Here is a 230686-nt window from a genome sequence, read left to right as displayed (position 1 = left end):
CTACTAAAAGCAGCGCTTCTTCAGGCTGCAATTCCATCAATGAAGAGATCTCCTTGTTTGTTTTGTTCATTGTATACGTTTCTAATGCGCCGCTTAGGGCAAAAATAAAAATTAAAATCGCTCCTTCAAGCCAATGGCCGATGATTGCCGAACCGATAGCAGCAAAAACCATCAGCAGCTCTACATTCAACTTGCCTTCGCGGATCGTTTCTTCAATTCCCTCTTTAGCTTTGGCAAATCCCCCTATAACGAATGCGAAAATAAATAAAATCGTTGATATGATGTTGAAATCATCTATGCTAAGCAGCCAAGCGAAAAAAATGAGAACACCTGACACAATGGCCGCAATCATTTCAACATGCTGTTTCAACCCTTGAAATAATTCCGTATTATGAAACATCTTTGCTTCCATTCTCACTTACAACCTCCTAACTGAGAATAAAATTCAGCTTCACTTCTATTGAATTCCATATGCTATTCTTGGCGACTAGTAAAAAACTATTAAAATATCAACATCTATATGTATATTATATATCAACAATTATTTTTTTCAAGTAATAATTATATTAATTTTAAATTAATAATTAATATTAATAATTATTATCATTCTCAATCACGGTTTTTTACAGATCAAAAACGCAGGTTGGAAAATCGGTCGATTCATATGTTAAGCATTAAAATTCTATTTTTTAAAAAAGGAAAAGCACAGAAGCTTCGCTGTGCTTTACAAATCGGTTAAACGTTTTAATTGTTCGGTTGTTACGGGACCAATGATTTTTTTAAACACCTGTCCTTGTTCATCGATTATAAAAGTAGTGGGAATGACCATAACCTTGTATAATTTCATGACTTCGCCTTTTTCATCAAAAAGCACAGGAAAATCAAATCCGCTCTTTGATAAAAAAGACTTTACTTCTTCTTTTCCCCCTTCTTCTGAAGTAATGTTAATTCCTAAAAATGCGACGTGCTCAGAATCCGCTTGTTCATAAAAACGTTGAAGCTCAGGCAATTCTTCCTTACATGGAGGGCACCACGTCGTCCAAAAATTGATCACGACCTTTTTCCCTTTAAAATCCGAAAGTTTTACCATCTTGCCGTCAGTTGTTGGCAAAACAAAATTGTTAGCGGGCACTTTCGAATTTTCTTTCGTTATTATTTCTTTCATGGTTGTTTTGCTCGGTGCATTTTCTTGTTTCAAATCGCTCTCTTGACATCCTAAAAACACACATGATATAAGCAGAAAATGAAAAAGCAAGGCAGCTGTTTTTTTCAAAACGCTTCCCCCTTCATGAGAGCACTATTTTTTTCCATTCAATGATGGAAAAATGATGACTTTCGCTATTTCATACTTTATTGCTGCGATAGATCACAGTAGAGACAACCTGGAAAATCTTAATGAACACGTTTTTCCTTCAGCGACCAATAGCCAATGCCGATTTTTTGGCATATTGTCATATAATGCATTAACAATTGCAGCAATCCTCCTGCATTGAGCCCGATAATAACTCCTGACATTTGCCATTCTGGCTGCGATCCAAGCAAAAAGATGACGACAAACGAGATAAAATGCGCCCAAACCGTATGAAACAAAGCATCCTTTATTAAATTCAGACCGATCAAATACGCTTGCAGCGGAATGATCAAAAAGTGGGTAAAAAAGTACGGCCATAAAAGCTTTAAAAAAAGTGTTGCAGTAGTTCCGTTGACAAACAAACTTGTAAGCGGCTCAGCAAAAGCAAACATAATCACAATCGCAGGTATTCCGTAAAGCATTGTCATTCCGAGCGATTGCTGCAAAAGCTTCTTTAAAAGTTCCTGGTTTCCTTTAGCAAACGCTTCTGATACAGTTGGGATCAAAATCGTTAACAGTGCATGAGCGATAAACGCGGGAAAAAAGCCGATCGTCATCGCAACTCCGGAAAGCAGACCGAACTGTTCTGTCGCTCCAACCTCCGAAACACCTGCTGCCATTAATGCATATTTGATTAAAAACGGCTGAATCGCATGTGTCATAGAATGAAAAATGCGCAAAATTGTCGTCGGAACAGAGACACGAAATAAACTCCGCCGGATCAAAGCTGTTTTGGATGAAGCGAGCGTGCTTTTTTTTAGTTCTTGCGCCTGATAGACATAAACGGTAAGCAAATAAAGAACAATAACGGCTTCGCTTGCAATAAATGAGCTTAACCCTGCAATGACAGACATTTCAGGAGAAAATTCAAACAGGTTGAACAGCAAAATGAGCAGAATAAGCTGAACAAGCTTGCGAAATCCATTTGCAAATGCAATTTTCCCCATTTGCTGCGTGCCCATTAAATAGCCTCTAGCAATAGAGGAAAAAGAAATCATCGGAACAAGCAGTACAAATAAAACCGTAACGGAAGGATGATAGCTTTTTAGCGGCGGAAGAGCAGGAAACAGCAAAAAAACAATTAAGCTGAAGCAAATGCTGATCCACAAAGTTAGGCGAAAAGCATATTTCAACATTGGCCAATGGTACGGCTTTTCAGTTTCCGCCACATATTTTGAAATAGATATCGGCAATTCAAAGCTTGCTAACACGATAATGAAAAACATAATAGGCATGATCGACATATAGTGGCCGATGCCTTCTTCACCAAGTTCCCGCGTCAATACCATGTTAATCATAAAATCAAAGCATTCCCCTAGAAACGAAGCAACGATTAAAAGCAGAGCTCCCTTAAAAAAAGTTTTCATTTTTCCTCCCTCTTTTCTTATTTCATGCATATGAGACAAGTTCAAAAACATGACAGAGGATCGGAAGAGGGAGGAAAATTTTTAGTCAGCCTTTTTTATTTCTGTTTCTCGTTTCATTGGCCAAACGAAGCAATCAAATATTTAGAATTATTGCACCACACCAGTTTCAGTAATTTTTACATCCGCATGCACATCGACTTCCATCTTTGAATAAATATCCCTCCAATTTTTCAATTTTCTTAAACCTCTCGAATGGCTTAAAATTTCTTCCCCTAATCCAACCGGATCAATGTTTTTCTCTTTAAACATATCGATCATCTCCATACTGTTCTTCACAATTTCCTTTTCAAACGCTTTTTCAGCTTTTTTTAAGATTTCCGCACGAACAGTCCCTTCCGAATATTCGCGTAGATACCCTTCAATTTCCAGCTCTATCGTTAAATGGAACGGATTTTTTTCATCGATGTTCGCTCTTCTTTTCGAACGGATGCTTTCTATAGATGCTTTATTTCCATCATCCATTGTGATCGTATGAATTCCTTTAACATATCGATCGGAAAGAAGCTTAAAATAAAAAAGCTGATCATTTTCTATTTCGCCAACCATTTTGTCCTTTTGAAACAAGGCAAGTCCAGTTATTTTGACATGGTCGTTTTTCTTTTCTAATAAAGGTAAAGAAGGGTCTTTTCCTTTCATGCGAAAGTTGCGCAAATATGTGTGTAAATTGATAATCGGCAAATTTTCCCGGTGCATATTATGCTCCACTAAATTACGAAAGTACGTGGCAGTCCCCTGTTGTCCATATTTTCCTTCCAGCAAATTTTTCGCTTCACCTTTGCAGACCGCTAAAATAACCTTTGAACCGACGCTTGCATCTCGTTCAAGCGAGTCGACATATTTTTCAATTCCCTGTTTTGCTACGTCTTCACTGTAAAGAGCAAATTGCAATTTTCCATAAACTAGAGGGGCTGGCGACTCCTTTTGCAAATCGGAAATCAGATCCCTGCTTAAATCTGATTCGACCGTCATCACCTTGCTGTCGACCGGCTGCTCCTTTTTATATTCAGGAGCAACAATCGTTCCTTTAATTTTATTGCCTTCGCCGACATCGTATCCAATAACCATCACTAAATTGACATCATCAATAATTTCTTTATCCAGACATCCATAAAGCATCAGCATGAACAACATAATGAAGGAGAGAATTTTCCACATGTTTATGTTCTCCTTTTCCATAAATCCCGTACAAACGTAATGAGGTATAAAACCGGAATATAGCAAAATACAATACCAAGAGCATACGTATTGATGATCTTATTTAATAACTGTAGTTGAGCAATTTTCATTACAATAATTACCATGTAAAAAGAGACAAACGGAGTACCCCTTATGCCACATGAAGCTGTTTTTTAACGACATCAATGGGAATATCTTGTTTCGCTGCATCGTAAATAAACTCCACGAGGCTATGTCCTTTCTTCTTTCGAAGGAAGTCAAGCCCGGTAGAGAAATCGCTGTTGGATTCGACCATACTGTACACATAAGCGAGTTGCACCAAGATCCAATACCGTTTCACCGCCCGACGTTGACGAACGCGGTACCCATCGAGCTTCAGCTGGTCTTTCGCTTGTCGAAAAAAGCATTCGATCGACCAACGCTGGGCATAGTAGCGCAAGATCTCTTCATCGCTTAGCTCCCGGTCGGTGCTCAAGACGCAGTGAAGATGTTCAGGTGTCATCGGCTGATCGGCTTTCCAAGCCAACAACACAACGGCATCATCGAGACCTTTCAGCGCTCCCTCGTAGCGATACACGCGATAACGCTCTTCTCCCACCGTGACGAGATGGGTGTCGTTCGGTTCGATATAGCGGGCAAACTGTTTGGCTTGGATGGCGATGCCTTTTGGATAAAGAACCCGATTCGTCTTGAGCATCGCAATGACGTGGAATCCTTTTTTCAGGCAGGCTTCCACGAGTGTTTTCGATGGGTACCAAGAATCCATCAGCACATAAACAGAACCGTGCACATCCAAAGAAGAAAGCATCTCGATGGCCCATTGACCCTTGCTTTTCCCATCCGCCTTGTCGTAGAGGCGAAACGCAAAGGGAAAGGCTTGCGTCATCGTATGAACCATGAGCCAGACGAGAGAGTGTCCCCAAATCGACTTTTTGTCCGCGTGAGAATAATGCCAATTACACCCTTCAATAGCGTGTTTCGCCTGTGACGAAGGCTTCGTTTTTCGGCAGATCGTATCATCGATCGAAACAAAAATGGGGTGATTCTTTCGCTTGGCCGTTCGTTCCACATGACGAAGCATCCACTGCTGGAGTTTGCGAAGCAAGATTTCTTCATCCCAAGGGCTTTTCGTGAAAAAATGGCTCAGTGTCGTTCGATGGTTGGGATGAAAGCTCTCATGATGCAGATCGGTCAAGGTTCCCACAAATCCTTTCGTTGTCAGCGCATCGATAATATGAACGAGATGCTTCATGACCGGCTTAGAGAAATAAAGGGCCAGCCCCAACATTGCGAAAAACTTGTCGATTCCTTGGTGATGTGGTAGTCTATTCATGAGACATGAACCTCCTTGAGAATGGTTTGGTGACACATCTATTCTAATCAAGGAATCGGGTTCATGTCTCCTTTTTTGTTCGGATGTAAATTTATGTTAGTGAATTTGCTCATCTACAGTTAATAATTGAATATCTTCTTTATCAACAATGACATTGACTATAAAAAACATGACGACCAGAACAGAAATGATTGCCTTCTTTTCTGTTATTCCAAAAATTTCTGTTATACCTCTTTTGGCGCTCCACAACATGACGCAAATATTCGGCAAGATGACGAGAGACCAAGAAGCAATGCCGATATATTCGAATCTTTCAACAAAAGGAAGTTCAACAATTTTCCACATCGCTAGCGTCGCCCATTTATTGCGCAATATTTCTTCTTCCGCAGAATAATAAACGATCGAAACAATCATGATGATGATATATGAACAGGTTGTAAATAAATTTCCAATATGAGCCCATTTTTGGGATTTGTCAATATTTTTGACAAAGGGGTAATACAAAAAAAGAGTTTCAAACCCAATAACAGTTATGACCATCTGCATCGTTCCCATGAAAATTTCCTGAGGTGAATGATCCATAATTGGCAAGAGGTGCTGAAGATCTGCAAAACGAGTCGGGAAAATTAAAAATGTAAGAAAAATCCAAAGCGGCAGAACCACTCCAAAAAAAGCAAATCCGGTTACTACCCGAAATCCACCGTTAAAAATGTAATAAAGCAATCCCATAAAAATCGCAGTATAAATCCAAATATTTAAATCTTCAAACATCCACACCTTCAAAATTTCAATATATCCTATTAATATGGCGCAGCTTCCAAGAAAAAAATAGATGATCCAAACAATGTTCAATCCATTGCCGACCCATTTTCCAAACAAATCGTGCTGCAGTGTCATTAAGCTTCCGCTTGAACGTTTCAAAATTTGATAGATCATCCAAATGTACAGATGAACAATAAGACCGATCAAAATAACTGAAATCCATGAATCATGTCCCGCATACTTGACGACATTTTTTTGAAAACCTAATACACCGATGCCGAATTGAGTGCTGTGCACTAAATAAAAAACGAGCGGTGCGGAAACTTTATGACGTTCTGCTATTTGCGCCAAGTTGGATTCCTCCTCTTCCGCTGTTATTCATCAATATCTTTATTTTCCCTCGATTTCTCTTCATCCATTCGCTTCGGCTGCTCCGTCCGCAGCTGTTTCGGACGTTCATTCATCATTGAAAACGGCATACGCAGGAATGCATCCTTTAAATCGGTAATTCTCGGAGGATAGATTGGCTCCAAAAAAGGACGTCCGAGAGAAGTTAATCGTAAAAGATGGGTCGCTAAAAAACAAAAGCATAAAACGATTCCTAAAAGACCGTACATTTCGGCAAACATGAGAAAAGGAAAACGCAAAAGCCTGATCGTATTGCCCATTTTATAGACAGGTGTTGTAAATGATGCTAATGCAGCAAGCGCTACAATGATGAGCAAAATATTGCTTGTTAAACCTGCTTCCACACTAGCTGTTCCGATTACAATCCCCCCGACGATGCCGATCGTTTGTCCAACCTTTGTCGGCAGCCGGGCGCCCGCCTCACGCAGCAATTCGATCGTTCCTTCCAAAAACAGCGCCTCTAAAAAAGGCGGAACTGGGACCTCCCTTCTGGATGTGACAAAATTGTTTAGTAAATCAGTTGGAATTAATTCATAATGATAATTTAAAACAGCTACATAAATCGGTGTTGCCAATATGGAAAAGGAGACAGCAAACAGGCGGATAATACGGAAAAAGGAAGACAAAATCCAATTTAAAAAATAATCTTCAAACGATGCGAAAAATTCGACAAGAGTTGTCGGACCGATTAATACATGGGGAGAGCCGTCCACAATGACCGCTATTTTCCCTTCCGCCAAAATGGAAACTACACGGTCCGGTCTTTCCGTATCCAACAGCTGAGGAAAGGGAGAATTATGATTGTCAGAGATCATTTCCGTAATGTACGAACTATCATTCACTTGATCAATTTGGATATTAGAAATTCTTTGCCAAACCGTAAATACATTTTCCTCATCCGCTATGCCTTCTATATAGATGATCGCTAATCTCGTTTGCGTCAGCCTGCCAATTTTTAAAGTCCGTATGCGCAGCTCTTCAATCGGCAATCGTTTTCGAATTAAATTAATATTGGATTCAATGGACTCAACAAACGCCTCTTTCGGACCGATGACCGTAAATTCCACTTCCGGGAGTGTAACTTCTCTAGCTTTGTTTAATTTTGCATTAACGAGCAAGCACGGAGATCCATATTCGCTTAGCGAAATCATAACAAAGCCTTCCAACAGCTTTTCCTTCATTAAATCCGTATCAATGGTTAAAAAAATATCTTTGACCGGTAAAATGTTTTTTAGTTCTTCTAATGACTGCCAATATTTTGAGTGAATCGGCTTTAAAATGTTTTCATTTAATATATTTACATCCACTAACGTTTCAAAATATGAAATCCAATATTTGATATGGCTTGTATTGACGTCATATTGAATAAAATCAGTAGAACTGCGGAAGACAGCAAACAATTTTTCAATTGAATCTTTTCTTTTCCAATTTTGCTTATACATTCGGCTCATTCATCCCACCTCTTTCCATTATTTTTTCAAGCCATCTTTTTATTTATTCAATTAAATTTCTTCTATAGAAATAAGGAGGAAAATGGTGAAAACGGAGGAGGCTGAAACGAAATAATTGCATTTTCCTATATAGAAAATTGAATTTCCCAGACAATTGGACGCGAATCATCTTAATCATGATGATTCGCTCAAATGATTTACACCGTTTACGATTGTATTACCGCGGAAAAAAAAGAGCGCGCTCTTTGAAAGGATGCGCACACGTGGAAAAGAATCAATCATTTGAGGAGATGCTAACTGCTTTTCGCCCTTTAATTTTTCACATTATGAAAACTTTAAATATTTATACAGACCAAGACGAGTTTTTTCAAATAGCAGCGATCGCCCTCTGGAAAGCAAGCATCAATTATGACGAACAGAAAGGACGGTTTGCCACTTATGCTTATGCAACGATAAAAGGCTCGCTCATGACAGAATTAAGGAAAAAACAAACATATAAAGAAAGGCATGTTCTTCATGCGAATGACATAATAGCTGCTAAATTGGAATTTTTTCCATATACAGACATTGAAGCAAGAGATTTATATGAACGGATTGCCCCCGCTTTATCAGATGCTCAACGAATTTGGTTTACCATGTATTTTTTTGAAGGAAAAACTCAGAAGGAAATTGCAGAGGAGCTAAATGTCACAGTCAATAAAGTAAAAAATTGGAGAAAAGGAGCATTAAAAAAATTGAAGAAATATGCCGTAAAGGCACGGGAAGAACAGTGAACAGTCTTTAATAGCAGTAGATGTGCCAAAAATTAAGAAGCTGACATCGGTCAGCTTCTTGGATCTTTTGTATATCGGTAAACAATGCTGCCACCGCGTTTTGCTGTTCCATGAAAATGTTTAAAATCTTCCCTTTCGATCAGCACTTTGCGAAACGCCATAAAATCTTCCTTTGATACACAATATTCTTCCAGTTCTCCATCACGAAGCTTGTTTAAAATGTCTTGTATCTCTTGATTTGTCAACTCGACCATCTCCTTTTCTATGAAAAACAGTCTACCGAGCAATGGAAACTTTTTACCTATTTTTTTGCGATTGTCCAAAAAAACTTTACAATTCTAAAGAAATCATGCAAAATATTTGAAAATCCATAAAAAAGGAGAGAACAAATGAAAATTGCTGAAGTTGGAGATGTTATTGAATTTAAAGACGGTCTCAAAGGAATTGTCGAAAAAGTAAATGAAAATTCCGTCATCGTCGATCTTACGTACATGGAAAACTTTCGGGAAATGGATCTGGAACAAAAAACAGTAGTTAATCATAAAAACTATAAAATTGTCGGAAAGTAAAACGGAGAATTGAATGCTCCGTTTTACTTTTTCTTATATCAAAGAGTTTAGTGCCATTTCAAGAATTTTTTACAATTAACGCAAGTTTCGGCAGGTTCTTTTATCAAAAAAACGCCTCAAGCGACTTGCTTTATCGGTTGTCCACTTTTTCCGGGTACAAATCATGGTTCATCATACGATACTCCGCCATTTTCTCGTATTTTGTTCCAGGACGTCCCCAATTGACATAAGGATCAATAGAAATACCGCCGCGCGGCGTAAATTTTCCCCATACTTCGATGTAGCGGGGCTCCATGATCTTGATTAAATCATTCATGATAATATTAACACAGTCCTCATGGAAATCGCCGTGGTTGCGGAAGCTGAACAAATAAAGCTTCAGCGACTTGCTTTCCACACATTTTTTGTCTGGAATATAGCTGATATAAATGGTCGCGAAGTCCGGTTGTCCGGTGATTGGCCTCTGTTTTTCACAAACAGGTGGACTATATCATATTCTTATTCAACTGCGATATTGAATAAGAACCCTTGCGCTTCCACCAAGATAATATATGCTGTCATCTTGGTGTACTCTACTCTCTTCCTCCAACACTACTCTTACTCGCTTCATGCTGGAGTGATTTCGATAGTCTCTGCACCTTCCTCAAATTTAAGAAGAAGATTCCCTTAAATTTGAGGCTTGGCTCAGGGTTGGAAAGATAATGGGAATAAGAGACAAGAACATGTTTTTCTTTTATTCGATTACAATTGCCATTTTCGCTTTTTACTCCATTATCCTCTTCCCCTGAATTCACAAGGTTTATCCGACAGTGTCGCCACTGAAGTGTGCCCTTATTGACACAAGCTGGTAAACTCCGGACAATTGAACTTCACGAAATAATCGCGGTCTGGATGTTTATTATCGAATACTTCCAACACTTCTGGGCTGTATTCAAATAAATATTTTGTATTTTTGTTGCCTAACAGCGTCAGATCTTTCAATTCATCATCTTTTCTTCCAGCCATCTTTTTTCATCCTTTCCTATTCATTTACACTCCGCGCTTGTTTCCCCAAACAAGTGCATGAAGCTGCGGCAAAACTCGAGCATCGTTCATTTCTTTTGATTGAACAGTCAATTCGATCAGCCATTCTAATTTTTCTAAAAGCTGATTTCTCAGGAGGTGATCATTTTGTTCGTTTACTTGATCATTTCCAGGCTGCAAATAAAATGAAATATTTGGATAGCGAAGGTGGACGTTTTTCGCGTAATCAAAATCTTCCTCATTAAAAACAACAACTTTTAGACTAACATTGTCTTTCCGTCCGCCATCGATCAGCCGCTTCATAATGTCATCAAGCACAGTAAAGTTCGTTTTCATCCCTGAACTAGGAGGCTTGGGAGATAGAGTTAAATCATCGATTAGTAAAAACCAATCTTGATAACGGCTTCCCTGTGTCTCCAGTGCAGTGCGAAATCCTTGCTCCCTTAAAAGGATAATCAATTCATCCAATCCTCTAATCAATGCCGGATTTCCGCCCGAAATGGTGACGTGATTGAAGCGATCGCCGCCAAGCTCAATAAGATCGTCCAAAATTTCCGCTGCTGTCATTTGTTTAATTTCATCTTTTGCTGAACCGTTCCACGTAAAAGCTGAATCACACCAGCTGCATGAATAGTCGCAACCGGCCGTTCGGACAAACATTGTTTTTTGTCCGATCACCATTCCTTCCCCTTGAATGGTCGGTCCAAAAATCTCGATGACCGGTATTTTTTTCATTATTTCATCTCCCTTTTCGGGCGGTACACAACATAGCTTGTCGGCGTTTCTCTGACAAACACCTGCAAGCATTTCGGTTTATTCGGGAGTACATTTAAATGATCCTGGACAATTTCCCAAATTTTCCGTGCAACCACTTCTGTCGTTGGAAAGTCTTCGCTGTTTTGACCATTGAATACATCCGTATGGTCATTGAGCAGCGTATGGTCAAATCGATCATGAACCCATTTTTTTAAATGCTGAAAATTCACAAGGAATCCTGAATCATCAAGCTGATCACCGCAAATAGTGAGATTGACGAAATACGTGTGGCCATGTACACGGGCGCATTTCCCCGCTTTTTCATGCGGGATGTAGTGTGCAGCAGATATTTGCATATCTTTATTCAGCTCATAACTATAACTATGAAAAACTTGCGGATAAAATTGATGAAGCATCACGTATTAGCTCCTTTTTCAGCCAAATATTGTTCCAATCCCCTTTTTCTCAATAAGCAAGCAGGACATTCGCCGCATCCGTCGCCAATAATGCCGTTATAGCACGTCAACGTTTTTTCGCGAATGATATCGAACACCCCTAACTCATCGGCAAACTTCCACGTTTCCGCTTTATTGATCCACATAAGCGGCGTGTGAATCACAAAATCCTCTTCCATCGCTAAATTAATCGTTACATTGCAGGATTTTACGAACACGTCCCGGCAGTCAGGATAGCCGCTGAAATCCGTTTCACATACACCTGTCACAATATGTTTCGCTCCCAGTTGTTTCGCCAAAATGGCGGCAAATGTCAAAAAAACTAAATTCCTCCCCGGAACAAAAGTGTTGGGAAGCTCTCCTTCCTTTTGTTCAATTTCCATATTTGAACGCGTTAATGCATTCGGCGCCATTTGATTTAATAAGGACATGTCCAGCACATAATGAGGTATGCCGGCTTCGTTCGCAATGTTTTTCGCTGCTTCAATTTCCTGTGCATGCCGCTGATTATAATGAAACGTGACAGCGGTCACCTCATCAAATTGTTTCTTCGCCCAAAACAAACAAGTTGTACTGTCTTGTCCTCCGCTAAACACAACGACCGCTTTCTTATTATCCATTTGAAAACGCTCCTTTCTGAAAAAAGAAAGCCATTCACACTGCCTAGCTTAAACAGAAACTGATGCTTCTTTTTCTGCTACAGTGGCGGAAGCAAGCTGTTCAGAAGCCTTTCGAAATCATCATAAATCTATTCAACTTCTAAACCTTTCGCAAACATTGAAAAAACTATATCCCAAGGATATAGTTTTCCTTAGTTTTTTATAGAGGGTGTGCTAGAACCTCTCCCGTTTTTTCGAAACGGATTTTTATTCAAGTTGTATCTTATTATATCATACAGAATTGTTTATGCAAACGGCATGCTCCGACTGGAGTCACTCAAGACTTTGTGGGCAACTTTTTTAATCGCTATTTTTTGATAGCGAAATCACTTTTTTCAGGGTACTCTCTTGGTAAAAAAAATCTTCTTTTTCAAAAAACAAGATTGAGCCGAGCGTTTGTGGGCAATTTTTTATCCTCTAAATGTAGTCCATGATCATTCTACCAGGAGCAGCCGCACTTTCTCATATTACTGCCACACTTTCCCTTTCATTTAATGAGCAATCAGAGTTCTCATTAAATGAAGGCGCTAATTTTTGCCTACAATAATTTTACTTATACCTCCGCATCATGCCTTTTCCAAGCCTCTATAGCGCGAGGTCGTTAATTCCTGAATATACTCTTTTAGTTCCGGCATTTCTTTTTTTCTAGCTAATTGAATGGCAAGGTCAATATCATATGGAACACGTATGTGCTGAATCGAAAAAGGAGCCCTTTTCTCCGAGTTGAACATGCCTTCCAAAATGCAGTAGGATGCTTCGGGCAGGTCCAGCGGATTACCGACACTGCCTGCATTAAAAAGCGTTTTGCCGGATAAATGCTGTATAAAGGCATTATGAACATCACCGTATCCGACAACATCCGGCTCCTTCGTTCCCAAACCGGTTTCAACGCTGTTTTCAAACATGGACAATCTTTTTTCAATCGAATCCCAAGGCTGTACCCTTATCCAGACGCTGAAAGGGGATGCATGAAAAAGCCGCAGCCGGCGGCCGCTCATATAAAAATCAATGGAAAACGGGAGGCTACGCAAATATTCTATGTCTTCTTGCGACAACTGATTTTGATGCCAGCGAACGACATCGTTTACATCTTCCCTTGTAATCAGCTCGTCCCAGTTTCCTTTTAAAACAAAATCGCAGGAGCTGCGGACGATATCGATCGCTTCTTTTGATTCAGGTCCTTTTCCGACAAGATCCCCTAAACAAAAAATTCGATCTACATTTCGCAAGCTTATATCTTTCAATACAGACGACAACGCTGGAATATTCCCATGTATATCAGAAATGACCGCGATTTTATCCAAATAAACTCCTCCTTCATTTCCCTACTATTTTATCATGATTTGTTATCGTCTGGAATTTTTTTGAACATTAATAATATGAAAAAGGCAATGCTCATATACCCGAACAGCGGATAAAGCGTGGAAATGAGCTTTCCGTATCCTATCAGGCTGACTAAATAACATAATAATAGGATGAAAATGACACCAGCGATTTTTGCCAAAGGCTTTTCCGATGATAATTGCCGTTCCAAACCATACAGATTGCCGATCAACGATGAAAATATTTCTCCAAAAATAACAAGGATGTATATGTAATAAAAGCCTGAAAACAGCTGCTTGACAATTTCAGCCATTGGGATTTCAAAAAGCCCGGCGTCCGGCAAATGCAGAAGGGAGAAATAGCTGGAAAATAAAATGAAGCTTAATCCGAGACCGCCTACAACTCCGCCCAATTTAATGGCGCTTTCATCCTTTATTGCGTTTGCGAGCGGAACAAGTACAGCCTGAGCAAGAGAGAGATTAAAAGAAACATATAAAAAGCTTGATTTGACTGGTTGAAACACTCCATCCAACGACAAATCGATAAAATCACCCCTTATGATGGCTTCAATGGAGATGATCAGGCTAAACAAAATAAAAAGCGGAACAACCAATAGATTGACGGAAGACAGCCCTTTGACTCCAAACGAAATCACAGCAATAGAAAGCACAATCGTTAAAAAAATTCCAAATTGCTTTGAAAGCGACAGTTGCTCTTCAAAAATCGCCCCCGCCCCCGACAGCATGACCGATGTGATGCCAATCAGCATCATAAACATCAAGCCGTTGACTACATAAGCTGACAACGTCCCAAACAAAAATTGGTTCAACTGCAAATACGAAGATGCATTAATTCGTCTTCCGATCAACATCATTTTCGTTCCCAGCCAAACAAATAAAACGGCAGAACAAATAATTCCAACAATTCCTCCGGCGCCGTATTTTGAAAAAAACTCAACGATCTCTTTTCCCGTTGCAAACCCTGCACCGATGACAGTGCCGATATAGACAGAAGCTATTTGAAGTGCCAATACCCATTTATTGCTCATGTTTCACCCACCTTACTTTATCAACAATATATGGACAAGAAGGGAAAAAAAGACGAAAAAAATTTATAAAAAAGACTTGAAAGTCAAAAAAGGTCAAAGTATAATAAAATCAGAAAAGGTCAAACAGTGAATCTAACTATTGAATGATTGAGATTGTCTCTTTGATTCCAAAAGGTCAAAGAAAGTCAAAGAAGTTTCTTCTTTTAGTCAAAGTTAATCAAAGTCAAAAAGGAGGAATGTTATATGTTGTGTGAAAATTGCCAAACAAGAAAAGCCAATGTTTTATTAAATGTACAAATCAATCACAACAAACAAGAAATGCGTCTCTGTCAAGAATGCTATCAACAATATAAACAAAAAATCCCAAGTGGTTTTTACGGATTTAGCGGTTTCGATGAATTATTTCAATCATTTATGCCAAACTCTTTTGAGAGCTTTGACCAAGCTGTTCAAGCACAACCGAAATCAGGGGGCGGAAAACAGAACGGCTTCCTCGATCAATTCGGCCGAAATTTAACGGATGCTGCAAAAGCTGGGTTGATTGATCCTGTCATCGGCCGCGATGATGAGGTAAGACGAGTGATTGAAATTTTAAATCGACGCAACAAAAATAACCCGGTTTTAATCGGAGAACCAGGCGTAGGGAAAACAGCTATTGTGGAAGGACTAGCCTTAAAAATTTCTCAAGGAGACGTTCCGCAAAAATTAAAAAATAAAGAAGTTTATTTGCTGGATGTTTCATCACTTGTCGCCAACACGGGAATTCGCGGACAATTTGAACAGCGGATGAAGCAGCTAATTCAAGAATTGCAAGCCCGGAAAAACATTATCCTGTTTATCGATGAAATTCATCTTTTAGTCGGCGCCGGTTCTGCGGAAGGTTCTATGGATGCCGGCAACATATTAAAGCCAGCTCTCGCCCGCGGTGAGCTTCAAGTTGTCGGAGCAACAACTCTAAAAGAATACCGGCAAATCGAAAAAGATGCAGCCCTTGAACGACGCTTCCAGCCGGTTATTGTGAAAGAACCTTCCATTGAAGAAGCGATCAGCATTTTAAAAGGAATTCAAGAAAAATATGAACAATACCATCAAGTCAAATATTCAGAAGATGCGATTAAAGCTTGCGTCACACTATCTCATCGATATATTCAAGACCGCTTTTTGCCTGACAAAGCCATCGATTTAATGGATGAAGCTGGTTCAAGATTAAACTTAAAAGCCGAGCCGGCTAATGAAGCAGACATCCACGACCGGCTTAAACAAATTGCCCATGAAAAAGAAAAAGCGCTAAAGGAAGAACGATACGAACTTGCAGCTAAGCTTCGCGACGAAGAAGCAGCCCTTGAAAAGCAGCTTGAACAAGGAAAGGACAAACAGCAAGCAATCGTTCAAGTAGAAGACATTCAAAAAATCATCGAAGAAAAAACCGGCATACCAGTCGGCAAGCTGCAAGAGGATGAGCAAGCAAAAATGAAACATTTAGAAGAAAACTTGGCGAAAAAAATTATCGGCCAAGAGGATGCTGTCCGGAAAGTGGCAAAAGCCATTCGCCGCAGCCGCGCTGGATTGAAAGCAAAAAACCGACCGATCGGATCCTTCCTGTTCGTCGGCCCGACTGGCGTTGGAAAAACGGAATTGTCGAAAACATTAGCTTTGGAGCTGTTCGGTTCAAAAGATGCCATGATTCGCTTGGATATGAGTGAATATATGGAAAAACATTCCGTTTCAAAATTAATCGGCTCGCCTCCAGGCTATGTCGGACATGAAGAAGCAGGACAATTAACGGAAAAGGTTCGTCGCAACCCTTACTGCATTATCCTGCTGGATGAAATTGAAAAAGCTCATCCAGATGTACAGCACATTTTCTTGCAAATATTAGAAGACGGACGCTTGACAGACAGCCAAGGCCGCACCGTCAGCTTCAAAGATACGGTCATTATTATGACCTCTAACGCTGGAGCAGGTGCAAAACAAGTTCACGTCGGTTTTAACAGCACGGTGGAAAAAGAATCAAGCATCCTTGAATCTCTCGGTTCATTCTTTAAGCCTGAATTTTTAAACCGTTTCGATGCCATTATCGAATTTAAACCGCTTGATAAAGAAGATTATTTGAAAATAGTTGATTTGATGCTTGAAGAAGTTCGGAACACGTTGAAAGAACAAAACATTTCATTGGACGTAACAGAAAAAGCAAAAGAAAAATTGGTAGAAATCGGCTATCATCCATCGTTCGGCGCTCGTCCGCTTCGCCGCGTCATTCAAGAACATATTGAAGACAAAATTGCAGACATCCTGTTAGACGGTGAAGTGCACAATCATTTAATCGCCGACGTGGAAAATGAAGAAATCGTTATTCGTTCATAACAGGGGGCTGTCCAAAAAGTCAGGGTAACTGACTTTTTGGAGCCCCTCATTTTTCACTTTTTAAAAAAAATGCACAAAAAAATCGTCCTTTCTAGTAAAATGAAGTTACCACACAACATTACAGAAAGGACGATTTTTTATGAGCAATCATATGATTACTCCTGAAAATTATAACACACAAATGACACTTCCTCTAGATGGAAAAGAAGAAAAAACTCCTGCCAAAAGAAATTTAGCCCCTACTTTCAAACCATATAACAACCGTCAAGTTCAAATGATTTATGATATTGAATCTCTCATACCCGAACATCACGTGGCACGTGTCGTGGACGAAATGGTGGAGGCGATACCAGATAAACAATTGTTTTCTCATTATAAAGGCGGCGGCAGAAGTTCCTATCATCCCAAAATGATGCTGAAAATCATTCTGTATGCTTATTCTCAAAAGGTTTATTCCTGCCGAGGAATCGAAAAACTCGTTAAAGAAAATATTCCTGCCATGTGGCTTTCAGCGATGCAACAACCAGATTTTCGCACCATTAATGAGTTCCGAGGGGAACGGATGAAAGCTTTCATGGATGAGCTCTTTGAAGTCATGATTCTCAAATTGATAAAAGAACATTACATCACGATGGAAAACTACTTTTTGGATGGCACTAAGATCGAAGCCAATGCCAATAAGTATTCTTTTGTGTGGAAAAAATCCACTTTGAAATTCGAAGAGAAATTAAAAGAAAAAATCCAAGAAACACTAAAGCACATTCATGAATTAACCCAATTAGAAGCCGGAACAGGGCAAAAGGAAAGCGATCAACATACAGAGATCACCGAACAAAACCTGGAGGAAATCGCAAAAGAAATAGAAGAAAAAGTTGAAACGCTAACGGAAGAAATCGAAAAGGAGACCGATACATCCATTCGGAAAGAGAAGCGAAAAAAACGCAGTCAATTAAAGAAATCGGTGAAACAAATTCGGGAAGATTTCCTGCCCCGAATGGCAAGATACAAGGAACAAAAGGAAATGTTCGGTGACCGTAACAGCTACTCGAAAACAGACAAAGACGCAACCTTCATGCGCATGAAAGAAGACCATATGAAAAACGGTCAGCTCAAGCCCGGATACAACGTGCAAATGGGGACAGAGAATCAGTTTATCTTGTTTTATACCATTCATCAACGACCGACCGATACACGTTGCTTTATCCCACATATGGAGAAGCTAGCCTCCACTTCATTACCGATGCCCCAAACAGTTATTGCGGATGCAGGCTATGGTAGTGAAGAAAACTATGTATATGCAGTTGGTGATGAGAAAGAGCCCCGGTTTGAGTTTCTAATTCCTTATGGGAGCTATGTAAAAGAACAAACACGTACATACAAAAAAGACATTAAAAATGCCAAAAACTGGACCTATTGTGAAGAGGATGATTGTTTTATTTGCCCGAATGAAAGGAGAGTAACGTTTAAAAAATACCAAAACAAAAAGAATCCATCTGGCTATGAACAAAGCTTCAAAATATACGAATGTGAAGATTGTACCGATTGCCCATTGAAAGCGAAATGCACAAAAGCGAAGGGAAATCGTCAAGTTCACTGGAATCCCATCTTCGAAGAAATGAAAGCAAAGGCCAAAACAGCCCTTGAATGTGAAGAGAAAGCCGCCATCTACGCTCGACGCAAAGTCGAGGCAGAAAGTGTGTTCGGTCACATCAAGGGCAATCGGTCATTCCGCAGATTTTCTTTGCGGGGCCTCGACAAGGTACATGTTGAGTTTGGGATTGTGGCATTAGCCCACAACTTCCTGAAAGTAGCCGGCATCCGCCAGCTACTTTCAGATAAAAATCGAAAAAATATAAAAGCAAGTGGAGAGAAACGAATTGTTTTTCTCCACTTGCTTCATTTTAGGGACTTATCGGACAGCCCCTTTTTATTTGGGAGCAGCATCGCAAAAATCGATTCCGATGAATGTGTCGTTTATTTTTTTTATCAAATATAAAATTTTCGTCTTTCTTTGTCGATATAATAATTGAATATAGAAAGAAGAAGGATTTGATGAACATGGACAAAACATCAATTATCGGCATTTTTTTAGGAATTATGGCAATTATTGTCGGCATGGTTTTAAAAGGTGTCAGTCTTTCCGTCTTAATCAATCCGGCAGCTATCGTCATTATTATCATCGGAACGATTGCTGCGGTCGTTATTGCCTTTCCGACAAATGAAATTAAAAGAGTACCGAAATTATTCCGCGTCTTATTTAAAGACACACAAACTTATACGATTCAAGAGTTGATTGTCCTTTTCTCTGAATGGGCGCAAATCGCAAGGAAAGAAGGATTGTTGGCGCTGGAAGCTAAGCTTCAGGAAATAGATGACCCATTTTTAAAGACCGGTTTAAGCATGGCTGTGGACGGTCAGTCTGCCGAGTTCATCCGAGATGTTATGACAGAAGAAATCAATGCAATGGAAGAGCGGCATGAAGCAGGCGCCGCCATTTTTTCTCAGGCCGGCACGTATGCTCCGACTCTTGGCGTATTAGGAGCTGTATTAGGTTTGATTGCCGCACTAGCCAATTTGGAAAATATTGAGGAGCTCGGACATTCGATCAGCGCCGCGTTCGTTGCTACTTTGCTCGGAATTTTTACAGGATATGTTTTATGGCACCCGTTTGCGAACAAGCTGAAAAGGAAATCTCAGCAGGAGGTGCTCGTCCGCCAGGTGATGATCGAAGGCATTCTTTCCATTTTAGAAGGACAGGCACCGCGGACGATTCAGCAAAAATTGGCATTTTATCTTCCTGAAAAAGAGCGGGCAAAGATTTCTGATGAAGGAAGTGTTACGTCCGATGCGTAGTAGAAAAAAAAACCGCAATGACCATCATACAGATGAAAGCTGGCTTATTCCCTATGCCGATATTTTAACCCTTTTGCTTGCGCTCTTTATCGTCCTATTTGCTCTCAGTTCGATAGATGCCCAAAAATTTGAACGTTTGGCGAGAGCTTTCAATTCCAATTTTGACGGAGGCATAAGCGTTTTAGAATATCCGAGCCCTCTACCACAACAAGAAATGGAAAACATCGAAGAAAACAAACAAAATGGAAAAGTGCAAAATGAGCCTCATGACAATGATGAATCGGGAAACAGCGATCAAGAGGAATTAGCGGAAGTTCAAAATCGGTTTAATCAATACATTGAAGAAAACAACTTGAAAAACAATATTAAAACATCACTAAACGAAGAGGGTTTGTTAATCACGATTCGGGACGATATATTGTTTGATTCGGGCAGCGCCAAAGTGAGAAAAAAAGATGAAATTTTGGCTACTGACATTGCCAAAATGCTCGCCATGGGCAGTGCCCGCAACGTGGTTATCAGCGGACATACAGACAATGTACCGATTCATAATTCAAACTTTGATTCAAACTGGCATTTAAGTGTTATGAGAGCCGTAAATGTGATGAAAATTATTTTAGAAAACAAAAATCTCGACCCAAGCAAGTTCAGTGCGAAAGGATACGGCGAATACAAACCCGTTGCTTCCAATGATACAGCAGAAGGAAGACAAAAAAACAGACGGGTGGAAATTCTAATTCTTCCAAACAATAAAAAAGCGGAGCCGAATTAAGCCGGTTCCGCTTTCATTTTTCTTTCGCATGGTACCCTACTTTTTTTAATAGATTAATCGCTGTTTCCTTCTCATCTTCTGTCAAAATATTCACGATCGAATCAATCATCTCTTGATGAGAAGGAAAGATTTCTTCAATCCATTTTTTCCCCTTTTCCGTTATTGCCGCATATGTGACACGGCGGTCTTTTGGGCATGCTTTTCGAACTAACAGCCCTTTTTGCTCTAATTTATCAATAACATACGTAATGCTGCCGCTAGCTAAAAGAATTTTTCCGCCGATTTGTTGAAGTGGCTGATCTCCTTTATGATACAAAAGCTCTAAAACGGCAAATTCCGTTAAGTTTAATCCATATGATTGAATGTGCTTGCTAACTTGATCATTCATTGCGCGATAAGCACGTGAAAGAACGATAAAAAATTTTAGAGATTTTTCAATACTGCTGTTATCCTTAGCCAACTTTCATCATTCCTTTAGTATTTCAATGTCTTGAATTATAATAGTGAAACTTCTCATTATTGTCAATCACTGCACAGAAAATTTCAGAATAAAAAAACTTTTTTTAACCCGATCTTCTTTCAAAAGATCATGCTATAATAAAAAGGTTGATGAAAAAGAAGGAGTTTAAAGAAATGCTGGACTTAACACATCGCCATAAGGTTTTGCTTTACATTTTGATCGTAATCCTGCCCACTTTTCTGATTTCGTTTATCATATGGGAAAAACAAAAAAATATTCTCTTTTCGAAACATGAAAAAGAAGCCGTATATATGCTAGACATTCATCAAAGTCAAATTGACCGCTTAATCTCGGAAACAAAAACGAGAATGGAAACAATGGCGTTATTCATAGATCAAGAAAATAATCCAAACCAAATTCAAAGAGCTCTAAAAGAAACCCTACAACAAGAACCCCGCTTTACCGGCCTGTATATCGCAAATGCAGACGGAACAATAAAAATCGGCACTCAACCCGTTTCATTACATCATGACATCTCTTCGGAAAAATGTTTTCAATCTGCGCTCGCAACAAAAAAGACTGCTATTTCAGAAGTTCACGATAAAAAGCTTATCACGATCTGCACCCCGATTGTAAATCAGCAAAAAGATGTAAATGGCGTTTTATACGCCACATTAAGCATAAACTATATACAAAATATTATGAATGTACTGAGCCCAGATTTATATATCGTGGTGAGCGACACGAAGAACAACTTTCTTTTCAGTGCAGGCGAAAAAGAAAAGGACGCTTCCGAAAAATCTGTTCAAACTGATATTACCCAGCTTCCATGGGTGCTGAAAGCGTCGGTCGCTCCGGTCAAGCCGTTGGAAATCTCTCAAGTTGTTTTAACTTATGCCGCCATTGTATACATTTTTTTTAATATTATTTTTTTGTTGATCCAATATTATTTGCTGAAACGTAAAGCAAGATTGGAAGAAGAAAAAATTAAAGCGCAAAAGCTTGAACTGGTCGGTACTCTCGCTGCCAGCACAGCGCATGAAATCCGAAATCCTTTAACTGGAATTAGCGGTTTTATTCAGCTGTTAAAGAAAAAATATCAGTCAGAAGAAGATCAGCATTATTTTTCCGTCATAGAAAAAGAGATCGACCGAATCAATGAAATTGTGAGCGAATTTCTCGTTCTCGGCAAACCAACCGCTCATAAACACAAACTGTACGACTTAAATCAGATTATCGACGAAGTCATGCCGATCATTAAATCGGAAATCAATCTCCATCGAACAAATTTTCAAGTTCATATGGATCGGCATAATCCTATTCGGATTTATTGTACAAAAAATCATATTAAACAAGTTTTGTTAAATTTAACGAAAAATGCTTTAGAAGCAATGGACATGAACGGATCATTAGAATTGATTGTCAAAAAAGAAGCAAATCTTGCAGTTATCAAAGTGATCGATACAGGGAAAGGGATTCCTGAAAAAATGATGGAAAAAATTTTTGACCCATTTTTTACGATGAAAGACAGCGGCACCGGACTTGGACTGGCAATATGCAAACGCATTGTCGATATGTATGGCGGCACCATTGAGATTGAAAGCAAATTGAATGTCGGCACAACCGTGACGATAAAGCTGCCGCTATCAAATAAAAGCTGAAGCTCGATGTGATTCTGAACTAGACGAAAAACAGCCTTCTTGTTCTAATGTAAGCCACATCTAAAAATGCTTGATGATGCATTTGATGCAGGATTGGTAGAAACCGATGAAAGCGACGGTTTCTACCTTCTTTTATCTATTTTTGAATCAAAAACCGATTAGAGGATCGGGGCTAAAAAATGCTGAGTCGTACCCAATCATTTTCTTATGATGAATGATATCTTGACATGCGGCTTCCGCTTTTTCCTTTTCTTCCTTTTTGAGAACGTGTTTTTTCCATTATTTTTACTGCACCTTTATAAACGATATAAATGCTCAAAAAAGCGAAGAACAGAGCGAGAAATCCCCATAGACCTTGCACAATATCTTCAAATTCCATATTTCCTCTATTCGTTATTTTTTGTTGAATCTCAATGGCAAACACTATGACAACTAGTACGGTCATTGTATAAATAAACGATATACATAAAATGCCGAATTTTGCTATATATTTAAATACCACATGTGTAATGAAAAAGATAACCATGCCGAAAATGCCGATGATCCAAAAATGCAGCTGTTTATCTGTTAATTGAAAACCAGCCATTTCTACCAAATGGATAATATTGTCATGAAAATCATTAATCAGTTCTACAATGAACAAGAGCGTTTCTTTCATATAAAATCTCCTTCTATTGATAAAATAACAAATCTATTATAAAACATTATTATCAAAATTTATTTTTTCTGAAAAGGGGTACGATTTTATGTACGACGTATATATTGGGAGTTTTTTATCAGCAATGTCTACAGGTTTAGGGGCTGTCCCGATTCTTTTTTTGCAAAAAACGATTAAACATAGAGGAAGAGATTTATTATTAGCATTCAGCGCTGGAATTATGATGGCTGCTTCCATGAGGGGGTTGATACCTGAAGCATTAGCAAACGGAAATATAATGAAAATGTGCATCGGATTAATACTTGGAGTGCTTATATTAACAATTTTAGAGAAAAATATTCCTCACATTGAACTGGAGCATACGAAAGAAGGAATACAATTTGACGAAAAAGCATTGCTCATTATCTCGGCGATCACCTTACATAATCTCCCGGAGGGTCTATCTGTCGGAGTAAGTTATGCCTCAGAGAAACAAGATTTAGGTCATCTAATTGCTCTTGCAATCGGGCTGCAAAATGCACCAGAAGGCTTATTAGTTGCGCTTTTTTTAATCAATCAGAACATTTCCCGCATCAAAGCCTTTTTCATTGCAACGTTGACAGGAGCGATCGAGATTGTCACATCTCTAATAGGGTTTTATTTAACAACATTTGTTGAATCTTTAGTTTCTTACGGTCTTGCTTTTGCTGCAGGAGCAATGCTTTTTATCATTTATAAAGAATTGATTCCGGAAAGCCACGGCGATGGTCATGAATTGACTTCGACATATTCTTTTATTTTCGGAATTTTATTTATGATTGTGCTGACTGAACTTTTTTAAGCTTGTCAAATATGTGTTTTCTTTATTTTTCAACCGTTGCAACAAAAGGATTTGTTAATGTCCATTTCATAGGGTGGAAAATCGATTGATTTTTCTCATCGCTGCTTACCATTTGCTGGTATTTGTTTAAAAGCTTGTCCAGTTCTTGGCTCAGCTCAATCGTCTCTTTGCTGTTCATACCGTTTACTTGAGCCATCTCAATCATTTTTTGCCTTTTTATTATGATTTCTATGAACAGCTTTTCTTTGCGCAGCTCTTCTTCCGTTGCCATTTCTTCATATCCTCCTTCCAAATCTCGCGGTCTAAAGACACGCACTCGGTTATTATTACAGATTCTACTATTTTTGTAAATAGATTCGCAAATTTAGACAATATTTTTACACAAGTATTTGACAATCCTCTTTAATATTTACGTAAGGAGGATTGTCAAAACATTCATACAGTCATAAAAAGCTTATCCAAAAGCCTTTTTAAAAGAAAAAATTCGACTTCTTTTTTACTCGCTGACAACAGACCAAAGCTTATTGCCTCAATAACCGCTGCCGTTTTATAGGTCGAAGGACAATATTTGAGCAATGATAAGATGCTTGTTTTCTATTTAAAATATTGTCGGAAATTTCTTTCCTTTCATTAAGAAAAGCTGCGCTTATTTCTATCATCACAATGACAAGCCTAAAAAACAGCGCAATTTTATCGGATTTTTACAGCTGTTCCAGTTGCTACAACCATCATCATCCCATCTCGTAATGTTTCAAAGTCAAGATCCACTCCAATCACAGCATTGGCTCCCAGATTTTTAGCTTTCGCTGTCATTTCTTCAATAGCTACTTCCCTTCCTTCTGAAAGCTTGCTTTCATATGCGCCGCTCCTGCCGCCGACAATATCCGTAATGCCTGCCAAAAAATCGCGGACAATGTTTGCCCCAAGAATGGTTGTACCGCTGACAATCCCCAAGTATTCTTCAATTTCCTTTCCTTGCAAAGAATTGGTTGTTGTAATAATCATGGATTTCCCTCCATTATTTATTTTTTTACTTTATTACGTTTGAAAAAACGTTTCGTTCCATTCCGATTCACAAATCATTCTACTTTTTCTCTAAATTGTAGTAAAATTGTAGTAAAAAGCGAAACCTTGCTTTCCGTTTGTTCGTAAATTTATTAAACAATGCTGACAGGGGTAGGATCATGAAATCGATATTCTTGTTTTTCATAAGAAGTTTTATTGCTGTTTGTTCGATGTCTGTTCTTTGGTTTGCCTTGTTTTTAGGATTTGACCAAGCTTTCATTCAATCGTCTTTGTATGCTGTTGCAGGCGGTATTATCGTCTATTATATCACCAAATGGCTGCAAAAAAGAAATTGGCTGAAGCAAAACGGATTGACAGCCAGTGAATACAAATATGTACAGGAAAATTTAAAAGAAGCAAGACAAAAAATTGCCCGACTGCAGCGCACCTTATTTAGAGCCCGATCGCTCGGAACGATTCAGCAGCTTGTCGAAGCAATCAGGCTTTCCAAACGTATATATCATGTCGTTGAAAAGGAGCCGAAACGCTTCTATCAAGGCGAATCATTCTTTTTCTATCATTTAGATTCTTGCGTGGAGCTTGCAGAAAAGTATACGTTTCTTTCCGCCCAGCCGATCCGCGATCAGAACGTTAAATCATCATTGGAAGAAACGAAACAGATGTTGAATCAAATTTGCGAATCATTGGAGAAAGATTTAATCACCGTTTTATCGAATGATATCGAACATCTTCAATTTGAATTAAATGTTGCGAAAAAACAAACAACGAAATGGAAAGATAGGTGATTACGTTGGAAGAAAAGAAAGAGTTGGATCTATTAGATGATCTATTAAAGGACCCATTTGGAGAAAAAGAAGATAAGCCCGCATCACCTTTAGCAGTCAGCGAAGAAGAACAGCCGAAAAAATTTATCGACATGCTCTCACAGGAGCATAAAGCAAAGGCTGCACAGCTGGCAGCTCAAATTGATTACAAAAACCGGCATTCGATCGTCCAATTTGGGGCTTCCGCTCAGCAAAAGCTCTCCAGTTTTTCCCACGAAATGCTGGACTATGTTCAAAAAAAGGATATCGGGCCTATAGGCGATATTTTAAAAGAGCTGATGAGCAAACTCGAACAAGTAAACCCGGAAGAATTAAAACCGGAAAAACGAAACTTCTTCTCTCGTCTTTTCAAGAAAATATCTAGTTCGATCAATGAAATTTTATCCAAATACCAAAAAATCGGGGCACAAATCGAACGCATTACAGTCCGGCTGGAAAATTCAAAAAAAGCGCTGATGTCCGATATTCAATTGCTCGATCGTTTATATGAGCATAATAAGGAATACTTTCACGCGCTAAACATTTACATCGCTGCTGGTGAATTAAAATTGGAGGAGCTCCATACAAAAGTAATACCGGAATTGCAAAAAAAAGCGGAAACAACTGGAGATCAAATGGCGGTTCAAGAAGTAAACGACATGCTTCAATTTGCTGATCGGTTGGAAAAACGGATCCATGATTTAAAGCTATCTAGGCAAATTACAATCCAAACGGCTCCGCAAATCCGGATGATTCAAAATATGAATCAAACATTAGCGGAAAAAATCCAATCCTCCATTTTGACGTCTATTCCTTTATGGAAAAACCAAATTGCGATCGCTCTCACCTTATATCGGCAAAAAGGAGCACTGGAGGCCCAAAAGCAAGTGACGAAAACGACGAACGAGCTGCTTTTGAAAAATGCAGAAATGCTGAAAGCAAACACAATTGAAACAGCCAGGGAAAATGAACGAGGCATCGTCGATATTGAAACGTTGAAAAAAACACAGGACGACCTAATTTCAACAATCGAAGAAACGCTCAGGATCCAACAGGAAGGACGTCTAAAAAGGCAGCAGGCTGAGCAAGAACTAATGCAGCTCGAGAAAGACTTAAAAACGAGACTATTGCAATTTAAACAAGAATAAAAAAGACAAACCGGGATGATTTTTATAGAGGAAAGATTTTACACATATACAGCTGTTGAGTGATTTCGTCCAAGCTTTTTTAAATGCTCATGCAGAACCGGCACGGCATTTACATCATATAAACAGCAAATTTTTTAAAAACTCTGCGCAGGCATCGCAGAGTTTTTCATTTTGAAAGGTTCTATGATGCCCAATTTTTGCATTGCTCTAATTGCAGCAAAAAAGCTTTTTTATCCGTTTGATTGCCTGCATAGCCTACAAGCGCTCCGTTTTTGCCAATCACCCGATGGCAAGGAATTATGATCGGGATAGGATTCGCTTTATTGGCTTGGCCAACTGCCCGAACAGCTTTCGGATTTCCGATCCCATCTGCAACATATTGATAGCTTCTAGCTTCACCGTATGGAATGTTCATCAACTCTTTCCATACTTTTTGCTGAAATGAAGTGCCTTTTGGAAAAATGGGAAGGGAAAATATTTTTCGTTTCCTTTGAAAATATTCCTTAAGCTGTTTCGCTGCCTCTTCCAATAGATCCGTTTTATGTTCCACAACTTTTGAAGATGCCAGAAAATCTGTAAGCTCCTGCTCGTCCATCAACAAAGAGACAATTCGATTCTTTTCCTCTATAATCCCGATCGTTCCAATAGGGCTGTTCATTGTATGCAAAAAGTACATCCTACACACCTTCTTGACCATTGATAGGGAGCGAAATATAAAATGTCGTTCCATACCCTACTTTGCTTTTGACATCAATTTTCCCATTGTGCTCTTTAATAATTTTGTAGCTTACCATAAGACCTAGACCTGTTCCCCGCTCTTTCGTTGTATAAAACGGCTCCCCAAGCCGCTTCAGTTTATTTTTTGGAATGCCTGGCCCTTCATCTTGAATGGAAATTTGAACCCGGTGATCATCTTCTTTTGTGATCGAAACATAAATATTGCCTCCATTTGGCATCACTTCGATTGCATTTTTTAATATGTTAATAAAAACTTGTTTTAATTGATTGGGTTCGCAAAATATATCCGGCACTTCCCCGTAGTCTAAATGAATTTGCACATTTACTAGAATAGCCTGTGCATTTAATAATTCTATCGTATCTTTCATGATTTTCACAATATTTTTTTGTTCAAATCGAACAGCTTGAGGCTTCGCCAAAATAAGAAATTCATCAATGATTGATTCAATTCGCTTCAGCTCAGAAGTAATGACATTGAAATACATGGAATAATCTTCTTTTATGCTTCCTTGCAGCAGCTGGATAAATCCTTTTAACGCTGTCATTGGATTGCGGATTTCATGGGCTATTCCGGCTGCCAATTCCCCAACAATATTGAGAGTGTCCGATTTTCTCAGCCGCTCTTCGATTTCTTTTCTTTCAGTGATATCGCGAAATATAACTAAATTCATATTTTCAATAATGTGGCGTTTAAATGAACATTCGAGAATTCTTTCCTGCTTATTTTTCACCGTAATCGCAAATTCTTTCGTCAACCCATCCATTTTCCAATCACTTTTAAAATGAATGGGAAAAAATCGGAATATGCAATCACGTCCAATTTGGTCTTGTGTTAATCCTAAAATTTGCATTGCAGCAGGATTGGCATCAACAATCACCCAATCATCATTAAACAGAAGGATGCCGTCCATCGCTCCGTTAAACACATTCCGAAATTTTTGTTCACTTTCACGCAATTCTTTTTCCATTCGTTTCCGGTCGCTGATATTTCGCAATATGGTCATATGGGTTTTTTCCTTCGGGTTGTATTTTGATGTGAATTCGAGCTGCTTCTTTTGTCCGTTCGGCATGTAAAACATTAATTCTTCCCGGATGGCACCGGATTTTAAATATTCATCTTTCACCTGCAAAAACTTTGGATCATTTGCATTGATAAATCGCATTAAATTGCTTTTCAACAGTTCATCAAAGGGGAGTTCAAATATGCGGCAAGCCCATTGATTCGCGCGTATAATATTTCCAAAATGATCCCAAATAAGGATGGCATCAAGAGCATTTTCAAAAATTTCTCTAAACCTTTCTTCACTCTTCAAAATTTGCTGTTCCATAAGCCTCTTCTCTGTAATATCGCGCAATATCGACATGTAAAATCCGTGTAAAATGTTTGACGTGGTCGTAAATTCAAAAATTTTTCGCGTTCCGTCTTTTAATCGGACAGGCATTTCTCCTTTCATTTTTCCTTTTTCAAACAATACTTCATAAAAATATTTTTTCATTTTCTCATCTTCGATAAAATCTGAAAATTTATAGTTTTTGAGTTCATCACTCGGAATGCAAAAGCTTGTACAAAATGATTGATTGGCATCTATAATAAATCCTTCGTAATCAAAAATGACAATGCCGTCAACAGCACGGTCAAATAAATCCGGAAACAGCTGTTCATTGATCGATCGTTCCTGTTCAAGAATTTTTTTCGAAGAAACATCCCGAAAAATAGCAAGATTGTATGTGCCGTAAATGTTCTCAATGATGCTGTATTCAACATATTTGATTCGGCCGTTTTCCAGTTTTAACATGAGTTCCGCATATTGCTGTTTTTCATGATCAGAAAAATTTTTTATAAATTCGTTTCCTGGCAGGGCTGCTACAAAATCATCTATCGACTTCTCTAGTATGACTTCTTTTTCCATTTCAAAAAGGCGGCATGCTGACTGATTTACTTGAAAAAACTTGCCGTGATGATCTAAAAGCACCATAGCATCTATTGATCGATCGAAAATTTCGTAATATTTTTTTAATTTTTCATTTTCTTGTTGCGCTTTTTTTAAACGCTTTGCCAACAAATCTTCTTCAATGGCTGCAATGTTTTGCTTCAAACTTCCCACCTCTCATTTTAACACTCTCAATATATTTACATTTTCTACAAATTACGTTAGAATCCTTCATGCACTGTCAATTTAGTCAATTCGATGTACCTTTCAGTACGACTGTTTACAAAATGTTGAATTTGTCTTATATTTTAAATCGAAACTTTTTTTGAAGGTGATAACATGAATGAGAGGAACAGCTACTTTGATAACGCCAAGTTTATATTAATTCTTCTTGTCGTGTTCGGCCATTTTATTCGATCGATGATTGAAGACAATTACATTATGATGAACATATACAAATTTATTTACACGTTTCATATGCCTGCGTTCATTTTAATTTCCGGCTTTTTTGCCAAAGGGTTTAACAAACAGGGATACGTTAAAAAAATAGCAAAAAAACTCATTTTGCCATATTTCATTTTTCATGGCATCTATACAGTTTATTATGTTTTGATTAAAGGCGACAATCTGCTCCATTCAATTGATCCTTTGAATCCGCACTGGTCCCTCTGGTTTTTAATAAGTTTGTTTTTCTGGAACGTCATGCTGATCCCGTTTTCTAAATTGAATAAATTGGTCGCTTTAGGACTTTCGTTCTTTATCGGTATTGCAGCTGGATATTTTGATTTCATCAGCAACTATTTGAGCTTGTCACGTACACTAGTCTTTTTTCCTATTTTTTTAATAGGTTTTTATTTAAAGAAAGAACATTTTGCCATGATGACGAAGCTGCCTGCAAGATCTTTAGGGGCAAGTGCTCTGTTGCTTACATTTGTGACGTATTTCTATTTGCCTTTTGAGTATGAGTGGCTGTTCGGTTCCATGCCTTATTCAGCTTTTGGCGAAACGGATATCTTTTCAGGGCTGGTGCGGCTCGGATTTTATTTTCTTACTTTGATTACGACGTTCGGATTTTTCTCGTTAATACCGAAAAAGCGTCAATTTTTCACTGAATGGGGCACAAGAACTTTTTACGTTTATTTATTGCACGGATTTATCATTCAATCGTTCAGAGACAGCGAACTTGAAAGCTGGCTTACAGAAATAGAAAGCATCACGGTATTCGCCATTGTTTCAATTGTCGTTACATTCTTGCTGTCGAGCCGCTTTGTCAAAACGATCGCACAGCCAATCATTGAACTTCGAGCGACAATGCTAAAAAAAATAGTAAAAGGCTTATAAGACCGGGGCTGACGCACACAGACAGTCACATCACATAAATAGAACGGCTTCTAATAGCTTTTCAGAAATAGGTCTTTTCTACAGTCCGAGATGCTGAAACAACAATCTAGAGTAGTTAGAGAAATAACTTCAAAGGCGTCGCAGTTCCTAAACTTTCTAACTTTAAAAACAAGTCATAAGTCAGAGGTCCTAGCGGGGTATGGAAAATTCGAACATTTGCCAAAAAAATCTGGCGAGGCCCCTCGATCGACTTCGCCAGATGTTCAATTTGTTAGTCAATCCATTCAGCAATCTTCAATAATGAGATAGGCTGTTTTAATTGGCCCATGTACGCCAACCACTAAGTTCATTTCAATATCCGCTGAATTGCTCGGTCCTGTAATAAAATTAATGCAGGAAGAAATCGTTTCGCCTTTTTCCACCATTTGATGAAATTTTCTGGCGGCCTGTGTCATTCTAGGGAGGATCGTGCTTTTCGGAATAATGGAAATATACGTTGTCGGCAAAAGGCTGACCGCCCTTCCTTTCCCTCCCCCATTCAACAAGACAACCGTTCCGGATTCAGCCAGTGTATAATCGCTGAACGTAATTCCGATATTTGCTCTTTCCGCAATTTGAATATTTTCTTTTCCAAGCTCAGGATCCCATATATGCACGTCTGTTCCTTCGTTTGGCAATTCCTCCAATAAAAAAGGCATCAGCCCGAATGCTTCAAACCGATGATCGTCCCACGTCACAATCGGACCGCCTCCATAAAAAGCAATCGCCTCTTTCAGCGTATTTTTCAATGATTTGGAAGTCGTTCTGTATACATCGACATGAACATTTTTACATTGTTTTATAAATGCATCAACCAGTTCGTCGGAAGAATAACCAGCAAGTGTTTTTTCTTGAGGGTGAAATGACCAGCTGGGCCGTTCCACCCCTTCCTTCCGGGGATTTCGTCCTAACCTTTGAGCTATCGTCTGCAAAAACGAATCTCGATTTTGAATCGTTCCGTTCATGAACGATCACCACTTTCTTTTTTACGATTGTGAAACCATTCGCGAAAGCTGTTTTTTTCCGGTGCCGGGAAATCACGTATGGACGTCCAATTTTTCAAAGGACCTGGTCCATTGGAAATTTTCCCGTCTTTCGAAAACGGTTTGAGGGCTGCTGGCGCCAGTTTTGTTCCCCACTGATACAGTTTTTGATTCGATGCTCCTATTCCAAATGCCTTCATCGCCAGCTTCTCGCTTATTGGCGCTCGCCCTTCCCGCTCGACAATTACTTGCCGATGCTTATGGAGAAGTTCATGAAGCGGAATTTTTACGGGGCATGCTTCCGTACAAGCGGCACATAGTGTGGAAGCATAAGGCAATTCCTTAAAATCATCATAACCGCCAAAAAGCGGCGTCAATACAGCGCCAATCGGACCTGGGTAAATCGATCCGTACGAGTGGCCGCCTATATGCCGATATACAGGACAGACGTTAATGCACGCTGCACAACGAATGCATTGAAGAACAGGCTGGAATTCAGTTCCTAAAATTTTGCTTCGTCCGTTATCAACAATCACCAAATGGAATTCTTCCGGTCCGTCAACATCCTCTTTTTGTTTCGGACCAGTTAAAACCGTTATATAGCTCGTTAATTTTTGACCGACTGCACTCCTTGTCAAAAGACTGACAAGCACATCAAGTTCTTCGAATGTTGGAACTATTCTTTCCATCCCCATGACAGTTATTTGTGTTTTCGGAATGGTCGTCACCATGCGGGCATTTCCCTCATTTGTCACTAAACAAAACGATCCAGACTCGGCAATGGCAAAATTGCATCCTGTGATGCCGACATCCGCTGTTAAAAATTCCTCCCTAAGCATTTTTCTCGCATGGAGTGCAAGCTCCTCAGGCTTTTCTGTTTTCTCATACCCAAGTTTTCGCTGAAACACATCTCGAATTTGTTCCTTATTTTTATGCAGGGCTGGGGCTACAATGTGCGAAGGCGGATCATGATCATCAATCTGCAATATATATTCGCCTAGATCCGTTTCAATAACTTCACAGCCCGCTTCCTCCAAACATTGATTCATATGAATTTCTTCCGTCACCATCGATTTCGATTTGACAATTTTGCGAGCCTTTTTTTTCTTGATAACACTTTGGATGTAATCGTTCGCTTCCTCCGCTGTTTGAGCAAAAAAAACATGTCCGCCCCTTTTTGCAACATTTTCGCTTAACTGGTGTAAATAATAGTCCAAATTTTCCAATGTATGCTTTCTGATTTGTTCACCGAGCGATCTCCATTCTTCCCAATTGCCAAGCTCTTCAGCAGCTTCCAGACGTCTTTTTCTCAGCCTTTCTTGAGCATCTTGGACTGCATTTCTCATAAAATCGTTTTCAATATTTTTTTGCACCCTTTGATCAAACGGCTGATCCGAAATTTTCATTGCCATCCTGCTTTCCCCCCTCCATTATTCGATACTGTTTAACACCTCAGCAATGTGCATGACCTTCACTTGTTTATTTTTCCGGCTTATTCTCCCCCCGATATTCATTAAGCAGCCGCAGTCTGCCCCGATTAAATAGTCGGCATCGGTTTCCTCAATATGCCGAACTTTTTCATCAACCATTTGTTCAGATATTTGTTCCATTTTGACGGAAAACGTTCCGCCAAAGCCGCAGCAATCATATGCATTTGGAAGCGGAACCAATTCAAGCCCCTTCACATTTGCCAGCAATTTAAATGGTGCCTCCTGAACTCCAAGAAGACGGGTCATATGACATGATGTATGATAGGTTGCTTTTCCTTTTAATGTTGCGCCCACATCTTCCAAATTTAAAACATCTACAATAAACTGTGTTAATTCATACGTCTTATTTGCAAGCTTTTGCGCCTTTTCTTTCCAAACCGGATCTTCATCAAAAATGTGCGGATATTCCTTAAACATCGTGGCACATGATCCGGAAGGTGTGACAACATAATCGGCATGTTCAAAGGTGAGAATCATATTTTTCATCGCTTCTTTTGCCGCTTGAACATATCCGCTGTTATAGGCAGGCTGTCCGCAGCAAATTTGGCTTTCCGGAAATTCTACTTCGCATCCAAGTCTTTCTAAAAGCTCAACTGTTGCTTTGCCTACTGAACCGTTAAATACATCCACTAAACATGTGACAAATAATGAAACTTTCAATTTGCTCCCCCCGCCTTGTGAAACAGTTTCAACTAAGATGTAACCCTTTTCTTTTCACTTTATCGCTTTTTTTATCTTTAGTCAACAGGTCATCTGATGACTAGAAAGGAATATGCTTGCTTTATTCATAAAAAAAGCCGCCGTGTCGATCCATTGTTTGAAGATATCATACTTACTATTGGGATCCATGAGACGGTTTAACACCATGGCAAAAACGGCTTCGTCATACTGAGAAGCAGCCTCGGAATCATCCATGATTTTACATAATAGCCGACCAAGCCCTAACTTTTCCCATACCTTTCGGAACAGATAAACCGGCCCAAACTCTTTTGTCCAAAGCACGGAGACAGAAGAGGAAGAGCCTTGCCCGTGAATTCGGTCAAAGTAACGCTCTGAAAATTTGATTAATCCCTCGATTTATTTATCGACAGAGCCATTCTCTAATAAATGCTCTAACCCCCCTAGATTATAAGCGTTTGTTACCGAACTTTATTGTCTACACGAAATGTACGACATATTTGCAGATATTGACGAACAGAACCATTTTTATTTTTTGCTTATTAATTCGAATATACATATGTGGGTTTATTTGGCATGTATTTTTTTGAAAATGGCATTGAAAACTCCAAAGTATCCTCTCAAATTCCGCTTTCACCCCCCAAAAGACCCGAAATTAGTAATTAAATTTCCTAGTCTCTATTTTTATATAACAAATTATACCATTTTCCCATATTATATATTGTGTTATTTTCGATAGAATATAAGTGTAATGATTAAAGGAGGTAATGTTATGGAGAACCCTAATGAAAGATTGGATTTAGATGATATTTTAGCTATAATTGAAAAACTTTCTGAAGAAGATGCAAAATCATTTCTAAAAATAATTTATGGGAAGCTTGGAAATTTTAAATATTCTACAGAAGACATTACAAAAGAAAATATAATCAATGACATTGAAACAATTTTTAGTGAGAAAATACCTAAACTTTTGCAAATAAGAGAAGAACAAAAAAATAAATCTACATAATCTTTATGTAGATTTTTTCTTTTAAACTTAAACTGTAGATGAGTAAATTCCATTACATTTATTACCATCTCAACTTTCGCACACAGATATTGTCAGACATCCCTTGATGTAATTGGGTAAAGAGGCAATCCATTCTTGTACTTTACTTTTAAATAATTCCATGTTCAAACAAACATTAGCTTCTGCTAATGTTTGGAAGATCGCTAATAATTGATTCAATGCACTCTCTAGATTCATATCTTTTACATCTTCACATAATAGAAAAAAGAGATTTCCAATCGTTTTAGGATCGTTGTTTTGTCTACGCTCCCACTCTAAGAGTATAAAGCGAGTAAACACAATCGTTGTATGACTAATCAACAGATCATACGAACGACCTTGAAATTCTTTTGCTAGGTTAAGCAATGATTTGGTACACTTGAAAAATGTTTCGATGTCCCAGCGCATCCCGTAAATACGCACAATTTCTTCATCTGAAAGTGTGGTATCTGTACTCAAAATGGCTAACCATTCACTCTTTTTATTGCGGTTACGCACGAATACAATCTTGACTTGTCGTCCTTTTGCAAGATGAACATGGATCGAACCGAGTAGGTCTTTCTTTTCCATGGTACGCTTTGCTTTTTTAAAGAGTTCATCCAGAGTATGGGCTTCACCATCTATGAAATAACGTTGTTTTAGCTGCTTGACCATACCAATGACAAATAAACCTTTATCCGTGATTTTTTCAATCAAAGGCTCATGCGTAAACCAAGTATCCATTAACACATAATCAGCTGTAATTCCTGCATTTAAGGCATGATCCAATAAAGCAGAGACAACGCTTGGCTTATCTTGTTGTGCTTCAAGACGACGCTTGTAGCCGGAAGTGCGTTTATCAATGGATTCATCGACCCCGTTAAGTTGATTTTCCTTTTTCGCTGAACTCAATAAAGCAAAGTCTACAGGTAGAAAAGAATATCCATCAGACCAACCAAGAGTAAGCAACTGAAACCCCTTATAGAATCGTTTCTCTGTATGATCAAATACTCGTGAAAGAAGTTCAACAGACTTGCTTCGGTTGCGTGAAAAGAGTGAATCATCAACAATAAACACCTTCACTCTGTTGTTTGATGTAAGCTTTTTTATACGTCCAGTAAGATCTTGACATAAGGAAAGTAAAAAAGTTCGCCAAGCATAAGTAGATGAATTTAGAAAACGGTAGATCGTATCTTTTTTAGGTAAGTCCACGGCTTTCTTGCTTTGAAGTGCTTGAAACCAATTTTTATATTGGAAAACAAGCAAAAAAATAAGACGGAAAATAGATAAGCATGAATAACCAAATCCCTTAGTAATTCTCGCTTTTCTCAAATGTTTGCCTATATATAATTCAGAAAATCTTCGTTCAAGTTCTTTTGGTAGTTGTGCAAAAGTATCTTTTTTCGTTATCATAATGGTGACACCTTCTTTGGTATTTGGTTTGATCACCATAATTTTACCAAAAGATAGGTGTCTTTTTCTTTTAAAAAAATAAAATCAATAAAAAACAAGAGAAATAATGAAAGACGATATAAAACAGTCATATCAAGAGTTGCAATAAGATATTACTCTGCGAAAGTTGAGTTACCATCTTTAAAAAGAAAACAAAAATACCCTAATGCCACTCGTAACTGGTTTTTAATGGAATCTAGTGGCACTCCTCGTTGGGCTTCGTAATAAATAAACTCAGTGAGATTGTGAATTTTTCTCGATCTTACACTCGCAAGACCGGTTGAAAAATCACTTGAATGTTCTGTCATGCAATAGATATACGTAAATTGTACGATGGTCCAATATCGTTTAATGGCTCGCTCATGTCGGGGCTGTCTAATAATCGATTTTCCGGCTTATAGACGCCCTTTAATGTTTTAGAAATGTTGATATATCAATGCTTATGATGTTCCGTTTTCAATGGATTTTGACTTTCTGGACAGCCCCTAATGTTTCTTTCGTTTGCCGAAAGTAGCTTTCGATCGACCAGCGTTTCGCATAGTATTCAAGAATAGCCTGATCACTCAGTTTTTGTGTCTGTACTTAAAAAACAACGCAAATGCTCGCTCGTCATCGGTTGATCGGTTTTCCAACAAAACAATACCACCGCATTTGGAATGTCGTTCAATGCCCCTTCGTAGCGATACACTCGATACGTTTCCCCTCCCACGGTCACGAGGTGGGTATCGGAAACATCGATGTAACGGGCAAATTCTTTGGCGGATTGACGAATTCCTTGTGGATACAGGATGCGGTTGGTTTTCAGTGCTGCCCAAACGGGTTTCTCCCGAAAAATTTTTTATTGCCGCAAAAAACAACAGTTCTTTTGTCAGTTCAAGTCAGAGACGGCATGTGTAAAAACGCTTGCATCATATGTCAATTCCTAGTTAAAAAGACTCTGTTTTAGCCCCTGTTTTTATATGGGCTTTATGATGTTTTTTCAAAACTTTTTCAACATTTGTCAGGTGTGCGAGCATTAAATGCTGTGCTTCTTCCGCGTTTTGTTGTTCAATTGCTGTAAAGATGGCTTTATGCTCTTGAAAAATTCGTTCTGCGGTTACTTGTTCTGAATAAAGCCAAATTTTTCGTGTTTCCCGCATCGTTTCAACAATCATGTCGGCTACATTGTTCATTAAGCTTAATAAAATGGGGTTTTGCGTAGCGGCTGCGATCGCTTTATGAAACTTCCAATCCGCTTTTTCTCCTAATTCTTCATCGTTTATATGGATAAGCATTTCGTCAAGCGCAGCTTTCATATCATGAAGATTTTGCTCCGTCCGCTTTGCTGCAGCAGTAAATGCAGCACCGACTTCTAATATTTTTCTAACCTCTAATAAATGTTCAATATCTTTCATATTCATTAACGCCGCTGTCGAAAGAGAAAACGTGAATGACATGGGATCAAACTCTTTTACAAACGTTCCTTCCCCTTGTTTCATTTCAACAATCCCCATTGCTCGTAATGCGCTTAATGCTTCACGAATCGCTGCACGGCCGACTTGAAAATTTTCAGCAAGCTGATGAACGGATTCCAATTTTTCTCCAGGTTTTATTTCTCCTTTTTTAATCATATCTAAAAGGGCTTCCGCCACTTCTTCATAAAGCTTTCTCGGTTTGATTTGTTTATATTCCATTTGCTTCACCCCAAAGTTCAACTAAACAAAATGAAGTCCAAAATATCGGTACATTTATTTTACTGGAAAAGACTTATAAAAATCAAAGTGTTGGCGAAAAAATAACAGCGTCTCACCATAAACTTTTTCTTTTTTGACAACTTTTTTGGAAGGAATCATAGACCTGTGTCTACGAAATCGCGCAAATGACTGAATGAAACTTCATCATAAAAAAAGAGAAATTTGTCTAAACTCTTAAACAATGCTTCATCGTTACGAACGTCTAATACGTAACTCACTTTTACTGTACCAGTTAAAATGACAAAACAATCGACGAATATGCTTTATAGCCGTAGACTTGTTAAGGTGATTGATAGAAACGGAAAAGAACGCGAACGAAAAACTTATCAAATGGGTGAATCCCTGCTTCTTCTTATTTGAAAAGAATATGTTACAATAATGTAGAAAATCGCTACTTCTCAATATCCATTATGAAAAAGGTGTGGAAATATGAACATCATTGTCAGTTCATTAAATGCCAAATACATTCATATGAACTTGGCTATACGTTATTTAAAAGCATATGCCGAGCCAGAATTTCAAGTTCAAATGGCAGAATATACGATAAAAGATCCCGCGATGAACATTGTAACAGATTTGTTTCGAAAAAAACCGGACATAATCGGTTTTAGCTGTTACATATGGAACATTGCAGAAACAATCAAAGTGGCGAAAATACTGAAAAAAATAAAGCCGGAAACCATCATTGTCTTTGGTGGGCCTGAAGTATCCTATGATACGAAAGAATGGCTTGAAAAAATCCCAGAGATTGATTTTATTATCGTAGGAGAAGGGGAAGAAACGTTTAAGCAGTTTTTGCGGGAAGCACATGGAAACCAAGAATGGGAAAACGTGAGCGGTTTAGCTTTTCGAAAAGACGGAGCAGTCATTGTAAATCCGCAGAGAAACAAAATTGATCTGCGAATGATGCCGTCGCCTTTTCGATTTGAAGAAGATGTGCCACATCTTAGCAAACGGATTGTTTATATTGAAACGAGCCGCGGCTGTCCCTTCAACTGCCAATTTTGCTTATCTTCCATTGAGGTTGGGGTTCGTTATTTTGATCGGGAGAAAATCAAGGAAGATATTCGCTATTTAATGAAAAACGGTGCGAAAACAATTAAATTTGTCGACCGAACGTTTAACATCAGCCGGAAATATGCGATGGACATGTTTCAATTTTTAATTGATGAACATGTTCCGGGCGTCGTGTTCCAGTTCGAAATAACTGGCGACATTATGCGCCCGGAAGTGATTCAGTTTTTAAATGACAACGCACCGAAAGGACTTTTCCGATTCGAGATCGGCGTTCAATCAACAAACGATTTCACAAACGAATTAGTGAAACGGAAGCAAAACTTCGCAAAACTGTCCAGAACGGTGACGATGATCAAACAAGGCGGAAAAATAGATCAGCACCTTGATTTAATTGCCGGACTTCCTGAAGAAGACTACAACTCTTTTCGAAAAACTTTTAACGATGTGTTTGCATTAAGACCTGAAGAACTGCAGCTTGGTTTTTTAAAAATGCTCAGAGGGACTGGTCTTCGAATTGGAGCTAAACATTTTGGCTACGTGTATATGGATGAACCGCCATACGAAATTTTAAGCAACAACGTTCTCTCTTTTGAAGATATTCTCAAAATTAAACAGGTGGAAGATGTTCTTGAGAAATTTTGGAACGACCATCGAATGGACGCGACAGTAGAATATTTAGTAGAAGAAGTGTTTGAGACGCCTTTTGATTTCTTTCAAGAATTTGGCGCCTACTGGGATGAACGCGGATGGGCAAGAATTGGTCATCAGCTCGAAGATTTGTTTCGAAGATTGTTTTCGTTTATTCAAGAACGCAAACGAGAACATTTGCCAATTGTTGAAGGGTTTCTGAAATACGATTATTTGCGCAATCAGAAGCAAAAGCCGCGAAAGCCATGGTGGGATGAAAAGCTTAAAAAACAGGAGCAATCAGCAATCTATCAATTTATCCTGTCCAACCCTGAAATGCTTGGAAAAACCTTTTTAAATCTGTCTCTTTCGGAAAAAGATTTATATAAGCATACGGTTTTAGAAATTCTTCCATTTAATCCTGAGCTGTATTTGCAAAAAAAGATATTAGTAAAAGAGCCGGCAATTTTGTTAGTTTATTACAACTATAGCGATCACCAGCCGCATATGTTTTCTTTTCCGTATACTGCGCTGAAAAAGGTGAGGGAAGCTTAACATCCCTCACCTTTTGTTTTTGTTTTTCTTTTGTTTTCTTCTAAAATATCGTAAATTTTCGCAGCATTAAAATCTCCCAGTTCATTGCCAAATTCCAAATCTTGTTTCACATCTTTTTTGTTCTTTACGTTTTTATTATGATCCATGTGCTTTCCCCTTTTTTGAATTTCGGTTAGCCCCTTTCATCGGGTCTTCATCTGTATAGGATGCTGAAAATTCTTTTTCAGGAAGGCTTTCTGTCGGTGTTTTGCTCGTTTTTTCTGCCTGATTATATGCTTGTTTCCTCTTCAATCTGCATCCTCCTTTCTTTTTTATCTTTTTCAGAAACAAACCATTTATTCAGCTGTTTCTATAAAAGGATGGAAAAAGGGATGCTTCCATATGGATGCCCGATCGTCAATGCTTAAGTTTTTTCTTGCTCGCAAGGGTATTTTGTGCTTCTTTTATAACGGGTTATGCGGCAATTTTGATGCTTATACTTCAAGCTATTCGGCAATTTTGAACCGTTTTCTGTTTTGCAGCTAAAAAAAGTGATGATTTAGCACTTTGTTTGCATAAAAAAAGAACCGCTCTTATTTGGCGTAATTTCGTAAAACTGCCAAACAATGAAAGAAGCGATTCATGACAACACTGAAATTCGTTTATTCTATTCATCTTCGCAATGGATGGTTGACCTTTTTTACTTTCTAGCTTTGAAAATATTTTTTACTTTTGAAACCACGTAATGGCTTCCTCCGCGATCTTCAACACGTTCAATCATCATCGTTATTAAAAGATCTTTTTTATCCGCATCAACAGCAACAAACCAACCGTTTTCCTGACCTTTTTCTCCTTTTGCCGCTTTCAGCTCTGCCGTTCCTGTTTTTCCAGCCAGCTTCAATCCTGGAGTTCGAGGTTTATATGCCGTTCCGTTCGGATCCTCCACCACTTGAATCAAATCTTGAAAAATCAAATTCGCATGTTCCTTTGAAACAACATGGCTTTTCCAATTGGATGGTGTCTTCTCTTCTTCTTTTATTAATACGGGCTTAATCATGTTTCCGCCATTAATAAATACTGTAAAGGTGTATGCTAAATGCAGAGGAGTGATTTGAATTTGTCCCTGTCCATATCCAGAATCGGCTAAAAGTACTTCATTATCCATACCGTTATTTGCAATTTTCGATGTTTCAACAGGAAACGGAAAATCAATTTTTTCATGAAATGCAAAGGACTCTAGTCCTTTTATAAATTTTTCGGCTCCAATATTTAAAGCAGCCTGGGCGAAGTAAATATTATCTGAATAGGCAAGAGCAGCGCGCAAATCAACTTGTGTTGCAGGGGATGGAACCCGCTTAATATAATAATTGCCCCAGCTCCCGTCTTTTTGCCAAGTATCTTTTGGAATGGAAATCTTTTTATTCGGATCAATCGTTCCGGTATTGAGCCCAATCGCTGCTGTGAGCGGCTTTAAAACAGAACCAGGTGTATACAAATTTTTGAACTTAGCCATAAACGGTTTATTCGGATCATCTTTTTTCTTCTTGTATTCCGTCAGAAAATCGTTCGGATCATAGGACGGCGCACTGACCATAGCCAGAGTTTCTCCGGTTTTTGGATTGATTGCGACACTTGCACCTGAATCAGTTGATAATTCTTTGTAAATATTTTGCTGAAGATCAGCATCAATTGTAAGGTAAATATCGTTTCCGTTCTCAGCTTCTTTTTTGGCGATCACTTCATCTGTTCCTTTTACTTTGATGATCCAGCCTGTCGTTCCGTGCAGCTCATCTTCAAAAACTTGCTCCAATCCAGCTGCGCCAATTTGCTCAGAAGAGCTGTACCCTTTTTCCTCATATTTCTCAAGCTCTTCTTTATACATTGACCGCAAATAGCCAGTCAAGTGGGCAGCGCTCTCGCCAAAAGGATACATTCTTCCCGTTACATTTTTTTTCTTAACGGAAGGAATGGCTAAAAGTTTGTTGACAAGCTCTGTATCAGCCGGATTTACGATTTTCAGCGGGACGAATGAGTCCTCCTTCACCCAGCCTTGGGATAATTTTCTCTCAATTTCCTCCTTGGAAACTTCAAGAAGCTTCGCTGTTTGTTCCAAAATGGTTTCTTTTTGCTCCTTCATTTCTCCCGGTACTACACCGATTTCAAACAACAGGCCATTGATGGCAAGTCCTTTTCCATTTCGGTCAAAAATCTCCCCTCTTTCCGGCTCGATAGGCTGGATGGAAATTTCTTCTCCCTCATCAAGCTGAGGAAAAATAAAGGAAGGATTCCATTCAATTCGCCAATCGTTTCCATTATCTGTTTCTTCTTTTTTTAAAACGGCTTTGTTTTCAAAGCTTATTTTCCCCGCTAATGTTTCCATTGAAACAGCAAATGGGAATGTAATATTTCCGTTTTTATCAGGCTTTATTTCTTCTTTCGGTTTCTTAAAGTCGATTTTCAGCTGTTTCACACCTGAATCTTGATAAATTTTTTCATAGCGGGAAACAAATTCGTCTTTTTTGATATTTTTTTTCACATTGGCAGTCAATTGGTCATACATTTCCGAAAAATTTTGGTCTCTCCAATTGGCAACAAAGTCTGCAAAACGATCCTCCGGCTCTGGATCTTTAGAACATCCCGAAAAAAGCACCAGCACGACAAAAACACTAAAAAAAAGCTTTCGAATCCGCACAAAAATTCCCCCTCTCCCCTATGATTTTATGACAATTCTTTTTTATCCAATAATTACCCGCTCTTTTGGATAATGATAATTGGCTTCCTTCCTCTGTTTTCCAATTAAAAAAATAAACGATAAAATGCCGATCCGACCAATAAACATCATGATCATGATTATGATTTTTCCGATCGGACTAAGTTCAGATGTAATGCCAAGCGAAAGCCCTGTTGTTCCAAAGGCTGAACAAACTTCAAAGATAATTTCCATTAACGTAAACCGTTCTGTTGCAGATAATATGACAATCGAAGTTAAGCACAAAATAACAGAAACTGTCATAACGGCAATTGATTTTTTTATATCATCTGGGTGTATTTCCCGTTTAAATACTTTCACCGTGCTGGAGCCTTTCGCAAAATGAAAGGCAACTAGCAAAATGACTGCAACGGTAGTCGTTCTGACACCGCCACCCACAGAGCTTGGCGAAGCACCTATAAACATAAATATGGACATAATCAGCAAAGTCGTCTCGCTGAACATGCTGACATCCATTGTATAAAGCCCTGTGCTCCTTGTGGTAGCTGATTGAAACAGAGCATAGAAGAAAGATTCGAGAAAACTTTTATCAGATAAATAATTGCTTGATTCTATTAGATAGATCAGGATTGTTCCAATAACGACCAATGCGAAAAAAGTCACAGTTGTCAATTTTGTGTACAAAGAAAACCGGTATGTCCTTTTTGTTCCAATTGTCAAAATAAAGTTTTTTGTCTCAATCAAAACTGGAAATCCGATAGCTCCCAGCGTCATTAAAATAATATGAACCATTTGGACAAAATAATCATGTGCAAAAGGTACAAGCGACGAACCGCTTATATCAAAGCCGGCATTCGTTGTGGCGCTGATGGCAGAAAACATGCCATGCAAATAAGCTTCCTTCCATTCCGGAAAATATTTTAAATAATATGTGCCTAATATGATGGTGCCGATCAGTTCAATAATCAAAATCATCAACATAATTTGCCTCATTAAATTTACAATGCCGGACAAATTCAATTGATTTTGATCAACCATGATCAACTGACGTTCCCTTAAGCCTATTTTTTTGCCTAAAACGAACCAAAACAATGTGCCCAACGTCATGATGCCGATGCCGCCAATTTGGAGAACAATCATTAAAATAAAAATCCCCGGAACGGTAAACGTATCAATGATTGAAACAGTTGTCAGCCCTGTTACACTTACTGCACTAACAGCAGTAAACAATGCATCCAAAAACGTCCATTCGGCATCCGGTTTGTGAACAAACGGCAAACTGAGCAAAATGACCGCAACAGTGATAGCTAAAAAATAAAAAATAGCAAGCATCTGAGCTGGTGATAGTGAAACTAATCGATTACGAATATTTACTAGCATCCTTGTTCAATCCTTTTTTTTACTGCTCATACTATCATAAAGAAAGTACAAGTTTTTTTAAAGAGGTTTTTCCAATTTTGATCATCGAAACTGAAAAATTTGTTATTGTGCCAATTTCTACAAATTCATACTCAAGAAAAATTTATCTGAACTTATTAATTCCATATAAAATGCTTGTTTTTTTATATCTTTTTATTAAAAATAAGGGTAGGCTGTTTAATAAAGGGGGATGTTATGGGAAAAATTCAATTGCGTCGTTCCGTTATGGTTCAATTATTACTATCTTTAAAAGGAATACACGAATTATCCCCTGAAGAAGTGATGAAACAACAATTGCCCTCTGATCAAACAAACCAAATACCTGGCTTCATCAAAAAATTGAGCAAACAAAGAGACAAAGGAGAGCTTGGACTGTCAACGAATGAAATCGTCATCTTAGGAAATTTTTGCGAACTAACTTCCTTGAAATCAACTTCCGTTCAAAATTGGGTCAAGCGTGATATAAAAGAAATCATCGGTCCTCCTGAACTTGGAAAAAAATATTCGGTCGAACAAGCTGCTTTATTGTTAATTGTAAAAGATTTAAAAACCATATTCGACTTTGAAACTGTCCGTTCCTTATTGATGAAAGTTTTTAATACGATTTCCGACCGGAATGATGATTTAATCAGTCCGTTAATGTTTTATAAATTATATACAGATGTGTTGGAACAAGTAAAAAATGTCGAGATCGACAACAACCGGCAGTTTGAAAAAAAACTTTTCGTACAAACAAAAAGGCTTCTTCAAAAGCAAACTTCTTTATCGGAAGCTCAAATCGACAGCATTTGCCATGTGACGGTTGCTGCGGTATTGGCTGTTTTAACGTATCATTTTCAAACAAGGGCAAAAGCGTTCATTGATAAAGAAAGCGAATCGAAAAAAATAGATAATAACTAACTTTTAGATCGGGAATTGCGGTTGTGCAATTCCCGAACGTTATTTTCGGGCTTGACTACTTTTAGCCGAACCTTTTATGTAAAATTCGAGAGCCCTCATGTCTTCAAGCAATTCCTTTTTCATTCGTTCAAAAGCTGTATAACGTTCGTATGTAAAATCCATTTTTTCTTCCATCATCTTGACCATTTCATGAAAATGGTTTGAAATTCTTTGTAAGCTATTTTCCATCATGTTAAGATAAACATCATTTTTTTGATGATTCAAATAAGTCCCCTCCTTATAGCAGCCAATACCTATATAATAACAAAGAAACGGCAAAGGGCAACATTTTTAAGGGAGCGTGAAATCACATAGAAAAGTTAAGAAATGTGGCAAGAAAGATAAGAAAAGAGGGATTTCTAATTTTACAATTGCAGTTGTCGCAGCACAAGATAGAAATGGCAATATGATTGCTCGAAAAACAGGAACAGGGCGTGTTAAAGCCGAAGAAATTGAACTGTGATAGGTGAGTTTATTCACCTTCCGCTTTGCTATGCACTGATACAGCAACGAATTATAAGAAGCTTGCCAAATTGAAGGGGGTGTTGGTCAATGAACGCCAAATGCAACGTGTTAAGGAAGGAATTTATCATATTCAACACGTTAACAATTTCCACAATCGCTTGAAAAGTTGGGTGGAAAGGTTCTAAAGGGTTGGAACTCGTTATTTGGATCACTGCCTTTATTAGTTCCGTTGATTAATAAAGAAAGGATTTAACATTTGATAAACGTGTTAGAGCAAATGCTTATTTCAGCTTGTCAAAAATCAAATTATACAACTGTGGAATTATTAAGAAGTACTAATAAAAGACCTCAAAGCACTCTCCTTACTTTAAGAATATTGATGCGGCTATAAACCCTATTATGATCGCAAGGATAAGTATTCCAGTACCCTTCCAACCTAAACTAGCTACTAAATCAGCAAGGTTTCCAGTTTCAGCCCTATTAAACGCATCGTTTATATTTCCAGTTGGGTTTCGTATTAATTCTTCTCGTCTTTGTTTTTCTCGTCTTCTTCCAGGTGTTTCTTTGTCTTCGCTCATTATCACACCCCCATTTTTGTAATGCTAACATATGTTCTTCATACTCTTTACATAAATCTTACCTTAAGGTTTATAAGATGATTTTAACACATTATGGTAATTTAACAAATTTTCATATAAAAAAATCTTTTAGAGAACAGCCATTACTAAAAATAAACAATTGAAATGATCAAAACTAAAGGCGCTCCGGACCATGTAAAAATGATAAAAGGGGGTGTCTAATAAGTCGTTTTTACGGCTTATTGACGCCCCCATTAATGTGTTAGATATATCGGTGTTTATGATTTTTTGTTTTCAATGGCGATTTGACTTTCTGTACAGCCCCTCTTAAAATAGATCATTCCACACCTTTTGTCCATTCTGCCACTTTACCTTGATTTGCTTCGACCCAATCTTCTGCTGCTTTAGCAGGATCACTGCCTTCTGAAATTTCCAACATGACTTGTTCAATATCTTCAGCAGTCCATGAGAATTGATCCAAAATTTTATATGCTTTCGGCATATCTTCTTTTAATCCCTTTCGAACGATTGTGGATATATGTTCTTCTTTCCCAAAGGAGCCTTTCGGATCTTCCAAAAATTTTAAGTCATATGCAGCAAATTTCCAATGCGGGGACCAGCCTGTAACGACAATTGGTTCTTTATTTTTATAAGCTTCCCCTAAAGCCGTTGCCATAGCTCCGCTTGAAGATGTTTGGACTTGCCAGCCTTTTAGGCTTTCATATGTTTTAACAGCGTTTTCCGCTGATTTTACAACGCCCGCTCCAGGTTCAATGCCTGTAATCGTTTTGTTTAATTTGCCAGCATATTGATCGAGCTCTTCAATTGATTGAATGTCCATATATTTCGGAACGACGAGCCCGATTTTCGCACCCTCCAAGTTTGGACCTAAATCCTCCAGCTGATCTTTATATTCTTCATATAAATCTCCGTGAGTAGCCGGCAGCCAGGCGGCAACCATGCCGTCTGCCTCACCTTTTGCAACAGATTCCCACATAACAGCATTATCAACAGGTGTAATGTCCACATCGAATCCTTGATCTTCTAAAACTTTTTTGATGACATGGGCGGAGGCGACTTCCGTATCCCATTCCACGTAAACCAATTTTATTTTTCCTTCATCTGCCGCCCCGCCTTCAGATCCCCCGTTTGATCCGCAGCCAGCCACTAAAAGCGACAAGGAAATTCCGGCAACAAGTCCTAGGCGTTTCCAAATTCGTTTAAACATAAATATCAAAACTCCTTTTTAATTTTTCAATTCGAAAAGAGACCAACTTGCTATACATGATCATGCTTCTTGTTCATGCTTTGAGTGAAGCGGTCGATAATGATGGCTAATATGACAATACCGATACCTGCAACAAATCCGGGACCAATTTGAGCGCGCTGCAAAGCGGATAACACGTTTCTTCCAAGTCCCGGCGCTCCAATCATCGAGGCAATGACAACCATTGATAATGCCAGCATGACGGTTTGATTGATTCCGGCCATAATTGTGGCTCTCGCCATCGGCAGTTCTACTTTAAATAGTTTTTGAACTGCTGTGCTACCGAATGCATCAGAAGCTTCAATCAATTCTTTCGGCACCTGGCGAATTCCTAAATTCGTAAAACGAACGGTAGGAGGTGTCGCGAAAATTAATGATGCAAACACTCCCGGCACCATGCCGATACCAAAAAAAGCAACGGCAGGTATTAAGTAGACAAATGCAGGCATCGTTTGCATAAAATCCAAGATAGGAGTAATCATTGCTTCCGCTGTTCTGCTTTTAGACATTAAAATACCTATTGGAATACCGATGATGACGGATAATAAACTTGCGATCAAAACTAAAGTAAATGTACTTATTAAATGATCCCAAAGCTCTTGGTTGTAAATAAACCAAAGGCCGACGATGGAAAATGCCGGCAGGCCAAACTTTTTTCCGCTTATAAAAAAGGCAATAACGGCAACGATCAATATGACTAGAACAGGCGGCACAGCCCCCAACAAATCCGCCACATATTCCATTAAATCCTCAAAATATTTTTTTAACGGATCAAACAAAAACGAAAAAGAATTTGTCACCCAGTCCGTAAATTGTTTGATCTTTTCCGCAACTGGAATTTTCGGAACAAAATCCAACACATTATTCAGCACTGTTTGTGCTCACCTCGCTTTCACCTGCAAGAGCCGCGATGACTGACCCGCGAACGATGATCCCTATTAATTTTTCCTTTTCGACTACTGCTACTGGTATCGGCGAGTCGTGGATGACCGTAAAAATATCATACATTGGAGTGTCCTTTTCAACCTTCGGAACATTTGTCCGCAATATTTCTTCAATATCACGAACATCTTTTTTTCTTGCTTCTGATGCATCATCAGCTGTTACATAACCTTTTAGATTCCGTTTGCTGTCAACAACGAAAATGGTGGATATCCCTTCTTCTCTCATTCTTTCCAATGCAACACGCGGTCCATGCTTTTCAATATTGATCGTTTCGGGCCGTTTCATAATATGCTGCGCCGTCAATATTTTCGATCTGTCTACATCTTCAACGAATTTTTCGACATAGTCGTTTGCCGGATTCATTAAAATCTCTTCGGGCGTACCGATTTGCACAATCGATCCGTCTTTCATTAAGGCAATCCGGTCTCCAAGCCGCAAAGCTTCATCTAAATCATGTGTAATAAATATAATGGTTTTCTTCATCGTCCCTTGAAGATCGAGCAATTCATCCTGCATTTCTTTTCGGATAAGCGGATCCAAGGCTGAAAAGGCCTCATCCATCAACAGCACTTCAGGATCATTTGCCAATGCTCTCGCAAGTCCTACGCGCTGCTGCATTCCGCCTGACAGCTGATTAGGCTTTTGCTCCAAATATTGTCCTAATCCGACCATTTCAAGCGCTTTGATTGCCTTCTCCCTTCGTTCTTCTTTTGGGACCTTTTGAATTTCAAGTCCGAATTCTGCATTTTCTAAAACCGTTCGGTGCGGAAATAGGGCAAATCGTTGAAAAACCATGCTGATTTTTTTTCTCCGCACCTCTCGCAATGATTTTTTATCCATTTTTGATAAATTGTCCCCATCGATAAAAATGCTTCCTTTAGTCGGTTCAATCAACCGGTTGAGCAATCTTATCAATGTTGATTTGCCGCTTCCAGACAACCCCATAATGACGAAAATTTCTCCAGCCTCAACGGAAAAGGAAGCGCGATTCACTCCCACTGTATGTCCGGTTTTTTGTAAAATTTCATGCTTTGAAAATCCTTCATCTAATAGCTTCAATGCTTGAGCGGGGTTTTTACCAAAAATTTTTGTTAAATTTTTCACCTCAATGATCGGCATTTTTCCACCCCTTTTTCTAAAATTCAATACTTTCAAAATAATACGCCGATAAAATTGTCATACTAAGCTTTAATAGCTCATAATAAAAATATGTAAACCCGAACGATTCGTTGCTTTATAAGTATAACTAATTTTTCTTGATGGACACAAACGCGGTATATAGCGGATATCTCTTATATTTAATTATCAGTTTGTACTGAATAGTTTTTTTATATAGTTTTCTTACATTTCCTTTTATATGCTGGTAAATTCATACCAATATCAACATTTTACGGTCAACTACATTGTTTATTTTTAACCAACAAGTTCCACACATCAGATCACTTCTTTTTTGCAAACTATGCGTAAACAGGCAAAAAGGAGTTGAATTCGAATGGCAAGGCGAAATCAATTAATTGTTCCAGGAGTTGAACAAGCTCTTGAACAATTTAAAATGGAAATCGCGCAAGAGTTTGGTGTCCACCTTGGTTCAAATACTACCTCACGCGCAAACGGATCTGTTGGAGGAGAAATGACAAAGCGTTTAATTGCACAAGCTCAGGCTGATTTTAGCGGAAAACAGCCTTAAAATAGACTTTTGTAAATAATACAAACATTTTATCCTTTCCCATGTTCGTCCAAATGCTTCATTTTTCATATTGTTTAGGGTAAAATGATGTTGGATGATGTTTCATAAGTTTTATTTGTTCATGTTCCGATTGCATAACGGCATGAAATGGAACATTTTTTAGGAGGGATAGAACATGGGAATTGGTTGGACAGAATTTATTTTAATCATTTTCGTTGCACTTTTGCTTTTTGGACCGAGCAAGCTTCCGGAGCTTGGAAAAGCAGCAGGAAAAACGCTGCGGGAATTCAAGCTGGCTACAAAAGGAATTCTTGACGAAGAAGAAAAAAATGAAAAAAAATAATTGGTTCAACCGTAAAATCGGCAAATTGCCGATTTTTTCTTTTTTCGGAATTTGTATGAACCGTTTTTCGAGTATTTAACTTACATTTTTTAACACAAATCATTCTGATCCTTTCGCAAAAAATAAAGAGAAAGAAAAGGTAACTTACGGAAAGGCGGAATGAATATGCATACAATGTGGAAAGGTTCCATATCCTTCGGGCTCGTCAACATCCCGGTCAAACTGTTTTCTGCTACAGAAGACAAGGATATGAAATTTCGTCAGCTTCACAAAAAATGCCATACCCCAATTCAATACGCAAAACGTTGTCCAAACTGCGACGAAGAAGTTGGCAACGATGACATTGTGAAAGGGTTCGAATATGTACAAGGCAAATTCATTATTTTAACAGATGAGGAATTAGCAGCTCTGAAGGAAGAAAATGAAGACAAAACGGTTGAAATCGTCGATTTCGTGAATTTGCCGGAAATTGATCCGATTTATTTTAACCGGTCATATTATATCGGTCCAGGCGAAAACGGACAAAAAGTGTATGCATTGCTTCGTGAAGCATTGAAACAATCAGGGAAGATTGGAATTGGAAAGATTTCAATGCGCTCTAAACAACAATTGGCTGTCATCCGGACATATGAGGACGTCATTTTAATGGAAACGATTCATTATCCAGATGAAGTGCGAAACGCCCGTGACGTTCCCGGGGTTCCTCAAAATACCAATATTGAAAAAAAAGAGCTGGACGCTGCCATGCTGCTTATCGATCAGCTGACAACAACGTTCCAACCGGAGAAATATCAAGATGAATACCGTTTGCGGATTCAAGAAAAAATTGAAGAAAAAGTACAGCAAAACGAAACAAAAACGGCTGAACCGTCTCCAAAAAAGAACGTAGTCGATTTAATGAGTGCGCTTGAGGCAAGCATCGAACGCTCAAAATCATTAAATAAAAAGGGAGAAGAAAAAAGCGGAGCAGCAGGCAAAAAAACGAAAACGACCCGCAAAAAAGCTTAGCTTTGCCGGACAATAAAGCGGGCGGCCGACAGCAAATCCGGAAAATGAAAATCAGCTATTTTTTCTTGATGGCGGCTGCCTACTAATATCGTTTTAGCTCCTGCAGCCTTTCCGGCAGCGATATCTACTTCACGATCGCCAATCATATAACTGTTCTCTATATTGATGTTATATTTCTTTGCCAAATCAACAATCATCTTTGGCTCCGGCTTACGGCAGGCGCAGCCTTCTTTAGGTGCGTGGGGACAATAGGCAACCTCTTTAATCGTTCCGCCTTTTTTTTCAATTTCACGAACCATTTTTTCATGGATTTTGTGGAGCATTTTTTCTGACATGTATCCTAATCCGATTCCGCCCTGATTTGTGACAACGAAAACGTCAAAATTGGATCTGTTCAAAAGCGCAACAGCTTCAGCTGCTCCTTTTAACAAATAAAAATCTTCAGGCTTATTTACGAAACGGACACGATTGGTCATCACTTCATTTACAACGCCGTCTCTGTCTAAAAAAACTGCATTTTTCACAAATCTATCCTCCAATCTTTAAGGGTGAACACTATGCAACCGATGATGCCGACATTATCTTTCCATATTCCGGAAGGGGAGCAATGGCTATATGAGCCAAAATATGATGGTTTTCGCGCGATATTGCAAGCTGACGAAGACCGTATTTCTCTCATGAGCCGAAATGGAAACGATTTATCCCCATCGTTCCCGGAAATTAAACATTTTATCGAAAAACAAATAGAAAAATGGCGTCCTTTTTTTCCGCTTGTTTTGGACGGAGAGCTTGTTATGCTCAAAACAGCTTTTTCCGCTGATGTTGCCTCTTTAAAAAGAAAATGGAAAAGAAAAAGCGATGAAACGACCGAAACATATCAGCTTCTCGTTTTCGATATACTTTTGCTGCAAGGAGAGGTTATAACAAAAAAACCCCTTTCCAACCGAAAAGAACTACTATCCTCCGTATTTCAACAACTCGGTTTACCGCTGCATGTTAGTCCAGAGAATCCGATCCCGATCCAAATGATTCAAGCATATCATCAGTTTTCCCAATTATGGGAAAAAATTGTCCAGCATGAAGGAGAAGGCGTTGTTTGCAAACATATGTTAAGCACATATGAGAACAAGAAAAGAACATCACAATGGCTGAAAATCAAAAACTTTAAAGAAGCGCTCTTTTTTGTCACTGGATTTGATTCAAACAACGGCTACATACATATTTCTGTTCATCATAAAGGAGCAATTGTGCAAGCCGGCGTTTTTTCTCACGGTATGCCTGACAACCAAAAACAAGCGTTGTTGGAGATTATAAAAAAGAAAGGAAAAAAGGAAAACCACCTATATACTATAGAGCCGGCCATTTGCATGAAAGTACGGTTTCTTTCCATTGACAGCGGCAGTTTAAGAGAACCTTCTTTCCATTCCTTTGCATTGGAACATGATTGGACAGACTGCACTTTTTTGCAGCTGAAAATGGCTGAAGCCAATGTCAAAGATGTGGCTGTCACACATATTGAAAAACCTCTTTGGCCGAAATATGATATACAAAAACAAGATTTTTTGCTTTATTTATTGGAAATATCCGATTATATGCTTCCATTTTTAAAAGACCGCCCCTTAACGGTGATCCGCTATCCGCACGGTTTGTTGGGAGAAGCATTTTTTCAAAAAAATTGTCCTGATTATGCCCCGGAATTTATTCAGACAAAAACAATCGACGGGATTCATTATATCATTTGCAATGATAAAAAAACGCTTATGTGGCTTGGCAACCAGCTCGCAATTGAATTTCATATCCCCTTTAATACGTGGAAGGAAAAACAGCCGGCGGAAATTGTATTTGATTTAGATCCGCCGTCAAAAAACGAATTTCATTTGGCTATCTATGCTGCAAACAAGCTGAAGGAATGTTTAGATCGGTTTGAGATTGCCTCCTTTCCAAAGCTTTCCGGAAACAAAGGAATTCAAGTTCATATTCCGATCGGCACCAATATTTTCTCATATGAGGAAACGAGGCGGTTTACGTCTTTTTTCGCTAATTATTTAGCCGAACAGCATCCGAACGAATTTACGATTGAACGCTTGAAGAAAAAACGGGGCAGCCGCCTTTATATTGACTTTTTACAGCATGCAGAGGGAAAAACGATCATTTCACCTTATTCCGTCAGAGGAGTCGAAAATGGAACGGTTGCCGCTCCGCTTCATTGGAATGAAGTCAATGAACAGCTTGATGCCGAATCTTTTACAATGGACTACTGCATCAACAGGGTAAAATCAGGTATTTGTCCAATGAAACATTATTTTTCCATCGATCAGCATGAAAAAATTAAAGCCATCGTCGAGCATTTATTATGAAAACCGCCTATACAACTTGAGCTTCTTCAGCATAGTTTATAACTGAAATAAAACATTTCACAAGGAGGTTTTCATATGTCTGGAGTATCTGGAGGATACGGCGGAGGCTTTGCGTTAATCGTCGTTCTGTTCATTCTTCTCATTATTGTCGGAGCATCTTGGTGGGGATGGTAAATATTACATTTCGGCTTTTTCAAAAAAGCCAGAGCTAATTCGTTCGTTGAAACCGGCAAAATTGCCGGTTTCACCTGTTAAAAGCAGAATGTTTTTTTAAGAGCAATCAATCGAAATCCGACGATCAAGATTTTCAAATGAACAATTGCTTTTTCTTTTCAGGCCAATTTTGCAAAAGTTGGAATGCTTCATCAGATGAAACAGGCTTGCTGAAATAAAAACCTTGCATTTGAAAACAATGGTGGCGATTCAGAAAAAATACTTGTTCTTTTTTTTCGACGCCTTCCGCTACGATGGAAAGCTTCAAATTTTGCGCTAGAGCAATGATCGTTTTTACAACGACATTGTGGTCGTGCTCTAAATAAATGTTTTGAATAAAAGAACGGTCAATTTTAATTTTATCCAGCTTCAGCTTCGTTAAATAGCTGAGCGAACTATAGCCTGTTCCGAAATCATCGATGCTCAAACCTATATTTAGTTTCTTTAACTTGCGGATGATTTCCAAAAACCATTCAAAATTGTACATTGGGACGGTTTCGGTAAATTCAAGCTCAAAGCATTCAGGCGGAATTTCATACATCGTCAAGTAATCCGTAATCATTTTCACAACATCATGCTGGTAAAATTGTTTAATAGATAAATTGACACTGATTTTCAAGTCACGGAAGCCCTTATCTCTCCATTCCTTTAATTGCTGGCAAGCTTTTTCCATGCTCCATTTGCCGATTTCTACGATAAGCCCTGTATCTTCCGCAATCGGTATAAATTCTGAAGGGGGAATCATCCCAAGCTCTTTATGTTTCCATCTGAGCAGCACTTCAAAGCCGGTAATTTTTTTTTCTTTTGTATCGACGATCGGTTGATAATATAAACATAAATCTCTTTTTTTCACAGCTTTGTAAAGCTCATTTTCTATAAAAATTCTTCGTTCGATCGATTTGCTGTTATGATTATTAAATTGGGCAATGCGCTCGTTTTTTTCTTTCCCCATTTTGATAGCAATTTCACTATTTTTAATTAAAGTTTTCGGCGTTCTTCCATGAACCGGGTAAAACACGATGCCAATGCTATAATCGTAATAAATTTCCAAATCGTTGATGACAAGTATATCTTCCAGCTTATTGATACGATGCACAATATCACGAATCATCTCATCTTTATTTACAACATTGTAAACAATAACTAAAAACTCGTCATTTGACAGACGACCTATAAAGTATGTATCGGGAAAAATATTTCTTAACTGCCTTGCAAATGACTTAATCACTTCATTACTAATATCTTTCCCAAAAATTTCGTTTATGTATTTATAGCGATTAATTTGAAACTTCACAACTGCAGCAGGATTTTTTTCTGTTTGGCATAAATACTCTAAACGGTTGAAAGTAGCTTGTTCATTTGGCAGCTTTGTCAAATCGTCAAATTGCGTTAAATATTGAATCTTCTCATCCGCTTCCTTTACTTTTGAAATATCTCTTATAATCAGCGCATAACCATAAAAAAAATTATTGCTATATAAAGGAAGGCATAAGATGGACGAAGGCGTTTCCTCAACAACTGCCTCAAAAGTTGCAGGTTCGCCGGTTATCCTCACCTGTTCAAAAAGATGCTGAATCTCTTTTCTGGATGAAGTATGAAAAAAATGATAAATCGAACCTTTCTTTTGCAAAAAATGCGCAGCCATTCGGTTGCCTTCCTTGACCAATCCGCTTGGATCACAAAAAACGATCATATCAGGGTGAAATTGAAAAATGAGGTCATAAAATTGTTGAAAAAGGCGATCCATTATTTTAACACTTCCTCAACTATGGGTTCTCATTTTTTATATCGGTATAAACATAGCTTTATTCAATAATTACATAGAATTTCATTCATAAAAATTATCGAAACAGCACACTATTGCTGGAGTCTGCAGCTTTTTTTAACAGTTCGATCAATTGCACTTGTTCTTCTTCGGATAGGCCGGAAAAAACTCTCGCCATCCTTAAGGCGCGGATCGGATATATTTCATCAAAATATTGGCGCCCCTTCTCCGATAAATTTGCATAAACTGACCGTTTATCTTTCGGATTTTTTTCCCGATAAATCCATCCGTTTTTTTCAAGCTTGTCAATAACATAAGTTACATTACCGCTGACAAGCAATAGTTTTGACCCGATTTGCTGAAGTTTTTGCGGACCCTTTATGTACAGAAGCTCCAATACAGCATATTCGGTTGGATTCAAACCATGCTCCTTGCTGTCTCGATTGGCGTGATCCGAAACGTTTTTATACGCTTTTGCAAGCGTATGAAACAAGTTTAAAGCCCTCTCCATTTCTTCTTGAGTATAGGAAAAAAACATTTCCAATCCCCTTTTCCTTTTTTTATTTTATAATGCTCATTTTAATGGAAAAAACAGTTTATGTAAACGCTGTCATTTTAAAAGTGTGCTCTACCAAACAGTCAGTCAAAATCTTTTCTTATCGAAAAAAATAAAAGCGTGCAGCAAGATGCTTGCACGCTTTACAGTCCATTCATCCTTTTATTTTGTCATACGGTTCGTAAAAATTGATTATTGAACTTGAAACCTTTTCACTAAAGATTGCAAATCTCCAGCCAGATTTGACATGGATTCGGCATGTGAAGCAATGGTTGCCGCTGATCCATTTGCCGTTGCTGCTGAAGCTGATGTTTGTTCAATACCTGCAGCCGCCTCTTCCGAAATCGATGCGATGTTGGAAATCGAATCATTAATCGATTCGCTCGTTGATAACATGTCAGTTAAATCATTTTGAGCATTGTTGATTCTTTCGGAAATTTCTTTAATCGTTTCTTTAATTTGTTGAAATGCGGCACTCGTTTCGTTCATTGAATCCATTCCCGATTCTACTTGTTGAAATCCTAATTCAAAGCTTTTCGTCACTTTATTCGTCTCGCTATGGACTTCTTCCACGATTTTTTGAATATCCACAACGGAACTGGAAACTTGTTCAGCCAATTTTCTGACCTCGTCTGCAACTACTGCAAATCCTTTTCCATGTTCCCCCGCTCGAGCCGCTTCAATCGCTGCATTTAGCGCGAGCAAATTTGTTTGATCAGCTATAGATTGAATAACTTCAACGAGTTTGGAAATTTGTTTTGAGCGTTCATCAAGTTTTTTAATTTTTTTCATATTGCTTTGCATGCCTGTAAACATATAATCAAAAAGTTTTTTCGATTGATTCATCAGCTTGCTGCCATTGTCCGTCAACTCCAGCACTTCTCTCGATTTATCAAACATTTCTTTTCCATTCCTATGTATTTGATAAATCTTATCCATGTACATACCCATTGCTTCAGAAAGCTCTGAGGCAGAATTAGCTTGCGATTCTGCTCCAGCCGACAGCTCTTGCATCGTCGCAGCGATTTGGTTGCTTCCTTCTTTTAGCTCTTTAGAGGAAGAAAGCAAATCGCTGCTTTGTTTTGACATAGTATCTGAAGCATGATGAATGTCTTGCACGATCTTTCGAAGCTGATTCCCCATTTCGTTGACAGCTTCCATCAATTCGCCGATTTCATCCTTCGACTTTATTGATAACGGTTCCAATATTAGATTTCCCTTAGATATTTGCTCCATTTGGCCGGCGATTTTGATCAAAGGATTTGTAATGGAACGAGCCATTTTAAAGGACATGATGAAACCGATTAAAAGTATGGAGGCCAAAACAGCTAATATGATGATGATAGATAGATTGCTAAGTTGAATCATATTATTTCCGCTTTTGATTACATCGTTTTGTCGATCTGACGTCACTTTTTCAAATTCTTGAATAATCGTTTCCCCAAGCGGTTGTACACTTTCTTTCATTTGCTTTAAAGCATCATTCTTTTTCCCCATATCATAGTCGAATAAAACCTCGTGTCGGACAAGCAATTCCCATTGGTGGCATTTCGCAACTAAATCCTTCATTTGCTGTGAAGAATTCAATTTCAATAACTGCTTTTGAATCTCGCTGCTCTGTTTTGCCAATTCTTCGTATTTTTGACGAATGTCTCGGTCCCCATATAGAAGAAACTGGTTTATCAATGAAATGCGTTCTGCAATATTGTATCGCATTTTCTCGTTTTGGATCAGTCCTTCTACATCTTCCTTCATGATGCTTTCCGTATGATTTGTTAAATTTTTTATTACCCCAAAATTAATAACGGCCATTAAACATGTTAGCAGCATTAATATTCCAAAGCTTCTGAGCAGCCTTCTTCTCAATCCGCCTTGCTTTTTGGAAGTAGTGATCCTTGTCACTGTTTTATTCTTTTTCATATGATCTACGATCCCCTTCCCAAACCCCTTTTTTATTTATATCGGTGCAAAATTCATCATTTTTATAGAATAGTAAAATAGACCCAGTTTCATATACAATGCTTCTAACAACTAGCTTTTAGGAGGTATAGGATCCGTTTAAGGTGACATCAATAACTTTTTCTGCCAAAATTTGTTTGTCTATTGTTTATCCTACCAAAGAAGAAACAACGCGGCTCTTTTCTATTTCCCTTTTTACAACAAACCAGTATTATCTTACGACTAATTTTGAATTTTGCAAGCATTATTGGGGACGAGAGGATGACAGCAGTGTTGCTTGACCGCCTCACTCACCGTTCACACAATCCCTTTTTTAATCAGTGTGAAATCGCAGACATAAAATCGCCATATGTTTTCAAAAAATGAACCGCCCATTTTAAGGTCATGATTTATGCAATTGGAACGGAGGCATGAACTTGCTATTATCAAAGAAAAAACGCTCCTTCATTAGGAAAACAGTCCCAGATCACCTTAAATATTGAGCATTTCGCATCTTTTCCAACATAAAAACAGCCTGCAGACAAAAAATCCAATTTGTCTGCAGGCGAGTGGACAATTTTGATTAAGTTATGTTGTCCCAAAAAACTCCTCATATAACGCTTGTACGGCTTTCTTTTCATCCGTTCCTTTTACGCCAAACATCATGCTCACTTCTGATGAACCTTGATTAATCATTTCGAGGTTCACTCCGCTTTTAGCAAGTGCTGTTGCAGCTCGGGCCATCGTCCCGACATTTTTCCGCATTCCTTCGCCAACAATCATGATTACCGCTAAATCATAAGCAACTTCTATATTATCGACTTCCAGTTCCTTTTTGATCCGCTCTACAACTTTCCGTTCTGTTTCCGAATCAAACTGATCCTGGCGCAAAATGACAGAAATGTCATCAATTCCAGAAGGTGTATGTTCATATGACAGCCCAAAATCTTCTAAAATTTGCAACAATCTTCGGCCAAAACCGATTTCTCTGTTCATTAAATATTTATTGACATAAATGCTGCAAAAACCGGTATCACTAGCGATACCTACGACAGGACCGTTAGAATTCGTTCGTTCATGCACAATTTTTGTACCAAGTGCAGATGGATTATTGGTGTTTTTAATATTTACCGGGATTCCTGCACGGAATGCCGGAATAAGTGCTTCGTCATGGAATACTGCAAAGCCTGCGTAAGATAACTCACGCATTTCTTTATATGTAAGCTCCCGAATTTCTTTCGGATTTTCAACAAAATTAGGATTTACGGAATAGACCGCATCTACATCCGTAAAGTTTTCATATATTTCCGCTCCGACTCCGTTTGCCAAAATCGAACCTGTTATATCAGAACCGCCACGAGAAAAGGTAACGAGCTTACCGTCTTTTGAATAACCGAAAAATCCAGGGAAAATTAGAATTCCTGAGCGATCACGCAGCTTTTTTAAATTTTCATAGGCTTCCGGCAGTACTTGTGCATTGCCGGGTTCATCGCTCACAATAAGCCCTGCTTCTTTAGGATTCACATAATGGGCTTCAACACCGCGCGATTGAAAATACGCAGTGATCAGTTTTGCATTATTATCTTCACCGCTGGCCTTCACCGCATCCATAAAACGGGCAGGATTTGATTTGTCCCCATGTAAAATTTCTTGCAAATCAGCTGAAATTCGATCAATAATATCATTAGATAATCCTAATTCTTTAGCAATTTCAGCATATCTGTTCACAACAGCTTCATATGTTTCCTTTGCGCTGCCATTGTTCAAATATTCTTCCCCGCACTTTATTAATAAGTCGGTCACTTTCACATCTTCTTTAAATCTTTTGCCAGGAGCCGAAACAACGACAATTTTTCTTTTTGGATCAGATGTGACGATATCGAACACTTTTTGAATTTGTTGCCCAGATGCAACGGACGTTCCACCAAACTTTACAACTTTCATATTTACTACATCCCCTACCAATAATTTTAGCAATATTTTATAAAATTCCATATAAATCTTATTATCTCTTTTCATGCTGATTGTTGCAATAGTTTTTTCAGTGCCTAAATGATCATTACAGCTAAACTCTCGGTTTTTAATTAGTTGCGTTCACGGTGCGTTTTCCTCATCAACAACCTTCTTCTATGACTTGAAGAAGAATCAAGTCTTTCATATCTTCTAGTATATCACCCAAGAAGAAAAATTAGATCATGTTTCAATCGTTTCACCAGATCCTTTATGGTTGAAATACGCTGTTTTAGCGCTCAAAGAATACATCTCGCCGTACAGCTTTGTTTGGTTGGAACATTTTCCGATATTTTTTAGCAGCGAAAACCTGAATCTTTGTCAATGATAAAACGCTGAACAGGTTACATCTCGGATGTTGAAAATTGTTATCGTTCGATGGTTAATGGCTACTGCTTTTTTCGACAACTGGGGACGTGCTCCCTTTTACGCTCTAGAAACCTTAAAAGATGAGTGACGACTGGGCCTCGGGTAAACGGTGTTCTTATCCATGCTTTACAATCTCTTTTGGATTCCTAAATTGATGATGGAATTGCCATTTCAAAATGATTGATTCAAACAAAGAATGATTTTTTTCTAGCAGCCAAAGCCGATAATGATTATAATAATGATTATTGATCAAAAAAGGGAATACGAATGTATCAGTCGTTTTATCATTTTCGAACTTTAATTCCTTGTCATGTACCTGTTAGAGAGGTGAAACATCATGAATCAATCGAAAGGCAGTATCGAGGCTGAAATCAGCAAAGCATTAACAAAATGGGAAAAAGATTTTCTTGGACGCGGATCTGTGTCCGTCAAAACGGATATTTTGCGGGATATGATTATTGTATCGCTGCAAGGTATTCTAACCCCTGCTGAATATGCCCTCTGTGAGTCTAAAGAAGGGATGTTGTCTGTGAAACAAATCCGCTCCAGTTTAGTCGAATCCGGGGTTGATGAGCTGAAAGAGATGATTTTTCAAATTACAGAAGAGCAAGTAAAAAGTTTCCATACGGACCTTAGTACTCAAACCGGGGAGCGAATTATGGTGTTTAAATTGTTTCAAAATTTGGAAAAGAAACTCCTTAAATAAACGTAAACGCTTTTTCTATAAATCTCTAAAAAAATACGTGCAATCTTGAAAACGATGATGTATAATGAAAACAACTTTTTTTGAAAAAATACGAGAGAATTGCCAAAGTCGGCAGACCTTCAAAAAACCTACGGAATCTATTAGTAGGTTCGTTGAAGGTAAACCGACAATGGGAAAACTGAAACGGGAGATCTAAGCCAATCGAAATTGGTTTAAGGTAAACCGGCTATCGTCATTTTTAGGCAAAAGACAGTCATTTTCTTAAAAAAGGCTGTTTTGCTTAGAATGACATAGCCGGTTTTTTTCTTTCAAAAAGGTCACACCAGAGGAGGAACGAAATTTGCAAGAAATGTTGGTTTTCGGATGGCTGGCAGCATTGATGATCGTGCTCATAAGCGCATTGATTTATCTGCATCCTCGTGTGCCCGACTGGTATGTACATGTTCACGTCGGCCTGCTTCTTTTGCCGATTGCTTCGGCATTCTTCGGGTGGATTTATTCTGGCGCGGAAATAAAAGCCGGACCATGGCGGCTCGACACGATTAGCTGGATGATGGCGGTCTATATTTCAACACTCGGCTTTATCATCCAGCGGTTTTCCATTCGATATTTGCATGGGGATCGAGTCTACCGGCTATATTTTCTATTCTTGACATGGACAACCGGCTCTTCCGCCAGCACTTGGATGACTGATGATCTACGCCTGTTTAGCATTTGCTGGGCGATGCCTCTTTTCGGTCTTGTCTTTTTGACGGCTTTAAAAAAAGAATGGCGGCCGGCAAAAGCTGAAGCGGTGCAAATGGGAACAATGTTTTTTGTTTCTTCCCTTGCGGTATGTGCAGTGTCTGTCTGGCTGTTTCATGCGACTGGGGAGTGGAAGTTATCGGGCGCTTTATCAACGGATAAGTTGTCTCATCTTAAATGGTGGGAGACAGCCGGAATAAGCTTGCTGCTTATTTTGGCGGCCATCATTCCTGCCGGGCAATGGCCTTTCCACCGTTGGCTGCTTGAATCTGCGGTAACGCCGACGCCGGTTTCGGCTGTGATGCACGCCGGTCTTGTCAATGCCGGAGGACTTTTGCTTTGGCATTTCTCACCGTTGTTTACGGATGCAGTCACACACGCTCTCCTTCTTCTAATCGCGTTTATTTCCGTCATGATCGGTACCGGCGTCAGTTTCGTTCAAGTAGATTATAAACGGCAACTAGTCGCCTCAACGATGGCACAAATGGGTATGATGCTTATTCAATGTGCATTAGGCGCTTACGAGGCGGCAGTCATTCATCTTATTTTGCACGGCTTATTTAAAGCGACTTTATTTTTACAGTCCGGATCGGCTGTTCCCCGTCCGGGACATTCGGCACGAACATTGGTGCACAAAAAAGGACATAGGTTTGTCGGCACGATGCTTGGCTTGGCACTTGGATTCGGCTTCTGGGCCGTTTCGCCGGAAGAGCCGGCGCGCCTATTGAGCGCTTTGCTCCTTGGTTCGTCCATGACGATTGCATGGAGCAGATTTGCGCTTTTCCGAGAAGGTCGATGGCTTGGGTTGGCACTAGCAGCGATACTGGCATTTATTTCAGAAGAAGTGCGCAGCGGACTAATGGCCATGCTGCATAAAGCAGAGGCTTCTCACTTTGCACCTCCGCTTGTCCTTGAATGGCTTACTTTCATTTTGTTTATTGTTTCCGCATTGGCGTTGGCACAGCTCTTTAAACAACGTTCTTCCGGTATTGCTGCCCGATTTTATATGCGGCTTGTTCATTTTGGCGAGCCCAGTCTGTCTGCGGTTGAACGGCATCCCCTTTATTTGCATGCATATATGAAGGAGGAGATGACCCATGAGTAAAACAGTGATTTCACTTGAACGTCCTGAAGAGCAAAGTAAACGAAATAAGAAAGATGTGTCCCGCTCTATTCTTCAGCTCGTGGAACAGGCATGCGATGCAATTGCTCCCCTTTGGCCGATTTCAACGTTCATTGCACGGCATCCGTGGATGGAACTTGAACATATGCCGTTTACCGAAGTAGCTGAGCATTTGCAACAAACCCAGCATGTTCACCTGTATCCGACAATGGCGGTTGTACGCAAAGCTCTCGCTAGAGGCGAGATCAATCCCTCCTTCGTTGAAAAACAGCTGGAGAACTGGCTTTCCGAGCAGTCTCTACCCGTTCATCGCCACAAAGCGGAACAGTTGTGCCATGCACTTTTGTGGAACGAAACCGTACCACATGAATGGTTAGATTCATCAGAACTGAACGAGCTGGCGGAGGAAATAGCCGAGTGGATCGGTTCCACAAACGCAGCGGTGGTGAAGCCGATTTGTACCCGCATTTACAAGCTAGACGAACGGCTTGATCAACAAATGATCAAATGGTGCAAACTATATTTGGATGATAATCAAGCTGCATGGGCAATGCCCTTCCGGGAACAGGGATTTTATCCTGCTTGGCAAAAACTTATCCAAAACGATCCGGCTCTTTCAAAAAATGAGAGAAAACGCCTAGCTGACTGGCCGGAAGATGCGGAAACAGCACTGTTGTTTTCGCTGTCGCTGCTTGATATAGACGATGAAAAGGCGAAAGACTATTTAGAATCGCATCTTCTTGCATTGCCGGGATGGGCCGGCATGTTAAAGTGGCGTTCTCAGCAAAGTGGAGAAGGCCTCCAACTGTTAGTTGATTATTTGGCCATTCGTCTTTCGTTAGAATGGGCATTTGTCTCCCCTTACTTGCCGCTGGAACAGGAGAAAAAGGCTGACGTTTCAAGTTTACTTCCCCTTTTGGCCGCATGGATCCATTGGGGAGGAATATCTGTGGATGAGTGGAGGCAATTGTCGAAGGATGAAATGACATCCTGTTTATTGTTTGCCGACCGGTTTTGGCGGATCAATCGTTATCACCTTTGGCTCGAGGCGTGGGAAGAGACGTACGAATCCCGGCTGCAAGAAAAAATTGCATCCCGTCCATACATTGGACAAAAAGAGCAGGCCGCCGTCCAGTTTCTTTTCTGCATTGATGTCCGTTCCGAGCCTTTTCGCCGTCATTTAGAGGAATCCGGTCCATTTGAAACGTACGGTTGCGCAGGATTTTTCGGTTTGCCGATCCGAACGCGTGAACTTGACAGCGACCATACCCATCCTTCTTGTCCTGCGATCATTGAGCCGAAGCATGAAATTTACGAATCTGCACAAGATGATGCTGCAAAATACCGTCGCCGGCTCAATGTATTTCAGTTCATCGGGGGCACCTTTAAAAAAATGAAAAAAGATGCATTAGCGAGTTTATTGCTTCCAGAAATGAGCGGCCCATGGCTTGGTTTGCATACAATCGCCAGAAGCATTGCCCCTAGATGGGCGGGCCATTTTCTCCAGCAAGCTGAAAAAACAGCTGAACGGAAGCCGCCGACAAACTTGTCATTGCATCATGAAGTGTCTTGTTCATCATCCGGTTTGCCCATCGGGTTTACAACAGAAGAACAAGTTCAGTACGTAAAACAATTGTTAACAAATATCGGGTTAACATCGTCTTTTGCCCCCCTTGTCGTTGTCTGCGGTCACGAAAGTATGACAACGAATAACCCGTATGCCTCCTCCCTTGATTGCGGGGCGTGCGGCGGAACAGCCGGAGCTTTTAATGCCCGCGTGTTTGCAAGCCTATGTAACTTGCAGGAAGTAAGAGAAGGACTGGTGAAGGAAGGGATCTTCATTCCAGATGAAACCGTATTTGTGGCAGCGGAACATATCACAACGGTCGACGAACTCTACTTACTCGATTTGCCAACCTTATCGAAAAAGGCAGAGCAGTCACTCCGTTTACTAAAAGGAAAGCTAGAAGAAGTGAAACGGAAAGCAAACGCCGAACGGCTGGCGAATCTCCCTTGCACCGGCAAGTCGAAAAATCCGGTGACTGAGGCGAGCCGCCGTTCCGTCGATTGGAGCGAAATCCGTCCTGAATGGGGATTGGCTGGAAACGCAGCCTTTATTATCGGCCGCAGGACGCTTACAAAACATTGCCATTTAGACGGGAAAGTGTTTTTACACAGCTATGACTGGCGAAAAGACCAATCCGGCGAAGCACTTGAAAATATCATCTCCGGTCCTGCTACGGTCGGGCAATGGATCAATTTGCAATATTACGCATCAACCGTTGCACCGCATTATTACGGAAGCGGCAGCAAAACGACGCAGACGGTTACAGGTGGATTCGGGGTGATGCAAGGGAATGGGAGCGACTTGCTTTCCGGTCTTCCGTGGCAGTCGGTCGCTTCTTCCGACAGGGAGCTGTTTCATTCCCCCCTTCGTTTGCTCATGATCATTGAAGCACCGCGTTTTTATATCGAGCGGCTGCTCCGGGACAATCCCCTTTTCCGTCAAAAAGTGAAAAACGGATGGCTCCGTCTTTCTTCCATTGAACCTGAAACAGGGGCTTGGTTAAAATGGAAGTTTGATAGGATTCATGGCGAGTTTTATACCGAGCCAATTTAAAAAGTGACCCTTGTGGAGTAGCAAGAATTAAAAGCTACTGAAGCAGTTTTAAACCGTAGATGGTTATCAAGTGGACATATTTGTCGTACAGGAACCCTGATCGAAAAAAGTACAGATTGGAACACTCTTCCTTAAATTCTCCGGAGAAGTTTTCCATATTTTTCTAAATAAATTTTAGGTTCATTTTGCAGTTATATTGACTTGATGAACCCGTGATCACTATGTAAGAGGAAGCCGTCTACTTCTCCATTCTTTTTTGTAAATGTCAATGCAAAACATGACGTTTTCAAAAAGTTGTGAAGTGAAAATCAGGGGGCTGTCCGATAAGTCCCTAAAATGAAGCAAGTGGAGAAAAACAATTCGTTTCTCTCCACTTGCTTTTATATTTTTTCGATTTTTATCTGAAAGTAGCTGGCGGATGCCGGCTACTTTCAGTATGTTGTGGGCTAATGCCACAATCCCAAACTCAACATGTACCTTGTCGAGGCCCCGCAAAGAAAATCTGCGGAACGACCGATTGCCCTTGATGTGACCGAACACACTTTCTGCCTCGACTTTGCGTCGAGCGTAGATGGCGGCTTTCTCTTCACATTCAAGGGCTGTTTTGGCCTTTGCTTTCATTTCTTCGAAGATGGGATTCCAGTGAACTTGACGATTTCCCTTCGCTTTTGTGCATTTCGCTTTCAATGGGCAATCGGTACAATCTTCACATTCGTATATTTTGAAGCTTTGTTCATAGCCAGATGGATTCTTTTTGTTTTGGTATTTTTTAAACGTTACTCTCCTTCCATTCGGGCAAATAAAACAATCATCCTCTTCACAATAGGTCCAGTTTTTGGCATTTTTAATGTCTTTTTTGTATGTACGTGTTTGTTCTTTTACATAGCTCCCATAAGGAATTAGAAACTCAAACCGGGGCTCTTTCTCATCACCAACTGCATATACATAGTTTTCTTCACTACCATAGCCTGCATCCGCAATAACTGTTTGGGGCATCGGTAATGAAGTGGAGGCTAGCTTCTCCATATGTGGGATAAAGCAACGTGTATCGGTCGGTCGTTGATGAATGGTATAAAACAAGATAAACTGATTCTCTGTCCCCATTTGCACGTTGTATCCGGGCTTGAGCTGACCGTTTTTCATATGGTCTTCTTTCATGCGCATGAAGGTTGCGTCTTTGTCTGTTTTCGAGTAGCTGTTACGGTCACCGAACATTTCCTTTTGTTCCTTGTATCTTGCCATTCGGGGCAGGAAATCTTCCCGAATTTGTTTCACCGATTTCTTTAATTGACTGCGTTTTTTTCGCTTCTCTTTCCGAATGGATGTATCGGTCTCCTTTTCGATTTCTTCCGTTAGCGTTTCAACTTTTTCTTCTATTTCTTTTGCGATTTCCTCCAGGTTTTGTTCGGTGATCTCTGTATGTTGATCGCTTTCCTTTTGCCCTGTTCCGGCTTCTAATTGGGTTAATTCATGAATGTGCTTTAGTGTTTCTTGGATTTTTTCTTTTAATTTCTCTTCGAATTTCAAAGTGGATTTTTTCCACACAAAAGAATACTTATTGGCATTGGCTTCGATCTTAGTGCCATCCAAAAAGTAGTTTTCCATCGTGATGTAATGTTCTTTTATCAATTTGAGAATCATGACTTCAAAGAGCTCATCCATGAAAGCTTTCATCCGTTCCCCTCGGAACTCATTAATGGTGCGAAAATCTGGTTGTTGCATCGCTGAAAGCCACATGGCAGGAATATTTTCTTTAACGAGTTTTTCGATTCCTCGGCAGGAATAAACCTTTTGAGAATAAGCATACAGAATGATTTTCAGCATCATTTTGGGATGATAGGAACTTCTGCCGCCGCCTTTATAATGAGAAAACAATTGTTTATCTGGTATCGCCTCCACCATTTCGTCCACGACACGTGCCACGTGATGTTCGGGTATGAGAGATTCAATATCATAAATCATTTGAACTTGACGGTTGTTATATGGTTTGAAAGTAGGGGCTAAATTTCTTTTGGCAGGAGTTTTTTTTTCTTTTCCATCTAGAGGAAGTGTCATTTGTGTGTTATAATTTTCACGAGTAATCATATGACTGCTCATAAAAAATCGTCCTTTCTGTAATGTTGTGTGGTAACTTCATTTTACTAGAAAGGACGATTTTTTTGTGCATTTTTTTTAAAAAGTGAAAAATGAGGGGCTCCAAAAAGTCAGTTACCCTGACTTTTTGGACAGCCCCCCTTTGCACACAATTATAAAATAAAATTTCAGTTTTAAATTATAATGCTGTCAAGCCGCCGTCAATCGGATACACAGCTCCATTAATAATCTCCGCATCATCTCCAAGCAGGAAAACGACAAGATTTGCGACTTCTTTTGGTGTGCCGTAGCGCTTGGCAGGAATCCCCTCTTTAATGGCAGCTTCTGCTTCTTTTGATCCTTTTGTAAACCGTTCCATCATATTCGTAGCGGTCGGTCCAGGCGCAATAGCATTAATCCGAATATTTTTATCCGCATATTCGCCGGTCGCCGTTTTTGTCAGCCCAATCACTCCGTGTTTTGTAGCAGCATAAGGGCCGACCCCTGGACTTCCTACAAGTCCTGCGTTGGACGCTGTATTAACGATGGAACCTCCACCATTTTCAAGCATAGCTTGAATAACATATTTCAAGCCATAAAAAGCTCCTTTTAAATTGATATTGATTACTTTCTCAAAAGCATCATCCGGATACTCAGCTATAGGCGCAACTGCTCCCTCAACGCCGGCGTTGTTAAAGAACATATCGATTTTTCCGAATGCTTTTTTTGTTTCCTCTATGTATCGTTTCACATCCTCAACTTTGCTGACATCCGCTTGAACAAAGATAGCTTTTCCACCTTTTTCTTCAATCTGGCGAACCGTTTCCATGCCCCCTTCTTCTGACAAATCGACTACAGATACAAAAGCCCCCTTGCTGGCCAACAATAAACAAACTTCACGCCCAATTCCGCTGCCGCCGCCAGTGACAATCGCAGATTTGCCTTCAAATTTTGCCATTTTTATATACCTCCTTTATCAAATTTCAAAAAATTGTTTACATGCATAAAGTATACACCATATTTGACGTCATCAAAAGATTACTTACTCAGCTTTCGCAGTCCAAAATCTTGTTTAAATGCTTGATGTAAATGGTTTTGGGAAGTACAAAATTATCATGTGACATTTTTTAAAACATAAAGAAAGACACCTATTCTTTTGGTAAAATATTGGTGACGAAACCAAATCCAAAAGAAAGGTGTCACCACTATGATAACGAATAAAGACTACTTTGCGCAATTACCAAAAGAAATTAAACAAGGATTTTCCGAATTAAATATTGGATATCATTTAAGAAGAGCGAATATTACGAAACTTTCCGGGTATTCTTGTCTTACTGTTTTCAAACTGATTTTTCTTTTAGTCTTCCAATATAAGAACTGGTTTCGTGCTTTTATGAGTAAACGATCTCAGGATCTGCCCGGAAAGGATACAGTCTATCGCTTTTTAAATACACCAACCTATCATTGGAGAAAGTTTCTACTTTCATTAAGCAGTGAAATGATCCGTCTGCTTCAACCATTAACTTCAAAAGATCGTGTCACAGCTTTTGTGATTGATGATTCTGTCTTTTCAAGAAACCGTAGTAAGTCGGTTGAACTGTTGGCTAAGGGTTTTGATCACTCTACCCATCAGTACTTGAAAGGGTTTCAAATGCTTACCCTTGGCTGGACCGATAGTTTTACTTTTATTCCCGTTGATTTTGCTCTTCTAAGTTCACCGAAAAAGGAAAATCGCCTGCAAGAAATCAATACCAATATTGATAAACGAACATCTGGCTATAAGCGTCGCCAGGAAGCTCTGAAATCAAAACCGGACGTGGCTTCAGCTTTACTTGATCATGCGCTTGAAAAAGGGATTATAGCTGACTATGTTCTCATGGATTCCTGGTTTACACAAGCGCCTTTAATTGAGAAGATTACGAACAAAGGGTTATTTGTCATTGGCATGGTGAAGCAATTAAAGCAGCGATACGTTTACAATGGTGAACGTTTCACACTGAATCAACTTTACAAATTGGCAAAACCTCACATGGGTAAAAAAGACATTCGCGGATCCGTTTATGCTACTTTAGACAATGGAATTCCAGTAAAAATTCTATTTGTACGAAACCGTAATAAACGGAGCGAATGGCTTGCCATTCTCAGCACAGATACAACATTAGAAAATGAAGAGATCATTCGTATTTACGGCATGCGTTGGGACATTGAAGTCTTCTTCAAATGCAATAAATCCCTTTTAAATTTAGAGAAAGAATTCCAGGGACGTTCCTACGACATGTTAATTAGCCATACAACCATTGTTTTTACACGATATATTCTCATTGCTTGGCAAATGCGAAAAGAGGAGGATCCTAAGACGATTGGCAACCTTTTTTACATCCTTTGCGAAGATGTAAAAGACATAGATTTTATTACTGCCCTTCAATCACTTATTGACCTTTTCCAAACTTTGGCGGAAGCCGAGGTTTCTTTGAACATGGACATCTTTAAAAATCAAATGAATAAATGGTTGGCCACTATACCTAATTATATCAAGCAATGCTTAAATATTTCTGTGTGCGAAAGTTGAGTTACTTATTTAAAAATTAAAATAAAAATATATCAGCCGATAATAAAAATGTGAATAAAAAAGACCATGTTCAAGCATACAAGGAGGTACACGATTTGGATATCGTCCAAGCAATTATTCAATCCATTCCAATTTTTAAACAAGTTTTGCGAGAGGATATTATGATCACAGTCTTTGATCATGAAAAATATTTATTTTATTCTCCCAGCAAAGATTTAGACTTTGGTCATCAACCCGGTGATCCATTGCCGCCGAAGTATTTGAACTTTCAGATGGTTGACAGGGAAAAGCCGGTTGTCGTCAAAGTCCCCGAAGAAGAATTTGGCATACCGTTTGATAGCATATCCGTGCCTATAAAAGATGAAAACGGCAATGTTATTGCTGCAATAAATGCGGCCATCAGCACTAAAAAGCAGCATTATTTAAAAACCATTATTGATGAAATAGAAAGCTTTTCCCACTCATTATTAGATAAAATACAGCAAATTGTGGCTCATTCTGAAGAACTGTCAGCAACTGCTGATGAAATAACGCAAATTGTGAAAAAAGCAACTGAACATTCCGACAAAGTCGGCAACATAACGAAAATCATAAAAGAGATTAGTGATCAAACAAATCTTTTAGGCTTAAACGCAGCGATAGAAGCTGCTCGCGTTGGCGCTGCCGGTGCTGGATTTGGCGTAGTGGCAAATGAAATACGCAAATTGTCTACAAATACGAAGGAAGAAACAGTAAATATTGAACAAACATTAGACAGCATTCAAGAATACATGAAGCGAATGGAAAATGATTTTAACGAAATATCCCAATCTTCACAAGAAGAAGCACAACTAATCACGGAACTAATGGCAGATTTAGAAAATTTAAATCGAGTTTCCCATAAATTAAAAGACTTCATGAAAACCATTTTGGGATACGATAAAGAAGATATAGAAATCAAACAATAATGAGTGGTTCGTTTTCTCAATCGAGTAGGAGGGGGTGACTAACCCCCGACCTCTCACACCACCGTACGTACCGTTCGGTATACGGCGGTTCAATTAAGTATGACGTAGTGCTTGATATCTTTCGAATAGACTTCTTAACCCTCGACGCTTCCAATAGGAGTTGTCGAGGGTTTTGTGTAGAATGGGACTGCAGGCAATCCGCCAATATTTCTTGCGTGTATTGCCCCATTCGAATGCTTTATGGCTTGGAACCCCTAATCCTCTGAGTTTCCGAATTCTTGTTTTCGGGGTTTTCCATTCTTTCCACAAACACATCCGAAGCCTTCGTCTAATCCATTCATCAAATTCTTTGAACTTACTTGGTGTTTCTGCCAAGGCAAAATATCCGCACCATCCCATTAAATACTTGTTCAGTTTCTCAATCCTTTTCTCCATTGGATACGGTTTCGACCTTGATGTAATTTCACGGATCTTGTTCTTCAAACGTTTCACACTTTCGTTCGCAATCCGTACCTTTGGAGTCTTATTGAGTGTGAAGCTGAAACCGAGAAACTTCCGTTTCCAAGGACGGTCTACCGCCGATTTCTCTTTATTTACCTTGAGCTTTAACTCCTTCTCTATAAAGTTCGTAATGGAGTTCATGACACGAATTCCTGCTTTCTTTGTTTTCACATAGATGTTACAGTCATCCGCATACCGAACAAACTTATGTCCACGTTTCTCAAGCTCCTTATCCAATTCATGAAGCATGATGTTTGATAAAAGTGGACTAAGCGGGCCGCCTTGAGGCGTTCCCATGTCCGTTTCCATTACCACTCCATTGATCATCACGCCTGATTGAAGATACCGGCGGATTACCTTCAGTAGAATTCGATCTTTGATCGTTTTCGCCAAGATCCCCATCAGTTTGTCGTGATTCACCTTGTCAAAGAATTTCTCTAGGTCTATATCGACTACCCAACGATATCCTTCTTTGATATAACCCTTTGCTTCCCTAACCGCATCATGTCCCCTTCTACCTGGGCGGAAACCATAGCTATGGTTCGAGAAGGTCGGATCAAAGATTTTCGTCAACACTTGGGCAATCGCTTGTTGGATGAAACGATCCGTCACGGTAGGGATCCCTAGAAGCCTTACTCCACCGTTCGGTTTCGGGATTTCGACTCGACGGACGGGTAAGGGCTTGTAGGTTCCTTCTCTCAACGACTGTCGAATGGAGTCCCAATTTTCGTAGAGGTGTCTTCGTAGGTCTTTTACGGACATGCCATCTACTCCGTGACCTCCTTTATTCTGTTCGACTCGTTTCAGTGCCGCCAGGAGATTTTCCCGTGACAAAATCATTTCCATCAACATTGATATCCTCTCCACGTGAACGAATTCTTCTATTTGTGCCATCTTCTGCTCCACCCTCTTGAAGTCCCCCGTGGGATTCACCACTTCCTCCTTCAAGTAAGTCCTATCGGATTGTCTGCTTCCACACAGAAGATGAACGCCTAGCGATTCGTTCTCCTTAATTGTTCAGTCCTTCCTCTTCCATCTCGAGCTTGAAAGAGTACTATGACTTCTGCTGACTTCTGACTGTTCAGCTATCTATCACTAGATAGGTTACCAAGGTTACTTGGCGTGCCAGCCAGACCTCCCCGGGTAAGAGTGTAATCTTTCCTTCCATCCATCTGCTTCATTTACTTTGTATCACCTTCGGCAGAAAGGGCTTTGTTTTGTTGTGCAAACTCACCCAGTGATACCTAGCCTCATATGAAGTTCGTGTTCCGAGAGACCTTAAAGTTTGCCGCTCGCTTCCTTCAGATTCCGCGTCGCCACGGACACCCTTGCGTTAAGCTAACTGCTACTTCTGCCTTCGCAGCTCGGGACTTTCACCCTATAGATTACACCCATGCCGGGCGCACACATACTGAAAGTAGCCGGCATCCGCCAGCTACTTTCAGATAAAAATCGAAAAAATATAAAAGCAAGTGGAGAGAAACGAATTGTTTTTCTCCACTTGCTTCATTTTAGGGACTTATCGGACAGCCCCTTACTGTTGTTTGGAATCTTTATTCATTCGCCGCTTAAGTTGAAGTTGATAACCATGTTAATGACGAATAAAGAACAAATGGCTTGTATGGAAGAGCTTGTTTCTGAAAATCTCTTCTGCAAAAACAAGATTTTCTTTTATATATAAAAGAAAAGTAAAGAATCTCTGCCGCAATGATAGCGGTGGATCTTAAATTGATCTTATTGTTTTTTTATTGTCCTTCAAAAAAGAAAATCTTTAGTAACATCTTCGTTAATTTCATGATTCTCTTTCAGCAATTTCAACCGTTTTGACATGAAACCCGTCCATGTCTAAAATTTTAAACGAATATTGGTCAAAATCAATTTCATCTCCGACTTTCGCATCCATCTTTTGGGTTAAAATCCATCCGCCGATAGTATCAACATCGGACTCTTTAATCTGGAGGCCAAAAATATCATTGACTTCTTCTATCAAAACTTTTCCATCGACAACCGTTTTCGAATCAGTAATTTTCTTAATTTGCGGAGTTTCATCCGCATCGAATTCATCGCGAATTTCCCCGACAATTTCTTCCAAAATATCTTCGACTGTCACTAGACCTGCCGTCCCGCCGTATTCGTCAATTAAAATGGCCATATGAATGCGTTCCATTTGCATCTTAACCAACAGGTCATGGATCGGAATCGTTTCAATGACATGAATGACTGGCCGCACATATTCGCCCACCGTTTTTTCTCCTTGGATTCCTTTGACATAGTCGGTGAGCACCTCCTTCATGTTTACGATTCCGATCATATTATCTTTATCGCCGTTAAATACGGGATAGCGCGTATAATGCTCCTCCATGACAATCTCAATGCAGTCTTTTAATTTCATGTCTTTATCAAAAGCAACAATTTCTGTTCTTGGAACCATGATTTCTTTTGCAATACGGTTGTCAAACTCAAAAATGTTGTTGACATATTTATATTCCGACTGGTTGATTTCCCCGCTTTTATAGCTTTCAGACAAAATAATGCGCAATTCTTCTTCCGAATGGGCAATTTCATGCTCTTGTGCCGGCTTGAGGCCAAACAAACCCGTCAAAAGCCTCGCAGCGCCGTTTAAAATCTTAATAAACGGTTTCATGACTTTGTCGAACAAAATGAGCGGACGGGCAAAAAGTAGCGTGATATGTTCCGCTTTTTGTATGGCGAATGTTTTCGGCGCCAATTCGCCGACAACAACATGCAAAAACGTCACAACGGAAAAGGCGATTACAAAAGATAAAATGGTTGTAACCGAGGCTGGAAGCTGAAAATAAACAAACACAGGGTGCAATAAATGCTCAATCGTAGATTCACCAATCCAGCCCAATCCTAAAGAGGTGATGGTAATTCCAAGCTGACAAGCTGACAAATATTCATCTAAATTGGATATAACCTTCTTGGCTGCAATCGCTTGTTTATTTCCTTCCGAAATAAGCTGATCGATTCTTGAAGTTCGGACTTTGACAATAGCGAATTCCGATGCCACAAAAAAACCTGAGAGGGCGATTAAAAAAGCCACTATAAGCAAATTGAAAATTTCCAAATATCTCCCTTACCGCTTCTAAACAGTAAGGAATACACCTCCTGTAATCTTACTTTTATTTAGTATTTTCTTAAAAGGGAATATGATTAATAATAAGTTGCCAGCAACGCCTTCACCAAATTGGCACTTTGCTTAGACAATTTTTCCATTATGATGGTGCGCTGTTCCCTGTTCATATGATCCATCAATTGCTGCATGTCTTTTATTTCTTTTTCAAGATTTTGCATAAGTTGGGCAATATGGTCGACATGCATTTCCAAGCTTTGATTTGATAGTGTTTTTGATTGCAACATATCAATGATATCTTTAATTTCATAAAGCGGACAGTTCATTTTTTTATACCGCTTCACCAATTCAATCGCTTCAACCGCTTCTTCATCATACAGGCGATAATTGGAATCAGAGCGCCTTGGGTGCAATAAGCCGATCTTCGTATAATAATCGATCGTTCGTTTTGAAACGTTCGTTCTCTCGGCTAACTCTCCAATTCTATAATACTTCCCAATACATTCACCCCTGCTTATAGAATTATTTTTAATTTACAAAAAATTAACCGTACAGTCAACGTTTTAGTTTTGGAAAACAAGCAAAAAACTTTTCATTTATGTCTAACTTACTTTCACAGTTTGATTTTTAGTTCAAGGCCTATTTAGGAACTGTTTCAAAAATAAATTTCATTTTGTAAAAAAATTGGTTAGCAAAATGAAAGTCACTTTCTCCTTTTGGCAAAATACAGGAAACAAGTTAATAGTTTGGGCTCATGATTTTCGAACCCTCATTTTGTATTAAGTTGGAAAAAATGCCCGCCTGCCGCTTTGGCAATGTCTTCGGTTCGGTCTGGATGAAACGAGATTAAAAAACATGTGGCAGGTCCGGCCGATTTTGTTATATCAATTTCTGTTGAAGTGATTTGGCAATAATCTAACTTGTTTTCTTCACAAAGCTTTTTCCATTCATATTGAACTCCTTTTGAGCCGATCGGAACGATTTCAAATACATACGGCAATTCCAATAGTTTTTTTATGATTGGCAGAGGCCCGATTTCATGTTTTTTTTCGATTACTTCGCCTCCGCACAGCGGTTTTCCGATGCAGGCAAATTTCGCATGGCTTGGCGTTTTCCGAACCTTGATGTCTGCTCTTCTCACCTTCCCGATGACCATGATCGCAAAAGCGGACTGAACCATCTTGAAATTGCTTTCTGTGCTTCCGGTTATGGGAATCGGTTCGCACTTAAGTTCCGAGAAAAGGGTTTGACAGCCTTTTTGCAAATGAGACCATTCTTCTTCACCGATGAGGTTTTGCATGACGATAGCAAGCGGCTTTGCCCCCACTGTTAAACATTCGGATAAAGCTACTCTTAAACCATAATAAGCGACCGTTTCATAATCAACTTTGACGTAATCGAACAATTTTTGTCCCACACCGCCGGAATTGTCAGCGGTAATCACAAGATCTTCATCATTTGATATCGGAATCATGATAACGTCTCTCATGGCGGTGAACCCCTTTTTGTTTTTCTAAAATAGGAACAAGTTTTATGGTTACGATATGACCAATCATTAAATTGATGGCTGTACCGATGACCAATCCCGGCAGCAACCCGAAATAAAAGCCTTTCCCGATCAGAAAGGAAAAAGGAACGGCAGCTAAAAAACCATTGGCGATAAAAAAGAAAACGGCTGCTGCGTATTTGTTTTTTCTGTAAATCACCCCAAATGCCCAAACGAGCAAAAACATTTCGACTGCAATCATTGCATGAAACGCTCCTAACGGAGAACCAGCGAGATAGCTTGACATGATATGACCAAAGAAAGCCGCAACTGCTCCCGCAACCGGCCCTAATACGACAGCGGCCACAAGGGCTGGAAATGAATCAAGGGCAACACTCGAAATATACGCGGGGATTTTAATAAATGCTCCGACAACGGAAAGTGCAATAAACATTATCAAATACGCATATTGTTTCATTCTGTTCCCTCTTTCTTTTTAATTGCGCAATCTTCCCATTAATATAACGAATGAAAGAAGTTTAACCGTACTTTTATTTTAATCTTTCACTGATTCCATACCAAATGATATCAACGCGTCCTGCTTTCGCAATCAATTGTTGGAGGCAGCTCCCGCATGCATCCCGCCACTTGCGTTCCAATGGGTCAATTGGAACAACGCCTTTTGTAATATCATTGGCAATAATAATGACTGTTCCTCTCTTTTTTACTTCCCACTCATGCCAGTTGAAAATCATCTTTTCCCACTTTTTTTGCCAGTCCGACGATTGATCGATCAGATGAAAAATATATTGTTCAATTCCTTCAATGACCGTTATTTTTTGAAAATGCTCCGTCTCATAAATTTCAGACACTTTGGTTTTCTTTACGTAGCCGCAAAACCATTTGCAAGCGCCGGATTGCAGCCGGTAATGCTCTTTCACCCATTTTCTTTTTCCGTTGAACGCTCCGCCGACAACAACATGCACCGCTTTCACCTCCTTACATCTGTTCGCTTTCCTGTCAATGAACAATACGCTCCATGATCCAAGCGCCATTGCCAATATGATGATCCTTCGGGTCCATACCGATAAAGGATCTCGCGAATGACGCCGCCATGAGTGATCATTGCAATGTGGGAAATGGTTTCATCAAAAAAATAGGTGACCGTCTTTTCCCAGCCTCTTTTGACCCTTTCTGAAAAGGTTGGATACGATTCTCCGTTTGGCACTTCAAGATGCAGCATATCGCGAAGCCAGCTTTGATAGCGGGCATCTCCTTTCAGTTCGGAATAGGTTTTCTGTTCCCAATCGCCGAAATTCATTTCCCTGAGTTCTTTTAAGGCAACGAATTTTTGTTTTGGGTAAATGATGCCGGCCGTTTCTGCGGCGCGTTGCAAATCGCTTGCTATTACCAGATCAGGAGCTTTTGGATAATGGCTTTTTTCCAAAGCTTTTTTTCCTTCTTCACACAGTGCTTCATCCGTCCAGCCGATATAGCGTTTTTGTCTATTTGCTTCTGTCAACCCATGACGTATAAGAGTAACAACCACGTTACCATCCATAAAACTGTCTCACTCCCTTCAATCACTGCTCCAAAGGAATCTCCTGTTAAGCCGCCGAACGATTGAAGGAAAAACCGGCGGGCGTACAAATAAAGGAAAATAGACGATAAGGCCATCAAAAGATAAACGGCTGGTAAACCCGGGATCATGGGGACGGCGATGAAAAAACATAACAAATAACCGATCAGAACGGCGAAATCTTTTTTGGCAAGCGTTTTAGCAAACAAGTACCCAAGCCCTTCCCGTTTCGCCATTCCCGGACCATCAATCATTAGGGCGCAAACGATGAGACGGGAAAAAAACGGAATGAACACAGCAAACCAAAAATTGTCGATTGCGCCGATGATTTCCGCCATAAACAAAAAGCGAAAAGCTGACAAAAACAGCAGCGCCAACACCCCAAACGTTCCCACTCTGGGATCTTCCATAATCTTCAGCCTTTTTTCCTTGTCGCGATAAGAAAAATAGGCATCCGCTGTATCTGTAAAACCGTCAAGATGAATGCCGCCCGTTATCGCCACAAAATAGAATAAAAGAAAAAGAGCGCAAGCCCAATTGGACAATGGTGTCCAAAATTTTGCCATATACATGATCAAACTGCCTGTCAAACCGATGAAAGCCCCGATCATCGGCATACTTAACACCGCAAATTTGAGCCGTTTCTCATCTATTGCAAACTCCTTTTGAACCGGAATGATTGTGAAAAACTGGAGCGCAAGAAAAAAACCCTCCATTATTTGTCTGGCCGTTCTCATTTCATTTCCCCCACGATTGAATGATGTTGAGCAAATCATCCATATGAATATGGTTTTGGACATGTCGGGCAATCTGTTCATACTTTTTTGTTTTTTCCTTTTTCAACCATTTTACTTGCTTTTTTTCAAGTCCTTTCCGTTCTCGAATCCTGTTGAGCCATTCCGTGCGGAATTCGTCATTGAAAAAAATATGGTGGAAATATGTGCCAATCACCCTTCCAGAGTCGATCACCGCGCCATCCGTCCCGTCCGAAAGCTTGATAAAAGGCCGCACTGCTTGCGAAACAATCGGTTCGGTTACGCCTAAATGAATTTCATACCCTTCCACGAAAAACTGGGGAAAACCTGATTGCGGATGAATAACCCCTTTGTTCCGCACCGTTTTTTTCTCATGATAAAAGGTTGTGCCCACTGGGAGGATGCTGAATCCTTCTGCATAACGTCCTTTCACCCCTGTATCCGATCCGGCTTTATCATACAAGTATCTTGAAAGCATTTGATAACCGCCACAAATGCCGATGATCGTTCCGCCCGTTTCGTTGTATGGTTTAATCTTTTGAGCCAAGCCGCTATTTTTCAATTGTTGCAGATCGTGAATCGTGCTTCTTGTTCCCGGAATCACGAGGGCATCCGGTTCGCCGAATTCATCTGGGCCGGACACAAGTCGGATGGAAACATCTTCTTCAAATAAAAACAGCTCAACGTCCGTGTAATTGGATATATAGGGGAGCTTTACCACCGCAATGTCAATTTCTCTCCTGTTTTGGTTGGCAAATCGTTTGGTGAGCGACAAAGAATCTTCGCCTTCGATCATATGTCCGGAAACATAAGGGACCACCCCTAATACTTTGATGCCCGTCCGTTCCTCCAGCCATTGCACACCGGGTTGAAACAAGCTGAGATCTCCTCGGAATTTGTTGATGATAATCCCCTTTACCCGGCTACGTTCTTCTTCGGAAAAAAGTTCAAGCGTCCCGATAATGCTGGCAAACACGCCGCCCCGATCGATATCTGCCACCAGTATCACCGGAACGTCGGCCAGTTCGGCCACTTTCATGTTGACAAGTTCCCTGTCTTTCAAGTTGATTTCAACAGGACTTCCTGCCCCTTCCATCACGAGAAAATCATATTGTTCCGACAGCTTTTCCAGTGAAAGCTGAATCGCTTCCAGCCCTTTTAGATAAAATTTTTCGCGGTAAGCTTGACCGCCTAATGTTTCATAGCTTTTGCCAAGCAAGACGATTTCCGAAGTGCAATCGCTTTTCGGTTTCAATAAAATCGGGTTCATATAGACGGAGGCCGCCGTGCCGGCGGCTTCTGCCTGAATTCCTTGAGCCCTGCCGATCTCCCTTCCATCCAATGTGACATATGAGTTGTTTGACATATTTTGTGATTTAAACGGAGCAACCTTGTAGCCAAGTTTGTGAAAAATAGCACAAAATGCCGTGGCAATGAAACTTTTGCCAACATCAGAAGCCGTTCCCTGAATCATGATCCCTTTCATTGTAGTTCTCCCTTCATAGCAACTGGAATGCCGAATTCCATTCTGACCGCCAAATCCGCACGTTCAACGATTTGTTGATGGAGATGGCCGAGAAGGCGAACATATTGGAACACTGCATTTGACCGCGCTGGAAATTCCCAGTTGACCTCATTGGAGACGATGCAAAATAGCTCGCAGCTTTTTTGCAGCTCAGATAGATCACGGATGATTTTTTCCAACACATATTGGCGAAAAGAAGCGGCCTGCCATCGTTCACCATGTTGTTCATGAAAAAAAAGTTCGTTCGTCAACAACGTTGTTAAACAGTCCAGCAGCACAAAATCATTTTTTTGCAGTTTTTTCGACAACTTGCCGACATCATTCGTCTGTTCAATTGCCAGCCATTTTTCTTTGCCTTGGGCTCTTTTTAGCTGGTGTTGCAATATTCGTTTTGTCATTTCTTCGTCTGATGGAAAAGAGGTTGCAATATAAACAAGGCGGTTGGCCTGATTCTTTTTAACCGTCAAATAATGTTCTGCCCACGAACTTTTCCCGCTTCTCACCCCGCCGGTCACAAAGATCAACACTTGTCCTTCCACTCCTTAAGCGCTGAAAGAAGCCGGTCGTTTTCTTCTTTTCTCTTAACCGCCAAACGAATGTATTTGCCGGAAAGCCCGTTGAAATTGTATGTATGTCTAGGCACTATACCTCTTTCCAATAAAAAGCGGATCAAAGGCAGCATATCTTTTTTTGGCTGCTCTCTTAACAAATAAAAATTGACAGAGCTGTCCGCCACCACAAAACCAAGTTCATGGAGATGTTCAAACATTCGCTTCCGTTCTTGAGAGATCATTCTTTTTGTTTTTTTAACATAGTCTTCGTCCTTTAATGCTTCTATTCCCGCCCTCTGTCCAATGGCGTTGACGCTCCAATGCACCTGAAATTTTTTTAGTCTCTGGATGACCGTCTCATCGGCAAACAAAAAGCCAAGTCTTAAACCTGCAATGGCATACATTTTGGTCAAAGAACGCAAAATGATCACATTGGAAAAAGATGATAAACAATTCAGAATTGATACGTTTTCCAAGGCGAAATCATAGAATGCTTCGTCCAGAACGACAAACGCATGCTTCTTTTTGGCATCACGAATGATTTCCAATAATGTTTCCCGGTTAAATACTTTGCCTGTCGGATTGTTGGGGTGGCAGAGGAAAACCGCTTTTTTCCCGGAAAGAGCCGTTTTTAGCTCCTCAACGTTCAACTCCCAATTGTCTTCCTCTTTTAAAACATAGGATGAAATCCTCTTTGAGAACGGTTCGCATGCTTTTCGGTATTCTGAAAATGCCGGTTCCACGATCAATACGTCTTCATTTTGCAGCAAGGCGGCTGCAATGATAAAAATAAGTTCTGCGGCACCGTTTCCAATTAATATATTTTCAGGCGAAACATTTTCCTTTCCGGCAATTACCGCTCGCAATTCCGCCATATCAGGATCTGGATAATCGGCAACAAACGGAAAAAAGCGATCCCAGTTTTTGCGGATGCATTCAGGCGGACCGAAAGGATTGATGTTGACGCTGAAATCGATGATGTTTTCCGGCATCCGGATGTTCAATGATTTATAAAGATAAGATGGATTGGCTCCATGTGATGGCAGCATCGAAGCATACACCTCCGATCATGAAAAATAGCAAGAAAAACCTGTCTGTTTTCTTCATAATATCAATAGCATCGTGAATATGTTTTGCTTCTAGCGAATAAACCCCGTCTCCCAATTTAGGGCGATTAGAAATTTTCCCTTGATAACGGTTGATTCCCCCTAATGATACACCCAGCAAAGCAGCCATGGCGCTTTCAAGAAATCCGCTGTTGGGGCTGGGGTGTTTGCGCGCATCCCTTTTCAGAATGGAAAAGCATTCCCGCTTTTGAATCCCTTTTGCCGGATGATTGACAAGTACCATGATGAAAGCTGTCAGACGGCTCGGAAGGTAATTCAACAAATCGTCCAGCTTGGCGGAAGCAAACCCGAATTCAGCGAACTTCTCGTTTTGATAGCCTACCATCGAATCCGCAGTATTGACGACCCTGTACAAAACCGCAAAAGGAGCTCCGCCGAACAGCGCCCAAAAAAGCGGTGCGGTAATGCCATCGCTCGTATTTTCCGCTACCGTTTCCACCGTTCCCCGAACGATTTCCGATTCTGGCAAATCTGCCGTATCGCGGCCGACAATCCATGACAGCTTTTCTCTTGCCGAAACGAGATTTTTTTGGCAAAGCGGTTCATAAACTGCCAAAGCTGCTTCCCGCAAACTTTTTTCCGCTATCATAAAAGAAATGATCACCGCTTCCGCAAAAATGCCCGCTGCTGGGTGAAGCCTAGAGAAAAATGACACAATTGAAAAAGCGGCCAGCATAAAAAATAAACCGACCAGCATGATCATCGCCATACCTTTTTCTTTCTTAAAGCGCCCTTTGTTGAGGCGCCGTTCGCAAAACGCAATAGACCAGCCAAACAAGCGGACGGGATGGGGGGCATTTTTCGGATCCCCGATGACTTGATCGATTACAAACGCCAGCATAATCGCAATTACATGTTCTGTCATGTCCTTCCCCTTCTTTTTTTATTTAGCTGAATCGCTTGAATTGTACTCTCATATACCCCCCTGCCGACCAATCTTCCAAGTGTTGTGATCGTGCCAGCGTGCTGATGAAAAATGCCCTTTTGCGTGGCAGCCACTAATATGCTATCCGTTGAAGTGCCTGTTGCAATCGTATTGGAGACAGGATCCAACACTTTTTCATCAGCCAGCGCCTTCGTTTTGGCTTCTGTTGCCGTCATCACACTTTCAATAAATGCTTGATCAGATAACCGTCCGTTTATCAAAATCCATGTATTGATCGTCCCTGAAGCTATGCCATTCCGTTTTATACTATTTGCTGCATCCACTGCATTGGAAAGTCCTGCTGTCACAACAATGACAACGGAGACTCCTTCTGCTTCAAGCTCGCTGACTACCCCATCTTCCAAACAAGCCGCGGTCATCATGGCGACTGTTGCATGTTGATCAAACCCGTTTTTCTGCAGAAAATCGGCCATTTCCGAACGGCTGTCTTGACAATTGTAGCTTTTATCGACATGACGGTTGACAAAAGTGCTGTGCCAGCCAAATCCTCCGCCAATAATGGCAGATGAAAGGGTTTTGAGCGGCGATGCCGCTTTTAAATAGATGAGTTCCTTCGTCTGAACAATGTCCCTTTTTGTCACTTTATATGTTTCTTCCTGTTTCTGTTCGGGTATAAGCAGCATTTGCGGGCGGGCAAGCTCCGGATGTGATTGTTTGACAATCGAAACACCATACACCTGTTCAATCGTTTTTTCGTTCATCACGACAGATGGATTATCAACGGCAACCGCTTTTCCATCTTTTAATAACAGCAGTTTGTCACAATAAAGGCTTGCTAAATTCAAATCATGAAAAATTGAGACAACCGTTAATCCATTTGATTGTGTCCAATTTTTCAACTGATCAAGCATGATTTTTTGATGGGAAATATCAAGATGGTTCGTGGGTTCATCTAATAAAAGCAAAACGGGGTTTTGTGCAAGAGCCTGCGCTAAAAAAACCCTCTGTTTTTCCCCGCCGCTTAATTCATTGATCGCTTTATTTTTTAAGTGGGAAATATTCGTCTGCTCCATGGTCTTTTGGATGATTTGTTCATCTTCTCCCGTCAACCGCTTGAAGAAACCCGTTTGAAAAGGATAACGGCCGAGCGCCACTGTCTCCCAAACGGTATAATCAAACATTTGCGTTGGGATTTGCGGCAATGAAGCGATGTTTTGCGCCAATTTTTTCGGAGAATAAGCAGAAAGAGGTTTGCCGGCAAGCTCGATCGTGCCGCTTTTAACCGGAAGAATCCCGCTGATCATTTTTAATAGTGTCGTCTTTCCACTCCCGTTTGGCCCCAAAATGCCAAATATTTCCCCTTTTTTTACTGAGAAGGAAAGGTTTTCGATAATCTTTCGCTCTTGATAGCCTCCCGAAATGTTCTTGACTTGCAGCATGTTACCCTCTTCTTTCCATTCTTTGTTTCATTAAAATAAAGGCAAAGCTGGGAGCGCCGATTAAAGCCGTGATCACACCGATCGGAAGTTCTGTCGGCGACACGATCGTTCTTGAAACGAGATCCGCCAAAATTAAAAAAGCGGCGCCAAAAATGGCGGACAGAGGGAGAAGATGGCGATAATCACTTCCCCAAAGCAGCCTGTTTACATGCGGGATGACAAGACCGACAAACCCAATCGTTCCGCTGATGGCAACGGCCGCACCGGCTAAACAAGAGGATGATGCTAAAATAAACAGCTTTCTCCTTTTTACATGGACCCCAAGCTGCTTCGCCTTTTCTTCGCCAAAGGACAGAGCGTTTAATTCTGTTCCGTTTACAAAAATCAAAATGGACCCGATTAAAAAAAACGGCAAAAGCATCAAAACGTATCCCCAGCCGCGCATCGCAACGCTTCCTAACAGCCAGTTGACAATTTGTCGCAATTCTTCTCCTGTCAGGGCAATCATCAACGAAATGAAAGCACTTAAAAAGGAACTTAAAATAATTCCGGTCAGCACAATGGTTTCAATCCTCATCGTTTTTTCAATGAAATTGGCGAACAAAATCACAGCCAAAATCGTTAAAAAACCCGTAAAAATGCTGACAACCGGCAAAGTGAATGAGCCGAAAAAAGGAATTTGAATGCCGAAAAAAAGAACAAGTACAGCACCTAAAGAAGAACCTGATGAAACACCGAGCGTATAAGGATCTGCCAAAGGGTTTTGCAAAAGCCCTTGATAACAAGCCCCCGCCATTGCAAGCGAGGCTCCGACAAGTCCGGCTAAAACGACACGAGGAAGTCGAATATCAAGCACAATGCTTTTCATGCTTTCATCAATGTCCGGCGCCAAACCAGTATGAAACAGTTGATTGAAAATTATTTGGAAAATATCCTTAAACGTGATGTGAAACGTTCCGATAGAAATTCCTAAAAAGACGGAAAAAATAAGAAAACAAGCGGTCGCCGTATAGGCGACCACATGTTTATTTTTTGTAGACATCCGGATAAATTGCTTTCGCAAGTTCTTCTACTCCTTCAACCAATCTTGGGCCTGGGCGGCTCACCAAGTCGGAATGCACATCGTAAACCCGTTTATTTTTCACCGCTGATACATTTTCCCATCCTTTGCGTGCCAACACCTGGTCAACAGCTTTATCGACGTAATAGCCGTATGTCGTCACAATGACGTCTGGGTTCAGTTTTACAACGGCTTCTTCCGTCATTTGCGGCCAGCCTTCTTGATCGCCCGCTGCATTTTTTGCTCCAATGATCGTTAGCATTTCATCCATAAACGTTCCTTTTCCAGTCGTATAGATTTGTGGTGCGGGATTCACTTCGACAAAAACAGACACTTTTTGATCATCCGGAATCGTTTTTCCTTTTTCTTGAATATCCGCCAGTTTCGTTTTCATCTCAGCCACAATATCTTCGGCTTTGTCACTTGTCCCTGTAATTTTGCCGATTGTCTGGATGGAGTCATACACTTTATCAAATGATTGGGCATCTTCGACTACAAAAACATTTATTCCCGCATCTTTCAGCTGCTTCAGCCCTTCCTGCGAGTTATGGGCGCTGGAAGCATGCGCTAAAACAAGATCCGGTTTTAAAGAAATAATTTTTTCAACATTAAATTCCATCCCGCCAACCTTTTCTTTGTTTTGAACATCTTCCGGATAGTTGTCATTATCACTTACACCGACAATTTGTTCACCCAACCCTAAAGCATAGGCAATTTCAGTATTGCTTGGAATTAGCGAAACAATCCGCTCCGGTTTTTCGTTTACCGTCACCTCATTTCCTAAACCGTCCTTGACCTTCACCGGAAATTGTGAAGCCGTCTCTTCCGTCTTTTGATTGCTTTTGTTTTCAGACGGCTCTGATGTATTTTGTTGGCCGCATCCAGCCGCAATTCCAAATAGAAGTAATAAGGCTAAAAATAGTGCAGATAGTTTTTTCATCATTTTCCTCCTCCAATAAAAAACATCTTCTTGAATTCGATAAGAAGATGTCTGAAAACGTACATATGTATTGTTTTCAAACACCTCCCTATCCGCGTAGGGTTTTAGGTGTGCTCAAACAGGCAGGTCTCCTGGCTCATGGTCATCGCTTCCTGGACCTTCCCGTTGAAACAGTGGTTTTCCCAGGTTGCTCCCATTCACAGTGGCGGGACCGCGTTGGATTTTCACCAAACTTCCCTTTTAAGCTGGCAGCTATGTGCCGGCACCTGTTTGCTTTTTGGTATAATGTTATGACGAAATGTATTATACATGATTTGATTGAATTCTGGTAGGAAGAAAATGCAAAAAATCGACAAATTGACCTAAATGTTTTGGATTTCGATACAGTTTTCGCTAAAAATAAAATTTTTTTGAACTTCCTTTCCATTACTTGAATAAAATACTGTAGATGAGCAAATTCACTAACATAAATTTACATCCGAACAAAAAAGGAGACATGAACCCGATTCCTTGATTAGAATAGATGTGTCACCAAACCATTCTCAAGGAGGTTCATGTCTCATGAATAGACTACCACATCACCAAGGAATCGACAAGTTTTTCGCAATGTTGGGGCTGGCCCTTTATTTCTCTAAGCCGGTCATGAAGCATCTCGTTCATATTATCGATGCGCTGACAACGAAAGGATTTGTGGGAACCTTGACCGATCTGCATCATGAGAGCTTTCATCCCAACCATCGAACGACACTGAGCCATTTTTTCACGAAAAGCCCTTGGGATGAAGAAATCTTGCTTCGCAAACTCCAGCAGTGGATGCTTCGTCATGTGGAACGAACGGCCAAGCGAAAGAATCACCCCATTTTTGTTTCGATCGATGATACGATCTGCCGAAAAACGAAGCCTTCGTCACAGGCGAAACACGCTATTGAAGGGTGTAATTGGCATTATTCTCACGCGGACAAAAAGTCGATTTGGGGACACTCTCTCGTCTGGCTCATGGTTCATACGATGACGCAAGCCTTTCCCTTTGCGTTTCGCCTCTACGACAAGGCGGATGGGAAAAGCAAGGGTCAATGGGCCATCGAGATGCTTTCTTCTTTGGATGTGCACGGTTCTGTTTATGTGCTGATGGATTCTTGGTACCCATCGAAAACACTCGTGGAAGCCTGCCTGAAAAAAGGATTCCACGTCATTGCGATGCTCAAGACGAATCGGGTTCTTTATCCAAAAGGCATCGCCATCCAAGCCAAACAGTTTGCCCGCTATATCGAACCGAACGACACCCATCTCGTCACGGTGGGAGAAGAGCGTTATCGCGTGTATCGCTACGAGGGAGCGCTGAAAGGTCTCGATGATGCCGTTGTGTTGTTGGCTTGGAAAGCCGATCAGCCGATGACACCTGAACATCTTCACTGCGTCTTGAGCACCGACCGGGAGCTAAGCGATGAAGAGATCTTGCGCTACTATGCCCAGCGTTGGTCGATCGAATGCTTTTTTCGACAAGCGAAAGACCAGCTGAAGCTCGATGGGTACCGCGTTCGTCAACGTCGGGCGGTGAAACGGTATTGGATCTTGGTGCAACTCGCTTATGTGTACAGTATGGTCGAATCCAACAGCGATTTCTCTACCGGGCTTGACTTCCTTCGAAAGAAGAAAGGACATAGCCTCGTGGAGTTTATTTACGATGCAGCGAAACAAGATATTCCCATTGATGTCGTTAAAAAACAGCTTCATGTGGCATAAGGGGTACTCCGTTTGTCTCTTTTTACATGGTAATTATTGTAATGAAAATTGCTCAACTACAGTAAAATATTTGCAGACAAGCGAATTGGATGTTTGAAAACGAAGGAGGATATTGCAGTGACAACCGTTCTTTTAGACCCTGGCCACGGAGGAAGCGATCCCGGCGCAACCTATAGAAATTATGAGGAAGAAGATTTTACGTTGACTATTGCCCTCTTGGCAAGACAACATTTACTTGAACATTACCAAGTCAACGTGCTCATGACGCGCACAGACGATCGAACAGTCGGTTTGTCAGAAAGATCATCCATGGCTAATCGAGAGAATGTTGATTTTTTCTGTTCCATTCATATTAATGCCGGCGGAGGAACAGGTTTTGAAAGCTATGTTTATAACGGAGGGGCCTCTCCAAGAACGATCCAATACCGGTCCGTCATCCATGATCAAATTATGAGCGTCATCGGTCCGAAATATAGCGTAAAGGATCGGGGCAAAAAAAGCGCCAATTTTCACGTATTAAGAGAAACAAAAATGCCTGCGGTTCTTTTGGAAACATTGTTTATTGACCATTCGAATGACATCAAACTTTTAACATCGTCTGACTTTATGAGCGACTATGCAGCAAGCTTAGCCGATGGAATCGGAAAAGCGCTTAATTTGCCCAGAAAGTCGACACGCACCACCCCAACTCCGCAGCCATCGCCCGCTGCAGGCAGCAGGATGTACAAAGTCATTGCCGGTTCCTTTAAAAACCGAGAAAATGCAGAAAAGCTGATAAATGAACTGAAAGGAAAAAATGTTGATAGTTTCCTTTCCGCTGCGATGGTGGACGGAGCAAGTTATTTCCGCGTTCAAACAGGAGCATTTAAAAATTTGCAAAATGCAAAAGACCAGTTGGCAAGGCTTGTTCAATTAGGATACAAGGATGCATTTATATTAACCCCTGCAGAACAAGGAACGGCACAATCAGGCCAAAAGACAGATTCATCCCGTTCATCAACACCTCAACCGAAAACCCCTTCTCCCGATTCAAGGGATATCCCTATTTTAGGGGAAACGCTCGTATCGGGAACAATCTTGGATTTATATGTAGAAAAAACAAATCCTAGCGCACCTCAGCTGGGCGATTTGTATGAACAATTAAGCAAATCCTACGGAATTCGCGGCGACATCGCATTTGCACAAGCAATTCATGAAACGAACTATTTCCGTTTTACGGGAGTAGTCAATCGCAATCAAAACAATTTTGCCGGAATCGGAGCTACCGGTCCAAATGTTACAGGAGCAAGCTTTTCCACTCCGAGAGAAGGCGTTCTTGCCCATCTTCAACATTTATATGCATACGCCACAACGAAGCCTCTTCCAGCCGGGTTCCCCCTCGTCGATCCCAGATTTATTTATGTGGAACGAGGTTCTGCCCCGACCTGGAAAGATTTAAATGGGAAGTGGGCCGTTCCCGGCAGCCGTTACGGAGAAATGATTTTATCCATTTACCTATCCATTTTGCAGTTTGCAATTCAACAATTGAACGCTGCTCAATCAGCCATAAGCAAACAAATATAATCTGAATTCCAAAAAGATGTTGTATAAAAATGAAAAGATTATCAAAAATACAAAGAGAGCCAACTTCCGGCTCTCTATTTTATTAAAATGCTTCTGGTTCAAACGTCTTGCAATCAGTTTCCTTTTGATTTTTTGCCGTTTTTCCTGAATGACTTACGACATAAATGGCATCAGCTGCACATTTATTCCCTTCCGCCCAATATTTGCAGTTATTTACCTCACACAAAACGTCCTGCGCCATGTTTGTCACCTCCCAGTTATATATTTTCCTTTGGAAAGTGATTTGATACTTGTTTTGGTTGTGAAATGTCCATGGCAATATTTCGAATCGTAAAGGCAATCGTTTTTGCATGTTTTGTTGGCTGTTTAATGAATTCATGATTATCATGTCATTGTAAGCCAAAATTCGATTTATTTTGTCGATGGACAAGCAAGGTGATCTGCTCCATACCAAAAGGTGCCTCAGAAAAAGAAAATGCAAACATTTGTAAACGCCTCAAGTCCTCCAATTGCTATGCAATTTCACTCATCCGTAACTTTCATTTAGTGATTTGGAATGACAAAAGCCGCCATTTGCGGCGGCTTTCTTTTATTTGGCAAAAATGTGATTACCGATCACTACATGTTGTTTTTGCCGGAAAACGATTCCATTTGGCAAGATCCATAAAGCTTTATTATCTTTTCGACAATCCGTCTTCTGTCCATCATGCAGCAGAAAGCTCTATTTTTCAAGAAAATCGAGGCAAAAAACAGGTTTCATCAATTTGGCAATTGTGCCGCCTCCGCTTTTGCTGCAAGCATTCGGGCTCCCTTTTCAGTACACAATTTCCTTATTTTTGCTGCTTTCTTCGCTGGTTGGCTGTTGTATCCATTTGTTTGTTCTTTTGTTGAGAAAGAAGAATCGCTTTGGTAGGTAAGTTCGCTTTTGCAATGAAATAAAAAAGGACATAGTCGCTTGATGCCTTGTCCTCATTCCTTTTTATTCATTTTTTCAAAACATCATGGTCGACGTAACGCTCGCCGTTCAGCTCACTAATAACATTGATCGCAACTTTGGCGCCGTCGCCGGCAGTGATGATCGTATGTACGCTGACACCTGCAGCTGTACCCGCAGCCCAAATTTCCGTCAACGTTTGTCTTTCCTAGTGCATCGACATCAAATATTGTTTTAATGCGGGGTTCAGTCCCGTCTTTTGTCTTTAATCCGACTTTGTCGGCCAAATCTGTCAGAACTCCTGTAGCTAATATGACGTGTTTTGTTTCATAGGATCCTTTATCCGTCTTGAATACAAGCTCTTCCGCTTGTTTTTCAATTGTCTCCACATTTTCTGCCACAATCTCCGCGCCGAATTTTTCCGCTTGTTTTTCCCTGTTTCAATTAAATCAGACCCAGAAATTTCCATAACCCATATGGTTTTCAATCCAAGCTCGTTTCGTCACGGATTTATCGTTGTCCAACACAAGCGTTTTTTTACCGGCTTTTGCCGTGAACAAAGCGGCGCTTGCACCCGCCGGACCAGCCCCGACAATGACTACATCATACATGTTGCAATTCCCCCTTTTAGGAAAACAATTGTACTTCCATCGTAAGCGCAATTAAAACGAATTGTAAAGATCTTCATCTGCCTTTTCCTTGCAAGGGGAACCGCTTTTGTAGGAATCGTCCTCTCAACATTTTATTATTTCCGCAAGCAGTTTGAAAAGAGGACGGGATAAAATCTCATGAAAATCAATAAAACGGAAGGAATATCGGCATAATAACATAGAGGTGATTGATCATGAAGCCGTTTATTCCACAACTCGTATACATTGAACCAAGAGCCCTTGAATACCCGCTTGGAGTGGAATGGAAAGAAAAATTCGAAAAAATGGGAATCGACATTCGCTATACAACTTCCCACAATCAAGTGCGTAATATCCCCGGAGAAACACCTCTCCAGAAATACCGCAATGCGAAGTCGACTTTAGTCATCGGGGTTCGAAAAACATTGAAATTTGATACGAGCAAGCCTTCTGCCGAATACGCCATTCCACTGGCAACCGGTTGCATGGGGCATTGCCATTACTGCTATTTGCAAACAACGTTAGGAAGCAAACCCTACATTCGCGTTTATGTAAATTTAGAGGAAATTTTTCAGCAAGCTAAACAGTATATAGAAGAGAGAGTTCCAGAAATAACCAGATTTGAAGCTTCGTGTACGTCTGATATCGTCGGGATAGATCATTTAACACATTCACTCAAAAAAGCGATCGAATTTATTGGAGAAACAAAGCTGGGGAGATTGCGGTTTACAACGAAATATCATTACGTAGACCATTTATTGGATGCCAAACATAACGGCAACACCCGCTTCCGATTCAGCATCAACAGCGATTGGGTCATTCGTCATCTGGAGCCGGGAACATCAAGATTGGATGAAAGAATCAGCGCCGCTTTGAAAGTCGCAAAAGCAGGATATCCTATCGGTTTTGTTGTTGCTCCGCTATATCGGCATGATGGATGGAAAGAAGGATATAGAAAATTATTCAAAAAACTGGGTGACGTAATCGAAGACGATAACTTAACATTTGAATTGATTCAACACAGATTCACGAAACCTGCCAAAAAAGTTATCGAAGCAAGGTATCCAAAAACGAAACTGGAAATGGATGAGAAAAAAAGAAAATACAAGTGGGGGCGGTATGGAATTGGCAAATATGTTTATCAAACAGAAGAGGAAAGGGAGCTGAAAGAGACGATGGAACAATATATTCACTATTATTTTCCTAACGCCATCATCGAATACTTTACGTAAAACTGTAAGGAATACAAACCTTTTCAAAATCGACGGTCAGAAATGGTTAATTCAACAAAAACATTTTCTTTTGCTAGCTCACCTTTTCTTGAACCAACATATGATAAAACAAACAGTTTACGGTAAAGGTGATACAAAAATGAAGGAAAATCACACAATCGATGTTCCCTTTTTATATGATTGGGTCCGTTCCGCCTCCCGCCTCCATATGAATGTTCGGCTTCATACGAAACGGAAACCTTTAAAAGCTGAAACATTTTACTATTATGCTTTAGCTGATGGAAAAAAGACGATCTATACGGACGCCGATCAAATCAAAGAATTTACGAATAAAGGGATCTTGGATCCAAAAGATGTATCCTATATCCGGCTTTTCATTAACGGTGTTTTACAACCGCCGAACATTTATGAAGTGAAAAAAGGAATGTTAAGATTAAAATCAAGCGATGTCCCGCAAAAAGGTGTTCCTATTATTTTGGAATTTATTTCCATATATTTATAATTGAGGAAATAGGTGATGCCTGCACGGGATAAAAAAATCAGGATCCAAAAGAAGGACTTTCGGATCCTGATTTTGTTAAGCTGACACAACAGTTGTCGATTGAGGTGAATAATTGACCACTTCCAGTACAATTGGCGTGTCAGCTAAAATTGGATCTCCACCTGCAGGCACATTGATCGCAAGCGAACCGACCGTCGTTGCTCCCGGCGTATACGTACTTAGTCCGCCCATTTGAAGCACTCCGTTGACATAAACATTATAATAACTGTTGTTAGCTGCCAGTGCAGGCAATTCTGTAACAGCTGAACCATCATCTTGAAAAAAGCTGGCTGCATCAATGGTGAGCGTACTTCCCGGAGCAGTCTCTGCAGTCGTGACGTAGAAAAATCTTTGATCTTGAGGAACGACATTCGTTGTTGTGGACGCAGTGACAACCAATTTCATTAATTGCAGAGCCAATCAAACCCCTCCCTTCATACGATCTATTTCATCGTATGTAAAAATGCGGCGGAAGCTATAGACAAATACATAAATTCTATGTATAGCCGATTCCCTATTTTTAAGGGCTCCAATGGAAAATTCAAGGGCTTTTTTATTAATTGCTCTTGCTTCAGCGAATGGCAATAGTGATTATAAAGCAGCAAAATATTTCAGTTTTAGATTCGTCAAAACATTGTCACTTTTTCCGAACTTTTCTTCATATAAAATAAAACGCCAGGAGATTCTCCCGTGACAAAATCATGTCCATCAACATAGATATCCTCTCCACGTGAACGAATTCTTCTATTTGTGCCATTTTCTGCTCCCCCCTCTTGAAGTCCCCCGTGGGACTCACCACTTCCTCCTTCAAGTAAGTCCTGTCGGATTGTCTGCTTCCACACACAAGATGAACGCCTAGTGTTTCGTTCTCCCTAATTGTTCAGTCCTTCCTCTTTCGTCTCGAGTTCGAAAGAGTACTATGACCTCTGCTGACTTCTGACTGTTCAGCTATCGATTACTCGATAGGTTACCAAGGTTACTTGGCGTGCCAGCCAGACCTCCCCGGGTAAGAGTGTAATCTTTCCTTCCATCTATCTGCTTCATGTACTCTGTATCACCTTCGGCAGAAAGCACTTCGTTTTGTTGTGCAAACTCACCCAGTGATACCTAGCCTCATATGAAGTTCGTGTTCCGAGAGACCCAAAGTTTGCCGCTCGCTTCCTTCAGATTCCGCGTCACCACGGACACCCTTGCGTTAAGCTAACTGCTACTTCTGCCTTCGCAGCTCGGGACTTTCACCCTAGATTACACATATGCCGGGCGCACCAAAAAAGAAAGCTGCCTATCTGCGGCAGCTTCCTTATTTCGCAAAAACGTGATCGCCTATAACAATCGTTGTGTTTTTAGCTCGAACCCATTGGTCGTCTGTCTTTTTCGGATTATAAAAATACAGGGAGCCCTGACCTAAGCCGTGGAATGCCAAAGCTTCATTTACTGCTCTTTTGGATTCCTCACTTGCAGGCTTGTTAATCTCTCCATTTGCTACAGGAGTAAATTGGCGATCTTGATAAATAACCTCTGTAATTGTATCAGGATATAAAGGGCTGTCTACGCGATTTAGTACAACAGTGGCAACCGCAACTTTTCCTTGATATGGTTCTCCTTTTGCTTCTGCTTCTACTAATCTAGCCAATAAATCTTTTTCACTTGCTGAGATCGTTGGCGGGATCGTCAACTCTTCTCCAACATACAGTTCATCAGTTGTTTTATTGTTAACGGATTTTAGTTTTTGAACTGAAACCCCGTATTTTACACCAATTTTCCAGAGTGTATCTCCTTTTTTCACCGAATAGGCAGCGCTTGCCTCACTTCCTTGTCCAGTGAAAACAATGGCAGCAAGAGCAATAAATGAGGAGAAGATGAATTTTTTTATTTTCTTCATAAATCCTTACCTCCTTTTTTTCGCTCTTAATTACCCTACCATCTTCTAATCTAGAATTCATTAAAAAATCTTTTCATATTATTCATAAATATTCCAGCAAAAGTCGGGATCTAAATGTTTTTCGGAAGCCTTTTGCTGAATACACAGCACTTTGCTCTTTTAGAATTTTTTACTTCCTAATACAATCCATGTAAGGGAATGTTTTCGTTGTTTATCAATTAACGAATGTAAAACAGATTTTCGACTTGCACCCAATTTCGAGTTTTAAAGCATAAAAAAAGACAAGACAAATGAATGTCCTGTCTTTTTTGAAGTTAATTTTTCAATAAATAAGTTAATTTTTCAATAAATCATGATCGACGTACCGTTCGCCATTCAGCTCGCTGATGACATTGATTGCCACTTTTGCACCGTCACCGGCGGTAATAATTGTATGTACGCTTACGCCAGCAGCTGTACCTGCTGCCCAAATTCCGTCAATATTTGTTTTTCCATTTGGATCCACATCGAATATTTTTTTGATGCGCGGCTCTGTTCCGTCTTTTGTTTTTAATCCGATTTTCTCGGCTAAATCCGTCAATACTCCTGTCGCCAAAATAACATGCTTCGCTTCATACGAACCGCCATCGGTTTTGACGATAAGTCCATCCTGTTTTGTTTCAACTGTTTCCACTTGCTCGTTTTTTATTTCTGCCCCAAACTTTTCCGCTTGCTTTTTCCCAATATCAATTAAATCAGGACCTGTAATTTCCAAAACACCATAGTGGTTTTCGATCCATGCCCTTTTCGTCATTGACTTATCGTGATCTAAAACTAATGTTTTCTTTCCAGCCTTCGCTGTAAACAGCGCAGCACTTGCCCCTGCAGGACCGGCACCCACAATGATCACATCATACATCTAAAATTCCTCCTTTGCCAAAAATGTTTATAATTTCATTGTAAACGCAATCGAAAACAAATGTAAAGAAACTTGCTTATCAATTCTGAAAATTAAAAAATCCATATATGATCTCCCTTCTCCAGCTGAATATAAAACCTTTGTAGGCTGGAGGTCCCGAAGTAAAACAGCTTATTCCCCTGCTGATCTATTTTGAGCACACAGCAAAAAACACTGTTGAAATTCGCTTACGGCTTCCGACAACCTAGTGTGCAATGTTTCTAAAAAAACGCCTCATTAGTTCACCGCAGTAACAAAAACGTTAAAGTTAGTATATGTCACTCCTCTGGCAATTGACATTACAAACGAAACTTAATCGAAACCCATATTATACAAATTCAGGAGAATTTTTTCAGCAGGCTGAACCATATATTAAAGAGAGAACGTCTGTATATATTAGGTTGGCAACTTCCTGTACATCGCATTACAATATCAAAAAATTGGGAAGCTTTCGTTTGGCAACAAAAGATTAGTTAGATGAACATTATAACGGCTCTACAAACAGCAAGTGAACCATTCAACATCTTGAACCAGGATTATCAATATTTGATACATACATTACGCAGTGAAATTGAAAATACTGGATATCCTCTATGACATTGCTAAACCGCTAGATCGTCTCGAAAAATAGAAAAGCAACAAATTGTTTGAATTCGAAAGTTTCAAACGACAACAAACGTTTCAATGGATCCGACATCGATTTACGAAGCTTTCAAAAAAGATTGGTGAAGCGCATATCCAAACCGAAGCAATGAATGAAATGACAAGAAGATAAAGAATCATCAAGTATATGAATCAAGCTCAAGAAAACGGACTGAAACAATATATTTATGATGATATTTCGAATTTCATAAGGATCGCAGAAATGTATGGATATAAAAGCCAATTTTAAAAAAATTTATTAAAAATGGAAAACGGCTTTGACATCTTTTCATCCTGATAGTACTCTATATTCGTTGACATTTTACATACGGCATTTATTTAAAGAAGGCAGTGAACATTAGTGAAATCGTTTGTATGGAAAATAAGCGGCATCGTTTTCATTTCGATCATTTTCATTTTTTTAATGTCTTTTTATTACAAAACATTAAGGGTACAGTCTGTCCCAGCAAATGGAAGCAAACAAATAGAAAAATCGCAATATGATGGAGTTGACTTAATTTCAGATATTGAGGATAAAAAAGAATTCCATTCCGCCATACACTATCCGAGATTTCAAAGCAGCAAACTGAATGCATCCATCCAGTCTTACGTCAAAGAAGAGAAAAGACTGTTTCACGAACAAATTCAATCCCAAAAATGGCGCTTGTTTAAAGATTCGTCGAATTTTTCTCTGACTTTTCGCCTCTATCCGGTCACAGACAGCGTCTATTCTTTTGTTTTTACTTCGGAAAGCCATTCAGATGGGGAAAAAGAAAGTAAAGACTTTAAAATCTTCATAGTCGATTTGGCAGCAGAACGTTTTATAAACAGCCAAGACATTCTTGAAATCGATGAAAAAACAAAAGAAAAGCTGCATGTTCAATTGACGGACCAGTTTCTTCAATCAAAAAAATATAAAAAAAGCTTTAGCAAAAAGAAGCTTAACAAGTGGCTCAATCACCCATATAACGATTTTTCCAATATTTATTTGACAAACAAATTCATTGTTTTCAAGTTTCATAGCAATGAAGTAACAGAAGGTGCTGAAAGTCCTGAAATTTCCATTCCTTTAACGAAAGGAAAAGAGTTATTGACAGAGGAGTGGCGGAAGCGATTATGGATGGAAGAAAACAAACCAAAAAAAGCAGAACCATTGCCGAAAAAACCTCCCATCCAAAAAGACGAGCCGATCAAAAGCAAAAAAATAGTTGCTCTAACATTTGATGACGGACCTCACCCAAAATATACAACAGAAATTTTGGATTTATTAAAATCGTATCATGCAAAAGCCACTTTTTTTGTGATTGGTCAAAGAGTTAATTTTTATCCTAATATTGTAAAAAGAATAGGTTCGGAAGGACATGAAATTTGCAACCACAGCTTTAGCCATAAAGATTTTACAACTTTAAAAAAAGAGAAAATACTTGAAGAAATAAATATGACCGATCAAGAAATTTTCAAGGCATCGGGCTTAAAAGCGAATTGCGTCCGCCCTCCATATGGGGCTGTTAATCAAAAGGTCAGATCAGCTATTGAAAAGCCTATCATTCTATGGACTGTAGATACATTAGATTGGAAAACGGATGACCCAAAAAAAGTACTTAAAATCGTTCAAACCAAGACAAAAAACGGTTCCATCATTTTAATGCACGATATTCATTCATCCACAGTAGAGGCATTGAAGCTAATCTTGCCATATTTAAAACAACAAGGTTATGAGTTTGTAACTGTATCAGAGATATCAAAAAAATGAAATCCTCGTCACATGCAGTTGGCGACCGAAATATTAAATGCATACAATGCCTATTCTTATAGTGTTGAATGCGATCCGCTTCCCAAATCTATGGAAACGTTCAACAGAAATTTTGAAAGCTGAAACGTTTGATGCCTATTTTAATGAAAAAAATGATCTGTCCTGCTAAAGAAGCTTTGCAGTGGAAATGTGTGAAAAGGAAAAGGGATTTTAAAGCGATTCCCATAAAAAGATGTTCCAGTATTTTAACGTTTGCACTCATTTTTGGCCATAAAAGCAGGGATCCAAAAAGGTCAGCATTTTGGGTCCCTTTCTTTTGTCAAGTCGTAACAGCTGGTGCCGATTGATGTACACAATAGAGCAATTGATTTGCTTTTCCTTGCAGAAAGTTGATTGCTTATAAACCAGACGTCGTTGCTCTACGTTTTTCATTTAATGCACAAATACGTTTATATTGCTGTTATTCATGGGCAGTGCATGCCGCAAAACCGCCTTTCTTGCCACAGCAATTGTAAAGTATCCCCAAAACAGCTTCTGCTGTAATTTAAGGCATATTGTTATTCCCTGCAGTGCCCATCCCCTCTTCATTTCATCCTATCCAGTAATGATCAAAAGCTTTGAACAATTTCTCCCTTTCACTTTATAGCAAACAAAAAAAGCCCATTTTAGCTCGTATGTAAACTAAAATGGACAAATTTCTTATTTTTATTTAATGATTAAGACTGGACAGTGAGCCTCTTGAGCTACTTTTCGGCTGACGCTTCCCAACAACGTTGCTTTAAGCGCGCCTTTTCCTGCACTCCCCATTACAATGATGGAATAGTCATGTTCTTTTGCATAATCCGTAATAATTGTTGCTGGCTCTCCTTGGAAAATATGTGTTTCATGCGGGACGTTGCTTTCAGTAAGGAATTCAATCGCTGGTTTTAAAATCGCTTCGTTCTCTTCATCAATTAATTTGGAAATATCAACAAAATAATACTGCTCTGTAAATCTTAAATTATTGACATGCAAAATCGTAATTTTTTCAGACCCAACTGTTTTGGCAAGTTTTACAGCATGCTCAAGCGCGCGTGTAGAATGGGCAGATCCATCCATAGGAACTAATATTTTTTTGTACATCCTCATCCCCTCCAAAAGAACTATTTTTTCTTTATTTCCATTTTATCAAAATTTTTCTAGAATTTAAGTAGAGATTTGTCAAAATTTCGATTTTCACCACTTTGTCACTTTTAAATCCATTTTAAAATGATAAAATATACAATGAGAAAATTTATGTTAGGAGGAAAAAAATGGACTCCATTCAAAACTATGAACAGCCTCACAACAAAAAAAATTACACCGGCATTGTTGTGACACTCTCAGTTATTATAAATGCCGTTATTTTACTGTTATTTTTCTCTCCACTCGGATATCGAGGCGAAGTCCATTTTGATTTGACGATTTTCCCAAGACTTAATGCGATTTTTAACAGCTTTACGTTCGTCTTTCTGCTCGCTGCTCTTTATGCAATTAAAAAGAAAAATATCAAAGTACACCGGAACTTTATCATCGCAGCGTTTACAACGACCACCTTATTTTGTATTTCTTATTTAACCTATCATTTTTTGCAATCTGAACCGACCCGTTATGGCGGTGAAGGATTTATGAAAACATTTTATTTATTTATTCTTACTTCCCATAGTATATTAGCAGCCGTCATTGTTCCGCTTGCATTGTTTGCCTTTTTCTGGGGAATGTCAAGACAGGTAGAAAAACACCGGAAAATTGTTCGCTGGGCGATGCCGATTTGGCTATACGTCTCATTTACTGGTGTTCTTGTATACATCTTGATTTCTCCTTATTATTAAAAAAAGAAGGTTGACCGAGCTGTCCGGTCAACCTTCTTTTTCGTTTAGAAACTCTTTCATTAAATAATCTTTTTTTTTCGATCATCGTTTAACTTTCTTTGCCGTTCAAGCCATTCTCCTGTTTGTTGAAACAATTCGGTTGAATGACAAATAGACGAAAATGTATGGTTTCCGCCGATAATGAGTGATTTTTCAACGCTGTTAGCCCTTTTTTTGAAGCTTTTTTCATACAGGCAAGCATAAGAAGGAGAAATGACTTCATCTTCTGTTCCGTGGGCAACGAATACGTCACCTGTAAACGATTTTGCCTCTTGTAAAGGAGTGTACTGTTCAAGCGAGCGGAAAAATGTTTTCGTTAAGGAATAGCCTTCATAATCAACATATTGGCTTGATTCTGCTTCTTCTAAGCCTTCCTTTCCAACTATGGCCGCTATATCTTCAAATGGCCGACCGACCGCTCCCCAAATCGCCAAATTCTTCACGCGGTCATCCCGTACAGCTGTGAGTGTCGCCACTGCTCCTCCTAAACTATGGCCAAGCAAATATAATTCATGTTTGTCGATGAAAGGAAGCTTTTCAACAAAATCGATGACATGAATCGTTTGTTCAATAAAGCGGTCGAGGCCATAAGTTCCGTAAATACCGCTGCTTTCGCCGCAGCCTTCGTAATCAAACCGCAAAACGGCAAATCCGAGCGAAGCAAAATGGTTGGCTGCTTTGACGAACAATCGGTTGACACCTATTCGGCTTCCTATAAAACCGTGACAAATAACAACAACCGGAAATTTTTCGTTTTTAGCTGGAGCGTTCGGTATATGCAATGTGGCAGCTAACGATGCCTGTTGGCTCGGAATATAGTACATTTTTTCCATAAAATTAACCACCTTTAATCGTTCGTTTTTTTTATTATAATGTTTATAATTCCGATAAGTCAAGTATGTTTTTGGGGATTTAAACCCAAAAAAAAGCAATCTTAACAGTTTGCTTTTGCACCTATTTCGGTAAATGATTGAGAAAATTTTGATACGCAAATCCTTTCACTTCGTCCTCATTATAATATTTCAGCAGTTCATTGATCAAGTTTTGTGTTTTTGCCGCATTTTCCAATCCTATTACTTTTTGCTCAATTCCGTCAAAATCAGAGCCAAGTCCGATTTGTTTCACTCCGCCTAGCATGCAAAAATGGTCGATATGTTTGATTACATCTTTGATTGCTGCCTGATCATTAGTTGTTAAAAATTGGGGGGCGTACACGATGTGAATGGTACCGCCTTTTTGAAACATTGCCCTTGCCTGTTCATCGGTTAAATTGCGCTGATGATCACATAAGGCGCGGGCGTTTGAATGGGTCGCAATCGGATAATCCGCAAGCTCGATTACATCCCAAAACGCACGCTCGCATAAATGGGAGACATCAGTGAAAACGCGATGCTCATTGTTTGCTTTTATGATTTCCTTGCCAAATGCTGTTACACCAGCGCCTCGTTCTTCAAGTGCTCCATCAGCTGCCAGATTGGCATAATTCCATGTCAATCCAACCGATCGAACTCCCAGCTGATAAAGAAGTCGAAGTTTGTAGAGATCTCCGCCAATCGCATCCACACCTTCGAGAGTCAGCATCGCCCCAATTTCATGTTCCTCAAGCTTATAAAAATCAGACCAATCCTTTATTTGCTTCATTTCCGGATTGTTTCCAAGCACTTCTGTAAAAAACAGATCGATTTGTTCAAGCGCCGCTTGGAATTTGTATTCAGTTTTTATTTTTTGATCGATAAAAACGGCAAAGCATTGAACCTTAATTTTACCTTTGATCAATCTTTGTTTATTCGTATCCAAATACGAGGCGTTAGCAAACTTCAGCTTTCCTTTAGCATTCGCCAGCTTCATCAGCGCATCACAATGAAGATCAATAATATTCATGTTTTCCCCCTGTTTTTTATGATAAAAAAAAGCCTGGCAGGAAAGATTTCTTGCAGGCTTTTACAATCAATAGGCTCGTTATTCGTTTGCGATTTTTTCTTGGAATTTTTGATAAAGTGTTGTCGCGATCTCACCCGGTTTTCCCGTGCCAATTTTTTGCCCGTCTACGGTCACGATTGGTAAAATTTCAGAAGTTGTGCTCGTAATGAAGACTTCATCGCTTTCAAGTACATCCTCTTTCGTAAACTTTTCTTCTACTAATGTTAAACCTTCTGTTTCAATGATCGATTTTACCGCCATTCTTGTAATTCCTGACAATATATGCTTTGATAGCGGCGTCGTATAAATTGTTCCGTTTTTGACGATGAATACGTTGGAGCTCGACCCTTCCGTCACATATTCATCACGGACTAAAATCGCTTCATAGCTTCCTTTTTCATGGGCGGTTTGTTTAGCTAAAATATTCGGCAATAAGTTAAGGGATTTAATATAGCAATTGGCCCACCGCTCATCGTCATGGAATATAGCAGAAACGCCGTTCTCCCGCAAATGATGGGGCAATTGCTTTGCAGGTCTTACGGTCATCGTTGTTGAAACAGAAACATCTGGAAACAAATGATTTCGAACGGCCACTCCGCGCGTAATTTGCAAATAGACGTCGCAATCTGTTAATGCTGATTTTTCAATTGCTTCTTTTATCAGCTGTTCATATTGCTCCAATGTTTGATCGAGTTTTAATTTAATCGCTTCAGCACTTGTCTGTAACCGCTCTAAATGCTCGCGCAGCATAAACGGCTTTTTGTTATAAACGCGGATCACCTCATACACTCCGTCGCCAAACTGGTGTCCTCTTTCATCAATCGGGATCACCGGTTCATTGAGGTCAACAAAGCGACCATTTACATAACCGATTGACATTTTCATATCCCCCTAATTTCCATAATATCTACCAACCATTGTAACATAATTATATGAATGGAGGCTTGATCAAAATCAAAAAAGATGCAATGCCTGCACATTTATGATATAAATATCATAAAACATATATGGAAAGGTGGGATTTCCATGGACGGCATCCCTCGTCCTCTAGTTAGAACGAATCAATGGACAATTGTTTTGTCTGTTTTGATCACTTGGATCACAAACGAGCCGCTTTTTCTTCTTATTCCGCTTATTGCTGGCTTGATTGGACTCATTTTTGGTGTCAATCCGATTATGGCGGCCGCTAAAACGTTTTTACGAAAACCACATTCGTCCTATCATTTAGAAGACAGATCTGATCAGCAATTCAATCAAATCATTGCCTGCACATGCTTGCTGCTAGCTTTTATCGGATTTTCTTTTCATATTGATGTTTTAGGATATATTTTTTCGATTTTAGTTTTTTCAGCGGCTTTCATTGCGATTTTAGGATTTTGCATCGGCTGCTTTATCCGGTTCCAATGGAAGCAGTATCAATATCGAAAAGCGAAAAATTCATAAGCTTCTCCCCTGATTTTAAAAATCTGGGAAAAGACGTAAAAAAGGGGCAAGAGCACCCGAACTTTACATCGCATCTTTCAACGACACTTTCAGCGTGCGTCTTGCCCTGTGAAGCCTAGTTTTAACTGTTCCTTTCGAAAGCTTTAGCTGTTGAGCTAATTCCTGTTCTTTTAAATCATAATACAATTTCAATTCTAAAATTTCGCGGTATTTCGGTTTTAGTTTCCGAATTTCTTGAGAAATGGTCTCTTTCAGCCATTCATATTCTGCTGTTTGTTCCACATTGCCCCCTTGACTGATAGATAATTCATCAAGGGGGCACGGCGTTTTCTGTTCCTTCCGAAGAAAATCTATTGCAGTTCTCGCTGCTACTGTACCGAGCCAACCAGAGATTTTTTCCATATCCTCAATTTGTTCAGCCTTTTGATAAAATTTCAAAAATGTTTCCTGCAATACATCTTCTGCCAAATGTACATCTTTCGTTATGGAAAAAGCAATCCGGTACACTTTTTTATAAAACATACAATAGATGTCTTGAAAGCTCTCTTGAGCGGATATTATATCATCCATAATTCTTCAATCCTTTTTTATTTTTTTGCCTGTTTCTTGATCGATTCAGCTATTTCTGGATGAGCAAAGCTGCCAACCTCATAATTTCCATTTTTATAAACAATGAACATAATATTTTTTCCTGAAGTCGATTCTGTTTCATCTTGCAAGCATTGCTCAATCAACTGTTTATCTACAATTTTGACCGTTTGCGGATCTTGTTCAATTTCTTTCAGCATATTTTTATAATCCAAATCGTGATTGATGTTATTCTCCGTTATGAGTATATATTGGACATCATCAGCTGTCACTCTTGCGTTTTTAACCGTTCCGTTATTCTTCATCCACTCATCGAACTCTTTAAAGCTTTTTTTCCATGGAATGAATAATTGCTTATTATTTTTTAGAATGATTTCAATTTCTCCCCAGTCTTTTCTTTCATCGGTCATATCTTCATATGTAAGATTCGCGATGTCATTTTTTAATGCTTTTAATGCTTTTGCTAGTTGATCAGAATTATTGGCAATATCCACTTTTTCAACATAGTAGTTTGGATAGTTAGAATGAAATACTATTTGTTCAACATCTTGATCGTTTACGTCTAGAACTTCATAGGTTGCTTTTTTATATTCCTTCGATTCATAAATCTCCTTCAAATATCGTTCGAACGATTTCCGATCAACTTCATATTGGCGGATCGATTTGCTTCCATTTTTTAAATAATAGACGATAAACAACGGTTCAGGTTCGGAAACATCTTTGGATCTATTTTCGGCAACGATTTCTGTATGCAGCTTTTGAATTGCTTCGATTATTTTTGGTTCCTTGTAAATGAATCTATTAGTCATCTTGTCATCGAAGTACCAAAAGTTGCTGAAAAATACCGACTGTATTTCTGCAACTCTCGGAACCTTTTTCTCATATCCTCCCGCACCAGAACCGGTCAAAATGAATACGAGTATCACTGCAATAAAATAAATAAACAATCCTTTTAATTTAGGCTTGATTCGCCACGTCTGCTGCAAGATCATTTCAGCTATAAAGTAACCGATAAGTGCACCTACTACATATCCAGTACAAATCCATAATAAGCTTCCTCTATAGTCAATAATGCCAAAATACATTCCGCCGAGAAGCATCGTACAAAAAGTGGCGCCATATTTAAAAACCGGTTTAAGCTTCCAGTAAATAACAGCTTGTGACACATATTCGACTGGCCGCCGTGTATACAGAAGCAAGGAAATACAGCAAAACAAGGCTGCTAGCAATAAATAAACGGCGATTTCCCACCAAGAGAAAGGCTGGAATTCGAGGGAAATCAGCCTCGTAAGCGGTGAAAAAAATTCGATCCAAAGATTATTATTCAAATAATAGCCGCTCGGAAATCCAAACAAAATGTATTGCAAATTGTACACTATAAGTTGATAAACCCCGAAAGGAAACAATAAAATAATCAATGTCAATATGGCTTGAATCGTGCTAATTCCTGTCAGCATGGCAGAGAAGGTGCCGATAGAAAACAATAATAGCGTATATGCTAAATAAGTACAAAACCATCTAACAAGGTTCAAATCACGAAAATAGCTCGACAAATCAAACACCTGTATAAAAACGGCCAATATTAGAGAAGTAATCATGACAGGTACGATTAAAAACACAACACCCGTCAGCCAATGATGCCAAAAAAGCATTTTCCGATTAATCGGAAGACTATGAAGAAAATCGCTGGATTGCTTTACATGCAGGAACCGAAACAAAAAAATGGACATAAGCACAGGTATCACGATTAACATGAATAATTGAAGTTCTTGTGCAATGGAAAACAAACTTTCATATATGTTCTCTTCATTATAATTCTCTCTCCCGGAAAACAACACCGCAATTTCCATCGGTACTGATAGAATTAGACCGATCAAAAACGCTAGTCCTACCCACCCGACAGAACGGAAATTTTGAATTAACAGCTCTTTTTTAAATAAGGATGTTTTCGATTGCATATCCTTTTTCCCCCATTTCATAAATAAAAATTTCCTCCAATGTAAGCGGGAGCAAATCGAATAAAAGAGGCTTAAAGCTTTTTATATAGCTGGAAAATTCATCAGCATTTCCTTTTACAATGAATAAATGCACGCTGCCTCTTTGTTCCTGATAGACAATTTGAAGCTGCTGCAGCATTTCCGAAGGAACGCTTCCTTGAAAGGCAATTTGCACTTTGTGTATATTCGACTTTAGGTCATCCAAATTCCGTTTTATTAGCAGTTCACCTTTATGCAAAATGCCGATATGGTCGCTTATATCCTCTACTTCCTGCAAGTTGTGGGAAGAGACGATCACAGTCATTTCTCTCGCTGCCACATCTTGGATGATTATATTTTTCATTTTTTTCCTCATGACCGGATCTAAACCGTCAAACGGCTCGTCTAAAATGAGCAGTTCAGGCATTGCGGAAAAAGCGAGCCAAAATGCCACTTGACGCTGAACTCCTTTTGACAGGCGATAAATTTTTTGCTTAAGATCTAGATCAAATACATCCTGCAATGTTTGAAATCGTTCTCTGCTGAAGGATGGATATATGTTTTCATAAAAATTCGCCATCTGTTTGATCGTATAATGAGGGAAAAAATAAGGAATATCTGTAAGGAATATGAATCTTTGCTTAATGTCTTCATTTTCAAATACAGGTTTTTTATCAATTAAAATGTCTCCCCTATCTTGTTTATACAAACCTGCGATCAGCTTCAACAGCGTCGTTTTTCCAGCGCCGTTTGAACCTAGAAGCCCGAAGATGGATCCTTTTTCAATTTGTAAATCGATGTTAGATAACACAGTCGCATTTTGAAATGTTTTATATACCTTTTTGACTTCAATCATCTCTTTTTCCCCCTTGATGATCTTTGATAATTTCCTCCATGATCTGCAGGAGCTCATCAGATTGCATCCCTAAAAATAATGCTTGTTGTGCTAATTTTTGCAAATTTTCTTTAACCATTTTCAGCTCTTCCTGATTAGATGCCTCAATCTTCTCCGAAACAAAATTTCCTTTTCCCTGAATCGAGTAAATATATCCGATCCTCTCCAGCTCACGGTAAGCTTTTTGAATTGTATTTGGATTCACCGTCAATTGCTGCGCAAGCACTCTGACGGAGGGAAGTTGTTCTCCCCCTTTCAGCACTCCGCTTACAATCATCTCTTTTATTTGATCGACAAGCTGTTCATAGATCGGTTTTCGGCTTCGAAAATCTATATCAAGCATTTTCCCGCAGCCCCCACATCTGTATTAACTGTATTATAATTCTTAATACAGATAAATCATACTTTATTATGAAAAAAATGACAATACTTTCTGGAAAAATTTTTTTGCGTCAAAAAAGCACAGCTTTTTACGCTGTGAAAGACTGTTGTCCTTTTTCAAAGTTTGATTTATATGATTGTGCTATTTAAAACAGTGAGTACATCTCTTCTAAACTATTTTCTGTCTGTTTGTAACTGGCAGATGTTCAAAACTTTTATTTGTTCGCCAACCAATGGACAGACGATGAGAAGCACCGCCTTCAACCGAAAAATTGGATTATAGTTTTCAAGCTTTTCCCAGGAAATTTTTTCTTTTGAAACGAACCGTAAGATAATGATGAACTGAGTTTTCCGCATCTGCTATTTTTTAAACGATTCTTCCTGCCGATTTTCAAATGTTGGAACAAACGATAAGTACATCTTTTCCAAACTGTACCGACATTCCCAGAATGTTTCTTGTCCATTTTCGTCCATCCAGCCTGCTTCCCGATTGATTAAAGTGCACCAGAAAAGGAGTTTACTATATAAAAAAACAAATAGTAGGAGATTCAGCATGTATTTATCCTTGTTGCTCTCAAATGAGGCTTCAACAATGTGAAACCCGAAAAAAACATATTAAGATTAGTAGCACAGACCACGACCAATGTCTGTGCTGCTATTTTTTTAGTAGAAGTGGAGAAAAGGTCGTGACAGCCTAAAGAACGATAGGTTCGCATTGAAATAACTGGCCTACTTCACGGACCTTATAAGATCAGGTTTAATATGTTGAATCCATGAGATCGTGGATAAGAAAAAGGAATCGTTAACGCCAACGACGCATTGGAAACAATCATTTTGTAGAATATTACGACAAATTAAAAACGCAACCTTATAACAAATGTCATAAAGTTGCGTCCATCGCTTGTGTGAATAAGTTATTGAAGTGTCTCTTCCATCTTAATACACACATTTTAACGTACAATTACGAAATCGCATCAGCAACTTCGCAATTGTTCAGGAAAAATATAACATATTTGATCTAGTGAAAAAAACAAAAATCGTTAGATCTATTAGGCATGCGTAAATTTATTTAGGAGGAAGGGGTACCACTGCCTCCTAAATAAATCCACTGAAACAAATAGTTACGAAAAACTCTTGACTAATTGTAAGAAGGGGCTCTCCGTTGAGTTCCTAAAATGAAGGATTTTGGAGAAATACTGCTGTGAAGGACAAAAATAATCGAATAAAATTTGTAAATGGCCTTCATAGAGGCAATGAGGTCCAACAAGAAGCAATTGTATATGCTGAAAAACTTTTGAAGAACCGAATTCAGAAAGAGAGCATAAGAAAAGTCCTTCATAAGACTTCTGAAGGATATAAACAAGATTGGAAAAATGGCCTGTCCGATAAGTTCCTAAAATGAAGGGGCTTCAAAAAGTCAGTTAACTCTGACTTTTTGGGCTGCCCCCCTGGAGGAAACGGCTCAGCTCTCTTTTTCTAGTTTTACTTCGCGATTTGATCTTTTATTGGTTCCGCTTTAAGCAGCATTTCATTTTTCTTAACATCATACAAACCAAATGGAATAAGACGAAGACCGGGCAAGAAATCACAAGTTAAAAACAATAGCGTATATAAAATGTCATGGAATGGGAATCCTCTTTGCTGCACGGCTGCTAACAGCTCATCATGATATCGAACAGCTTGATCAAATGATGAATCGTCCGTCATCATGCCGGTAAATGGAAGAGGTATTTCAACCACAATGTCCTCGCCATCAACAATGACGATTCCTCCTCCTAGTTCATGCACTCTTTTAGCCGCCTGGGCCATCGCTTTTGGATTTCTTCCGATCACAAGCAATTCTGTTGTAGTATTGTAAGTTGACGCCATCCCATCTAGATGAACGGCAAATCGTTCTAATATCGCTTTCGACACCCACTTTCCGTTCCGGTCAATTAACGATGCATACAATAAGCCTTCTTCACCGGAAATATCTGCGAATCCCTCTGCTTCTGGAAGCTTAACATCTTTTCGCTGCGTAATGACATTGCTTTTAAAATAAGCGACCGGAACAGTTTGTTCAGTACTTGAATATGGGTAACGGTACAAGTTTAAATCGTCCAAAAGTTGCTTCGAAAACGCAAATGGCTCCCGGACAACATATTGATTCCAATTTAGTTTTGGTGTCGACACAAGCAAATTTCCTTGCTCGGCTACGACTTCACCTCTTGAAATGACGATATCCGGCCGAAAATATTTCAAATCTGGAAGAAGTAAAATGTCTGCCAATTTTCCTGGAGCAATCCCGCCGATATAATCATCTAATCGCAAATAAACGGCTGCATTGATCGTAGCCATTTGCAACGCGTTTATGACCGGCACTCCTAATTCTACAGCTCTTCTGATCAATCCATCGACAAAGCCTTCTTTTTCGATAAACCCAGGGTGTGGACCGTCGGTTGTCATCGTAATTCGATGTGTACTGACTTTCCCTTCTGTAATCATTTTTATAACTTCAGGGAAATCAGGGCGAAGCGAGCTGTTGCGTAAAGTCGTCCACATTCCCAACCGCAGCCTGTCCAGCGCCTCTTTTGCCGTTATTGCTTCATGACAAGCGCTGACTCCGCTCGCAGCAATGGAAATCAATTTTTCATATGAACAGCCCGCTGTATGACCGTCCACGACTTTCCCTTTCTGTTTTGCCACTTCAATTGTATCAAGCAAAAAGGAATCAGCCTGATACAAAAGCGGCCATCTTGTGACCTCCGCTGTTCCGACAACTTCTTCTAATTCTAAAAGCTCTTGGACATCCTTTTGATTAAACCATTCCCTTTCTCCTTTGAAATTCGCTTGCGAGACAAGCCGGACAAGCCAAAGAAAATTGCCCGGAAGGTCTTTCAAGTCTTTGACCATTTTTTTAAATCCAGCAGCTCCCATATGCAAATAAAAAAACAAATTGTCATTTACCGTTGTCGTTGTTCCAAGGGGAAGAACTTTCCTAGTCATACTAACAGGATTGTAGATGACCCACGGATGTGCATGCGGTTCAATAAAACCTGGTGAAACATACATCCCTTCTGCATCAATAATTTTTGTATGTTCATCGGAAAGGACATCCCGTTCGCCGACATATGCAATGGAGTCTTGATAAACAGCGACATTTTGCTTCAACAATTCTCCTGAATAGACGTTGATCACCGTACCATTTTTGATAATTAAATCTGCGGGCCTCCGTCCTTGAGCCACTTCAATTAATTCCGATCTTGACGCTTTTTGTCTCAACAGTTTCACTCCTACTCTTTTAAAAAATGTTATGAAGAAGCCGTAGGTCATCAATCGGATGTCAAATTTTTCAGAAGGTTGATTAACTTTATGATGAAGGAAGATCAAACATATGTCTACCGTTTGATCTTCCTTGCATGAAATTATCGCAATTCTGTTTGCAAATCTTCTTTTAATTTTTGCTGAAGTTCTACTTTTTTAATTTTTCCGCTCGGCGTCATTGGCAGCTCATCGACAAAAACAACTTTATCCGGTATTTTGTAGTCAGCAATTTTTCCTTTTAAATAATTTTTCATCGATTCTTCCGTTTCCAAAGCTCCGTCTTTTAATTTTACCGCCGCACATGAAATCTCTCCTAAAACAGTGTCAGGCAGCCCGATAATGGCTACTTCTACTACATTCGGATGTTTATAAAGAATTTCTTCAACTTCTCGAGGATAAATGTTGTAGCCGCCGCGGATGATCATTTCCTTCTTCCGTCCAACGATGCGGACATAACCTTGTTCATCAAGCGTCACTAAGTCACCTGTATAAAGCCAGCCATCTTGATCAATGGCTTCTTTCGTTTTTTCAGGCATGTTAAAGTAGCCTTTCATGACATTTAACCCGCGCACAGCAAGTTCGCCAATTTCTCCAGTCGGTACAGTTTGGCGATTCACATCAACAACTTTAATTTCAACTCCTGGAATCGTTCTGCCAACCGTTTCTGAACGAATGATGTCACTGTCTGTAAAGCTTGTAATTGTCACAACTGGAGATGTTTCCGTTTGACCATAGGAAATAGTTATATTGCATCCCATCTCATTTCTAATTTTTTTCACGACTTCGACAGGGCATGGTGCTGCCGCAATAATACCTGTTCTTAACGAAGATAAGTCATAGGATTTGAATTGAGGGTGATTTAATTCCAATATAAACATTGTCGGAACTCCATGGTGTATCGTAATCTTTTCTTGTTCAATCATTTTTAATACAGCTTCCGCTTTAAATTGCTCCATAAACACCATTTTGGCACAGGCAGTCACAGCTGCCAGTATGCTTGGAACCATGCCAAACACGTGAAAGACAGGAACGACCACTAAAAATACGTCATTTTCGTCGCATTGAAGCGCCTCCACTGTACATGCGGCATTATGGACAAAATTTAAATGCGTGAGCATGGCACCTTTGGGAAGTCCTGTTGTTCCTGAAGTATATAAAATGGAAAACACATCTTCTTTCGGATCGATGGACACTTCCGGCGGCAGCTTCGACTGTCCTATTTTCAGCAAATCTTCAAAGGAATGGTGACCATCTTCTTGAAACCGCACCGTAAACACCATTTCTAAAGCGCTTTCATTACTTTCCATTAAAGATTTTACCGTATGGAAATGGCCATGCTCTTCTACCACAAAAATTGCTTTTGCACCAGAATTGGCCACTATATAAGACAATTCTTCAACACGATATCGCGTATTGCATGGAACTAATATGGCGCCTATTTTTGCAATTGCAAAATATATGGCAAGAAACTCATGCCAGTTCGGCAGGCATGCAATGATGCGGTCTCCTTTCCCTATACCGAGCTGGTGGAAAGCGGAGGCGATGGAATCGGACATTTGTTTGATATCTTTGTAAGTTAAACGTTTATAGCCATCGTAAATGAATTCTTTATCAGGATAGCGCTTATATGCTTTTTCAAACACATCATGAATGGATACGTTAAGATCCACGCTACTCTCCTCCATTACATTTTTTCAATGTTCATTTATGCGCTGAGCCATGGATTGATCTGAGCCTGTTCACCAAACCCGTCTTCTTGAAGCAATTTTTTCACCTCTTCAGGTATGGGCACTGCAAATTTTTTTCCGTTTTCTTCTTTCACCCACCCCCTGAGCTCATATCCGTGCCCGGTTCTTGTATCTTCACGATATACTTCATGCTTCAGTTTTATTGTTTTCCGGTTCACTTCCATTACTTCTGTTTTAATAGTGATAATGTCGTCATAATATAACGGCTGCTCAAACGTACAGCGGACATCAAGCAGCGGAAGAATGATGCTGTATTCTTTGATGAGTTTAGCCGGAGCAAGGCCGATACTTCTAAAAAATTGATGCCCTGCAATATCAAACCATTTAAAATAATTCGGATAGTATACAATGCCGGCTGCATCCGTATCTCCAAAGTTCACCCTGAGCTGAAATTCGTTTCTTTTCAAATGTACGTACTCCTTTCAATGCTATGTCTTAAACTATTGAGCTGAATTCGATTTTAATAATTCCCGAAGTTTAAAACGCTGAATTTTTCCTGTTGCTGTTTTCGGAAGTTCGTCAATAAATTCTATAATTCGTGGGTATTTGTAGTGGGCCAGCTGCTGCTTCACGAAGTTTTTTAATTCATCTTCCATTTCTTTGGAGGGCGTTCTATCTTTTAAAACAACATATGCTTTTGGAATGACAAGATTATTTTCATTTTGCACGCTGACAACTGCAGCTTCCAGTACATTTTCATGTTGAAGAAGGCAATTTTCGACTTCTACAGGCGATACCCAAATCCCGCCAACCTTCAGCATATCGTCGGAGCGCCCGCAATACCAAAAATATCCTTCTTCGTCTTTATAATATTTGTCACCTGTATGAAGCCATTCTCCGACAAATTTTTTCTTGTTTTGCTCATGAAGGTTCCAATATCCATGTGCGATGCTGTCTCCGCGAATCAACAAATCTCCCATTTCATTTGGAGGCAATTCCCTGCCCATTTCGTCGACAATTTTTGCTTCATAACCAGGAACGACTTTTCCAGAGCTTCCTGCCTTTACATCTCCAATCCGATTGGATAAAAATATGTGGAGAGCCTCTGTTGAACCAATTCCGTCTAAAATATCGACATTGTACATTTCTTTCCATTTGCGGTAAAATGCTTTCGGAAGCGCTTCTCCAGCTGATACACAAACTCTGAGCGAGCTCAAATCGAATTGTTTTCCCGTTCGCGACACATAATCAATCATCGCTCCATATAAAGTCGGAACCCCAAAGAAAATGGTCGGTTTGTACGTTTCAATCGCCTGAAACATTGCTTCCGGAGTTGCGCGTTCTTTCACTAATACAGTTGAAGCTCCTGCTCCTAAAGGAAAGTACATTCCTCCGCCAAGGCCATAGGCGAAAAACAGTTTAGATGCGGACAAGCATCGGTCTTCTTCACTTATATGCAATATTTTTTTCGCATATGTGCTGAAAGCATATTCCATATCATGCTGCAAATGGATGACGCCCTTTGGATTACCGGTGCTTCCGGAGCTGAACAGCCAAAAGGCCTGATCGTCCTTGTTCGTCATGGCTGCATCAAGCTTTTTGCTTGCCCTATTCATCAGTTGGAGGAAATTTAAATGTGTGCCTGATTGTTCGCTTTCACTGTCCGGAATGATAATGATATCCTTCAAAAAGCAAAACCGTTCTTTGTAAACTTCAATCTTTTCCCAAATATCTTCATGGATGATTAAGCCCTTTGCCCGGCTGTTGTTTAAAAAATATTCATAATCGGATGGCTTCATCATGGTGTTGACCGGAATGGGGACAGCACCAATTTTTATGGCGCCAAAAAATGAATAAATAAATTCGGGTGTATCGTGGCAAACCATTAAAAGGCGGTCTTCCAATTTATAACCGAGCTCACGGAGCATGTTGCCTGTCTGATTGACTTTCTCCTGCAATTCATTATAGTGTATGCGCTCATCGCGATAACAAATGGCTATTTTATCGCCCAAACCTTTCTCTACACTTTCATCAATGAACCGCACTGCCGCATTGTAAAGCAAACCTAATCCGCGGAGATCCATTTTTTCACCATCCTATATATCAATTTTTTGAATAGATGAAGCGGCATTGAAGCCGCCTGAAGAAGATATATATTCAGGAGGCTTCACAATATATATGAAAAGCTAACGTTTATATCCCTTTCCAATTTGGTTTTCTCTTTTCTAAAAATGCACTTAATCCTTCTTTTGCATCCTCGGAGCGGAACAACAAGTTTTGCAGCTCTCCTTCGTAGCGGATGGCTACGTTCAATGGCATTTCCTTTCCGTTCATGATCGACAGCTTGATGTTGGAAACCGCATAGCTTGCGCTTTCAGCTATCTTTCTCGCATACTCGAGCGTCCGCTCTCTCGTTTCCGCCTGCGGGAACACTTTGTTGACGAGACCAATGTCCAGCGCTTCCTGCGGTGTCAGCGTTTCCCCTGTAATATTCATATCCAGCGCTCTCGAATACCCGATCAACCGCGCGAGCCGCTGCGTTCCTCCCGTTCCAGCCAGCACCCCAAGCGATACTTCCGGCAAGCCGATTTTTCCTGCTTCATCTCCCATAAAACGCAGATCGCAGCCTAGCGCCATTTCCAATCCTCCGCCGACTGTATGCCCTTCCAAACAGGCGATATATACTTGCGGCGAACGGGCGATTTTATCCAGCGTTTCATTACAGAACAGGCAAAACTGTGTTTTATAGCGCGGATCCGCTGCTTTTAAGAAATTGATATCCGCTCCTGCCGAGAAAAATTTCGGCACATCGCTCATCAGCACGACCACTTTTATGTTTGGATCGAAGCGAAGCTCATCGATCGCTGCGTTGAATTCTTGATAAAACTCCAGCCCATAGGCATTCGTTTTATTGATGTGAAGATGGATTTCCGCCACTCCGCTGTTTTTGACCACCGTTAAATTTTTGTTAGCAGTTGTTTCAACTGTCATCATTATTCTCCTTCCATTGTTCATTTATCATTTGAAAAATCAGGTTTGCGTTTTTCTTGAAAAGCCGCCAATCCTTCTAAACGATCCGGATGATAAATCGTTTTTTGATAACAATCCCATTCCGCTATCAGACCTTTTTCCATTAGTTCTCGAGCAAAACTGTCGACAGCCTGCTTCGCTAAACGGACAGAATGAATTGAATTTTCCGAGATTTTTTCCGCTATGTTAAGCGCTTTCAATTCTGCCTCGCCAGCTTCACAAATATATTCGACAAGTCCTATTTCATACGCTTTTTCGCCATTTATTTTTTCAGCTGTAAAAATAAGCTGCTTGGCCCTGCCGATTCCTACTAATTGCGCCAGTCGTTGAGTGCCGCCGGCTCCCGGGATTATTCCCCAAGAAACTTCCGTCAACCCGATGAGCGCCCCTTTTTCCATGACACGAATGTCACAGGCAAGAGCAAGTTCACATCCCCCTCCAAGAGCCAATCCTTTTACAGCCGCAATCGTCGGCATTGGCAAAGATGAGATATTTGTAAATGTTTTCCTGAGCAATGCGACATATTCTTCCACTTCTCGTTCGCTCATGGACTGCCTTTCTTTTAAATCCGCCCCTGCACAAAACGCTTTGCTTTCACCTCCCGTAAAAATAACTGCGCTTACATTCGAATGATCTTTTATCGTGTTTATCGCATAAGAAAGATCTTTTACTAAAAATTTGCTTAATGCGTTGGCACGTTTTGCGTTATTTAATTGAATGATAGCCACTTTGTTTTGAATTTCTAAAAGAACGCCTGATTCTGACATGAGCATCACTCACTTTGCTTGAACAAGCTGTTCCGCATTTAATTGCTGCAGCCGTTTTTCAAATTTTTCCGGGAACGAAGGAGTTTCCGGGAAATAACCTTCCTTTTTCAATTCTTCACTTTTTTCAACTTTTGCAAGCCAAGCCTTTGCTTCCTCTGCAGCCTCCCTTAATGCTTCTTGAAATCTGTAGGGGACAGCTCCTTGATCAAGAAGAAGTTGTTTTGCCCAATTTTCTGCATAGATGATATGATCGTGTTGTTCGCGGACAAGCTTTTGAATCCGTGAAGCAACCTTGGAATGACTTGTTTTTAACACCGTTTGAAAGACGATATCGATTGCGGCATTGATTGCATATAGCGAAGCAATGAGAGAAATCCAGTTTTGAACGTTTACAGCTGTTTGAAAAGCTTTTCCTGTTTGTGCTTGAATGTCAGGCTTCTTGCCTTTTACCCCTTTTAAATCAAAACACCAATTGTACAAAAGTCTTGCATGCCCCAGTTCTCCTTGAGCCATAGCTATAGCAGACAAGGTCGCTTCCAAATTCGGACCGCTTACACCAACTTCCACTAAACGGTCGCCAAGCACATATTTGTTATCCGCTATTGTCTCCAGCAATTCAATCAAAGAATGCGTTCCTTGTTCCATTACGCTCACAATGCTTCAGCTCCTTTCTCTGAAAATAGCCAATCAGGTTTTTTCACCCAATTCAGCTTGTTTCGTTCCACGACAACCATTTCGGTCCAATCCTCTTCGTCGTACGTAAACGTTGCATACACTTTTGCCAGCTCGCTGTTTTCTGCTTCTACCGTGCCGATATGCATTAAGTTGTCTCCCCGATTAATGCGGGCAAAAATATCATAGGTTATTTTTTCTGCGATCATTTTGCACTTACACCCCAATACTTTAATTTTTCCCTTCCCTCTGGGCTAAGACGGTCGACCGTCCATGGAGGATCCCATACGACATTTATGTGTACTTCCTTTACTTCTTCTTCTGCAAGAAGCCGATTTTTTATATCGCTTTCAATCCAATCCATGCAGGCGCAGGAAACGGCTGTGTATGTCATCGTCACATGCACTTCCCCGTCATTCATTTGAATGTCGTAAATGAGCCCCATATCGACAACGCTTATTGGGAATTCAGGATCCATCACCTCTTTCAGCGCCTCCCAATATTTTTTCGTATCCACAGCTTGTTTTTGCATCATACCACCTCTTTTCTCAGCTGTTCTAATTCTTTTGCCCCTTTTTGAATTCTTCCTACAAACCTTTCATTTTGCGGCCCTCTTTGTTTAAATCGTTTAATGACGTTTTCCCATGTGTCCGGCTGGTCGAACAGCCATTTTTTATTGACTGGATCAAATTTACAAGGGAATGGGACATCGAGCACATATTTTCCTTGTTCTTCATCATAATGAGCTGGAACTTTTACTCCAATTGATTCACAGAATGGAACTGCTGTCGACAGCCATTTTTGACGGAGCTCATCGTTTGTTCTTCCTTTTAAGCGGTATTCAAGCTGTGCGGATCTGGATTTTAAACGGTCTTCTACACCAAAAAATTCAAGCGCCATTAAAAACATCCAATCAACCGCTTTTTGAACTTCCTCTTGCAATTTCGGATCATTCATGGCTGTTCTCATAATGATTTCACCATTTCTAAGATGGAACAATTCTTCTTTATCAACTTTCACTAATGCGCGTTTCCATGGCCCGTAAGATGTATGCTCAAACGCATCCCCAAGCAGTGTGTAGCCGGCGCGGTCAAAGAACGCATTAAACACTCCAAGCTCAATCCAATTTGACAGTTCAAAGTCAAAGGCATAAGGGTTTTTCCATTTATTTGGGGCTCGATTGTACAATAATTCGTCTGTATCTTCGCCCAAATCTTTCAGTAGCCTGAAAGCAATATGTGCATGACCGATTTCATCCTGCATAATGGCGAGTGCTGTAATTTTGTTATTTAAAGTGGGCGCTTGATCATAAACAGTAAGGAGCGGCGGCACACTTAACAATTCTGTATCTCCGACAATAATCAACGTCTGTTTTAATGCCTTTAAATATTCCTCATTCATGTCACCGACGCCTTCAACAATAAAACCGTTTTGAATTTTTTCTTTTAAAAGGGCTGCCTGATCCATTTTTTCACCTCTTTTATATTACGTTTTTATTTATTTCGTCTGTTTAACATAATATTATTTTACAAACGCCTCTTTTGTCAAGAAAAAATAGAAAAATCAAATTTTTTTGTTAATTTAAAAAATAAAAGGTTTTTCTCCTTTCTTTCGTTCTTGTCGTTTTTACGACCGCAAAAAAAAGCGCATAGCTTTTTGCTATGCACTTATCCATTATTTATTTTGTTTATAAAAGGCAATATCGTTACGATTCTCTTTTTTAATTTGCCCTGTGAAAACTAAATACTCCAAGTGCGACAAAGTTTCTGCGATCGCAAACCGCCATTGATGCGAATTCAAGCTTTTGTGCTGGAATAAATCTTGGGCAATGTCATAGGCGGTACGGCCATCCTTCGCAAGTCGAAATATTTGATCCAAGCGCTTTTGATGATGCTGGATGATTTCTGATATTCTGTCGTCAACTCGTTCGATCAATGCCCCATGGGCAGGAAGCGCCAGGTCTACCTTCAATTGCTGTATTTTTTCAAGCGAAGATATGTAGTTTCCAAGCGGATTTTTGCTTGAACCGGGCCATATGCTAATGTTCGGAGTAATTTTATCCAAAATATGATCGGCTGCAAGCAGCAGTCTTTCTTCTCTTTGATAAAAGCAAATGTGTCCATCACTGTGACCAGGTGTCGGTATAACTTCCCATTTTCTTTCGCCTAGAATGACCTCGTCATCCTCTAGAATCGTCAATTCCGGAAACGTTACATGCTTTGCCAAACTTCTCATACTTTCTTCAATTTCATCCGCAAGATCTTCCGGTGTACCGTTTTTTCTGCACATTTCACCAATTTGCTCCGCCTGGCTGCTGTTTTTTCCCCAAACACGCTGCGCCATGGCAAAATCTTCTTTGCTTATATAAGCTTTTGCCCCTGTTCTTTCCTGCATCCACCCTGCCAACCCGAAGTGATCAGGATGAAAATGAGTGAAATAAATCGAATGAATCTGTTCATAACGAACATTCATTTGTTTCAATACTTGCTTCCAAGCTTCAATCGCTTCGGTATTATGAAATCCTGCATCAACAAGGCTCCATCCGTCTGCATCGCGCACCATATAACAATAGATGTATTTCATCGGAAAAGGGATTGGAACCGGAATGCGATATATATTTTTCCCGATTTGTTCAATATTGACCACCATTATGCACCTACTTGCTTTTATTTTAAACAATGTCCATAAAAGGGTTGATCGCTCTGTCCCGATTCGCTTCCAATTCACAATCGGGAGCTTTTTCAAATAAAGTTTCAAAATATCGAATAGCAGGTACAGACAAAAGCTGATGTACATTGAAAAATAGCTCTCTAGCTTTTAAGCCGCTCCAGTCAGCAGGCAGCAGGTCGTTCGGAAACCCCGGGTCGATAAAGAAAAAGCTGCGATATTCATGAACAAGCTTCGTTCTCTCAATAAAACATTCTTGATCTGATAATTCATTATTCCAAATGCGTTCCTTAAAATCATCATACTTTTGCCGATATTGATCAATGAATGATTCATACTCTTTGGCAATTTCGTCAAAATTCCATCCTCTATGAATCAACTCATGATTATCATGGGATACTACTGAACTGGAAGTAAATAAAATCACATACGGCTCGAGATGGTAATCTTTTATAAACTCCATCACCCGATCTTCAATAGGGTTTGGACTTGCCCACGTACCGTGCGAAATCAAGCCGAATCCCATGAGGCTCAGCTCTTTTCGAATTTGATTGCGAAGCTCCCTTTTTTCTTCCGGGACCGAATAGGTCAAAATTCTCCAATTCCCATCCCATTTGTAATTTCTCATTGAATAAACGCGGGCAAACCCGTCCATCATCGTTCTCTTCCCTTTATTTGTAAGAGAATAATAGCTTTTATTGCCAATTTTGCGAACTTTAAAAAAGCCTTGCTGAACCATTCTTAACGTGGCTCCCCGTATCGAAGATTCAGAAATGCCGAAATGGGACATCATTTGAATTAAGCTGCCAATCCAAACTTCTGTGCTGTAATGCTGAATGTACTCACCGAATAGTGTAAACATTAATGATCTTGGCTTCATTTTCTTACACCCGTCTTTTTCCTGAATTTTGCTTTTATTTTTATTATGCTGGATGGAATTCCATTTTTACAAGTTTTTTCTTCAAGATAGGGAGCCTTTTAATCTATTTTTTTATAAGTCTGAAGCTGTTTAAATCGACTCTGCCAATCAGAAAAAAAACGCCTCCTCCTTGAGGAAGGCATATGACTTGTCTTTAAATTTCCGCATTATTTTCTGGATGAAAAAATACCGGCCGTTTATGGCCGATATGCTGCGTCCTTCTTTTTTATATCCCTTTCCAATTTGGTTTTCTCTTTTCTAAAAATGCGCTTAATCCTTCTTTTGCATCCTCGGAGCGGAACAACAAGTTTTGCAGCTCTCCTTCGTAGCGGATGGCTACGTTCAATGGCATTTCCTTTCCGTTCATGATCGACAGCTTGATGTTGGAAACCGCATAGCTTGCGCTTTCAGCTATCCTTCTCGCATACTCGAGCGTCCGCTCTCTCGTTTCCGCCTGCGGGAACACTTTGTTGACGAGACCAATGTCCAGCGCTTCCTGCGGTGTCAGCGTTTCCCCAGTTATGTTCATATCCAGCGCTCTCGAATACCCGATCAACCGCGCGAGCCGCTGCGTTCCTCCCGTTCCAGCCAGCACCCCAAGCGATACTTCCGGCAAGCCGATTTTTCCTGCTTCATCTCCCATAAAGCGCAGATCGCAGCCTAGCGCCATTTCCAATCCTCCGCCGACTGTATGCCCTTCCAAACAGGCGATATATACTTGCGGCGAACGGGCGATTTTATCCAGCGTTTCATTACAGAACAGGCAAAACTGTGTTTTATAGCGCGGATCCGCTGCTTTTAAGAAATTGATATCCGCTCCTGCCGAGAAAAATTTCGGCACATCGCTCATCAGCACGACCACTTTTATGTTTGGATCGAAGCGAAGCTCATCGATCGCTGCGTTGAATTCTTGGTAAAACTCCAGTCCATAGGCATTCGTTTTATTGATGTGAAGATGGATTTCCGCCACTCCGCTGTTTTTGATCACCGTTAAATTTTTCTTTTCTATTGCTACTGTATCTGACATTGCAATTCCTCCTTTATTTATACGTTTAATATTTTATCGTTTCATAAACATAATATACTAAATATTCTAATAATTCAATAGAAATTATATTTTTTTTAAACGATCTTTTTTTATACATATAATTAGAGTCCAAAGAGATTTAATGGTTTGCTGCCGATATAAGAAACAACGCTTTTCGTTTCCGTGTACAAATTCAATGTTTCCAATGCCAGCTCCCGGCCAAATCCCGATTGCTTATAGCCTCCAAAAGGTGTTCCAGGAAATGCAGAAATTGGCGAATTCACCATAACAATTCCTGCCTTTATTTGTGCCGCAACACGGTGTGCCTTTCCATGATCGTTCGTCCATATAGCCGAACCTAATCCAAAAATGGAATCATTTGCTTGTCGGATCACATCTTGCTCGTCGCTGAATTTCATAACAACTACGACAGGCCCAAAAATTTCCTCTTGTGCAACTCTCATATCATTTGTGACATCCCCGATAACCGTCGGCAAATACCAATACCCTTTTTCATACTCTCCGCCTTCCGGTATTTTGCCGCCGTATAAAATTTTTCCGCCCTCTTCCACCGCTAATTTCACGTAATGATCAATTGTTTGCTGATGACTTTTGGAAATGACGGCCCCCATATGCACGCCTTCATCAAACGGATTTCCTACTCGTATACGGGAAGCTTTTTCGAGAAATTTTTCCATAAATTCATCATAAATGTTTTCATGAACAAACAAGCGAGATCTTGCTTCACAAGATTGTCCTGTGTTGTAAAAAATTCCATAAAGCGAACCGTTTACGGCTCCTTCCAGATCACAATCGTCAAAGACGATGTTCGGCGATTTTCCTCCTAATTCCAAAGTTACCCGTTTTAACGTTTCAGAAGCGCGCTTCATAATGTCCTTTCCGGTTTCCGTTTCGCCTGTAAACGCAACTTTGTCGATTCCAGGATGCTCCGTCATATATGGTCCGATTTCAGACCCGCTGCCTGTAATGACGTTCAGGACTCCTGCCGGAACACCTGCTTCATGGCATATTTCCGCAAGCATATAGGCTGTAATTGGAGTGTAGCTAGCAGGCTTCAAGACAACAGTGCAGCCGGCAGCCAATGCAGGCGCCACTTTCCAAGCGGCCATCATGAGCGGATAATTCCAAGGAATAATTTGACCGCATACCCCGACTGGCTCTTTAAGAGTATAGTTAAAAAAGCCGTTTGGAACTTGATTGACATCACCTTGGAGAGTTAAGCATGCAGCGGCATAAAATTCAAAATCTTCAATCGCCTGCATAATTTGCCCCTTGGCAGCAGCAACGGTCTTTCCGCTGTTTAATACTTCAACGCGAACCAATTCTTCAAATCGCTCTCTCATCATTTCCGCTATACGGTTTAACAGGCGAGCTCTTTTCGCTGCCGTCATTCTCGGCCATTTGCCCGACTCAAATGCAGCACGGGCTGCCTCCACCGCTTTGTCAACGTCCTTCTTTGTTGCTTTGGCTACCGTTGCTATGACTTCGCCGGTTGCAGGATTATGCGTTTCGAATACTTCTCCGTTTGAGCTGTCTACATATTGTCCATTAATAAAAAGCTGATAGTGTTTTTTCATATTTTTCATTCCTTTCTATATTTTTTCGACAATCGTGGCGATTCCTTGCCCGACGCCTATGCACATCGTCGCGAGTCCATATCTAACGTCTCTTCTTTTCATTTCATGAACGAGAGTGGTAACAATTCTCGCCCCGCTGCAGCCGAGAGGATGACCTAAAGCAATTGCTCCACCGTTGACATTCACCTTTTCCATATCAAATCCCAGCTCCTTAATGCAGGCAATGGATTGGGATGCGAATGCTTCATTAATCTCGATTAAATCCAGTTGGCTGATAGATAAACCAGTTCTTTGCAGCACTTTTTTCGTTGCTGGAATCGGGCCAATCCCCATATAAGATGGATTCACCCCAGCGACAGCGGAGCCGACAATCCGTGCCAGCGGCTTAAAGCCAAGTCTTTCTGCTATCGATCTCTCCATGATTAAAAGTGCGGAAGCGCCGTCATTGATTCCAGAGGAATTTCCAGCGGTCACTGTTCCGTCTTGAACAAAAGCAGGCTTTAATTTATTCAGCTTTTCCAAAGTCGTATCAGGCCTCGGATGCTCATCTGCATCTACTATCGTTTCTTCCCCTTTTTTCCCTGTTATTGTCACCGGAACAATTTCATCTTGAAAACGCCCTTCTTGTATAGCTTTTCCGGCTTTTTTATGGCTTTCCAACGCAAATTCATCTTGCTCCTGCCTCGAAATTTGATAGCGCGCAGCTACATTTTCAGCCGTCTCGCCAAGACTGATCGGCGGATACATTTCCGCTAATTTATCATTGACAAGCCGCCAGCCGAGAGTTGTATCATAAAAAGTTGGCGTGTCCCTCATTCCAGAAAGCTGCGGCTTCATCATGACATATGGAGCTCTTGTCATGCTTTCGGTTCCGCCTGCAATATAGACGTCTCCCAATCCGCCTTGAATCGCCAGCGCTGCTTGATTAATTGCTTCCAGACCCGATCCGCATAAACGGTTGACGGTCACGCCTGGAACTGTTTCAGGCAAACCCGCAAGAAGCACGGCCATTCTTGCCACATTGCGATTATCTTCTCCGGCTTGATTAGCGCAGCCAAAAATTACATCCTCCACATCGGAAGGATCAATCGGATTTCGCTTGAGCAGCTCTCTTACGACGTGAGCTGCCAAATCGTCCGGGCGGACCTCTCTTAATGCCCCGTTGAACCTGCCGATCGGGGTTCGGACAGCATCAACAATCACAGCTTCTTTCATTTTCTTACCCCCATTTTGACCGTTTTTTCAGGCATTTTGATTCATTTTGAACTTTTCCCGAAGTTACCATCATCAACTGGAATTTTTAATCATATTGATAAAAGCCTCTTCCCGTTTTCTTTCCGAACCATTTGGCATACACCATCTTTTTGATAAATGGAGCAGGCCGGTAGCGGTCCTCCCCTGTTTCTTTAAACATTCCGGCTAAAACAGCATAAACATCATCAATACCGATATGATCCGCCCAGCGAAGGGGGCCCATCGGGTAATTCGTTCCTTTCATCATTGCTTTGTCTATGTCCTCTGCACTTGCAACACCTTCTGTTAAAGCAAAAGCAGCTTCATTAATAATTAATGATAAAATTCTAGGAAATACTAATCCTACACCGTCTTCCACTACTTCGACCTCTTTTCCAACTTCTTCAAAAAACTGCTTAGCTTTCTCAACATTTTCTTTTTCGGTTTGCAAAGCCGGTGCAAGTTCGACAAGTTCACAATCTTCCCAAGGGAAAAATGCGGCAAATCCGACTAATCGTTCAGGATGTTGGAGCCAAGAAGCGGTTTCTGTTGCTGTTACACCAAGACATGTAGACAAAATGACCGTTTCCTTTGGCAATGTTTTTTCGATTTCGACCAATAGTTTTTTCTTTTGGTCGATGTCGAGATTTGTCGTTTCGATCACAATATCAAAATTTGAATGTACAGCCGATTGATCTTCGAGCTGATGGCCTGTTTCGCGCAATTGCGCTATGATCGAATCGGCTAAAGAGCCTTCTCCAGCTACTTTTACAGTGAATGATTTAGTTTTCATAGGGATAATATCCTTCACCGGCCTTTCTGCCAAGCTTACCTGACTGAACCATGCGCTGCTGCAAATAATGAGGACGAAATCTTTCCTCTCCGAAAAAACTATTGTAGACGGTTTCCGTTGTGGAAAAATTCACATCAATACCAATTAAATCTTGCAGTTCAAAAGGACCCATCTTAAAACGTCCAGCCTTTTTCATGATCCTGTCAATCTGTTCGGGCTTCGCCAAACGTTCACCTGCAATTTTCAATGCTTCATTGTAAAAAGGACGGGCAATTCTGTTTACAATAAATCCCGGTGTATCTTCGCAAACAACCGGATCTTTATGAAGAGAAGAGACAAATTGTGCAAGCTTTTTCAACGTGTCCTCAGACGTTTTCACCCCTCTTACGATTTCTACTAAAGGCATTAGCGGAACCGGATTAAAAAAATGAAGACCTGCCACTCTTTCCCCTGTTTTGGTAACGCTTGCAATTTCAGTGACAGAAAACGATGATGTGTTGGTGGTTAAAATGGTTTGTTCTGGACAATGTTCATCCAGCGCTTGGAAAATTTCTTTTTTAATATTGATTTTTTCCGGAACTGCTTCAATCACAAGATCACACGCTTTCATCAGCGATAAATCGGTGCAAGTCTCAATTCGTGATATTGAATCTTGAAACGTTTGTTCCTCCATTTTTCCCTTTTCTACTAATCTGTTAAGGCGTTTTTTAATTTGAGTAAATGCTTTCTGAACGATCGCATCATTTAAATCATAAAGAAATACACGAAATCCATGCTGCACACACGTTTGGGCAATGCCAGAGCCCATCGTTCCGCTTCCTACAACTCCAACCGTTTGGATCGTCAAACAGACTACACCCCCTTGTTCAAATCATTTTGCCATCTTATAAATTCAAAAACGCTTTTACATTGGTTGCAGTAATATTGAGAAACGAGCTGAGCAGTGCCGAAAACAGCTATTTTCTTAACATTTGTAGAATCGCAAAAGGAACAGTGCACCACATATTTGTCGGACACCGGTGTCACCTCTCTGTTATATTACGTTTTTTTTACTATCGTTTATTTAACAAAATATTAATAAAAACAACAGGTTCTGTCAACGAAAAAATTAAAATGTTATTTATTTTCTGGAAATTAAAATTAAAACGGTGGTGTCCAGAAAATCAAATCCCCATTAAAAACAAAAAATCATAAACATCGATATATCAACGTTTCTAAAACATTAAAGGGGGCGTCTATAAGGCCGGAAAATCGACTTATTAGACAGCCCCCTAAAATCAACATATGTATCATTTTTACCTATAAATGAAACGAGAGAATTTTACAGCGAGGGTGGTTTTGACGACAGCTAAACCGCGGCAGTTTTCTTTCTAGTTTCATACTGCTATGAGCGCTGGTTTCGAGAATAGTTTCATACTGCTATGAGCGCTGGTTTCGGGAAACGGTAATATGCAGAGTATGTCCATAAGTCCATAAAATAAAAGTAGAGAAAAACAGTCGTTTTCCTCTACTTCTTTCGATATGAAAGCAGCTGAAGGTTGCCTGCTGCTTTTCAGTGTGAAGTGGGCTTATGCCGCAATCCCTGCAAAATTTTTAACTGGCGATACGATCTTAAGCTTGGCTTGCTCGAATCGCTTGTTCCAGATCGTAAATAATGTCATCAACCGATTCCGTACCGACTGATAGCCGGACAAGACCAGGTGTAACCCCGGTTGCCAGCTGCTCTTCGCTCGTTAATTGCTGATGAGTCGTGCTGGCAGGATGAATAATCAACGATTTCGAATCGCCGATGTTGGCAAGGTTTGAAAATAATTGAACCGAATCGATCAGTTTTCTTCCTGCATCAACGCCGCCTTTGATTTCGAATGTCAGAATGGCTCCCTGACCTTTCGGCAAATATTTTTGTGCAAGTTCGAATGAAGGGTGATTTTTCAAACCTGGATAGCTGACAGATTCGACCGCTTCATGCTCAAGTAAATAATTCGCAACTGCAAGCGCATTTTCACTATGGCGCTGCATTCGCAAATGAAGCGTTTCAAGCCCTTGCAAGAATAAAAATGAATTGAATGGAGAAAGTGAAGCTCCAAGGTCTCTCAACAGCTGAATGCGCGCTTTCGTAATATATGCAGCTTCACCAATGTCATCAGCATAAACGAGACCATGGTAGCTTGGGTCCGGCTCGGTGAACTCAGGGAATTTGCCGCTTCCTTTCCAATCAAACTTGCCGCTGTCGACAATGACGCCTCCGATTGAATTTCCGTGTCCTCCAATAAATTTCGTAGCCGAATGAACAACTATATCTGCGCCGAATTCAATCGGACGGAGCAAGTAAGGGCTTGGAATTGTATTGTCAACGATAAGCGGAATTGAATGTTTATGAGCGATTGCTGCCACCGCTTCAATATCAAGCACATCCCCTCTTGGGTTTCCGATCGTCTCGGCAAATATTGCTTTTGTCTTTTCAGTAATCGCTGCTTCAAGATTTTGCGGATCCGTCGTATCGGCAAATTTTACCGTGATGCCAAACTTCGGCAAAGTATGTGTGAACAAATTATAGGTTCCGCCATATAAGCTAAATGAAGAAACAATTTCATCGCCGCTTCCAGCAATATTCAAAATCGAATAAAAAACAGCAGCTTGTCCAGATGAAAGCGCCAGCGCCCCAATTCCGCCTTCAAGCGCAGCTACACGCTTTTCAAATACATCAGTCGTTGGATTCATGATCCTTGTGTAAATATTTCCTTCTTTCTTTAAACTGAATAAATCTGCCCCATGCTGACTGTCTTCAAATACATACGAAGTCGTTTGGTAGATCGGAACAGCTCTCGACAAAGTCGTCGGATCAGGCACCTGTCCTGCATGTACAGCTAGCGTTTCGGGCTGAAGTTTTCTTTCGTTTGACATAGTTTATTTCTCCCTTCAATTCTAAACTTATATATTCGCAAAATTAAACCTACTAAAATAATAGGTTTAATTATATATAAATAAAATGTACTGCTTGTTCAGCCGGATGTCAATTACTTATCAAAACTTTCAAAAATTTTTTAGACTTCTTCAGTATAGCATAAAATCTCAATTGGAAGATAAACTTTTTGGATATCATTTCATGTAATGGAATGCTTTATAAGTAACCTTTCCTCGTATTTTCATTTGATAATAATTTTCCAATCTACTTATTCTTTTTTAAAGGGAATGCAGGATGAGTAAAAGGAATAAAGAATATACTGAGAGCAGTCCGAAAATGAAATTTCTTAAATTGATGCAATAAAAAAACAGTTTGCCATCATTAAGCAAATGGCGAGGAACTTCATTTTTCTCTTCAGACTTTTTGAGAGGATTTTTCTCGCATCCCGGACAAATTTTTTATCCTTTCACACTTCATCTATTGCTAGTTTATATTTTCATTGACAAAGTCTTAGTAGTTTTTTGAAAATATAGAAAAAATTTTGTTGAAGTGGTAAAATAAGATGAAGTATGCCTATCAGTTGAAGGATGGTTTTAGCAATGACAGAAAATAAAAAACATGCACAAATTCAGTCTTTGCTTGTAGGATTCTCAATTATTGACCTGATTGCCAAAAACGGCAGTCCGATGAAATTTAACGACATTCATCATTATACTAATATAGCAAAAAGCAATTTATATAAATATTTAAATACCCTTACGAATCTCGGTGTCCTTCATCGGGATAAAGGAAGCGGCTTATACTCTTTAGGGAGCACACTCATTCAATATGGAATGGCAGCTGTCAATCAAGAGGACCTCATTGGCAAAATCACGCCATTTTTGCATGAAATTAATGCCAAATCGAAAGAAACGACTCTCCTTGCCGTATGGACAACAAACGGCCCAATGATCGTCAAAATGATCCATAGTCATTTAGGGCTGAACTTAGGCGGACAGGTCGGAACAATCCTTCCGATCTCCTCGGCAGCCGGAAAACTTTTTGCGGCATTTAAAAACGATCCAAGTGTAAACGTTTGGAAGGAATCGGAGTTGTCAAAGCTAAGCAAACAGGCGAAAGACGAGCTAATGACAGAGTTTCAGCTTATTGCCGATCAAAAAATATCGTTTGCGCAGGAAGCTTTAGCGCCAAGCATCGCTTCTGCCGCCATTCCGATTTTTAATTTTGAGCGGGAAATTTTAGGGTCTATTATTGTTGTCGGCTTTGAAAAATCGATTCCAGACACTATCGAACATGAGCTAAGCGAATATTTGCTTATAAAAGGAAAAGAAATTTCCGCCGTTTTCGGATGGAAAGAAGAATAAAAAAGAGGCTTTCTGCACCCTTTTAAAGTAGAAGTGAGATGGAATTTAAAAAATAGGAATTGATTTTTACTATTTCATACCCGTGGTGCTAGTTGAGTCTTAACGCTCAACTAGCCCAAGAACAACAAGGGAGTAAGCCAGTAAAATACCATCCAGTGCCGTTTCAAATCCAGAAACCGAGTTCGCTCGAATCTCGGTGATCCGATACGAATCGACTAAAATCGAAAACACGGTTTCAATCACTTTGCGTTTTCGTTTCATCCACTGTTTCCATGCGTCGGATTGGAGAATTCGCTGATTTTTTCGAACGGGCGTCCAAAAAGCGACTCGATGCTCTTCGTACAGCTTCTTTTGCAGTTTTTGGCTGATGTACCCTTTGTCACCTAGGTTATATGGATGTGGAATTTGCGTCATGACGGTTTCAGCGGCCACCCGATCGTGACAAGACGCTTCAGTGACGACATATCCCATCGGAAGCCCTTGGTCGGTGACCTGCAGATGAAGTTTCAACCCATAGAAAGCGATCTTTTTCGAAGCACAATAGCCAATATCCGCAATTCCACGAAACCGTTTGGCGCGATACATTCGGGATGAATGACACAGCTCGATCGGCAAACTGTCCACGACCGCATACGCATGGTGTTGTCCACGCTTGGCCAGCTGGTGCCGCATCCACTTGATCGCAAAGCCAAGCGCTCGGCAGCGACGGTTGTATCGAGAACGTTCAGGGAACAAGTCCTTGGAAAACAAATTCCCGATCACAAACCGGTGCCAAGCCCGTTCGGAAGTGAAGCCTAACAACTTTCCAAGGACATGGACGGCGATGATGACCTCGTCCTTCTGTTTCAACAAATGAAGATTTCGACGTTGAAGATGAATCTGGATACTCGATAGTTGAGCTGATACAAAACACAAAATCGATACATATTGTTTTTGAAGTTTGGCTCGATCTGTTGTAAAATGAAAGTGCTCTTGCATGTGAATTCTCCTTTTAAATGTTTGGTCGCACTTTCATTTTAAGGAGATCCTCATGCAAGGGCTATTTTTATGCTTGTCTGATTTTATCTAGCACCACGGGTTATTTCATATGTTTCAGTAAAAAAGACGGTGTTCGCCTTCTTGTCATTTATAAGGTCAGATGTTATTTTTATCCTTATATGAAAAACCGAGCGTTAAAATATCAACGCCCGGTTCTTTTGTGTACATACGAAACCCTCTTTTATTGATAACAGAAAATTCTGCTATCATCTTGTCGGTACTATTCTTCCAATAATAATTGATTAATCTCCTCATTTCAGAATCCCACAGCTTTCAAGGCTGTGGCTGACACAAAACTTAATACTCTCTTATTGTTAAATTTAAAATAAAAAAGAGTTTGAGTATGAAAACTCCTATTTTAATAAATCAGGACAGCAACCTGCTCTTATGCTAGTTTACATTTTCCATTAATGGATCTGCGTACGTACCCTCTTTCGGAAAATCCAATTTTTCATCAACTGCTTTCGAAGCTAATAGATTTACTTCCGAAAAAGCTTGATTCTCATGTTGAAACATTGCGTAAATCAACGCAACACAGATGCCGATCGCAGCTATAATCGATAACACAACCCCTATAGAATGCGGGCCAAAGGTAAAATAAGCACCAACATGCTCCCAATTTGTTATTGGACTTGTATTCATTTACTATTCCTCCTTTACATTTTTATCCTTTTATTAACTAGTTTTGCTCTTTGACATGATCATTTTTAATCTTCCATTTTCTTGAGTAGATGGAATTCCTTCCGGAAAAGCTGTTGCAGGTATTTCAGTTAAATCAATACCAAGCATCTCTGCTTGCTTTGGTATTCTCAACATATTAAGCTTTTTCAAAAGCAGTGATGTCCAGTAGCCTGGGAGAAATCCTAGAAGGATCACAACCGCTGCACATACGAGTTGTCCAATAAAAGAGATTTCCGGGCCGTTTATATTGGGATAGCCGGAGGCAAATATCCCGACTGCAAGGACTGACCAGATCCCGATAAATCCGTGGACGGTAATAGCACCTACAGGATCATCAATCCCTTTCCTTTCGAGAAAATTTCCAATGAATGGACACATCAATCCTCCAATGACAGCTATAACAAATGCAAGCGCTGGATGATATAAATCTAAACCCGAACCTACTGAAATAACCCCGGCCAGCCCGCCTGAAGCGACCCAAAACGGTTCCCCTTTTGAACCTAAATATGCCCCTATTAAACCTCCCGCTAATCCCATTAAAGCATTGAATACAAAAGCCGATAAATTGGTAGGATTACCGTAAATCGTCATCCATTCCCCATTTGTAACAGCGATTATACAGCCTCCGAGGAAGCCGAAAAAACCAACATAAATGAGCATCAGCCCTAATAAAGTGGACGGAAGATTATGCGGCAGAATATTAACAATTTTCCCATCCCCTGTATATTTGCCGATTCTAGGTCCTAAATTGATCACGACTCCTAATGCAAAAAACCCAGCTATTGCATGAATAACGCCTGCAGCGGCAACATCATGATAACCAAATTGCGTTAAAAACCATCCTTCTCCGTGCCAGCCCCAAGAAGCAGCTAAATTCCAAATAACTGATCCAAGAATATCGGCAAGAATAAGAAATCCACTTAATCGAACCCGTTCGATCAGCACGCCGGATAAGATGGAAGCTGTCGTAGCAGCAAACAGCGCAAAAGCACCCCAGAAAACTCCACTCGCATGATCCGTTATATTCGGACCCATATTTTCACTCCAAGGCAATGCAGCTAATGCCGCTTCACTCATTCTCGGAATCAAACCGTCTGGAAACGCATTGTATATCCACCAGCCAACAAAATAGAAAGCAGGTAACACGACTGCTAACGTCATAATATTTTTCAAAGCCGTCGCCAATACGTTTTTTACACGGGAGATGCCGACTTCAAGAGTCAAAAACCCCGCATGGATCTGCAGCATGATTGCAATGCACCACCAATAGAATACTTCTATTTGGATTGCGGCAAACTGTTCAAATCCCTCCACATGATCATCCCCTTATTCTAAAGATTTCAAAGCCTTTAACCTACCATTTTTCAGGCCCTCCTTCTTCTGTTTCATGAAATTATTTTTAAATAACCTAAATATGCATCATGGAGCCTAGAATAGTGTCTTGAAACCTCTAACGATGCATGACACTTTTCACACGTTACTTGTTTTTGTGCTGTCAGCTTGTTCAGATGATAACACTTTACACAAAATACCCTTTCCTCTTTCTCCCCCCATCCTTGTGCCTGGATCTCATCTTCATTAAAACCAGCCCGCAATGCCAGTTTTTTCAGCTCTTTTAACATTGACCATTGAGCTGAAAGAAATAGCTTTGTACCGATAAATTGACTTTCAAATATTTTGTAAATTTCCTCACTGGATGTTGATGAAAGGACAGTCGCTTCATTCGGAAAAAATTCTGTCCCCTTATACGAATGAAGGCTGCTATCATTTTTCTTCAATATATAGATTTGTTTCTTCGTCTGTTCTGGAATTTTTTTAATAAACATCAACGTTGGCAAAATCATCGGTTCATCAATGATAAACAAAAATTGTTTCCCAGTGATGAATTGAAATAGATTGCCAGCTTGCTGATTTTGCGCAAAAAATTCATCTGCTTCAGAAGCGCTTGTTTTCCCATCTGCTTTTTTAGTCATTTTTCAACCTCCTTGTTTGTTTTTCAACATGGTCGAATCGAATAAGCAATTTGTAATTTTCTCAATTCGAATTTTTCGAATATCAGGATATTCTCCAACGATAAGCTGCAGCTAGTTCGAATCAATATAAAGCAAACAAAGCATTGCCGTAACTTGATTTCTATCAAATTACAACATAGAAAGATAACGGCTAGTTGTGAAGCCCGGACCGTTCGAGCGTGTAAGCATATAAAGAGCATCTGTTAAAGGAATCCGGCGATAAGTTTCAATAACACGCCCATTGACAAATAGATTCTCCCGTTTTTGTTTTAATTGGGCAGCCGTTTGTTGAAAAAGTTTCTTAGATCTATTAAACGAGTCAAAAACGAAGCGTTCTGCTGCTGGACAGCTTGCAATACTCACATCGCCGAAATGAACCCGTCCTGACGGTGAATATGCTATCGCACTGACGATTCGTTGCTGCGCACTGCTGATGGTTTCTTGTAAAAAAGTCGCATGAACGGGTTTGATATCTTCCACAATCAGCCGGGTGATGCCCCGATCGTTAATCGCTTCTAAAATTTGTTCAGGGTCATCCTCCACGATAACCTCTTTATGGGGCGGCCATATATCCATCCAATAATGATCTAAGTGCTGTTTTCCGACATGGAAAATGAAATAATCAGGATAAATTCGAAGTCCGCCCTCCTCATCTGTTAAATCCTGACGATAAAAATCATAAAATCTGGTGACAGCTGCCATAAGCAAGGCGCTAGCACCAGCACTTCCTGCCGGTTCCCGTACGACTATTCCTAGTCGATCATATTGATGAAATCCCGGCAGCAACTCCTCAAAAGAACATTTCACGTCGTTTATCTTGAATTCAAAATCATCGATTCCGATAACCTTTGTTGTGTGCACAATTCCATTTGCTCCTTTCTTGTATGCTCTTAAAGATCTAAAACAAGACTGCCGGATTTTGCCCTTGAAACACATGTTAAAATGACATTGCTTTCTTTTTTCTCCATTTCGGTAAGAAAAAAGTCTCGATGGTCAATTTCTCCTTTTAAAACATGCAGCTGACAGCTGCCGCATCCCCCGATTTTACATGAATATGGCACATCAATATGAAGCTGTAATAAAGTGTCCAGCAAGCTTTTCCCTTCAGGCACCTCAATCACTTTGTTGCTTTTATTGAGTTTTACCCGGAATGGCTGCATCGGTCCTGATTTTGGCGGTGTAAAGAGTTCAAAGTGGATGCTTTTTTCAGAATAACCAATGACTTTGGCAGCATCGGCAAATCCTTTGATCATGGCCTCTGGACCGCAGAAATAAACATGGGTTCCTATCGGTTGATTTTCCATTAACTTTGTTGACATTTTCTTGTTTTCCTTTGAAAAATAAAAATGAGTTTCCTCTGAAAAAAAAGTGGAGAGATGGCGATAAAAGGCACATAATTCCTTTGAAGGAGCGGCATAATGTATTTCAAATGGAGCCTTCTTCTTTTTTAATTCCTTCGCCATCGAAAGAAAAGGTGTAATGCCAATCCCAGCTGCAAAAAATAAATGGCGTTTTGCTTGAAAGCTTAGCGGAAAATAATTTTTCGGATAACTAATGGAGATCTTATCCCCTTCTTTCACATGATCGTGCCAATAAATTGATCCTCCATTTGAATCCTCATTGCGGCGAACGGCGATTCGATAGTAGCCTGTATTGTCCGGATCACTTGTAAGAGAATAGTGGCGTTCGATTAAGCCTGTTTCAGTTTGCAAATAAGTCGTAATATGAGAACCCCCACTAAAACGAGGCAATGGCGAACGGTCTGCTGACACTAGCTTAAAACTTTTAATCGCAGCTGTTTCATGCGTAATTTGTTCTACAATCACTTCAAGTGTTCGCGCCATCATGTAATCCTCCTCCTTTCATGTTTTTTAAAAACAGCTTCTTCACACGCTATTTTCTTCCAATTTTCCCAATTTCAATCTGTCAAGCTTTTTTCTAAATAGCGAATGATTTCTCCTTTGTATAAACTAAATCCTTTATATTCAGCCATATAGTCAGGTAAATCCTTTAAAACTCGAAAAAAACGTTTCAACCAATCTTCATTTTTTTTCAGCTCATCAAGTGATATTAAATGAGTATGAATACTAAATAAAATCCCATTGCTTCGCGGCATACGAAATAGCCTTTGATCCTCCACTCTTAAGTGGACAAGCTGACCGGCATTTTCTGAAGTTACCTTTTCCTTTTTTGGACCCCATTCATCAAAATTCTCAGGGAACGTGTCAAGGATTGGCTCCACTGTTAAAGTCCAGTTTAACCGTGTCCACGGTTTCCCTGCCTCGATTCTCAAAAGAAAATTGAGGACTTTTTTCGCTAAACCGCTGTCGAAAAAAACCGGTACAGGAGAATGGAACTCGGTGTAAGTCATGCCAATATCAAAGGCAATCGACCAATTGGCAGGAAAACACAATTGTCCTGCATCCATATATAAATCACCGTCTCTTTGCCCCATAAAAATGAGATCCTCTTGAACGTGTCTGCCGATAAAATCTAAAGGCTCGTAGGGCAATGTCGATAGATCGCCAAAAGTAAATGTATGTTTCTCATCCAAAAGCTTATTTTCAAACGTCCATTCATGACCATTTTTTATAACCGAGAAATACTCAGGGTAAATAATGGCAAGTTCATCTATTAAAAATTCCAGCACTTCCCACTGTCCATCGATTGAATGTTCTAAAGATTGAAAAGCACGTTCATGGTGGTTTAATAGTATTTGACGCTTTTTATCTATTTCTTCAAAATATTCGGGAGTAATATCTGCAAGTTTCCCGGATTCTAGAGGCCTCGCATTATTAGAATACCTGTAAGAGTCCTTTTGAAATGGAAATGGGAACCTTTTAATAAGCGGAATTTCTTTGATCATATGTTGGTTAGTCGTTTTTACACTCACTGCCCTCTCTCCTCCTCACGATCAAAACTGGATGAAAGAACCTCCCCATGAAGCCGCGTTACGACAAGGGGAAATTCTTTCATTTGTTTAATTTAAAAATGTTGGCTCCGGCAATCGATGTGCCGTATAAATCGCATCTCCATCGCTTTCAGCATCAAAGATCACTTTCGTTTCAGGGGTAAAGATAAAAACATCTCCCGCTTCCCCTACATATTTGTTTCCTTGTTCATCTCTGACGATGATCTGCCCCTTTATAATTACCTTTACTTCTAAGTAAGTATACAAAAATTCAAACTCTTCCGACTTTTGCATAGAGAAATATCCAATTGTTAAAGGCTTCTCTAATGGGCTAATCGGAACGTCAATAATTTGACTTTTCAAAGCCGGTATACTCAAAACATTGTTCAACTCAATTTTTTCATACGTTCCAGCTTTTATTAGCTGAATTCCTGGCTTTTGACTTAAAAATTGATGATCCATAGCTGTTACCGCTGATTCACTCATTCTTTCCACTCTCCTTTTTCAATTTTTATAATCAGAGTTATGTTATGTTTTGTAACAAAAAATGTATTATTTTATAACTCTGATGATCCTATCATAATAACAACCGTAACGTTCTCACAACCGTTTTTTCTCAAATGGCGGGAATATTCACAAAAATCTGTAAAATGTTCTGACAATTAGAGCTTTTCCTTTCGGATCATTCAACATGAGCAGGCAATGAAATTTTATTTCTTTGAGAACTTAACATTATTAGCGCCAATAATGAGATCAGCAACGATGTTTTACACGGAAAGGAGACAGGGAGAGTACCGAATCATTGTAAAATGTAATGACAAGGTTTTTGATTTATTCCCACTATTTAGGAAATCTCTGTTTCTTTGAAAGAATCGTCTATGTAAAAATAAAAGCACAATATTCATAATATTGTAATTTTTGTTAACATTCTTAACAGTAACCTTTAAAAAGGAGTGATGTCAATGGTAGTCAATCAGACAGAACTGCAGGAAGAAATTATGCAAATTCCAAAATGGTGGTCTTACCCAGAAGGATTCGAAAAACTAATTGAAAAAGCACATGAATTAGGCAAAAAGGAGCTGCTGCCCCGTGCTTCTATTTCAGACAAGGAGTGCCGTTATCCTCGGGAAAGCTTACAAGCAATTGCGGATGCTGGATTTGGAGCAGTTACAATCCCTGTTGACGACGGAGGCCTTGGCGCTGGACTAACTGGATTTGCTTTGTTAGCCGAAAGTTTTTCTCAATATTGCGCTTCCACTACTATGTGTTGGGTTATGCACACTGCTGCCGTCCAAACGCTTTATACAGCTGGAACTAGAGAGCAGCGGCAGCGTTATATTCCTGGGGTGCTAAAGGGAAAGATTGGCGCATTAGCCTTTAGTGAACCAGCGACTGGAAGCCACTTCTGGAATGTTGTTAGTTCGGCTCCCCGCAAAGGAAACGGATATTTGTTAAATGCGGAAAAATCATTTGTCACCAGTGCGGGCGAGGCGGATTGGTATATTGTTTGCACCAATTATCCAAATAGCATAGAAGACGATCCATTAATGTTTTTAATTGTAGATCATAATCAGAAGGGAATCGAATATTTTCCTTTTTCAGCTATGGGGCTTCGCGGAAATTCAAGCGGACCGATGAAGTTTAAAGATGTCTTTGTCCCTATTGAAAATCGTCTTGGGACTGAAGGCGGAATGAATGTTTATAATGAAAACGTCATTGATCCGCTCTTTTTATTAGGCACAAGTGCTTGCTGGGTTGGTATTGCTCAAGGAGCCTTGAATGCAGCAATTGACCAGGCAAAGAAAAAAGTCCATAAAGATACAGGAAAATCAGTTGCCGGCTACCAAGTCATTCGCCACGAATTGGCAAAAGCGCAAATTTTAATCGATAGTGCAAGAAGCATGCTTTATCGTACAGCTGAAGGGATGGATCAATGTTTAAATAGTGGAAAAGAATTGTCAGAATGCTTATACCCGCTTTGGGAACTCAAAACTCATGCAGCAGATATAGTCATACAAGTTACAAATCAAGCATTACAAGTTTCTGGAGGAAGAGGATATCTAACCGGGCAAGTGGAAAAATTTTTACGTGACGGTCGAGCAGGTGCAGTCATGGGACCCACAAACGAAATATTGCGCGAATGGATTGGCCGCACGTTAATTGGTGTTCCTTGGTTTGAATAATTTGTATCACTTGATCTGAAATATAACTGTTTGTGCCAATAACTTGTTTCTGAAATGCAAAAAAAGAGAATCGTTAGCCGAATAAATCGCCTTACGAGAGGAGGGAGCCCTGCCTTCCGATTAGTCGAAAGATATTTCAGAAACAAGCTCCACACCCTTTTGTATATTTTTTGCTTAAAATAGTTTTAAAGAAATAAGAGAACAAAACGATCACATGACGACAGATTTTTAATCTTTTTCTTTACAGTATAAAAAATTAACAATAATCGGCTGTTTTTCTTTGTCGAAATCTACTTGTTGTGTTTTTACAAATTCATCAAAACAAACATGAAGGGGCTGTCCAAAAAGTCAGGGTAACTGACTTTTTGGAGCCCCTCATTTTTCACTTTTTAAAAAAAATGCACAAAAAAATCGTCCTTTCTAGTAAAATGAAGTTACCACACAACATTACAGAAAGGACGATTTTTTATGAGCAATCATATGATTACTCGTGAAAATTATAACACACAAATGACACTTCCTCTAGATGGAAAAGAAGAAAAAACTCCTGCCAAAAGAAATTTAGCCCCTACTTTCAAACCATATAACAACCGTCAAGTTCAAATGATTTATGATATTGAATCTCTCATACCCGAACATCACGTGGCACGTGTCGTGGACGAAATGGTGGAGGCGATACCAGATAAACAATTGTTTTCTCATTATAAAGGCGGCGGCAGAAGTTCCTATCATCCCAAAATGATGCTGAAAATCATTCTGTATGCTTATTCTCAAAAGGTTTATTCCTGCCGAGGAATCGAAAAACTCGTTAAAGAAAATATTCCTGCCATGTGGCTTTCAGCGATGCAACAACCAGATTTTCGCACCATTAATGAGTTCCGAGGGGAACGGATGAAAGCTTTCATGGATGAGCTCTTTGAAGTCATGATTCTCAAATTGATAAAAGAACATTACATCACGATGGAAAACTACTTTTTGGATGGCACTAAGATCGAAGCCAATGCCAATAAGTATTCTTTTGTGTGGAAAAAATCCACTTTGAAATTCGAAGAGAAATTAAAAGAAAAAATCCAAGAAACACTAAAGCACATTCATGAATTAACCCAATTAGAAGCCGGAACAGGGCAAAAGGAAAGCGATCAACATACAGAGATCACCGAACAAAACCTGGAGGAAATCGCAAAAGAAATAGAAGAAAAAGTTGAAACGCTAACGGAAGAAATCGAAAAGGAGACCGATACATCCATTCGGAAAGAGAAGCGAAAAAAACGCAGTCAATTAAAGAAATCGGTGAAACAAATTCGGGAAGATTTCCTGCCCCGAATGGCAAGATACAAGGAACAAAAGGAAATGTTCGGTGACCGTAACAGCTACTCGAAAACAGACAAAGACGCAACCTTCATGCGCATGAAAGAAGACCATATGAAAAACGGTCAGCTCAAGCCCGGATACAACGTGCAAATGGGGACAGAGAATCAGTTTATCTTGTTTTATACTATTCATCAACGACCGACCGATACACGTTGCTTTATCCCACATATGGAGAAGCTAGCCTCCACTTCATTACCGATGCCCCAAACAGTTATTGCGGATGCAGGCTATGGTAGTGAAGAAAACTATGTATATGCAGTTGGTGATGAGAAAGAGCCCCGGTTTGAGTTTCTAATTCCTTATGGGAGCTATGTAAAAGAACAAACACGTACATACAAAAAAGACATTAAAAATGCCAAAAACTGGACCTATTGTGAAGAGGATGATTGTTTTATTTGCCCGAATGGAAGGAGAGTAACGTTTAAAAAATACCAAAACAAAAAGAATCCATCTGGCTATGAACAAAGCTTCAAAATATACGAATGTGAAGATTGTACCGATTGCCCATTGAAAGCGAAATGCACAAAAGCGAAAGGCAACCGACAAGTTCACTGGAATCCCATCTTCGAAGAAATGAAAGCAAAGGCCAAAACAGCCCTTGAATGTGAAGAGAAAGCCGCTATCTACGCTCGACGCAAAGTCGAGGCAGAAAGTGTGTTCGGTCACATCAAGGGCAATCGGTCGTTCCGCAGATTTTCTTTGCGGGGCCTCGACAAGGTACATGTCGAGTTTGGGATTGTGGCATTAGCCCACAACTTCCTGAAAGTAGCCGGCATCCGCCAGCTACTTTCAGATAAAAATCGAAAAAATATAAAAGCAAGTGGAGAGAAACGAATTGTTTTTCTCCACTTGCTTCATTTTAGGGACTTATCGGACAGCCCCTTCTTTTATGCGTATACAATTGAATTGGTCATAGCTTTGCCGTTTTGACAACCAATGAAAAATACATTGCCATGCTAGGACATTTGAGAAGCAATATCGTTTGATTTACCCTTCTCTTCTATCGACTGATCAACATCTGAATAAGCCGGTTCTTGATGAAAGCTTAAATCAAGGCCAAGCAGCTCGTCTTCTTTTTTCACACGCAACGGTGTAAACAGCGAAACAATTTTCAAAACAATATATGTTCCTACTGCCGCAAGCAAAACAGCCACAATCACTCCTATAACCTGATGGAACAGCTGTTCAGGATTTCCATAAAACAAACCGTTATTCCCTGCCGGATTCACTGACTTAGTAGCAAAAAGTCCTGTTGCAATGGATCCCCATATTCCGCAGATGCCATGTACTCCAAAAGCATCTAACGTATCATCATATTTTAGACGTGCTTTCACAAAATGGATAGCAAAATAGCAGATAGGGGCGGATGCAAGTCCAATAATCAAAGCTGAAGGGATTGTGACAAATCCTGCTGCTGGAGTTATGCCAACAAGACCGCCTATTGCCCCAGTGGCAGTTCCTACTAGCGTCGGGCGCTTGCGAACCATCCATTCTATGATCAGCCATCCCAAGCCCCCGGCTGCTGCGGCAACTTGTGTATTGGCAAAGGCAAGAGCGGTAATACCATTTGCACTAAGTGCACTTCCTGCGTTAAAACCGAACCAGCCAAACCAAAGAGTGGCCGCTCCAATAAGAAATAAAACAATATTATGAGGAGCATCATTTTTCTTCATATGTTCATATCTCGGCCCAATTACGAGTGCAGCTGTTAATGCGCTAACACCGGAAAGTATATGAACAACCGTACCTCCAGCAAAATCAAGTTCGCCCATGGCAAAAAGCCATCCGCCTCCCCATACCCAATGAGCCATTGGTGCATAAACAAAGGTGATCCATAAAACCGAAAACATTACCCATGCAGGAAAAGAAATACGCCCTGCAATTCCTCCGGAAATAATCGCAACCGTTATAGCAGCAAATGCACCTTGAAAAATGGCAAATATATAATGAGGGATGGTTAATGAACCAAAAGCAGCCTCTCCTCCTACTCCGTTAAATGCCAGGTAGTCCAGTTTTCCAATGATTCCCCCTACATCCTGTCCAAAGCTGAGGCTGTATCCCCATAGCACCCAAACAATGGTCACAGTTAAAAGACTGACAAAGCTGTGCATCATCGTTGATACAACATTCCGTTCACTTACAAGCCCTCCATAAAAGAGAGCCAAACCAGGTACATGCATAAAAATAACGATAGCCGCTGCTACGAGCAACCAAGTTGTATCCCCCGTATCAACCACCGGCTCGTTCTCTTGCGCAAAGGCTGAAATCGGAAAAAGGAATAAAAGATAAAGAAGAAAAACGAAAAATATTGAAGCTCTTTTCTTTACGAAACCATCCATAGGAATCCTCCTCCTTACTTTTTTCATTACTCTAGCTTTCGGTAGCGATTTGTTCAAAACGATTTAATCGAAAAAAGGAAATATCATGTTTTGTTTTCCCAAGCGTGACTAAATCTGCTAAAATGCTCCCAACGATGCTGGCAAACTTAAACCCATGTCCGGAAAATCCACCGGCTAACAACACATTGCTGAAGTTTGGATGAAAATCGATAATAAAGTCGCTATCAGGAGTAAGTGAATATAAACAAATTTTACCATCGGTCAGCTCGCCGGCAGCCTGCGGCATATATTTTTCAAGAAAGCTTCGTACATCACGTTCATCTTCACAGTAAGAACCAAATAGTCTGTTCACGGAATCTGGATCACTTTCAATCCCCATGTCATGACGTCCTATTTTTACACCTGTTTTCCGAAAATTCGGAAAACCATAATAATGACCTTCTTTTGTGTCAAAGACAAAAGCAGGAAATTGACCAAAATCATATAGTCCATCCTCCAACGGTGCAAACCATGCAACAGGTTTTCGGATCACTTGGATCGGAAAATCGAGTTCCGGCAATAATTTCGGAATCCATGCACCAGCTGTGATCACTAAATTGGCTGCTTGAAAACGTCCCTTCTCCGTAATGACCTCCGACATATCCGATTGAATGGACAGCTTTAAGACAGGATTGTTTTCCAACAGTTTGGCTCCCAGTTTTAAAGCTTCTTCTTTATAAGTTTGAATACATACTTCACATAACAAAAATCCTGCTTGGGGATCAAAACAGGCAGTAAAATCTTCGGGAATTTGAATGCCTTGCCATTTGTTCATCACCATGCTTGCTGTGAACATTTCAATTGGGAGGTTGTGATGAATAGAGCTTTGAATCGTTTCATTGACAAAAGATGAATCGCGTTCGCCGACAACTAAAGTGCCTGTTTGATAAAATAACGTTTTTCCTGTTTGCTCTTGCAGTTCCATCCATAACCGGTATGCTTCTTTAACTAAATCAACATATTTTTCCCCTTGGCCATAACCAAATCGCAGCATTCTTGTTTCCCCGGCGTGGCTTGCAAAGGAATTTGGAACAGAAAATTGATCAATCATCAACACGCTTTGACCATTTTGGGCTAAATAATAGGCTGCAGCACTTCCTGCAGAACCTGCTCCAATAACAATCACATCGTACATCCCGTCATAATTCATACGAATTCCTCCATATAAATCAATACGATTTGTTTTTAGTAGCCTTTTAAATATTTTTCAACTTCCCATTCGCTGACATAGTCATGATATTCTTTCCATTCAGCCTTTTTTCGTTTAATAAAGGTCTCCATAAATGTTTCCCCTAGTGCCTTGACTAACACTTCATCGCTTTCTAATGCTTCAATCGCTTCATTCAATGTAGAAGGCAATTTGTCAAATTCATTTTCTATCGAATGGAACATGTATAAATTTCCGTTAAATGGATCTCCTGGATCCATCCGCTTTTCGATGCCGTCCAATCCCGCTGCTAAAATCGCAGCAGTCGCCAGGTACGGATTACAGGAACCGTCCATGGCCCGAAACTCAATCCTTCCAGCATCAGGAATGCGAATAAGCTGTGTGCGGTTATTCCCTCCATAAGAAATAAAATTAGGAGCCCATGTAGATCCAGATGAGGAATTTAACGCTCCTAGCCGCTTGTAAGAGTTGACAGTTGGACAGACAATAGCAGCCAAGGCTTTTGCATGATTGAGAATACCTGCAATAAAATGATACGCGACTGCAGACAATCCAAAGCCTTTTGGATCATGAGCATCTTCAAATACATTTCGTTCTTCCCGCTCATCCCATAAGCTTAAGTGCATATGGCAGCCATTCCCGGTCAGATTGGAAAATGGCTTCGGCATAAACGTGGCGATTAGTCCTCGTTCCTCTGCCATGGTTCTAATCATATATTTAAAAAATGTATGCCGATCAGCAGACGTCACCGCATCTGAAAAATCAAAATTGATTTCAAATTGTCCATTGGCATCTTCATGATCTGCTTGTGTGACATTCCATTTCAATTCATTCATATACTCAATCAAAGTGCCTAAAAATTCGATATTTCTCATAAGCGCCTGCTGTTGGTAACATGGTTTCAATTCTTTATCCTGTTCATCAAACGGGGCAATTTTCCCGTCTTCTCCCTGTTTCACAAGGAAAAATTCCGGTTCCACTCCCGTTTTCATCGTATATCCCATGCTTTTTGCTTGCGTCAGCACATTTAACAAAATCGTTCTCGTACAAAACGGCCAAGGAGTTCCATCTTCCGTTAAAGTTCCGGCAAACCAAGCAATCTCTTTATTCCACGGTAATATAGTCATAGAACGCAAATCAGGGATGCACAATATATCGGGATCATGCGGTCCGTGGCCGAGATCGCCTACAGCAAAACCGGCGAATCCAGCCCCTGATTGGCAGACTGACTGTAAACGGGAGGAAGGAATTAATTTCGCACGTAAAGAACCGTTCAAATCCGAAAAGGAGGCTAACGCCAATTTGATCTTTTTACCTTCGATATATTTTAACGTCTCCTCCAACACCTTGTTATTGCTTTCCACTATACCGATCAATGATCATCACCATCCCTTATTTTTTACACTTTTAAAAGATCTTTAAATGAACTCCCATGGTCAAGGCTTGCAAAATACGGTTTTTTGCCCCCTAATCCTACTAGAGGAACTCCTGTAATATAGGAGGTGACTAATGTTAACGAGCGCAAATCGGTAGGATCTAAATCACTGACTCTGCTTTTTCCGCACGATCTTGCAAAAATTTGCATTTCCATCGTGATCGAATTGATATAATTCTCCACTCTTTCAGCGGCAGCTGTAGGATCTAATCTCGCCATTAACTCAGGATCTTGTGTCGCAATACCGACCGGGCATTTACCCGTATGGCAATGATGGCATGCACCAGGTTCTGTCCCTAAGGCATGGTAGTCTTCTATATAAATTGGCCGCTGGCAATTAAGGGCAATTAACATTGCTGAACCCATATAAACGACATCCGCACCTAGTGCGATGGCTTTCGCTGCATCAGCGCCATTACTGATTCCGCCGCCGATAATTAGCTTTACTTCGTGCTTCATACCGATATCGTAAAGTGCTTGAGCTGCTTCAACTACAGCGGAAATGGTCGGAATCCCTGTATGATCCAATTGGATTTCCGGTGAGGCAGCGGTTCCTCCTTCCATTCCATCAATGACGACTGCTTCCACCCCAACCTTTGCCGCCAGCTTTACATCATCATAAACGTGTCCGGCCCCAATTTTAATAAAGATCGGCACTTCATAATCAGTCGCTTCCCGAATTTGCTCTACTTTTACCCCTAAATCATCTGGCCCCATCCAATCGGGGTGCCGGCACGGGCTTCGTTGATCGACTCCTGCAGGAAGATCCCGCATTTTTGCCACTTCTTCAGAAACTTTATGTCCAAGAAGCGTTCCGCCCGTACCTGGTTTGGCACCTTGGCTCACGACAATTTCTACCGCATCGGCTTTTTTCAAATCATAAGGATTTAAACCGTAGCGGCTCGGAAGCAATTGGTAGACCAATTTCTCCGAATATTCACGTTCTATCGGATGCATGCCCCCATCGCCCGTACATGTACTGATGCCGCATCTAGTCGCTGCAATGCCAAGCGCTTTTTTAGAATGAGCATTAATCGCCCCAAAACTCATCCCTGCAATCATGATCGGTGTTTCGAGTACGAGGGGACGTTTCACCTTTCCTTCTCCTATAACAACTTTTGTATCGCATCGCTCCCGATACCCTTCCAGCGGTACCCTTGACAGTCCTGCCGGAGTAAAGACGAGATCGTCAAAGGAAGGTAAGTCCATTCTTTTTGTAGCTTGGCCGCGGATGCGATATCGTCCAATCTGAGCTTTTTCTTGAATTTCTTCAATTTTTTCCGGACTCCACACCTTGCTTTTTCTTATAAGATTTCTTTCCATACGCGAAACTCCTTTTTATTAAAATGATGAAGCAAGCCGTTAGGAACAATTTTTTGAAAAGAGGGCGGCGGTTCTATTTGATAGAAATCAAGCAAACTCTTTATCTCATCTTTTTCCTCTTCCGACACTTCCTCTACCTTTGTTCCATTCCCCAGCTCCGCAATTTTCCCGCCAACATAGATCACTCCATCATACATGGAATCTCCCAGCGCTTTCCCAGCATCTCCACAAATAATCATTTTTCCTTTTTGCATCATAAAACCGGTCATATATCCGGTATTACCGCCAATAATTAAAGTCCCTCCCTTCATGCTGATTCCCGCCCTGGCGCCTGCCTCTCCTTTGACAACTACGATACCGCCTCTCAGCGAAGCTGCACAGGAAGACGCTGCATTTCCATTTACGACAATTTCTCCGCTCATTAAATTTTCACCAACTGCCCAGCCGCAATTCCCGTTTATGGTCGCTGTCACCTTATCACATAAACTCACTGCATAGTAGCCGACATCTCCGTTATAAATGAGATGAATCGGATCTGTTATGCATACTCCAAGGTTATGGCGTGCGAGAGGGTTTTCGATGATGACCTCCTTTATATTATTTTTCGCAAAATCCCGAATCATTTGGTTGATTGAAGTCACCGTTTCACTCTTGCAATCAATTACTATACTTTCTTTCACAGATTCCATACCAATACCTCCTCTGCCCCTGGTTCTCTTACTGGCAAGCTTTCCCCAAAGCCATTTGTAATTGCTAAGCTTTCAGAAGCAAAAGCGATGAAATCATCAGTTTCCGCAAGCACAATCGGCTTCATACTAAAAGGTTCTTTTGCTAAACCGACTGCTGTCGGCGTAACAGCAATATAGCTAAAAGAGCCGTCTAAATCATGAACAGATGCTGTCATTGCTTCTTTTAAGCTGGCTCCTTTCTTCATTTCATCTACTAAATAAACGGCAATCACTTCCGAATCGTTTCCGGTTATAAATTGATAGCCTTTCTTTTCGTAGTATGCTCTCAATTTAATGTAGTTTGTCACATGGCCATTGTGAATAATCGTTAAATCTTTGAAAGAATTGCAACAGAGCGGCTGCGAATGGGAAATATCGACTTTGCTTTCTGTCGCCATTCTTGTATGGCCTACAGCAACTTGCCCGTCATATACGGAAAGCTTAAATTGCGCATCTAAAAGATGAGCTCCCCCTAAAGATTTCAACACTTCAATCGATTCTCCGATGTTTGCGACTGAAATGTCTTCGTCCAGCTGACTGATTCCTTGAACAATATGTTGGATATCTCCTGAATGGAAAATTTTTGTTCTGACGTAATTGCCATGATCAGATGAATACAGCACATCTGCTTTATCTTTTAAGAAGGAAATGATTTTCTCCCCGTTGCCCCTTGTTTCATAATTCACATCAACATATAAGACGTTCTCTTCCTTTGGATGGAGAATGGCAACTCCTGTTGAATCAGGACCTCTTCGAAACAAACTGTCCAGCATTGCCAATATGACTTCGCCTGTTTTCCTTTTGTGATTTGGATTTTTAAAGATGACACCACTGATCCCGCACATCTTTTTTCCCTCCAGTCGTTGAAAAATTTTTGGAACTTTTTGTGAGAGGTTGTGGTTATATACAATATTCCATAATTTTTTCCCAAAAAAAAGCTCATTTTATCGAATATTGGGAAAATTACAAAAACCATGTTACCTTTTCTTCCATAGGATGGACTTTTTCATCCTTTGGTCATCTGTTTGGTACCCAGCCTAGTTCTTCGGAAATTTCATTTGCGGCTCTGATTGTGGTAGATATTAAACCGGCTAACTCATCTTTCGTAAAACGCGTTTCCGGCCCGGCAACACTTAAAGAGGCGATCACTTTATTTTCCCAAGAGAAAATAGGAGCTGCCACACTGGCGGTTCCTTCTGTTGTTTCCCCGAAAGAAATACAATATCCATGCTTTCGAATTAACATTAAATGTCGGTGAAGATGATCCACGTCTTTTATCCTTCCATTTTTTACAAGATCTTTAATCACTTGGCTTCTTGTTTTCTCTTCCAAGTATGCTAAAATCACTTTTTTCGAAGCACCTACGCATAAAGGAAGACGCATTCCAATCGGTTCGACAATTCTAAGCCAATGCGGCGAATCAACACAATCAATAAACACGCCTTCACATCCTTCCGGTACGGTCAAGTACACACTTTCCTTTGTTTTTTGGGCCAGCTTTTCCATAATTGGTACTGCAGCATTACGAACCGATAGATTGTCTCGTATGGAAAGACCTAATTGAAGCAATGTAAGGCCTAGACGGAATTTTCTCGTTTGTTTGTTTTTATACACAAATCCATACTCTTCTAAACAAGTCAGCAATCGGTGCACCGTTTGAACGGGAATACCGAGCTTTTTACTGATTTCCGTAGTACTCCACTCTTCTTTATTTTCGTTCGGCTGAATAGTTTGCAATAATAAAATCGTTTTCCGAATCACCTCTGACATCTAAACCCCTCCTATGTAAAAAAATTTACATAATGAGAATGGAATGTTTGCTTTTATATTAACGAAATAAAAAATGATACAACGTTGTTTTGTCAGATCGGCCAACATACTTTTTATATTTTTTCCCATATAATGAGATTTTTTACCGGAAGAGGTTGAGGGAGGAATTTAATAAACGAGCAAGTTGAGTTAATTTTTCTCTTCTCCATTTTCTGTGGTTCTCTAGAGGCGAACTGGGGATGTATATCGGATCATGTAACAATTTGCGAATTTATTATCCAAGCAATATACGACAAAATAATCCGTCATTTGGATGCACTTGTTGAAAAAGCGCAAATTGCAGCTGGTTGACCTTGTATCCTGAAGGTCTCATAAAATGGGGGTGTCTAATAAGTCGTTTTTACGGCTTATTGACGCCCCCTTTAATGTTTTAGAAACGTTGATATATCGATGTTTATGATTTTTGTTTTTAATGGGATTTGATTTTCTGGACAGCCCCATGTCTCTCTCGTGTCGTAATGAAAATACCAGCCAAAACGAATAGTACACCAGCCAGGATGCCCTTAATAGTTCTTCTTTAGTTGAATGGTTTTAGTGTACTCGATTACACTTTCGTGAAAAGTTCGTATTGACAACAAATTCCGCTTAGGATAAGGTCAATCCGTTTCGAAATTCACTTACATATTTAAATTGTCGGTTTTGTATAATATTGTCTTTCAGTTACAAAATGCCTAAATAAATCCAAACCTTCATTATAAAATAAATGCTTTGATAAAAATTGAAACGTTTATCCTTTCTTTGCTTTAAAAAAATCCCCTCCCATGTAGACGGTTAGGAGCATAAAATCATTACATTTAACTGTCTACCTGTTAGGGGAAAATACGAGACCTGCTCAATTTTTAAAAATGGTAACATACTTACCATTTTGGAATATAAAATTAAGCAAACTTATCATAACGTTTTTCAGATGCGGCAGCCCCTTCGGAAATCGATGTAGATGACATCCCCTTTTTTCGTTTGCCATACCTTTTAGTGATGTCTCTTTTCATTCTGGCAATAGTCATAATTTCAAATTTGTCGCCGTCATCCAATTGACGGAGGATTTCGATTAGTTCCTGCTCTTCTGGTGAAAGTTCGTTTTTGTCATTTTGTTGATCGATCATTTCGTTTTCACTAACTTTTATAGATGGATCGGCAAAAAGAGCAGCTGAAGCTTTAAATAGATTCATTAGTGCTTCAGGATCTAAGCTGACCGAACTGTTTTCGCCTATCAAACATTTTATGGTCAAATCCTGAAATCTTTTAAACAATGGAGATTTTTTAATTTTATCGTCTTCAACTGAAGCACGGTCAGTCATTTCTTGTAAACAAGAATCTGACGTAAATTTATCATTAGTTTCAGAAATCGGAACACTAGTCAAATAAGCCTCGCCGTATAGCAAGTAATCATTACTCACTCCTAAAACTCTGCTTATTAATGATAGATTCTCAGCAGAAACTGAAACTGCTCCTCTTTCAATTTTGCTTAGTGCGCTATTCGTAATACCAGTAGCTTTTGCCATTTCCTCAAGTGTCAAACCTTTTTCTTTACGAATTCGTCTTACCCGACTGCCCAATTCCTTTTTGAAATCGCTCATTTTCTGTCAACCTCTCTATAATCTTCCTAAAAGAAACATTTTTAGTCCTAAAGGAAAATTTTGTTGATTTTCGTCTTATAGGAATATATAATGTAATCAAAAGTGGTAACCGATTACCTTGTCAAACAAAAATAAAGTGTAAATAGATGTAAAAGTTCGACAATCTGCGTAAGTTTCCTAGTCCATTGGTCCAAAAGAACCGTCATAGGTCATTTCATGAAGGTTACCGATGGACTATATATCCGTTTGAATAATCAGCGCGCTCTATATTAATCATCACAACCGCTTTTGCAGCCTTGAAACTGAACTAGCAGTTGAATCATTGCAGCAACAATATCATGCAATCCAATGATTGGAATGAGCAAGCTGTTGTTCCGGTGCAGATGCTTTGGATGAAACAGGTACAGCGTGCTGACTGAAAAATGCAGCATATCAAATGTTCTTTATGCCCGGAAAGCCTTCTGATTATTGATCTTAACAATGAAAGAAATAGACGAGCTCAATCAAAGGCTGCTATACCCATTCGAAGTCATCAAGCAGAGTTTTGCTATCTAAAATAATTCTTTGAGTTGTTGTATAAATACATTCAAATTCATACATAAACTGTTGAATCATATGTCCTTTAAAAATTGCCAATTTGAGGTATCGAGAAAACAACTTGTTCCCAACTACATCAATCAGTTGAAGATATACAAATGGAAATGCTTCACTGTTTTTTAATACCATCTGCATTAAATTCTCCGAAATATAGATAGTCTCTAAATAGAGCTAGTACTGGCATGAATTGAGGAACTTGGTTCTTTTATTTGTCCACAGTTTGGTTTTACAACATGATGAGCAGGCTTAATCTCCTGAACAATCTGGTCGATATGAAGCTTTAAGGATGATAAAAGCTCCTGCTGCGTTTCTCCGTCCTCGTTATACATGAAAATCTTTCGGAGATAGCACCAGGACATAGTTAATCAGCAATAGATTTTTGAATCAACATCTCATAACGAATTCTGGTCCTCAAATATAGTTATGACTCCCTTTCATTCTACCAAAATTCGGCATAGGGAAACAGAATGATCATAGAAAGTCCTGCGGTAATATGTCAAGGTGAAAAATCATAGAAATTGGAAATTCCCTTGTCCGATGATCCGAAAAAAGGCAATACTGAAGAAACCCAGTATTGGCACATGTAATAAACTGGGTCTAAAGGTTGATATTGGTATACCAGATCGATCCTCTTATCGATCTTCCCCCTTTCTTGGCGTGTAGATTTGACCGTTGCGTAGCAGCGCATCGATCACACGCACGAGTTTTCTAGCGGTGAGGACGAGGGCTCGTTTATGTTGGTGTTTGGGCACTTCCTCATACTTCTTCCGGTAGTACGCACGAAACGTCGCATCATGCCGTTGCACCGAGTTGGCAGCCTCCACTAGGTAGTAACGGAGATAGCGATTGCCGGAACGAATGAGGGAGGTGTCCTCGGCTTGAAAACGGCCCGATTGGTGCTTGGACCATGTCAAGCCGGCATATTTTGCCAAGGCGGCCTGGTTGTGAAACCGCTCGATTTGCCCGATTTCGGCCAGGATGCCTGCGGTATAAACCGGTCCGATGCCTGGGATGGTTTGCAGTGTGTTCGGAATGCCTTCAAGATGGCGGGTAATGGCTTTATCGAGCTCTTTGAGCTGCGATTGCAGGCTGCGGATTGATTGAATCGACAGCCCTAACAGCAAGTCGATGGAATCCTCGACACACTTGGACAACCGATACGACGAACGGGCCGCCTTTTGAATCGACTTGGCGATGCATTCCGGATCGGCAAAGCGATTGCGCCCTTTTTGGCGCAGGAAGTCGGCCAACTGCTTGACATCCATTTGGCAGATGTCATCGAGGCTCCACGACTCAAGCAGCAGTTCGAGAATGGCATGTCCGAAGATCGAACTGTCCACCTCTTGGGTAAAGGAACTGCATTTGTAAAACAAGTGCTGGAGAAAATACTGTTTCTCACGGGTTAACTGGTGGACGAGATGATATCGCATGCGTGTCAGTCGCTGAAGCGCGAGAAACTGCTCCTTGAGGACAGCCGTCATCTTCAGACGGCCGAAGCGAAGCCGATCCGCAATGATCCAAGCATCGATGTCATCCGTTTTCTCCAAGTCGACATAGGCTTCTTTAAACTTGCGAATGAGCTTTGGATTGATCGTAAACACCTTGACGTTCCAAGCCTGCAAGGCCTCCTGCTGGTGGAAAAACATAGCTGGATGCCAACTGTAGACCGAGGTGGCTTCCATCCCGATCAGAATTTCGGTTGGCTTTCGCTTGTTAGCCCACAGGAGGATTTGATCCCGAAGGAAGGTGGCGCCCAGAAGATGATTATCCACTTTGAAGCGTGCGCACGTATTTCCTTCATGATCCATAATGCAGGTGGCTAAGTCGCGTGAGCTCACGTCGATCCCGACGTAGAGTTTCATGAGATCACCTCCTATTGTTGTAGGATCGAGGGGTAGGACTCTTCGGGATGCCCCCGGATCGCGCCTGTTGACCAGTCACCCTCGCATATGAGAACTCACGTTGGACCATGGGCTGCCCTGGAAGCTGCTCCTTCCAGCATGGGGAAAACCAACGGGAACAGCCTGCGGGTTAGACGTCCAAACAGGGGCCGAGGAGACAGACTTTACAAGTAGTCAAAGCTACAGGAGTGAGAAGAGTATCCCCGATGATCCTAAGACCATTATCCAGGAACATTGCGAAAAGTCCAACCCCGGTACGCTCAACCCTTTGTGGGAGGGGCGCGCCCCTCCCACAAAGGCAACCACCCAAGATATGCGATTGTCAAGGAGCGTATCGGACTGGAAATTCGATAAAAAAACTTTCTGAAACTTAGTATACGAGGAGTGATTTAAATGGCGGTTCGCAAACAACGCATCACTCCGTTAGGGTGGAAAATCAAGCGGCGCTTGGCAGAACTGGAAATGACCCATAAGGAGTTTTGCGAGCAGCATAAAATCCCGTTAAGCCGCCTTTCTGAAATTATTTCAGGAACACGTCAAAACCGAAAATATCGCGACAAAATTTTAAGAGAGTTGGAAATCGAAGAGGAGGGTCAACCCCATGCCGAACAAGTGCAGCATGTCGGTTGAAACTGAACAATATATAACAAATTAAGCAGAAAAAAAATTCATTTGGCACGATGGTTAAAATCGTGGAAACTGTTATTTCTGCTCTAGCCGCTCAATATCGTTTCACTGCCATCCGTACTCACAGCGTGAACAGGTGCATAAAGAAGCTAAATGATATTTAATTGCCTTATACAGCTAGTTAGATAATAGGGTTGGTTATCCAAAATCATCCCAACATTTTTGGAACGGATGATGTAAAATATTTTCAAAAATGTTATGTATTGTTGTATTTTCGGGATTTTTTCGTATTGGCACATGCTTACATGTTGTAACGGGGTGAAATATAGGTGATTTTCAAAAGAACAAAGCAAGAAAATTCGTATTTTAATTTTGATCACGGGAAAGGCAATATAAGTATCACGAAAGGCAGTGAAATTGAAAGGCAAATCTTAATGATCGACCTAACAGAAAAAGATTTACAGATTATTAATGCTATACAGCCATTCGTAATAGAAAAAATTGATTTAATTGCTGATAGATTTTATAAGAACTTGGAAAAAGAACCATCGCTTTTAAAAATTATTAATGATAACAGTTCGATAGAAAAATTAAAAAAGACGCTTAGACAACATATTGTTGAAATGTTTAACGGAAGAATAGATGCAGCTTTCACCGACAAAAGAATTAAAATTGCACATATGCATGTAAGGATAGGTCTTCAAACGAAATGGTATATGTGTGCATTTCAGGATCTATTTTTAGCACTTATGGATATTATCCAACAAAATATGATGAATAAGGAAGATTGCTTTCTTGCCATAAGAGCGGTCTCTAAAATTATAAACTTAGAACAACAATTGGTATTAGAGGCGTATGATACTGAATCAATAAGATTAAAGGAAGCAATTGCAATAGAGGAACAAAAAAGGTCAGTTCGTAAAAATGTTGCAAAAGCATCTCAAAATCTGGCTGCAATCTCGGAGCAGACAAATGCTTCTTTCCAGCAATTAATCGCGCAATCAAACGAAATCGTTTCCCTTGCAAAAAACGGAACTAGTCTATCTCTATCCGCACAAGAACGTGCCGAAAAAGGAAAAGAACATATGCATCAACAGACATTAAACATGTCGAACATTTATAGTGCCGTTGATAATATATCAAATGATGTCCATTTATTATTGGAAATATCAAATAAAATGCAAGAAATCGTCGGCATTGTTACTGGAATTGCTGACAAAACCAACTTATTATCGCTTAATGCTGCCATAGAAGCTGCAAGAGCAGGTGAATCTGGCCGCGGTTTTGCTGTTGTAGCTGAAGAAGTCCGTAAATTGGCCGAACAAACTAAGAATTCAGTTTCAAAAGTATCTTCTCTCATTCAAAATACCCAAAAACAAGTAGAGGATCTTACAAAGTCGCTTGAAAAAATAAAAACAGAAGTGAATAACGGCCATCAAAACATGCAAGAAACAGAGAAACACTTTGAGCAAATTTTGGACACAATGGCTAAAACAATGGATCAAAACAATAAAATCGAGACGGAATTGATATCGTTTGTAAATGTGGTAAATGAATTAGGAAAAGCGTTTGAAGAAGTGTCCCTCTCTGCAGATCAATTAACGATGATTACAAAAGAAATGAACTAATATTTCGAAGAGAGAGTTGGAAAATTGCCCAATCGACTACTTAAGAGATGCTGTAATTATACTGTGTCTCCCCCTTTGTAAAAGAGTTCTCACCTGTTGCATCGAAGCATGAGAAGCTGGGAAAAAACATGCATACTATACAAGAACCGGGAGATGTTCTGTTGGTACGTGTCTCGGTTCTTTTTTATTTGCAAAATAAGTCTGCTTATGCAGTTAATGAAGCGATTTAAAAGGTCGGAAGCATTCAACTATTCGGATGCGGTCATTCACACATTTTAACAGATGAAGTACTTTAAAGCGTGCGGATCAATCCATATCGAATCACCAATACGTTATGAAGGTGCGCTTCGTTCGCCAACGTTGGATTTAATAGTTGATGTGCGAATTTTTGTAGATCTGTTGCGAAAAACACAGTTTAAAAACTCTCAAACTCTTGATAAAAAGGTTTTAAGATTTTTTTCAATATTTCCATAAAAATATATAAAAATCAACGTTTAAATATGGAATTTTTTACACTAATTCCCTTATAATCAAAATGATAGCAGCTACTAAGCAATATGAAAGAATATTAGAGCAGCTCCAATTAGAACAAGCTGACAAATATACCATTTTATTTAATGGAGGATTTATGATGTATGGTCAATAAAAAGAAGCTTGCGTTTTTCTCCCTGTTATTTTTTATAGCCTTCACAATTATAGGGGACGCATATATTTATTATTTAGATGGAAAAGTATTTGAAAGTGATTTTAAGTATACAACAGATGTGAAAAGTGAGAAGTTAAATCGAGAGTACATACAAGATTTAGACCGACTGAGCAAAGAACTAAATTTAAAAATATATGTCGTATCATCAACCGTTAATTCTAGTAATTCTGCTACCTATACGATCTATTCTACAGAGGAACATAAAAATTATTTTAAAAAAAGAATATTAGTAAAGAATGATCATTCTATATTTAAATCGTTAATTAGCGGCAAGAGAGAAATTATATTTAAACCCTTTAGCGATATTACTGAGATAAAAAAAGAAGAATACTTTTATGTTTTTGGCACTAAAAAAAGCGTGGAAAAATTGCGTTCTGAAACAATTGATAAATACGGAATGAGCAAACCCGAAGAAAACCGCTATCAAAATGATGCAATATTTATGATTATTTCGGCTTGGACCTTTGTGTTTTTCATTATATTCTTATATACCATGTTTGAGGTTAATAGCCTAAAAAAGGAAGTTTTAATTAAATATTTTAATGGGTCTGATAAGAAAAGTATAATTGTTCCCTTGATGATTACAAATTCAGTAACTATTATTAGCAGTGCTTTTATTGGTATGTTACTAGCGATTTTTATAACTGAATCATCTAAGTTTCTATTAATATCAGTTCTCATGTTGTTTGTTATCGTACTTTCTACAAATATTCTCTATCTTATGCTTCGCAATTTGGATATTAAGAAAACATTTGTAAGAAGTTATTACACATTAGGATATAAAATATTAGCCTTTTTTATATTGTTTATCATAACTGTAACCTTAATCTTAACTTTAACCTTCAATCTGAAGACGATTTACGATGCTATATTAACGATTAACCAGAGGGATCATTGGGAAGAATATTATGATTACGATAATGTCCTCTTTTTATTAAAAAACTATACCGAAACTACGAACTTTGAAACAGAAAGAGAATATGCGGTTAAATTTTATAATAATTATCTCGATAAATACCGAATTCATTTATCATTTGATTTTTCAAACAATGGCGGTATTTCGTCAAGTATGGTGAATGTAAATGAGTCTATAGTGTATTTGAATAAATATGCGAAAAAGGAAATTAACGATTTAGGAATTGATTTAAATAAACTGAAAGAGGACAGATATTATCTCATTTCTAGATATACAGATGCGGAATTAAAAGAAAAAGGTATATTTGATCCATCAACACCTAATGAAATTACCAACTTGTTACAAAATGATGACGGGATTTTTGAAACAATAACTATTAAAAATCCTTACACATTATTAATACATGATATTAATATGGCAAATTTAGCTGATAATTATAAGAAAAATCCTATCATTATTTTTGATACCCATAGTAAATTACCTAGTAATGAAATGGGTTTCTATGTCTTTAATTCATTAGTTAAATCTAACAATGACAATGATTTTGAAGCTTTTATTAAAAAAATTGGCTATGAAGATGAAATTTTCTATAAAAATAACATAAAAGATTTATATTTAGAAAAACGTGCTGAAAAAATATTAGTTTTATTAATCAATATCATTTTAAGCATTATGTTGTTAATCTTATTTAATATTTCTTTATCTACCATTTTAAAAATGGATTTTAATTCTAGAGCCATTGAAATAGCACTTCATAAAGTATTCGGAAAAACTTTTTTTCAAAGGTATAAAGGTGTATTCAGATTGTTAATTGGTGCCTTCATTTTAGGTGTGGGAATTGCCTTAGCGGGAAAAATTATGTTCTATCATTTCTCTTTCCTTTATATTTTTTTCGCAAGTACAATTGTGCTGATAAATACTATTGTCATTCTTTCACTGTTTATAAATAAATTTGAACAGATAAGCATATCCCGCGTATTAAAAGGTGGTATATAAAATGCTGGAAATTAAAAATATAACGAAAAAATTCGGGGATCGTGTTCTATTCGAGGATTTCTCTTGTTCTATCAAGCAAGGTGAATTTGTCGTATTCAGCGGAAAGAGCGGCAGCGGAAAAACGACGCTTTTAAATATAATAGGAGGAATTGAAAAGGTAGATGCAGGGAAAGTATTTATCGACGGCTTAGATCTTTCGAAAAACGATGATATTCTTAAGGCATATAGAGAGAAGCTCGGATTTCTTTTTCAAAACTTTGCATTAGTAGAAAATAAGACTGTTGAAGAAAACATTCTGATGATCGACAAGAAATATAGAAACAATGCCACTGTCTCAGCAGTATTAGAAAAAGTTGGATTGAATGGTTACGAAAAAAGAAAAATATATACTTTGTCCGGTGGAGAACAGCAAAGAGTAGCCATTGCGCGTCTGTTTATGAAAAAATGCAGTATTATATTGGCAGATGAACCGACAGGAAGCTTGGATAAATATAACGCCAATCTAGTGATGGAACATGTAAAAGAACTTAATAGATTAGGAAAGACCATTATATTGGTTACACACGATGAGGAATTAAAAAAGATGGGAGATGTTATCATTGAATTATAAAAAAGTTTTTTTAAAAATAATGATTGGAATTGTTGGCATATTTGCTTTATATTTCGGCATTCACACTTATGCCAATGGCCAATTGGTGAAAACATATGCGAAAGGATTCGAACAAAACCCATTAGGTGATTATGCGAAAAACGAATCAGATATGGTTCTTACAGTATATGAAGCTCCCCTTTTCCAGACATATACCAATTTATCAGTGCTGGCTCGAGGAAGCGATCATTAACATGTATCAAAGTGGCATGAGTACGCGTGAAATTAGCAAGTTTATTGAACGAATTCTAGGAAATGCCTACTCCCCAACAACGATTAGTCATTCACGGATGTGGTAAAGGAAGACATTGTAAAATGGCATACACGTCCCCTACCCAAGCGATATTCGGTCTTATATTTGGATGGCTTGTACGTGAAACTTCGTCGCGATACCGTGGAGAAAGAGGTTATTTATGTGGTGTTAGGTGTAAACGAAGAAGGGTATCGTGAAATTCTCGATTTCTTCGTAGGTGGACAAGAAAGTGCCTACGGATGGCAAGAGATTCTTCAACAGCTCTACAAAAGAGGGGTACAAGAAGTGCTTCTGGGCGTATTCGATGGCCTTCCGGGCCTGGAGGAGGCCTTTAAAGCTGTTTATCCGAAAGCCGATGTACAGTGCTGTGTCGTTCACAAAGTCCGTAATACCTTAAATCGTGTTCGGAAAAAGATCAATTTGAAGTGGCAGAGGATCTCAAACTGATTTATCGCGCACCGAATAAGGAAATTGCGTTACAGATGTTTCAACAGTATTAAGAAATATGGAAAGAAAGCATTAATTAGTGCTTTCGGAAAATACGCATTGAGTAACGCAATTAAAAATGTTGCTAAATTAACAGTGAAGAGTAAACACTTAAAGAGTGATAAAAGAGGTTATCAAAAATTTAACACAGATAGCCAATCCACCGCTAGAGGATGGATTAAAGAAGCATTACAAAAAGCCAAAGTTTCTGATTTTAAAATAAATGATAGTGAAAAGTTATCATTTAGATTCGAAGTCAACTTAGGGAAAAAGATTGGAACTAAAGGTGAAACAAAAATAAGAATAGTGATAGGATATGATGGTAAGATATGGACAGCATTTCCAGTAAAATAACTTTTGAATACAATTTTGTAGTTGATAATGGAATTATTTCAAATAAAGATAAACGTGATGTTCCTACCATATTAGCGGTAGAAGCTACACTTACAATAAAAATCAATAATGAGTTATACTTTGAAACAGAACTTGCTATTTTAGAATTCTATAAAGCATTATACGAATGGAAAAACAGAGTCACAGATGAACATATTCCAGAATTCCATTATTATACGATTGAATATGACGATTATGAAGATGGTGCTATTCTGTCTTTAATTCCATTTTCAAATAAAGCAAGAGTGAAATCTATTTGGGCAGAGCAAGATTTGTACAATGTTTTTGATTTAGACTATATCGTAAGGGAATTTATTCAATTAGAGCAAAATCTAAAACGAGATATAGAAAATTACTTTGGAATCGAATTGAAAAAATTCATAAAACATATCCCTTTGATGAAAGGTCCTTATTCGGATGATTATTAGCAAATAAAAGAGAGACTTGAATTAAACAAGTCTCTCTTGCTCTTTTCAAGAAAATATTAATATTAATAATTAATGAATTTTTCGGTTTGGTTTTTTAACTTCATTTCTTTTGCTAATTAATCCTGTCCCGCAACAGAACCAGCAAGTTTCTAATTGAAATCCTAATATTCCTGTTCCATCACAAGCTTTACATCATTCTTTATTATCTTCTGTCATATGTTTTCCTCTCCTTCTACCGAAAAATGTTTCAATGCAAACCGTTTAATATACCGCCCGTCTTTTTCTTTGTAACCAAAGAAGTCATCCACTTCCCTCGCCCAAACTTTATCTGTTCCATAATTAGCTTCGGATTGGTAAATGACATGCGGTAAATCAGAGTCGATAAGCCAAACACCATTATGAAAATATAGCGGTATGTCCCTATCGTTTTCATAATAACGAGCTGTTCCTTTAGGTACTAAACAACTCTGGTCTTCAACTTCGTTTAAAGGTAAAGCAATGCATTTGAACTGATAATCGTTTCCTTTATAATGTGTGTAAATATCGTTTCGAATCATATGAAGTCTCCTTTCTATACTATCTCTTGTTCTATCAAGCAAGGTGAATTTGTCGTATTCAGCGGAAAGAGCGGCAGCGGAAAAACGACGCTTTTAAATATAATAGGAGGGATTGAAAAGGTAGATGCAGGGAAAGTATTTATCGACGGCTTAGATCTTTCGAAAAACGATGATATTCTTAAGGCATATAGAGAGAAGCTCGGATTTCTTTTTCAAAACTTTGCATTAGTAGAAAATAAGACTGTTGAAGAAAACATTCTGATGATCGACAAGAAATATAGAAACAATACCACTGTCTCAGCAGTATTAGAAAAAGTTGGATTGAATGGTTACGAAAAAAGAAAAATATATACTTTGTCCGGTGGAGAACAGCAAAAAGTAGCCATTGCGCGTCTGTTTATGAAAAAATGCAGTATTATATTGGCAGATGAACCGACAGGAAGCTTGGATAAATATAACGCCAATCTAGTGATGGAACATGTAAAAGAACTTAATAGATTAGGAAAGACCATTATATTGGTTACACATGATGAGGAATTAAAAAAGATGGGAGATGTTATCATTGAATTATAAAAAAGTTATTTTTAAAATAATGATTGGAATTGTTGGCATATTTGCTTTATATTTTGGCATCCACACTTATGCCAATGGCCAATTGGTGAAAACATATGCGAAAGGATTCGAACAAAACCCATTAGGTGATTATGCGAAAAACGAATCAGATATGGTTCTTACAGTATATGAAGCTCCCCTTTTCCAGACATATACCAATTTATCAGTAAGTAATAGCAAAGAAAAAGTGGATTTAATTGTTTGGGTTCCTCTTTATAGTAAGGAATTATCATATGGCCTTATTGTAAAAGATGATGAAAATATCGCAACTTATCAAATTGAAGTAAATGACCATCTCCAAACAGATGATGAAAAATATAAACATATACTTCAAAAAAAGCAAAATGCTATTAACGAAATAAAATCCGTGGTAGAAAAAGAATGGGGTTTAAACTTTTAAAATGAAAAAGAGAACAGCTCACAAAACATGAACTAGCATCTATTAAAAGTAATCCTTATGCGTTTTTGTTCAGAAAATAAGATCTGCTGGTGCAAACATTGGGGCAGTTTTTTAAAAAAGGTTTCTCTGACTTTTATTGATCTTTTGTGAGTTCTGCTCACGTTTGACCGAACCATGTCGTTTAAAACAGGCAGACAGCCTTTGTTCGTTGTCTGCCTTGATACATGCTTAATTTTCAGATAAGGATGCTGCTTCTGCTCTGACAAGCCCTTTTGAAATTTTTCCGGACGGAGTGGTCGGCAGTTCATCTTTAATCACTAAATATTCTGGAAACTTATACTTTGCAAATCCTTTTTCCTGCAAATATTCTTTAATTTCCTCCAGATCAATCGTTTCATTTTCTCGCAAAGAGACGAAAGCGCAGCCCCGTTCGCCTAGACGAGGATCCGGAACACTGACGATTGCCACTTGTTTGATTTTCGGATGCATTTGCAATGCTTCTTCAATTTCTGAAGCATGATATTTTAATCCGCCGCGGTTAATCGTATCTTTCGTCCGTCCGACGAAATGAAGGTATCCTTTTTCATCAAGCCAGCCTTGATCCCCTGTTAAAAAATAGCCGTCTTCCGTAAACGACTGGGCGGTTACTTGCGGATTTTTATAATATTCAATAAATAAGCTTTCTCCTTTAAAAGCGATTTCTCCTATTTCGCCCGTCGGAAGCGGTTTGTGCCGCTCATCTACAATGATGACTTCCCCGACCGGTGCCGCTCTGCCAACTGTTTCCCATGTTAATGAAGCTTCATCGCCCGGACGAGTAAAGGTTCCTGCACAAATTTCGCTCATGCCCCACTGAGCAGCTACATCGCAGTTTAATGTAGCCCTAAGATCTTGAACCATTTTCGCCGGTATTTTTGTTCCTCCAGTTAAAATAAGCCGAGGATTTAAACCGCTTACATTTTGCTGTTCGCACTGTCTTAATAAGTCAATTAAATGTGCGGGTGCAGCAGTAAAAAAAGATACTTGTTCTTTTTTCAATAAGTCGATAATTTCATTTGATTTATATTCTCGATAAAGTAAATGCTTCGCTCCATATCGAAGGCTAATGATAATCATCGGCAGTGAAAACATGTGGCATAATGGAGTTAAGCATAAAATGGTATCATTGTCCGTTATTTGATACTCCTTGCCATTTAGCAGATGGCACGGAACAAATGTCCGGAATGTATGAAGAACTCCTTTCGGATTGGACTCAGTACCTGATGTAAATAATATGATGCACGGATCATCAAAAGCCGGTAAGTTTTCATGTATGTCTTGATCAGAAACGGAATCAGGTTCTGAATCAAGCAAAGCTGTGATACTTATGCTGCGGTCATTCTTCTTTTCCCCTGCCACCAAAACATGCTGTAAATGAGGAAGCTGAGCCTTCAATTCATGAGCAAGTTGTTCATGATTGAATCCCTTCCAATTGTCAATTGTGACAAACGCTTTCGCTTCACAATGTGAAAGCATATATTGCAGCTCTTTTTTCCGGTAGTTTGGACTGAGCGGATTAAACACTAACCCAATTCTCGATGCAGCAAGATGTACGACAACAAACTCCCAGCAATTGGGCAGCTGTGCAGAGATGGCATCGCCTTTCTTCAAACCTAGCTGTATAAAATGCCTCGCCAATCTTAATGACAATTGATTCAAATTTTCAAAAGTATAGAAATTGTCCCCTTCTGCAAAAGCAACACGGTCTTTAAATTTTTTTGCCGATTCTTCAATCAATTCATGAATCAGCACATTTTCAGTCATCCGGTTTGCTGCCATTCAAATCCCTCCCATCAAAAGTAGACGGAAAACCGCCTTCTTACATAAATGGCGGTTTTCCAATTGAGTTTGTCAAAAACAACCTTTGCCTTCAGCTTAAAATTAAGACAAAAGGATGTTTTTGACATGTTCAGGAACAGGCACTGCTTTTGGCCGATCTTCTGCGACAGATGTCCATGCTCTCACTTCATGGCCTTCTGCTACAACTTGATCCCCTTTTTTAAACGTATGCTTGATTTTGAAAACTTTGTTGTTAACTTCTACTACTTCAGAATGGACAGCTACCTCATCATCATAAAGAAGAGGTGATTTAAACTGGCAAAATGCTTCCAAAAGCGGTGTAATGATCTTTTCATCCGATTGCAGCTTCGCCACAGGAAAGCCTGCGGAGCGCAACAATTCATGCGAGGCTTGATCCATCCACCGGTAAAAATTCGGGTAAAACACGATGCCAGCAGCGTCTGTATCTCCCCACACTACTCTAAACGTATAAATATTTTTCATGTTTCCACCTTCTAATTCTCATCTGCAAATTTCACGTTTACGGAAAATTCCCCCACACTTCCAACTTGAATGCGGACGACATCTCCATCACGGATCGGTCCGACACCTTCAGGAGTTCCGGTTGCGATAATATCCCCAGGGTTTAATGTCGAATAAGTCGAGGCGACTTCCAAACATTTGTAGCAATCATAAATTAAATGCTTCGTGCTTCCGTCCTGGCGCAATTCTTCATTGACCCAGAGCTTCAATGAAAGATCATTTGGATTTTCAATCTCATCAGCCGTCACGATCCATGGACCGATCGGTGTGAATGTATCAAATGATTTTCTCCATGTTCTCTCTTCATTTCCCCGGATGGAAATGTCCAATAAGGCGAAATAGCCGAAAATATAATCTTTTGCATCTTCATATTTAACATTTTTCGCTTTTTTGCCGATGACATATCCGAGTTCTGCTTCATGATCTGTTCTTCTGTCTTTAAATGGAAGCAAAATCGGATCGGACGGACCTGAAACAGATGACGGAGCTTTTAAGAACAGCGCAAGTTCTTCAATCGTTCTCGGAGCGTTGTTAAATTGTTTGTTCATCTCCTCTTGGTGTTTTTTATAGTTAACAGGAGCAGCCCATATTTTGCTTGGTGAAGGGACAGGCGCTCTAAAAACTACTTCTTCAAGATCGTACTGTTTTCCTTCTTGAGCTGCCTTTTCCAGTGTATCTTTTAATGAATCAAAATTTTCCATCAGCCTTACTAATGATTCATGCGGCTTTGTTTGATCCCAGTCAGCGGTAGTTGTTACATCTGAAACTTTTTGGCCTGCTACGATTCCTAATCGATTATCATTAAAAATGGCAATTTTCATAGGCACACTCCTCACTTAAATCGCTTCTGCACAATTTTTAATCTATTTACGGGCCTGGAGTAAATACTTTTTCAATTTTTTGATGTCCTTCCGGATGGGCCTCTTCATATTCTAATCCAAGAATGTCCATAACCGGCTTATCATTGAATGAGAACAAATAGGCGTCCTCCGATCCTTCATTGACATGCTCATGCCAGCTCCACGGCGGCAGAATGAAGAAGTCTCCTCTTTCCCATTCAAATTTTTGTCCGTTAATGACTGTATATCCTTTTCCTTCAAGAACATGGTAAATGGCGCTGTGCACATGGCGATGCGCTTTCGTATGCTGGTTCGGCAGCAATCTTTGCATCATCGAACCGATTCTTTCATCTGCCGATCCTCCTGTTGTCGGATTGATGTATTCAATCGCATAGCCATCATACGGATCTTCGTTTTCCTTTGGCGATTTACTCATTTGCTCTAAAACATATTTTGCGCGCTCCCATTTGTAGCCAATAATAGGAGACGGATACCCAGGCTTTTCTTTTTTGCCTTTCGGGACGAACGCACCTTTTGCAAATTTTTCAGTTGAATAATTTTCAAGCGGCTGTTCAGGGTAAAATCCATTTTCATAAGGTTCGAAGAAAGAAGCAGCCAAATTTTTCACAAGTCCTACATCCAAACCGTCCAGCCAAATCATCGGTTCAGTTCCTTCATGTTTATGTTCATGCCATGTCCATGCAGGAGTAAGAATCATATCTCCCCGTTCCATGTACACTTTTTCCCCATTCACAGCTGTATAAGCTCCAGAACCTTCAATAATAAAACGGATCGCTCCTTGAGAATGGTGGTGCGAAGGAGCAAATTCTCCCGGCAGCAATAGCTGGATTCCGGCATACAACGTATGTGTCCCATATCCGACTAATCCATGTTTTAATAGATTAGGATTTTGCAAATAAACAACGCGCCGCTCAGCATCTTTTCCAGGTTCTAAAATTTCTCCCGCCTTCATAACATAATCGCGGATCGTTTTCCACTTCCATAAATATGGCTCCACATCATGAACAGGCTCTTTTGTCACCATGTGTCCTAAATCATACCATAGCGGACCTAAATAACTATTTTTCATCCCATCGTAATATTCTTTTAATTCTGTGTCCGTGATGACTTCTTTTTTGCTCATAGGAAACCCTCCCGAAAAATAAAATTGATCCAAAACTAATGATCATGTATGCGTTTCCATCAATCCTAAAAAAATAAAATTTTTTATTTGTTCCTGATATAGGGAACTTAATTACTTAATTCGATATTAAAAAAGAAAATTAATATTGTCAATAGTCAGAATTTATTTTCTAAAAACCGGGCGGATACCTCACTCAGCAGTGCCTGTGCATTCTTTCCTCATTTCAATTCATCTGCTCAATATTTGTCATCACGCTAAAAAAAGGCTTACAGAAAGTTTCGTTCTATTAAACTTTCATGCAAGCCTCATTTGTTTTGATTATAATCTTTTCCAAATTTCTTCTCTGACCGATACTTTCCATCAACGCCAGCTTCTGCATATGACCTGCATAATGTGATGGATGCTTGATAGTTGTCATAATATGAGACGGCTCGAAATTTAGATTTTCCTCTCCCCCTTTGCTAAATGATTCGTAAAAAGCGCTTTTTATCTTGTGAATGAACCTCATACACGACAAATAGTAGGAATGGTTTTTTCCTTCAATTTGTGCAAACTGTTTAGCAGTTTCAAGAAAAACCGATATTCCTCGCTGCATCTATTTTTCTGCACAAAGGAAAATGCATCTTTAAAGAAAAACTCTCTAATACTTCCAGCTTTTTGTCTTTCCAACAAACAAAAACAAACCCGCTCTTTCTTGAATACGGGTTTGTTCCAAAATCAAACGTTTATCGAAATGTCCAGAAATCTTTGAAGCTAGAGCTAATGGGCAATTATTTGATTATATTCGGAAGCCAAAGAACCATCTGCGGCCAATAAGTAATGATGAACAATGCAATAATGGACACGACCAAAAATGGCAAAATGGCTTTCGTTAAGGCTTCCAGCTTGACATTTCCCAACGAAGAAGCAAGGTAAAGCCCCGCTCCAACTGGAGGTGTAAGGAGACCAATTGTTAAATTTATACAAATAATTACTCCGAAATGAATTGGATCAATTCCATAGTTTGCAATGATTGGCGTAAATATCGGTACAAGTATAATCAATGCAGCGATTCCGTCCATAAACATTCCTACAATTAATAGAAAAATATTAACTAATAGAAGAAACAGGAACGGATTTTCAGTTAAAGAAGTCATCCAGGATGCAATTGTTTGAGGAATTCTCTCAAATGAAAGCATCCAACCAAATAAATTTGCCATTGCGATGAGCATAGTAATGATAGCACTTGAAATAGCTGTATTAATCATAATAGTTGGAAGATCTTTAATTTTCAGTTCTTTATAAATAAAAAAACCGACAACTAACGCTACAACACATGCAAACGCTGCTGATTCCGTAGGAGTAAAAACACCGCTTAAAATACCGACAATAATTATAAACGGTACTAACAGTGCAGGAATCACATTCAAGAAAGATTGGAACATGACGGATATTTTAGCGCGTTCATGCGTCTGCCACTTCTGCTTGTAGCCTGTGTATGCAATTAGTAATATAAAGGCAATCCCCAATAAAATTCCAGGCATAATTCCTGCCAAAAACATTGAACCGATCGATGCTCCTGACGAAACGCCATAGATAATAAACAGCATGCTTGGCGGAATAATGGGACCTAAAAGACCTGCGGCTGCTGTCGTGGAGGCGCTAAATTCCCTTGAATATCCTTCCTTTTCCATTGAAGGCACCATAATTTTGCTCATCATAGCAATTTGAGCTGTAGCTGACCCTATAATGGATGCAAGCAGCATATTCGAAACGACATTCACATATGCCAATCCACCTTTAAAATGCCCAACAAGAGTCGTAGCAAAGCGAATTAAACGCTTTGTTATGCCGCCGGAATTCATTAACTCCCCTGCCATCATAAACAGCGGAATCGCAAGTAGACCGTAACTTTCAAGGCCTGAATATAACCGTTGGGGCGCTGTTGATAACAAACCCGTATTTCCAGTTAACAATATATAGAGAATCGTCGTGATTCCAAGTACAAAAGCAATCGGTACTTGTAAAAGGAGGAGAATAATAAAGATTAACAGTGCGATAGTCATATTACAATGCCTCCTTTTTGCCTTGGAAATTTTTTAAAATCAAATCGAGCGTATGAATGCTAATAAAGAAAAAACTAACAGGTACGCTCAAATATGGAATAATCATCGGCAATTGCATCGAATTGGAGCGTTGAATCATTATATTAGATGATGACAGCCACATGACAGATAAATAGAAAATATACAAGGCGAAAAGAAGGACGGAAAGCAAACTGATGCCAATCAAAACTTTTTTTGTTTTTCCATTCATTTTATCCATAAAAAGAGTAACGGCAGCAGAGTTCTGCCGTTTAATACTCATGCTTCCCCCAATAAAAGTTAACCATGCTAATGAAAAAATGGCGGTTTCGTCTGACCAGTTTAAAGGAGAGCTTAAGAAATAGCGATAGAAAACACCTAAAGATAATGAAATGAGCATAAAAATGCATAAAATGATCGCCAAAATTTTTTCAATACTGTGTAAGATTTCACTCAGGCTATGGATAAACTTCATAAAAACTCCCCCGTTATTGTTTCGCTTCCTCTAAGAACTTTTTAATAACCGGTGATTTTTCAGCATATTTGTCCTTCACTTCTTTTGCGATCGAATCAAAAGCAGAGGTATCGGTAAGTTCTTTTACTTTAACTCCATGCTTTTTTAATTCCTCCAAGTTCTTATTCTCTCGTTGAATTGCTTCTTGAACACCCCAATCTGCTGCTGCTTTTAATGCTTTTTTCACAATTTCTTGATCTTCAGTCGTTAGCTTGTCATATGTTTTTTGACTCATCACAATAACAGATGGGAACGTTATATGGTTTGTCAACGTTAAATTTTCAGCATTTTCATAATATTTTTCCGTTACTAACGCATCTAAATCAATGTCAATTCCATCGATGACACCAGTTTGCAAAGAAGTATATACTTCAGAAAGCGGCATTGCGGTTGGACCAGCGCCGACTTTTTCCAAAAATTCCTGAATAGCCGGGCTGCCAATAATGCGAATTTTTTTCCCTTTCAAGTCTTGCGGAGAAGAGACATGCCCGTTTTTCATCAAAATGTGGCGGTTTCCGGCAAAAATAAAATCAAGTCCGACAAGCCCTTGTGAATTCAGATCCTCCAACATCTGCTTTGCAGCTTCCGATTCTCTCATTTTCACCGCTTCTTCTAAATTTTTAAACGTGAATGGCATAAACCAAGCGTTTAATGAATCTTGGCGCGTACTCATATAAGCGTTTGTCAGAAAACCAAAATCTAATGAGCCAGTTTCAAGCTGCTGTGCCATATCTTTTTCCAGTCCGAGCTGAGAAGCAGGGTAAATTTCCAGTTTCATTCTTCCGTCTGAAAGCTTTTCCAGCTCTTCCCCGAATTTCAAAGCAGTTTGATGCCAGACGTGAGATTCTTGTGTCACATGGCTTACTTTAAAAGTGTATACGTCACCGCCTTTTTCAGAGCTTTTCTCATCCCCGTTTGCGTTATTGCCGCTGCATGCTGAAAGAATGATGACTAAAATGGACAGCATGACAAGCAACCTCATAATTCTCATTTTCTTCATGTAAAAATCCCCCTTTTTTAAATCAACTTTGTTAATAAAAGTTTGCAGGTACCAAAAAATGAAACGCTTTCAATAATAAACATTAAAAAACATTTATTATTGAAATAGTGAATTCGTTTCATTTATATTATAATTTATCTGCTCTCTATGTCAAACCATTTTTAATATTTATTATTTTCTAATAATTAAAAATAAAAAAGCAGCTTTCCAGCTAGAAAGCTACTTCCCGCTTTTAAATCCAAAGGATTCAGATAATTCGCGAGCGCATTTTATGACGTATTGGCTCACTTCATCCGTCGGCTTATGCGGGATCAGCTTCGTGAAGCCTACCAATGTTATGGAGGCTACAAGATCATGATTAAAATCTAAAATCGGCACACTAAATGACGAAACGTGCTCCACTAAAGGCTCTGCTGCGTAAGCAAAGTACGTTTTTTCAATTTCAACTTGCTCCTTTTCAAATTCCTTCCGTTGTTCTTCCGTCAATTTGCTTAACTCTTTTAACTTCCATTCCTTAATCTCAATTTCAGGCGTTTTGTTGAAAACAGCGAAAATTTTCCCTGTGGCAGACATTAAAGGCAGCCGTGTTCCAATTTGCGCTCCGATATTTAGACCGTAGTTGGCATTCCAAATATTTGCGATAACCGGCCCTTCATGCGTCCAAACTGTAAGCAGCGATGTTTGGGCTGTGTAGCGGCTGATATCTCTTAAGTACGGCGTCACCCTGCCGATCACATCTTTGCTGCCAATTGCAGCCGAACAGTATTGAATAAATTTTCCTCCCAATGAATATGTTCCATGTCTTTTATCCCGATACAACAATCCAAGCTGCGTCAATGTGTTCAAATATTTATAGAGGTTGCTTTTTGTAATGCCGGACAACTCCTGAATTTCCGTAAATTTTAACGGATGATCATTGTTTGCAATAATCTCTAAAATTTGCACGCCAGTTTGCAACGATTGAATGATTTGTACGTTTTTTTGCTGCTGCATTTCTCTTCCCCTTTTAATCCATTTTTTAACCCAATATCCAAATTCTTTTATAAACATGAATGTAACAAGGAACTTTGAAAAAATCAAACACAATAAAATAACTGAAAAATTTTTATTTTATTAAAGTTGACAATTTTAAAATATTTATTTATTTTTATTATTAAATAACAATGTTATCTAATAGTGGATTTTATGACCCGAAAGTGAAAGGCTAACACTACCATTTTTCAAAACATTGAATGCGCTTCCAATTTTTCATTAGTCACGTTTTCTAGTAACACAGGTCAAGAGTAGGCGCCGTTAAAAATTTAAGCAAAATGTATTGCCTAAGGAATGCTTTTAGGCCATACAATTTTCCCGACTATTGCTGCATGGATGCAAAAGCTTCCGAAAGGGTTCCATTCGAACGCCCATAGACATATGCACACATCGATTTATCATGCTCCGTTATACGATCATTGACGGCACTCGATTTAACTGGGAAAAAGGAGATTTTTTCGTTGTCCCGAACTGGTCGTGGCATGAACACGTTGCAGAAGAAGAAAGCTATTTTATTCTCAACAAATGATTTGCCAATACTTGAAGAAACGTTTGAGCAGTCAAAACGGTTATCAAGAAGTAAAAGATAGTTTACACCAGCCTTATAAATTGAATTTTGTAAAAAGTGAACTTGAAGCAATTGTCGATTCATTTCATTTTTCATTCTAATAAGGGGGATCAATATATGAAAAGCAGTCAAACAGATTTAATCATTGTCGGCGGGGGGATAGGCGGTCTTTCGGCTGCTCTAGCGGCAGCGGAAGCCGGAAAAACTTCATTAGTTTTGGAAAGAGCTCCTCAGTTTGGTGAGGTCGGAGCAGGCATTCAATTGGCTCCAAATGCAACCGCTGTGCTGAAACGATTTGGAGTCATGGAGGAAATTTCAAAAGTTGCTGTATTTCCAAAACGTCTTGTGCTAAAAGATGTTTATACGGCAAATGAGTTGTCAGCAATGGACCTTGGCGAAGCATTCAAAGCCCGATACAAACATCCGTATCTCGTTTTGCACCGTTCGGATCTCCACCGAATTTTGCTTGAAGCTTGCAAGAAAACAGGTATGGTCCGCTTCAAAAACAACCAAACAATTGAGACTGTCAAGCAAGAACATGACGTTGTTTCTGTTTACAGCCAAAGCGGAGAAATGTTCACGGCTGATGCCGTCATCGGAGCAGACGGACTTTGGTCAAAGCTTAGAAAATATTTCGTTGATGACGAACCCATTTGCTCTGAATATGTTGCTTACAGAGGAACCATACCGATTTCCGAAATTTCAAACGCAAACTTAGACGATGTCGTCATGTGGATCGGCCCTTATTTGCATTTAGTACAATATCCAGTAAGACGCGGAGAGCTTTATAATCAAGTGGTCGTGTTTAAATCTTACAATTATAAGGCAAATTCCGATGATTGGGGCACACCTGAAGAAATGGACAGACGATTTAAAGGATGCCATCCGGATGTGAAAAATGCCTTAACATTTATACAACGGCAAATTCGCTGGCCGATGTATGACAGGCTGCCAATTAACAATTGGACAAAAGGGAAGGTTACATTGCTTGGCGATGCAGCTCATCCTATGCTGCAATATTTAGCTCAAGGAGGCTGCCAGGCGCTTGAAGATGCTTCTTATCTTGCAGATATGCTCAAAAAATATCCGGACAGCTATGAGCAAGCATTCGCCGATTTTCAGAAAGAGCGGCTGCCGCGTACAGCAAAAGTACAAACGAGCGCTCGGACATGGGGTGAAATTCTTCATACTGAAGATCCTGTTGCAACACTGCTCAGAAACACTATTTTTGAACAAAGAACTCCGCAAGACTATGAAGTGGCCGATTTCCTTTATAGCTATGACAAAACGACTAAACAAATCAATTAATATATGAATAGAGAAGCCTGACGTAAAAATTTGAACTTATAAAAAATATTTTAATAGAAAGCGGTGAAAAACAATGGATAGCCTTCGTTTCACCGCTTTCTTCATACCATTTGCACGATTCTTTTATTTTTTTTAAAAAAGGTGTACAATTAGTTTGTTGTTTAAAAAGTCTGAAAAAATGATTTTTTTCAAAGAAGGGACAAATATGGAAGAAGCAAAATTATGGACGAAAAATTTTTTTAGTATTTCAATTTGTAATTTTTTTCTTTTTATAAACTATTATTATTTGCTGGTCACCTTGCCGATCTTTGTCATTCAAGATTTAAAAAGCAGTGAAGCTGAGGCTGGCTTAATAGCAATGGTTTATTTATTTGCTGCGATCGTGACTCGCCCGTTCGTCGACCAATTTATGGAGAAGCTTGGAAAACAAAAAATGTTGATTATTTCCTTGGTCATTTTCCTGATCGCCTCTATTTCTTATTTATTTGTCAGTTCAATTGTCTTATTATTGATCATTCGTTTTCTTCATGGAATCGGTTTCGGGATCGCGACAACCGCAACAGGGGCGATTGTGGCAGATATCGTGCCGGAATCGAAAAAAGGAGAAGGAATGGGATATTTTATTTTATCTTCCAATGTCGCCATGGTGATTGGACCATTTTTAGGGCTTACCTCGTTAGATCATTGGGGTTCTTTTGTCATGCTCGTCATTGCCCTTATTTGTTCCGTTGGGGCGCTTTTGACCGGGGGAATAGTTAACCTGCATGAAATGAAGCCAAAACTAAATAAAAGAGAACTTTTCAAAGTGAATTTCAGCTTTGAAAAACTTGTAGAGGTATCAGCATTCCGCATTGCGTTGATTGCTGCCTTTTTAGCTTTTGCTTATTCGACTGTATTATCGTTCGTCTCCGTTTTTGCGGAAAAAATGAATCTTGGCGCCGGTTCGAATTTATTCTTCGTCGTGTATGCAATCGTTTTGCTCATTTCCCGGCCGTTTACCGGACGGTGGTTTGACCGATACGGCGCAAATGTCATTGTTATCCCTTGCATCGTTTCATTTGCCTTTGGATTATTTATATTGAGCATGGCAAATACATCCTTCATCTATTTGTTAAGTGCAGTATTTATCGGTCTTGGATGGGGAACCTTATTTCCAAGCTTCCAAACAATGGCTATACAAATTGTCCCTCCACAGAGAAGAGCGGCTTCTCTCAGCACATTTTTATCGATCTTCGACATCGGCATCGGTCTCGGATCGTTTTTAACTGGAGCAGTTGTTGTCTTTACTGGATTTACATCTTTATATTTTTACACTTCGCTTTATGTGTTGGTAGGTTTAGTTTTATATTGCCTCTTTGTACAGCATCGTTTTGCCAGAAAGCCGAAAAGTTTGGAGCACGATCGAAAATCTTCTCTTCAACAATAGCCCCCTCAGCTATGGGGGCTATATCATCTTCTTTCAACACATTGCAACGATAATATTTTTTCATGTATATTTAAATTTTGTTCGAAATAAATATTTCCTCACTGCTGAAAATAATGCAAACAAAAGTCTAAATCTTTCTGCAAATGCTCTTTCATTAATCTTTCCGCCTCATCTCCATCATGATGATATATGGCTTTATAGATTTGTTCATGTTCATCAATCAAAAAAGGCCTTTTATAATAAACAACCGTCTTCCTAAATAAATAGATTATGGATTGCATCCGATCAATGATATCAATCATAAACGGGTTGTTGCTTGTTTGAACAATAATATTATGAAATTTTTCATTTGCTTCCATGATTTCTTCAGTCGTTCCGGTTCTTGCTGTGACTATGCATTTCCATAATTCTTCTAAACTTTCTTCACTCATATAAGTTGCAGAATAGCGAGCCGCATATCCTTCAAGCAAAATTCTGACTTGAAAAATGTTTCGCAAGTCACTGTCCGTTGGATTTACTACTTTTTTTTGCAATATCAGACCTTCTTGCTCCAACTTGCGAATCGCTTCTCTTACAGGCGTTCTGCTCACACCCAATTCTTCCGCAATTCTTTCTTCTGTCAGCTTTGTTCCTCTTGGCAACTCCCCATTTAATATTTTATCTCTTATATATTCATAAGATTTAATGTATGCATGTTTCGGTGTCTTTTTTGTCAAAGCAATCGTCTCCTCTGAATAATCTCTAATGAATAGTATAAATTGTCATTAACAATATTAAAAGTACACAAGTTTTTTGTATTCATTTTTAATTTTTTTGTATACAAATTTAATTAAATTGTGTACAATTAGACTCAAAAGAAAACGTTTACTACTGGGGGGGTTACTTCAATGATTGGATTCATCGGTATCGGCATCATGGGAAAACCAATGGTTAGAAACCTTATGAAAAAAGGTCATGAAGTCACTGTTTATGATCTTAACGAGGAAGCCGTTCAACAGTTGGTGCAGGAAGGTGCAATATCATCTGCCTCTCCAAAAGAAGTGGCGCAAAAAAGTAACATCATTTTTACTATGCTGCCCAATTCTGAACATGTAAAAAGCGTCATTCTAGGTGAAAACGGCATTGTGGAAGGAGCTTCCAAAGGTACGATAGTCGTGGATATGAGCTCGATCTCTCCTGTTGTTTCAAAAGAACTGGCGCAAATTTTAAAAGAAAAAGAGATTGATATGTTGGATGCACCAGTGAGCGGAGGAGAACCGAAAGCAATCGATGGCACTTTGGCGATTATGGTTGGAGGAAAAGAAGAAGTTTTTAAAAAAGTTTTAGATTTATTTAAATGCATGGGGCAATACATAACTTTAGTCGGAGAAAATGGGGCTGGCACAACTGCTAAACTTGCAAATCAAATCATAGTCAACGTCAATATCGCAGCAATGTCTGAAGCTTTAATTTTAGCTGCAAAAGCAGGAATCGATATTGAAAAAATGTATCGAGCGATTCGAGGGGGGCTTGCAGGAAGCGCTGTGTTAGATGCAAAAGTGCCGCTCATTTTAGAACGCAATTTCACTCCGGGCGGAAGAATCGATATTAACTTAAAAGATTTAACAAATGTTGTGGAAGCAGCACGTTCAATTGGCACGCCCATCCCTCTAACCTCCCAAGTATTAGAAATGTTTCATGCATTAAAGATAGATGGAAAAGCTGGTGATGATCATGCCGGTTTAATTCAATATTATGAGAAATTGGCAAATTTTGAAGTGAAAAAGTCCTGCGGTAATATGTCAAGGTGAAAAATCATAGAAATTGGAAATTCCCTTGTCCGATGATCCGAAAAAAGGCAATACTGAAGAAACCCAGTATTGGTACATGTAATAAACTGGGTCTAAAGGTTGATATTGGTATACCAGATCGATCCTCTTATCGATCTTCCCCCTTTCTTGGCGTGTAGATTTGACCGTTGCGTAGCAGCGCATCGATCACACGCACGAGTTTTCTAGCGGTGAGGACGAGGGCTCGTTTATGTTGGTGTTTGGGCACTTCCTCATACTTCTTCCGGTAGTACGCACGAAACGTCGCATCATGCCGTTGCACCGAGTTGGCAGCCTCCACTAGGTAGTAACGGAGATAGCGATTGCCGGAACGAATGAGGGAGGTGTCCTCGGCTTGAAAACGGCCCGATTGGTGCTTGGACCATGTCAAGCCGGCATATTTTGCCAAGGCGGCCTGGTTGTGAAACCGCTCGATTTGCCCGATTTCGGCCAGGATGCCTGCGGTATAAACCGGTCCGATGCCTGGGATGGTTTGCAGTGTGTTCGGAATGCCTTCAAGATGGCGGGTAATGGCTTTATCGAGCTCTTTGAGCTGCGATTGCAGGCTGCGGATTGATTGAATCGACAGCCCTAACAGCAAGTCGATGGAATCCTCGACACACTTGGACAACCGATACGACGAACGGGCCGCCTTTTGAATCGACTTGGCGATGCATTCCGGATCGGCAAAGCGATTGCGCCCTTTTTGGCGCAGGAAGTCGGCCAACTGCTTGACATCCATTTGGCAGATGTCATCGAGGCTCCACGACTCAAGCAGCAGTTCGAGAATGGCATGTCCGAAGATCGAACTGTCCACCTCTTGGGTAAAGGAACTGCATTTGTAAAACAAGTGCTGGAGAAAATACTGTTTCTCACGGGTTAACTGGTGGACGAGATGATATCGCATGCGTGTCAGTCGCTGAAGCGCGAGAAACTGCTCCTTGAGGACAGCCGTCATCTTCAGACGGCCGAAGCGAAGCCGATCCGCAATGATCCAAGCATCGATGTCATCCGTTTTCTCCAAGTCGACATAGGCTTCTTTAAACTTGCGAATGAGCTTTGGATTGATCGTAAACACCTTGACGTTCCAAGCCTGCAAGGCCTCCTGCTGGTGGAAAAACATAGCTGGATGCCAACTGTAGACCGAGGTGGCTTCCATCCCGATCAGAATTTCGGTTGGCTTTCGCTTGTTAGCCCACAGGAGGATTTGATCCCGAAGGAAGGTGGCGCCCAGAAGATGATTATCCACTTTGAAGCGTGCGCACGTATTTCCTTCATGATCCATAATGCAGGTGGCTAAGTCGCGTGAGCTCACGTCGATCCCGACGTAGAGTTTCATGAGATCACCTCCTATTGTTGTAGGATCGAGGGGTAGGACTCTTCGGGATGCCCCCGGATCGCGCCTGTTGACCAGTCACCCTCGCATATGAGAACTCACGTTGGACCATGGGCTGCCCTGGAAGCTGCTCCTTCCAGCATGGGGAAAACCAACGGGAACAGCCTGCGGGTTAGACGTCCAAACAGGGGCCGAGGAGACAGACTTTACAAGTAGTCAAAGCTACAGGAATGAGAAGAGTATCCCCGATGATCCTAAGACCATTATCCAGGAACATTGCGAAAAGTCCAACCCCGGTACGCTCAACCCTTTGTGGGAGGGGCGCGCCCCTCCCACAAAGGCAACCACCCAAGATATGCGATTGTCAAGGAGCGTATCGGACTGGAAATTCGATAAAAAAACTTTCTGAAACTTAGTATACGAGGGAGTGTAAGCTATGCTCAAGACGTCGGAAGTGATTTCCTCCTACCCTACAGTCGATCTCGACATGATTCAAAACGAGTGGTCTCAATATAATTCGAAATTCAATCACAAAATTATTGTGCTTGATGATGATCCTACTGGAGTACAGACCGTTCACAGCATTCCCGTTTACACGGACTGGTCATATAAAGCAATCGAACAAGGATTTCAAGAAGACAATCAAATGTTTTTTATTTTAACAAACTCTAGAGCGTTTACTGAGGAGAAAACCAAGCAAGTTCATCAAGAGATTGCCGTTACAATTGAAGAGATTTCTCAAAAATACAAACGTCCCTATATTTTAATCAGCAGAGGAGATTCAACTTTAAGAGGTCACTATCCTCTGGAAACTAAAGTACTCCGCGAAACAATTGAGCAAAAAGCAGGACGAAAAATAGATGGAGAAGTTTTAATACCGTTTTTTAGAGAAGGAGGCAGATTAACAGTCCAAAACACTCACTATGTTGACCAAGATGGGGTTCTCATTCCCGTTGGGGAGACAGAATTTGCAAACGACCGGACATTTGGTTATTGTTCAAGCCATTTAGGCGAATGGATTGAAGAAAAAACAAAAGGTGAATATACGAAAGATTCTGTTACCTATATTTCATTAGATGATATTCGCGCAATAAATATTGATAAAATATACCGCCAATTAATGTCCGTATCAAATTTTAACAAAGTTGTTGTTAACGCTATAGCAGAAGAAGACGTTTCCGTTTTTGCATCTGCCCTGATCAAAGCAATTCAAAATGGTAAACAGTTTTTGTTTCGGACGGCAGCCTCCTTTACAAAAATCATTGGAAATGTAAAGTCCCGTCCACTACTTACAAAAGAAGAATTAATTGAGGAAAATCATAGCAATGGCGGCCTTATTTTAATTGGTTCACACGTAAAAAAAACGACTGAACAGCTAAACCAATTAAAAAAATTGTCAACTCTTCATTTTATTGAGCTTGATAGTCATCTCGTGTTGAATCAAGAAAAATTCAAAAAAGAAATCGATCGTGTCCGCTTGGAAGCAGAACAAAAAGTAAAAAACGGTATCACCACCGTCATCTACACGAGAAGAGAACTGCTGAAATTAGGAGAGGATGCGGAAGAAGAATTACAACTTGCTGTCAAAATATCTGATGGAGTAACCAGCATCGTTTCTAATTTTGCTATAAGGCCTAAATATATTATTGCCAAAGGCGGTATCACATCAAGCGACATCGGTACAAAAGGATTGGGAGTAAAACGTGCAAACATTGCCGGCCAAATCGCACCTGGTATACCTGTGTGGCAGATTGGCACTGAAAGCAAATTCCCTAATTTACCTTATATTATTTTTCCAGGGAATGTCGGTGCTCCCTCCACACTGAAAGATATTGTAACAAAATTGGAAGGAGTGAAAGAATAATGCTTACTGGAAATATGTTAATTTTAGTATTCATATTCGCATTGGCATTCTTGTTTTTCCTTATTTTAAAACTGAAAGTTGACCCGTTTTTATCACTCATTACCATTGCTATTATAACCGCACTTATAATGGGGTTCAAATTGAATGAAGTTGCTGGAATTGTTTCAGGCGGTTTCGGAAATACTTTAATGGGCGTCGGAATCTTAATCGGTCTAGGCGTTATTTTTGGAGAATTTTTGGCTGCATCAGGTGCCATTGAAAAAATAGCACAAGCTGTTTTAAAGGGCTTCGGAAACCGCCGATCTGTTGCAGGATTAGGATTAACTGGAACTGTTGTGTCAATTCCCGTATTTTTTGATGCAGCATTTGTCATACTAAGCGGTTTGATCAAAAGTTTATCGAAAAAAACAGGAATATCTGTTGTATCTTTTGTAACCGCTTTAGGAATTGGATTAATCGTTTCCCACAGCATGGTGCCGCCGACACCAGGTCCGCTCGTTGTAACGGAAAATACTAATGCTGATCTAGGGCTGTTCATTTTATATGCCATCATTTGCGCGATTCCTGCAACACTGGTTGGCGGCTACTTATACGGATTGTTCATCGGAAAACGAGTCAATCCTTCAGGCGATTTTGACGAAAATGCAGGAACCGATGAAAATAATCCAAAGCCGAAAAAAGAGATCAGCACAGGTTTATCCTTATTCATGCTGGCTCTTCCAATCATTTTAATTTTATTGAATACCCTTTCACAATTATTATTTCCAAATACACCAATTTCAGCCGTTTTAGGGTTTATCGGCGAAAAAAATGTTGCTTTACTAATAAGTGTATTAGCAGCTATTATCATCCTTAAGCCATATATTTCTATACCTTATCAGCAACTGTATTCACAAGCCATTAATTCGGCAGGTATTATTATTTTAATAACCGGTGCCGGAGGAGCTTTTGGAGCTGTTATTAATGAAAGCGGGATAGGAGACCATCTAATCGAAACGATGCAAAGCTGGAGCATTCCGGTACTTTTATTAGCTTTTATTTTTTCACAAATTTTGCGCGCATCGTTAGGTTCTGCTACTGTTGCTTTAGTGACGACTTCCAGCATTTTAGGACCTGCCGCGGGAGATCTTGGGGTCTCACCCATCCTGCTTGGTTTAGCCATATGCTCAGGAGCAATCGGCCTTTCACTTCCGAACGATTCTGGTTTTTGGGTCGTGAACAAATTCGGAAAACTTACGATAGTCCAAACTTTAAAAGCATGGACGATCGGAGGATTTTTGGCAGGCTTAACATCCCTCACCATGGTTTATATACTCAGCCTGTTTTCAGGAATTTTGCCTGGAATATAAAAACTTTAAGGTTGGCTCATGGATCCGAGCCAGCCTTTTTCAATGAGTGAAAATCGTAAATCATGATCCATACTAAATACGCTAGAACGTATCAACTAAAAATAATTTAGCTTCTTCCATACGATAAAATAAAAATGTTTTCATTTAGAAATATCAATTGAATTTTTTTCAACTCAGTTGACGTGAGCGAATATTGAACCTTCCTCTCAGCCATTTAATTTAGATAAGAAAAAACAAAACCGTCTTGTTATGACAAAATTGTTGATGACGCCTCCTGTTCGATATATTGCTTAACTAATTTGTAGCAATCATCAATATGCTTATTTCCTAAATATTTCATCGTCGCAAAGCTGATCCCGGCCGAAACCCCTATTCCAATGAGAGGAATAAGTTTGCTCGTCTGTTTTGCCGCCATCCGGGTTGCTGCTTTTTTCACCAAGCTCAGCACCAATTTTTTGCCAATTTTTCTTCCGATGAGTTCATTTCCTAATGAAGTTGCCAGAACAATAATGAGCTCTTTTGTTTTCGCATCCAATTGATCAACTTGCTCTTTTGATAAACCAAACTTTTGATTAATCTCATTTAGCAGATCTTTCACAAGTGCAGCATCCACCGTCACATCAATACCCGGAATTGGAACAGCTGCAGCAATAGCAGAAACAGATGAACGTCTATTCACTAATTTACGGCATTCTTCCCGAATTTGATCCAATTGATCGATCGTTTTTGGCAGCATAAAAAACCTCCGTTTCTAAATCACTTCTTCTGTCATCGCTTCAATGACTGCGTCGCTATGTAAAAAGAAGGCGACAAACTTAATCACCAGCCAATTCAAAGGGAAACGGCAATAAGAACGTTGCAGCCGCAAATATTTTTGAAATCTTTACTTTCTCCCTTTAAGGCTCCTGCTAACACTTGCGATTAGAAATAGTTTTTTGCTTTTTCTCCATTAAATACCCCAATCGTGAAAAAAAATCTTTTCTCCGCCTCCTTATAGGAAGAGTATACCATGTTTATAGGCGTTCAGAAATAAAGTCATCTACAAAAAAACGGAGAAACGAGTGAAAGGATGAAGTTAAAAAACTAATAAGCGCTCACAAAAAATTCTTTGTGAACTCAAGATCGTTGAAAATTCCGATTGATCAACACGCTGAACAATGGAAAAGCAGCAAGTATTGTTTATTCATTTTTACAATGGGAGCAAAAGGTGTGATTGCTTTATATTTTTTCATCGATTCATGCATTTCTATTAGAGGAAAAGCGTAAATTTAACTTTAGTTATTAGCAAATGTGGATCTTAGTAGATTCTGTGATTAACCTTTTATAAATAACAAATAAACGGAAAGCTGACTTTATTAAAGATACAAGAAAAAAAACTCTTTTTTGCAAAAAGAAAAAAGCAGGAGTTCATCCTGCTTTAGCTATTGAATCATCTTCAACATTGTAGGGAAAACTTCACAATCTTAACATACAATTTTAGAGATATGTTAAAAATACTATGAAAATTGATGAAACGTAATTTCAGGGCGGCTGCCAATTCGGATGTTCACTCCTGTTTGTCCTAGGCCTTCGCTAATATAAAACGGCCGCTTGTTATGGTAATGAAGTCCTTTAATAATGTTCATTCTTGGAAGCTTGCCTTTGTAAAAAAGATGGTACGGCTTTGGCAAATTGATCTGTCCGCCGTGGAAATGACCGGACAGCAAGTAATCAAACGGAATGTTTTCCATTTCAAGAATAACGCTTGGATCATGGGTCAGCACTAATCGCATTCCTTCTTCTACTCCGTGAAAAGCTTTTTGAACATAACTGCGGTTTGTCGTGTAATCATCAATGCCAATAATATTCAAGCATTCTTCTTCAAGCTGAATGGTCACGTGCTCATTTTGTAGTGTTTTTATCCCGTAATGCTGCAGCATTTTTTTCAAAGTTTCAAAGTCTTCTTCCTTTAAAACATAATCGTGATTGCCGAACACAGCATACGTGCCGTACGTTGGATTTGTTTTTCTCAATACTTCCAAGTATGCGGAAAGTTTTGGGATGCTTCTCTTCCGGTCGAGAAAATCACCTGTCAGTGCAATAAGATCAATTGATTCTGCTGAAATCAGCTCATCTAATTCCTTTGGGCTGATCGATAAGTTTTCTAGGTGTAAATCAGATAGATGGAGTATTTTTATATTCTTTGCAGAAGCTTTCCTATCGGGGCAGCGAACTGTGATTTTCTTAACAGCTACATCCTTTGTATTTTTATTTCCTTTTATTAAAAAGAATATGAAAAGTCCAAGAAAAAATAATATAACAAAAAATAGCATAACCAAACTCCTCTCTCCCCCAAGTATAACGAACCTTCTCAAACGATCCTAGTGGGAGTTAAAGGAATTTGAAAAAAACTCTTAGCTGCAAAAGAGCTCAAACTATTAACAAACCTGCCTTCCGCCTCTGCCGGAAAGACAGGTTTGCCTTTCTTAATTATTTTGCGCATGTCCATACGTTAAAAGCTAAAACAAGCATCCATTTTCATGATAACTTTTTCATATCTACGAAATCCATCCGCTGCATGCCTTGCTGCTCTTTTACATCAGTCAATCGGTTCTTTGTGCTTCTTTATTTATAAATCGTGCACCTTTCAGCCAGCTAAGTTTTTCCGGTTGTGGCGCTGAACTCTGCAAATTGTTCAAGCTTTGACAAATCGCTAGATGTGCCCTGGATTTTTAAGAAACCATAATTTTACAAATGTCATTTGTAAACTCAACAGGATCTTGGACTGGCAGGCCTTCAATTAGCAAAGCCTGATTATATAAAATGTTTGTGAACAGCTTCAGCTTCTCTTGATCGTTTTCATACGCTGCTTTTAGCGTTTGAAAGACTTCGTGATCTGTATTAATTTCAAGCACTTTCTCCGCTTTAATGTTTTGGCTGTTCGGCATAGCATTTAACACTTTTTCCATTTCAATAGTGATTTCGCCGTCTGTTGATAAACAAACAGGATGTGTTTTTAACCGTTTTGATGCTCGCACATCCTTTACTTTATCACCCAAAATACTTTTCATTTGTTCGAACAGCTCTTTATGTTCTTTTTCAGTTTCTTTTTTGTTTTCTTCTTCGCTAATTCCTAAGTCGCCGCTGGAGACTGATTTAAATTCTTTCTCTTTATATGTCATTAACATTTTGATCGCAAATTCATCGATATCCTCTGTCAAATACAAAATTTCATAGCCTTTATCTGCAACCAGCTCGGTTTGCGGCAGCTTTTCAATTCGTTCATACGAATCGCCCGTTGCATAATAAATATATTTTTGCTCCTCAGGCATTCTTGATACATATTCTTGTAAGGTGACAAGTTTTTTCTCCTTTGAAGAGTAGAACATAAGCAAGTCTTGCAATGTTTCTTTATTTGCGCCGAAATCGCTGTAAACGCCATACTTTAATTGTCTGCCAAATGCTTCATAAAACTTTTCATATTTTTCTCTTTGATTTTTTAATAGGTTTTCTAGTTCGCGTTTAATTTTGTTTTGAATGTTTTTCGCAATGATTTTCAATTGCTTGTCATGCTGGAGCATCTCTCTTGAAATATTTAACGATAGGTCCTCAGAATCAACCATTCCTTTAACGAAGCTGAAGTAGTCAGGCAGTAAATCCGGGCACTTGTTCATAATTAACACGCCGTTGGAATACAGTTCAAGCCCTTTTTCATATTCTGCTGTATAGTAATTAAATGGCGTTTTTTCCGGAATATATAAAATCGCCTGATAGCGAACCGTCCCATCTACGCTAATATGAATATGTTTTAACGGTTTATCAAAGCCATAATGCTTTTCGGCATAAAAGTTTTCATAATCTTCATCTGTCAGTTCACTTTTATTTTTCCGCCAAATCGGAACCATGCTGTTGATTGTTTGTTCTTCAACAACCTCTTCAAATTCGTTCTCGTTCTCATTTTTCGGTTTTTGTACTTTGACATCCATTTTGATCGGATAGCGGATGAAGTCGGAATATTTTTTAATGATTTGTTTTAACCGATATTCGTCAAGAAATTCGTCATAGTTGTCATCTTCAGTATTCTCTTTGATTTTTAGTATGATCTCCGTTCCGACCTCTTCCTTCTCATATGGTTCGATTGTAAAACCATCAGCGCCTTTTGATTCCCATTTATATGCTTGATCGCTGCCTAGCGCTTTACTGATGACAGTGACAACATCCGCTACCATAAAGGCGGCATAAAAGCCAACGCCGAACTGTCCAATAATGTCATAGCCGTCTTTTAATTCGTTTTCTTTTTTAAAGGCGAGCGACCCGCTCTTAGCAATCGTACCAAGATTTTCTTCCAATTCCTCTTTTGTCATGCCTATGCCTGTATCAACGATTGTGAGCGTCCGCTTTTCTTTATTTGGAATAACTTTTATGTAGTATTGATCCTTTTGAAAGGTTAACGAATCATCAGTCAGTGCTTTGTAATAAATTTTATCGATCGCATCGCTTGCATTTGAAATTAACTCCCTCAAAAAAACTTCCTTTTTTGTATAAATGGAGTTGATCATCATTTCTAATAACCTTTTCGACTCGGCTTGAAACTCTTTTTTTTCCATGACCGCCTCTCCTTTCTAAAAAGCGTATGTGCAAAATTAAGATAAAAATTAGCACTCTAATCAATCGAGTGCTAATCATCATTTTTTTAATAACAAATATTTAATTTTATGTCAACTCCGAATGATTGACCGCTTTGCACTTTTCTTGAGTTTTTCTTTACGAACGATAGGCAACAGTCGTTTTCGAATGAGAAGGGCTTTGTCTTTCCACATAATGGTTGCAAATTTCTTTACCAATCAGGATGTTTTTCGGCACAAAAGCATTCCCTCGCAACTTTCAAGCTTCACTTTTATTGCCAATCCTTTAAGATTTCCCCATTCCTCTTAAAAAATGAAGAAGCATAGTAATCGATCGGTTGATGTCAGGATCTTTTAAAGCCGATAGCAATTGGAAAAAAGAAGTTGTTTCTTCTTTATTGACGCTTGCCGCAGCTTCTTGTATTCCAGCATTCATTCTTGTCGTCATTACCTGCAGCTTTTCGAGATCGATTGTTCCCAGTAGCATCAACAGATTGACGATATTTTTTAAAACATCAATGTTCGGTTTTCTGCTGACTTCCTTAACCACGTTTTCTAGTACTTGATCTTTCCGCGCTAAAAGGGCATTGGCGATTTCCAGAACACCTGCATCGTGAAGCTTCCGTAAACATGCTATGCCTTCTAAAACTGCCTCTTTATTGTCTGCTAACGCTTGCTCGATTTCTAATAAATTTTGCTTTCTTTTTTCTTCTTGTGACACTTCGATTTTTTTGATGGTTGTAATTGGTTTAGCCATGTATTTTCACCTTGCTTCCGGGAAACGTGTAGTCGCTGCGCTCCCATTTCTTCTCTACTTTGACCCCAATTTGCGGATTTCTTTTTCCGTTTCGATGGTTGTTTGGACGAATTGGGGAGTCTCCTTTTTCCTTCAATACGACCATTTTTACGGCAATTTCTTTATATGCCGGTGTGTTCGTATCGCGGTCAGCATGATTGCCTGTTAAACGATTAATAGCCAATTCGCCCGTATCATTCAATGGGATAAAGATTTCATGCTTTTGCACGCGATCCGTTATGTGAACAGGGCCTTTTACAGAGCCGTATTTGGAAATAAGCTTGACAATGGCTCCTTCTTGAATACGGCGTTCTTCAGCCAATTCTTTCGAAATTTCTATAAAAGCGTTCGGGGTTTTCCGGCTGATTCCTTGTGATTTATACGTCATGTTCCCTTCATGGAAATGTTCTAGCAAGCGCCCGTTGTTCACGTGAAGATCATACTCTTCATCTACATCATATAAATAATCGACTTGAAGCGGATAAAGCTGTGCCTTTCCATCGGCAAACGGGAATTGATCTTCATAAAGAAGCGGCGAGTCGGTTCCATCTTTCTCAACAGGCCATTGCAAGCTTGAAAATCCTTCTAAACGGTCATAGGAAACACCGGCAAAAAGCGGTGCGAGCGACGCCGCTTCTTCCATAATTTCTCCAGGGTGCTGATAATCCCAATTGAAGCCCAGTGCTTTCGCCAGCATACAATAAATTTGCCAATCAGGCTTCGAATCTCCAAGAGGCGGCAATGCTTCATACAATCTCTGAATCCGGCGTTCTGTATTGGTAAAAGTTCCTTCTTTTTCTAAGCTTGGGCTGGCCGGCAGCACAACATCTGCATATTGGGCCGTTTTTGTTAAAAATAAGTCCTGCACAACGAAAAATTCCAGCTTTTCAAAAGCGGCGCCGACTTGATTGATATTGGCATCGACAATCCCCATATCTTCGCCAGTCACATATAATGCCTTCAGAGCGCCTTCATGAATCGCTTTAACCATTTGATGATTGTCTTTTCCCGGATTTTTAGGCAATGTCACGCCCCAAGCTTTTTCATAACGGCTGCGGACTTTTTCATCCGCTACCTTTTCATATCCCGGGAAAAAGTTCGGCATGCTTCCAAAGTCGCTGCACCCTTGAACATTGTTATGGCCGCGCAGCGGATAGGCTCCAGTGCCCGGTTTGCCGTAATTGCCTGTCACTAATAACAAATTGGAAATGGCAGTACTCGTATCACTTCCGCGCTGCTGTTGAGTGACTCCCATCGCCCAGCAAATGACCATTGTTTTAGATTGATGAATCGTTTCAGCAACCTTGATCAGCGTGTCCTTGGAAATTCCCGTCACTTCTTCCGCATATTCTAACGTAAACGGCTCTAAGCTACTTTTATATTGTTCAAAGCCGTTCACTCGTTCTTTGATAAACTCTTCATCATGCCAATTTTGGTCAATGATGTATTTCGTTACAGCTGACAGCCAAACAAGATCCGTTCCTGGCTTTGGCCTGATAAACATATCGGCCCGCTCCGCCATTTCATGCTTTCTTAAGTCAAACACGAGCAGCTTTTGTCCATAAAGTTTTTGCGCTCGTTTGATTTTTGATGCCAAAACCGGATGCGATTCCCCTGTATTGGCGCCAATAATGATGACAAGATCAGAGGAAGCTATGTCAGAAAAAGATCCTGAATCACCGCCATAGCCGACAGTGCGAAATAGTCCGACCGTTGCTGGAGATTGACAATATCTTGAGCAATTATCAACATTATTCGTTCCTATCACTTGACGAGCAAATTTTTGCAGCAAATACGATTCTTCATTCGTTGCTTTGGAAGAAGCTATAAATCCTAAAGCATCAGGGCCATGTGCATCTTTTATTTCTTTAAACCGTTTTGCAACATATCGAATCGCCTCATCCCATTCAACTTCTTTAAAATGGTCGCCTTCCCGGATCAGCGGTTTTGTCAGCCGTTCTTCACTATTGACATAATCCCAGCCGAACTTTCCTTTTACACAAGTGGAAATTCCGTTTGCCGGCGATTCCGGTGTTGGTTCAACTTTTAAAACTTTTCTGTCTTTTGTCCATATATAAAATGAACAGCCAACTCCGCAGTATGTGCAAACTGTTTTCGTTTTCTTGATCCTTTCCTTGCGCAGCTCAGCTTCTGTATCTGAGATGGCCATTAGCGAACCGTATCCTGTTTCCACTTCCTTCGTCAAATTAATCATCGATCGTAATGTACCAGGTTCTACATTTGTTAAAAAGCCGGCTTCCCCTAACATTGATTTTTCCATTAAGGCATTGCACGGACATACAGTTACACATTGGCCGCAATTTACGCAGCTGGACTGATCAATCGGCACATCGTTGTCCCAGATCACACGAGGCTGCTCTCTGCTCCAATCAATCGTCAATGTTTCATTTACTTGAACATCTTGGCACACCTCTACACAGCGTCCGCATAATATGCATTGATTTGGGTCATATCGATAAAATGATCCTGAATAATCCACTTCATAAGGTTTTGGTTGGAACGGAATGCTTTGATGTTCAATGCCTAAAGCTTTAACCGTATTATGGATTGTACAATCTCCATTGTTTTTATCGCAAACTGTGCAATATAATTCATGATTTTTTAAAATTTGATCCATCGCTAATTTTTGAGATTCTTTTACTTTAGAAGTCTCTGTTTCAACAACGAGTCCTTCTTGGACTTTGTAGCTGCAGGCTCGTACAAGCTCCCCGTTCACTTCCACCATACAAGTATCACATGTTTGAATTGCGCCCAAGCTTTCATGATAACAAACGTGCGGTACATCCATTTCATGTTCGAGCAAAGCCTGCAGAAGATATTGATTTTCCCTTGCGGTTATTTCTCCCCCGTTGACCGTAATCGTTACATTTCCCACGATACGTTCCCCCTGTTATTTTGTTATTCTGTTGCTATGTGTATAAATGTTCATTTTATTTTCCCGTATAAACCCAACAGTCGTAATGTTTAAATCTTCTGCCAATTGAAGTGCCAAATTTGTTGGAGCCGATTTTGATAGAAGTATACCGCATCCAATTTTCGAAACCTTCAGCACTACCTCTGAGGAAATCCGCCCGCTAAAAGCGATTATTTTATCATTTAAAGAAATGCTTTCGTTTAGACAGAAGCCATATAATTTATCTAAAGCATTATGTCGTCCAATGTCAGAAAATGTCTTAATCAATCCCTCTTTTGAACATAATGCCGCATGATGAATGCCTCCAGTACGCTTAAAAGCCGATGAAGCTTCATTTAACATTTCCATTAACTGAAAGCATTGTGCGGCAGAAATCGTCATGCTGCTCAAAATCGTTTTCGCTGTTTTCACATCATTATAAAAATAAAACTGTCGGCTTTTTCCGCAGCAGGAGCCGATAAAGCGTTTGGAAACAAACTCTTTCTTATCCCCTATCGGCTGATGCAAATGAACATAGGCAAACCCCTTATCCTCATCAATTTGAAGCGCTTTCACATCTGCTTTTATGCGGATTATCCCTTCTGAAGCTAAAAAGCCCAATACAAGCTCCTCTACATGGGACGGCGAGCATACTAATGTGGCGAATTCCTCATTGTCCACAAAAATTGTTAACGGATACTCTATCGCAATTTCATCTATCACCACTTTCTTGTTTTGATGATCAATTTTGATTATTTCTCTTTTACAAATAATTTCTTTTTCCATAATGGGAACCTTCCTTTTTAATCACACCTCTAAAATAAAATATTCGACAGAAGCAGAAAAAATCCTTTTCTTCTTTTTTTTCTATTTGTCCATACAAGGAAACTGTTTCACTGGAAAACCTAAGCGAGGTCAGGCTGGGAAAAATGAGGGGAGAAATATATATCTTTCAAGCGACATCGACTGATTTTGGCAGACTGCTTGTTCGAAAAAATCATCCATTGATCATTGTCTTTTATCGTGCCAAACAGCTGGGGAAAAGCAACTGAAAAACTGTAACCCCTCTGCTTTTTCATCTATCCATCTAATAAGCTATTCGGTCATTCCTTAACCAACATCTACCGTTTGCATTTATTAGCAAATTTTTCACATTCTCTGCTGCCATTTTTCAATGCACGGAATATTTAACTGCTTGCACTTGTGTACGATCGGAGCGCATACCGCCAGAACCGGCGCGATATCCATAAGAACAGCCCGGCAAGTACAACGGATAGGATTGTTGTCATCCCGTTCCATTTTCCAAGCAAAGACAACGCCGGCGTGCTTGTAATAAAGGCAGCTGGCAAAATGTATGTGAGCACGATGCGAAGCCAGCCTCTATACATTCCGATTGGGAACCGTGTTGTTTCAAAAAATGAATTAAAAACAAACGATAGATCATCGATACGAATAACCCAAAAGGAGGTGGTCATCAGCATCATCCACAGCGCGTAAATCAGGACAAGCGAAGATCCGATACTAATGAAAAACATCACTGCATCCATTATTGTCGGCATATAATGTTTTTGTATTAACGCATAGATTATCAAGCCGATGCCAAGAAGCACATCAATTAGGCGCCAAAACACTAAATGGCGAAAGCTGACATAAAACATGCTGTCGACCGGCTTTGTCAATACATAATCAAACGTCCCCATGCGAATATGCTGCAGCAGACGGGACATGTTGGGCCGCAGGGCAAAATCAATCAATCCTTGCAGCGTATTGAATATACCAAGAAGCAGCAGAACATCCGCATATTTCCAACCGCCGAGGTTATCTGTTTGATAAAAAAATACTTGAATTGTCAAAATAGCCATCCCAATGCCAAACAAACTCGACAGGAAATTCCCTAAAAATTCGCTGCGATATTCGAGCTCCTCTACTAAACAAGTCCGAAAAAATTCACAAAAAATGCGCCAATGTCTTTTCACATTATCCCCCCACAGCTTGGTTTTTCCTTAGACCAGCCTTCCAAAGCAACAATACTGCAAGCATAAAAAACATGCACCAAACTGCAGCCCATCCAAATCCGTACACAATATCCATCCCTTGGACGCTTCCGGTCAAAATTTCGATTGGAAACCCGACCATATATCGAAAAGGCAAATAAAAGCTGATCGTTTTCAAAAACGGCGGCAGGAGCGACATCGGGGCAATGCGGCCCGACAAAAAGAGAGACACCGCTTCAAACATGCCGTACAAAGCCGTCACTTTTGTCACCCAAAAACCTAACAGACCAAATGTGTAGCTGAATAAAAAACGAATGACCGCTGCCAATAAAAGAGCACAAAAGAATAACAGCCACTGCGCCGCACTTATTTGATCCAGCCGCAGCGCCGGAATAAAGACCGCCAATAGGCCCCATGCCGGAATTAAAATGACTAAAAATAACGCTTTATACACGATATTTTCAGCAATGGCCCAATGTATCGGGTGAAACGGACGGACAATTTGATAAGAAAAGGTTCCCTCCCTTATTTCCCGCTCCAATTCCCAAACGTCCCAAGCGCTTGTCATGCGTTCAACAAAAATCAATGCCGCAAAGTAAAAAATAAACGCATTCTCCTGATCAGGATCAATATTCATCCAGACCATCATCGTGATCAGCGGCTGAACCATGGCTCCTGTCATCCACACGATCGTCGCCAGCCGGTAGGCAAACATCTCCACATATTTCATGCGAAGAAGAACAGAGTATTTACGAAACATGTGCATCCTCCTGAAACGCGAGCGTTATCACTTCTTCCATCGGCGGATCTTCTATATTTAAATCGCGAACATCAAACTGCTGCAAAAATCGGGAGGATACCTCGTGAATGCGTTCCCTTGGCACACGAAGCGTTACTTTACCCTCTTTTGCATCGACTAATTCGCCGTATGCATCCCATGAAATATCGGGAATGGACGAAAGCTGAACCTCTAGCAATTTATACGGCGTCAATTTTTCCGTCAACATGTCCAATTCACCATCATACAACAGCTTCCCATGATTAATAATGAGCACCCGATCGCACAGCGCTGTCACATCGCCCATGTAATGCGATGTCAACAATACTGTCGTTCGGTGCTCGCGGTTATATTGTCCTATAAAGCGGCGGACTTTTTCCTGCGTATGGACATCCAAGCCGATCGTCGGTTCATCCAAAAATAAAACCTTCGGCCGATGCAAAAGCGCGGCTGCTAATTCGCATTTCATCCGCTGTCCGAGAGACAAACTCCGCGTTGGTTTCGTCAAGAGCTCTTCTAACTCCAGCAGCTCGACAAGCTCATCCAACGTTTGCCGAAACGCACGGTCTTCTATTTCGTATATCGCTTTATTGACGAGAAACGTTTCCATCGGCGGAATATCCCATATGAGCTGGCTTTTCTGTCCCATGACTAAACTCATGATCTTCTTAAATTCCGCTTTTTGTTCAAACGGTACATATCCGGCAACTTGAATGCTCCCGGAGCTTGGATAAAGCAAACCGGCCAGCATTTTAATTGTCGTTGTTTTCCCCGCTCCGTTCGGCCCTAAAAATGCGACAATTTCTCCCGAAGGAATGGTAAATGAAATGTCTCGCACCGCTTCCACAGTACGAATTTCCCTCTTAAACAAACTGCGTACAGCACCCGTCCACCCTGCTTGCCGAACGTGAACTCGAAATTGCTTGTACAAATGCTCTACATGAATTGACATAGTGCCTCCCTCTGTTTCTTCGAACACCATGGGATTACGCCATTGAAACAATCATTGTTAAATCGTCTCAATTAATTCTAATCGAAAATCACCAACCTGATTTTTTTTGTACAAATTCGTCACAGAAGTGGAATAATTTTGTATCGTCCCCCTAAAGTTCAGGTCTCTTTCAGGAACTGACACATCAAACGTTTGCTGATACAGCAGCGTCGTAATATCATGATATTCATCGCTTCTCACCTTAAAAGCAAAACGAATTTTATGTAATGGCTCACCGTTTGGTTGATGAACCACTTCCTCTTCATACTCCTCTACTTGTATCTCTACACCATTCAATATTACTTTCTTCACCATACGATCCATCCCTCCTTGGCAGCTGTTTACAAAAAATCATAGCACGAATGCTTCCTGCCCACAAACTAGCATGCTTATGAATATACAACACAAATTCGAAGCTGTCATTTTTTTGACTCTATTTAGCCTGGATGAACTGGAGCTAAAAAACCGTGCGATTTAGAACGGACTATGTAACATTTTTGATTTTATATAGTCAAGATGAACTGCAGCCGTATTTTTGTTTGCCAAAAAAATATACATTTAGAGGCGGCAGCAACAATCCGTTCGATTACGGATTCAAACGTTCTGCCAATTTCGCAGCCAAACATAAACAGAATCTTATTGGCTGCTTTTAGGCTTTTTAAGCTAGGGAAAACATGTATTTTTTTCACAGGACTTAACCCAATATTTTCTTAACCCGGCAGATAATCCGATATGATTTGAAAATCATGTATATTCTTTAAATATTTGTACAAACATATGTTGAGCAATGCTGATTTTTTCAGATTTTGCAAATGGTACAGGCTGCCTAAAATGCTATAATATGGCATAAACTAAGCGAAAAGAGCCAATGTTCACATATTTTTCATTCTCTATATATACATTTGTCAAAGAGAATTGACAAAAAGCACATTTTTATAAAGTAAAATGAAATCATATTGTATTGGTTCATCCTGATCATATACTCATGACCGGTTTCAAAGATTTATCCCATTCAAAAGGAGGAAATAAAATTGTTATTTGAAGACCCCGTATTCAGCAGTCGAATGCTGACTATCCTTACACTTTCTTTTCACGCTATTTACGCAACCATTGGGGTAGGCGTTCCGTTGATGATCATGATTGCCCAGTGGGTTGGGATCAAAAAAAATGACGAACATTATCTTTTAATGGCTAGACGTTGGGCGCGGGGGTATGTCATCACCGTAGCTGTCGGCGTTGTAACAGGAACTGCGATTGGACTCCAGCTGTCATTGCTCTGGCCGAATTTTATGGAACTTGCCGGAAATGTGATCGCATTGCCACTTTTTATGGAAGTATTTGCTTTTTTCTTTGAAGCAATCTTTCTCGGAATTTATATGTACACTTGGGAACGATTTAAAAATCAGCGGAAGCACCTGCTCTTTCTGATTCCTGTCTCCCTTGGCGCCGCCTTTTCTGCCTTTTTTATTACCATCGTCAACTCTTTTATGAATGCGCCGCAAGGGTTTGACATTGTAAATGGTGAACTCATCAATGTCAATCCGCTGGGTGCGATTTTTAACCCGGCCATGCCGACAAAAGTCGCACACGTAGTCGCAACCGCCTTTATGACAGCCGCCTTTACGCTGGCATCTATTGCAGCATTCCAATTATTAAAAGGCTCCAACCATGTTTATCATAAAAAAGCCTTGTTTTTAACTATGAAAATAGGACTGATTTTCTCCATTGCAACAGCTGTTATCGGAGATTTTTCCGGCAAATATTTAGCTGAGTACCAGCCAGAGAAATTGGCGGCAGCGGAATGGCATTTTGAAACAGAAGGAAATGCTCCTCTAGTCATGTTTGGTATTTTAGATGACGAACAAAACATTAAATATGCACTTAAATTCCCATATTTGCTCAGTATTTTGGCGCATGGAGATCCAAATGCAGAAGTTATCGGACTAGACCAATTTTCAAATTTTGAATCTCCTCCGCTTTATATTCATTATTTTTTTGATATTATGGTAGCCATTGGCGTTTTCATGATTTTATTAGCACTTATCTATTGGATTGGAGTGAAGCGCGGATGGGCTTTCATCAACCAAAAATGGTTCCGCATGCTCATTGTGCTCGGAGGGCCTCTATCTTTTATCGCGATTGAGGCTGGCTGGTGGTTGACTGAATTTGGCCGTCAGCCTTGGATCCTTCGCGGAATTATGACAACGGGTGAAGCAGCAACTTCAAGCGGCCATGTAGGTCTTATGCTCATTCTTTTTGCCATTTTGTATTTGATTTTAGGAATCGGCACGATTGTGATTCTTCGCCGGTTGTTTAAAAATAATCCGGTGGAAAGAGAGCTTGAAAATCGATTAGGCGGTGAGCAGTCATGAGCTTGGAGATTATTGGGATATCCGTCCTTTGGATCTTTTTGTTCGGCTATGTGATCGTTGGATCCATTGATTACGGCGCTGGATTCTTTAATGCTTACAGCATTTTGAGTGGCAAGCAGCATATATTGTCCAAAATTATTCAACGCTACCTGTCTCCCGTTTGGGAGGTAACCAATGTATTTTTCGTTTTCTTCTTTGTTGGGATTGTCGGTTTTTTCCCAAAAACCGCATTTTATTATGGGACAACTCTCCTTGTTCCGGGAAGCATTGCGATTATTTTGCTTGCCATTCGCGGGTCTTATTACGCATTTGAAACGTATTCATCAAAAGGACATAAAGGGTATGCCTTTATGTATGGATTGTCTGGATTATTGATCCCTGCATCATTATCTGTCGTCTTAGCCATTTCTGAAGGCGGATTTGTCTCGATGGTGGATGAGCATCCAGTTTTAAACTACGTAGCATTATTTAAAAGCCCATTATCTTGGAGCATCGTCGTTTTAAGTATTACGGCCGTCCTTTATATTTCAGCTGTTTTTCTTACATGGTACGCGAATCAAACTGGTGATACAGACGCAACGAATTTAATGAGAAAATATGCTCTTTTCTGGGCATTTCCTTTAATCATAACAGCTTGCGGCATCATTTATGAACTGAGCTATCACAACCAAGAGCATTTTGAACGCATCCTTAATTTATGGTGGATGTTCGCTTTATCGTTTCTTTTATATGTCGGGACTGTCTGGCTCATTTGGAAAAGAAAAAATTATGGATTGGCATTCGGATTGTTAGTAGGTCAATTTCTGTTAGCTTTCTTTGGATATGGAATCTCCCATTATCCGTACTTGCTTTATCCATATTTGTCCATTTATGACAGTTTTACAAACGAAGCTATGGCCATTTCCCTGATCATCGTTTTTATTTTAGGATTAGCCCTTTTGCTCCCTTCCCTTTATTTACTAATAAAACTGTTTCTGTTCGATAAAGATTATGTGAAAGGGCAAAACGCAAAATAAGGAGTGTGGAACGATGAAGACTTTTTTAATTACGTTTGCCCCCTTTCTCGTGCTATTCGCTGCTGCAGCTTTATCATTTTGGACAGCAGTGAAAGATGAGCTCATATCCAAAAGAGGATAAAAATTGAAGCAAGCTTAGAAATCAATCGAAAAAAAGCCGACAGTTTGCTCCATGTCGGCTTTCTTTAATTTGCTGTAAAGACACTTTGTTCAATTTGCTTCATTTGATAAAAGTATCCTTTTTTGTTCATCAATTCTTTGTAGGTTCCCGCTTCTACAATAGCTCCTTCATCCATAACGATAATTTGATCCATGTTTTCCAGTCCGGTCAGACGATGACTGACAAGGATGACGGTATCATTTTTAGCAGCTTCAAACAGATGATGATAAATAGACTGTTCCGTTAAAGCATCCAAAAATGATGTCGGTTCATCAAGTATCCATAGCGGAGCTTTTTTCAACAATACCCTGGCGATCGCCAGTCTTTGCTTTTCCCCGCCCGATAAATTTCCTCCTCTTTCTAACAACGGATCGGCCAAAGAAAGATAGTCAAGCTTCACCTTTTTCAGCACATCTTCCAAGTCTTCGTCAAGCACTGTATCTCTAGCAATCATTAGGTTATCGCGAACGGTACCGTAGAAAAAGTGGTTGTCCTGCAAAATAACGTTCGCATTTTTCCAAAGGCTATCGTCATCTAATTGATCGATCGAGATGCCGTTGATCCGAATCACTCCTTGATGGTTCTGATAAATTTTTAATAACAGAGCCAGCAAGGTCGATTTGCCCGAACCACTAGGTCCGACAATGGCTGTTTTCGATCCTGCCGGAAATGTAATTGAAACATTTTTTAAAATTTCACTAAATAATTGAAAGGTGACATTCTCCATGACAATTGATGGAGCTTGTTGACCGGGAAGCTCCTTCATTTCTTTCTCATCAGACGTTTTTACAGAAGGGTCTTGATGCGTGGCGTCTGATAGTCTTGCAGCAGCTTGGCGGCTGTCCTCTAAATAACTTGGAAAAGCAGCCATCGGTGCCGCATGTTCAAAAACAGTTAATGAAATCATTACAAGCATGGCAAGAAAAATACCATCTAATTGACCGCCTGCAACGAAATAGACACCAAGCAAAAGAATAACCCAAGAGATAATTAAAGATACAAACGTATTGACAGATTGACTGAAGAGGTTATGGATTGCTTCACGTTCCTGTTCTTTCAAATAAGCATCGGAGCGTTGGATAAGCTTCTCTTGTTTATGCTCAAGCTGTTGATAAATTTTTAAATCTCGAAACCCATAAAAAAACTCCGTCACTTCTGTCGATAAATTCCCGCGGCTTTGCCGAACATGACGCTCTACTTTTTTTAGTCTGAAAGCAAAGTAAGCCGGAATTAGGACAGTGGTGAAAATCAAACCGATACATAACACCAAGGCAATATAAAAGGAAAAGAACGAAGTGAAAAAAATGGTCCATAAAAATATGAGAGTGGATACGATCGGCGGATAAAAAACACGCAAAAAGAAGTTTTGCAGCGTTTCCACATCGCCGACAATTCTGGAGAGGAGATCGCCGCTCCGATATTTAAGAAAAATCGCGGGCACCAATGGCTCCAGCTTTTCAAAAAAAGAAACTCGCAACCGGCTTAATATATTGAATGTGGCGCGATGAGAAAAATAACGCTCCCCGTAACGGCTACCTGCACTGATAAACCCTAACAGTTTTATACACGCTATGAAAACAGTCAGCGTGTAAATTGGCGGTGCAAGAGCTGCTTTAGAAATCAAATAGCCGCTTGAAGCAAACAAACTCACTGTCGCGATTCCTGTTATAAATCCGAAGAGAATGGACAAAAAAAGATCTTTCTTTTCTGTTAATGTCAGCTTTGTAATAAAAAGCAAATCTTTCATTTTGCCATGCCTCCCTGTTGGAGCGTTGTCATTTTCCTGTACGCTTCAACTGATTCCAGCAATTCTTTATGTGTTCCGGATGCGATGAGTTCTCCATTTTCCAAAAAAAGAATTTTATCCGCATTTATAATGGTATGAAGCCGATGAGCGACGGTAATGACGGTGGAAGATTGAGCTAATTCCTTTATGGAATCCTGCAAAATTTGTTCTGTTTGAAGATCCAGTCCAGTCGTCGGCTCATCAAACAATATAATGGATGGTTTTTTCAAAAACGCTCGTGCCAGTGCAATTCGTTGTTTTTCTCCTCCGGAAATTCCCCTTCCTCCTTCTCCAATAGGTGTATCAAAACCATTTTCAAGTGATTGGACAAGCTTTAAAATTCCTGCCTTTTCGGCTGCTTGTTCGATTTCCTCTTTCGTTGCATCGAGTTTTCCTCCCAAAGCGATATTTTCCGCAATCGTTCCAGAAAAAAGATACGGATTTTGCGAAATATAGCTGATTTCATTGAACCAGCTCTTTTCGTTCAAATCAGACCGCCGAATTCCGTTCACATAAATTTCCCCTTCAGTAAGCGGAACAAGACCTGCAATCACATGTAATAAAGTCGATTTCCCAGCGCCGCTCTTTCCGACAATTGCCACTTGCTCAAACGGGCGGATTTCAGCATTTATATTTTTTAAGGCAAACCTATCTCCCTCGTAACGAAATCCTGCTCCTTCTATACGAATGGTCGGCGGTCCTTCACCTTTTGGCAAAACTGCCTTCCCCCATTTTACTGGCTTTCCGATTGCGTTTAGCTCCTCTTCAATCTTTCTTGCCGCCCCCATACTTCCCCTGCCTGCATGAAAGGCGCTTCCTAAATCTTTCAGTGCATTATAAAACTCAGGAGCTAGAATCAGCATAAAAAACGCGGTAAAAAAAGAAATGTTTTGAAAAATAATTAAGCGAATCGCCACATCAAGGGCAATCAATCCCATACTAAGCATGGAAATGAACTCCAGCATAAAAGAAGAGGTAAAAGCAATTTTCAATACTTCCATCGTCGCATCACGAAAGCCATGGCTGCTTTTTCTGATCACTTCTTTCTGCTGTTTCGCACGGTTGAACAGCTTAAGGGTTGTCAGCCCTTGCAAAGTGTCAAGAAAATGTCCCGATAAAGCGGTCATTTTCTCCATTTGCTCCTCCGATTTCTTTTTCGTTTTGTAGCCAATGATGATCATGAATATCGGTATAAATGGCGCTGTGATCACCATGATTAATCCAGTAAATGGATGGCTAGCAAACACAACGAAAAGAATGAGAAGAGGTATGATCGACGTTTGAACTGCCTTTGGAATATAAATGCTAAAGTAGCTGTCGATTTCATCTACCGCATCCAGCAATACACTTGCTTTTTGTCCTGTTTTCCCTTGCAGCGATACTTGCAGCGGGTTGCTTGAAAATTTATTTAATAAAGATTGGCGAAGATCTTTTTTCACTTTGGACGCTATTTTAATTCCTGTTAAACCGCTGAAATAATGGGATGCAGTTCTGGCCAAAAGAACAATGAACAAACTTATAAGCAACTGGAAAACATCAGCAAAAGACTGTTTCTGTAAGAAAATGCGATCGACAATCGCCGCAAAAAAATAAGCTTGTCCAATAATGGCAGCACCAGAGATGAAAGCAAGCACGATTAGCAACATCAATTTTGTTTTCTGCTTAAAAGCCAATTTTTTTAGCTGAACCATCCTTTCATGCCTCCCAAAAAAACACGTCCATAGATACGTTTGATGAAACTTGAAGAAACTCTTTTAACATGGCAGTCCAAACGTTTTACAGTTCGCAAATACTTTTAAACAAGTGTACATGATAAAATATATTCAAGTAAAACAACGGCCTCACCATTTTTTAAAAATCTTCTATTCTTAGTTTACAGCATTGTAATAGTGAATAACATGCTTAGATGAAAGAAAAATTTTCATTCGTTTATATAGAAAGATATCAAATCGTGAAACTAATTTGATTTTCTATCGTATATAACATTGAAACTGAGTTCACAAAAATACAAATACTTTCATATAGGGGGAAGTCGAAATTGAAAAAATTATTAGCAGCTTTGTTTACTTTCGCGCTTATCTTTTCACCTGTTGGAAATGTTGTTTTTCAAGATCATCCAACGATAGTAGAGGCGAAGTCATACAAATCAGGGAAAAAAAGCTTCAATTTGAATAAAAATACCACAACGAACAGTTCGAATTTCCAAGATAAAAAGGCAAACACTCCAAAAAATCAATCTGCCGCCTCCAAAGGCACATTCTCATCAGGAGGATTTTTCAAAGGCCTTATGTTAGGAGGGCTTGCCGGATTATTATTTGGCGGACTGCTAGCAAACATGGGTATATTCGGTTCAATTTTAGGTTTATTCATTAATTTACTGGCAATCGTTATTCTCATCTCGATCATTCGCAAAATTTTCGTCCTGATCAAACATAAAAAAGAAAAAGAGGCTGCAAACCCATGGAAAAGCTGATCATTCCGGAGCAAGATATTATTAACGCCATCTGCGTGTACATTTCCCGAAAAAAACAAATAAAGCCGGAAGAAGTTGTAGTGGAGCTGATGTATGACGACGATTACGGCTTTTCTGCCGAAGCGTATGTAAACGACCGAAAGCAAGTACTTATTACCGCAAACATCATCGAAGCTCTGCGTCTTTGGCTCGATGAATTTTTAAACGAAGACCCGTACTCTGGGATTGAACTTGTGTTGGATGATGAAGAAGGAATTATTGCCATCGTCAAAGGAAGATAAACGAACAATCCTTAAAAATAATCAGCACAAATTCGGCTGACTATGGATTGCGCTGGAACATTATGAAAAATGTTTCGGCGCTTTTTCATGTTTCCAATTAAAATCCACTCTGAATCTAAAAAAACTCTATTTTATTGATTTTTTAAAATGCGATGAATCTCTTTAATCTCTACCCCGTATTCAACTGAACGTGCTGACAATTCCTCAATCACACGCTGCTGACGTGCTACAAATTGTTCTAAATTCTCAAAAGTTTTAGGGATTCCTGTAATTTTTCGTTCGATATTTTCCATTTTTACTTCTAATCGGGATTGTCCTTCTTTTAGCTCTTTCAGCTGTTCCTTTACACCTTGTTGTTCGGCTGCCAAACGGTGTTGTCCTTCTCTTAGTTCTTTCAGCTCTTCCTTCATATCTTTTTGCCCAACTGCTAAACGAGACTGACCTTCTTTTAGTTCTTTCAGCTCCTCCTTCATACCTTTTTGCTCAACTGCTAAACGAGACTGACCTTCCTTTAGCTCTTTCAGCTCTTCCTTCATACCTTTTTGCTCAACTGCTAAACGAGACTGACCTTCTTTTAGCTCTTTCAGCTCCTTCTTCATATCTTTTTGCTCAACTGCTAAACGAGACTGACCTTCTTTTAGCTCTTTCAGCTCCTTCTTCATATCTTTTTGCTCAACTGCTAAACGAGACTGACCTTCCTTTAGCTCTTTCAGCTCTTCCTTCATACCTTTTTGCTCAACTGCTAAACGAGACTGACCTTCTTTTAGCTCTTTCAGCTCCTCCTTCATACCTTTTTGCTCAACTGCTAAACGAGACTGACCTTCTTTTAGCTCTTTCAGCTGTTCCTTTACACCTTGTTGTTCGACTGCTAAACGGGATTGTCCTTCTTTCATTTCTTTTAGCTCTGATAATATTAATTTTAACGCTTCTTCCATCATATTAAACCTCCATCATGATTCATTTTATAATAACAAATATCTATCCTCTAAACGTTTCTACATAAAATAATAGAACAAATGTTTGGTTTTGTGAAGAAAAAGTTTCATATTAACTTCTGCTTTTATAATGATTATAATACACTTTTCTCTGACAGAAAGGTCTTAATACCACCTTTTTTCCTCGATTAATCTTTATTAGGAAATTTTCGAAAGCACCGATAAAAAAATTTCACATTTTCTCAGATCATTCATTTTTTTCCCTTTTGAATACTAAGTTTGACTTTTCCCCATTCCGATACATCAGCTCCTCCAGGTTTTGTTTGATTTTTTCTTGTAGTTTGTTCGATTCTTCAAATTGTTCGAGCAACCGTTTCGTTAGTTCGGCTATTTTTTGCTCAAAAGGAATGTCTTCTTCTTCTTCTTCTGCCTCTGTTCCGACGTACATGCTTGGTGTCAGTTTGTAGTCGTTTTGTTGTACTTCTTCAAGTTTTGCAATTTTACAGAAACCTTCAATATTTTCGCAGCTTTTTGCATGTTCATATTTAAATGCTCGATAAACTGATGCGATTTTATCAATTTCTTCTTTAGACAATGCTTTTTGCTTGCGGCTGACGGGCTTTCCCATTTTTCGGGCATCGATAAACAAAATTTTGTTTCTTCGAGCACGGTAACCGTTTTTTCCATCGCGGTTTTTGCTTAAAAAGAACAAACAGCACGGTATGCCTGTTGTGAAAAACAGTTTTTCCGGCAATTGGACAACGCAATCGATGTACCCTTCATCCACCAATATTTTCCGCACTTCCTTTTCTTCCTTAACATTAGTTGTCATTGCGCCATTTGCCATCACAAACCCTGCTGATCCTGCATCATTTAAATGGTATAAGAAATGCTGCATCCACATATAGTTTGCATTGCTGTTTGTAACAGGCCCGATCAAGCGCGGATCGCTTTTCGATATTCTGTCCGCCCCCCAATCTTTTTGATTAAACGGCGGGTTGGCAATCACATAATCAGCCTTTAATTCAGGAAATTGATCGTTCAACAGCGAATCTCCCAGCCGTATTTCCGCATTGATGCCATGAAGCAATACGTTCATTTTTCCAAGACGTACTGTCGTGACGACATTTTCCTGTCCGTAAAATAAAAGAGACTTTTTATTCGGCGCATACCTCCCGCTTTGAATAAACATTCCACCGCTTCCACACGCTGGATCAAACACGATACCTCTTTTCGGTTCAAGCATCTCCACCAGCAATTCCACAATACAGGATGGGGTAAAAAACTCGCCGCCTCTGTTCCCTTCTGACGAAGCAAATGAACTAATAAAATACTCATAAGTACGACCGAGTATATCTATGCTGTCTTCCGAGCTGCCACTAAACACATCACGTGAAAAAATTTCAATTAATCCAGCAACATTTTCTACCGGTAAGTTCAAGCCTTGATAAATTTGCGGCAGCACCCCTGTCAATTCTGGGTTTTCTTCCTCGATTCGCTTCATCGCATTATCGAGAATTTCTTTAATATTCGGCTGTTTAGCATTTTTCATTATATAGTGCCAGCTTGCTTCCTTCGGGACGACAAACACATTTTTATCTCTATATTGATGAGAATCTGAAACGAAACCTTGCTGCATTTCTTCATTTTCCGCAAAAATTTGCTCCAACTCATTGCAGCTCTGTTCATATTTATTCGAAAGATAGCGCAAAAAAATAAGCGGCAGTACATAATGTTTATAGTCAGCTGGAGCCACGCTTCCGCGCATTTTATTAGCTGCTTCAAATAATTCTTTTTGGAAATCAATCTCTGCTTTAACCGCCATGGTTTTCCCCCTCTAAATCTTGCTGTCGATTCATTGTATTTTAAAAATATTTTAGCATAATCTGTCTTCCTCTTTTTCAAAACAAAAGAGCGGCCCATGCTTTGGCCGCAATAAGAAACAAAATAAATTTTCGAATTTTCACAATATGAACTGTCGATTGATATCCTCTTCCTGCAAACTTTTGGGCATTTATGTTCTTCATCAATTCTGAATTTGGTTGAAAAAATAATACCCTTTCTACATATGCTGCTTTAATCAAGAAAAACGTGCCAGTGCTTTTTGCTGAAGGGATAAAAAAATTTAATTTACAAAATCTTTAAACTTTCACTGCATCCATACAGCAGCTTTCTTTTCCAATCTTCTCGATCATTTACGTGCTCACCATTTTATAACTAGATCGTAACCCGGGCTGAATTCAAATAAAGGAAGATGCTTTACAGTCTTACAATTTTTTGCATTTTCACATTTTTTTAAAACGTACCGTCCCTATCATCATAACAGTTTCAGAAATGATCAAATGCTAAAATAAATCCCAAACGATAAAACTTAAAAAACTAGGTTACCTGTCATGTTTCCCTTTAAAAAAATGAAGGAAAGTAAAATCTCCTTTATTATTTTACCTTCCCCATACATTAGGATGTAACAAATTGACTCTTGAAGAACCGTCACGGTTCAGCTTTTTATACTTGTTTGTTGTCTCCAATAATTTACGTAAAGCAAACTCAAACTCTTCGTGCGATAATTGCTTAGTAGCCAATAAATAGTAAAGAACGGCAAATGCAATGGGTATCGTATCAACTTGAATATTTACATCAACATTTACATCTGAATTACCGCTCGAATCAATGGAAGATTTATTTGATTGAGGGCTTTGAGTAGAAGCATTCCGTAACCAAGAGAACTCTCCTTTATCTAAATGTTCCATAACATTCTCACCCTATATTATAGGTGGGACAAAAAAGACATCTCACCCACATTTAATTATGCTCAATTAATCTCTTTGCTCTTGGTTTTGATCTTGATCAGATTCTGCTTTCGACCGAACTTTTGCATCTGAATCGGAATCAACATGAATATCAATTTCCACTTTTGAGTTGCCGCTATTATTTACTTTTGCAATATTTGTGTTACGATCAATATTTTTTAATTATTCTCTAATTCGTTGTCCGTATCCACATCAACGTCACTTTTAAAATCTACATCAGCTTTTGCCTTTGCGTTCGCACGTTTTTCTGAATCGGAGCGTCTATTCTCTTCTTTGTCTGGATACCATACACTCATTCGTTTCACCACCTTTCTTGCTTTTGTCAATATAGTATTCATCACTAGCGTCGCATTAAAATTATACAATTCGATTAATATTACAGAATATTCTGTTAGTAAACTTCTCCATAAAAAAATCCTTTATAATGGTTTGGTGGTAGTAACCTATCCAAATCCAATATAAAGGAGCATAGCATGAATAAGTTTACACGAAAAACATCTTATGAACAATGGTTTTCACCGATTAATTCTTCATTATTTACAGAATTAGTGGAAAGCCATCAATTAACTCGCTATACCAAGAAGCTTTATATGGCTTCTTTTGTGAAACTCCTTTTATATGCAGGGCTTCATGAAACAGAGAGTTTGCGTGCATTAAGCGATGCGGTCTTCTCCGAAAAATTACAGCGAGCAACAGGATTACAATCGATTAGCTTTTCACAGTTAGGAAGACGAATCAATGTGATTCCAACCGTTTTCTTTCAAACGATTTTTCTCGATTTAGTGGAACGAATTCATCAGAAAACTCATTTTCAAACGCGAAGAAAAATGACAAGGCCACTCAAAATCATTGATTAGAGCACGTTACCTCTGAATTTGACCAACCATAAGTGGGCCGAGTTTCGAAAAACAAAGTCAGGTGTCAAGTTACACTTGCGCCTGGTTTTCATGGGAAAAGGGTACTCATAGCCGGACAAAGCAGTTTTGACGAACGCCATTGAACACGATTGAGGTCAACTAGAGGTATTTATTGATGACAAAGAATGCCTGTACGTGTTTGACCGTGGTTACTTAGATTATGAACGTTTTGATCGTATGACAGATGATGGCTATTTCTTTGTTTCACGATTACGGAAAAACGCTGTAGTTCGTGTATTGGAGACCTTTTCTCTGCCAGAAAATTCATCTGTTTTGTCTGATGAAATGGTGGTCATTGGCACCACACAAAATCGTTCTGAGAATGCGTTCCGTTTACTGAAATTGGTTGATACAAAAGGAAACACACTGCATTTACTCACAAATCGTTTCGACATAAGTGCAGATGAAATAGCAGAAATCTATAAATCGCGCTGGGCAATTGAATTGTTTTTCAAATGGATGAAACAACATTTAAACATTAAAAAGTTCTATGGACACAGTGAACAAGCAGTACACAACCAAATGTACATGGCGATGATTGTGTATTGCTTAAATGTATTAGCACAGTTGAATACGAATAGCCATCGTAGCTATTTACAAATAAGTCGCTATTTAAAAGCAGCTTTATGGAAATCTGCACACAATTGGTTACGAAAAATAAAAGGGAAGAGTGTCCCGTAAGGTTGAGTTGTCGTTGTCTCATTCATCTTAGGTTATAGGTAAAAAATAGATGTTTACTACCTTTATTATAGTGTTTTCACTTTTTACCAATTTCATAAAAGAGCATTTTGCAAAATTAGATTTTTATTAAAAAGAGTTTTAAAAGAAACCCAAATAAATTGGGGTATTTTGTATCTTTGGTTTACAAATATTCTGTTTGTCCTTTTTTGGGCGTACTTGCAGAATTTTTCGCTTTAAAAATTTTTTAAGCGGTTTGTTGCTTTTTACTCTCTTTTGCCATTGCGAGAGCTGAAACCAGTAATACGATGGCGTTCAAGTAAATATGAGTTTTTACTTTATCGATTCCCCACACATGCAGGGAGTTCGCTGTAAGATAACTTTTCATTCTTGAATTGCACCGTTCTACACTGGTTCGCTCATTGTAAAGTTCTTTCCAACGTTTGGAATCGCGGTGTGGATTAGAGTACCGGCGAAGATCCTTATTCACGTTAATTTTTACTACCATTCCATAGTTGGAGGATGAACAGGCTGCCATTCCTAATGGGCAATCCACTTTTCCGGTTGCGTGTGGACATCTGAATTTGAGCTGATCCTTATTGGCTCCCCAATAAGTCATTTCGTACCCCATAGAACAGCGTGGGGTTCCATTGGAGGCAATTCCTTCGGGAGGCTCCTTTTCATTACGCAAATTGAGTGGAATAATAGCTTGAGCCCCAATGTTCTTGGCGGATTCGTAGTTTTTAAGCTGGTCGTACCCACCATCCATTATCAGGAAATCAATTTTAGAGTTTGTACAACTCTTTACTTGTTCAATTAATTGTGGTGCGACATCCCCATCGTTGATATGAGCAGGGGTTACTTCAATCGCCATTGGTAATTCACTTTTGGTGTCAACGGAAAGATGCATCTTATAGCCAAACCAAGTAATTTTATTACCGAAGGAATCAAACTTTGCCCCCCAATTGGCGTTGCCTGTTTGTTCACTTCGCTTCTTAGGCTGCTTCTTTTCGTAAGCATCAATGGCGGCACTGTCGATAGCCTGATGTTTTCCATCAATTACTCCTTCCTCTTGAGCTAACTGGACGAGATCTTGAAAGATTCTTTTCACGAGTCCAGTTTTGGTTAGTGAAGAAAATACTCGGCTAAGAGTAGAGATGGATGGTGCAGGCCTGCTAATATCTAAACCACATTGGTAACGAAAACGCAGGTCATTTTTCAATCGATTGTGAAGAGAAGTAAAAGTATCAATACCTTCTAATGGGGCAGCGATAAGAGCCCTTAATATCCCTTCTTTGGAATGTCCTTCAGCCCCTTGGGGTGAAGAACTTTTCAATTGTTTAGCATAAGGACGCAAATCTAGAGCACTAAAAAAGATCGGTAATTTCTCTTTTGACTCTAAAATTTGCAATTCTTCAAAGGAAAATAGACTTTCTTGTAGAATATACAAAGTGACTTCCTCCTTGTGGATTTTTGTGGTTTGGTCACTTCAAAATTCTACAAATAAGGGGTGAAGTCCTTTTTTATGCTTTAGAAAACCTTATGGCTCTTGGGTTGAAAAATGTGCAAAATGCTCAAAAAAAATATAGACTGAAAATTCAAAATTTATTTAAGCGACACTAGTGAGTTTTGGGGAATAGTAGGTGTAGGGTTGGAGTTGCTCTTCGTTGATGTCGATTACTTCTTTTAATGCATGAAATATTTCCTACATCTACTTCCTTAACTATTACTACCACTAATCTGTTTGATCAGTAGAAGAAATTCCGGGAAGACGTTGAAGTAAATCAATTTCAGGAATATTCCCTGGGAAATTCATACTCCCTTTTGACACAGAGGGTTTAGAACGACTGAGATGTTTTTGCAACGGGCCAATAGAATGAACTTTGATGAATATGTATTTTTATTTTACTCCATCACCAAGCCTCCTTTCCTATGTAAAAATAAAAAAACTGCCCTTAAAAATTCTAAAGAGGGCAGTTGAATAGACAATACATCCGCTAATAACCTTCTTAAAAAGAATCAAAACCATTCTTTATAGGAAGGGCAGCTGGCTGGCATGTCTATCAAAATAGATTTAGCCCCTTTAGCTTTGCGTCCTACCCTTTCGAGTAGTTTGCCGAAACAAAATTATATTTTTGTAGGAATTTGTAGGAATTTATCAAATAATACCTCTTACTTAATTGTATAACAAATTTTATAGTGAAAACGGTATAGTTAAAATGAACTATTTTTAAAATCGATAGACAAAAAGTTTTAATTGAATGTATGACAATTAGCCTATTAATCACAAGAAATTCAGGATCAATTGATTAGTAACAAGCCAACGTATAATAGTCAGTTTCTTAATTTCTTTATTGGTAGAGACAAAAGACCTATGGAAGACAGGGAATTTTTCAATTTATTCTCTACATGACAGAAGCTATGACACAAATCCAACCACTTTTAATAAAAAACAATACAAAAAGCGGACGAAGAAAACTTGTTCTTTTTCTTCCGTCCGCTTTATTTTTGTGGCTTATCGGGGAAAGCTTTTCCAGAATATTGATGATTTACATACAGACGGGGAATGACCTCTGATTATGGGACTTGACACTCATCAGCATGTTATTATTTTTGTACCTCTTAAAATAGAAAAATATACTCTGTTTAAGAAAAGAATGGCAGAGAAAAATGGAACATAAATTTTTGCCTTAACCTTGCTTGGTACAGTTATAAATTTTAATCTATACAGGGCATATCCCAATAGAATAAGATGTCTTTCTACATCAGGAACAGTTAAAATAGTTGGACATTATTTTTTTAATGAAAAGCATGTAGCTGCTCTTTGAAAAGAAATAAGAATGGCTCTTCGATGCTCCAATGGTGACGAAATGGCTGGTACAGATAAAGCCCTCAACAATTCCTAGGAAGCCGCTCGTAAAACTGCGGAGAATTATTTTAAAAAAGTTGATTTTAGCTGAAAAAATGAACTATTACCCAAGTCAACTTTCCGGAGGACAACAACAGCGCGTGGCAATTGCACAAGAGCTTGCTATGGAACCAAAAGCGATGTTATATGATGAATCGACATCTGCCTTTGATCCCGAATTACATCTTGCAATCTGCGGATAAAAAAAGCCGCCTTAAAGTCATTCTAAAATGACCGTTTAAGACAGCTCGTCGAAAAAATTTTCGTTTACCAATAGTACGGATAACCGCCATAAAATCCTCCGTAATACGGCGGATAAAACGGATATGGCCGCGGTCCTACCAGTGCACTACCTAAAAAGCCGCCGAGCAAGCCGCCAAAAAACGGCGCACCGAAGAAAAAGGGGTTCCGCCCTCCGAAGAAAAAGGGTCTCCTTCCGAAAAATTGACGTTCCGGGTACATTTTCCATACCTCCCGTTGTAACAATTTACATCTCAATATTTTTTATGCATTCGTCACGGCTTTGGTATGGGCATATGTTGGATATCCGGCAAACGTCAAGATTTATTTTAAATAGATGGAAGAAAGAATCCCTCCGCTCTCAGCATTCTAAAGAAGCCTCTATGAAGATACGTCATGATTTTGGGGTTCCGCAAAAATGCCCGTTTCCGGGAGAAAAATGCTTTTGGATAATAGACAGGCGTTATTCCCAGTCTGGAAGCGAACAACGGATATGAAAAGCACCGTGCGGTTTTCCCGTTCCGCTAATGAATCAAAAACGTTGGGGCAACGACAAACACACCAGCATTCCCTCTCCATAAGCGAATTAGGGAAAAATCTTGGGGCATCTCGTCTTCCCTGTCAGCTAAATTTTTTTTACGATAAAATCGCCCGAAACGAACTTCCCATCCATAGCAAAACACCCTTGAGGAAAGGCGATTGCTGCCTTAAGCCCTTTTTATTGCCTGGCGTCGAATAAATAGGGTAAGATAAATCTAACATCGGTATGAACGAACAGTAATCAAAGGAGGGGCCAACGGATGGAAATCGGCATTTACACATTTGGAGAACGGACGGTTGATCCGGAAACCGGTCAATTGATCAGCCCGGGGGAACGGCTGCAAAACTTGATGGAGGAAATTGAACTAGCCGATCAAGTCGGACTGGATGTGTTCGGCATTGGTGAACATCATCGTCCCGACTACACCGTATCGGCTCCAGCGGTAGTGCTTGCCGCTGCCGGGACCCGCACCAAACGCATTCGGTTGACCAGTGCAGTAAACGTCTTAAGCTCTGACGATCCGGTGAGGGTGTTTCAACAATTTGCCACCTTGGACCTGCTCACTCAAGGCCGCGCTGAAATCATGGTCGGCCGCGGTTCGTTTATCGAATCCTTTCCCCTTTTTGGCTACGACCTGAAAGATTATGACGAGCTTTTTGAAGAAAAGCTTGATCTGCTGCTCAAGCTGCGAGAATCCGAACGGGTCACATGGGCGGGAAAGCATCGTCCGTCGCTGGACAATCTAGGGATCTATCCGCGGCCCCTGCAAAATCCGCTTCCGGTTTGGATAGCCGTTGGAGGAACCCCGGAGTCGGCCGTCCGTGCAGGCATGCTCGGTCTTCCGATGGCACTGGGCATCATCGGTGGTCTGCCCGAACGGTTCGCGCCCTTTGCTCAATTACACCGGGAGGCAGCGCAAAAGGCGGGGCACGAAACGCCACACCTCAGTATCAATTCACATGGTTTTATCGCCGATTCGTCGCAGGAAGCAGCTGACATTGCATTTCCAGCGTTTAAAACGATGATGGATCGGCTGGGACGGGAACGCGGTTGGCCGCCATTGACCCGGGAGCAGTTCGAGTTCTCTCTTTCCTTACGGGGCGCCAATTTTGTCGGCAGCCCTGAGCAGGTGATCGAAAAAATCTTGTTCCAGCATGAAATTTTCGGCCACGATCGCTTCCTTCTGCAATTGACCGTCGGCACGCTGCCGCACAAAAAAGTGTTGCGTGCCATCGAACTGCTGGGTACTAAAGTGGCACCGGCCGTCAAGCGGGAAATTGCCCGCACAAATCGGAAACCGTAACCGATATCCGCTAAAAGAAGCTAGCAGCAAGAAAAGGTTTCGGCTGGGCAACAACTGGTGCTGAATCAATTTAATCGGTGGACCATTTCATACTTGTTTCCGCAAGGATCCTGAAAATAAACCGCATAATAAGTCGGGCTGATCGGGAACTGCCAGGGGCCGCTGTCGATGGTGCCCCCATATCGAACTACAAGCTCTGCAATCCGGTCCACCTCCTCCCGGTCATGCGCCCAAAACCCGATCAAATTCTCGTTTGGCTTATGATTGGGATCTTCCGTGATAGTGAAATAAGGAACGCTCGGAAGCTCTCCCTCCGCTGCAAACACTTTCCATGTTTCCGAATGGAAAGTGCGGGTAAAACCCAATGCAGGAAGAAGATTCTCATAAAACGTGCGCACTTTCTCCCATGAATTTACTCTTAAATCGATATGACTGTATCTATTCATTGCGCCCCTCCAAATAATTTTTAATTTGCTCCAGCTTGTCTGCCCAGAAGCGTCTCATCAATTCTCTTACATAGACATCATCCAGCATTTCCTGATGGATGGCGATCGTCGTTTTGCCCGAATCCGTGGGCAGCAAATACAATTGAAGCCGGGAAGGCTTTTCCCATAACGGAAGTTTCCATTTCATGCGGAGCTTTCGAAATGGCAAAACTACCGTAAGTTTCCCGCAGATACCTTCCTTAGATTTAAATTCGTAACCCTTTTGCAGCCGAAACTCGGAGACGTCCCCGATCCATAAGGGCAAGTCTTGCGGCGAAGTCAAATAGTCCCAAACCTTTTCCTTCTCCACCTTTATCGTTTTTCGGACGCCGATTTGAACGCCCGCCTCTTTGGTGACACCAACAGGAATCCTGCCGAGCAGCTGTCCATACATGACGGTCAGCCATTCCCCTATTCATCCGACACCTGAAATTGTTCGCATATGTGCTCCTTCATATGTTCGTGAGACCAAGAAGGATCCACAGCCTGTTTCAAGGTGGCAACCCATTCTTCCCAGGTAATTCCCGTCGCATCCTGAACAGCCTGTCGAAAAACGGCCCCTGGCATTTTCATTCCTCCCCTCTTTTCAGTGAAAAAAGAAACACGATAGGATCAAAATCTTTTTGACGGCATTCTGAGCGGCATGGATACTGCACGACAGGTTGTACTTCGCAACTATGCAAAAAAGGCAGTTGGATGAGGCCGTTCATTTGTATTGGATGCAGCCAGCTTTTTCGTCATTATTTGAGGATAATCACTCTATTGAATTGACCAAACCTTTTTCTTTCCATCAGACAAAATGAACGGACGGATGCTCTGCATTTCTGCCATCACCGGTTCGACCCGCCGGATTAAGATTTATGTAACCTCAAGGGACAAAGAGTCCAAGTAGGAATCGTAGCCCCTTCAAACTTCACAAAATATACAGAATCAGGATTATCGAGATAGACTTATAACTCATGACAAAGAGAACCGATAGAAATCCTTGCCCCTGCAAACTTCGTAAAAACAAATCAGAATCATCGAAATAGACTTATAGCATACGACATAGAGAACCAATGGAAATCCTCACTCCAACTAACTTCGTAAAATAAACCGAATCAGGATTATCGAAATAGACATGTAACTCACCACAAAAAAGGCAAGTGGCAATCGGCTCCCCTGTAAACTTCGTAAAACCGGATCAGGTTTATCTAGAAGATCTATAACTTACGATTTTGAAAGACTTCCATTGATTTGTCACTTTCAGCTATATTTTCAGTAAAGCTCCCCGTTTCAAAACCTCCACCGATTTCAATATGGATCGGCAATCTGATGTTGAGTCTCTCCTTCAAAAAATTTTATGAATTGCTCACCTACATTTTAACAGAAAATTCAGAATATCAAACCGTTGTTTTGGAGTATTTCTTTCTCAATTTGAGAACTTACCCCAGATCCCCTGTCCTTATGTGAATGTAACATAAAACTGTTTAAGAGAATAAACAATCTCTATCATATATAAGCAAAATAAAATTTATATTATTAACAAAAAATGTAGATTAATGTTAAAATTTTATTTAGGAGGTAAGAAAATGAAAAGATTTATGATTGTTTTGACGACACTTGTTTTAACAACAGGGCTTCTTTATTTAGTAGGGCATATATTTACCATTCCGTTGTTAATGTTTCATCACAAATATATAGATAATTTAAATGGCTTCTACATTACAAGCAGTTCTTTGATTCCTTTAATGATTGGTCTAATTGTCAGTTTTTTTGCAGAAAAAATTTATGTTTATAAGTACCGATAAAAACTTGGTTAATAACACCAAGTTTTTTTATGCTCTTATGGATGCAACAGTTGTAAAGTTCACTCGTTGGCAAGAACTAAGAAGCATTCCCTTTACACGCTCTTGAAACGGCATTTTCTTATTCAATTCGAGAAAACGATGCCAAAAAAGGTAATTATCAAGGTATTTGGTTGCTACACCTTGAAATCGATTCATCCACTTTTTCAAACGAGTATGATACCCGTTAACGTTCTGAATATGGTAAATTCCTTTCTTTGTATAGATACCTTTACGAACATTGATGGCTTCGTGTTGTAAGCCCTTCATCGTAGCGAATTTTTTGTAGTTTGTCGCTGTATCTGTGCATAGCAAAGCAGAGGTGTCGATATGATTTCCTAACACCCTGTCCATTTCCATAGCCGTAATACGACCTCTTCCTGCCATTTGGGAAAGGATTTGACCATTTCTATCGTGAGCGACCACTACACAAATTTGTTCTTTGGAAATGCCACGCTTTTTGGCTACCCCACCACGTTGACGAGCCTTTCTGTGAGTGATGAACTTCTTCCCTTTTCACTTTCTAAAAAGTATGTTTCATCACTTTCCACGATTCCTTTTAATGTTGGATGACCGAGAGAACGAATAGCATATAAAATTTTGTGTCGCCAATAAAAGGCAGTTGAAATGTGAATATCCAATTCTTCGGCTATCTTTGGTAATGTATAACCTTTCACCATCATTTCAAAGTATTTCAACCACTTATGAGGGTATCTCGTTCCGGACAATGGGCTACCTGTCATATCATTGAATGACTTCCCGCAATCCTTACAGAGATAGCGTTGACGAGAACGATATTTTCCATTACGTTTCACTGACATACTTCCACAATGGACACACGCTAAGCCTTTAGAAAAGCGAGTTTCACGAACTTCTCCAAACATTTTTGAAATGTCGTTTTTTGATTCTGGAAACAAGTCCCGTTTAATGGCTCTAAACAATTCCAACTGTTCTTCCTTTGAAAGTGTATAGAAGTCTTTGTATATATCGTGCCACGCCATTGCCATAAGAAACACCCTTTCTACCTTTTATGACTCTATTTTACATTGTATCCTTTATAGCAACATATAAAAAACGCGAAGCATCATAGGTTTATCTAGTTTAGGGAAAGAGAAAATAACTTTTTCATGAGTTGAACAACAGCGGCAAACTATTAAAAAGCTAAAAAGAGGAGTTGACTTGTAAGAATTTTGATTGCACGGCATTATCTATGATAGGCGCGACAAAAATGATAGGAGGCGTTCACCTTGTTTAGCAGCACAGGCATAAGATTTGATTTACATTTCTGATGCAATTATAATGGTGGGCAAGAATGGCCGAAATACATAATAAACAGTCATTCCTCAATCCAGTCTTCAATTGCGGCCGCCTTCGTTTATTTTTGGCTTCGCCACCTAGATGATGTTATTTATTCAAAAAATCTTTAGAAAAAAAGGAGAAATGTTTATGTCAATTGCGGTTACTGGTGCTACTGGTCAACTCGGTGGGCTTGTGATTCAACATTTGCTCAAAAAAGTTCCCGCCAGTCAAATCATTGCCATCGTGCGTAATGTTGAAAAAGCCTCTACTCTTGCCGATCAAGGCGTGGAAGTTCGCCATGGCGACTATAATCAACCGGAATCTCTTCAAAAGGCTTTTGCAGGTGTCTCCAAGCTGCTCTTTATCTCAGGTCCGGATTCTGATAATACGCTTCGTATCGTTCAACATGCAAATGTCGTAAAAGCTGCCAGAGATGCGGGAGTCAAACATATTGCTTACACAGGGTATGCCTTTGCTGAGGAGTCATTAATTCCCCTTGCATACGTTCATTTAGCAACGGAATATGCCATCCGTACGACCAATACCCCGTATACTTTCCTGCGTAATGCCTTATATACGGACTTTTTTGTAAATGAGGGGCTGCGCGCATCCATAGAATCTGGAGCAATTGTTACGAATGCGGGAAGCGGGATCGTTAATTCAGTAACACGCAATGAACTTGCTTTGGCTGCCGCAACGGTGCTAACAGAGGAAGGGCATGAAAACAAAACGTATAACCTTGTTTCCAATCAACCGTGGACCTTTGATGAACTTGCCCAAATTCTCTCCGAGGTTTCCGGCAAAAAAGTCGTGCATCAGCCTGTCTCATTCGAAGAAGAGAAAAATTTCCTCGTAAACGCTGGTGTCCCTGAGCCGTTTGCTGAAATTACGGCAGCGATCTATGACGCGATTTCCAAAGGAGAAGCGTCCAAAACATCAGATGATCTGCAAAAACTGATCGGATCCTTGACCCCTCTGAAGGAAACCGTAAAACAAGCCCTGAAAAATTAAAAATTGACCAAATGACATAAAATGAAAAAACAGAACATCCAATGGCTGCAAACTCGTGACCTGCTTTATCTTAGTTCGAAAATAAGCCCTGTCACGCAGACAGACATTAACAGCCTGAGACCTAAAATTACATAAGGACTCAGGCTGTTTTATTTCTTTTGATCACGTTGGCGGATTTAAAAACGAAACGAGAGTATATCATCGCGTCTGCTGATTAAAACGTATGGAGAGGAATTTTTAATGATTCCGACTAGGCTCGAGTAAAAAAGTTTTTGCATAAAACACTGTAAAACAACAATTTTATTGCTTGATTTATATTTTTTCAACAGAACCAGTTATATCAACACCGTCCACAACTGTTTCAATCATTGGAGACAGTTCATGCGCTAGCTGACGCAGTTCTTCTAATTGTTCGATCGATGCGTCAGATTTTACTTTTACCTTATAACGAATATTTGTGTAGCCAGGCCTTATTGATTTATCTAAACCAAAATACCCTCTTAAGTCAAGGTCACCTTCTGTTTCGATTATCACATCACTAAAATCAATTCCTCTTTTTGCAGCTTGGGTGACAAAACCTATTGAAAAACAAGTAGCAATCGAAGCAAGCAACAATTCGACCGGATCTGCAGCTGAATCTGTTCCACCTAAGCTTGCAGGCTCATCAGTATGCAGTACAAAATCTCGTGCTGTCGTTTTAGAAACTGCTCCTCCTTGCCATTCAGTTGTCGTTTTGAAGGTCACTTTCCCCTTTTCAGGATCATTATTTACATCTTTAATAAATTGATCAAATGCACCTATATTCACTTGAAAGCAGCTTTTTGCCATGCTTAATCTCCCCTATTCATATAATTCATATAATTTTAGTTTTATTTAGTATACCATCCTATTATTATTTGTCAAATTTATTTATGTGTAACTACCTTCAGCAAAAGTGTCTTTATCAATGATGAAGAAAATAAACTGTATTGGGCTGAAGCCTTCCAAAAATTAATCGAGCATTTTGTTGAATTCTTAAAAATGTCGGAAGCACCGGTAGATGGTGTTCTTCCAAACTGCATCATGCATATTCACCTAATTCACAACGGAAAGTTTTTAGATAAACTTATATGTGATCGTACCCTGCTTCAAAAAAAAGTTGACTTCAAAATATTATAAATTAATGAAAAAAATTACTTTTTTCCATTTACTAACTCAAAATTCTACCTTTATAATTTAATGAATAAATTCTATTGCTCTTTCGCCGTTTCACCTGTATATGCTGTAGAACCTCTAGTGGCTGATGATTTAAAAAGCAAGTTAAGGGGAGATAGAAATTGACAAAAAAGCATGACTATCAAACTCTGTACAAAAAGTTTATCGGCAGCGGGTTGCCTACCTAGTATTCTTTAGAAGAAATTCTGGAATTTCTTCAATCCACTTATAAAGCCAAAGAAATTCCTCTTAGAGATTTCTTAAAACTAGACCCGAGTGTTGAAAATAGAAAGAATATTTTGAAAGTGTTTGTCATCGATGATGAAACCATACTAAATTCTATTTATTCTGATGCTGAAAAAAGAACATTTAGTGCAAATTCAAGAAAATCAGAAAGCGCCCGATGATTTAGATTTGTATCTGGAAAGTGAGCATCAAAGCATCAAAATGTGGAATGATATCCAAGAAGGAAAAAGAATTAATATCATTGTTTATAGGAAAAAATTCAAAAACACTGTGAGTTACTTTACCATACAAGGGGTATGCCGGCATTTAGTAAAAGAAACAGGTATCCTTTTGGGTGTGGAAAACACAGACTTGTACAATCCGGAATTCCAAGAATATTTAGAGTTACTTCAAGAACTAAATAAAATTTAGTAATACGGGGCTGTCCAAAAAGTCAGGGTAACTGACTTTTTGGAGCCCCTCATTTTTTCACTTTTTAAAAAAAATGCACAAAAAAATCGTCCTTTCTAGTAAAATGAAGTTACCACACAACATTACAGAAAGGACGATTTTTTATGAGCAATCAAATGATTACTCGTGAAAATTATAACACACAAATGACACTTCCTCTAGATGGAAAAGAAGAAAAAACTCCTGCCAAAAGAAATTTAGCCCCTACTTTCAAACCATATGACAACCGTCAAGTTCAAATGATTTATGATATTGAATCTCTTATACCCGAACATCACGTGGCACGTGTCGTGGACGAAATGGTGGAGGCGATACCAGATAAACAATTGTTTTCTCATTATAAAGGCGGCGGCAGAAGTTCCTATCATCCCAAAATGATGCTGAAAATCATTCTGTATGCTTATTCTCAAAAGGTTTATTCCTGCCGAGGAATCGAAAAACTCGTTAAAGAAAATATTCCTGCCATGTGGCTTTCAGCGATGCAACAACCAGATTTTCGCACCATTAATGAGTTCCGAGGGGAACGGATGAAAGCTTTCATGGATGAGCTCTTTGAAGTCATGATTCTCAAATTGATAAAAGAACATTACATCACGATGGAAAACTACTTTTTGGATGGCACTAAGATCGAAGCCAATGCCAATAAGTATTCTTTTGTGTGGAAAAAATCCACTTTGAAATTCGAAGAGAAATTAAAAGAAAAAATCCAAGAAACACTAAAGCACATTCATGAATTAACCCAATTAGAAGCCGGAACAGGGCAAAAGGAAAGCGATCAACATACAGAGATCACCGAACAAAACCTGGAGGAAATCGCAAAAGAAATAGAAGAAAAAGTTGAAACGCTAACGGAAGAAATCGAAAAGGAGACCGATACATCCATTCGGAAAGAGAAGCGAAAAAAACGCAGTCAATTAAAGAAATCGGTGAAACAAATTCGTGAAGATTTCCTGCCCCGAATGGCAAGATACAAGGAACAAAAGGAAATGTTCGGTGACCGTAACAGCTACTCGAAAACAGACAAAGACGCAACCTTCATGCGCATGAAAGAAGACCATATGAAAAACGGTCAGCTCAAGCCCGGATACAACGTGCAAATGGGGACAGAGAATCAGTTTATCTTGTTTTATACCATTCATCAACGACCGACCGATACACGTTGCTTTATCCCACATATGGAGAAGCTAGCCTCCAGTTCATTACCGATGCCCAAAACGGTCATTGCGGATGCAGGCTATGGTAGTGAAGAAAACTATGTATATGCAGTTGGTGATGAGAAAGAGCCCCGTTTTGAGTTTCTAATTCCTTATGGGAGCTATGTAAAAGAACAAACACGTACATACAAAAAAGACATTAAAAATGCCAAAAACTGGACCTATTGTGAAGAGGATGATTGTTTTATTTGCCCGAATGGAAGGAGAGTAACGTTTAAAAAATACCAAAACAAAAAGAATCCATCTGGCTATGAACAAAGCTTCAAAATATACGAATGTGAAGATTGTACCGATTGCCCATTGAAAGCGAAATGCACAAAAGCGAAGGGAAATCGTCAAGTTCACTGGAATCCCATCTTCGAAGAAATGAAAGCAAAGGCCAAAACAGCCCTTGAATGTGAAGAGAAAGCCGCCATCTACGCTCGACGCAAAGTCGAGGCAGAAAGTGTGTTCGGTCACATCAAGGGCAATCGGTCGTTCCGCAGATTTTCTTTGCGGGGCCTCGACAAGGTACATGTTGAGTTTGGGATTGTGGCATTAGCCCACAATCGAGTAGGAGGGGGTGACTAACCCCCGACCTCTCACACCACCGTACGTACCGTTCGGTATACGGCGGTTCAATTAAGTATGACGTAGTGCTTGATATCTTTCGAATAGACTTCTTAACCCTCGACGCTTCCAATAGGAGTTGTCGAGGGTTTTGTGTAGAATGGGACTGCAGGCAATCCGCCAATATTTCTTGCGTGTATTGCCCCATTCGAATGCTTTATGGCTTGGAACCCCTAATCCTCTGAGTTTCCGAATTCTTGTTTTCGGGGTTTTCCATTCTTTCCACAAACACATCCGAAGCCTTCGTCTAATCCATTCATCAAATTCTTTGAACTTACTTGGTGTTTCTGCCAAGGCAAAATATCCGCACCATCCCATTAAATACTTGTTCAGATTCTCAATCCTTTTCTCCATTGGATACGGTTTCGACCTTGATGTAATTTCACGGATCTTGTTCTTCAAACGTTTCACACTTTCGTTCGCAATCCGTACCTTTGGAGTCTTATTGAGTGTGAAGCTGAAACCGAGAAACTTCCGTTTCCAAGGACGGTCTACCGCCGATTTCTCTTTATTTACCTTGAGCTTTAACTCCTTCTCTATAAAGTTCGTAATGGAGTTCATGACACGAATTCCTGCTTTCTTTGTTTTCACATAGATGTTACAGTCATCCGCATACCGAACAAACTTATGTCCACGTTTCTCAAGCTCCTTATCCAATTCATGAAGCATGATGTTTGATAAAAGTGGACTAAGCGGGCCGCCTTGAGGCGTTCCCATGTCCGTTTCCATTACCACTCCATTGATCATCACGCCTGATTGAAGATACCGGCGGATTACCTTCAGTAGAATTCGATCTTTGATCGTTTTCGCCAAGATCCCCATCAGTTTGTCGTGATTCACCTTGTCAAAGAATTTCTCTAGGTCTATATCGACTACCCAACGATATCCTTCTTTGATATAACCCTTTGCTTCCCTAACCGCATCATGTCCCCTTCTACCTGGGCGGAAACCATAGCTATGGTTCGAGAAGGTCGGATCAAAGATTTTCGTCAACACTTGGGCAATCGCTTGTTGGATGAAACGATCCGTCACGGTAGGGATCCCTAGAAGCCTTACTCCACCGTTCGGTTTCGGGATTTCGACTCGACGGACGGGTAAGGGCTTGTAGGTTCCTTCTCTCAACGACTGTCGAATGGAGTCCCAATTTTCGTAGAGGTGTCTTCGTAGGTCTTTTACGGACATGCCATCTACTCCGTGACCTCCTTTATTCTGTTCGACTCGTTTCAGTGCCGCCAGGAGATTTTCCCGTGACAAAATCATTTCCATCAACATTGATATCCTCTCCACGTGAACGAATTCTTCTATTTGTGCCATCTTCTGCTCCACCCTCTTGAAGTCCCCCGTGGGATTCACCACTTCCTCCTTCAAGTAAGTCCTATCGGATTGTCTGCTTCCACACAGAAGATGAACGCCTAGCGATTCGTTCTCCTTAATTGTTCAGTCCTTCCTCTTCCATCTCGAGCTTGGAAGAGTACTATGACTTCTGCTGACTTCTGACTGTTCAGCTATCTATCACTAGATAGGTTACCAAGGTTACTTGGCGTGCCAGCCAGACCTCCCCGGGTAAGAGTGTAATCTTTCCTTCCATCCATCTGCTTCATTTACTTTGTATCACCTTCGGCAGAAAGGGCTTTGTTTTGTTGTGCAAACTCACCCAGTGATACCTAGCCTCATATGAAGTTCGTGTTCCTCAGACCGGAAGTTTGCCGCTCGCTTCCTTCAGATTCCGCGTCACCACAGACACCCTTGCGTTAAGCTAACTGCTACTTCTGCCTTCGCAGCTCGGGACTTTCACCCTATAGATTACACCCATGCCGGGCGCACACATACTGAAAGTAGCCGGCATCCGCCAGCTACTTTCAGATAAAAATCGAAAAAATATAAAAGCAAGTGGAGAGAAACGAATTGTTTTTCTCCACTTGCTTCATTTTAGGGACTTATCGGACAGCCCCATTTTTTTGATGAAAATGGGCGGAAATATTTAAAGCAAAGCGTTGTCCGTGGAAGAACTCAATTATCGAACGAAAAAAGAATCTGTTTTCTATAGAAGTGTACGAACAGACAAGACATATTTTAGTACAATGATTGCGTAGTATGTAACCAAAGGAAAAGCTTTTCGAACAGTTGTGATGGGCAATAAGCTAGCTAATATTGAAACAAATTCAGGAACCTCCTCAAGACACCTCTGACTGAGACTGAAAATCGAAGGTGGAAACGAACTCGTAAAAGCCGTTCATGGATCTTACGAAGCCTGCGGAAAAGCGAAGATGGGACAAAATAGTTTCCCAGAATTAAACTTGATGTTCTCGATCATCGTAACTGAAGGCGGGTGTGATGTCTTTTTCGAGAAATTAAGTATTTATTGCGTTGCAATCATGAATGAAATAATTCCTAAATTAAGCTTGTCAAAAGAAAACCCTTTTGCAGCATGTGCAATATTTCGCACATGATACAAAAGGGTATAAATTGTTAGAATATGTCATGATGAAGAAGCATTATGAAAATGGATATTGACGAGGTTGTTTTTGAACTGAAACCCATTTAACAGTTGTAAATTCATCAATAGCCCATTCGCCGCAGTAACGTCCTAAACCCGAATATTTTTCTCCGCCAAACGGAACATTCGGTTCTACATTGATCGATTGATCGTTTACGTGAATCATACCTGTTTTAATTTTTCTTGCTACATGAATGCCTCGTTCCAATGAGCCAGAGAATACAGCCCCACTTAATCCAAACGGAGTTCCATTTGCCACTTCAATAGCTTCTTCTTCACTATCAACAGGAATGATGACCGCTATTGGGGCAAACACTTCATTTTGCGCAACTGTCATGTCATTTGTCACATCCCCTAAAATATATGGATAAATTAAGTTTCCTTCCACTTTTCCTTCATGAATTAATGTTGCACCTTCTTTAAGTGTTTGTTCTACTAACTGAATTGCTCGATCCACTTGTTTTTTATTAATAATAGGGCCAATAACTGTGCCATCTTCGGACGGATCCCCAACTTTTATGGCCTTAGTGGCTTCTTTGAATTTTTCAACAAATGGTTTATACAATTTTCGATCGATGATAATCCGATTGATCGCAATACATATTTGACCTGAATGCATATATTTTCCAAATGCTGCTGCAGATACCGCTTGATCAACATCGGCATCGTCAAGTACGATGAAGGCGTTATTTCCACCTAATTCAAGTGCAGGTTTTTTCAGATTTTTCACAGCTAAAGCCCCGACATGCTGTCCTGCTTTTGTTGACCCTGTGAAAGAAATTACTTCAGGAATTGGATGCTCAACAAAATAATCACCAATTTCTTCAAGATCAGCCACTGTTACATTTAACACCCCTTGCGGAAGCCCGGCTTCTTCAAAAATTTCCGCAATAATGAGTCCGCCTGAAATTGGTGTTTGAGAATCTGGTTTTAGTACTACACCATTTCCTGTTGCAATAGCCGGTGCAACAACACGAATGGTTAAATAGAATGGCCAGTTCCAAGGTGTAATCGCTCCTACTACTCCAATTGGGTCACGATAAACACGGTTTTCTTTCCCTGGAATGAGAGATTCACGAATCGAGCCTTCCATTTGTAACGGATATTTTGCTGCTTCTTTCACATCCGCAATGGCGCAATCCACCTCAACATTTGCTTTTAACTTTGTACTCCCGGATTCTTTCACGAGAATTTCCACAATTTCTTCTCTTTTTTCCTCGATGAGCTGTGCAACTTTTTCTAAAACACGAATACGTTCATATGCGGAAGTTTGTCCCCAGCTCTTTTGCTCTTTTTGTGCAGTTTCGTACGCTTCATTGATATCTCCTTTACTTGCATAGTTAAAGGTGACAAGCACTTCGTTATTATATGGATTTGTCACAACACATTCTCTATTGCTGGAACCATGTTTCCACACACCGCCAATAGGCATTTTATTCCATAGAGAAAATTTTTCAACTGCTTTTACTTCAGACATAAACTATTCCTCCTTTTTAAATATTTCGAATATTACAAACAAAAAAGTTCAGCATTATGAAACTTTTAATACCGGTTTAATCGTTATTCCTTTTTCAGAATCTTCACTAGCTTGATTAATTTCTTCCAACGTATAAAATTTAATCAATTTATCAAAAGGAAACTTCCCTTTCTTATATAGGTCGATAAGTTTTGGAATAAAAAGCTGCGGAACGCCTGAACCTAATAATACTCCCGTAAGCGAACGTTCAAATAAAATCGTATTCACATCTAAGCTTACCTCTGTTCCAACTGGAGGAGCTCCGATGACTGCTGCTTTTCCTAATGTGGCCAAACAATCTACCGCTTGACGCAGCACAGCAGGAATGCTCGTTGTTTCGACAGAATAGTTAACGCCTTCTCCACCTGTAATGGCTTTAATTTCTTCCACCACATTAGAAACGTTTTTAGGATTGATCGTATGAGTGGCACCTAATTCTTTCGCCAACTGTAACCGATTATCTTGAAGATCAACCGCAATAATGGTTGTACAATTCGCCACTTTTGCAGCCATAAGTGCACTCAAACCAACAGAGCCACAACCGAAAATAACAATGCTTGAACCTTCTTCTGGTTTCAATTTATTTAAAACCGCTCCACTTCCCGTTTGAATACCGCATCCTAATGGTCCTAAAATTTCAAGCGGTACATCTTTGGGAACTTTTACAACATTTCTTTCTGAAGCAACCGCATATTGCGAAAAGCTGGATTGTCCAAAAAAGTTGGCGATATCTTGATGGTCTTTATGCAAGCGGCATGTTCCGTCTTTCATTTTTCCTGAAAAGTTTAATTCAAAAAACTTTTGACAAGCATAAGGATTGCCTGATAAACATTGCGCACATTCTCCACATGAGCTAAACGATAAAACAACATGGTCACCAGGTTGGACACTTGTTACACCATTTCCGACTTTCTCAACAACTCCAGCCCCTTCATGTCCTAATACGGCCGGGAGTGGAACAGGATAGTATTGATCGCGGACGATTAAATCCGTATGACAAATCCCCACAGCTTTAATACGGACTAAAACTTCGCCATCTTTCGGCTCATCAATCGTGATCGTGTCAATTTTGAAAGGCTCTCCTTTTCCATAAGTAACAGCAGCTTTTGTTAACACCGGCAGTCCCTCCTAATAAAATATTTTGTAAACGCTTTCTTTAAATTTAATATAAATTCGAGATATTTGTTTTAAAAATTTTATTATTTTATCTTTAAATTTTTGTTTTTCATTCATTTTCTTTTAGTTCTAAAAATCGTTCCATTAATTCTTTAAATCCCTTAATTGAAATTTCGTTTTTGTAAATAAAATCACGCGTGATATTAGTATTCCATGGTCACATCTAAGTTAAATTCATATAATTTAAATTTAATACCGAACAATCCGCTCAATCATCATGATAATAATTTGTAAAACAAAAAGGCACCTCAAGTTTTCACTATCCTTTGAGATGCCTTAACCAAATGCTATTGTTATTATAATGGATAATATTGTAAAACAAATCCATTACACAAATACACCTTATTTAAACTCCAATCTTTGATTGTTGACAGTTTACTTTGTTAATCACATAAGAAGTTAATCGCTTCAACATTGAAAGCGGTAAAAGTTCACTCACTGAATGAGCTCTTACATAAATGTTTTATTTAGATTTTAACACTTTCTTTAACAACTCAATCGCATGTTCATCGGTCGGATCGTTTGTACCAAGCTCGCCGCGAAAGGCTTTGTTAAGAATAGATTGCTTTAATAAATCAAACTTTTCTTCAACTTCTAAAACCATGTCTTTCTCAGTCTCTAATTTACTTAATAAATTGTCTACCTTCTCAGCGATGCGTTTTTGTTCGTTTAACGGTGGCAAAGCGAAAGGAAAGTCTTTAATTATTGTTTGTGATATATTCGGCTGTGCTCCACCTTTGCCAAGTGCTATTAAATCGCTTCTTCTTGCTAAAAAATAATAAAACATATATTTTGAATTTAAAAAGTCATGTGGCTGACCAACTGCACAAGCTTGATTTGTAGCGGCATCTATACCAAGTATGCCAAGCTTCCCAATTGTTGCTCCATACATTGCAATAACTATAGAACCTTTCGGAAATATCTTTGCACTAGAGTTTTGGAGTCCCTCTTCTGTAATAGTCTCTTCAGAAGTGTTAACTATTCCATCATTCAATTCACCAGTTTTAATCCAAGGAATATCTCCACCATAGTATTCTACTTTTTTTCTGGAAGGTGTACCTCCTGAGCCCCATTTTGCCACATGACTTGAGCGAACCCACACCCAATTTTCTGGTACTTCATAAGGTTGCTCTTCTTTTGGAATAAGATCTTTTTCTTTTATGTCATTTGATGTTTCTAGCATACTCTTCTCGTTAGGATCGTTTGTACCTAATTGTCCCTTAAACGCCTTATCTAAAATCGCTGCCCATTGAAGCTCAAAAGATTCTTTTACTTCTTCAATCAACCGCTTTGCTTCATCAAGCTTAGCAAAAAGCCGCTCAATCTTCTCAGCAATGCGTTTTTGTTCGTTTAAAGGTGGCAAAGCGAAAGGAAAGTCTTTGATTATCGTTTGAGATATATTCGGTTGAGCTCCACCTTTGCCAAGTACTATTAAATCGCTTCTTCTTGCTAAAAAATAATAAAGCATATATTTTGAATTTAAAAAGTCATATGGTTGGCCAACTGCACAAGCTTGATTTGTAGCTGCATCTATACCAAGTATGCCAAGCTTCCCAATTGTTGCTCCATACATTGCAATTACTATAGAACCTTTTGGAAATATCTTTGCACTAGAGTTTTGGAGTCCCTCTTCTGTAATAGTCTCTTCAGAAGCGTTAACTATTCCATCATTCAATTCACCAGTTTTAATCCAAGGAATATCTCCACCATAATATTCTAATCTCTTTCTTGAAGGCGTACCTCCCGAGCCCCATTTTGCCACATGACCTGAACGAACCCACACCCAATTCTCCGGCACTTTATAAGGGTGTTCTTCTTCCGGAACTAATGCTTCTTCCAGTAGTTCTTCGATAGACTTTTGTTTCTTTTTACTCATTTCTCAAGCACCTCAGATGTTTCTGCGACTTTTAGCATTTCTTTAAAATCTGTTTGGTAGGTGTTAGGTTGTTCGACAGCTTTTAACTCGGCAATGACTTCGTTTAGTAACGAAATCGCTATTTCTAATTTTTCCACCGCTTCTTCTGCAGATTCGATTGGGTCTGGCAAGTTTTCGTAGACGGACAAGGATTCATCAGCAATTAGACCAATATCCAAGCTGTCGCCTTTTTTCGCAATTTCTTCACGTGTGAACACATTCCAGCGCTCGTCTTTGACTTGGCTGCGATCTTCTGCCGTATAAGCCTTGATAAATCCTTCAAAATGTTCTTTCGTTAGCGGATTCCGTTTGCCGAAGGAAGGCATATTCGTGCGTAAATCGTACACCCATACTTCTTTCGTGTTGCCGACATCTGTTGTCCCGCGGTTGAAGAATAAAACGTTCGTTTTCACTCCTTGGGCATAGAAAATGCCAGTTGGCAAGCGTAAAATTGTATGTAAATCACACTTATCCATTAAGTCGCGGCGAATGTCGGCTCCTACCCCGCCTTCAAACAAGACGTTATCTGGAAGGACAACCGCGGCACGGGCTTTGCCGTTTGCCTTGAGAGCGCGGTAAATATGCTGCAAGAAATTCAACTGTTTGTTCGATGTTGTAAAGGTGAAGTCAGTTCGTGTTGCCCGCTCGCCTCCTTTTTTTGTTCCAAAAGGCGGATTCGTTAAAATCACATCAAAATTTTTCAAACTTTCACCTAGTGAAGAGAGGGTATCGCCTAACAAGATTTCCCCATGAATATCATGAAGCAACGCATTCATGACCGCTAGACGATGCGTGTCTCTGACAAGCTCTACTCCTGAGAATGCCTTGTATTTTTGAAATTCGATTTCTTCTTGAGATAAGTCAAAATAATCATCGGTTTGTTTACGAACATGGCGATCTGCCGCGATCATAAAGCCGAATGTTCCCGCAGCAGGGTCATGGCAACGTTCGCCCGGCTGAGGATTGACAAGTTCGACAATAACATCAATAAGGACGCGAGGCGTAAAATATTGCCCCGCTCCCGATTTCACTTCGCTCGCGTTTTTTTCTAACAGCCCTTCGTATAAATCCCCTAACCCTTCTTGCTTTGCATTGTACCAATCTAAGTTATTGGTCGATTGAATAATTTTTTCTAGGTTCTTTGGTTCTCTAATATTAGATGTCGCATCTGTATAAATTTGTTTTAATAATTCATTTTCCTCTTTTCCTAAATCAAGCAACAGCTGTTGATAATGCTCTTTAAGTGCGATCCCGTCTTTTTCTACTAACGAATCCCAACGATATTTTTCAGGAATCATATATTCTTGACCGGTTTCTTTCATCATTTTTAAGAACAGCAAATATGTTAGCTCTGTCACATATTGGTGATACGTAATGCCGTCATCACGAAGAACGTTACATAAATTCCATAGTTTTTGGACGATTTCTCTGTTGTTCATCTACGCTTGCTCCTTCTTTTGGTGATAGTTATACAAATTATAATTAATTTCGCGAACAATTTGTGCTAATTGTCCATCGAAAATTTGATTTAATTGTTTAAAGCCTCCACGGCTCTTAAAAGGTTCATATTCAAAAGCCTTTTCAGGGTCCGGATGAAGAACAGATTCTTGCAGTAATTGCTTTTCAATACGTTCCAGCCATTTCTTTTGAACAGGCGGCCATGCTTTCATTTGGTAAATTTTCTTCATGGCGTGTTTAATTCGTTCTTCATGACTAATAAGCGGATCGCCTAACGCTTGCTGGCGGATGAAGGCGATGATGTCCGCTGCGATGTCTTCATTTTTCGCCTCGCGCCAAGCTGCTTGTAATTTTTTCTCGGAAAAACCTTTCTGGTCCAATTCAAGCAATAATTTTTTTAACTCTTCTCTCGTTAATTCAGTTGGACGTTGACATACAATCATTAGCGCAGGGATTTTGTTCATATTGTTTCGGATAAACTCTCCAAATGATTGTAAATAATCATTCGGTTTTTCCGCATTTCCATATCCGCGTTTAACTCCAATAAGTTCATCTTCATGCGTGGAAATATATTGTTTATTTTCCCGATAGCGATTTTCATCCATATAACGGAACATCGATTTATACTCTTTTAATTGTCCAGTTAATTCAGCAGGATTCAAGTTTTTTACCCAATCTATAAATTCATCAACTGTTTTTCCACCAGATAATACTTTAAAGTCTTGGTGCTGCTTATCTGACCATTGGCGTTTTTTTCGTTGGATTTTGGCAATAATTTGTTCTTGTTGATGCTGAAGGTGTTCTTCTTTTTCTAAACCTTCTAATTCTTCTACTAATTGAGTCAGTGAAATATTTGGTCGAGTGACAACAGGCTTCATGCTTGTATATGGTTTTAAAGTCTCATAGATTCCAACCGCATCGAAAATATTAAAGTGATCTTTTCGGATTTCTTCACATCTTCTCGTTGCTCGGCCTAGCATTTGCTCATAAAGAATCCGAGAGCGAACGCGGCGCAAGAAGACGAGATTTGTAATTGCTGGAACATCGACACCTGTCGTTAGCAAATCCACCGTCACAACAATAGTTGGATATTTTTCATTTTTAAAGCGTCGAATCGCACCTGATGGATCTTTAATAGAGCCTGTAATTTTCATAATCGCATTGTCTTCGACTTCACCGTATACTTTTTCAAATTCTTCTTTTAAAAGACGTACGACTAAGTCTGCGTGATCATCTGTCGCTGCAAATATCAATGTTTTGCCTTCATCGTCAGGAGAAATATAATTCGTCAACTCTCGTATAATAACACGATTAAAGCTTTCTGTGATAACTTTTGTATTAAAATGTGCAACCTCAATATTCACTTCATCTTCAAGGTATTCTTGTGAAATTGTGCCGGAAACCGTATCATATACGTCGACCTTTTCACCTTTGGCCCAAGTGATTCCTTCCTTTTTTAATACCGTTTCAAATTGATACGGTGGTTCATGGTCGACTAAATATCCATCGACGACTGCTTCTCGATAAGAATAAGTGAAAACCGGCGGTCCAAAAATTTCTGTAGTATGCAGCGCAGGAGTTGCTGTTAAACCGATGCGAACGGCATCAAAGTAATCAAGTACTTTTCGATATTTGCTTACATAATCATTGTGATCTCTTATTTCAATTTCTATGTCATTCATCTCTTTATCTAGTGTATAGCCTCGATGGGCTTCATCGACAATAATGCAATCATATTGATCAATCGATGGAATGTCTTCTGTTTTCTCGTTGTAGAAAATGCGTTTTAACATTCCTTGTACGGTAGCGATATGTACTTTTGTTTCATCATCTGGTTTTTGATCGTATAACGATTGTAAGCTATAAATTTCAGTGAACGTATGGAAATTTTCCAGCTTACTTTCTTTAAAAGCGCTTTCCGCTTGTTCTCCAAGAGCTTTTCGGTCGACAAGGAATAATATACGATTAAAACGCTTTGCTTTGATCAATCGATAAATGAGACCAATCGCCATTCTTGTTTTCCCTGTTCCGGTTGCCATGGCGATTAAAATGCTGCGTTTTTTCTCTTCCAATGCTTTTTCGACCGCTTGAATAGCTTTGACTTGATAGTCTCGTAATTTAAGATAATCAAATTTTTCATCACGCAAAAATTGCTCCGAACGTTCCGTATCTTTTTCTAATAGATTTTTCAGTCCTTGAGGAGTGTACCATCCTTGAAGTGGGCGCGGGTGATTCGTTGATTTCCGCGCATCTAAAAACCAAATGCCTGACTTTTGTTCTAGCTGTTTTAAAAAGGGGCGGCCATTGGTTGCGAACAAAAATGGAACATAGTAATCTCCCCATGGTTCATGGATCACTTCATGACCATGCCGAACAATAAGTTTTGCATATTCTTTTGCTTGCTCAATGTCAGATGGAATATCTTTACTAGCACGTTTCGCTTCAATGATCCCTACTAGCTCGGGGCCAATAAATAAAGCATAATCAGCGTAACCATGTTTTAAAGGCCACTCCGCAATCGCCATGTTTTTTCCTTTTTCCGGACGAACTCCTTTTGAGAAACGCAGCTTTTCTGAATCAGCCTCCCAGCCAGCATCTCGTAATTGCTGATCAATAAGAATGCGGGTTTCTGCTTCCGTCAATTCAAAGTTGGCGACTGCCCGTTGTGAATATTCACGTCGTTTTTGTTTCTCTTCATTGCTAATGTATAGCTGTTCTTTGCGTATCTTCTCAAGTTCTGTTTCCAAATGAGCAAGCTTTTCTTCGTATGACTTAACTACATGGTTCAATTCATCTTCTGATATAGATGTTTGCGGTGTCGGTTCGATATATTCTGGAGCTTGAAATGACCAATCGCCATACACTTCCATAAACCAAACCGCAATTCGAAACGCCATATGCAATAAAGCTTTTGCCTCATTTACTTCACCATAGCTCGGATTATGTACCGCTTGATTCCCTTTCAAACGAATGACCGTAAATAAGTCATATATTTCCTTCGGCAGAATTTGCTCATAAAA

At 39.6% G+C, this 230686-nt stretch carries 203 protein-coding genes, 12 pseudogenes and 3 riboswitches (2 of these 218 running past the window's edge); of the genes and pseudogenes, 65 read left to right on the top strand and 150 right to left on the bottom strand.

The window, feature by feature from the left end:
* The 7 genes from RI196_RS07030 to RI196_RS07000 form a co-directional block, all read right to left on the bottom strand.
* On the bottom strand, positions 1 to 412 hold the 5' portion of the coding sequence (locus RI196_RS07030; protein WP_063389348.1) for a heavy metal translocating P-type ATPase. The gene continues 1487 nt to the left of window position 1, outside the view; 412 of the gene's 1899 nt are visible here — the first part of the coding sequence; it begins with the start codon at positions 410 to 412; the stop codon falls past the left edge of the window.
* A gap of 312 nt (positions 413 to 724) precedes the next feature.
* Positions 725 to 1273: a TlpA disulfide reductase family protein gene (locus tag RI196_RS07025; RefSeq protein ID WP_311067147.1), complete on the bottom strand. Its 549-nt coding sequence runs from the start codon at positions 1271 to 1273 to the stop codon at positions 725 to 727.
* A 119-nt stretch (positions 1274 to 1392) separates the two neighbouring features.
* The gene (locus tag RI196_RS07020; protein ID WP_066247952.1) at positions 1393 to 2718 is read right to left on the bottom strand and encodes an oligosaccharide flippase family protein; all 1326 of its coding nucleotides are present in this window, start codon (positions 2716 to 2718) and stop codon (positions 1393 to 1395) included.
* A gap of 147 nt (positions 2719 to 2865) precedes the next feature.
* The gene (locus tag RI196_RS07015) at positions 2866 to 3933 is read right to left on the bottom strand and encodes a Ger(x)C family spore germination protein (RefSeq protein ID WP_311067146.1); all 1068 of its coding nucleotides are present in this window, start codon (positions 3931 to 3933) and stop codon (positions 2866 to 2868) included.
* A gap of 172 nt (positions 3934 to 4105) precedes the next feature.
* Entirely contained in the window at positions 4106 to 5287 is a 1182-nt protein-coding gene (locus RI196_RS07010) for an IS701 family transposase (protein WP_063388773.1), read from the bottom strand.
* A 96-nt stretch (positions 5288 to 5383) separates the two neighbouring features.
* Positions 5384 to 6400 carry a GerAB/ArcD/ProY family transporter gene (locus RI196_RS07005; protein ID WP_311067145.1) on the bottom strand — a complete coding sequence of 339 codons (1017 nt, stop codon included), beginning with the start codon at positions 6398 to 6400 and terminating at the stop codon, positions 5384 to 5386.
* Between the two features lie 23 nt (positions 6401 to 6423).
* Complete coding sequence (locus RI196_RS07000; RefSeq protein ID WP_375338789.1) at positions 6424 to 7908, bottom strand: spore germination protein; 1485 nt, start codon at positions 7906 to 7908, stop codon at positions 6424 to 6426.
* 263 nt (positions 7909 to 8171) lie between these two features.
* On the opposite strand from RI196_RS07000, the gene RI196_RS06995 reads away from it, so the two are divergent.
* Positions 8172 to 8681: a sigma-70 family RNA polymerase sigma factor gene (locus tag RI196_RS06995; RefSeq protein ID WP_063389353.1), complete on the top strand. Its 510-nt coding sequence runs from the start codon at positions 8172 to 8174 to the stop codon at positions 8679 to 8681.
* Between the two features lie 50 nt (positions 8682 to 8731).
* Here RI196_RS06995 and ykzS read toward each other — a convergent pair whose 3' ends face one another.
* On the bottom strand, positions 8732 to 8935 hold the full coding sequence (gene ykzS / locus RI196_RS06990; RefSeq protein WP_063389456.1) for a protein YkzS: 204 nt from the start codon (positions 8933 to 8935) through the stop codon (positions 8732 to 8734).
* Positions 8936 to 9070: 135 nt separating this feature from the next.
* Between ykzS and RI196_RS06985 the strand changes: the two genes are divergently transcribed.
* Entirely contained in the window at positions 9071 to 9250 is a 180-nt protein-coding gene (locus RI196_RS06985) for a YkvS family protein (protein WP_063389354.1), read from the top strand.
* Between the two features lie 130 nt (positions 9251 to 9380).
* Here the strand turns inward: RI196_RS06985 and queF are convergent.
* The 7 genes and pseudogenes from queF to RI196_RS06950 form a co-directional block, all read right to left on the bottom strand.
* Positions 9381 to 9710, bottom strand: a pseudogene (gene queF / locus RI196_RS06980) (preQ(1) synthase); the annotation flags it as partial.
* Between the two features lie 377 nt (positions 9711 to 10087).
* A pseudogene (locus RI196_RS06975) lies at positions 10088 to 10255 on the bottom strand (preQ(1) synthase); the annotation flags it as partial.
* 24 nt (positions 10256 to 10279) lie between these two features.
* Entirely contained in the window at positions 10280 to 11008 is a 729-nt protein-coding gene (gene queE, locus RI196_RS06970) for a 7-carboxy-7-deazaguanine synthase QueE (protein ID WP_066247946.1), read from the bottom strand.
* Positions 11008 to 11445 carry a 6-carboxytetrahydropterin synthase QueD gene (gene queD / locus RI196_RS06965; RefSeq protein ID WP_063389356.1) on the bottom strand — a complete coding sequence of 146 codons (438 nt, stop codon included), beginning with the start codon at positions 11443 to 11445 and terminating at the stop codon, positions 11008 to 11010. Before queD ends, queE begins: the two co-directional genes overlap by 1 nt.
* Entirely contained in the window at positions 11445 to 12104 is a 660-nt protein-coding gene (gene queC, locus RI196_RS06960) for a 7-cyano-7-deazaguanine synthase QueC (protein ID WP_063389357.1), read from the bottom strand. The genes queD and queC overlap by 1 nt, the downstream gene beginning before the upstream one ends.
* A 185-nt stretch (positions 12105 to 12289) precedes the next feature.
* A riboswitch (PreQ1 riboswitch) is annotated at positions 12290 to 12333 on the bottom strand.
* 376 nt (positions 12334 to 12709) lie between these two features.
* Positions 12710 to 13447 carry a metallophosphoesterase family protein gene (locus RI196_RS06955; protein WP_063389358.1) on the bottom strand — a complete coding sequence of 246 codons (738 nt, stop codon included), beginning with the start codon at positions 13445 to 13447 and terminating at the stop codon, positions 12710 to 12712.
* A 32-nt stretch (positions 13448 to 13479) separates the two neighbouring features.
* Complete coding sequence (locus RI196_RS06950) at positions 13480 to 14514, bottom strand: YkvI family membrane protein (RefSeq protein ID WP_066247941.1); 1035 nt, start codon at positions 14512 to 14514, stop codon at positions 13480 to 13482.
* A 243-nt stretch (positions 14515 to 14757) separates the two neighbouring features.
* Between RI196_RS06950 and RI196_RS06945 the strand changes: the two genes are divergently transcribed.
* The 4 genes from RI196_RS06945 (at position 14758) to motB (ending at position 20503) form a co-directional block, all read left to right on the top strand.
* Entirely contained in the window at positions 14758 to 16878 is a 2121-nt protein-coding gene (locus tag RI196_RS06945; RefSeq protein ID WP_311067144.1) for an ATP-dependent Clp protease ATP-binding subunit, read from the top strand.
* 139 nt (positions 16879 to 17017) lie between these two features.
* Complete coding sequence (locus tag RI196_RS06940) at positions 17018 to 18874, top strand: IS1182 family transposase (protein WP_311067143.1); 1857 nt, start codon at positions 17018 to 17020, stop codon at positions 18872 to 18874.
* 62 nt (positions 18875 to 18936) lie between these two features.
* The gene (gene motA, locus RI196_RS06935; RefSeq protein ID WP_066248005.1) at positions 18937 to 19731 is read left to right on the top strand and encodes a flagellar motor stator protein MotA; all 795 of its coding nucleotides are present in this window, start codon (positions 18937 to 18939) and stop codon (positions 19729 to 19731) included.
* A complete protein-coding gene (gene motB / locus RI196_RS06930) occupies positions 19724 to 20503 on the top strand; it encodes a flagellar motor protein MotB (RefSeq protein ID WP_063389361.1) in 780 nt (259 codons plus the stop codon). Before motA ends, motB begins: the two co-directional genes overlap by 8 nt.
* A 13-nt stretch (positions 20504 to 20516) precedes the next feature.
* Here the strand turns inward: motB and RI196_RS06925 are convergent, their stop codons facing one another.
* Entirely contained in the window at positions 20517 to 20963 is a 447-nt protein-coding gene (locus RI196_RS06925; protein WP_311067142.1) for a MarR family winged helix-turn-helix transcriptional regulator, read from the bottom strand.
* 173 nt (positions 20964 to 21136) lie between these two features.
* Here RI196_RS06925 and RI196_RS06920 point away from each other — a divergent pair, with 173 nt between their 5' ends.
* Entirely contained in the window at positions 21137 to 22624 is a 1488-nt protein-coding gene (locus tag RI196_RS06920; RefSeq protein WP_311067140.1) for an ATP-binding protein, read from the top strand.
* Positions 22625 to 22829: 205 nt separating this feature from the next.
* Here RI196_RS06920 and RI196_RS06915 read toward each other — a convergent pair whose 3' ends face one another.
* Positions 22830 to 23282, bottom strand: coding sequence for a hypothetical protein (locus RI196_RS06915; protein WP_063389364.1), 453 nt, complete (start codon positions 23280 to 23282; stop codon positions 22830 to 22832).
* An 88-nt stretch (positions 23283 to 23370) separates the two neighbouring features.
* Here RI196_RS06915 and RI196_RS06910 point away from each other — a divergent pair, with 88 nt between their 5' ends.
* Positions 23371 to 24102, top strand: a complete 732-nt coding sequence (locus RI196_RS06910; RefSeq protein ID WP_063389365.1) for a ZIP family metal transporter — start codon at positions 23371 to 23373, stop codon at positions 24100 to 24102.
* 22 nt (positions 24103 to 24124) lie between these two features.
* Here the strand turns inward: RI196_RS06910 and RI196_RS06905 are convergent, their stop codons facing one another.
* On the bottom strand, positions 24125 to 24373 hold the full coding sequence (locus RI196_RS06905) for an aspartyl-phosphate phosphatase Spo0E family protein (protein WP_063389366.1): 249 nt from the start codon (positions 24371 to 24373) through the stop codon (positions 24125 to 24127).
* A 419-nt stretch (positions 24374 to 24792) separates the two neighbouring features.
* The gene (locus RI196_RS06900) at positions 24793 to 25107 is read right to left on the bottom strand and encodes a YbjQ family protein (RefSeq protein ID WP_094245531.1); all 315 of its coding nucleotides are present in this window, start codon (positions 25105 to 25107) and stop codon (positions 24793 to 24795) included.
* A gap of 179 nt (positions 25108 to 25286) precedes the next feature.
* On the opposite strand from RI196_RS06900, the gene RI196_RS06895 reads away from it, so the two are divergent.
* Together RI196_RS06895 and RI196_RS06890 are read left to right on the top strand one after the other, a co-directional pair.
* Positions 25287 to 25913 (top strand): 5-bromo-4-chloroindolyl phosphate hydrolysis family protein, encoded by a 627-nt coding sequence (locus RI196_RS06895; RefSeq protein WP_063389368.1) that lies wholly within the window; start codon positions 25287 to 25289, stop codon positions 25911 to 25913.
* A 5-nt stretch (positions 25914 to 25918) separates the two neighbouring features.
* The gene (locus RI196_RS06890) at positions 25919 to 27079 is read left to right on the top strand and encodes a toxic anion resistance protein (protein WP_242009330.1); all 1161 of its coding nucleotides are present in this window, start codon (positions 25919 to 25921) and stop codon (positions 27077 to 27079) included.
* A gap of 181 nt (positions 27080 to 27260) precedes the next feature.
* Here the strand turns inward: RI196_RS06890 and RI196_RS06885 are convergent, their stop codons facing one another.
* Together RI196_RS06885 and RI196_RS06880 are read right to left on the bottom strand one after the other, a co-directional pair.
* Entirely contained in the window at positions 27261 to 27755 is a 495-nt protein-coding gene (locus tag RI196_RS06885; protein ID WP_130157738.1) for a methylated-DNA--[protein]-cysteine S-methyltransferase, read from the bottom strand.
* Position 27756: 1 nt separating this feature from the next.
* Positions 27757 to 29913 (bottom strand): PAS domain-containing sensor histidine kinase, encoded by a 2157-nt coding sequence (locus RI196_RS06880; RefSeq protein ID WP_311067139.1) that lies wholly within the window; start codon positions 29911 to 29913, stop codon positions 27757 to 27759.
* Between the two features lie 174 nt (positions 29914 to 30087).
* Here RI196_RS06880 and RI196_RS06875 point away from each other — a divergent pair, with 174 nt between their 5' ends.
* Positions 30088 to 31089 (top strand): acyltransferase family protein, encoded by a 1002-nt coding sequence (locus tag RI196_RS06875; RefSeq protein WP_066247926.1) that lies wholly within the window; start codon positions 30088 to 30090, stop codon positions 31087 to 31089.
* Between the two features lie 284 nt (positions 31090 to 31373).
* Here RI196_RS06875 and RI196_RS06870 read toward each other — a convergent pair whose 3' ends face one another.
* The 4 genes and pseudogenes from RI196_RS06870 to RI196_RS18725 all read right to left on the bottom strand — a co-directional run.
* Positions 31374 to 32093, bottom strand: coding sequence for a LutC/YkgG family protein (locus tag RI196_RS06870; RefSeq protein WP_063389372.1), 720 nt, complete (start codon positions 32091 to 32093; stop codon positions 31374 to 31376).
* Positions 32090 to 33523 (bottom strand): LutB/LldF family L-lactate oxidation iron-sulfur protein, encoded by a 1434-nt coding sequence (locus RI196_RS06865; RefSeq protein ID WP_063389373.1) that lies wholly within the window; start codon positions 33521 to 33523, stop codon positions 32090 to 32092. The genes RI196_RS06870 and RI196_RS06865 overlap by 4 nt, the downstream gene beginning before the upstream one ends.
* Before the next feature lie 18 nt (positions 33524 to 33541).
* Positions 33542 to 34261 carry a lactate utilization iron-sulfur protein LutA gene (gene lutA / locus RI196_RS06860; RefSeq protein WP_063389374.1) on the bottom strand — a complete coding sequence of 240 codons (720 nt, stop codon included), beginning with the start codon at positions 34259 to 34261 and terminating at the stop codon, positions 33542 to 33544.
* A gap of 141 nt (positions 34262 to 34402) precedes the next feature.
* A pseudogene (locus RI196_RS18725) lies at positions 34403 to 34838 on the bottom strand (IS1634 family transposase N-terminal domain-related protein); the annotation flags it as partial.
* Positions 34839 to 35051: 213 nt separating this feature from the next.
* Between RI196_RS18725 and RI196_RS06855 the strand changes: the two are divergent.
* Positions 35052 to 35288, top strand: a complete 237-nt coding sequence (locus RI196_RS06855) for a hypothetical protein (protein ID WP_144598530.1) — start codon at positions 35052 to 35054, stop codon at positions 35286 to 35288.
* A 69-nt stretch (positions 35289 to 35357) separates the two neighbouring features.
* Here the strand turns inward: RI196_RS06855 and RI196_RS06850 are convergent, their stop codons facing one another.
* The 3 genes and pseudogenes from RI196_RS06850 to RI196_RS06840 all read right to left on the bottom strand — a co-directional run bounded on the left by RI196_RS06850 (position 35358) and on the right by RI196_RS06840 (position 38431).
* On the bottom strand, positions 35358 to 36719 hold the full coding sequence (locus RI196_RS06850) for an IS4 family transposase (RefSeq protein ID WP_311067138.1): 1362 nt from the start codon (positions 36717 to 36719) through the stop codon (positions 35358 to 35360).
* Between the two features lie 152 nt (positions 36720 to 36871).
* Positions 36872 to 37575 (bottom strand): annotated as a pseudogene (locus RI196_RS18535) (transposase family protein); the annotation flags it as partial.
* Between the two features lie 109 nt (positions 37576 to 37684).
* Entirely contained in the window at positions 37685 to 38431 is a 747-nt protein-coding gene (locus RI196_RS06840) for a FadR/GntR family transcriptional regulator (protein WP_063389375.1), read from the bottom strand.
* Positions 38432 to 38920: 489 nt separating this feature from the next.
* Between RI196_RS06840 and RI196_RS06835 the strand changes: the two genes are divergently transcribed.
* Positions 38921 to 40690, top strand: coding sequence for a B12-binding domain-containing radical SAM protein (locus RI196_RS06835; protein WP_311067137.1), 1770 nt, complete (start codon positions 38921 to 38923; stop codon positions 40688 to 40690).
* Here RI196_RS06835 and ykzE read toward each other — a convergent pair.
* The 4 genes from ykzE to RI196_RS06815 form a co-directional block, all read right to left on the bottom strand.
* Positions 40687 to 40836 carry a protein YkzE gene (gene ykzE, locus RI196_RS06830; RefSeq protein WP_165381907.1) on the bottom strand — a complete coding sequence of 50 codons (150 nt, stop codon included), beginning with the start codon at positions 40834 to 40836 and terminating at the stop codon, positions 40687 to 40689. The genes RI196_RS06835 and ykzE overlap by 4 nt on opposite strands.
* Positions 40826 to 40981 (bottom strand): protein YkzP, encoded by a 156-nt coding sequence (gene ykzP, locus RI196_RS06825; protein ID WP_094245525.1) that lies wholly within the window; start codon positions 40979 to 40981, stop codon positions 40826 to 40828. The genes ykzE and ykzP overlap by 11 nt, the downstream gene beginning before the upstream one ends.
* 388 nt (positions 40982 to 41369) lie before the next feature.
* The gene (locus RI196_RS06820) at positions 41370 to 43361 is read right to left on the bottom strand and encodes a penicillin-binding transpeptidase domain-containing protein (protein ID WP_395994394.1); all 1992 of its coding nucleotides are present in this window, start codon (positions 43359 to 43361) and stop codon (positions 41370 to 41372) included.
* Positions 43362 to 43403: 42 nt separating this feature from the next.
* On the bottom strand, positions 43404 to 44759 hold the full coding sequence (locus tag RI196_RS06815) for a TrkH family potassium uptake protein (RefSeq protein WP_066250816.1): 1356 nt from the start codon (positions 44757 to 44759) through the stop codon (positions 43404 to 43406).
* A gap of 234 nt (positions 44760 to 44993) precedes the next feature.
* Here RI196_RS06815 and RI196_RS06810 point away from each other — a divergent pair, with 234 nt between their 5' ends.
* Positions 44994 to 45698, top strand: a complete 705-nt coding sequence (locus RI196_RS06810) for a DUF1836 domain-containing protein (protein WP_066250820.1) — start codon at positions 44994 to 44996, stop codon at positions 45696 to 45698.
* 39 nt (positions 45699 to 45737) lie between these two features.
* Here RI196_RS06810 and RI196_RS06805 read toward each other — a convergent pair whose 3' ends face one another.
* Positions 45738 to 45962: a hypothetical protein gene (locus RI196_RS06805; RefSeq protein WP_063389379.1), complete on the bottom strand. Its 225-nt coding sequence runs from the start codon at positions 45960 to 45962 to the stop codon at positions 45738 to 45740.
* An 82-nt stretch (positions 45963 to 46044) separates the two neighbouring features.
* Here RI196_RS06805 and RI196_RS06800 point away from each other — a divergent pair.
* Positions 46045 to 46593, top strand: a pseudogene (locus tag RI196_RS06800) (IS1595 family transposase); the annotation flags it as partial.
* Here the strand turns inward: RI196_RS06800 and RI196_RS06795 are convergent.
* The 4 genes from RI196_RS06795 to RI196_RS06780 all read right to left on the bottom strand — a co-directional run bounded on the left by RI196_RS06795 (position 46565) and on the right by RI196_RS06780 (position 50111).
* The gene (locus RI196_RS06795) at positions 46565 to 46780 is read right to left on the bottom strand and encodes a DUF6366 family protein (RefSeq protein WP_311067136.1); all 216 of its coding nucleotides are present in this window, start codon (positions 46778 to 46780) and stop codon (positions 46565 to 46567) included. The pseudogene RI196_RS06800 and the gene RI196_RS06795 overlap by 29 nt on opposite strands.
* Before the next feature lie 337 nt (positions 46781 to 47117).
* Positions 47118 to 48008: a glycine betaine ABC transporter substrate-binding protein gene (locus RI196_RS06790; RefSeq protein WP_066250827.1), complete on the bottom strand. Its 891-nt coding sequence runs from the start codon at positions 48006 to 48008 to the stop codon at positions 47118 to 47120.
* 50 nt (positions 48009 to 48058) lie between these two features.
* Positions 48059 to 48919 (bottom strand): ABC transporter permease, encoded by an 861-nt coding sequence (locus RI196_RS06785; protein WP_277986810.1) that lies wholly within the window; start codon positions 48917 to 48919, stop codon positions 48059 to 48061.
* Entirely contained in the window at positions 48909 to 50111 is a 1203-nt protein-coding gene (locus RI196_RS06780) for a quaternary amine ABC transporter ATP-binding protein (protein WP_063389382.1), read from the bottom strand. Before RI196_RS06780 ends, RI196_RS06785 begins: the two co-directional genes overlap by 11 nt.
* Before the next feature lie 373 nt (positions 50112 to 50484).
* On the opposite strand from RI196_RS06780, the gene RI196_RS06775 reads away from it, so the two are divergent.
* The 3 genes from RI196_RS06775 to ku all read left to right on the top strand — a co-directional run bounded on the left by RI196_RS06775 (position 50485) and on the right by ku (position 52030).
* On the top strand, positions 50485 to 50679 hold the full coding sequence (locus RI196_RS06775; protein WP_063389383.1) for an alpha/beta-type small acid-soluble spore protein: 195 nt from the start codon (positions 50485 to 50487) through the stop codon (positions 50677 to 50679).
* Positions 50680 to 50854: 175 nt separating this feature from the next.
* Positions 50855 to 51022 (top strand): twin-arginine translocase TatA/TatE family subunit, encoded by a 168-nt coding sequence (locus RI196_RS06770; RefSeq protein WP_063389384.1) that lies wholly within the window; start codon positions 50855 to 50857, stop codon positions 51020 to 51022.
* 165 nt (positions 51023 to 51187) lie between these two features.
* The gene (gene ku / locus RI196_RS06765; RefSeq protein ID WP_066250830.1) at positions 51188 to 52030 is read left to right on the top strand and encodes a non-homologous end joining protein Ku; all 843 of its coding nucleotides are present in this window, start codon (positions 51188 to 51190) and stop codon (positions 52028 to 52030) included.
* On the opposite strand, the gene RI196_RS06760 is transcribed toward ku, so the two are convergent.
* A complete protein-coding gene (locus tag RI196_RS06760) occupies positions 52027 to 52554 on the bottom strand; it encodes a D-glycero-alpha-D-manno-heptose-1,7-bisphosphate 7-phosphatase (RefSeq protein ID WP_063389386.1) in 528 nt (175 codons plus the stop codon). The two genes, ku and RI196_RS06760, sit on opposite strands and share 4 nt — an antisense overlap.
* A gap of 33 nt (positions 52555 to 52587) precedes the next feature.
* Between RI196_RS06760 and RI196_RS06755 the strand changes: the two genes are divergently transcribed.
* Together RI196_RS06755 and RI196_RS06750 are read left to right on the top strand one after the other, a co-directional pair.
* On the top strand, positions 52588 to 54387 hold the full coding sequence (locus tag RI196_RS06755) for a DNA ligase D (protein WP_311067135.1): 1800 nt from the start codon (positions 52588 to 52590) through the stop codon (positions 54385 to 54387).
* A gap of 75 nt (positions 54388 to 54462) precedes the next feature.
* The gene (locus tag RI196_RS06750) at positions 54463 to 54561 is read left to right on the top strand and encodes a YjcZ family sporulation protein (RefSeq protein ID WP_063389388.1); all 99 of its coding nucleotides are present in this window, start codon (positions 54463 to 54465) and stop codon (positions 54559 to 54561) included.
* A gap of 133 nt (positions 54562 to 54694) precedes the next feature.
* On the opposite strand, the gene RI196_RS06745 is transcribed toward RI196_RS06750, so the two are convergent.
* The 4 genes from RI196_RS06745 to RI196_RS06730 all read right to left on the bottom strand — a co-directional run bounded on the left by RI196_RS06745 (position 54695) and on the right by RI196_RS06730 (position 60803).
* Positions 54695 to 56347 carry a bifunctional diguanylate cyclase/phosphodiesterase gene (locus tag RI196_RS06745; RefSeq protein ID WP_063389389.1) on the bottom strand — a complete coding sequence of 551 codons (1653 nt, stop codon included), beginning with the start codon at positions 56345 to 56347 and terminating at the stop codon, positions 54695 to 54697.
* A 94-nt stretch (positions 56348 to 56441) separates the two neighbouring features.
* Positions 56442 to 56903, bottom strand: a complete 462-nt coding sequence (locus tag RI196_RS06740; RefSeq protein WP_063389390.1) for a MarR family winged helix-turn-helix transcriptional regulator — start codon at positions 56901 to 56903, stop codon at positions 56442 to 56444.
* 210 nt (positions 56904 to 57113) lie between these two features.
* Positions 57114 to 58841, bottom strand: coding sequence for a methyl-accepting chemotaxis protein (locus tag RI196_RS06735; protein ID WP_311067134.1), 1728 nt, complete (start codon positions 58839 to 58841; stop codon positions 57114 to 57116).
* A gap of 606 nt (positions 58842 to 59447) precedes the next feature.
* Complete coding sequence (locus RI196_RS06730; RefSeq protein ID WP_311067133.1) at positions 59448 to 60803, bottom strand: aspartate kinase; 1356 nt, start codon at positions 60801 to 60803, stop codon at positions 59448 to 59450.
* 772 nt (positions 60804 to 61575) lie between these two features.
* Between RI196_RS06730 and RI196_RS06725 the strand changes: the two genes are divergently transcribed.
* The 3 genes from RI196_RS06725 (at position 61576) to RI196_RS06715 (ending at position 66431) form a co-directional block, all read left to right on the top strand.
* Entirely contained in the window at positions 61576 to 61944 is a 369-nt protein-coding gene (locus RI196_RS06725; RefSeq protein ID WP_311067132.1) for a Na-translocating system protein MpsC family protein, read from the top strand.
* 349 nt (positions 61945 to 62293) lie between these two features.
* Positions 62294 to 63793, top strand: a complete 1500-nt coding sequence (locus RI196_RS06720; RefSeq protein WP_311067333.1) for an NADH dehydrogenase subunit 5 — start codon at positions 62294 to 62296, stop codon at positions 63791 to 63793.
* The gene (locus tag RI196_RS06715; protein WP_311067131.1) at positions 63786 to 66431 is read left to right on the top strand and encodes a DUF2309 domain-containing protein; all 2646 of its coding nucleotides are present in this window, start codon (positions 63786 to 63788) and stop codon (positions 66429 to 66431) included. Before RI196_RS06720 ends, RI196_RS06715 begins: the two co-directional genes overlap by 8 nt.
* Before the next feature lie 219 nt (positions 66432 to 66650).
* Here the strand turns inward: RI196_RS06715 and RI196_RS06710 are convergent, their stop codons facing one another.
* Both RI196_RS06710 and RI196_RS06705 read right to left on the bottom strand, forming a co-directional pair.
* Positions 66651 to 68528 carry an IS1182 family transposase gene (locus RI196_RS06710; RefSeq protein ID WP_311067130.1) on the bottom strand — a complete coding sequence of 626 codons (1878 nt, stop codon included), beginning with the start codon at positions 68526 to 68528 and terminating at the stop codon, positions 66651 to 66653.
* A gap of 175 nt (positions 68529 to 68703) precedes the next feature.
* On the bottom strand, positions 68704 to 69462 hold the full coding sequence (locus RI196_RS06705; RefSeq protein WP_311067129.1) for an SDR family NAD(P)-dependent oxidoreductase: 759 nt from the start codon (positions 69460 to 69462) through the stop codon (positions 68704 to 68706).
* 249 nt (positions 69463 to 69711) lie between these two features.
* Between RI196_RS06705 and RI196_RS06700 the strand changes: the two genes are divergently transcribed.
* Positions 69712 to 71073 (top strand): IS4 family transposase, encoded by a 1362-nt coding sequence (locus RI196_RS06700; RefSeq protein WP_311067128.1) that lies wholly within the window; start codon positions 69712 to 69714, stop codon positions 71071 to 71073.
* Between the two features lie 95 nt (positions 71074 to 71168).
* A complete protein-coding gene (locus tag RI196_RS06695) occupies positions 71169 to 72020 on the top strand; it encodes a methyl-accepting chemotaxis protein (protein ID WP_311067127.1) in 852 nt (283 codons plus the stop codon).
* Positions 72021 to 72113: 93 nt separating this feature from the next.
* Here RI196_RS06695 and ltrA (RI196_RS06690) read toward each other — a convergent pair whose 3' ends face one another.
* The 15 genes from ltrA (RI196_RS06690) to RI196_RS06620 all read right to left on the bottom strand — a co-directional run bounded on the left by ltrA (RI196_RS06690) (position 72114) and on the right by RI196_RS06620 (position 86963).
* On the bottom strand, positions 72114 to 73373 hold the full coding sequence (gene ltrA / locus RI196_RS06690; RefSeq protein ID WP_311067332.1) for a group II intron reverse transcriptase/maturase: 1260 nt from the start codon (positions 73371 to 73373) through the stop codon (positions 72114 to 72116).
* A 940-nt stretch (positions 73374 to 74313) separates the two neighbouring features.
* Complete coding sequence (locus tag RI196_RS06685; RefSeq protein ID WP_311067126.1) at positions 74314 to 75609, bottom strand: hemolysin family protein; 1296 nt, start codon at positions 75607 to 75609, stop codon at positions 74314 to 74316.
* A gap of 86 nt (positions 75610 to 75695) precedes the next feature.
* A complete protein-coding gene (locus RI196_RS06680; RefSeq protein WP_311067331.1) occupies positions 75696 to 76055 on the bottom strand; it encodes a MerR family transcriptional regulator in 360 nt (119 codons plus the stop codon).
* A 329-nt stretch (positions 76056 to 76384) separates the two neighbouring features.
* Positions 76385 to 77104, bottom strand: a complete 720-nt coding sequence (locus RI196_RS06675) for an AIR synthase related protein (protein WP_311067125.1) — start codon at positions 77102 to 77104, stop codon at positions 76385 to 76387.
* Complete coding sequence (locus tag RI196_RS06670; protein WP_311067124.1) at positions 77070 to 77579, bottom strand: ECF transporter S component; 510 nt, start codon at positions 77577 to 77579, stop codon at positions 77070 to 77072. Before RI196_RS06670 ends, RI196_RS06675 begins: the two co-directional genes overlap by 35 nt.
* A 73-nt stretch (positions 77580 to 77652) precedes the next feature.
* Entirely contained in the window at positions 77653 to 78087 is a 435-nt protein-coding gene (locus tag RI196_RS06665; RefSeq protein WP_311067123.1) for a bifunctional adenosylcobinamide kinase/adenosylcobinamide-phosphate guanylyltransferase, read from the bottom strand.
* Between the two features lie 5 nt (positions 78088 to 78092).
* Positions 78093 to 78662 (bottom strand): histidine phosphatase family protein, encoded by a 570-nt coding sequence (locus RI196_RS06660; RefSeq protein WP_311067122.1) that lies wholly within the window; start codon positions 78660 to 78662, stop codon positions 78093 to 78095.
* Entirely contained in the window at positions 78620 to 79417 is a 798-nt protein-coding gene (cobS, locus tag RI196_RS06655) for an adenosylcobinamide-GDP ribazoletransferase (RefSeq protein ID WP_311067121.1), read from the bottom strand. The genes RI196_RS06660 and cobS overlap by 43 nt, the downstream gene beginning before the upstream one ends.
* 1 nt (position 79418) lies before the next feature.
* Positions 79419 to 80921: a cobyric acid synthase gene (locus tag RI196_RS06650; RefSeq protein WP_311067120.1), complete on the bottom strand. Its 1503-nt coding sequence runs from the start codon at positions 80919 to 80921 to the stop codon at positions 79419 to 79421.
* Entirely contained in the window at positions 80918 to 81487 is a 570-nt protein-coding gene (locus RI196_RS06645; protein ID WP_063389402.1) for a bifunctional adenosylcobinamide kinase/adenosylcobinamide-phosphate guanylyltransferase, read from the bottom strand. Before RI196_RS06645 ends, RI196_RS06650 begins: the two co-directional genes overlap by 4 nt.
* Positions 81481 to 82560 (bottom strand): threonine-phosphate decarboxylase CobD, encoded by a 1080-nt coding sequence (gene cobD / locus RI196_RS06640; RefSeq protein ID WP_063389403.1) that lies wholly within the window; start codon positions 82558 to 82560, stop codon positions 81481 to 81483. The genes RI196_RS06645 and cobD overlap by 7 nt, the downstream gene beginning before the upstream one ends.
* Positions 82520 to 83503 (bottom strand): adenosylcobinamide-phosphate synthase CbiB, encoded by a 984-nt coding sequence (cbiB, locus tag RI196_RS06635; protein WP_063389404.1) that lies wholly within the window; start codon positions 83501 to 83503, stop codon positions 82520 to 82522. The genes cobD and cbiB overlap by 41 nt, the downstream gene beginning before the upstream one ends.
* Positions 83500 to 84963, bottom strand: a complete 1464-nt coding sequence (locus RI196_RS06630) for an adenosylcobinamide amidohydrolase (protein ID WP_063389405.1) — start codon at positions 84961 to 84963, stop codon at positions 83500 to 83502. The genes cbiB and RI196_RS06630 overlap by 4 nt, the downstream gene beginning before the upstream one ends.
* A gap of 1 nt (position 84964) precedes the next feature.
* Complete coding sequence (locus RI196_RS06625; RefSeq protein WP_063389406.1) at positions 84965 to 86026, bottom strand: FecCD family ABC transporter permease; 1062 nt, start codon at positions 86024 to 86026, stop codon at positions 84965 to 84967.
* Entirely contained in the window at positions 85989 to 86963 is a 975-nt protein-coding gene (locus RI196_RS06620; RefSeq protein WP_063389407.1) for an ABC transporter substrate-binding protein, read from the bottom strand. The genes RI196_RS06625 and RI196_RS06620 overlap by 38 nt, the downstream gene beginning before the upstream one ends.
* 104 nt (positions 86964 to 87067) lie before the next feature.
* Positions 87068 to 87248, bottom strand: a riboswitch (cobalamin riboswitch).
* Positions 87249 to 87524: 276 nt separating this feature from the next.
* Between RI196_RS06620 and RI196_RS06615 the strand changes: the two genes are divergently transcribed.
* A complete protein-coding gene (locus tag RI196_RS06615) occupies positions 87525 to 88706 on the top strand; it encodes an IS701 family transposase (RefSeq protein WP_063388773.1) in 1182 nt (393 codons plus the stop codon).
* 117 nt (positions 88707 to 88823) lie between these two features.
* Positions 88824 to 90269, top strand: coding sequence for an N-acetylmuramoyl-L-alanine amidase (locus tag RI196_RS06610; RefSeq protein WP_311067119.1), 1446 nt, complete (start codon positions 88824 to 88826; stop codon positions 90267 to 90269).
* An 82-nt stretch (positions 90270 to 90351) separates the two neighbouring features.
* On the opposite strand, the gene RI196_RS06605 is transcribed toward RI196_RS06610, so the two are convergent.
* Both RI196_RS06605 and RI196_RS06600 read right to left on the bottom strand, forming a co-directional pair.
* Positions 90352 to 90510 carry a DUF1540 domain-containing protein gene (locus RI196_RS06605; RefSeq protein WP_311067118.1) on the bottom strand — a complete coding sequence of 53 codons (159 nt, stop codon included), beginning with the start codon at positions 90508 to 90510 and terminating at the stop codon, positions 90352 to 90354.
* 742 nt (positions 90511 to 91252) lie between these two features.
* Positions 91253 to 91814, bottom strand: a pseudogene (locus RI196_RS06600) (FAD-dependent oxidoreductase).
* Between the two features lie 233 nt (positions 91815 to 92047).
* On the opposite strand from RI196_RS06600, the gene splB reads away from it, so the two are divergent.
* Both splB and RI196_RS06590 read left to right on the top strand, forming a co-directional pair.
* Positions 92048 to 93064, top strand: coding sequence for a spore photoproduct lyase (gene splB, locus RI196_RS06595; protein WP_339194957.1), 1017 nt, complete (start codon positions 92048 to 92050; stop codon positions 93062 to 93064).
* Between the two features lie 139 nt (positions 93065 to 93203).
* Positions 93204 to 93566 carry a DUF4183 domain-containing protein gene (locus tag RI196_RS06590; protein ID WP_311067117.1) on the top strand — a complete coding sequence of 121 codons (363 nt, stop codon included), beginning with the start codon at positions 93204 to 93206 and terminating at the stop codon, positions 93564 to 93566.
* A gap of 75 nt (positions 93567 to 93641) precedes the next feature.
* On the opposite strand, the gene RI196_RS06585 is transcribed toward RI196_RS06590, so the two are convergent.
* The 4 genes from RI196_RS06585 to RI196_RS06570 all read right to left on the bottom strand — a co-directional run bounded on the left by RI196_RS06585 (position 93642) and on the right by RI196_RS06570 (position 96385).
* Positions 93642 to 94025: a DUF4183 domain-containing protein gene (locus tag RI196_RS06585; RefSeq protein ID WP_311067116.1), complete on the bottom strand. Its 384-nt coding sequence runs from the start codon at positions 94023 to 94025 to the stop codon at positions 93642 to 93644.
* Positions 94026 to 94231: 206 nt separating this feature from the next.
* Positions 94232 to 94447, bottom strand: a complete 216-nt coding sequence (locus tag RI196_RS06580; RefSeq protein ID WP_311067115.1) for a hypothetical protein — start codon at positions 94445 to 94447, stop codon at positions 94232 to 94234.
* A 458-nt stretch (positions 94448 to 94905) separates the two neighbouring features.
* Positions 94906 to 95487, bottom strand: coding sequence for a cell wall hydrolase (locus tag RI196_RS06575; protein ID WP_311067114.1), 582 nt, complete (start codon positions 95485 to 95487; stop codon positions 94906 to 94908).
* A 334-nt stretch (positions 95488 to 95821) separates the two neighbouring features.
* A complete protein-coding gene (locus RI196_RS06570; protein WP_311067113.1) occupies positions 95822 to 96385 on the bottom strand; it encodes an FAD-dependent oxidoreductase in 564 nt (187 codons plus the stop codon).
* Between the two features lie 1042 nt (positions 96386 to 97427).
* On the opposite strand from RI196_RS06570, the gene RI196_RS06565 reads away from it, so the two are divergent.
* Positions 97428 to 98819, top strand: a complete 1392-nt coding sequence (locus tag RI196_RS06565; RefSeq protein WP_311067112.1) for a polysaccharide deacetylase family protein — start codon at positions 97428 to 97430, stop codon at positions 98817 to 98819.
* Between the two features lie 705 nt (positions 98820 to 99524).
* Here the strand turns inward: RI196_RS06565 and RI196_RS06560 are convergent.
* Positions 99525 to 99941, bottom strand: coding sequence for a universal stress protein (locus RI196_RS06560; protein WP_063389413.1), 417 nt, complete (start codon positions 99939 to 99941; stop codon positions 99525 to 99527).
* A gap of 170 nt (positions 99942 to 100111) precedes the next feature.
* Between RI196_RS06560 and RI196_RS06555 the strand changes: the two genes are divergently transcribed.
* On the top strand, positions 100112 to 100669 hold the full coding sequence (locus tag RI196_RS06555; protein ID WP_063389414.1) for a DUF420 domain-containing protein: 558 nt from the start codon (positions 100112 to 100114) through the stop codon (positions 100667 to 100669).
* A gap of 59 nt (positions 100670 to 100728) precedes the next feature.
* On the opposite strand, the gene RI196_RS06550 is transcribed toward RI196_RS06555, so the two are convergent.
* From RI196_RS06550 to dat, 3 genes are all read right to left on the bottom strand, one after another.
* Positions 100729 to 101541, bottom strand: a complete 813-nt coding sequence (locus RI196_RS06550) for an alpha/beta hydrolase (RefSeq protein WP_066251057.1) — start codon at positions 101539 to 101541, stop codon at positions 100729 to 100731.
* Positions 101542 to 101662: 121 nt separating this feature from the next.
* Positions 101663 to 102589 carry a dipeptidase gene (locus tag RI196_RS06545; RefSeq protein WP_063389416.1) on the bottom strand — a complete coding sequence of 309 codons (927 nt, stop codon included), beginning with the start codon at positions 102587 to 102589 and terminating at the stop codon, positions 101663 to 101665.
* A gap of 78 nt (positions 102590 to 102667) precedes the next feature.
* Positions 102668 to 103507, bottom strand: a complete 840-nt coding sequence (dat, locus tag RI196_RS06540) for a D-amino-acid transaminase (protein ID WP_063389417.1) — start codon at positions 103505 to 103507, stop codon at positions 102668 to 102670.
* A gap of 147 nt (positions 103508 to 103654) precedes the next feature.
* Between dat and RI196_RS06535 the strand changes: the two genes are divergently transcribed.
* Entirely contained in the window at positions 103655 to 104071 is a 417-nt protein-coding gene (locus tag RI196_RS06535; protein WP_063389418.1) for a DUF4395 domain-containing protein, read from the top strand.
* 63 nt (positions 104072 to 104134) lie between these two features.
* Here RI196_RS06535 and RI196_RS06530 read toward each other — a convergent pair whose 3' ends face one another.
* From RI196_RS06530 to RI196_RS06515, 4 genes are read right to left on the bottom strand one after another with little or no spacing between them, the layout of a single operon-like run.
* Positions 104135 to 104641 (bottom strand): RNA polymerase sigma factor, encoded by a 507-nt coding sequence (locus RI196_RS06530; protein WP_063389419.1) that lies wholly within the window; start codon positions 104639 to 104641, stop codon positions 104135 to 104137.
* Positions 104642 to 104658: 17 nt separating this feature from the next.
* A complete protein-coding gene (locus tag RI196_RS06525) occupies positions 104659 to 106617 on the bottom strand; it encodes a DUF6449 domain-containing protein (protein WP_311067111.1) in 1959 nt (652 codons plus the stop codon).
* A complete protein-coding gene (locus tag RI196_RS06520) occupies positions 106592 to 107491 on the bottom strand; it encodes an ABC transporter ATP-binding protein (RefSeq protein WP_063389421.1) in 900 nt (299 codons plus the stop codon). Before RI196_RS06520 ends, RI196_RS06525 begins: the two co-directional genes overlap by 26 nt.
* Positions 107484 to 107873: a GntR family transcriptional regulator gene (locus tag RI196_RS06515; protein ID WP_063389422.1), complete on the bottom strand. Its 390-nt coding sequence runs from the start codon at positions 107871 to 107873 to the stop codon at positions 107484 to 107486. The genes RI196_RS06520 and RI196_RS06515 overlap by 8 nt, the downstream gene beginning before the upstream one ends.
* Before the next feature lie 844 nt (positions 107874 to 108717).
* On the opposite strand from RI196_RS06515, the pseudogene RI196_RS06510 reads away from it, so the two are divergent.
* A pseudogene (locus tag RI196_RS06510) lies at positions 108718 to 108933 on the top strand (hypothetical protein); the annotation flags it as partial.
* A gap of 460 nt (positions 108934 to 109393) precedes the next feature.
* On the opposite strand, the gene RI196_RS06505 reads toward RI196_RS06510, so the two are convergent.
* From RI196_RS06505 to RI196_RS06420, 19 genes are all read right to left on the bottom strand, one after another.
* Positions 109394 to 111172: an adenine deaminase C-terminal domain-containing protein gene (locus RI196_RS06505; protein WP_066251041.1), complete on the bottom strand. Its 1779-nt coding sequence runs from the start codon at positions 111170 to 111172 to the stop codon at positions 109394 to 109396.
* Between the two features lie 143 nt (positions 111173 to 111315).
* Positions 111316 to 112884, bottom strand: coding sequence for a long-chain-fatty-acid--CoA ligase (locus tag RI196_RS06500; RefSeq protein ID WP_311067110.1), 1569 nt, complete (start codon positions 112882 to 112884; stop codon positions 111316 to 111318).
* Between the two features lie 35 nt (positions 112885 to 112919).
* The gene (locus RI196_RS06495; protein ID WP_063389426.1) at positions 112920 to 113369 is read right to left on the bottom strand and encodes an acyl-CoA thioesterase; all 450 of its coding nucleotides are present in this window, start codon (positions 113367 to 113369) and stop codon (positions 112920 to 112922) included.
* A gap of 33 nt (positions 113370 to 113402) precedes the next feature.
* Positions 113403 to 114986 carry a benzoate-CoA ligase family protein gene (locus RI196_RS06490; protein ID WP_094245477.1) on the bottom strand — a complete coding sequence of 528 codons (1584 nt, stop codon included), beginning with the start codon at positions 114984 to 114986 and terminating at the stop codon, positions 113403 to 113405.
* A 109-nt stretch (positions 114987 to 115095) separates the two neighbouring features.
* Positions 115096 to 115896 carry an enoyl-CoA hydratase/isomerase family protein gene (locus RI196_RS06485; protein ID WP_144598246.1) on the bottom strand — a complete coding sequence of 267 codons (801 nt, stop codon included), beginning with the start codon at positions 115894 to 115896 and terminating at the stop codon, positions 115096 to 115098.
* Positions 115897 to 115913: 17 nt separating this feature from the next.
* Positions 115914 to 116699 carry an enoyl-CoA hydratase-related protein gene (locus tag RI196_RS06480; protein WP_144598247.1) on the bottom strand — a complete coding sequence of 262 codons (786 nt, stop codon included), beginning with the start codon at positions 116697 to 116699 and terminating at the stop codon, positions 115914 to 115916.
* Positions 116700 to 116708: 9 nt separating this feature from the next.
* Positions 116709 to 117353, bottom strand: coding sequence for a Phenylacetic acid catabolic protein (locus RI196_RS06475; protein WP_375338787.1), 645 nt, complete (start codon positions 117351 to 117353; stop codon positions 116709 to 116711).
* The gene (locus RI196_RS06470) at positions 117350 to 117580 is read right to left on the bottom strand and encodes a hypothetical protein (RefSeq protein WP_063388948.1); all 231 of its coding nucleotides are present in this window, start codon (positions 117578 to 117580) and stop codon (positions 117350 to 117352) included. Before RI196_RS06470 ends, RI196_RS06475 begins: the two co-directional genes overlap by 4 nt.
* Positions 117577 to 117903, bottom strand: coding sequence for a metal-sulfur cluster assembly factor (locus RI196_RS06465; RefSeq protein ID WP_144598248.1), 327 nt, complete (start codon positions 117901 to 117903; stop codon positions 117577 to 117579). The genes RI196_RS06470 and RI196_RS06465 overlap by 4 nt, the downstream gene beginning before the upstream one ends.
* Positions 117903 to 118838 (bottom strand): Phenylacetic acid catabolic protein, encoded by a 936-nt coding sequence (locus RI196_RS06460; protein WP_066251026.1) that lies wholly within the window; start codon positions 118836 to 118838, stop codon positions 117903 to 117905. Before RI196_RS06460 ends, RI196_RS06465 begins: the two co-directional genes overlap by 1 nt.
* A 207-nt stretch (positions 118839 to 119045) precedes the next feature.
* The gene (locus RI196_RS06455) at positions 119046 to 120020 is read right to left on the bottom strand and encodes an MBL fold metallo-hydrolase (protein WP_311067109.1); all 975 of its coding nucleotides are present in this window, start codon (positions 120018 to 120020) and stop codon (positions 119046 to 119048) included.
* Between the two features lie 22 nt (positions 120021 to 120042).
* On the bottom strand, positions 120043 to 120918 hold the full coding sequence (locus tag RI196_RS06450; RefSeq protein WP_066251023.1) for a PaaX family transcriptional regulator: 876 nt from the start codon (positions 120916 to 120918) through the stop codon (positions 120043 to 120045).
* A 265-nt stretch (positions 120919 to 121183) separates the two neighbouring features.
* A complete protein-coding gene (locus RI196_RS06445; RefSeq protein WP_144598249.1) occupies positions 121184 to 121984 on the bottom strand; it encodes an enoyl-CoA hydratase/isomerase family protein in 801 nt (266 codons plus the stop codon).
* A gap of 122 nt (positions 121985 to 122106) precedes the next feature.
* Positions 122107 to 123582 carry an aldehyde dehydrogenase family protein gene (locus RI196_RS06440; protein ID WP_117017466.1) on the bottom strand — a complete coding sequence of 492 codons (1476 nt, stop codon included), beginning with the start codon at positions 123580 to 123582 and terminating at the stop codon, positions 122107 to 122109.
* Between the two features lie 15 nt (positions 123583 to 123597).
* On the bottom strand, positions 123598 to 124797 hold the full coding sequence (locus RI196_RS06435) for a thiolase family protein (RefSeq protein ID WP_063389429.1): 1200 nt from the start codon (positions 124795 to 124797) through the stop codon (positions 123598 to 123600).
* An 85-nt stretch (positions 124798 to 124882) separates the two neighbouring features.
* Entirely contained in the window at positions 124883 to 125608 is a 726-nt protein-coding gene (locus RI196_RS06430; protein WP_144598250.1) for a 3-hydroxyacyl-CoA dehydrogenase family protein, read from the bottom strand.
* Positions 125598 to 126455 carry a 3-hydroxyacyl-CoA dehydrogenase NAD-binding domain-containing protein gene (locus RI196_RS06425; protein ID WP_144598251.1) on the bottom strand — a complete coding sequence of 286 codons (858 nt, stop codon included), beginning with the start codon at positions 126453 to 126455 and terminating at the stop codon, positions 125598 to 125600. The genes RI196_RS06430 and RI196_RS06425 overlap by 11 nt, the downstream gene beginning before the upstream one ends.
* Before the next feature lie 5 nt (positions 126456 to 126460).
* Positions 126461 to 126625 (bottom strand): PaaD-like zinc ribbon domain-containing protein, encoded by a 165-nt coding sequence (locus RI196_RS18720; protein WP_420534690.1) that lies wholly within the window; start codon positions 126623 to 126625, stop codon positions 126461 to 126463.
* A 594-nt stretch (positions 126626 to 127219) separates the two neighbouring features.
* Positions 127220 to 128512: a homocysteine synthase gene (locus tag RI196_RS06420; protein WP_063389432.1), complete on the bottom strand. Its 1293-nt coding sequence runs from the start codon at positions 128510 to 128512 to the stop codon at positions 127220 to 127222.
* A 600-nt stretch (positions 128513 to 129112) separates the two neighbouring features.
* Here RI196_RS06420 and RI196_RS06415 point away from each other — a divergent pair.
* Positions 129113 to 129877 carry an IclR family transcriptional regulator gene (locus tag RI196_RS06415; protein WP_094245469.1) on the top strand — a complete coding sequence of 255 codons (765 nt, stop codon included), beginning with the start codon at positions 129113 to 129115 and terminating at the stop codon, positions 129875 to 129877.
* A gap of 99 nt (positions 129878 to 129976) precedes the next feature.
* Here the strand turns inward: RI196_RS06415 and RI196_RS06410 are convergent, their stop codons facing one another.
* From RI196_RS06410 to RI196_RS06375, 8 genes are all read right to left on the bottom strand, one after another.
* A complete protein-coding gene (locus RI196_RS06410; RefSeq protein ID WP_311066496.1) occupies positions 129977 to 130855 on the bottom strand; it encodes an IS982-like element ISGth1 family transposase in 879 nt (292 codons plus the stop codon).
* A 450-nt stretch (positions 130856 to 131305) separates the two neighbouring features.
* Positions 131306 to 131557: a hypothetical protein gene (locus RI196_RS06405; protein ID WP_144598252.1), complete on the bottom strand. Its 252-nt coding sequence runs from the start codon at positions 131555 to 131557 to the stop codon at positions 131306 to 131308.
* Positions 131558 to 131590: 33 nt separating this feature from the next.
* Positions 131591 to 132910 (bottom strand): ammonium transporter, encoded by a 1320-nt coding sequence (locus tag RI196_RS06400; protein WP_311067108.1) that lies wholly within the window; start codon positions 132908 to 132910, stop codon positions 131591 to 131593.
* Between the two features lie 71 nt (positions 132911 to 132981).
* The gene (locus RI196_RS06395) at positions 132982 to 133569 is read right to left on the bottom strand and encodes a dimethylamine monooxygenase subunit DmmA family protein (protein WP_144598253.1); all 588 of its coding nucleotides are present in this window, start codon (positions 133567 to 133569) and stop codon (positions 132982 to 132984) included.
* 168 nt (positions 133570 to 133737) lie between these two features.
* Complete coding sequence (locus tag RI196_RS06390) at positions 133738 to 134469, bottom strand: hypothetical protein (RefSeq protein ID WP_063389437.1); 732 nt, start codon at positions 134467 to 134469, stop codon at positions 133738 to 133740.
* Positions 134470 to 134498: 29 nt separating this feature from the next.
* Positions 134499 to 135455 (bottom strand): PDR/VanB family oxidoreductase, encoded by a 957-nt coding sequence (locus RI196_RS06385; protein WP_144598254.1) that lies wholly within the window; start codon positions 135453 to 135455, stop codon positions 134499 to 134501.
* 71 nt (positions 135456 to 135526) lie between these two features.
* Positions 135527 to 136501 (bottom strand): heme-dependent oxidative N-demethylase family protein, encoded by a 975-nt coding sequence (locus RI196_RS06380; protein WP_235600511.1) that lies wholly within the window; start codon positions 136499 to 136501, stop codon positions 135527 to 135529.
* Between the two features lie 87 nt (positions 136502 to 136588).
* The gene (locus RI196_RS06375) at positions 136589 to 137005 is read right to left on the bottom strand and encodes a EutQ-related cupin domain-containing protein (protein WP_066251087.1); all 417 of its coding nucleotides are present in this window, start codon (positions 137003 to 137005) and stop codon (positions 136589 to 136591) included.
* A 476-nt stretch (positions 137006 to 137481) separates the two neighbouring features.
* Between RI196_RS06375 and RI196_RS06370 the strand changes: the two genes are divergently transcribed.
* A complete protein-coding gene (locus RI196_RS06370; RefSeq protein ID WP_082830405.1) occupies positions 137482 to 138702 on the top strand; it encodes an acyl-CoA dehydrogenase family protein in 1221 nt (406 codons plus the stop codon).
* 468 nt (positions 138703 to 139170) lie between these two features.
* Positions 139171 to 141003 (top strand): IS1182 family transposase, encoded by a 1833-nt coding sequence (locus RI196_RS06365; protein WP_311067107.1) that lies wholly within the window; start codon positions 139171 to 139173, stop codon positions 141001 to 141003.
* 26 nt (positions 141004 to 141029) lie between these two features.
* Here RI196_RS06365 and RI196_RS06360 read toward each other — a convergent pair whose 3' ends face one another.
* From RI196_RS06360 to RI196_RS06315, 10 genes are all read right to left on the bottom strand, one after another.
* Positions 141030 to 142412 carry an ammonium transporter gene (locus RI196_RS06360; protein WP_066251084.1) on the bottom strand — a complete coding sequence of 461 codons (1383 nt, stop codon included), beginning with the start codon at positions 142410 to 142412 and terminating at the stop codon, positions 141030 to 141032.
* A gap of 31 nt (positions 142413 to 142443) precedes the next feature.
* On the bottom strand, positions 142444 to 143601 hold the full coding sequence (solA, locus tag RI196_RS06355) for an N-methyl-L-tryptophan oxidase (protein ID WP_063389441.1): 1158 nt from the start codon (positions 143599 to 143601) through the stop codon (positions 142444 to 142446).
* A 35-nt stretch (positions 143602 to 143636) separates the two neighbouring features.
* Positions 143637 to 144995, bottom strand: a complete 1359-nt coding sequence (gene glnT / locus RI196_RS06350) for a type III glutamate--ammonia ligase (protein ID WP_199757349.1) — start codon at positions 144993 to 144995, stop codon at positions 143637 to 143639.
* A gap of 23 nt (positions 144996 to 145018) precedes the next feature.
* On the bottom strand, positions 145019 to 146377 hold the full coding sequence (locus RI196_RS06345) for an FMN-binding glutamate synthase family protein (protein WP_311067106.1): 1359 nt from the start codon (positions 146375 to 146377) through the stop codon (positions 145019 to 145021).
* Positions 146359 to 147066 carry a GltB/FmdC/FwdC-like GXGXG domain-containing protein gene (locus tag RI196_RS06340; protein ID WP_063389443.1) on the bottom strand — a complete coding sequence of 236 codons (708 nt, stop codon included), beginning with the start codon at positions 147064 to 147066 and terminating at the stop codon, positions 146359 to 146361. Before RI196_RS06340 ends, RI196_RS06345 begins: the two co-directional genes overlap by 19 nt.
* Complete coding sequence (locus RI196_RS06335) at positions 147054 to 147950, bottom strand: class II glutamine amidotransferase domain-containing protein (RefSeq protein WP_063389444.1); 897 nt, start codon at positions 147948 to 147950, stop codon at positions 147054 to 147056. The genes RI196_RS06340 and RI196_RS06335 overlap by 13 nt, the downstream gene beginning before the upstream one ends.
* A 172-nt stretch (positions 147951 to 148122) precedes the next feature.
* Positions 148123 to 148875 (bottom strand): IclR family transcriptional regulator, encoded by a 753-nt coding sequence (locus tag RI196_RS06330; protein WP_063389445.1) that lies wholly within the window; start codon positions 148873 to 148875, stop codon positions 148123 to 148125.
* A 938-nt stretch (positions 148876 to 149813) separates the two neighbouring features.
* Positions 149814 to 150512: a helix-turn-helix domain-containing protein gene (locus RI196_RS06325; RefSeq protein WP_311067105.1), complete on the bottom strand. Its 699-nt coding sequence runs from the start codon at positions 150510 to 150512 to the stop codon at positions 149814 to 149816.
* A 269-nt stretch (positions 150513 to 150781) separates the two neighbouring features.
* Positions 150782 to 150943, bottom strand: a complete 162-nt coding sequence (locus RI196_RS06320; protein WP_161939838.1) for a hypothetical protein — start codon at positions 150941 to 150943, stop codon at positions 150782 to 150784.
* A gap of 798 nt (positions 150944 to 151741) precedes the next feature.
* Positions 151742 to 152971 (bottom strand): IS110 family RNA-guided transposase, encoded by a 1230-nt coding sequence (locus RI196_RS06315; RefSeq protein WP_027725928.1) that lies wholly within the window; start codon positions 152969 to 152971, stop codon positions 151742 to 151744.
* Positions 152972 to 153403: 432 nt separating this feature from the next.
* Between RI196_RS06315 and RI196_RS06310 the strand changes: the two genes are divergently transcribed.
* From RI196_RS06310 to RI196_RS06275, 8 genes and pseudogenes are all read left to right on the top strand, one after another.
* Positions 153404 to 153640, top strand: a complete 237-nt coding sequence (locus tag RI196_RS06310; protein ID WP_063389449.1) for a hypothetical protein — start codon at positions 153404 to 153406, stop codon at positions 153638 to 153640.
* Positions 153641 to 153966: 326 nt separating this feature from the next.
* Positions 153967 to 155265 (top strand): globin-coupled sensor protein, encoded by a 1299-nt coding sequence (locus RI196_RS06305; protein ID WP_117017586.1) that lies wholly within the window; start codon positions 153967 to 153969, stop codon positions 155263 to 155265.
* Between the two features lie 635 nt (positions 155266 to 155900).
* Positions 155901 to 157883 carry a bacteriocin-associated integral membrane family protein gene (locus RI196_RS06300; protein WP_311067104.1) on the top strand — a complete coding sequence of 661 codons (1983 nt, stop codon included), beginning with the start codon at positions 155901 to 155903 and terminating at the stop codon, positions 157881 to 157883.
* Position 157884: 1 nt separating this feature from the next.
* The gene (locus RI196_RS06295) at positions 157885 to 158493 is read left to right on the top strand and encodes an ABC transporter ATP-binding protein (RefSeq protein ID WP_311067103.1); all 609 of its coding nucleotides are present in this window, start codon (positions 157885 to 157887) and stop codon (positions 158491 to 158493) included.
* Positions 158483 to 158725 (top strand): hypothetical protein, encoded by a 243-nt coding sequence (locus RI196_RS06290; protein ID WP_311067102.1) that lies wholly within the window; start codon positions 158483 to 158485, stop codon positions 158723 to 158725. Before RI196_RS06295 ends, RI196_RS06290 begins: the two co-directional genes overlap by 11 nt.
* Positions 158703 to 159282 (top strand): annotated as a pseudogene (locus RI196_RS06285) (IS256 family transposase); the annotation flags it as partial. The gene RI196_RS06290 and the pseudogene RI196_RS06285, both read left to right, overlap by 23 nt.
* A gap of 49 nt (positions 159283 to 159331) precedes the next feature.
* Positions 159332 to 159625 carry a hypothetical protein gene (locus RI196_RS06280; protein ID WP_311067101.1) on the top strand — a complete coding sequence of 98 codons (294 nt, stop codon included), beginning with the start codon at positions 159332 to 159334 and terminating at the stop codon, positions 159623 to 159625.
* Positions 159601 to 160092, top strand: a complete 492-nt coding sequence (locus tag RI196_RS06275) for a DUF7878 domain-containing protein (RefSeq protein WP_066246766.1) — start codon at positions 159601 to 159603, stop codon at positions 160090 to 160092. Before RI196_RS06280 ends, RI196_RS06275 begins: the two co-directional genes overlap by 25 nt.
* Before the next feature lie 212 nt (positions 160093 to 160304).
* Here the strand turns inward: RI196_RS06275 and RI196_RS06270 are convergent, their stop codons facing one another.
* On the bottom strand, positions 160305 to 160649 hold the full coding sequence (locus RI196_RS06270; protein WP_311067100.1) for a DUF1653 domain-containing protein: 345 nt from the start codon (positions 160647 to 160649) through the stop codon (positions 160305 to 160307).
* On the opposite strand from RI196_RS06270, the gene RI196_RS06265 reads away from it, so the two are divergent.
* Entirely contained in the window at positions 160650 to 161222 is a 573-nt protein-coding gene (locus tag RI196_RS06265) for an ABC transporter ATP-binding protein (RefSeq protein ID WP_311067099.1), read from the top strand. It begins immediately after the preceding gene.
* Positions 161212 to 161661 carry a hypothetical protein gene (locus RI196_RS06260; protein ID WP_311067098.1) on the top strand — a complete coding sequence of 150 codons (450 nt, stop codon included), beginning with the start codon at positions 161212 to 161214 and terminating at the stop codon, positions 161659 to 161661. The genes RI196_RS06265 and RI196_RS06260 overlap by 11 nt, the downstream gene beginning before the upstream one ends.
* A 228-nt stretch (positions 161662 to 161889) precedes the next feature.
* Here RI196_RS06260 and RI196_RS06255 read toward each other — a convergent pair whose 3' ends face one another.
* The 8 genes from RI196_RS06255 to RI196_RS06220 all read right to left on the bottom strand — a co-directional run bounded on the left by RI196_RS06255 (position 161890) and on the right by RI196_RS06220 (position 170575).
* Entirely contained in the window at positions 161890 to 163479 is a 1590-nt protein-coding gene (locus RI196_RS06255; protein ID WP_311067097.1) for a class I adenylate-forming enzyme family protein, read from the bottom strand.
* A 102-nt stretch (positions 163480 to 163581) separates the two neighbouring features.
* Positions 163582 to 163983 carry an acyl-CoA thioesterase gene (locus RI196_RS06250; RefSeq protein ID WP_063386378.1) on the bottom strand — a complete coding sequence of 134 codons (402 nt, stop codon included), beginning with the start codon at positions 163981 to 163983 and terminating at the stop codon, positions 163582 to 163584.
* Between the two features lie 11 nt (positions 163984 to 163994).
* On the bottom strand, positions 163995 to 164843 hold the full coding sequence (locus RI196_RS06245) for a fumarylacetoacetate hydrolase family protein (RefSeq protein WP_063386379.1): 849 nt from the start codon (positions 164841 to 164843) through the stop codon (positions 163995 to 163997).
* A 46-nt stretch (positions 164844 to 164889) separates the two neighbouring features.
* The gene (locus RI196_RS06240) at positions 164890 to 166005 is read right to left on the bottom strand and encodes a cupin domain-containing protein (RefSeq protein ID WP_063386380.1); all 1116 of its coding nucleotides are present in this window, start codon (positions 166003 to 166005) and stop codon (positions 164890 to 164892) included.
* 770 nt (positions 166006 to 166775) lie between these two features.
* On the bottom strand, positions 166776 to 168050 hold the full coding sequence (locus RI196_RS06235) for a TRAP transporter large permease (protein ID WP_063386382.1): 1275 nt from the start codon (positions 168048 to 168050) through the stop codon (positions 166776 to 166778).
* A 1-nt stretch (position 168051) separates the two neighbouring features.
* Entirely contained in the window at positions 168052 to 168543 is a 492-nt protein-coding gene (locus RI196_RS06230) for a TRAP transporter small permease (RefSeq protein WP_063386383.1), read from the bottom strand.
* A 13-nt stretch (positions 168544 to 168556) separates the two neighbouring features.
* Positions 168557 to 169582 (bottom strand): TRAP transporter substrate-binding protein, encoded by a 1026-nt coding sequence (locus RI196_RS06225; protein WP_311067096.1) that lies wholly within the window; start codon positions 169580 to 169582, stop codon positions 168557 to 168559.
* Positions 169583 to 169801: 219 nt separating this feature from the next.
* Entirely contained in the window at positions 169802 to 170575 is a 774-nt protein-coding gene (locus RI196_RS06220) for an IclR family transcriptional regulator (RefSeq protein ID WP_063386385.1), read from the bottom strand.
* 342 nt (positions 170576 to 170917) lie between these two features.
* On the opposite strand from RI196_RS06220, the pseudogene RI196_RS06215 reads away from it, so the two are divergent.
* The 3 genes and pseudogenes from RI196_RS06215 to RI196_RS06205 all read left to right on the top strand — a co-directional run.
* A pseudogene (locus RI196_RS06215) lies at positions 170918 to 171204 on the top strand (cupin domain-containing protein); the annotation flags it as partial.
* Positions 171205 to 171299: 95 nt separating this feature from the next.
* Positions 171300 to 172490: an FAD-dependent monooxygenase gene (locus tag RI196_RS06210; RefSeq protein ID WP_063386386.1), complete on the top strand. Its 1191-nt coding sequence runs from the start codon at positions 171300 to 171302 to the stop codon at positions 172488 to 172490.
* A gap of 205 nt (positions 172491 to 172695) precedes the next feature.
* Positions 172696 to 173916 (top strand): MFS transporter, encoded by a 1221-nt coding sequence (locus RI196_RS06205; RefSeq protein ID WP_311067095.1) that lies wholly within the window; start codon positions 172696 to 172698, stop codon positions 173914 to 173916.
* 98 nt (positions 173917 to 174014) lie between these two features.
* Here the strand turns inward: RI196_RS06205 and RI196_RS06200 are convergent, their stop codons facing one another.
* The gene (locus RI196_RS06200) at positions 174015 to 174632 is read right to left on the bottom strand and encodes a GntR family transcriptional regulator (RefSeq protein ID WP_144597489.1); all 618 of its coding nucleotides are present in this window, start codon (positions 174630 to 174632) and stop codon (positions 174015 to 174017) included.
* Between the two features lie 171 nt (positions 174633 to 174803).
* On the opposite strand from RI196_RS06200, the gene garR reads away from it, so the two are divergent.
* Positions 174804 to 175706 carry a 2-hydroxy-3-oxopropionate reductase gene (garR, locus tag RI196_RS06195; protein WP_311067094.1) on the top strand — a complete coding sequence of 301 codons (903 nt, stop codon included), beginning with the start codon at positions 174804 to 174806 and terminating at the stop codon, positions 175704 to 175706.
* A 127-nt stretch (positions 175707 to 175833) separates the two neighbouring features.
* Here the strand turns inward: garR and RI196_RS06190 are convergent, their stop codons facing one another.
* The gene (locus tag RI196_RS06190; RefSeq protein ID WP_027725928.1) at positions 175834 to 177063 is read right to left on the bottom strand and encodes an IS110 family RNA-guided transposase; all 1230 of its coding nucleotides are present in this window, start codon (positions 177061 to 177063) and stop codon (positions 175834 to 175836) included.
* Between the two features lie 433 nt (positions 177064 to 177496).
* Between RI196_RS06190 and RI196_RS06185 the strand changes: the two genes are divergently transcribed.
* The gene (locus RI196_RS06185) at positions 177497 to 178924 is read left to right on the top strand and encodes a four-carbon acid sugar kinase family protein (protein ID WP_144597493.1); all 1428 of its coding nucleotides are present in this window, start codon (positions 177497 to 177499) and stop codon (positions 178922 to 178924) included.
* Complete coding sequence (locus RI196_RS06180) at positions 178924 to 180273, top strand: GntP family permease (protein ID WP_144597495.1); 1350 nt, start codon at positions 178924 to 178926, stop codon at positions 180271 to 180273. Before RI196_RS06185 ends, RI196_RS06180 begins: the two co-directional genes overlap by 1 nt.
* A 247-nt stretch (positions 180274 to 180520) precedes the next feature.
* Here RI196_RS06180 and RI196_RS06175 read toward each other — a convergent pair whose 3' ends face one another.
* The 10 genes from RI196_RS06175 to RI196_RS06130 all read right to left on the bottom strand — a co-directional run bounded on the left by RI196_RS06175 (position 180521) and on the right by RI196_RS06130 (position 192665).
* Positions 180521 to 181009: a hypothetical protein gene (locus RI196_RS06175; protein ID WP_311067093.1), complete on the bottom strand. Its 489-nt coding sequence runs from the start codon at positions 181007 to 181009 to the stop codon at positions 180521 to 180523.
* 760 nt (positions 181010 to 181769) lie between these two features.
* Positions 181770 to 182585 carry a metallophosphoesterase gene (locus RI196_RS06170; RefSeq protein ID WP_311067092.1) on the bottom strand — a complete coding sequence of 272 codons (816 nt, stop codon included), beginning with the start codon at positions 182583 to 182585 and terminating at the stop codon, positions 181770 to 181772.
* Between the two features lie 399 nt (positions 182586 to 182984).
* Positions 182985 to 184859: a molecular chaperone HtpG gene (gene htpG / locus RI196_RS06165; RefSeq protein ID WP_094245452.1), complete on the bottom strand. Its 1875-nt coding sequence runs from the start codon at positions 184857 to 184859 to the stop codon at positions 182985 to 182987.
* Between the two features lie 304 nt (positions 184860 to 185163).
* Positions 185164 to 185634, bottom strand: coding sequence for a helical membrane plugin domain-containing protein (locus tag RI196_RS06160; protein ID WP_063386390.1), 471 nt, complete (start codon positions 185632 to 185634; stop codon positions 185164 to 185166).
* On the bottom strand, positions 185627 to 188572 hold the full coding sequence (gene fdhF / locus RI196_RS06155; protein ID WP_094245451.1) for a formate dehydrogenase subunit alpha: 2946 nt from the start codon (positions 188570 to 188572) through the stop codon (positions 185627 to 185629). Before fdhF ends, RI196_RS06160 begins: the two co-directional genes overlap by 8 nt.
* Before the next feature lie 12 nt (positions 188573 to 188584).
* Entirely contained in the window at positions 188585 to 189373 is a 789-nt protein-coding gene (fdhD, locus tag RI196_RS06150) for a formate dehydrogenase accessory sulfurtransferase FdhD (RefSeq protein ID WP_311067091.1), read from the bottom strand.
* A 401-nt stretch (positions 189374 to 189774) separates the two neighbouring features.
* Positions 189775 to 190563, bottom strand: coding sequence for an ABC transporter permease (locus tag RI196_RS06145; protein WP_063386393.1), 789 nt, complete (start codon positions 190561 to 190563; stop codon positions 189775 to 189777).
* A gap of 1 nt (position 190564) precedes the next feature.
* Complete coding sequence (locus tag RI196_RS06140; protein WP_094245449.1) at positions 190565 to 191341, bottom strand: ABC transporter permease; 777 nt, start codon at positions 191339 to 191341, stop codon at positions 190565 to 190567.
* Positions 191331 to 192311: an ABC transporter ATP-binding protein gene (locus RI196_RS06135; RefSeq protein ID WP_311067090.1), complete on the bottom strand. Its 981-nt coding sequence runs from the start codon at positions 192309 to 192311 to the stop codon at positions 191331 to 191333. The genes RI196_RS06140 and RI196_RS06135 overlap by 11 nt, the downstream gene beginning before the upstream one ends.
* A 57-nt stretch (positions 192312 to 192368) precedes the next feature.
* Positions 192369 to 192665, bottom strand: a complete 297-nt coding sequence (locus tag RI196_RS06130; protein ID WP_094245447.1) for a DUF3219 family protein — start codon at positions 192663 to 192665, stop codon at positions 192369 to 192371.
* A 152-nt stretch (positions 192666 to 192817) separates the two neighbouring features.
* Here RI196_RS06130 and RI196_RS06125 point away from each other — a divergent pair, with 152 nt between their 5' ends.
* The 4 genes from RI196_RS06125 (at position 192818) to cydS (ending at position 195859) form a co-directional block, all read left to right on the top strand.
* The gene (locus RI196_RS06125) at positions 192818 to 193003 is read left to right on the top strand and encodes a hypothetical protein (RefSeq protein ID WP_311067088.1); all 186 of its coding nucleotides are present in this window, start codon (positions 192818 to 192820) and stop codon (positions 193001 to 193003) included.
* A gap of 411 nt (positions 193004 to 193414) precedes the next feature.
* The gene (locus RI196_RS06120) at positions 193415 to 194722 is read left to right on the top strand and encodes a cytochrome ubiquinol oxidase subunit I (protein ID WP_375338803.1); all 1308 of its coding nucleotides are present in this window, start codon (positions 193415 to 193417) and stop codon (positions 194720 to 194722) included.
* Entirely contained in the window at positions 194719 to 195738 is a 1020-nt protein-coding gene (locus tag RI196_RS06115) for a cytochrome d ubiquinol oxidase subunit II (RefSeq protein WP_063386398.1), read from the top strand. The genes RI196_RS06120 and RI196_RS06115 overlap by 4 nt, the downstream gene beginning before the upstream one ends.
* A 13-nt stretch (positions 195739 to 195751) precedes the next feature.
* Positions 195752 to 195859: a cytochrome bd oxidase small subunit CydS family protein gene (gene cydS / locus RI196_RS18530; protein ID WP_375338786.1), complete on the top strand. Its 108-nt coding sequence runs from the start codon at positions 195752 to 195754 to the stop codon at positions 195857 to 195859.
* Positions 195860 to 195923: 64 nt separating this feature from the next.
* On the opposite strand, the gene cydC is transcribed toward cydS, so the two are convergent.
* Positions 195924 to 197645 carry a thiol reductant ABC exporter subunit CydC gene (cydC, locus tag RI196_RS06110; protein WP_311067087.1) on the bottom strand — a complete coding sequence of 574 codons (1722 nt, stop codon included), beginning with the start codon at positions 197643 to 197645 and terminating at the stop codon, positions 195924 to 195926.
* The gene (gene cydD, locus RI196_RS06105; RefSeq protein ID WP_311067086.1) at positions 197642 to 199375 is read right to left on the bottom strand and encodes a thiol reductant ABC exporter subunit CydD; all 1734 of its coding nucleotides are present in this window, start codon (positions 199373 to 199375) and stop codon (positions 197642 to 197644) included. Before cydD ends, cydC begins: the two co-directional genes overlap by 4 nt.
* A gap of 347 nt (positions 199376 to 199722) precedes the next feature.
* Between cydD and RI196_RS06100 the strand changes: the two genes are divergently transcribed.
* Together RI196_RS06100 and RI196_RS06095 are read left to right on the top strand one after the other, a co-directional pair.
* On the top strand, positions 199723 to 200157 hold the full coding sequence (locus RI196_RS06100; protein WP_117017355.1) for a hypothetical protein: 435 nt from the start codon (positions 199723 to 199725) through the stop codon (positions 200155 to 200157).
* On the top strand, positions 200145 to 200438 hold the full coding sequence (locus tag RI196_RS06095; RefSeq protein ID WP_311067085.1) for a YxcD family protein: 294 nt from the start codon (positions 200145 to 200147) through the stop codon (positions 200436 to 200438). Before RI196_RS06100 ends, RI196_RS06095 begins: the two co-directional genes overlap by 13 nt.
* A 131-nt stretch (positions 200439 to 200569) precedes the next feature.
* On the opposite strand, the gene RI196_RS06090 is transcribed toward RI196_RS06095, so the two are convergent.
* The 4 genes from RI196_RS06090 to RI196_RS06075 all read right to left on the bottom strand — a co-directional run bounded on the left by RI196_RS06090 (position 200570) and on the right by RI196_RS06075 (position 204479).
* Positions 200570 to 201376: a coiled-coil domain-containing protein gene (locus RI196_RS06090; protein WP_311067084.1), complete on the bottom strand. Its 807-nt coding sequence runs from the start codon at positions 201374 to 201376 to the stop codon at positions 200570 to 200572.
* 244 nt (positions 201377 to 201620) lie between these two features.
* Positions 201621 to 203198: a type I restriction-modification system subunit M gene (locus RI196_RS06085; RefSeq protein ID WP_130156735.1), complete on the bottom strand. Its 1578-nt coding sequence runs from the start codon at positions 203196 to 203198 to the stop codon at positions 201621 to 201623.
* Between the two features lie 616 nt (positions 203199 to 203814).
* Positions 203815 to 204123 (bottom strand): hypothetical protein, encoded by a 309-nt coding sequence (locus tag RI196_RS06080; protein ID WP_063386406.1) that lies wholly within the window; start codon positions 204121 to 204123, stop codon positions 203815 to 203817.
* Between the two features lie 218 nt (positions 204124 to 204341).
* Positions 204342 to 204479: a hypothetical protein gene (locus RI196_RS06075; RefSeq protein WP_311067083.1), complete on the bottom strand. Its 138-nt coding sequence runs from the start codon at positions 204477 to 204479 to the stop codon at positions 204342 to 204344.
* Between the two features lie 177 nt (positions 204480 to 204656).
* Here RI196_RS06075 and RI196_RS06070 point away from each other — a divergent pair.
* Positions 204657 to 205781, top strand: a pseudogene (locus RI196_RS06070) (IS4 family transposase).
* A 244-nt stretch (positions 205782 to 206025) separates the two neighbouring features.
* Here the strand turns inward: RI196_RS06070 and RI196_RS06065 are convergent.
* Complete coding sequence (locus tag RI196_RS06065) at positions 206026 to 207228, bottom strand: transposase (protein WP_027725900.1); 1203 nt, start codon at positions 207226 to 207228, stop codon at positions 206026 to 206028.
* 589 nt (positions 207229 to 207817) lie between these two features.
* Positions 207818 to 207906: riboswitch (cyclic di-GMP riboswitch) on the bottom strand.
* A gap of 845 nt (positions 207907 to 208751) precedes the next feature.
* Here RI196_RS06065 and RI196_RS18525 point away from each other — a divergent pair.
* Positions 208752 to 208868, top strand: a pseudogene (locus tag RI196_RS18525) (ATP-binding cassette domain-containing protein); the annotation flags it as partial.
* 85 nt (positions 208869 to 208953) lie between these two features.
* Here the strand turns inward: RI196_RS18525 and ymaG are convergent.
* Positions 208954 to 209148: an inner spore coat protein YmaG gene (ymaG, locus tag RI196_RS06055; RefSeq protein ID WP_063386410.1), complete on the bottom strand. Its 195-nt coding sequence runs from the start codon at positions 209146 to 209148 to the stop codon at positions 208954 to 208956.
* A 578-nt stretch (positions 209149 to 209726) separates the two neighbouring features.
* Between ymaG and RI196_RS06050 the strand changes: the two genes are divergently transcribed.
* Complete coding sequence (locus RI196_RS06050) at positions 209727 to 210770, top strand: LLM class flavin-dependent oxidoreductase (protein ID WP_063386411.1); 1044 nt, start codon at positions 209727 to 209729, stop codon at positions 210768 to 210770.
* A gap of 65 nt (positions 210771 to 210835) precedes the next feature.
* On the opposite strand, the gene RI196_RS06045 is transcribed toward RI196_RS06050, so the two are convergent.
* The 3 genes from RI196_RS06045 to RI196_RS06035 are packed head-to-tail and all read right to left on the bottom strand — an operon-like array spanning position 210836 to position 211822.
* Positions 210836 to 211216: a VOC family protein gene (locus RI196_RS06045; protein WP_311067081.1), complete on the bottom strand. Its 381-nt coding sequence runs from the start codon at positions 211214 to 211216 to the stop codon at positions 210836 to 210838.
* On the bottom strand, positions 211209 to 211649 hold the full coding sequence (locus RI196_RS06040; RefSeq protein ID WP_311067080.1) for an SRPBCC family protein: 441 nt from the start codon (positions 211647 to 211649) through the stop codon (positions 211209 to 211211). The genes RI196_RS06045 and RI196_RS06040 overlap by 8 nt, the downstream gene beginning before the upstream one ends.
* Positions 211650 to 211666: 17 nt before the next feature.
* The gene (locus RI196_RS06035) at positions 211667 to 211822 is read right to left on the bottom strand and encodes a hypothetical protein (RefSeq protein WP_311067079.1); all 156 of its coding nucleotides are present in this window, start codon (positions 211820 to 211822) and stop codon (positions 211667 to 211669) included.
* 1004 nt (positions 211823 to 212826) lie between these two features.
* Here RI196_RS06035 and RI196_RS06030 point away from each other — a divergent pair.
* The gene (locus RI196_RS06030) at positions 212827 to 213045 is read left to right on the top strand and encodes a hypothetical protein (protein WP_311067078.1); all 219 of its coding nucleotides are present in this window, start codon (positions 212827 to 212829) and stop codon (positions 213043 to 213045) included.
* 27 nt (positions 213046 to 213072) lie between these two features.
* On the opposite strand, the pseudogene RI196_RS06025 reads toward RI196_RS06030, so the two are convergent.
* A pseudogene (locus RI196_RS06025) lies at positions 213073 to 214088 on the bottom strand (IS1595 family transposase).
* A 439-nt stretch (positions 214089 to 214527) separates the two neighbouring features.
* On the opposite strand from RI196_RS06025, the gene RI196_RS06020 reads away from it, so the two are divergent.
* Complete coding sequence (locus RI196_RS06020) at positions 214528 to 215391, top strand: SDR family oxidoreductase (RefSeq protein ID WP_066249957.1); 864 nt, start codon at positions 214528 to 214530, stop codon at positions 215389 to 215391.
* 312 nt (positions 215392 to 215703) lie between these two features.
* Here RI196_RS06020 and RI196_RS06015 read toward each other — a convergent pair whose 3' ends face one another.
* On the bottom strand, positions 215704 to 216219 hold the full coding sequence (locus tag RI196_RS06015) for an OsmC family protein (protein ID WP_311067077.1): 516 nt from the start codon (positions 216217 to 216219) through the stop codon (positions 215704 to 215706).
* Between the two features lie 738 nt (positions 216220 to 216957).
* Between RI196_RS06015 and RI196_RS06010 the strand changes: the two genes are divergently transcribed.
* Complete coding sequence (locus RI196_RS06010; RefSeq protein WP_133309160.1) at positions 216958 to 217242, top strand: hypothetical protein; 285 nt, start codon at positions 216958 to 216960, stop codon at positions 217240 to 217242.
* Positions 217243 to 217385: 143 nt separating this feature from the next.
* Complete coding sequence (locus RI196_RS06005) at positions 217386 to 219065, top strand: IS1182 family transposase (RefSeq protein ID WP_311067076.1); 1680 nt, start codon at positions 217386 to 217388, stop codon at positions 219063 to 219065.
* A 51-nt stretch (positions 219066 to 219116) separates the two neighbouring features.
* Here the strand turns inward: RI196_RS06005 and ltrA (RI196_RS06000) are convergent, their stop codons facing one another.
* The 6 genes from ltrA (RI196_RS06000) to hsdR form a co-directional block, all read right to left on the bottom strand.
* The gene (ltrA, locus tag RI196_RS06000) at positions 219117 to 220376 is read right to left on the bottom strand and encodes a group II intron reverse transcriptase/maturase (protein WP_311067329.1); all 1260 of its coding nucleotides are present in this window, start codon (positions 220374 to 220376) and stop codon (positions 219117 to 219119) included.
* Positions 220377 to 221599: 1223 nt separating this feature from the next.
* Positions 221600 to 223078, bottom strand: a complete 1479-nt coding sequence (locus RI196_RS05995; RefSeq protein WP_311067075.1) for an aldehyde dehydrogenase family protein — start codon at positions 223076 to 223078, stop codon at positions 221600 to 221602.
* A 54-nt stretch (positions 223079 to 223132) separates the two neighbouring features.
* Complete coding sequence (locus RI196_RS05990) at positions 223133 to 224233, bottom strand: NAD(P)-dependent alcohol dehydrogenase (RefSeq protein ID WP_311067074.1); 1101 nt, start codon at positions 224231 to 224233, stop codon at positions 223133 to 223135.
* 523 nt (positions 224234 to 224756) lie between these two features.
* Positions 224757 to 226169, bottom strand: coding sequence for a restriction endonuclease subunit S (locus tag RI196_RS05985; protein WP_311067073.1), 1413 nt, complete (start codon positions 226167 to 226169; stop codon positions 224757 to 224759).
* Positions 226166 to 227647 carry a class I SAM-dependent DNA methyltransferase gene (locus tag RI196_RS05980; protein ID WP_311067072.1) on the bottom strand — a complete coding sequence of 494 codons (1482 nt, stop codon included), beginning with the start codon at positions 227645 to 227647 and terminating at the stop codon, positions 226166 to 226168. Before RI196_RS05980 ends, RI196_RS05985 begins: the two co-directional genes overlap by 4 nt.
* Positions 227648 to 230686, bottom strand: the 3' portion of a protein-coding gene (hsdR, locus tag RI196_RS05975; protein WP_311067071.1) for a type I restriction-modification system endonuclease. 207 nt of this gene lie beyond the right edge of the window; the window shows 3039 of its 3246 coding nt (coding positions 208-3246); its start codon lies off the right edge, out of view — the gene reads right to left on this strand; it ends in the stop codon at positions 227648 to 227650.

The sequence above is a fragment of the Aeribacillus composti genome, from assembly GCF_031760945.1.
Classification (GTDB): domain Bacteria; phylum Bacillota; class Bacilli; order Bacillales; family Aeribacillaceae; genus Aeribacillus; species Aeribacillus composti.
The sequence above is the reverse complement of the archived record's forward strand: the minus strand, read 5'-3'. Positions and strand labels throughout refer to the sequence as shown.

Coding starts and splice junctions, on each gene's coding strand:
- ltrA (WP_311067329.1), bottom strand. CDS start 220,376: ATGTTGATGGAAATGATTTTGTCACGGGAAAATCTCCTGGCGGCACTG.
- RI196_RS06905 (WP_063389366.1), bottom strand. CDS start 24,373: ATGGCAACGGAAGAAGAGCTGCGCAAAGAAAAGCTGTTCATAGAAATC.
- RI196_RS06335 (WP_063389444.1), bottom strand. CDS start 147,950: ATGTGCGGGATCAGTGGTGTCATCTTTAAAAATCCAAATCACAAAAGG.
- RI196_RS06035 (WP_311067079.1), bottom strand. CDS start 211,822: ATGCCAGGGGCCGTTTTTCGACAGGCTGTTCAGGATGCGACGGGAATT.
- RI196_RS05980 (WP_311067072.1), bottom strand. CDS start 227,647: ATGAACAACAGAGAAATCGTCCAAAAACTATGGAATTTATGTAACGTT.
- RI196_RS06560 (WP_063389413.1), bottom strand. CDS start 99,941: ATGTACAAAAAAATATTAGTTCCTATGGATGGATCTGCCCATTCTACA.
- cbiB (WP_063389404.1), bottom strand. CDS start 83,503: ATGACAGAACATGTAATTGCGATTATGCTGGCGTTTGTAATCGATCAA.
- RI196_RS06915 (WP_063389364.1), bottom strand. CDS start 23,282: ATGAAAGAAACGCTCTTGTTCATTGTAGAACTGATTAATGATTTTCAT.
- RI196_RS06895 (WP_063389368.1), top strand. CDS start 25,287: ATGAAATCGATATTCTTGTTTTTCATAAGAAGTTTTATTGCTGTTTGT.
- RI196_RS06130 (WP_094245447.1), bottom strand. CDS start 192,665: ATGGTGAAGAAAGTAATATTGAATGGTGTAGAGATACAAGTAGAGGAG.
- RI196_RS06270 (WP_311067100.1), bottom strand. CDS start 160,649: ATGATTCGAAACGATATTTACACACATTATAAAGGAAACGATTATCAG.
- RI196_RS06185 (WP_144597493.1), top strand. CDS start 177,497: ATGCTCAAGACGTCGGAAGTGATTTCCTCCTACCCTACAGTCGATCTC.
- RI196_RS06435 (WP_063389429.1), bottom strand. CDS start 124,797: ATGAAAGAAGCTGTGATTGTTGATGCTGTCCGAACCCCGATCGGCAGG.
- RI196_RS06950 (WP_066247941.1), bottom strand. CDS start 14,514: ATGAGCAATAAATGGGTATTGGCACTTCAAATAGCTTCTGTCTATATC.
- queD (WP_063389356.1), bottom strand. CDS start 11,445: ATGCTTCATCAATTTTATCCGCAAGTTTTTCATAGTTATAGTTATGAG.
- RI196_RS06450 (WP_066251023.1), bottom strand. CDS start 120,918: ATGAAGCCAAGATCATTAATGTTTACACTATTCGGTGAGTACATTCAG.
- RI196_RS06835 (WP_311067137.1), top strand. CDS start 38,921: ATGAACATCATTGTCAGTTCATTAAATGCCAAATACATTCATATGAAC.
- RI196_RS06430 (WP_144598250.1), bottom strand. CDS start 125,608: ATGAAAACTAAATCATTCACTGTAAAAGTAGCTGGAGAAGGCTCTTTA.
- RI196_RS06190 (WP_027725928.1), bottom strand. CDS start 177,063: ATGAAACTCTACGTCGGGATCGACGTGAGCTCACGCGACTTAGCCACC.
- RI196_RS06650 (WP_311067120.1), bottom strand. CDS start 80,921: ATGAAAGGGATCATGATTCAGGGAACGGCTTCTGATGTTGGCAAAAGT.
- solA (WP_063389441.1), bottom strand. CDS start 143,601: ATGAATTATGACGGGATGTACGATGTGATTGTTATTGGAGCAGGTTCT.
- RI196_RS06140 (WP_094245449.1), bottom strand. CDS start 191,341: ATGTTTCGTAAATACTCTGTTCTTCTTCGCATGAAATATGTGGAGATG.
- RI196_RS06480 (WP_144598247.1), bottom strand. CDS start 116,699: ATGTCAGAATCAGGCGTTCTTTTAGAAATTCAAAACAAAGTGGCTATC.
- RI196_RS06320 (WP_161939838.1), bottom strand. CDS start 150,943: ATGCTGCATTTTTCAGTCAGCACGCTGTACCTGTTTCATCCAAAGCAT.
- RI196_RS06015 (WP_311067077.1), bottom strand. CDS start 216,219: ATGGCAAAAAGCTGCTTTCAAGTGAATATAGGTGCATTTGATCAATTT.
- RI196_RS06720 (WP_311067333.1), top strand. CDS start 62,294: ATGTTGGTTTTCGGATGGCTGGCAGCATTGATGATCGTGCTCATAAGC.
- ymaG (WP_063386410.1), bottom strand. CDS start 209,148: ATGTACCCGGAACGTCAATTTTTCGGAAGGAGACCCTTTTTCTTCGGA.
- RI196_RS06300 (WP_311067104.1), top strand. CDS start 155,901: ATGGTCAATAAAAAGAAGCTTGCGTTTTTCTCCCTGTTATTTTTTATA.
- RI196_RS06160 (WP_063386390.1), bottom strand. CDS start 185,634: ATGGCTAAACCAATTACAACCATCAAAAAAATCGAAGTGTCACAAGAA.
- RI196_RS06255 (WP_311067097.1), bottom strand. CDS start 163,479: ATGGCAGCAAACCGGATGACTGAAAATGTGCTGATTCATGAATTGATT.
- cobD (WP_063389403.1), bottom strand. CDS start 82,560: ATGCTGCCATCACATGGAGCCAATCCATCTTATCTTTATAAATCATTG.
- RI196_RS05995 (WP_311067075.1), bottom strand. CDS start 223,078: ATGTCTGAAGTAAAAGCAGTTGAAAAATTTTCTCTATGGAATAAAATG.
- RI196_RS06325 (WP_311067105.1), bottom strand. CDS start 150,512: ATGAGCGATTTCAAAAAGGAATTGGGCAGTCGGGTAAGACGAATTCGT.
- RI196_RS06780 (WP_063389382.1), bottom strand. CDS start 50,111: ATGCCGATCATTGAGGTGAAAAATTTAACAAAAATTTTTGGTAAAAAC.
- RI196_RS06570 (WP_311067113.1), bottom strand. CDS start 96,385: ATGTATGATGTGATCATTGTGGGTGCCGGTCCTGCAGGGGCAAGTGCT.
- RI196_RS06470 (WP_063388948.1), bottom strand. CDS start 117,580: ATGATCGCAGAAAAAATAACCTATGATATTTTTGCCCGCATTAATCGG.
- motA (WP_066248005.1), top strand. CDS start 18,937: ATGGACAAAACATCAATTATCGGCATTTTTTTAGGAATTATGGCAATT.
- RI196_RS06075 (WP_311067083.1), bottom strand. CDS start 204,479: ATGAGTGTATGGTATCCAGACAAAGAAGAGAATAGACGCTCCGATTCA.
- RI196_RS06440 (WP_117017466.1), bottom strand. CDS start 123,582: ATGAAAAAACACTATCAGCTTTTTATTAATGGACAATATGTAGACAGC.
- RI196_RS06745 (WP_063389389.1), bottom strand. CDS start 56,347: ATGGATCGCCTTTTTCAACAATTTTATGACCTCATTTTTCAATTTCAC.
- RI196_RS06365 (WP_311067107.1), top strand. CDS start 139,171: ATGAGCAATCATATGATTACTCGTGAAAATTATAACACACAAATGACA.
- motB (WP_063389361.1), top strand. CDS start 19,724: ATGCGTAGTAGAAAAAAAAACCGCAATGACCATCATACAGATGAAAGC.
- RI196_RS06045 (WP_311067081.1), bottom strand. CDS start 211,216: ATGAATAGATACAGTCATATCGATTTAAGAGTAAATTCATGGGAGAAA.
- ykzE (WP_165381907.1), bottom strand. CDS start 40,836: ATGGATCATAATAAAAACGTAAAGAACAAAAAAGATGTGAAACAAGAT.
- RI196_RS06590 (WP_311067117.1), top strand. CDS start 93,204: ATGAAGGAAAATCACACAATCGATGTTCCCTTTTTATATGATTGGGTC.
- RI196_RS06885 (WP_130157738.1), bottom strand. CDS start 27,755: ATGTACTTTTTGCATACAATGAACAGCCCTATTGGAACGATCGGGATT.
- RI196_RS06750 (WP_063389388.1), top strand. CDS start 54,463: ATGTCTGGAGTATCTGGAGGATACGGCGGAGGCTTTGCGTTAATCGTC.
- RI196_RS06275 (WP_066246766.1), top strand. CDS start 159,601: ATGGACAGCATTTCCAGTAAAATAACTTTTGAATACAATTTTGTAGTT.
- RI196_RS06865 (WP_063389373.1), bottom strand. CDS start 33,523: ATGGCAATGAAAATTTCGGATCAGCCGTTTGATCAAAGGGTGCAAAAA.
- RI196_RS06250 (WP_063386378.1), bottom strand. CDS start 163,983: ATGAAAAATATTTATACGTTTAGAGTAGTGTGGGGAGATACAGACGCT.
- fdhD (WP_311067091.1), bottom strand. CDS start 189,373: ATGGAAAAAGAAATTATTTGTAAAAGAGAAATAATCAAAATTGATCAT.
- cydS (WP_375338786.1), top strand. CDS start 195,752: ATGAAGACTTTTTTAATTACGTTTGCCCCCTTTCTCGTGCTATTCGCT.
- RI196_RS06465 (WP_144598248.1), bottom strand. CDS start 117,903: ATGCAAAAACAAGCTGTGGATACGAAAAAATATTGGGAGGCGCTGAAA.
- RI196_RS06265 (WP_311067099.1), top strand. CDS start 160,650: ATGAAGTCTCCTTTCTATACTATCTCTTGTTCTATCAAGCAAGGTGAA.
- RI196_RS06700 (WP_311067128.1), top strand. CDS start 69,712: ATGATAACGAATAAAGACTACTTTGCGCAATTACCAAAAGAAATTAAA.
- RI196_RS06385 (WP_144598254.1), bottom strand. CDS start 135,455: ATGATGGCGCGAACACTTGAAGTGATTGTAGAACAAATTACGCATGAA.
- RI196_RS06085 (WP_130156735.1), bottom strand. CDS start 203,198: ATGGCGGTTAAAGCAGAGATTGATTTCCAAAAAGAATTATTTGAAGCA.
- RI196_RS06330 (WP_063389445.1), bottom strand. CDS start 148,875: ATGTCAGAGGTGATTCGGAAAACGATTTTATTATTGCAAACTATTCAG.
- RI196_RS06345 (WP_311067106.1), bottom strand. CDS start 146,377: ATGGAAAGAAATCTTATAAGAAAAAGCAAGGTGTGGAGTCCGGAAAAA.
- RI196_RS07015 (WP_311067146.1), bottom strand. CDS start 3,933: ATGTGGAAAATTCTCTCCTTCATTATGTTGTTCATGCTGATGCTTTAT.
- RI196_RS06040 (WP_311067080.1), bottom strand. CDS start 211,649: ATGTATGGACAGCTGCTCGGCAGGATTCCTGTTGGTGTCACCAAAGAG.
- RI196_RS05985 (WP_311067073.1), bottom strand. CDS start 226,169: ATGAGTAAAAAGAAACAAAAGTCTATCGAAGAACTACTGGAAGAAGCA.
- RI196_RS06710 (WP_311067130.1), bottom strand. CDS start 68,528: ATGAGCAGTCATATGATTACTCGTGAAAATTATAACACACAAATGACA.
- RI196_RS06850 (WP_311067138.1), bottom strand. CDS start 36,719: ATGATAACGAAAAAAGATACTTTTGCACAACTACCAAAAGAACTTGAA.
- RI196_RS07010 (WP_063388773.1), bottom strand. CDS start 5,287: ATGAATAGACTACCACATCACCAAGGAATCGACAAGTTTTTCGCAATG.
- RI196_RS06910 (WP_063389365.1), top strand. CDS start 23,371: ATGTACGACGTATATATTGGGAGTTTTTTATCAGCAATGTCTACAGGT.
- RI196_RS06735 (WP_311067134.1), bottom strand. CDS start 58,841: ATGAAAAAGAATAAAACAGTGACAAGGATCACTACTTCCAAAAAGCAA.
- RI196_RS06605 (WP_311067118.1), bottom strand. CDS start 90,510: ATGGCGCAGGACGTTTTGTGTGAGGTAAATAACTGCAAATATTGGGCG.
- RI196_RS06840 (WP_063389375.1), bottom strand. CDS start 38,431: ATGGAATATAAACAAATCAAACCGAGAAAGCTTTATGAAGAAGTGGCG.
- RI196_RS06550 (WP_066251057.1), bottom strand. CDS start 101,541: ATGGAAAAAATGTACTATATTCCGAGCCAACAGGCATCGTTAGCTGCC.
- RI196_RS06520 (WP_063389421.1), bottom strand. CDS start 107,491: ATGATTGAAGTCAAAAAGGTATATAAAACATTTCAAAATGCGACTGTG.
- RI196_RS06315 (WP_027725928.1), bottom strand. CDS start 152,971: ATGAAACTCTACGTCGGGATCGACGTGAGCTCACGCGACTTAGCCACC.
- dat (WP_063389417.1), bottom strand. CDS start 103,507: ATGTCAATCGGTTATGTAAATGGTCGCTTTGTTGACCTCAATGAACCG.
- RI196_RS06405 (WP_144598252.1), bottom strand. CDS start 131,557: ATGAATACAAGTCCAATAACAAATTGGGAGCATGTTGGTGCTTATTTT.
- RI196_RS06375 (WP_066251087.1), bottom strand. CDS start 137,005: ATGAGTGAATCAGCGGTAACAGCTATGGATCATCAATTTTTAAGTCAA.
- ku (WP_066250830.1), top strand. CDS start 51,188: ATGCATACAATGTGGAAAGGTTCCATATCCTTCGGGCTCGTCAACATC.
- RI196_RS06020 (WP_066249957.1), top strand. CDS start 214,528: ATGTCAATTGCGGTTACTGGTGCTACTGGTCAACTCGGTGGGCTTGTG.
- RI196_RS06175 (WP_311067093.1), bottom strand. CDS start 181,009: ATGCTGCCAAAAACGATCGATCAATTGGATCAAATTCGGGAAGAATGC.
- RI196_RS06870 (WP_063389372.1), bottom strand. CDS start 32,093: ATGAACGGAACGATTCAAAATCGAGATTCGTTTTTGCAGACGATAGCT.
- RI196_RS06740 (WP_063389390.1), bottom strand. CDS start 56,903: ATGTTTTTTTCCTATACTCAAGAAGAAATGGAGAGGGCTTTAAACTTG.
- splB (WP_339194957.1), top strand. CDS start 92,048: ATGAAGCCGTTTATTCCACAACTCGTATACATTGAACCAAGAGCCCTT.
- RI196_RS06810 (WP_066250820.1), top strand. CDS start 44,994: ATGGGAAAAATTCAATTGCGTCGTTCCGTTATGGTTCAATTATTACTA.
- RI196_RS06080 (WP_063386406.1), bottom strand. CDS start 204,123: ATGGAACATTTAGATAAAGGAGAGTTCTCTTGGTTACGGAATGCTTCT.
- RI196_RS06220 (WP_063386385.1), bottom strand. CDS start 170,575: ATGCAGCAGCAAAAAAACGTACAAATCATTCAATCGTTGCAAACTGGC.
- RI196_RS06675 (WP_311067125.1), bottom strand. CDS start 77,104: ATGAGAGACGTTATCATGATTCCGATATCAAATGATGAAGATCTTGTG.
- RI196_RS07020 (WP_066247952.1), bottom strand. CDS start 2,718: ATGAAAACTTTTTTTAAGGGAGCTCTGCTTTTAATCGTTGCTTCGTTT.
- RI196_RS07000 (WP_375338789.1), bottom strand. CDS start 7,908: ATGAGCCGAATGTATAAGCAAAATTGGAAAAGAAAAGATTCAATTGAA.
- RI196_RS06530 (WP_063389419.1), bottom strand. CDS start 104,641: ATGGATGATATAATATCCGCTCAAGAGAGCTTTCAAGACATCTATTGT.
- RI196_RS06525 (WP_311067111.1), bottom strand. CDS start 106,617: ATGCAATCGAAAACATCCTTATTTAAAAAAGAGCTGTTAATTCAAAAT.
- RI196_RS06180 (WP_144597495.1), top strand. CDS start 178,924: ATGCTTACTGGAAATATGTTAATTTTAGTATTCATATTCGCATTGGCA.
- RI196_RS06005 (WP_311067076.1), top strand. CDS start 217,386: ATGAGCAATCAAATGATTACTCGTGAAAATTATAACACACAAATGACA.
- RI196_RS06855 (WP_144598530.1), top strand. CDS start 35,052: ATGGAGAACCCTAATGAAAGATTGGATTTAGATGATATTTTAGCTATA.
- ltrA (WP_311067332.1), bottom strand. CDS start 73,373: ATGTTGATGGAAATGATTTTGTCACGGGAAAATCTCCTGGCGGCACTG.
- RI196_RS06170 (WP_311067092.1), bottom strand. CDS start 182,585: ATGCTATTTTTTGTTATATTATTTTTTCTTGGACTTTTCATATTCTTT.
- RI196_RS06135 (WP_311067090.1), bottom strand. CDS start 192,311: ATGTCAATTCATGTAGAGCATTTGTACAAGCAATTTCGAGTTCACGTT.
- RI196_RS06395 (WP_144598253.1), bottom strand. CDS start 133,569: ATGACTAAAAAAGCAGATGGGAAAACAAGCGCTTCTGAAGCAGATGAA.
- RI196_RS06455 (WP_311067109.1), bottom strand. CDS start 120,020: ATGGTGGTCAATATTGAACAAATCGGGAAAAATATATATCGCATTCCG.
- RI196_RS06360 (WP_066251084.1), bottom strand. CDS start 142,412: ATGGATGGTTTCGTAAAGAAAAGAGCTTCAATATTTTTCGTTTTTCTT.
- RI196_RS06985 (WP_063389354.1), top strand. CDS start 9,071: ATGAAAATTGCTGAAGTTGGAGATGTTATTGAATTTAAAGACGGTCTC.
- queE (WP_066247946.1), bottom strand. CDS start 11,008: ATGAAAAAAATACCGGTCATCGAGATTTTTGGACCGACCATTCAAGGG.
- garR (WP_311067094.1), top strand. CDS start 174,804: ATGATTGGATTCATCGGTATCGGCATCATGGGAAAACCAATGGTTAGA.
- RI196_RS06545 (WP_063389416.1), bottom strand. CDS start 102,589: ATGAATATTATTGATCTTCATTGTGATGCGCTGATGAAGCTGGCGAAT.
- ykzS (WP_063389456.1), bottom strand. CDS start 8,935: ATGGTCGAGTTGACAAATCAAGAGATACAAGACATTTTAAACAAGCTT.
- RI196_RS06050 (WP_063386411.1), top strand. CDS start 209,727: ATGGAAATCGGCATTTACACATTTGGAGAACGGACGGTTGATCCGGAA.
- RI196_RS06920 (WP_311067140.1), top strand. CDS start 21,137: ATGCTGGACTTAACACATCGCCATAAGGTTTTGCTTTACATTTTGATC.
- RI196_RS06770 (WP_063389384.1), top strand. CDS start 50,855: ATGGGAATTGGTTGGACAGAATTTATTTTAATCATTTTCGTTGCACTT.
- RI196_RS06445 (WP_144598249.1), bottom strand. CDS start 121,984: ATGTCAGATACAGTAGCAATAGAAAAGAAAAATTTAACGGTGATCAAA.
- RI196_RS06940 (WP_311067143.1), top strand. CDS start 17,018: ATGAGCAATCATATGATTACTCCTGAAAATTATAACACACAAATGACA.
- RI196_RS06775 (WP_063389383.1), top strand. CDS start 50,485: ATGGCAAGGCGAAATCAATTAATTGTTCCAGGAGTTGAACAAGCTCTT.
- RI196_RS06030 (WP_311067078.1), top strand. CDS start 212,827: ATGAAAAGATTTATGATTGTTTTGACGACACTTGTTTTAACAACAGGG.
- RI196_RS06670 (WP_311067124.1), bottom strand. CDS start 77,579: ATGAAACAATATGCGTATTTGATAATGTTTATTGCACTTTCCGTTGTC.
- RI196_RS06490 (WP_094245477.1), bottom strand. CDS start 114,986: ATGGATCTCCGCGGATTAGGTTTGCTTTACAATGCGGCAGTGCGGTTC.
- RI196_RS06725 (WP_311067132.1), top strand. CDS start 61,576: ATGAATCAATCGAAAGGCAGTATCGAGGCTGAAATCAGCAAAGCATTA.
- RI196_RS06460 (WP_066251026.1), bottom strand. CDS start 118,838: ATGGATCAGGCAGCCCTTTTAAAAGAAAAAATTCAAAACGGTTTTATT.
- RI196_RS06790 (WP_066250827.1), bottom strand. CDS start 48,008: ATGTTTAAACGAATTTGGAAACGCCTAGGACTTGTTGCCGGAATTTCC.
- RI196_RS06210 (WP_063386386.1), top strand. CDS start 171,300: ATGAAAAGCAGTCAAACAGATTTAATCATTGTCGGCGGGGGGATAGGC.
- htpG (WP_094245452.1), bottom strand. CDS start 184,859: ATGGAAAAAAAAGAGTTTCAAGCCGAGTCGAAAAGGTTATTAGAAATG.
- RI196_RS06090 (WP_311067084.1), bottom strand. CDS start 201,376: ATGATGGAAGAAGCGTTAAAATTAATATTATCAGAGCTAAAAGAAATG.
- cydC (WP_311067087.1), bottom strand. CDS start 197,645: ATGAAAGATTTGCTTTTTATTACAAAGCTGACATTAACAGAAAAGAAA.
- RI196_RS06795 (WP_311067136.1), bottom strand. CDS start 46,780: ATGAGCGAAGACAAAGAAACACCTGGAAGAAGACGAGAAAAACAAAGA.
- RI196_RS06230 (WP_063386383.1), bottom strand. CDS start 168,543: ATGAAGTTTATCCATAGCCTGAGTGAAATCTTACACAGTATTGAAAAA.
- RI196_RS06095 (WP_311067085.1), top strand. CDS start 200,145: ATGGAAAAGCTGATCATTCCGGAGCAAGATATTATTAACGCCATCTGC.
- RI196_RS06310 (WP_063389449.1), top strand. CDS start 153,404: ATGGCGGTTCGCAAACAACGCATCACTCCGTTAGGGTGGAAAATCAAG.
- RI196_RS06815 (WP_066250816.1), bottom strand. CDS start 44,759: ATGCTAGTAAATATTCGTAATCGATTAGTTTCACTATCACCAGCTCAG.
- RI196_RS06705 (WP_311067129.1), bottom strand. CDS start 69,462: ATGGCAAAATTTGAAGGCAAATCTGCGATTGTCACTGGCGGCGGCAGC.
- RI196_RS06660 (WP_311067122.1), bottom strand. CDS start 78,662: ATGGATGGTAACGTGGTTGTTACTCTTATACGTCATGGGTTGACAGAA.
- RI196_RS06485 (WP_144598246.1), bottom strand. CDS start 115,896: ATGATGACAGTTGAAACAACTGCTAACAAAAATTTAACGGTGGTCAAA.
- RI196_RS06410 (WP_311066496.1), bottom strand. CDS start 130,855: ATGCAAGAGCACTTTCATTTTACAACAGATCGAGCCAAACTTCAAAAA.
- RI196_RS06295 (WP_311067103.1), top strand. CDS start 157,885: ATGCTGGAAATTAAAAATATAACGAAAAAATTCGGGGATCGTGTTCTA.
- RI196_RS06715 (WP_311067131.1), top strand. CDS start 63,786: ATGAGTAAAACAGTGATTTCACTTGAACGTCCTGAAGAGCAAAGTAAA.
- RI196_RS06630 (WP_063389405.1), bottom strand. CDS start 84,963: ATGCTGCAAGTCAAGAACATTTCGGGAGGCTATCAAGAGCGAAAGATT.
- RI196_RS06415 (WP_094245469.1), top strand. CDS start 129,113: ATGACAGAAAATAAAAAACATGCACAAATTCAGTCTTTGCTTGTAGGA.
- RI196_RS06875 (WP_066247926.1), top strand. CDS start 30,088: ATGAATGAGAGGAACAGCTACTTTGATAACGCCAAGTTTATATTAATT.
- RI196_RS06900 (WP_094245531.1), bottom strand. CDS start 25,107: ATGATTATTACAACAACCAATTCTTTGCAAGGAAAGGAAATTGAAGAA.
- RI196_RS06755 (WP_311067135.1), top strand. CDS start 52,588: ATGCAACCGATGATGCCGACATTATCTTTCCATATTCCGGAAGGGGAG.
- RI196_RS06575 (WP_311067114.1), bottom strand. CDS start 95,487: ATGAAGAAAATAAAAAAATTCATCTTCTCCTCATTTATTGCTCTTGCT.
- RI196_RS06945 (WP_311067144.1), top strand. CDS start 14,758: ATGTTGTGTGAAAATTGCCAAACAAGAAAAGCCAATGTTTTATTAAAT.
- RI196_RS06515 (WP_063389422.1), bottom strand. CDS start 107,873: ATGCTTGATATAGATTTTCGAAGCCGAAAACCGATCTATGAACAGCTT.
- RI196_RS06420 (WP_063389432.1), bottom strand. CDS start 128,512: ATGTCAAACGAAAGAAAACTTCAGCCCGAAACGCTAGCTGTACATGCA.
- cydD (WP_311067086.1), bottom strand. CDS start 199,375: ATGGTTCAGCTAAAAAAATTGGCTTTTAAGCAGAAAACAAAATTGATG.
- RI196_RS06535 (WP_063389418.1), top strand. CDS start 103,655: ATGGACGGCATCCCTCGTCCTCTAGTTAGAACGAATCAATGGACAATT.
- cobS (WP_311067121.1), bottom strand. CDS start 79,417: ATGAGAACGGCCAGACAAATAATGGAGGGTTTTTTTCTTGCGCTCCAG.
- RI196_RS06225 (WP_311067096.1), bottom strand. CDS start 169,582: ATGAAGAAAATGAGAATTATGAGGTTGCTTGTCATGCTGTCCATTTTA.
- RI196_RS06115 (WP_063386398.1), top strand. CDS start 194,719: ATGAGCTTGGAGATTATTGGGATATCCGTCCTTTGGATCTTTTTGTTC.
- RI196_RS06730 (WP_311067133.1), bottom strand. CDS start 60,803: ATGAAAGTTGTAAAGTTTGGTGGAACGTCCGTTGCATCTGGGCAACAA.
- RI196_RS06205 (WP_311067095.1), top strand. CDS start 172,696: ATGGAAGAAGCAAAATTATGGACGAAAAATTTTTTTAGTATTTCAATT.
- RI196_RS06555 (WP_063389414.1), top strand. CDS start 100,112: ATGGACTCCATTCAAAACTATGAACAGCCTCACAACAAAAAAAATTAC.
- RI196_RS06120 (WP_375338803.1), top strand. CDS start 193,415: ATGCTGACTATCCTTACACTTTCTTTTCACGCTATTTACGCAACCATT.
- RI196_RS06620 (WP_063389407.1), bottom strand. CDS start 86,963: ATGAAAAAACTATCTGCACTATTTTTAGCCTTATTACTTCTATTTGGA.
- queC (WP_063389357.1), bottom strand. CDS start 12,104: ATGGATAATAAGAAAGCGGTCGTTGTGTTTAGCGGAGGACAAGACAGT.
- RI196_RS06615 (WP_063388773.1), top strand. CDS start 87,525: ATGAATAGACTACCACATCACCAAGGAATCGACAAGTTTTTCGCAATG.
- RI196_RS06240 (WP_063386380.1), bottom strand. CDS start 166,005: ATGAGCAAAAAAGAAGTCATCACGGACACAGAATTAAAAGAATATTAC.
- RI196_RS06340 (WP_063389443.1), bottom strand. CDS start 147,066: ATGGAATCTGTGAAAGAAAGTATAGTAATTGATTGCAAGAGTGAAACG.
- RI196_RS06370 (WP_082830405.1), top strand. CDS start 137,482: ATGGTAGTCAATCAGACAGAACTGCAGGAAGAAATTATGCAAATTCCA.
- RI196_RS06235 (WP_063386382.1), bottom strand. CDS start 168,050: ATGACTATCGCACTGTTAATCTTTATTATTCTCCTCCTTTTACAAGTA.
- RI196_RS06245 (WP_063386379.1), bottom strand. CDS start 164,843: ATGAAAATTGCCATTTTTAATGATAATCGATTAGGAATCGTAGCAGGC.